Source organism: Rhodococcus sp. Leaf233, from assembly GCF_001426165.1.
Taxonomy (GTDB): Bacteria; Actinomycetota; Actinomycetes; order Mycobacteriales; family Mycobacteriaceae; genus Rhodococcoides; species Rhodococcoides fascians.
In genome coordinates this window covers 1-228,706 of the sequence record NZ_LMRO01000001.1, presented here as the reverse complement: position 1 = coordinate 228,706, position 228,706 = coordinate 1, and the positions used below count along the sequence as shown (strand labels likewise).

212 protein-coding genes, 2 tRNA genes, 1 other RNA gene and 2 pseudogenes (1 of these 217 cut by a window edge) are annotated in these 228,706 nt (G+C 64.5%); 107 read left to right on the top strand and 110 right to left on the bottom strand.

From position 1 onward, the window contains the following. A protein-coding gene (locus ASH04_RS01070; protein WP_052063059.1) for a GntR family transcriptional regulator crosses the window boundary here: on the top strand, positions 1 to 471 show its 3' portion. It extends 186 nt beyond the left edge of the window; 471 of the gene's 657 nt are visible here — the last part of the coding sequence; the start codon falls outside the window, past its left edge; it ends in the stop codon at positions 469 to 471. A gap of 61 nt (positions 472 to 532) precedes the next feature. On the opposite strand, the gene ASH04_RS01065 is transcribed toward ASH04_RS01070, so the two are convergent. After that, positions 533 to 2,668: a 3-hydroxyacyl-CoA dehydrogenase NAD-binding domain-containing protein gene (locus ASH04_RS01065; RefSeq protein ID WP_057472547.1), complete on the bottom strand. Its 2,136-nt coding sequence runs from the start codon at positions 2,666 to 2,668 to the stop codon at positions 533 to 535. Between the two features lie 9 nt (positions 2,669 to 2,677). Beyond that, positions 2,678 to 3,889: an acetyl-CoA C-acetyltransferase gene (locus ASH04_RS01060; RefSeq protein ID WP_027494551.1), complete on the bottom strand. Its 1,212-nt coding sequence runs from the start codon at positions 3,887 to 3,889 to the stop codon at positions 2,678 to 2,680. Between the two features lie 233 nt (positions 3,890 to 4,122). Here ASH04_RS01060 and ASH04_RS01055 point away from each other — a divergent pair, with 233 nt between their 5' ends. Then, positions 4,123 to 4,365, top strand: coding sequence for a hypothetical protein (locus tag ASH04_RS01055; protein ID WP_027494552.1), 243 nt, complete (start codon positions 4,123 to 4,125; stop codon positions 4,363 to 4,365). 3 nt (positions 4,366 to 4,368) lie between these two features. Here the strand turns inward: ASH04_RS01055 and ASH04_RS01050 are convergent, their stop codons facing one another. From ASH04_RS01050 to ASH04_RS01010, 9 genes are all read right to left on the bottom strand, one after another. After that, positions 4,369 to 6,702 (bottom strand): DNA polymerase III subunit gamma and tau, encoded by a 2,334-nt coding sequence (locus ASH04_RS01050; protein WP_057472896.1) that lies wholly within the window; start codon positions 6,700 to 6,702, stop codon positions 4,369 to 4,371. Between the two features lie 128 nt (positions 6,703 to 6,830). After that, a complete protein-coding gene (locus ASH04_RS01045) occupies positions 6,831 to 9,224 on the bottom strand; it encodes a helicase-associated domain-containing protein (protein WP_057472546.1) in 2,394 nt (797 codons plus the stop codon). A 53-nt stretch (positions 9,225 to 9,277) separates the two neighbouring features. Then, entirely contained in the window at positions 9,278 to 9,853 is a 576-nt protein-coding gene (locus ASH04_RS01040) for an HhH-GPD-type base excision DNA repair protein (protein WP_057472545.1), read from the bottom strand. A 163-nt stretch (positions 9,854 to 10,016) separates the two neighbouring features. Next, positions 10,017 to 10,451 carry a hypothetical protein gene (locus tag ASH04_RS01035; protein WP_048316819.1) on the bottom strand — a complete coding sequence of 145 codons (435 nt, stop codon included), beginning with the start codon at positions 10,449 to 10,451 and terminating at the stop codon, positions 10,017 to 10,019. A 5-nt stretch (positions 10,452 to 10,456) separates the two neighbouring features. Then, positions 10,457 to 11,683 carry a hypothetical protein gene (locus ASH04_RS01030; protein ID WP_156394443.1) on the bottom strand — a complete coding sequence of 409 codons (1,227 nt, stop codon included), beginning with the start codon at positions 11,681 to 11,683 and terminating at the stop codon, positions 10,457 to 10,459. A 34-nt stretch (positions 11,684 to 11,717) separates the two neighbouring features. Beyond that, the gene (locus ASH04_RS01025) at positions 11,718 to 12,521 is read right to left on the bottom strand and encodes a transglutaminase-like domain-containing protein (RefSeq protein WP_045841454.1); all 804 of its coding nucleotides are present in this window, start codon (positions 12,519 to 12,521) and stop codon (positions 11,718 to 11,720) included. A gap of 37 nt (positions 12,522 to 12,558) precedes the next feature. Beyond that, positions 12,559 to 13,212 carry a phosphate signaling complex protein PhoU gene (gene phoU / locus ASH04_RS01020; RefSeq protein WP_027494559.1) on the bottom strand — a complete coding sequence of 218 codons (654 nt, stop codon included), beginning with the start codon at positions 13,210 to 13,212 and terminating at the stop codon, positions 12,559 to 12,561. Positions 13,213 to 13,433: 221 nt separating this feature from the next. Next, entirely contained in the window at positions 13,434 to 14,690 is a 1,257-nt protein-coding gene (locus tag ASH04_RS01015) for a lipase family protein (RefSeq protein WP_057472895.1), read from the bottom strand. Between the two features lie 161 nt (positions 14,691 to 14,851). After that, on the bottom strand, positions 14,852 to 15,523 hold the full coding sequence (locus ASH04_RS01010; protein WP_032392805.1) for a TetR/AcrR family transcriptional regulator: 672 nt from the start codon (positions 15,521 to 15,523) through the stop codon (positions 14,852 to 14,854). 105 nt (positions 15,524 to 15,628) lie between these two features. Here ASH04_RS01010 and ASH04_RS01005 point away from each other — a divergent pair, with 105 nt between their 5' ends. Beyond that, positions 15,629 to 17,146: an MFS transporter gene (locus ASH04_RS01005; RefSeq protein WP_057472543.1), complete on the top strand. Its 1,518-nt coding sequence runs from the start codon at positions 15,629 to 15,631 to the stop codon at positions 17,144 to 17,146. Positions 17,147 to 17,209: 63 nt separating this feature from the next. Here the strand turns inward: ASH04_RS01005 and ASH04_RS01000 are convergent, their stop codons facing one another. Beyond that, positions 17,210 to 18,496, bottom strand: a complete 1,287-nt coding sequence (locus ASH04_RS01000; RefSeq protein ID WP_057472542.1) for an aminotransferase class I/II-fold pyridoxal phosphate-dependent enzyme — start codon at positions 18,494 to 18,496, stop codon at positions 17,210 to 17,212. Between the two features lie 54 nt (positions 18,497 to 18,550). Further along, positions 18,551 to 18,645: signal recognition particle sRNA small type (gene ffs / locus ASH04_RS26015), an RNA gene on the bottom strand. Positions 18,646 to 18,740: 95 nt separating this feature from the next. Between ffs and ASH04_RS00995 the strand changes: the two genes are divergently transcribed. Then, a tRNA-Ser gene (locus ASH04_RS00995) sits at positions 18,741 to 18,828 on the top strand. 257 nt (positions 18,829 to 19,085) lie between these two features. Here ASH04_RS00995 and ASH04_RS00990 read toward each other — a convergent pair. Continuing rightward, positions 19,086 to 19,832, bottom strand: a complete 747-nt coding sequence (locus ASH04_RS00990) for a 3-hydroxybutyrate dehydrogenase (protein ID WP_032364595.1) — start codon at positions 19,830 to 19,832, stop codon at positions 19,086 to 19,088. After that, a complete protein-coding gene (locus ASH04_RS00985) occupies positions 19,829 to 21,244 on the bottom strand; it encodes an MFS transporter (RefSeq protein WP_032385966.1) in 1,416 nt (471 codons plus the stop codon). The genes ASH04_RS00990 and ASH04_RS00985 overlap by 4 nt, the downstream gene beginning before the upstream one ends. 139 nt (positions 21,245 to 21,383) lie before the next feature. On the opposite strand from ASH04_RS00985, the gene ASH04_RS00980 reads away from it, so the two are divergent. Together ASH04_RS00980 and ASH04_RS00975 are read left to right on the top strand one after the other, a co-directional pair. Continuing rightward, positions 21,384 to 22,292, top strand: coding sequence for a LysR family transcriptional regulator (locus ASH04_RS00980; RefSeq protein ID WP_094644222.1), 909 nt, complete (start codon positions 21,384 to 21,386; stop codon positions 22,290 to 22,292). Between the two features lie 37 nt (positions 22,293 to 22,329). After that, complete coding sequence (locus ASH04_RS00975) at positions 22,330 to 23,052, top strand: mycothiol-dependent nitroreductase Rv2466c family protein (protein ID WP_057472894.1); 723 nt, start codon at positions 22,330 to 22,332, stop codon at positions 23,050 to 23,052. A gap of 13 nt (positions 23,053 to 23,065) precedes the next feature. Here the strand turns inward: ASH04_RS00975 and ASH04_RS00970 are convergent, their stop codons facing one another. The 4 genes from ASH04_RS00970 to ASH04_RS00955 all read right to left on the bottom strand — a co-directional run bounded on the left by ASH04_RS00970 (position 23,066) and on the right by ASH04_RS00955 (position 26,029). Beyond that, the gene (locus ASH04_RS00970) at positions 23,066 to 23,683 is read right to left on the bottom strand and encodes a dihydrofolate reductase family protein (RefSeq protein WP_032384115.1); all 618 of its coding nucleotides are present in this window, start codon (positions 23,681 to 23,683) and stop codon (positions 23,066 to 23,068) included. Between the two features lie 33 nt (positions 23,684 to 23,716). Beyond that, positions 23,717 to 24,583 (bottom strand): alpha/beta fold hydrolase, encoded by an 867-nt coding sequence (locus tag ASH04_RS00965; RefSeq protein ID WP_057472541.1) that lies wholly within the window; start codon positions 24,581 to 24,583, stop codon positions 23,717 to 23,719. A gap of 37 nt (positions 24,584 to 24,620) precedes the next feature. Further along, the gene (gene arr / locus ASH04_RS00960; protein ID WP_032364755.1) at positions 24,621 to 25,049 is read right to left on the bottom strand and encodes an NAD(+)--rifampin ADP-ribosyltransferase; all 429 of its coding nucleotides are present in this window, start codon (positions 25,047 to 25,049) and stop codon (positions 24,621 to 24,623) included. Between the two features lie 119 nt (positions 25,050 to 25,168). After that, positions 25,169 to 26,029, bottom strand: coding sequence for an NmrA family NAD(P)-binding protein (locus ASH04_RS00955; protein ID WP_032387983.1), 861 nt, complete (start codon positions 26,027 to 26,029; stop codon positions 25,169 to 25,171). 82 nt (positions 26,030 to 26,111) lie between these two features. Here ASH04_RS00955 and ASH04_RS00950 point away from each other — a divergent pair, with 82 nt between their 5' ends. After that, positions 26,112 to 26,825, top strand: coding sequence for a TetR/AcrR family transcriptional regulator (locus tag ASH04_RS00950; protein WP_200937257.1), 714 nt, complete (start codon positions 26,112 to 26,114; stop codon positions 26,823 to 26,825). A 106-nt stretch (positions 26,826 to 26,931) separates the two neighbouring features. Here the strand turns inward: ASH04_RS00950 and ASH04_RS00945 are convergent, their stop codons facing one another. Then, positions 26,932 to 27,582 carry a class I SAM-dependent methyltransferase gene (locus ASH04_RS00945; RefSeq protein ID WP_032408542.1) on the bottom strand — a complete coding sequence of 217 codons (651 nt, stop codon included), beginning with the start codon at positions 27,580 to 27,582 and terminating at the stop codon, positions 26,932 to 26,934. A 36-nt stretch (positions 27,583 to 27,618) separates the two neighbouring features. Between ASH04_RS00945 and ASH04_RS00940 the strand changes: the two genes are divergently transcribed. After that, entirely contained in the window at positions 27,619 to 29,085 is a 1,467-nt protein-coding gene (locus ASH04_RS00940; protein WP_057472539.1) for a dihydrolipoyl dehydrogenase family protein, read from the top strand. Here ASH04_RS00940 and ASH04_RS00935 read toward each other — a convergent pair. Both ASH04_RS00935 and ASH04_RS00930 read right to left on the bottom strand, forming a co-directional pair. Then, on the bottom strand, positions 29,057 to 29,668 hold the full coding sequence (locus ASH04_RS00935; protein WP_032364601.1) for a CDP-alcohol phosphatidyltransferase family protein: 612 nt from the start codon (positions 29,666 to 29,668) through the stop codon (positions 29,057 to 29,059). The genes ASH04_RS00940 and ASH04_RS00935 overlap by 29 nt on opposite strands. Then, positions 29,665 to 30,333: a TVP38/TMEM64 family protein gene (locus ASH04_RS00930; protein ID WP_235579898.1), complete on the bottom strand. Its 669-nt coding sequence runs from the start codon at positions 30,331 to 30,333 to the stop codon at positions 29,665 to 29,667. The genes ASH04_RS00935 and ASH04_RS00930 overlap by 4 nt, the downstream gene beginning before the upstream one ends. 145 nt (positions 30,334 to 30,478) lie before the next feature. Between ASH04_RS00930 and ASH04_RS00925 the strand changes: the two genes are divergently transcribed. The 4 genes from ASH04_RS00925 to ASH04_RS00910 are packed head-to-tail and all read left to right on the top strand — an operon-like array spanning position 30,479 to position 34,363. Further along, on the top strand, positions 30,479 to 31,714 hold the full coding sequence (locus tag ASH04_RS00925; RefSeq protein WP_057472538.1) for an ABC transporter substrate-binding protein: 1,236 nt from the start codon (positions 30,479 to 30,481) through the stop codon (positions 31,712 to 31,714). Next, positions 31,711 to 32,550: an ABC transporter permease gene (locus ASH04_RS00920; protein ID WP_057472537.1), complete on the top strand. Its 840-nt coding sequence runs from the start codon at positions 31,711 to 31,713 to the stop codon at positions 32,548 to 32,550. The genes ASH04_RS00925 and ASH04_RS00920 overlap by 4 nt, the downstream gene beginning before the upstream one ends. Continuing rightward, positions 32,547 to 33,335: an ABC transporter permease gene (locus ASH04_RS00915; protein WP_057472536.1), complete on the top strand. Its 789-nt coding sequence runs from the start codon at positions 32,547 to 32,549 to the stop codon at positions 33,333 to 33,335. The genes ASH04_RS00920 and ASH04_RS00915 overlap by 4 nt, the downstream gene beginning before the upstream one ends. Next, entirely contained in the window at positions 33,332 to 34,363 is a 1,032-nt protein-coding gene (locus ASH04_RS00910) for an ABC transporter ATP-binding protein (RefSeq protein ID WP_057472535.1), read from the top strand. Before ASH04_RS00915 ends, ASH04_RS00910 begins: the two co-directional genes overlap by 4 nt. A 199-nt stretch (positions 34,364 to 34,562) precedes the next feature. On the opposite strand, the gene ASH04_RS00905 is transcribed toward ASH04_RS00910, so the two are convergent. Both ASH04_RS00905 and ASH04_RS00900 read right to left on the bottom strand, forming a co-directional pair. Then, a complete protein-coding gene (locus tag ASH04_RS00905) occupies positions 34,563 to 35,255 on the bottom strand; it encodes a hypothetical protein (protein ID WP_057472534.1) in 693 nt (230 codons plus the stop codon). A gap of 122 nt (positions 35,256 to 35,377) precedes the next feature. Further along, on the bottom strand, positions 35,378 to 38,080 hold the full coding sequence (locus tag ASH04_RS00900) for a TrlF family AAA-like ATPase (protein ID WP_235579897.1): 2,703 nt from the start codon (positions 38,078 to 38,080) through the stop codon (positions 35,378 to 35,380). Positions 38,081 to 38,395: 315 nt separating this feature from the next. Between ASH04_RS00900 and gluQRS the strand changes: the two genes are divergently transcribed. The 3 genes from gluQRS (at position 38,396) to ASH04_RS00885 (ending at position 41,044) form a co-directional block, all read left to right on the top strand. Further along, positions 38,396 to 39,256, top strand: coding sequence for a tRNA glutamyl-Q(34) synthetase GluQRS (gluQRS, locus tag ASH04_RS00895; protein WP_057472533.1), 861 nt, complete (start codon positions 38,396 to 38,398; stop codon positions 39,254 to 39,256). Positions 39,257 to 39,360: 104 nt separating this feature from the next. Beyond that, entirely contained in the window at positions 39,361 to 40,221 is an 861-nt protein-coding gene (locus ASH04_RS00890; protein ID WP_082519162.1) for a hypothetical protein, read from the top strand. Positions 40,222 to 40,300: 79 nt separating this feature from the next. Then, positions 40,301 to 41,044 carry a queuosine precursor transporter gene (locus ASH04_RS00885; protein WP_032384124.1) on the top strand — a complete coding sequence of 248 codons (744 nt, stop codon included), beginning with the start codon at positions 40,301 to 40,303 and terminating at the stop codon, positions 41,042 to 41,044. Here the strand turns inward: ASH04_RS00885 and ASH04_RS00880 are convergent. The 4 genes from ASH04_RS00880 to ASH04_RS00865 all read right to left on the bottom strand — a co-directional run bounded on the left by ASH04_RS00880 (position 41,041) and on the right by ASH04_RS00865 (position 45,002). Continuing rightward, complete coding sequence (locus ASH04_RS00880) at positions 41,041 to 41,877, bottom strand: PaaX family transcriptional regulator (RefSeq protein ID WP_057472531.1); 837 nt, start codon at positions 41,875 to 41,877, stop codon at positions 41,041 to 41,043. The two genes, ASH04_RS00885 and ASH04_RS00880, sit on opposite strands and share 4 nt — an antisense overlap. After that, complete coding sequence (locus tag ASH04_RS00875) at positions 41,858 to 43,066, bottom strand: kynureninase (RefSeq protein ID WP_057472530.1); 1,209 nt, start codon at positions 43,064 to 43,066, stop codon at positions 41,858 to 41,860. Before ASH04_RS00875 ends, ASH04_RS00880 begins: the two co-directional genes overlap by 20 nt. Beyond that, the gene (locus tag ASH04_RS00870) at positions 43,066 to 43,920 is read right to left on the bottom strand and encodes a tryptophan 2,3-dioxygenase (RefSeq protein ID WP_057472529.1); all 855 of its coding nucleotides are present in this window, start codon (positions 43,918 to 43,920) and stop codon (positions 43,066 to 43,068) included. Before ASH04_RS00870 ends, ASH04_RS00875 begins: the two co-directional genes overlap by 1 nt. A gap of 119 nt (positions 43,921 to 44,039) precedes the next feature. Next, positions 44,040 to 45,002 (bottom strand): aromatic alcohol reductase, encoded by a 963-nt coding sequence (locus ASH04_RS00865; RefSeq protein ID WP_057472528.1) that lies wholly within the window; start codon positions 45,000 to 45,002, stop codon positions 44,040 to 44,042. A 112-nt stretch (positions 45,003 to 45,114) separates the two neighbouring features. Between ASH04_RS00865 and ASH04_RS00860 the strand changes: the two genes are divergently transcribed. The 3 genes from ASH04_RS00860 (at position 45,115) to ASH04_RS00850 (ending at position 46,871) form a co-directional block, all read left to right on the top strand. Beyond that, positions 45,115 to 45,486 carry a MerR family transcriptional regulator gene (locus ASH04_RS00860; protein ID WP_032367789.1) on the top strand — a complete coding sequence of 124 codons (372 nt, stop codon included), beginning with the start codon at positions 45,115 to 45,117 and terminating at the stop codon, positions 45,484 to 45,486. 129 nt (positions 45,487 to 45,615) lie between these two features. Continuing rightward, entirely contained in the window at positions 45,616 to 45,993 is a 378-nt protein-coding gene (locus tag ASH04_RS00855) for a BlaI/MecI/CopY family transcriptional regulator (protein ID WP_032367790.1), read from the top strand. After that, positions 45,990 to 46,871: a M56 family metallopeptidase gene (locus ASH04_RS00850; RefSeq protein WP_057472527.1), complete on the top strand. Its 882-nt coding sequence runs from the start codon at positions 45,990 to 45,992 to the stop codon at positions 46,869 to 46,871. Before ASH04_RS00855 ends, ASH04_RS00850 begins: the two co-directional genes overlap by 4 nt. Positions 46,872 to 46,873: 2 nt before the next feature. Here ASH04_RS00850 and ASH04_RS00845 read toward each other — a convergent pair whose 3' ends face one another. From ASH04_RS00845 to ASH04_RS00835, 3 genes are read right to left on the bottom strand one after another with little or no spacing between them, the layout of a single operon-like run. Further along, complete coding sequence (locus ASH04_RS00845) at positions 46,874 to 47,593, bottom strand: VIT1/CCC1 transporter family protein (protein ID WP_057472526.1); 720 nt, start codon at positions 47,591 to 47,593, stop codon at positions 46,874 to 46,876. Then, positions 47,586 to 48,062 (bottom strand): DUF2231 domain-containing protein, encoded by a 477-nt coding sequence (locus tag ASH04_RS00840; RefSeq protein WP_032367793.1) that lies wholly within the window; start codon positions 48,060 to 48,062, stop codon positions 47,586 to 47,588. The genes ASH04_RS00845 and ASH04_RS00840 overlap by 8 nt, the downstream gene beginning before the upstream one ends. Positions 48,063 to 48,112: 50 nt before the next feature. Then, complete coding sequence (locus ASH04_RS00835) at positions 48,113 to 51,901, bottom strand: non-ribosomal peptide synthetase (protein ID WP_057472525.1); 3,789 nt, start codon at positions 51,899 to 51,901, stop codon at positions 48,113 to 48,115. A gap of 422 nt (positions 51,902 to 52,323) precedes the next feature. Here ASH04_RS00835 and ASH04_RS00830 point away from each other — a divergent pair, with 422 nt between their 5' ends. Next, the gene (locus ASH04_RS00830; RefSeq protein ID WP_032367794.1) at positions 52,324 to 53,541 is read left to right on the top strand and encodes an IS110 family transposase; all 1,218 of its coding nucleotides are present in this window, start codon (positions 52,324 to 52,326) and stop codon (positions 53,539 to 53,541) included. A gap of 121 nt (positions 53,542 to 53,662) precedes the next feature. Here ASH04_RS00830 and ASH04_RS00825 read toward each other — a convergent pair whose 3' ends face one another. Further along, the gene (locus ASH04_RS00825; RefSeq protein ID WP_032367795.1) at positions 53,663 to 54,568 is read right to left on the bottom strand and encodes an SDR family NAD(P)-dependent oxidoreductase; all 906 of its coding nucleotides are present in this window, start codon (positions 54,566 to 54,568) and stop codon (positions 53,663 to 53,665) included. A 116-nt stretch (positions 54,569 to 54,684) separates the two neighbouring features. Continuing rightward, entirely contained in the window at positions 54,685 to 55,245 is a 561-nt protein-coding gene (locus tag ASH04_RS00820; protein ID WP_032367796.1) for a TetR/AcrR family transcriptional regulator, read from the bottom strand. A gap of 333 nt (positions 55,246 to 55,578) precedes the next feature. Here ASH04_RS00820 and ASH04_RS00815 point away from each other — a divergent pair, with 333 nt between their 5' ends. Next, the gene (locus ASH04_RS00815; RefSeq protein WP_143544776.1) at positions 55,579 to 56,052 is read left to right on the top strand and encodes a hypothetical protein; all 474 of its coding nucleotides are present in this window, start codon (positions 55,579 to 55,581) and stop codon (positions 56,050 to 56,052) included. 30 nt (positions 56,053 to 56,082) lie between these two features. Here ASH04_RS00815 and ASH04_RS00810 read toward each other — a convergent pair whose 3' ends face one another. The 3 genes from ASH04_RS00810 to ASH04_RS00805 all read right to left on the bottom strand — a co-directional run bounded on the left by ASH04_RS00810 (position 56,083) and on the right by ASH04_RS00805 (position 58,402). After that, complete coding sequence (locus ASH04_RS00810; protein WP_230072863.1) at positions 56,083 to 56,595, bottom strand: condensation domain-containing protein; 513 nt, start codon at positions 56,593 to 56,595, stop codon at positions 56,083 to 56,085. A gap of 74 nt (positions 56,596 to 56,669) precedes the next feature. Beyond that, positions 56,670 to 56,807, bottom strand: a complete 138-nt coding sequence (locus tag ASH04_RS26360; protein WP_155290134.1) for a hypothetical protein — start codon at positions 56,805 to 56,807, stop codon at positions 56,670 to 56,672. Next, on the bottom strand, positions 56,804 to 58,402 hold the full coding sequence (locus ASH04_RS00805) for a DHA2 family efflux MFS transporter permease subunit (RefSeq protein WP_235579896.1): 1,599 nt from the start codon (positions 58,400 to 58,402) through the stop codon (positions 56,804 to 56,806). Before ASH04_RS00805 ends, ASH04_RS26360 begins: the two co-directional genes overlap by 4 nt. A 119-nt stretch (positions 58,403 to 58,521) precedes the next feature. Between ASH04_RS00805 and ASH04_RS00800 the strand changes: the two genes are divergently transcribed. Next, positions 58,522 to 59,004 carry a MarR family winged helix-turn-helix transcriptional regulator gene (locus ASH04_RS00800; protein ID WP_032368029.1) on the top strand — a complete coding sequence of 161 codons (483 nt, stop codon included), beginning with the start codon at positions 58,522 to 58,524 and terminating at the stop codon, positions 59,002 to 59,004. A gap of 1 nt (position 59,005) precedes the next feature. Continuing rightward, positions 59,006 to 59,692 (top strand): pyridoxamine 5'-phosphate oxidase family protein, encoded by a 687-nt coding sequence (locus tag ASH04_RS00795; protein ID WP_032367799.1) that lies wholly within the window; start codon positions 59,006 to 59,008, stop codon positions 59,690 to 59,692. On the opposite strand, the gene tgt is transcribed toward ASH04_RS00795, so the two are convergent. From tgt to ASH04_RS00760, 7 genes are all read right to left on the bottom strand, one after another. Next, complete coding sequence (gene tgt / locus ASH04_RS00790; protein WP_032367800.1) at positions 59,646 to 60,884, bottom strand: tRNA guanosine(34) transglycosylase Tgt; 1,239 nt, start codon at positions 60,882 to 60,884, stop codon at positions 59,646 to 59,648. The genes ASH04_RS00795 and tgt overlap by 47 nt on opposite strands. A gap of 82 nt (positions 60,885 to 60,966) precedes the next feature. After that, positions 60,967 to 62,862 carry an ABC transporter ATP-binding protein gene (locus ASH04_RS00785; protein ID WP_032368030.1) on the bottom strand — a complete coding sequence of 632 codons (1,896 nt, stop codon included), beginning with the start codon at positions 62,860 to 62,862 and terminating at the stop codon, positions 60,967 to 60,969. 41 nt (positions 62,863 to 62,903) lie between these two features. Then, positions 62,904 to 64,637 carry an ABC transporter ATP-binding protein gene (locus tag ASH04_RS00780; RefSeq protein ID WP_027494600.1) on the bottom strand — a complete coding sequence of 578 codons (1,734 nt, stop codon included), beginning with the start codon at positions 64,635 to 64,637 and terminating at the stop codon, positions 62,904 to 62,906. A 91-nt stretch (positions 64,638 to 64,728) separates the two neighbouring features. Continuing rightward, positions 64,729 to 67,017 (bottom strand): MMPL family transporter, encoded by a 2,289-nt coding sequence (locus tag ASH04_RS00775; protein ID WP_027494601.1) that lies wholly within the window; start codon positions 67,015 to 67,017, stop codon positions 64,729 to 64,731. A gap of 2 nt (positions 67,018 to 67,019) precedes the next feature. After that, positions 67,020 to 67,673, bottom strand: a complete 654-nt coding sequence (locus ASH04_RS00770) for a TetR/AcrR family transcriptional regulator (protein WP_032368645.1) — start codon at positions 67,671 to 67,673, stop codon at positions 67,020 to 67,022. Positions 67,674 to 67,756: 83 nt separating this feature from the next. Continuing rightward, positions 67,757 to 68,215 (bottom strand): RrF2 family transcriptional regulator, encoded by a 459-nt coding sequence (locus ASH04_RS00765; protein WP_027494603.1) that lies wholly within the window; start codon positions 68,213 to 68,215, stop codon positions 67,757 to 67,759. Positions 68,216 to 68,244: 29 nt separating this feature from the next. Continuing rightward, complete coding sequence (locus ASH04_RS00760) at positions 68,245 to 68,700, bottom strand: GNAT family N-acetyltransferase (RefSeq protein WP_200937256.1); 456 nt, start codon at positions 68,698 to 68,700, stop codon at positions 68,245 to 68,247. 72 nt (positions 68,701 to 68,772) lie between these two features. Between ASH04_RS00760 and ASH04_RS00755 the strand changes: the two genes are divergently transcribed. After that, positions 68,773 to 69,678 (top strand): sterol desaturase family protein, encoded by a 906-nt coding sequence (locus tag ASH04_RS00755; protein ID WP_057472523.1) that lies wholly within the window; start codon positions 68,773 to 68,775, stop codon positions 69,676 to 69,678. Here ASH04_RS00755 and ASH04_RS00750 read toward each other — a convergent pair. Beyond that, complete coding sequence (locus ASH04_RS00750; protein WP_057472522.1) at positions 69,659 to 70,348, bottom strand: YceI family protein; 690 nt, start codon at positions 70,346 to 70,348, stop codon at positions 69,659 to 69,661. The two genes, ASH04_RS00755 and ASH04_RS00750, sit on opposite strands and share 20 nt — an antisense overlap. Positions 70,349 to 70,468: 120 nt before the next feature. Between ASH04_RS00750 and ASH04_RS00745 the strand changes: the two genes are divergently transcribed. Genes ASH04_RS00745 through ASH04_RS00735 form a run of 3 tightly spaced genes read left to right on the top strand, consistent with a single transcriptional unit; the run spans position 70,469 to position 72,890 of the window. Continuing rightward, positions 70,469 to 71,479: a PHP domain-containing protein gene (locus ASH04_RS00745; RefSeq protein WP_032367806.1), complete on the top strand. Its 1,011-nt coding sequence runs from the start codon at positions 70,469 to 70,471 to the stop codon at positions 71,477 to 71,479. After that, on the top strand, positions 71,476 to 72,390 hold the full coding sequence (locus ASH04_RS00740; RefSeq protein WP_032385942.1) for an alpha/beta hydrolase family protein: 915 nt from the start codon (positions 71,476 to 71,478) through the stop codon (positions 72,388 to 72,390). The genes ASH04_RS00745 and ASH04_RS00740 overlap by 4 nt, the downstream gene beginning before the upstream one ends. Before the next feature lie 23 nt (positions 72,391 to 72,413). Then, positions 72,414 to 72,890: a hypothetical protein gene (locus ASH04_RS00735; RefSeq protein WP_032368650.1), complete on the top strand. Its 477-nt coding sequence runs from the start codon at positions 72,414 to 72,416 to the stop codon at positions 72,888 to 72,890. A 512-nt stretch (positions 72,891 to 73,402) separates the two neighbouring features. Here the strand turns inward: ASH04_RS00735 and ASH04_RS00730 are convergent. The 4 genes from ASH04_RS00730 to ASH04_RS00715 all read right to left on the bottom strand — a co-directional run bounded on the left by ASH04_RS00730 (position 73,403) and on the right by ASH04_RS00715 (position 74,840). Continuing rightward, positions 73,403 to 73,492 (bottom strand) — tRNA-Ser (locus ASH04_RS00730). 58 nt (positions 73,493 to 73,550) lie between these two features. Next, positions 73,551 to 73,748, bottom strand: coding sequence for a CsbD family protein (locus ASH04_RS00725; RefSeq protein ID WP_027494609.1), 198 nt, complete (start codon positions 73,746 to 73,748; stop codon positions 73,551 to 73,553). Positions 73,749 to 73,841: 93 nt separating this feature from the next. Beyond that, entirely contained in the window at positions 73,842 to 74,297 is a 456-nt protein-coding gene (locus tag ASH04_RS00720) for a nucleoside deaminase (protein WP_027494610.1), read from the bottom strand. Positions 74,298 to 74,300: 3 nt separating this feature from the next. Next, a complete protein-coding gene (locus ASH04_RS00715; RefSeq protein WP_032399327.1) occupies positions 74,301 to 74,840 on the bottom strand; it encodes a tRNA adenosine deaminase-associated protein in 540 nt (179 codons plus the stop codon). Between the two features lie 63 nt (positions 74,841 to 74,903). On the opposite strand from ASH04_RS00715, the gene ASH04_RS00710 reads away from it, so the two are divergent. After that, positions 74,904 to 75,875, top strand: coding sequence for a prephenate dehydrogenase (locus tag ASH04_RS00710; protein ID WP_057472891.1), 972 nt, complete (start codon positions 74,904 to 74,906; stop codon positions 75,873 to 75,875). Here ASH04_RS00710 and ASH04_RS00705 read toward each other — a convergent pair. Continuing rightward, positions 75,848 to 76,363 carry a putative glycolipid-binding domain-containing protein gene (locus ASH04_RS00705; RefSeq protein WP_027494613.1) on the bottom strand — a complete coding sequence of 172 codons (516 nt, stop codon included), beginning with the start codon at positions 76,361 to 76,363 and terminating at the stop codon, positions 75,848 to 75,850. The two genes, ASH04_RS00710 and ASH04_RS00705, sit on opposite strands and share 28 nt — an antisense overlap. 305 nt (positions 76,364 to 76,668) lie before the next feature. On the opposite strand from ASH04_RS00705, the gene ASH04_RS00700 reads away from it, so the two are divergent. Then, positions 76,669 to 77,010 carry a hypothetical protein gene (locus ASH04_RS00700; protein WP_235579895.1) on the top strand — a complete coding sequence of 114 codons (342 nt, stop codon included), beginning with the start codon at positions 76,669 to 76,671 and terminating at the stop codon, positions 77,008 to 77,010. Here the strand turns inward: ASH04_RS00700 and ASH04_RS00695 are convergent. Further along, on the bottom strand, positions 77,007 to 78,830 hold the full coding sequence (locus ASH04_RS00695; protein WP_032373324.1) for an ABC transporter ATP-binding protein: 1,824 nt from the start codon (positions 78,828 to 78,830) through the stop codon (positions 77,007 to 77,009). The two genes, ASH04_RS00700 and ASH04_RS00695, sit on opposite strands and share 4 nt — an antisense overlap. Beyond that, positions 78,823 to 80,616 (bottom strand): ABC transporter ATP-binding protein, encoded by a 1,794-nt coding sequence (locus ASH04_RS00690; protein WP_057472519.1) that lies wholly within the window; start codon positions 80,614 to 80,616, stop codon positions 78,823 to 78,825. The genes ASH04_RS00695 and ASH04_RS00690 overlap by 8 nt, the downstream gene beginning before the upstream one ends. Positions 80,617 to 80,841: 225 nt before the next feature. Between ASH04_RS00690 and ASH04_RS00685 the strand changes: the two genes are divergently transcribed. Genes ASH04_RS00685 through ASH04_RS00665 form a run of 5 tightly spaced genes read left to right on the top strand, consistent with a single transcriptional unit; the run spans position 80,842 to position 84,693 of the window. Further along, positions 80,842 to 81,990, top strand: a complete 1,149-nt coding sequence (locus ASH04_RS00685; RefSeq protein WP_200937274.1) for a DNA cytosine methyltransferase — start codon at positions 80,842 to 80,844, stop codon at positions 81,988 to 81,990. Beyond that, positions 81,987 to 82,418 (top strand): very short patch repair endonuclease, encoded by a 432-nt coding sequence (locus ASH04_RS00680; RefSeq protein ID WP_057472518.1) that lies wholly within the window; start codon positions 81,987 to 81,989, stop codon positions 82,416 to 82,418. The genes ASH04_RS00685 and ASH04_RS00680 overlap by 4 nt, the downstream gene beginning before the upstream one ends. A gap of 56 nt (positions 82,419 to 82,474) precedes the next feature. Then, positions 82,475 to 83,533: a hypothetical protein gene (locus ASH04_RS00675; protein WP_156394439.1), complete on the top strand. Its 1,059-nt coding sequence runs from the start codon at positions 82,475 to 82,477 to the stop codon at positions 83,531 to 83,533. A gap of 9 nt (positions 83,534 to 83,542) precedes the next feature. After that, positions 83,543 to 84,232, top strand: coding sequence for a DUF998 domain-containing protein (locus tag ASH04_RS00670; protein WP_235579894.1), 690 nt, complete (start codon positions 83,543 to 83,545; stop codon positions 84,230 to 84,232). Next, positions 84,208 to 84,693: a GAF domain-containing protein gene (locus tag ASH04_RS00665; protein WP_057472515.1), complete on the top strand. Its 486-nt coding sequence runs from the start codon at positions 84,208 to 84,210 to the stop codon at positions 84,691 to 84,693. The genes ASH04_RS00670 and ASH04_RS00665 overlap by 25 nt, the downstream gene beginning before the upstream one ends. Here ASH04_RS00665 and ASH04_RS00660 read toward each other — a convergent pair. Beyond that, a complete protein-coding gene (locus ASH04_RS00660) occupies positions 84,686 to 86,335 on the bottom strand; it encodes a dihydroxyacetone kinase family protein (RefSeq protein ID WP_057472514.1) in 1,650 nt (549 codons plus the stop codon). The two genes, ASH04_RS00665 and ASH04_RS00660, sit on opposite strands and share 8 nt — an antisense overlap. A gap of 70 nt (positions 86,336 to 86,405) precedes the next feature. Here ASH04_RS00660 and ASH04_RS00655 point away from each other — a divergent pair, with 70 nt between their 5' ends. Both ASH04_RS00655 and ASH04_RS00650 read left to right on the top strand, forming a co-directional pair. Continuing rightward, complete coding sequence (locus tag ASH04_RS00655; protein WP_032368659.1) at positions 86,406 to 86,957, top strand: YceI family protein; 552 nt, start codon at positions 86,406 to 86,408, stop codon at positions 86,955 to 86,957. Between the two features lie 38 nt (positions 86,958 to 86,995). Continuing rightward, positions 86,996 to 87,724 carry an SIMPL domain-containing protein gene (locus tag ASH04_RS00650; RefSeq protein ID WP_235579893.1) on the top strand — a complete coding sequence of 243 codons (729 nt, stop codon included), beginning with the start codon at positions 86,996 to 86,998 and terminating at the stop codon, positions 87,722 to 87,724. A gap of 114 nt (positions 87,725 to 87,838) precedes the next feature. On the opposite strand, the gene ASH04_RS00645 is transcribed toward ASH04_RS00650, so the two are convergent. From ASH04_RS00645 to ASH04_RS00620, 6 genes are all read right to left on the bottom strand, one after another. Continuing rightward, a complete protein-coding gene (locus ASH04_RS00645; RefSeq protein WP_032368660.1) occupies positions 87,839 to 88,948 on the bottom strand; it encodes a CaiB/BaiF CoA transferase family protein in 1,110 nt (369 codons plus the stop codon). A gap of 31 nt (positions 88,949 to 88,979) precedes the next feature. Continuing rightward, the gene (locus ASH04_RS00640) at positions 88,980 to 89,621 is read right to left on the bottom strand and encodes a TetR/AcrR family transcriptional regulator (RefSeq protein ID WP_032368661.1); all 642 of its coding nucleotides are present in this window, start codon (positions 89,619 to 89,621) and stop codon (positions 88,980 to 88,982) included. Between the two features lie 51 nt (positions 89,622 to 89,672). After that, positions 89,673 to 91,094 carry a lipase family protein gene (locus tag ASH04_RS00635; RefSeq protein ID WP_057472512.1) on the bottom strand — a complete coding sequence of 474 codons (1,422 nt, stop codon included), beginning with the start codon at positions 91,092 to 91,094 and terminating at the stop codon, positions 89,673 to 89,675. Positions 91,095 to 91,296: 202 nt separating this feature from the next. Next, positions 91,297 to 92,178, bottom strand: coding sequence for a dioxygenase family protein (locus ASH04_RS00630; protein WP_032408402.1), 882 nt, complete (start codon positions 92,176 to 92,178; stop codon positions 91,297 to 91,299). A gap of 179 nt (positions 92,179 to 92,357) precedes the next feature. Beyond that, entirely contained in the window at positions 92,358 to 92,546 is a 189-nt protein-coding gene (locus tag ASH04_RS26355) for a hypothetical protein (protein WP_057472511.1), read from the bottom strand. Positions 92,547 to 92,633: 87 nt separating this feature from the next. Further along, positions 92,634 to 92,843, bottom strand: a complete 210-nt coding sequence (locus tag ASH04_RS00620; RefSeq protein ID WP_032368666.1) for a hypothetical protein — start codon at positions 92,841 to 92,843, stop codon at positions 92,634 to 92,636. Between the two features lie 94 nt (positions 92,844 to 92,937). On the opposite strand from ASH04_RS00620, the gene ASH04_RS00615 reads away from it, so the two are divergent. The 4 genes from ASH04_RS00615 (at position 92,938) to fahA (ending at position 96,701) form a co-directional block, all read left to right on the top strand. Then, positions 92,938 to 93,465, top strand: a complete 528-nt coding sequence (locus ASH04_RS00615) for a MarR family winged helix-turn-helix transcriptional regulator (RefSeq protein WP_032384151.1) — start codon at positions 92,938 to 92,940, stop codon at positions 93,463 to 93,465. 71 nt (positions 93,466 to 93,536) lie between these two features. Further along, positions 93,537 to 94,730, top strand: coding sequence for a homogentisate 1,2-dioxygenase (locus ASH04_RS00610; RefSeq protein WP_057472510.1), 1,194 nt, complete (start codon positions 93,537 to 93,539; stop codon positions 94,728 to 94,730). Then, on the top strand, positions 94,727 to 95,515 hold the full coding sequence (locus tag ASH04_RS00605) for a hypothetical protein (RefSeq protein WP_082519159.1): 789 nt from the start codon (positions 94,727 to 94,729) through the stop codon (positions 95,513 to 95,515). Before ASH04_RS00610 ends, ASH04_RS00605 begins: the two co-directional genes overlap by 4 nt. A gap of 19 nt (positions 95,516 to 95,534) precedes the next feature. After that, positions 95,535 to 96,701, top strand: coding sequence for a fumarylacetoacetase (gene fahA / locus ASH04_RS00600; RefSeq protein ID WP_057472509.1), 1,167 nt, complete (start codon positions 95,535 to 95,537; stop codon positions 96,699 to 96,701). A gap of 6 nt (positions 96,702 to 96,707) precedes the next feature. Here fahA and ASH04_RS00595 read toward each other — a convergent pair whose 3' ends face one another. After that, on the bottom strand, positions 96,708 to 97,220 hold the full coding sequence (locus tag ASH04_RS00595; protein WP_057472508.1) for an Lrp/AsnC family transcriptional regulator: 513 nt from the start codon (positions 97,218 to 97,220) through the stop codon (positions 96,708 to 96,710). A gap of 162 nt (positions 97,221 to 97,382) precedes the next feature. On the opposite strand from ASH04_RS00595, the gene hppD reads away from it, so the two are divergent. Further along, on the top strand, positions 97,383 to 98,588 hold the full coding sequence (gene hppD, locus ASH04_RS00590) for a 4-hydroxyphenylpyruvate dioxygenase (RefSeq protein ID WP_027494635.1): 1,206 nt from the start codon (positions 97,383 to 97,385) through the stop codon (positions 98,586 to 98,588). Positions 98,589 to 98,616: 28 nt separating this feature from the next. Here the strand turns inward: hppD and ASH04_RS00585 are convergent, their stop codons facing one another. Further along, positions 98,617 to 99,102, bottom strand: a complete 486-nt coding sequence (locus tag ASH04_RS00585; protein WP_057472507.1) for an Lrp/AsnC family transcriptional regulator — start codon at positions 99,100 to 99,102, stop codon at positions 98,617 to 98,619. Positions 99,103 to 99,260: 158 nt separating this feature from the next. Here ASH04_RS00585 and pdhA point away from each other — a divergent pair, with 158 nt between their 5' ends. From pdhA to ASH04_RS00545, 8 genes are all read left to right on the top strand, one after another. Next, a complete protein-coding gene (gene pdhA, locus ASH04_RS00580; protein WP_032399341.1) occupies positions 99,261 to 100,376 on the top strand; it encodes a pyruvate dehydrogenase (acetyl-transferring) E1 component subunit alpha in 1,116 nt (371 codons plus the stop codon). After that, complete coding sequence (locus ASH04_RS00575; RefSeq protein WP_057472506.1) at positions 100,373 to 101,377, top strand: alpha-ketoacid dehydrogenase subunit beta; 1,005 nt, start codon at positions 100,373 to 100,375, stop codon at positions 101,375 to 101,377. The genes pdhA and ASH04_RS00575 overlap by 4 nt, the downstream gene beginning before the upstream one ends. Next, on the top strand, positions 101,374 to 102,624 hold the full coding sequence (locus ASH04_RS00570) for a dihydrolipoamide acetyltransferase family protein (protein WP_057472505.1): 1,251 nt from the start codon (positions 101,374 to 101,376) through the stop codon (positions 102,622 to 102,624). The genes ASH04_RS00575 and ASH04_RS00570 overlap by 4 nt, the downstream gene beginning before the upstream one ends. Beyond that, positions 102,621 to 103,988, top strand: coding sequence for a dihydrolipoyl dehydrogenase (gene lpdA, locus ASH04_RS00565; RefSeq protein ID WP_057472504.1), 1,368 nt, complete (start codon positions 102,621 to 102,623; stop codon positions 103,986 to 103,988). Before ASH04_RS00570 ends, lpdA begins: the two co-directional genes overlap by 4 nt. A gap of 103 nt (positions 103,989 to 104,091) precedes the next feature. Further along, positions 104,092 to 104,970, top strand: a complete 879-nt coding sequence (locus ASH04_RS00560) for a LysR family transcriptional regulator (protein ID WP_057472503.1) — start codon at positions 104,092 to 104,094, stop codon at positions 104,968 to 104,970. 266 nt (positions 104,971 to 105,236) lie between these two features. Further along, a complete protein-coding gene (locus ASH04_RS00555; protein WP_162247510.1) occupies positions 105,237 to 106,028 on the top strand; it encodes a zinc-binding dehydrogenase in 792 nt (263 codons plus the stop codon). 101 nt (positions 106,029 to 106,129) lie between these two features. Beyond that, entirely contained in the window at positions 106,130 to 106,534 is a 405-nt protein-coding gene (locus ASH04_RS00550) for a VOC family protein (RefSeq protein WP_032373306.1), read from the top strand. Next, positions 106,531 to 106,830 carry a winged helix-turn-helix transcriptional regulator gene (locus ASH04_RS00545; RefSeq protein ID WP_057472501.1) on the top strand — a complete coding sequence of 100 codons (300 nt, stop codon included), beginning with the start codon at positions 106,531 to 106,533 and terminating at the stop codon, positions 106,828 to 106,830. The genes ASH04_RS00550 and ASH04_RS00545 overlap by 4 nt, the downstream gene beginning before the upstream one ends. Positions 106,831 to 106,846: 16 nt before the next feature. Here ASH04_RS00545 and ASH04_RS00540 read toward each other — a convergent pair whose 3' ends face one another. Continuing rightward, positions 106,847 to 108,190 carry an aspartate aminotransferase family protein gene (locus tag ASH04_RS00540; RefSeq protein ID WP_057472500.1) on the bottom strand — a complete coding sequence of 448 codons (1,344 nt, stop codon included), beginning with the start codon at positions 108,188 to 108,190 and terminating at the stop codon, positions 106,847 to 106,849. 37 nt (positions 108,191 to 108,227) lie between these two features. Next, on the bottom strand, positions 108,228 to 109,808 hold the full coding sequence (locus ASH04_RS00535; protein ID WP_057472499.1) for a long-chain-fatty-acid--CoA ligase: 1,581 nt from the start codon (positions 109,806 to 109,808) through the stop codon (positions 108,228 to 108,230). Between the two features lie 147 nt (positions 109,809 to 109,955). Between ASH04_RS00535 and ASH04_RS00530 the strand changes: the two genes are divergently transcribed. Further along, the gene (locus ASH04_RS00530) at positions 109,956 to 111,119 is read left to right on the top strand and encodes a serine hydrolase domain-containing protein (protein ID WP_057472888.1); all 1,164 of its coding nucleotides are present in this window, start codon (positions 109,956 to 109,958) and stop codon (positions 111,117 to 111,119) included. Positions 111,120 to 111,138: 19 nt separating this feature from the next. Here ASH04_RS00530 and ASH04_RS00525 read toward each other — a convergent pair whose 3' ends face one another. Both ASH04_RS00525 and ASH04_RS00520 read right to left on the bottom strand, forming a co-directional pair. Further along, positions 111,139 to 111,756 carry a TetR/AcrR family transcriptional regulator gene (locus ASH04_RS00525; protein ID WP_057472498.1) on the bottom strand — a complete coding sequence of 206 codons (618 nt, stop codon included), beginning with the start codon at positions 111,754 to 111,756 and terminating at the stop codon, positions 111,139 to 111,141. A gap of 124 nt (positions 111,757 to 111,880) precedes the next feature. Then, positions 111,881 to 113,182 (bottom strand): MFS transporter, encoded by a 1,302-nt coding sequence (locus ASH04_RS00520; protein ID WP_057472497.1) that lies wholly within the window; start codon positions 113,180 to 113,182, stop codon positions 111,881 to 111,883. Positions 113,183 to 113,465: 283 nt separating this feature from the next. Here ASH04_RS00520 and ASH04_RS00515 point away from each other — a divergent pair, with 283 nt between their 5' ends. Further along, a complete protein-coding gene (locus ASH04_RS00515) occupies positions 113,466 to 114,872 on the top strand; it encodes an FAD-binding oxidoreductase (RefSeq protein WP_057472496.1) in 1,407 nt (468 codons plus the stop codon). Here the strand turns inward: ASH04_RS00515 and ASH04_RS00510 are convergent. The 5 genes from ASH04_RS00510 to ASH04_RS00490 all read right to left on the bottom strand — a co-directional run bounded on the left by ASH04_RS00510 (position 114,856) and on the right by ASH04_RS00490 (position 119,455). After that, on the bottom strand, positions 114,856 to 115,968 hold the full coding sequence (locus ASH04_RS00510) for a PucR family transcriptional regulator (RefSeq protein WP_057472495.1): 1,113 nt from the start codon (positions 115,966 to 115,968) through the stop codon (positions 114,856 to 114,858). The two genes, ASH04_RS00515 and ASH04_RS00510, sit on opposite strands and share 17 nt — an antisense overlap. A 30-nt stretch (positions 115,969 to 115,998) precedes the next feature. Continuing rightward, positions 115,999 to 116,367, bottom strand: a complete 369-nt coding sequence (gene paaI, locus ASH04_RS00505) for a hydroxyphenylacetyl-CoA thioesterase PaaI (RefSeq protein ID WP_045841663.1) — start codon at positions 116,365 to 116,367, stop codon at positions 115,999 to 116,001. A gap of 23 nt (positions 116,368 to 116,390) precedes the next feature. Continuing rightward, the gene (locus tag ASH04_RS00500; protein WP_032385913.1) at positions 116,391 to 116,708 is read right to left on the bottom strand and encodes an EthD family reductase; all 318 of its coding nucleotides are present in this window, start codon (positions 116,706 to 116,708) and stop codon (positions 116,391 to 116,393) included. Continuing rightward, complete coding sequence (paaZ, locus tag ASH04_RS00495) at positions 116,705 to 118,732, bottom strand: phenylacetic acid degradation bifunctional protein PaaZ (protein ID WP_057472494.1); 2,028 nt, start codon at positions 118,730 to 118,732, stop codon at positions 116,705 to 116,707. The genes ASH04_RS00500 and paaZ overlap by 4 nt, the downstream gene beginning before the upstream one ends. 111 nt (positions 118,733 to 118,843) lie before the next feature. Continuing rightward, positions 118,844 to 119,455, bottom strand: a complete 612-nt coding sequence (locus tag ASH04_RS00490; RefSeq protein ID WP_027494651.1) for a TetR/AcrR family transcriptional regulator — start codon at positions 119,453 to 119,455, stop codon at positions 118,844 to 118,846. A gap of 110 nt (positions 119,456 to 119,565) precedes the next feature. On the opposite strand from ASH04_RS00490, the gene ASH04_RS00485 reads away from it, so the two are divergent. The 11 genes from ASH04_RS00485 to ASH04_RS00435 all read left to right on the top strand — a co-directional run bounded on the left by ASH04_RS00485 (position 119,566) and on the right by ASH04_RS00435 (position 129,348). After that, positions 119,566 to 120,765 carry a thiolase family protein gene (locus tag ASH04_RS00485; protein WP_032367841.1) on the top strand — a complete coding sequence of 400 codons (1,200 nt, stop codon included), beginning with the start codon at positions 119,566 to 119,568 and terminating at the stop codon, positions 120,763 to 120,765. Continuing rightward, positions 120,762 to 121,484: an enoyl-CoA hydratase/isomerase family protein gene (locus tag ASH04_RS00480; protein ID WP_032367842.1), complete on the top strand. Its 723-nt coding sequence runs from the start codon at positions 120,762 to 120,764 to the stop codon at positions 121,482 to 121,484. Before ASH04_RS00485 ends, ASH04_RS00480 begins: the two co-directional genes overlap by 4 nt. After that, positions 121,481 to 122,332: a 3-hydroxyacyl-CoA dehydrogenase family protein gene (locus tag ASH04_RS00475; protein WP_057472493.1), complete on the top strand. Its 852-nt coding sequence runs from the start codon at positions 121,481 to 121,483 to the stop codon at positions 122,330 to 122,332. Before ASH04_RS00480 ends, ASH04_RS00475 begins: the two co-directional genes overlap by 4 nt. Beyond that, positions 122,329 to 123,099, top strand: a complete 771-nt coding sequence (locus tag ASH04_RS00470) for an enoyl-CoA hydratase-related protein (RefSeq protein WP_057472492.1) — start codon at positions 122,329 to 122,331, stop codon at positions 123,097 to 123,099. Before ASH04_RS00475 ends, ASH04_RS00470 begins: the two co-directional genes overlap by 4 nt. A gap of 153 nt (positions 123,100 to 123,252) precedes the next feature. Continuing rightward, on the top strand, positions 123,253 to 124,200 hold the full coding sequence (gene paaA / locus ASH04_RS00465) for a 1,2-phenylacetyl-CoA epoxidase subunit PaaA (RefSeq protein WP_027494656.1): 948 nt from the start codon (positions 123,253 to 123,255) through the stop codon (positions 124,198 to 124,200). Then, on the top strand, positions 124,197 to 124,574 hold the full coding sequence (gene paaB, locus ASH04_RS00460; protein ID WP_057472491.1) for a 1,2-phenylacetyl-CoA epoxidase subunit PaaB: 378 nt from the start codon (positions 124,197 to 124,199) through the stop codon (positions 124,572 to 124,574). The genes paaA and paaB overlap by 4 nt, the downstream gene beginning before the upstream one ends. 28 nt (positions 124,575 to 124,602) lie before the next feature. Further along, positions 124,603 to 125,520: a 1,2-phenylacetyl-CoA epoxidase subunit PaaC gene (gene paaC, locus ASH04_RS00455; protein ID WP_057472490.1), complete on the top strand. Its 918-nt coding sequence runs from the start codon at positions 124,603 to 124,605 to the stop codon at positions 125,518 to 125,520. Between the two features lie 5 nt (positions 125,521 to 125,525). After that, positions 125,526 to 126,023 (top strand): 1,2-phenylacetyl-CoA epoxidase subunit PaaD, encoded by a 498-nt coding sequence (gene paaD, locus ASH04_RS00450; protein ID WP_032368688.1) that lies wholly within the window; start codon positions 125,526 to 125,528, stop codon positions 126,021 to 126,023. Then, positions 126,023 to 127,117, top strand: a complete 1,095-nt coding sequence (gene paaE, locus ASH04_RS00445) for a 1,2-phenylacetyl-CoA epoxidase subunit PaaE (RefSeq protein WP_057472489.1) — start codon at positions 126,023 to 126,025, stop codon at positions 127,115 to 127,117. Before paaD ends, paaE begins: the two co-directional genes overlap by 1 nt. 16 nt (positions 127,118 to 127,133) lie before the next feature. Further along, entirely contained in the window at positions 127,134 to 128,441 is a 1,308-nt protein-coding gene (gene paaK, locus ASH04_RS00440) for a phenylacetate--CoA ligase PaaK (protein ID WP_057472488.1), read from the top strand. Position 128,442: 1 nt separating this feature from the next. After that, on the top strand, positions 128,443 to 129,348 hold the full coding sequence (locus tag ASH04_RS00435; RefSeq protein ID WP_057472487.1) for a helix-turn-helix domain-containing protein: 906 nt from the start codon (positions 128,443 to 128,445) through the stop codon (positions 129,346 to 129,348). A 30-nt stretch (positions 129,349 to 129,378) separates the two neighbouring features. On the opposite strand, the gene ASH04_RS00430 is transcribed toward ASH04_RS00435, so the two are convergent. Together ASH04_RS00430 and styD are read right to left on the bottom strand one after the other, a co-directional pair. Continuing rightward, complete coding sequence (locus ASH04_RS00430; protein ID WP_057472486.1) at positions 129,379 to 130,908, bottom strand: GMC family oxidoreductase; 1,530 nt, start codon at positions 130,906 to 130,908, stop codon at positions 129,379 to 129,381. A gap of 40 nt (positions 130,909 to 130,948) precedes the next feature. Continuing rightward, the gene (gene styD / locus ASH04_RS00425) at positions 130,949 to 132,433 is read right to left on the bottom strand and encodes a phenylacetaldehyde dehydrogenase StyD (protein ID WP_057472887.1); all 1,485 of its coding nucleotides are present in this window, start codon (positions 132,431 to 132,433) and stop codon (positions 130,949 to 130,951) included. A gap of 184 nt (positions 132,434 to 132,617) precedes the next feature. On the opposite strand from styD, the gene hglS reads away from it, so the two are divergent. Continuing rightward, entirely contained in the window at positions 132,618 to 134,003 is a 1,386-nt protein-coding gene (gene hglS / locus ASH04_RS00420) for a 2-oxoadipate dioxygenase/decarboxylase (RefSeq protein WP_235579892.1), read from the top strand. 24 nt (positions 134,004 to 134,027) lie between these two features. Here hglS and ASH04_RS00415 read toward each other — a convergent pair whose 3' ends face one another. Further along, positions 134,028 to 135,014, bottom strand: coding sequence for an alpha/beta hydrolase (locus ASH04_RS00415; protein WP_032367851.1), 987 nt, complete (start codon positions 135,012 to 135,014; stop codon positions 134,028 to 134,030). Positions 135,015 to 135,224: 210 nt separating this feature from the next. On the opposite strand from ASH04_RS00415, the gene ASH04_RS00410 reads away from it, so the two are divergent. Together ASH04_RS00410 and ASH04_RS00405 are read left to right on the top strand one after the other, a co-directional pair. Further along, complete coding sequence (locus tag ASH04_RS00410) at positions 135,225 to 135,677, top strand: MarR family winged helix-turn-helix transcriptional regulator (protein WP_080966137.1); 453 nt, start codon at positions 135,225 to 135,227, stop codon at positions 135,675 to 135,677. Further along, positions 135,674 to 136,060 carry a DUF5313 family protein gene (locus ASH04_RS00405; protein WP_032367853.1) on the top strand — a complete coding sequence of 129 codons (387 nt, stop codon included), beginning with the start codon at positions 135,674 to 135,676 and terminating at the stop codon, positions 136,058 to 136,060. The genes ASH04_RS00410 and ASH04_RS00405 overlap by 4 nt, the downstream gene beginning before the upstream one ends. Before the next feature lie 8 nt (positions 136,061 to 136,068). Here the strand turns inward: ASH04_RS00405 and ASH04_RS00400 are convergent, their stop codons facing one another. After that, positions 136,069 to 138,444 (bottom strand): ATP-binding protein, encoded by a 2,376-nt coding sequence (locus ASH04_RS00400; RefSeq protein WP_057472484.1) that lies wholly within the window; start codon positions 138,442 to 138,444, stop codon positions 136,069 to 136,071. A gap of 122 nt (positions 138,445 to 138,566) precedes the next feature. Between ASH04_RS00400 and glgX the strand changes: the two genes are divergently transcribed. After that, on the top strand, positions 138,567 to 140,609 hold the full coding sequence (glgX, locus tag ASH04_RS00395) for a glycogen debranching protein GlgX (protein WP_057472483.1): 2,043 nt from the start codon (positions 138,567 to 138,569) through the stop codon (positions 140,607 to 140,609). On the opposite strand, the gene ASH04_RS27475 is transcribed toward glgX, so the two are convergent. The 5 genes from ASH04_RS27475 to ASH04_RS00375 form a co-directional block, all read right to left on the bottom strand. Then, entirely contained in the window at positions 140,540 to 140,725 is a 186-nt protein-coding gene (locus ASH04_RS27475) for an aromatic-ring hydroxylase C-terminal domain-containing protein (protein WP_327212954.1), read from the bottom strand. The two genes, glgX and ASH04_RS27475, sit on opposite strands and share 70 nt — an antisense overlap. Positions 140,726 to 140,778: 53 nt before the next feature. Then, positions 140,779 to 142,293, bottom strand: coding sequence for an alkaline phosphatase D family protein (locus tag ASH04_RS00390; RefSeq protein ID WP_057472482.1), 1,515 nt, complete (start codon positions 142,291 to 142,293; stop codon positions 140,779 to 140,781). Between the two features lie 169 nt (positions 142,294 to 142,462). After that, complete coding sequence (locus ASH04_RS00385; protein WP_057472481.1) at positions 142,463 to 144,169, bottom strand: glycerol-3-phosphate dehydrogenase/oxidase; 1,707 nt, start codon at positions 144,167 to 144,169, stop codon at positions 142,463 to 142,465. Continuing rightward, positions 144,166 to 145,683 (bottom strand): glycerol kinase GlpK, encoded by a 1,518-nt coding sequence (glpK, locus tag ASH04_RS00380; protein WP_032367858.1) that lies wholly within the window; start codon positions 145,681 to 145,683, stop codon positions 144,166 to 144,168. Before glpK ends, ASH04_RS00385 begins: the two co-directional genes overlap by 4 nt. Beyond that, complete coding sequence (locus ASH04_RS00375; RefSeq protein ID WP_027494674.1) at positions 145,680 to 146,534, bottom strand: MIP/aquaporin family protein; 855 nt, start codon at positions 146,532 to 146,534, stop codon at positions 145,680 to 145,682. The genes glpK and ASH04_RS00375 overlap by 4 nt, the downstream gene beginning before the upstream one ends. A 122-nt stretch (positions 146,535 to 146,656) precedes the next feature. Between ASH04_RS00375 and ASH04_RS00370 the strand changes: the two genes are divergently transcribed. The 5 genes from ASH04_RS00370 to ASH04_RS00350 all read left to right on the top strand — a co-directional run bounded on the left by ASH04_RS00370 (position 146,657) and on the right by ASH04_RS00350 (position 151,448). Then, complete coding sequence (locus ASH04_RS00370; RefSeq protein ID WP_027494675.1) at positions 146,657 to 147,637, top strand: sugar-binding transcriptional regulator; 981 nt, start codon at positions 146,657 to 146,659, stop codon at positions 147,635 to 147,637. A 141-nt stretch (positions 147,638 to 147,778) separates the two neighbouring features. Next, the gene (locus ASH04_RS00365) at positions 147,779 to 149,026 is read left to right on the top strand and encodes a DUF6745 domain-containing protein (RefSeq protein WP_156394437.1); all 1,248 of its coding nucleotides are present in this window, start codon (positions 147,779 to 147,781) and stop codon (positions 149,024 to 149,026) included. Positions 149,027 to 149,094: 68 nt separating this feature from the next. Next, positions 149,095 to 149,550 (top strand): hypothetical protein, encoded by a 456-nt coding sequence (locus tag ASH04_RS00360; protein ID WP_027494677.1) that lies wholly within the window; start codon positions 149,095 to 149,097, stop codon positions 149,548 to 149,550. 139 nt (positions 149,551 to 149,689) lie between these two features. Beyond that, the gene (locus tag ASH04_RS00355) at positions 149,690 to 151,021 is read left to right on the top strand and encodes an MCE family protein (protein ID WP_032368698.1); all 1,332 of its coding nucleotides are present in this window, start codon (positions 149,690 to 149,692) and stop codon (positions 151,019 to 151,021) included. Positions 151,022 to 151,088: 67 nt separating this feature from the next. Then, complete coding sequence (locus tag ASH04_RS00350) at positions 151,089 to 151,448, top strand: STAS domain-containing protein (protein ID WP_032368699.1); 360 nt, start codon at positions 151,089 to 151,091, stop codon at positions 151,446 to 151,448. Here ASH04_RS00350 and ASH04_RS00345 read toward each other — a convergent pair. Both ASH04_RS00345 and ASH04_RS00340 read right to left on the bottom strand, forming a co-directional pair. Next, positions 151,425 to 152,582 (bottom strand): PP2C family protein-serine/threonine phosphatase, encoded by a 1,158-nt coding sequence (locus ASH04_RS00345; RefSeq protein ID WP_370878755.1) that lies wholly within the window; start codon positions 152,580 to 152,582, stop codon positions 151,425 to 151,427. The two genes, ASH04_RS00350 and ASH04_RS00345, sit on opposite strands and share 24 nt — an antisense overlap. Next, positions 152,582 to 153,382, bottom strand: a complete 801-nt coding sequence (locus ASH04_RS00340) for an alpha/beta fold hydrolase (RefSeq protein ID WP_032368041.1) — start codon at positions 153,380 to 153,382, stop codon at positions 152,582 to 152,584. The genes ASH04_RS00345 and ASH04_RS00340 overlap by 1 nt, the downstream gene beginning before the upstream one ends. Positions 153,383 to 153,438: 56 nt before the next feature. Between ASH04_RS00340 and ASH04_RS00335 the strand changes: the two genes are divergently transcribed. Continuing rightward, positions 153,439 to 154,521 carry an NAD(P)H-binding protein gene (locus tag ASH04_RS00335; protein ID WP_052068603.1) on the top strand — a complete coding sequence of 361 codons (1,083 nt, stop codon included), beginning with the start codon at positions 153,439 to 153,441 and terminating at the stop codon, positions 154,519 to 154,521. 16 nt (positions 154,522 to 154,537) lie between these two features. On the opposite strand, the gene ASH04_RS00330 is transcribed toward ASH04_RS00335, so the two are convergent. Beyond that, positions 154,538 to 156,022 (bottom strand): amidase, encoded by a 1,485-nt coding sequence (locus tag ASH04_RS00330; protein WP_032368700.1) that lies wholly within the window; start codon positions 156,020 to 156,022, stop codon positions 154,538 to 154,540. A gap of 139 nt (positions 156,023 to 156,161) precedes the next feature. On the opposite strand from ASH04_RS00330, the gene ASH04_RS00325 reads away from it, so the two are divergent. Next, entirely contained in the window at positions 156,162 to 157,307 is a 1,146-nt protein-coding gene (locus tag ASH04_RS00325) for an SGNH/GDSL hydrolase family protein (RefSeq protein ID WP_057472479.1), read from the top strand. A 51-nt stretch (positions 157,308 to 157,358) separates the two neighbouring features. On the opposite strand, the gene catC is transcribed toward ASH04_RS00325, so the two are convergent. From catC to ASH04_RS00295, 6 genes are all read right to left on the bottom strand, one after another. After that, positions 157,359 to 157,643 carry a muconolactone Delta-isomerase gene (gene catC, locus ASH04_RS00320; protein WP_032384188.1) on the bottom strand — a complete coding sequence of 95 codons (285 nt, stop codon included), beginning with the start codon at positions 157,641 to 157,643 and terminating at the stop codon, positions 157,359 to 157,361. Between the two features lie 5 nt (positions 157,644 to 157,648). After that, on the bottom strand, positions 157,649 to 158,515 hold the full coding sequence (gene catA / locus ASH04_RS00315) for a catechol 1,2-dioxygenase (protein ID WP_032384189.1): 867 nt from the start codon (positions 158,513 to 158,515) through the stop codon (positions 157,649 to 157,651). Between the two features lie 43 nt (positions 158,516 to 158,558). After that, the gene (locus ASH04_RS00310; protein WP_032384190.1) at positions 158,559 to 159,662 is read right to left on the bottom strand and encodes a mandelate racemase/muconate lactonizing enzyme family protein; all 1,104 of its coding nucleotides are present in this window, start codon (positions 159,660 to 159,662) and stop codon (positions 158,559 to 158,561) included. Next, positions 159,659 to 160,588, bottom strand: coding sequence for a LysR family transcriptional regulator (locus ASH04_RS00305; protein ID WP_027494687.1), 930 nt, complete (start codon positions 160,586 to 160,588; stop codon positions 159,659 to 159,661). Before ASH04_RS00305 ends, ASH04_RS00310 begins: the two co-directional genes overlap by 4 nt. 144 nt (positions 160,589 to 160,732) lie before the next feature. After that, on the bottom strand, positions 160,733 to 161,908 hold the full coding sequence (locus ASH04_RS00300; RefSeq protein ID WP_027494688.1) for a 4-hydroxybenzoate 3-monooxygenase: 1,176 nt from the start codon (positions 161,906 to 161,908) through the stop codon (positions 160,733 to 160,735). Between the two features lie 66 nt (positions 161,909 to 161,974). Next, positions 161,975 to 162,724: an IclR family transcriptional regulator gene (locus tag ASH04_RS00295; RefSeq protein WP_027494689.1), complete on the bottom strand. Its 750-nt coding sequence runs from the start codon at positions 162,722 to 162,724 to the stop codon at positions 161,975 to 161,977. Positions 162,725 to 162,771: 47 nt separating this feature from the next. Here ASH04_RS00295 and ASH04_RS00290 point away from each other — a divergent pair, with 47 nt between their 5' ends. Next, positions 162,772 to 163,635 (top strand): RNA polymerase sigma-70 factor, encoded by an 864-nt coding sequence (locus tag ASH04_RS00290; RefSeq protein WP_027494690.1) that lies wholly within the window; start codon positions 162,772 to 162,774, stop codon positions 163,633 to 163,635. 106 nt (positions 163,636 to 163,741) lie between these two features. Next, positions 163,742 to 164,482 (top strand): SDR family oxidoreductase, encoded by a 741-nt coding sequence (locus ASH04_RS00285; protein WP_027494691.1) that lies wholly within the window; start codon positions 163,742 to 163,744, stop codon positions 164,480 to 164,482. A 70-nt stretch (positions 164,483 to 164,552) separates the two neighbouring features. Here the strand turns inward: ASH04_RS00285 and ASH04_RS00280 are convergent, their stop codons facing one another. From ASH04_RS00280 to ASH04_RS00270, 3 genes are all read right to left on the bottom strand, one after another. Then, complete coding sequence (locus tag ASH04_RS00280) at positions 164,553 to 166,055, bottom strand: carboxyl transferase domain-containing protein (protein WP_027494692.1); 1,503 nt, start codon at positions 166,053 to 166,055, stop codon at positions 164,553 to 164,555. Beyond that, positions 166,052 to 167,251: a CaiB/BaiF CoA transferase family protein gene (locus ASH04_RS00275; RefSeq protein ID WP_057472478.1), complete on the bottom strand. Its 1,200-nt coding sequence runs from the start codon at positions 167,249 to 167,251 to the stop codon at positions 166,052 to 166,054. The genes ASH04_RS00280 and ASH04_RS00275 overlap by 4 nt, the downstream gene beginning before the upstream one ends. A gap of 135 nt (positions 167,252 to 167,386) precedes the next feature. After that, positions 167,387 to 168,757 carry an SLC13 family permease gene (locus tag ASH04_RS00270; RefSeq protein WP_027494694.1) on the bottom strand — a complete coding sequence of 457 codons (1,371 nt, stop codon included), beginning with the start codon at positions 168,755 to 168,757 and terminating at the stop codon, positions 167,387 to 167,389. Positions 168,758 to 168,949: 192 nt separating this feature from the next. Here ASH04_RS00270 and ASH04_RS00265 point away from each other — a divergent pair, with 192 nt between their 5' ends. From ASH04_RS00265 to ASH04_RS00245, 5 genes are all read left to right on the top strand, one after another. Continuing rightward, positions 168,950 to 169,648, top strand: a complete 699-nt coding sequence (locus tag ASH04_RS00265; protein ID WP_027494695.1) for a FadR/GntR family transcriptional regulator — start codon at positions 168,950 to 168,952, stop codon at positions 169,646 to 169,648. 106 nt (positions 169,649 to 169,754) lie between these two features. Continuing rightward, positions 169,755 to 170,909, top strand: a complete 1,155-nt coding sequence (locus ASH04_RS00260; RefSeq protein ID WP_027494696.1) for an acyl-CoA dehydrogenase family protein — start codon at positions 169,755 to 169,757, stop codon at positions 170,907 to 170,909. Positions 170,910 to 170,933: 24 nt separating this feature from the next. After that, positions 170,934 to 173,108: a 3-hydroxyacyl-CoA dehydrogenase NAD-binding domain-containing protein gene (locus ASH04_RS00255; RefSeq protein WP_057472477.1), complete on the top strand. Its 2,175-nt coding sequence runs from the start codon at positions 170,934 to 170,936 to the stop codon at positions 173,106 to 173,108. A gap of 28 nt (positions 173,109 to 173,136) precedes the next feature. Next, positions 173,137 to 173,766: a TetR/AcrR family transcriptional regulator gene (locus tag ASH04_RS00250; RefSeq protein WP_306436770.1), complete on the top strand. Its 630-nt coding sequence runs from the start codon at positions 173,137 to 173,139 to the stop codon at positions 173,764 to 173,766. Between the two features lie 133 nt (positions 173,767 to 173,899). Next, a complete protein-coding gene (locus tag ASH04_RS00245) occupies positions 173,900 to 175,447 on the top strand; it encodes a long-chain-fatty-acid--CoA ligase (protein WP_032392894.1) in 1,548 nt (515 codons plus the stop codon). Between the two features lie 37 nt (positions 175,448 to 175,484). On the opposite strand, the gene ASH04_RS00240 is transcribed toward ASH04_RS00245, so the two are convergent. The 3 genes from ASH04_RS00240 to ASH04_RS00230 are packed head-to-tail and all read right to left on the bottom strand — an operon-like array spanning position 175,485 to position 178,034. Beyond that, entirely contained in the window at positions 175,485 to 176,372 is an 888-nt protein-coding gene (locus tag ASH04_RS00240) for a siderophore-interacting protein (RefSeq protein ID WP_057472476.1), read from the bottom strand. Between the two features lie 10 nt (positions 176,373 to 176,382). Continuing rightward, complete coding sequence (locus tag ASH04_RS00235) at positions 176,383 to 177,429, bottom strand: ABC transporter substrate-binding protein (RefSeq protein WP_082519123.1); 1,047 nt, start codon at positions 177,427 to 177,429, stop codon at positions 176,383 to 176,385. Positions 177,430 to 177,452: 23 nt separating this feature from the next. Then, positions 177,453 to 178,034, bottom strand: a complete 582-nt coding sequence (locus ASH04_RS00230) for a TetR/AcrR family transcriptional regulator (RefSeq protein WP_027494702.1) — start codon at positions 178,032 to 178,034, stop codon at positions 177,453 to 177,455. 102 nt (positions 178,035 to 178,136) lie between these two features. On the opposite strand from ASH04_RS00230, the gene ASH04_RS00225 reads away from it, so the two are divergent. From ASH04_RS00225 to ASH04_RS00210, 4 genes are read left to right on the top strand one after another with little or no spacing between them, the layout of a single operon-like run. Beyond that, positions 178,137 to 179,051 carry a metal-dependent hydrolase gene (locus ASH04_RS00225; RefSeq protein ID WP_027494703.1) on the top strand — a complete coding sequence of 305 codons (915 nt, stop codon included), beginning with the start codon at positions 178,137 to 178,139 and terminating at the stop codon, positions 179,049 to 179,051. After that, on the top strand, positions 179,048 to 180,157 hold the full coding sequence (locus tag ASH04_RS00220; protein ID WP_230592073.1) for a PDR/VanB family oxidoreductase: 1,110 nt from the start codon (positions 179,048 to 179,050) through the stop codon (positions 180,155 to 180,157). The genes ASH04_RS00225 and ASH04_RS00220 overlap by 4 nt, the downstream gene beginning before the upstream one ends. Positions 180,158 to 180,172: 15 nt before the next feature. Then, positions 180,173 to 181,696 (top strand): flavin-containing monooxygenase, encoded by a 1,524-nt coding sequence (locus ASH04_RS00215; RefSeq protein WP_057472474.1) that lies wholly within the window; start codon positions 180,173 to 180,175, stop codon positions 181,694 to 181,696. Beyond that, on the top strand, positions 181,693 to 182,526 hold the full coding sequence (locus ASH04_RS00210) for an SDR family NAD(P)-dependent oxidoreductase (protein ID WP_057472473.1): 834 nt from the start codon (positions 181,693 to 181,695) through the stop codon (positions 182,524 to 182,526). Before ASH04_RS00215 ends, ASH04_RS00210 begins: the two co-directional genes overlap by 4 nt. Positions 182,527 to 182,542: 16 nt before the next feature. Here the strand turns inward: ASH04_RS00210 and ASH04_RS00205 are convergent, their stop codons facing one another. Then, positions 182,543 to 183,187 carry a TetR/AcrR family transcriptional regulator gene (locus tag ASH04_RS00205; RefSeq protein ID WP_057472472.1) on the bottom strand — a complete coding sequence of 215 codons (645 nt, stop codon included), beginning with the start codon at positions 183,185 to 183,187 and terminating at the stop codon, positions 182,543 to 182,545. Positions 183,188 to 183,311: 124 nt separating this feature from the next. Here ASH04_RS00205 and ASH04_RS00200 point away from each other — a divergent pair, with 124 nt between their 5' ends. From ASH04_RS00200 to ASH04_RS00185, 4 genes are read left to right on the top strand one after another with little or no spacing between them, the layout of a single operon-like run. Beyond that, entirely contained in the window at positions 183,312 to 184,445 is a 1,134-nt protein-coding gene (locus ASH04_RS00200; RefSeq protein WP_057472471.1) for a VOC family protein, read from the top strand. After that, positions 184,442 to 185,377: a fumarylacetoacetate hydrolase family protein gene (locus ASH04_RS00195; RefSeq protein ID WP_032392899.1), complete on the top strand. Its 936-nt coding sequence runs from the start codon at positions 184,442 to 184,444 to the stop codon at positions 185,375 to 185,377. The genes ASH04_RS00200 and ASH04_RS00195 overlap by 4 nt, the downstream gene beginning before the upstream one ends. Further along, positions 185,374 to 186,981, top strand: a complete 1,608-nt coding sequence (gene mhpA / locus ASH04_RS00190) for a bifunctional 3-(3-hydroxy-phenyl)propionate/3-hydroxycinnamic acid hydroxylase MhpA (protein ID WP_057472470.1) — start codon at positions 185,374 to 185,376, stop codon at positions 186,979 to 186,981. The genes ASH04_RS00195 and mhpA overlap by 4 nt, the downstream gene beginning before the upstream one ends. After that, complete coding sequence (locus ASH04_RS00185) at positions 186,978 to 187,793, top strand: SDR family oxidoreductase (protein WP_032388066.1); 816 nt, start codon at positions 186,978 to 186,980, stop codon at positions 187,791 to 187,793. Before mhpA ends, ASH04_RS00185 begins: the two co-directional genes overlap by 4 nt. Here ASH04_RS00185 and ASH04_RS00180 read toward each other — a convergent pair. The 3 genes from ASH04_RS00180 to ASH04_RS00170 form a co-directional block, all read right to left on the bottom strand. Continuing rightward, entirely contained in the window at positions 187,790 to 188,890 is a 1,101-nt protein-coding gene (locus tag ASH04_RS00180) for an alpha/beta hydrolase family protein (RefSeq protein ID WP_156394456.1), read from the bottom strand. The genes ASH04_RS00185 and ASH04_RS00180 overlap by 4 nt on opposite strands. 53 nt (positions 188,891 to 188,943) lie before the next feature. Continuing rightward, a complete protein-coding gene (locus ASH04_RS00175) occupies positions 188,944 to 190,065 on the bottom strand; it encodes a HoxN/HupN/NixA family nickel/cobalt transporter (protein ID WP_051365299.1) in 1,122 nt (373 codons plus the stop codon). A gap of 126 nt (positions 190,066 to 190,191) precedes the next feature. Next, complete coding sequence (locus ASH04_RS00170) at positions 190,192 to 190,800, bottom strand: SACE_7040 family transcriptional regulator (protein ID WP_057472468.1); 609 nt, start codon at positions 190,798 to 190,800, stop codon at positions 190,192 to 190,194. A 110-nt stretch (positions 190,801 to 190,910) separates the two neighbouring features. Here ASH04_RS00170 and ASH04_RS00165 point away from each other — a divergent pair, with 110 nt between their 5' ends. The 6 genes from ASH04_RS00165 to ASH04_RS00140 all read left to right on the top strand — a co-directional run bounded on the left by ASH04_RS00165 (position 190,911) and on the right by ASH04_RS00140 (position 197,463). Next, positions 190,911 to 192,488 (top strand): carboxyl transferase domain-containing protein, encoded by a 1,578-nt coding sequence (locus ASH04_RS00165; RefSeq protein ID WP_032385871.1) that lies wholly within the window; start codon positions 190,911 to 190,913, stop codon positions 192,486 to 192,488. A gap of 5 nt (positions 192,489 to 192,493) precedes the next feature. After that, positions 192,494 to 194,491, top strand: coding sequence for an acetyl/propionyl/methylcrotonyl-CoA carboxylase subunit alpha (locus ASH04_RS00160; RefSeq protein ID WP_057472885.1), 1,998 nt, complete (start codon positions 192,494 to 192,496; stop codon positions 194,489 to 194,491). Next, positions 194,488 to 195,654 carry an acyl-CoA dehydrogenase family protein gene (locus tag ASH04_RS00155; protein ID WP_027494717.1) on the top strand — a complete coding sequence of 389 codons (1,167 nt, stop codon included), beginning with the start codon at positions 194,488 to 194,490 and terminating at the stop codon, positions 195,652 to 195,654. Before ASH04_RS00160 ends, ASH04_RS00155 begins: the two co-directional genes overlap by 4 nt. Then, positions 195,651 to 196,136, top strand: coding sequence for a MaoC family dehydratase (locus tag ASH04_RS00150; protein ID WP_027494718.1), 486 nt, complete (start codon positions 195,651 to 195,653; stop codon positions 196,134 to 196,136). The genes ASH04_RS00155 and ASH04_RS00150 overlap by 4 nt, the downstream gene beginning before the upstream one ends. Beyond that, entirely contained in the window at positions 196,133 to 196,942 is an 810-nt protein-coding gene (locus tag ASH04_RS00145; RefSeq protein WP_057472467.1) for an HpcH/HpaI aldolase/citrate lyase family protein, read from the top strand. The genes ASH04_RS00150 and ASH04_RS00145 overlap by 4 nt, the downstream gene beginning before the upstream one ends. Before the next feature lie 68 nt (positions 196,943 to 197,010). Next, positions 197,011 to 197,463, top strand: a complete 453-nt coding sequence (locus ASH04_RS00140; RefSeq protein WP_032408353.1) for a MarR family winged helix-turn-helix transcriptional regulator — start codon at positions 197,011 to 197,013, stop codon at positions 197,461 to 197,463. A gap of 2 nt (positions 197,464 to 197,465) precedes the next feature. On the opposite strand, the gene bla is transcribed toward ASH04_RS00140, so the two are convergent. Then, on the bottom strand, positions 197,466 to 198,395 hold the full coding sequence (gene bla, locus ASH04_RS00135) for a class A beta-lactamase (protein WP_057472466.1): 930 nt from the start codon (positions 198,393 to 198,395) through the stop codon (positions 197,466 to 197,468). A 224-nt stretch (positions 198,396 to 198,619) separates the two neighbouring features. On the opposite strand from bla, the gene ASH04_RS00130 reads away from it, so the two are divergent. After that, positions 198,620 to 198,838: a hypothetical protein gene (locus ASH04_RS00130; RefSeq protein WP_057472465.1), complete on the top strand. Its 219-nt coding sequence runs from the start codon at positions 198,620 to 198,622 to the stop codon at positions 198,836 to 198,838. A gap of 97 nt (positions 198,839 to 198,935) precedes the next feature. On the opposite strand, the gene ASH04_RS00125 is transcribed toward ASH04_RS00130, so the two are convergent. After that, positions 198,936 to 199,745: an enoyl-CoA hydratase/isomerase family protein gene (locus tag ASH04_RS00125; protein ID WP_032382313.1), complete on the bottom strand. Its 810-nt coding sequence runs from the start codon at positions 199,743 to 199,745 to the stop codon at positions 198,936 to 198,938. After that, complete coding sequence (locus tag ASH04_RS00120; protein WP_235579891.1) at positions 199,729 to 201,264, bottom strand: acetyl-CoA acetyltransferase; 1,536 nt, start codon at positions 201,262 to 201,264, stop codon at positions 199,729 to 199,731. The genes ASH04_RS00125 and ASH04_RS00120 overlap by 17 nt, the downstream gene beginning before the upstream one ends. A 62-nt stretch (positions 201,265 to 201,326) precedes the next feature. Here ASH04_RS00120 and ASH04_RS00115 point away from each other — a divergent pair, with 62 nt between their 5' ends. After that, positions 201,327 to 201,923 carry a TetR/AcrR family transcriptional regulator gene (locus ASH04_RS00115; protein WP_235579890.1) on the top strand — a complete coding sequence of 199 codons (597 nt, stop codon included), beginning with the start codon at positions 201,327 to 201,329 and terminating at the stop codon, positions 201,921 to 201,923. A gap of 54 nt (positions 201,924 to 201,977) precedes the next feature. Here the strand turns inward: ASH04_RS00115 and ASH04_RS00110 are convergent, their stop codons facing one another. The 4 genes from ASH04_RS00110 to ASH04_RS00095 are packed head-to-tail and all read right to left on the bottom strand — an operon-like array spanning position 201,978 to position 207,132. After that, a complete protein-coding gene (locus ASH04_RS00110) occupies positions 201,978 to 203,084 on the bottom strand; it encodes an ABC transporter substrate-binding protein (RefSeq protein ID WP_048317092.1) in 1,107 nt (368 codons plus the stop codon). Next, on the bottom strand, positions 203,084 to 204,844 hold the full coding sequence (locus ASH04_RS00105; protein WP_082519122.1) for an ABC transporter permease: 1,761 nt from the start codon (positions 204,842 to 204,844) through the stop codon (positions 203,084 to 203,086). The genes ASH04_RS00110 and ASH04_RS00105 overlap by 1 nt, the downstream gene beginning before the upstream one ends. Continuing rightward, positions 204,841 to 205,956, bottom strand: a complete 1,116-nt coding sequence (locus tag ASH04_RS00100) for an ABC transporter ATP-binding protein (RefSeq protein ID WP_057472462.1) — start codon at positions 205,954 to 205,956, stop codon at positions 204,841 to 204,843. The genes ASH04_RS00105 and ASH04_RS00100 overlap by 4 nt, the downstream gene beginning before the upstream one ends. Positions 205,957 to 206,001: 45 nt before the next feature. Next, entirely contained in the window at positions 206,002 to 207,132 is a 1,131-nt protein-coding gene (locus ASH04_RS00095; protein ID WP_057472461.1) for a PrpF domain-containing protein, read from the bottom strand. A 182-nt stretch (positions 207,133 to 207,314) separates the two neighbouring features. Between ASH04_RS00095 and ASH04_RS00090 the strand changes: the two genes are divergently transcribed. Next, positions 207,315 to 208,211 (top strand): LysR family transcriptional regulator, encoded by an 897-nt coding sequence (locus ASH04_RS00090; protein WP_048317096.1) that lies wholly within the window; start codon positions 207,315 to 207,317, stop codon positions 208,209 to 208,211. Between the two features lie 11 nt (positions 208,212 to 208,222). Here ASH04_RS00090 and ASH04_RS00085 read toward each other — a convergent pair whose 3' ends face one another. Further along, the gene (locus ASH04_RS00085; RefSeq protein WP_057472883.1) at positions 208,223 to 209,359 is read right to left on the bottom strand and encodes a PrpF domain-containing protein; all 1,137 of its coding nucleotides are present in this window, start codon (positions 209,357 to 209,359) and stop codon (positions 208,223 to 208,225) included. 113 nt (positions 209,360 to 209,472) lie between these two features. Beyond that, positions 209,473 to 210,864: an SLC13 family permease gene (locus ASH04_RS00080; protein WP_057472460.1), complete on the bottom strand. Its 1,392-nt coding sequence runs from the start codon at positions 210,862 to 210,864 to the stop codon at positions 209,473 to 209,475. 137 nt (positions 210,865 to 211,001) lie between these two features. Here ASH04_RS00080 and ASH04_RS00075 point away from each other — a divergent pair, with 137 nt between their 5' ends. Next, positions 211,002 to 211,937 (top strand): LysR family transcriptional regulator, encoded by a 936-nt coding sequence (locus ASH04_RS00075; protein ID WP_057472459.1) that lies wholly within the window; start codon positions 211,002 to 211,004, stop codon positions 211,935 to 211,937. On the opposite strand, the gene ASH04_RS00070 is transcribed toward ASH04_RS00075, so the two are convergent. Next, complete coding sequence (locus ASH04_RS00070) at positions 211,921 to 212,592, bottom strand: GntR family transcriptional regulator (protein WP_027494729.1); 672 nt, start codon at positions 212,590 to 212,592, stop codon at positions 211,921 to 211,923. The two genes, ASH04_RS00075 and ASH04_RS00070, sit on opposite strands and share 17 nt — an antisense overlap. A 166-nt stretch (positions 212,593 to 212,758) precedes the next feature. Between ASH04_RS00070 and glyA the strand changes: the two genes are divergently transcribed. From glyA to ASH04_RS00030, 8 genes are read left to right on the top strand one after another with little or no spacing between them, the layout of a single operon-like run. Continuing rightward, positions 212,759 to 214,039 carry a serine hydroxymethyltransferase gene (gene glyA / locus ASH04_RS00065; RefSeq protein WP_027494730.1) on the top strand — a complete coding sequence of 427 codons (1,281 nt, stop codon included), beginning with the start codon at positions 212,759 to 212,761 and terminating at the stop codon, positions 214,037 to 214,039. Beyond that, entirely contained in the window at positions 214,036 to 215,274 is a 1,239-nt protein-coding gene (locus ASH04_RS00060) for a sarcosine oxidase subunit beta family protein (RefSeq protein WP_057472458.1), read from the top strand. The genes glyA and ASH04_RS00060 overlap by 4 nt, the downstream gene beginning before the upstream one ends. Positions 215,275 to 215,325: 51 nt before the next feature. Then, complete coding sequence (locus tag ASH04_RS00055) at positions 215,326 to 215,604, top strand: sarcosine oxidase subunit delta (protein ID WP_027494732.1); 279 nt, start codon at positions 215,326 to 215,328, stop codon at positions 215,602 to 215,604. Then, complete coding sequence (locus tag ASH04_RS00050; protein WP_057472457.1) at positions 215,601 to 218,444, top strand: 2Fe-2S iron-sulfur cluster-binding protein; 2,844 nt, start codon at positions 215,601 to 215,603, stop codon at positions 218,442 to 218,444. The genes ASH04_RS00055 and ASH04_RS00050 overlap by 4 nt, the downstream gene beginning before the upstream one ends. Further along, complete coding sequence (locus ASH04_RS00045; protein ID WP_057472456.1) at positions 218,437 to 219,015, top strand: sarcosine oxidase subunit gamma; 579 nt, start codon at positions 218,437 to 218,439, stop codon at positions 219,013 to 219,015. Before ASH04_RS00050 ends, ASH04_RS00045 begins: the two co-directional genes overlap by 8 nt. A 41-nt stretch (positions 219,016 to 219,056) precedes the next feature. Next, entirely contained in the window at positions 219,057 to 219,974 is a 918-nt protein-coding gene (gene folP, locus ASH04_RS00040) for a dihydropteroate synthase (RefSeq protein WP_057472882.1), read from the top strand. Then, positions 219,971 to 220,381 (top strand): glycine cleavage system protein H, encoded by a 411-nt coding sequence (locus ASH04_RS00035; RefSeq protein WP_057472455.1) that lies wholly within the window; start codon positions 219,971 to 219,973, stop codon positions 220,379 to 220,381. The genes folP and ASH04_RS00035 overlap by 4 nt, the downstream gene beginning before the upstream one ends. Then, positions 220,378 to 221,760 (top strand): L-serine ammonia-lyase, encoded by a 1,383-nt coding sequence (locus tag ASH04_RS00030; protein WP_057472454.1) that lies wholly within the window; start codon positions 220,378 to 220,380, stop codon positions 221,758 to 221,760. The genes ASH04_RS00035 and ASH04_RS00030 overlap by 4 nt, the downstream gene beginning before the upstream one ends. Before the next feature lie 95 nt (positions 221,761 to 221,855). Here ASH04_RS00030 and purU read toward each other — a convergent pair whose 3' ends face one another. The 3 genes from purU to ASH04_RS00015 all read right to left on the bottom strand — a co-directional run bounded on the left by purU (position 221,856) and on the right by ASH04_RS00015 (position 227,015). Beyond that, positions 221,856 to 222,704 carry a formyltetrahydrofolate deformylase gene (gene purU / locus ASH04_RS00025; protein ID WP_032385860.1) on the bottom strand — a complete coding sequence of 283 codons (849 nt, stop codon included), beginning with the start codon at positions 222,702 to 222,704 and terminating at the stop codon, positions 221,856 to 221,858. A 25-nt stretch (positions 222,705 to 222,729) separates the two neighbouring features. After that, positions 222,730 to 225,195: a GcvT family protein gene (locus ASH04_RS00020; RefSeq protein WP_032385859.1), complete on the bottom strand. Its 2,466-nt coding sequence runs from the start codon at positions 225,193 to 225,195 to the stop codon at positions 222,730 to 222,732. Positions 225,196 to 225,371: 176 nt separating this feature from the next. Continuing rightward, positions 225,372 to 227,015 carry a BCCT family transporter gene (locus ASH04_RS00015; protein ID WP_080730000.1) on the bottom strand — a complete coding sequence of 548 codons (1,644 nt, stop codon included), beginning with the start codon at positions 227,013 to 227,015 and terminating at the stop codon, positions 225,372 to 225,374. Positions 227,016 to 227,531: 516 nt separating this feature from the next. Between ASH04_RS00015 and ASH04_RS00010 the strand changes: the two are divergent. After that, a pseudogene (locus ASH04_RS00010) lies at positions 227,532 to 228,548 on the top strand (S-(hydroxymethyl)mycothiol dehydrogenase); the annotation flags it as partial. Beyond that, positions 228,545 to 228,706 (top strand): annotated as a pseudogene (locus ASH04_RS00005) (MBL fold metallo-hydrolase); the annotation flags it as partial. The pseudogenes ASH04_RS00010 and ASH04_RS00005, both read left to right, overlap by 4 nt.

The window sequence follows — 228,706 nt, the reverse complement described above, 5'->3', positions numbered from 1 at the left end:
GAGGGCATCGTCGAGCTCGTCCCCCACCGCGGCTATGTGGTGTCTGCGCTGACGCCGAGCGACATCGTCGACATCTTCTGGCTGCAGGGTGAGATCGCGGTCGAACTCGTGCGCCGGGCGGCACCGAAGATCACCGAGGTCGAACTCGACAGGCTCGCCGAGCTGACCGCTGCCCTGTCGGTCGCCGTCGAGAACGGCCGGGCCGAGGACGTCGAGAATATCGAGTTCGAGTTCCATCGCGTGCTGAACCGTCTGGCCGAGTCGTCCAAATTGGCGTGGTTTCTCAACAACGCCACCCGCTACACCCCCACTCGTCTGTACGCCACCGACCGTGACTGGGGCCGAGCAGCCGTGCGCAATCACGAGGATCTGATCGCGGCCCTGATTCGAAACGACATCGACGCCGCCTGCGAATTGATGAAGCAACAATTCACAGACGGCGCCGAGAGGTTGATCGCGCATCGCGGGTGAGAGCGCTACGCGCACGTGAGTGGAAACTCGTAGCCTGCTACGCGTTTCCACTCACATGGGGTCAGCGCAGCGAGGCCGGAACCTGGAAGCGCTCGCCGTACTTCTTGGCCAATTCGTCCGCGCGAGCGACGAATCCGGCCTGACCACCCGGGTAGCCGACGACGTACTGGTGCACGCCACCCGTCCACGCCGGGAAGCCGATGCCGAAGATCGAGCCGATGTTGGCGTCGGCGGTGGTGTTCAGGACACCCTCGTCGAAGCACTTCTGCGTCTCGATGGCCTCGATGAACAGCATGCGTTCCTTGAGGTCCTCGAACGGGATGTCCGCCGAACCCGACTTGAACGCATCACGCAGTCCGGGCCACAGGCCGGCGCGCTTGCCGTCTTCGTACTCGTAGAAGCCCGCACCCTTGGCCTTCGACGGACGCTCGAACTCGTCGACCATCTTGTCGATGACCTCGCCGGCCGGATCCTCGGGAGGGGTTCCACCGGCAGCCTTGATGGCGTCGTAGGTTTCCTTGCGGATCTTCTGCATCAGGTTGAGCGTGAGCTCGTCCGAAAGCTGCAGCGGCGCAGCCGGGTAACCGGCCTGCAGACCGGCCTGCTCGATGGTCGACGGCTCGACGCCCTCGCCCAACATCGCGATGGCCTCGTTGATGAACGTACCGATCACGCGAGAGGTGAAGAATCCACGACTGTCGTTGACGACGATCGGGGTCTTCTTGATGAGCTGCACGAGGTCGAATGCCTTGGCCAAGGCTGCATCCGACGTCTTCTCGCCTCGAATGATCTCCACCAGCGGCATCTTGTCGACGGGTGAGAAGAAGTGGATGCCGATGAAGTCTTCCTGACGCTTGATGCCCTGAGCAAGGCTCGTGATGGGCAGCGTCGAGGTGTTGGAACCGAGCAGCGCCGTCGGATCGACGAGGTCCTCGATCTCCTGGAAGACCTTCTGCTTCAACTCTTCCGACTCGAAGACGGCCTCGATGACGAGGTCGGCACCTTCGACGTCCTTGGCATCGGCGGTCGGGTGGATACGTGCGAGCAGAGCGTCCGACTTCTCCTGGGTGGTCTTGCCACGCGAGAGTGCCTTGGCCTCGATGGCCTCGGAGTACGCCTTGCCCTTCTGTGCCGACTCGAGGGCAACGTCCTTGAGCACCACGTCGATTCCGGCCTTGGCACACACGTACGCGATGCCCGCGCCCATCATGCCTGCGCCGAGAACCGCGACCTTGGTGAAGGTGGTCTTCTCGATGCCGTCGGGACGAGACTTGCCGGCGTTGATCGCCTGCAGGTCGAAGAAGAATGCCTGAATCATGTTCTTGGACACCAGACCGGTGACCAATTCGGTGAAGTACCGCGACTCGATGGTGCACGCATTGTCGAAGTCGACCTGTGCACCCTCCACTGCCGCAGCGAGAATCGCGCGCGGAGCCGGCATCGGTGCGCCCTTGATCTGCTTGCGCAGGTTGGACGGGAAAGCAGGCAGGATCTGCGCGAGCTTCGGGTTCGACGGCGTGCCGCCGGGGATCTTGTAACCCTTGACGTCCCACGGTGCGACGCCACCCTCGGGGTTGGCCTTGATCCATGCCTTGGCGGTGGGCACCAATTCGTCGATGCTGCCGACCAATTCGTGCACCAGACCGATTTCGAGAGCCTTGGCCGGACGGAACCGAGTGCCCTGAGCGAGGACCGTCATGAAGCCGGTCTGGATGCCGAGCAGTCGCGTGATGCGGGCAACGCCGCCGCCGCCGGGCAGGAGACCGAGCGAGACCTCGGGCAGACCGATCTGCGCGCCGGGAACATCGGCCGCGATGCGGTGATGCGTCGCGAGCGCGATCTCGAGTCCGCCGCCGAGTGCCGCGCCGTTGATGGCGGACACGACCGGCTTACCGAGCTTCTCGAGCCGACGCAGCTGCCCCTTGACTTCCTGGACCTCGTCGAACACCCGCTGGGCGTCCTCGGGCTTGGCTTCGATGAGGGTGTGCAGATCGCCGCCGGCGAAAAACGTCTTCTTGGCGGAGGTCAGCACGACTCCGGTGATGCTGTCCTTCTCGGCCTCGAGGCGATCGACCGTCGCGCCCATCGAGTCCTTGTACAGCTGGTTCATCGTGTTGGCGCCCTGGTTGGGGTCGTCCATCGTCAGAACGACGATGCCGTCGGCGTCCTGGTCCCACTGAATCATGTTGTCAGACATCGTTCTACCTCAGACTCGCTCGATGATGGTGGCAACGCCCATGCCGCCGCCGATGCACAGGGTGATCAAGGCGTACCGGCCGCCGCGGCGCTCGAGCTCGTCGAGCACGGTGCCGGTGATCATGGCTCCGGTGGCACCGAGCGGGTGGCCCATGGCGATCGCGCCGCCGTTGACGTTGAGCTTCTCGTTCGGGATCTTCAGATCCTTCTGGAAACGCAGCACCACGGAAGCGAACGCCTCGTTGAGCTCGAACAGATCGATGTCGTCGACGGTCAGTCCCGCGGTGGCGAGAACCTTCTTCGACGCCGGGGTCGGTCCGGTCAGCATGATCGTCGTATCGGCGCCACTGGTGGCCGTCGCGACGATGCGGGCGCGCGGGACCATGTTCAGGTCCTTGCCCGCCTGCTCGCTGCCGACGAGGACGAGGGCTGCGCCGTCGACGATGCCGGAGCTGTTGCCGCCGGTGTGGACGTGATCGATCTTCTCGATCCAGTGGTACTTCTGCAGCGCCACGTCGTCGAATCCGCCCATGGCCGCGATACCGGTGAATGCCGGGTTCAGCTTGCCGAGCGACTCGACGGTGCTGCCCGGACGCATGTGCTCGTCCTGATCGAGGATCAGCAGACCGTTCTGGTCGGTGACCGGAACGACGGACTTGGCGAAGTAGCCACCGGACCACGCCGCTGCGGCGCGCTCCTGGGACTGGACGGCATACGCGTCGACGTCCTCGCGGGTGAATCCTTCGATGGTGGCGATCAGGTCGGCACCGATGCCCTGCGGGGCGAAGTAGGTGTCGTAGTTGGTGGCCGGGTCCATGGCCCAGGCGCCGCCGTCACTGCCCATCGGCACGCGAGACATCGACTCGACGCCGCCGGCGACGACCAGTTCGTCCCAGCCCGAGCGCACCTTCTGCGCGGCCAGGTTGACGGCCTCGAGGCCCGACGCGCAGAAGCGGTTGAGCTGGAAGCCGCCGACGGTGTCGGGCATCTTGGCTGCGAGCACGGCCGTGCGGGCGATGTCGGCACCCTGATCTCCGACGGGCGAGACCACGCCCAGGATGAGGTCGGAGATTCGGTTCTCGTCCATGTCGGGGAAACGTCGACGAAGCTCGTCGATCAGCCCGGTCACCAAGGAAATCGGCTTCACCGAATGCAGGGAGCCGTTCTTTCCTTTACCTCGGGGAGTCCTGATGGCCTCGTAAATGAATGCCTCTGTAGTCACAGCGCGCAGTTCCTTCCACATACTCGATCTTGTCGCGATCGCCGTGCCGGCCGATCGCGTCGGTGCGAGGCCATGACAGACCTCAGCTCATGCCACAGTAAGTTGGCATACCGATCCGACATAAGGACCGAAACGAGCGTTTCGCATGACCCACGATGCGGTTCAGGTTTGAACGACCCCGTCATGGGAAATTACGATGCGTCAGATCGACCGAAGGCGAAAGAAGACCGACCATGGAAACCGACAACGAACCGACCGTGGGCGCTCGCGTCAAGGTACGCACTCGCAACGACGACAAGTCCGGAGCCGACAGTTCTGGATCCGACGCCTACGAGACCGGCGCGATCGTCGACGACTTCGGAGTCCAAGCGACCGACAGCACCTCGCGGGACTGGGCTGTCGCCAAGCGTTGGGCCGTCGCTCTCGACAGCGGCCGACTGGTATTCGTCGACACCGACGATCTCACGCTCGCCTGAGCCTCAGATCTCCTTGAGCGGTACCGCTCCGAGTTCGCTCACCAGCAGCTCCATGGCGACCGTTTCCGGGTCCCGACGAACCGACGGGTCCGCGGGTTCGGCCGCGGCCTTTAGCAGTTCTTCCTCGTCCTCCGGCGTCTCCGGAGGCGGCGGACCTACCGGCTCGGGATCATCGGGATAGTCCGGGGCCTCGGGCATCGGAATATCTGCGTCCGATCCATCGCCCGCTGAACCGAAACCGTCCGACGTCGGACGGGGAGCCCCTGCCTGGCTCGGCCTCGAGAACTTCGGCAGCGACGCGGGTTTCGCTGCCGGTTCATCTTTTTTTGCTGATGACGGTTCCGGTGGTGCCGCAGCACCCACCAGACAGACCACCGACCATTCGACGCCGAACACGTCACGCAACGCGTCCCGAATGACGTCGGCGTTGCGGGGTTCTTCGAGACGCTTCGCGAGCGGTGCCGAATCGTGGCCCAGAGTGATGGTGCCGTTCTCGACGGTGCGTACCGACGCACCGGACAACATCACCTCGACGGTCCTGCTTCGCTCTCGTACCTTGGTTCGCACCTCGGACCACACCGCGCGGACGGCCGCCGCATCGGGCTCGTTGGAGGCAGCCGCGGGTGCCGCGACAGGCTCGGGCTCGGATTCGTACACCGGCTCGGGCTCCGGGCCGTACTCGTCCTCGGGCTCCGGCGGAAAATCCTCGTGAGAGAGCGATGGTTCCGAATGCTGTTGCACTGCAGAGGAAGTCGCGACCGGTGCGGGCTCGGGTGCCGGTGCGGGGGTCGGGACCGGTTCGGGTGTCGGAGCCGGTTCGGGGGTCGGAGCCGGTTCGGGGGCTGCAGGCTCGGGTGTGGGAGCGGGCTCGGGTGTCGGAGCTGGCTCAGGTGTGGGAGCGGGCTCGGGGGCTGCAGGCTCTGGCACCGGAGACGGTTCCGGGACCGCCATGGGTTCGGGTGCCGCGACAGGCGCAGGCACCGGTGCTGGTGCCGGAGCGGGGACTGGTGCTGACGGTGCCGCGGGTGCGGACTCGGCGGCCGGCTGTCGCTGGGACGGTCGCTGGAATTTGTTCACCGGGGGCGGGCCGGAGGGCGCAGGCTCGTCGGTCGCGGGCAGCTGTGGTCGTGTCGGGTCTGCGGCTGCCTGTGCCACTGCCGCCTGCTCACCGGCAGGGAGCGTGACGTCCAGGCGACGTTCGACGCGTTCGAGCCTCTGCAGTACGGCCGATTCCGCATCGGAGGCCGAGGGCAGCAGCATCCGTGCGCACATCACTTCGAGCAGCAGGCGCGGCGCAGTGGCCCCTCGCATTTCGCCGAGGCCCGAGTGCACGATCTCGGCGTAGCGGGTCAGCGTCGCCGAGCCGAGCAGGTCCGCCTCGTCGCGGAGCCGTTCGAGGACGTCACCCGGCACGTCGACCAGGCCACGTTCACCGGCGTCGGGTACCGCCTTCATGAGGATCAGGTCTCGCATGCGGTCGAGAAGGTCGATGGCGAAGCGACGTGGGTCGTGGCCCGCGTCCATCACCTTGTCGACGGTGCCGAACAGTGCGCCGCCGTCTCCCGCGGCCAGTGCGTCGACGGCCTCGTCGATCAGCGCGACGTCGGTGACGCCGAGCAGGGACAGAGCTCGCGGGTAGGTGACGCCTTCCGGTCCGGCTCCGGCCAGCAACTGGTCCATGACCGACAGCGAGTCACGCGGAGAACCGCCACCCGCGCGGATGACGAGTGGATAGACCGCGTCCTCGACCGGGACCTGTTCCTGACCACAGATCTTCTCGAGCAGGCCGCGCATCGTCGACGGCGCGAGCAGTCGGAACGGGTAGTGGTGGGTTCGCGAGCGGATGGTGGGGAGCACCTTCTCGGGCTCGGTGGTCGCGAAGATGAAGACCAGGTGCTCCGGCGGTTCCTCGACGACCTTGAGCAGCGCGTTGAAGCCGGCCGGGGTGACCATGTGCGCCTCGTCGATGATGAAGATGACGTAGCGCGACTCGGCCGGGGCGTACACGGCTTTGTCTCGAAGGTCGCGGGCATCGTCGACGCCACCGTGGCTGGCTGCGTCCATCTCGACGACGTCGAAGTTGCCGGGCCCGCCCGGTGCCAGTGCGACGCAGGAGTTGCACACACCGCAGGGGGTGGAGGTCGGTCCTTCGGCGCAGTTCAGCGATCGGGCGAGGATGCGTGCCGAGGACGTCTTTCCGCAGCCACGAGGGCCTGAGAAGAGATAGGCGTGGTTGATTCTGTTGGAATCGAGCGCCACGCTGATCGGTTCGGTGACGTGCTCCTGACCGACGACTTCGGCGAACGTCGCGGGACGGTACTTCCGGTAGAGGGCCACGCCCGAAAGGGTACCGGCGACCGACGACACAGTTGCATCGCGCGTCGGTGTGCGCGGTGGAACCATTGGCTCAGTTGCATCGCGCGTCGGTGTGCGCGGTGGAACCCACGGCTCGGTTGCATCGTGCATCAGTGCGGACCGGCGGACACCGCTCTGATGTTCATGATCGCGAAGCTTTCCCGGGTGCCGGTGGACGTCGACAGCGCGAGTAGCCAATTGCCGTCCTGCAGCGCGTCCGAGATCGCGTGCCGCACGATTGCGCCTTTGGAGTTCTGATAGTCGATCGAGACGGGTGCGCCGCGCGCTGCGGCGTCGGTCAACGCATCGAGCTCCCGTGGCAGCAGTCTGCTGTGCCTGCCGAGTGCGGAGCGCACCCGCGCGTCGTCGACGGTGCCGGGGTCGCCTGTCTGCAGCAGCCGTGCCAGCTCGCGTGATTCGCGTCGACGTGGTGCTGCAGGTGCGCTCGGGTGCGGGGTGCGGGTGGTGTTGGCGCGGACCTTGGTCGCGCTGTCCAGCTCGAGCCGGCCGGTGTCGGAATGTCGCACCGGGGAGTATCCGTGCCTGCGCAGCACCGCGAGAGTGTCGATGGGTGTGGCAGAACTGATCAGGACTGTCGGCGCGAGCCGCTGGAACTTCAGCACCGCCAATGCCTCGTCCGTCTCGATGTTCGTCAGCAATACGACGTCCTCGGAGACGATGGCGCACGGAATCTTGCGCACGGCCAGTGCGCCGTAGGTGCGCCAACAGTCTCGGATCGTGTAGGCCAGGGCTTGGGGAACGTCGGTGTCGGCCATCTCGGCGAGGGCGTCGATCAACTCCTCACCGGTACCACCGGTGTCGAAGAACCTGCGGATTGTCGCCGGCGTGAACCGCCAGACCGACGCCACTTCCCTCGACTCCGGTTGCGCGGCCGCACCGAGTATCGACGCCACCTCGGTGCTCGGCGGCCCGGTGACCACTGCGGTCGAATCGGGCAGCAGGCGCACCGAGAACGGCACCCAGTCGGCCAGATCTTGTAGCTGCGTTGCCAGCGAAGAGGCGATCTGGCGCGGATCGCCGTCTCGGCCCACCCGGAAGTCCGTCAGGGTGGCACACAGATCGGTCGGTGCACCATCGACCAGAACTCCGAGGCGGGTGGCCTCGGCCCAGAGTGCGCGCACGTGGCCAGGCCCGGCGCTCGTCAAGACGACCGGAATATGCCACTCGAGGTAGCGGGCGAATTCGTCGGGATCGGACAAGACCGGCGTCGGGCTGTCGGATCCGTCGAGGCGCAGAAGAGCCGCCAAGGCCGTCGAGCGCACGTCTGCGGCCGCGGGATCGTCGAGCATCTTCTTGAGTACCGGCGCGGTCTTCTGGGAGGATCGCGGCACCCGGTGGGTCGGTGTGAAGGGCGAGCACCACCACGCGGCCAACAATGCTGCCGCCTGTTCGGATCGCGCGCTCGTCGACCATGTTTCGTAGATCGAGGTCAATGCGACGCCGGTCTTTCCCCGGTCGGCGAGCAACCCGGCTTCGCGCGCCAGCATCAGCATCAACGCGGTGTGATGCTCGTCGGCGAATCCCAGACGAGCAGTCAGCGCACGGACTTCTTTGGCGCTGAGGCCACCGGTCTTCATCATTGCCAGGCCATCGGTGTCGATTGCCGTCAACAACGCCTGCGTGTGCTCACAGAACTGCAGCAAGGCGATGGAGCGCGCTCGCCGCGAGTCATTTTGCGACAGAACACGAGTGGCGAATTCCGGCGGCCTGAGCTCGATGGGCAATCGCCACCCATCTCCTCGCAGCGCGATGCTCACTTCCAACGGCATCTCGACGCGATGCCCGTCCAATCGATACAGCAATCCGCGCTCGAAGGCGGCGGTACCTGCGGTCGGCGGCACGTCGAAGATCAACGACGCCGGTTGTCCATCGACGAAGCGAGACAACATCTCTCGCATCTCGGGCGGGCCGTCGTCGTACAAAGCTCGGATACGTTCGGGGGTCATCGCGGCCGCGACGGCGTCGGCGCGTTCGGCTCGATCGAGCGAGGAGCCGACTCCGAGGTGAGCCAGCAGAGCAAGTCGGTCCTGCTCGACGGCGCAGTGCAAGAACAACTTTCGCTGCCTACGCGCAAGTCCGAACGGATGCGAGAACACGCCGGACAGATCGACGGGACGGTACTCGACCGCGTCCGAGCCCCCTGCCGTGTGCGGCCAGATCAGGCCGTAGGCCATCAGCGTGTTCAGGGCCGCATCGATATGCGCCGTCTCGTTCGAGATTCCCTCGCCCGTCCAGTGGCCGATCTCGGCGCGGCTGAGATCTTCCATCAGCGCGAACAACTCGAGCAGGTCGAGCGCACCTCTGTCGAGTTTCCGCGGTAAGGCCGCCACCCGCCAGGGCGAGCCGAGGAGTTGCAAGAGCAACCCGAACGAGCGGGGTGGCGGGTCGGTTGCCACGTCCGGTCGACGTCGCAACAGATCCGTCAGTGCGTCCTCGTCGAGCGAGGCCAGCCACCCCTCGTACGTCCCGATCTTCTCGGTCATCTCGTCCCCCCGGTGCAAGTTCTGCCACAACGTACCGACGGGCACCGACAGACTTATTTGTTCTTGGCTGCCGCTTTCGCTGCCTTCTTGAATTCGCGTACCTCGAGCAGGGACTTCTCGTCGACGACATCGGCGATGGATCGACGCGCACCCTCGTCGCCGTACGCTCCGGCGGCCTTTCGCCACCCGTCGGGCGTCACGCCCATCTGCTTGCCGAGCAGCGCGAGGAAGATGCGCGCCTTCTGATCGCCGTAGCCGGGAAGTGCTTTGAGACGCTTCAGAACCTCGGCACCGTCGGGGTCGTCGCGGGTCCAGATTTCCTGCGGCTTGCCGTCGTAGTTCTCGACCAGAAATGCGGCGAGTCCCTGGATGCGCTTGGCCATCGAGCCGGGAAAACGATGCACGGCAGGGGTCTGCGCGCACAATGCGGCGAACTCGTCCGGATCGGCGTCGGCGACGGTATCGACCTTCAGATCACCGAGGCGGTCGACGAGCTTCTTCGGCCCGGCGAAGGCGGATTCCATCGGCACCTGCTGATCTAGAAGCATGCCGATCAACAGCGCGAACGGATCCTCGGCGAGCAATGCATCGGCCTCCGGATCGCCGACGAGGTTCAGAGTGCGAGACATGGGCTCGATCCTGCCACGCGCCATCTACAGTGGATGACGATTGCTCCCACAAGCCGGTTCAGTGGCGCGCGAGGCAGCAGTGACAAGCCCGCGGATTCTCTCGAGAACCCGCCCGATCAAACCAATACAGTTCGCCGTGCAGGCCGGCGGACACGTCAGGAGCTCACGACCGCGCACGGCCGGCGCGTCGCCCGAGAGCAGACAGTCTTACTACGACGACAGTCAGTGCGACCACCGCACAGGTCAAGGCTGGATACACGATCATCGTTGTTACCCAGCCAGTGTGCTCGACGATCACGGTGCCGGTATCGGAGTCGCGGCCGACGCATTCTCGACCGAGAGGCCACCACGTCTGCCGGTCCTCGACGGGAAACGGCTCCACCTCGTAATCCGGCGGCCGGTACCCGAAATACTCGGGAAAGGCTTCGCGACAACCTGATTGGTTTGCCCACCGATAGCTGAACGCCCAAATGGTCAGGAAAGCAATGCCGAGGGGGAACCACACCAGAGTGACGGCGGCCTTGGACAGGCCGTCACGTGAACGAACAGCCGCAATCGATACCACCACCACGATCATGAATCCGGCAATGAAGATCACGATTCTCAGTCGACCGAACCGGCTACAGCCAGCGCGATTGCCTGCAGAAGTGGTCGGTCGACACTGGTTGCGCGAGCCGCAATCTGCACGTCCACGCGGGTGCCCGACGGTTTGACCAACGTGATGTCCTCGATCGGATCACCGTCGAGAGTCATTGCACTCGCGCCGGGGTTGTCGTCGCGGAATTGCGATCCGTCAGGCAATGTCAGCGCACCCCAGGGGTTTTCGGAGGGCTCGAAGTCCGCGTCGATCACTCTGATCGTCAGGGTGCCGTCGCCGACCATCACGGCTCCGCACGCTCCGGCCGATCCCGACGGGGAGGTTCGCATCGAGCCCAGCGGTCTGTCGAGTTCGATTGGAAGCTGGGCCGCTCGCCAGAACTCGTCCAGCGACGCGTTGAGGCGATCGACGGACTGAGACGAGAACTGCCCTGCGCCCTCGGAATTGGTGTCGCATGAAATCGGGAGCGGAGGCGTGTCGATCGGAACCGGTGTGGACCACAGCAACTCCGGCCGCAGCGCTATCGAGCGCAACTCCTCGATCGACAGTGGCACGGTACCGGTGGTCTCGAAATCGGCGTTCTGGTCCGATGACGACGCTACGACGACGGAACCATCGGGTGCGTACACGCGCGCGAAGTTGGTATGGGAGCGGTCTCCGTCGAATTCGTCCCAGGTGTCCCGCGTGTCGACGACGGTTCCGTCGGAGAGTGTTTCGCGAGCATCGAGCCAGCCGGCTCGGCAGGGCTTCGGACCGTCGTCGACGCGGGTGACGTTGACCGTCAGCGAACCTTCGACTCCGTCGCGTGTGACCTCCGCGTCCGCGGAGGTACCGGGGTCGTATGCCGCGTCCGCGCTGGCTACCGGCTGGAAGACCAGTGGATCACCGCCGGGCCAGAACGACGACCCGGCAACGAGGGAAACCTGCGAGGGGAGGGCGTCGCGCGCTGCGATCGACATTGCGTGCGCCTTCTTCGACGTCAGCCAAGGGTAAGCGGGATTGTCGTAGCTCTCCTGGCCTGAGGTGAATACACCGTAGAACTGCTCTTCCTCGGGCGGCTCCACGGATTCGCAGCCCGGAATGTCCACAGGGTATTCGACAGGCTCACTGACATATCCTGACTGCCCCATCGGCTGGTGGGTGAGACCTGCGGCAACGACACCGACGGCTACGACCACGCAGACGACGATCGCATCGGTCCACACACCACCACGCCACAACGACATTCGCACGGGCCGCAGCCTAACGCGCCTCGAAGCGACCGGATCAGGTGATCGACACCAACTGGGTGATGTCGTCGAAGGGCAGCGGCCCATCCACGACGGCTCCGACGACGGCGCTGTTGAGGATGATCGATCCGCCGTGATTGTCGAGGAATGCGGTGTCGGCTGCGTCGCGTCCGGTTGCGATGCGCACCAGGGTCGATCGCGGCGCGAGGCAGGTGGCGTCGACCACTCGCCATTGTCCTTCGACGAAGGCTTCGGCAACCGCGTGGAAGTCCATCGGATCGCAGCCCGGCGCGTACACGGCCACGAGTCGAGCGGGCACGTTCACTGCGCGGAGCAGTGCGACGACGAGGTGGGTGTAGTCGCGGCACACCCCGGCACCGGCGAGGAGGGTGTCGACGGCGCCGTCGATGGGGTCGCTGCTTCCGGGAACGTAGCTCAGCCGGGCTCCCACCCAGGACGACACCTCGGCCAGCAGCTTCTCCGACGGCGGGTACGAGCCGAATTCCGTTGCGGCGAAACCGAAGAACTTGTCCGCCTCGGCGTAGCGGCTCGGCCGCAGATACAGCGACAGGTCGTAATCGGACACCGGTGCCGGGTCGGTATTGCCGTAGATCGTCGCCGAGTACGACGCTTCGAGCTTGCCGACGTCGGCGTGCAGCTTGTGGATGCGGGTGCCGTGCGCGCCACTGATTTCCTGCGCTTCGACGGGCTGGCCGTCGAGTGTGAACGAGAGTGCTTCCCACACTTCGGTTCCTGGGTGCGGCGCGATCGCGATCTGGAACTCGAGGGTGCTGGCCTCGGTCACATCGACATCGAGGTACGCGGAGACGTCACGTTTCATCGTGCCGATCCTGCCATCTCCGAGCGGTTCTCGCAGACTAAGACTCGTCGGTGGGGCGCGCTCCGGTCACCAGGAAGATGACCCGTTTCGCGACCTCGACAGTGTGGTCGGAATACCGCTCGTAGAAGCGGCCGAGCAACGTGATGTCGACGGCGGCCGGTACACCGTGCGGCCAGTCGGGCGCGGAGGTCAACATGAACAGGCTGCGGTGCAGTGCGTCCATCTCCTCGTCCTGCGTTCGCAGACTCGCGGCGAGTTCGGCGTCCCGCGTCTCGAGCACCCGTTGGGTCGCCTCCGCTTGAGCGATGGCTACCCGACCCATCTCGGTGAACACGCCCTCGACCTCGGGCGGCAGCACATGTGCGGGGTGACGGCGGCGGGCCAGCTCGGCGATGTGCACCGCAAGTCCACCCATGCGCTGGAGGTCGGCCACGATGTTGATCCCGGACACGACACGGCGCAGATCGTGAGCAACCGGTGACTGTCGAGCGAGGAAAGCGAAGGCCTCGTGTTCCCATTCGACGGCGAGAGTGTCGATCTCTTCGCGGTACTCGATCGTCTGCTCGGCGAGCACGATGTCGGCGGTGAGCAGCGCGCGCGTGGCATCAGCCATCGCTCGTTCCGCGATTCTCGACATTTCGGACAGCTCCGACGCCAACGTGTCGAGCGCCTCCGTGTAACTGTCCCGCATGTTCACTCACCCCAACCGCTCGACAGCCCAACCTCAGGGCATTGCAGGGCAGTACCCTGCTGCGCATCCTTCTACACCCTCACACCGCTGTGGGCTCGTTGGAGAACTCAACGGTGTGACGTCGGTCATGCCTGCTGAACACGAATCGATGGCCGACATGGGAGGGAACGCCGAACGGCCCGCGCTCGGTGAGCGCGGGCCGTTCGATCATCGGTTGCCGATCAGCAATTCGACGGGGCGGGCACTCCGTAGAAGCGATCCTTGATCCAGCTCTGAGCTTCGCCGAGACCGAGGATGTCCGGGATCAGATGCCCGGCACCGGAACCCGGCACGATAGCCGGGACCTGCGCGGAACTGAGCTGCACTGTTGCACCCTTGCCGCACCAGTCGCCGGCCAGTTCGACGGCCTGACCGTGGGGCACGATGTCGTCGGAGGTACCGGACTGGATCAGTACCGGGGCATTCGGCGTACGCTCACCGATCTTGTTCTTGGCCAGGATTTCCTGCGCGACGGGCAACCTGTCCAGCACCACCGACAACGGCTCGCCGGTCTTGGTGTACTCGTTGGTGCGGTGCAGCCCGACGTTCAGAATCGTCTCTCCGACACACTGATTCGCGACCAGGTTGAGCATGGCCTTTCCTGCGTCGTTGATGTTCTCGTCGACGATCGGCTGCAGACCGGGGTCGGAATTGAGCAGGCCGTTGAGGGTGTAGCCGATCACGCCGGTGAGGATGGTGCCGTCGACCTGTTCGAGGGTCGCCTTCAGATCCGCGGGAGGCGCTCCTGCGTAGGTGCCGACCAGATCGAGTTCCGGGGCGTATTCATCGGCGATCTCGGCCGCCGCTGCGGCAGCTCCGCCGCCCTGCGAGTAGCCGTAGGCCGCGACCGGGCCGTCGCCGGAGATCTTGGTGCCCTGCAGCTGCCGAGCTGCGCGGGCCGCGTCGAGCACTGCATGAGCCTCGGACGCGCGGTTCACATAGGTGTGCGCGCCCGGCGTGCCGAGACCCTCGTAGTCGGTGATCACGACGCCATAGCCCTGGGAGAGAAGCGAATACGCGGCCAGTACCTCGTACTCGACCATGAATCCGAGCGGCGGGGTGTAGGTGATGACGTTGTTGAGCATCTTGGACGGCGCGCACTGATCGCCCTGCCCCTGCGTTCCCGGTGCCAACACCACGAGCGGGCGCGGCCCCGGACCGGTCCACGGGGCGGCCGGGTCGATGTAGGTACCCGTGACAGCGTTGGCGTCGTCGTTGGAATCGGTGCTGCGGTACATGATTCGGGTTGCCTCACCCGGCAGGGTGCCGCCGATGCCCGGCACCGACAGCGCGAGATGCGAAGGCTCGGAACGAATCACGTCGCCCGCCGCGCCTGCAGGCAGCGGGCTCGGCGGAATGTAGAAGTCGGATTCGACGGTCGAACCCGTCGACGGTGCTGCCGACACGGTCGGCGCAGTCACCCCCATGAACACTGCCATCACTGCCACGGCCGAACCGAAGACACGCGTCGAACGCAAATCGAACCCCCAACGTCTGAACACCTGCTGCCAGGTGTGCGCTACCCCGCGTAGCACTTACCGTGACGCACCTTACGTGACGGCGCACACAACGTACAGACCGAAGTTGGACGAATCACCAGTCAGCGGCGGCGACCGTGCATGGCCGCCTTCGCCGTATCCACTTCGTCGTCGGTGAAGGGACGTCCGGGGAGATCCGATCGGGGTACCGAATCACCGCGCAGGCCGTCGAGCAGCACCGTGAAGTACCGACGCCAGTTCGCGGGATCGACATGACTGGAGAATTCGACGGTCGAGCCGATCATCCCCAGCACCGGATAGAAGTCGGTGACGGCCACATCGGGACGCAGCTGACCGGATTCGAGGGCGCGATCGACGATTTTCGCGAAGAACGGATCGATCCGTCGGCGCATCTCCGCGATGCCGCGACACCCCTCGTCCGACCCGAGGACCACATCACCGAGGCCGCGGTCGGACGCCATTTCCTCGCATACGTCCGAGAGAAAGCCCACCAACCCACTCCAGGGATCTTCCGCTTCGAGGGCGCGTTCGGCACTGGCGAGCATTCCTTCGAGGCGCTGCTCGAAGACGCCGTCGATGAGCTCTTCCTTGCACGAGAAGCGGCGATAGACGGTGCCGACGCCCACCTTGGCGTGCGCGGCGACGTCGTCGAGCGTGATGTCGATACCGCGGGAAGCGAACAGCTCGCGAGCCGCGTCCACGATGCGGCGTCGGTTGCGTTCGGCATCCGCCCGTAGGGGCTTCGATGCCGCTGTGTCCGCTCTCACACTCATTCGATGTCCGTTTCACCCGATAAGCGGAGGACATTCCTCCACTTAGCTGCTACCTTTGCCCTACAACCGGAGGATACACCTCCGCATAGTCGAACCGAGGACACCATGACCACCCTTTCATCGGAGAACGTGGACGGCTCAACGTCGACCACGACACCGGCGGACGAGCGTGCGCACCGGAATCGCTGGTTGATTCTCGCCACACTCGGACTGGCCCAGCTCATGGTCGTGCTCGACGCGACCATCGTGAACATCGCACTCCCCGCCGCCCAGCTCGATCTGGGCTTCGACAACGCCGACCGCTCCTGGGTCGTCACCGCCTACGCACTCGCATTCGGCAGCCTGTTGCTCCTCGGTGGACGCTTGAGCGACCTCTTCGGTCGACGTAACACCTTCCTCATCGGCCTCGTCGGCTTCGCGCTGATGTCGGCAGTGGGCGGTGCGGCCGTCAACTTCGGCATGCTCGTCGCAGCCCGCGCCGGTCAGGGCGTCTTCGGTGCACTGCTGGCACCCGCGGCCCTGTCACTGTTGGCCACCACCTTCACCGACACCAAGGAACGCGCCAAGGCCTTCGGCATCTTCGGTGCCATCGCCGGCGGCGGCGGCGCACTGGGTCTACTGCTCGGCGGCATGCTCACCGAATGGGCCAACTGGCGCTGGAGCCTGTACGTCAACCTGATCTTCGCTGCGCTCGCCTTCGTCGGAGCCTTCCTGTTCCTGGCCAAGCACAAGGTCGACGTCCGACCCAAGCTCGACATCCCCGGAACGATCGCCGTCTCCGCTGCGCTGTTTTCGATCGTCTACGGCTTCGCCCACGCCGAGTCCGACGGCTGGAGCAACCCCGTCACCCTCGGCTTCCTCGCGGCAGGTGTCGTTCTTCTCGCCGTCTTCGTGACCATCCAGAAGCGCGTCGAACACCCCCTGCTGCCGCTGCGCATCGTTCTGGACCGCACCCGGGCCGGATCCTTCCTCGCGGTGTTCGTCACCGGAGCCGGCATGTTCGCGGTGTTCCTGTTCCTGACCTACTACCTGCAGAGCACGCTGAAGTACACCCCGATCACCACCGGGTTCGCGTTCATGCCGATGATCGCGTCGCTGATCCTCACCGCGACACTGTCGACGGCACTGATCCTCCCCCGGTTCGGACCGCGGATCCTCATGACGACCGGCCTGGTCGTCGCGTCGATCGGAATGGGACTGCTCACCCAGATCGATCTGGACAGTAGCTACGTCACGCACATCCTGCCCGGCCTGATCATCATGGGCCTCGGACTCGGCGCCACCATGGCACCGGCCATGCAGGGCGCCATCTCCGGCGTCGCCCCGGACGACTCCGGTGTCGCGTCGGCGACGGTGAACACCATGCAGCAGGTGGGCGGCTCGATCGGTACCGCACTGCTGAGCACCGTGGCAGCCAACGCCGCCACCAGCTACGTCAGCTCCAACATGGCGACGGCAACCGATGCGGCCCTGCTGCAGGCCAACGCCGAAATCGCCAGCTACACGACCACCTTCTGGTGGGCGTCGGGCATCTTCCTACTGGGCGCGGTGCTCTCGGCCACGCTCCTGAAGAAGGGGCCGTTGCCCTCCGCTCCCGAGGGTGCGGTCGTCGTCGGGCACTGAGAGCGGCTTCGCCGCATGTGAGTGGAAACGCGTAGCCTGCTACGAGTTTCCACTCACATGCGTTCAGCCTTCGAGCAGCTTCTCCGTCGCGGCCAGCAGAACGCAGGTTGCGACGCCGTCCATCGACTTCTCCAGCTCACCGAGCGACGGGAAGCTTGGGGCGAGGCGAATGTTCTTGTCTTCCGGATCTTTTCCGTACGGGAAGGCCGAGCCGGCGGCCGTCAGAGCAATTCCGGCATCCTTGGCCAGCGCTATCGAACGCGCGGCCGTGCCCTCGAGGACGTCGAGACTGATGAAGTAGCCGCCCTTGGGCTCGGTCCACGACGCGATCTTCGACGCACCGAGACGGTCCTCGAGAATCTGCTGAACCAGCGCGAACTTGGGCTTCAGGATCTCGCGATGCTTGGCCATGTGCGCCCGCACCCCCTCGGCGTCACCGAAGAAACGCAGGTGCCGCAGCTGGTTGAGCTTGTCCGGGCCGATGCTCTTCTTACCGAGGTGCTTCTGATACCAGGCAAGGTTCTCCTCGGAACTGCCGAAGAAGCTGACGCCCGCACCGGCGAACGTGACCTTCGACGTCGAGGCGAACACGAACGCACGATTGGGGAACCCGGCCTCCGCCGCCATCCCGATGACGTCGTAGGACGGCGCGAACTCCTCGGTCAGCGGATGCACCGCGTAGGCGTTGTCCCAGAACAGACGGAAGTCCGGCGCAGCAGCAGGCATGGTGGCCAGCGCGCGAACGACCTCTTCGGAGTAGACGGCACCGGTGGGATTCGCGTAATTCGGCACCACCCACATGCCCTTGATCTGCGGATCCGACGCCACCAAGTTGGCGATCTCGTGCACGTCCGGTCCGTCGGGACCCATCGGCACCGGAATCATCTCGATGCCGAAGCTCTCGGTGATCGCGAAGTGACGGTCGTAGCCGGGGGCCGGGCACAGGAAGCGAACGTTCGGCTCCGCCGACCACGGGCGCGGCGAATCCGACAGCCCATGCAGCAGAGCCCAGACCACCAGGTCCTGCATGATCTCGAGGCTGGCGTTGTTACCGGCCACCAGGTTCTTCACCGGGATGCCGAGCAACTCGCCGAAGATGGCACGCAATTCCGGCAGACCCGCAAGGCCACCGTAGTTGCGGCAATCGGTGCCGTTGCCGTCCTTGTAGTCCGCGCCGGGGAGCGTCAACAGATCAGCAGCGAGATCGAGCTGCTCGGGCGACGGCTTACCGCGGGTGAGATCCAGCTTCAGATCCTCGGCTTTGAGCTGCGTGTACTTCGCGCTCTGCCGCTCGTGCTCGGAGGCGAGCTCCTCATGGTTCATCAGACCCAACTGGGTTTGCGCTGGCATGCGGAGCGGCCTCTCGGTGACTGGGTTCCCCGGACAGTGTCTATGTCACTGAAATAAAGGGGACCCCGCGCACCCGGCAGAGCCCATTGACCCTTGCTGCCTTCCGGCCCTGGGGGAGTTCACAGGATGCGCGCCGCGCGGGATCCGTTAGGAAGTGTAGCCGCCTCCCATCGGGCAACGCATCACCACCCTTCGCGCCTCCCGATTTGGGAGATGGTGGGGGTAACCGGGTAAGCTCCCCCACGGAGGATTCGCCTAGTGGCCTATGGCGCTCGCCTGGAACGCGGGTTGGGTTAACGCCCTCAGGGGTTCAAATCCCCTATCCTCCGCCAAAGAAGCCCCCGTGACCTGTCACGGGGGCTTCTTGCTGTTCAGGGAGGGGTGCTCCGGCTCGCGCCCACCCGTCTCCCGATCAGCCCACCCGTCTCCGGATCAATGGGCGTTCGAGTCCGTCTGAGTGCAACAAAGCCGCATTCATCCGGTGGGGTGCGGCGACCCGATCCGGATGAATGCGACTTTGTTGCAATCTGAGCGACTGAAACCCACATTGATCCCAAAGTGGGGGCGCAGCAGACGGGCGGCACTGAATCTAACGAGCCGACCAACCACCATCCATGGTGTACGACGCCCCGGTGACCATTCCTGCGTTCTCGGAGGTCAGCCATCCCACCAGTGAGGCGACTTCGGCGGGTTCGACGAGTCTTTTGATGGCGGCCTCGGTCAGCAGCACCTTTTCGAGTACTTCGTCCTCGGGGATGTCGTGCGCCTTGGCTTGATCGGCGATCTGTTTTTCGACCAGCGGTGTGCGGACGTATCCCGGGTTGACGCAGTTGCTCGTCACGCCGTGCGCGGCACCTTCGAGGGCTGTCACTTTCGACAGTCCTTCGAGTGCGTGTTTGGCGGTGACGTAGGCGACCTTGAATTCCGATGCGCGCAGTCCGTGTACCGACGACAGGTTGATGACTCGGCCGAACCGGCGGGCATACATCCCAGGCAACGCCGCACGAATCAGCAGGAACGGTGCCTCGACCATCAGCGTCTGGATTCGACGGAACGCGCCGGGGTCGAAATCGACGATCGGTGCGACGGTTTGGATACCCGCATTGTTGACGAGAATGTCGACGTCCAACCGAAGGTCGTCCAGCGCGGTGGTGTCGAGCAGATCGACCGACCACACCTCGCCGTCGAGCTCGGCCGCCAATTCCTTTGCTGCGACGTCGTTCACGTCGGCGATGGTGACGCGGGCACCGCGGCCGGCGAGCTCACGCGCGCACGCGGCCCCGATGCCGGACGCTCCCCCGGTGACGAGGGCGGAGCGTCCGGTCAGGTCGGTCACCGCTTTACACTCGGATCGAGCAGACCGGCCTTCGCCAGCTCGGCTTCGGTGGCCAGGTTCTTGGCGTCGGCGATGTCGATGCTTTCGAGCGCCAATCCCTTTGTCTCTCTGGCTACGACGACGGCAACCACGGTGATCGCGCAGGCCACGGCCAAGTACACCGCGATCGGGACGGACGAGCCGTAGATGTCGAGCAGCTTCACGGCGATGATCGGGGCCAGCGAGCCAGCGACGATCGAGGTGACCTGATAGCCGAGGGACACACCGGAATACCGCATCCGCGTCGGGAACATCTCGGCCATGATGGCGGGCTGCGTGGCGTACATGAAGGCGTGGAACATCAGACCAATGATGATGGCCAGCAGGATCACGACGTTGTGGCCGCTGTTCATCATCGGGAAGGCGAAGAAGCCCCACGTTGCCGCGGTGAGGGCACCGGCGAAGTACACCGGACGGCGACCGATGCGGTCGGCGAGCCTGCCCACCAACGGAATTGTGCAGAAGTGGATCGCGTGGGCGATGAGCATCCACCACAGGATCGTGCTGGTGTCGGTGCCGACCTCCACCTTGAGGTAGGTGATGGAGAAGGTGACGACGAGGTAGTACATGACGTTCTCACCGAAGCGCAGGCCCATTGCGGTGAATACGCCACGTGGGTAACGCTTCACGACCTCGAAGACGCCGTACGACGCGGCCTTGATGACCTCGGCCTGCTTGTGTGCCTCGATGAAGATCGGGGCGTCGGAGACCTTGGTACGGATGTAGTAGCCGACGAAAACGATGACGGCAGAGAGCCAGAACGCGACGCGCCAGCCCCAGCTGAGGAACGCTTCGTCGGACAGGGTTGTCGTCAGGACGAGCAGTGCGACGGTCGCGAGGAGGTTACCGGCGGGCACGCCTGCCTGCGGCCAGCTGGCCCAGAATCCGCGGCTCTTGTTCGGGCTGTGTTCTGCGACAAGGAGAACCGCGCCGCCCCATTCGCCGCCGACGGCGAAGCCCTGAATGAATCGCAGGGTGACCAGCAGTGCCGGGGCCCAGTAGCCGATGGCCTCGAATGTCGGTAGGCAGCCCATGAGGAACGTGGCACCGCCGACGAGGACGAGGCTGAACTGCAGCAGCTTCTTTCGGCCGTACTTGTCGCCGTAGTGGCCGAAGACGATGCCGCCCAAGGGTCGTGCGACGAAGCCGACGGCGTAGGTGACGAAGGCCGCGAGGATGGCGTCGAGCTCACTGGTTCCGGCCGCGAAGAAAATCTTGCTGAACACCAGTGTGGCGGCGGTTCCGTAGAGAAAGAACTCGTACCATTCGACGATGGTGCCGGCCATCGATGCTCCGACGACCTTCTTCAGGCCCGTGGGGGTGGCATCGGGGTCCGGCTCGGACCTTTCTGCCAGCGGTTGGTCGACGCTCATAGCTTCTCCTGTGTTGCTCGGCACTGCGTGCTCGTGTTTGTGACAGACCACACATGTAGCGGGGTTGGTCTGAGTATTGGTGCAGATCTTTTTCTGCGCAAGAGGCATGGACGCAGGTTCGATCTGCAAAACTGCACACATGACACGCGGCGACGGGAAGGTTCCCAGTGCCGACGACCTGCTGGTGCTGCTCGCCGTCAGTCGAACCGGACGCTACAGCTCCGCTGCCGACGACCTCGGCATCAACCACACGACCATCTCCCGACGCATCGCCGCACTCGAGGACACCCTCGGCGGACGAGTGCTCACCCGTGCCGGCGGAGGTTGGGAACTGACCCAACTGGGGCACGGCGCACTGGCCGCTGCCGAGGCCGTCGAAAACGCGCTGCAGACGCTGGTCTCGAGCGACGCGGGTGCGCTGAAGGGCGTCGTACGCATCTCGGCCACGGACGGTTTCAGTGCTTACATCGCAGCTCCTGCGGCAGCTCGCGTGCAACGCACCCACCCGCTGGTGTCGGTGGAGATCGTCGCGACCACCAGACGTGCGTCGAGGCAACGGTCCGGACTGGACATCGAGATCGTCGTCGGACAACCGCAGGTGCATCGCGCGGAGGCCATCCGGCTCGGCGACTACGTGCTGGGTCTGTACGCGTCGCAGACCTACGTGGACGAGCACGGCACACCGCAGGTGCCGGCCGACCTCGCCGCCCATCCCTTCATCTACTTCATCGACTCGATGCTGCACGTCGACGATCTGGATCTGGCCCCCAACTTCACTCCGACGATGCGCGAATCGGTGACGTCGACCAACGTCTTCGTCCACGTCGAGGCCACACGAGCCTCGGCAGGCATCGGATTGTTGCCGTGCTTCATGGCCGACCGACACCCCGACCTGCAACGAATCCTGCCCGACGCCATCGCGGTGACCCTGACCTACTGGCTCGTCACTCGCACCGAAACTCTCAGACGACCCGAAGTGTCGGCGGTGATCGACGCGATTCGCGCGGTGGTCACCGAACAACGCTCGGCTCTGCTGGGCGAGAAATGAACGCACGGAACCTATGCCCCACAAGGAGAGTCCCCTGATGTCCGATATCGATTTCTATTTCGATCCGGTATGCCCGTTCGCGTGGATGACCAGCAAATGGGTTCGCAAGGTTCAGGCCCAGCGCGACTACACCGTCGACTGGCGGTTCATCTCGCTTCGCCTGCTCAACTCGCATATCGACTACGACGCCCATTTCCCACCCGAGTACGAGGCCGGCCACACCGCGGGTCTGCGACTGCTGCGGGCCGCTGCCTCTGTTCGTCGTGAGCATGGGTCGGACGCTGTCGGGCCGCTGTATCAGGCCCTCGGAACGCACATCTTCGACACCGAGGCGGTGCCCGACGACGCTGCGAGTCACGGACATCGCGGCACCGCGGCATTCCTCGGGCCGATCCTCGAGGAAGTCGGGCTGCCCACCCGTCACACTGCAGCACTCGATGATTCGACGATCGACGACGAGATCCGGGCCGAAACCGATCATGCGCTGTCGCTGACCGGCAAGGACGTCGGAACTCCCATCATCACCTTCGAGCCGCCGGACGGTGTGGCGTTCTTCGGTCCGGTGATCAGCCGACTACCCAGCGACGAAGAAGCAGTACCGCTGTGGGACAACGTGATCGGACTCGCACGATTCCCTGGATTTGCCGAGATGAAGCGCAGCATGCGTGAACTCCCCCAGTTGAAGGCACTGGGGGTGACGGAGGACGAGGTTGGCGTGCAACAGGATTGGCACGGCGGGAGCCGACGGCAGAAGAAGTGAATTGCCCTCCGATCTAGTCGGTCAGTACGTCGTCCATGTTGCCGACGTCCGGGGTCCCGGTGTCGAGGCCGTACCGCAGGTAGACGGTGCCCTTGCCGTCGACGGCCGGTGGCTCGAGCAGCGTCAGATTGCTGGGCACGGTGCCGTCGGCGAACACCTTCTTTCCCACTCCGAGAAGGATGGGATGCACCCACAGATCGAGTCGATCGAAGAGCTTCTCGCGCAACAGGGTCTGCACCAGATCGAGACTTCCGACCACCTTGATATTGTCGTGTCGATCTCGGATCTCACGCACGGCTCCGGCCAGGTCCGGTCCGAGCTGGGTCGAACCGTTCCACAGCAGATCGGGTGTGCCGCGGGAGGCCACGTATTTCGGGATCGTGTTGAACAACGTTGCGAACGAATCGTGTTGGTGCGGCCAGTACGCGGCGAAGATGTCGTAGGTGCGCCGCCCGAGCAGGAGCGCATCCGTGCCCTCGTACGCGGCGGCGACCTGCGCCCCCGAAACCTGGTCGAGCAGAGGAGCCTGCCAGCCGCCGAAGGGAAAGTTCTCGGGGTCTTCCTCTGGGCTTCCGGGTGATTGCGCGACGAGGTCGAGGGTGGCAAAAAGCTCCAGCGTGATGAGGCCCATGATTGCTCCTGGTTCTGTAGGACGAAAGCTCGATCAGCCCAATACTTTCCGTAGTGTCTCGGCGAATTCGGTCGGCTTTCCCGTCTGACCGAATTCGCCACCGAGGAAGCCCGAGTGGCCGCCGGGAAAGACAATCGGCTCCGATCCGAGGAGCGCCGCAGTGGAATACGCTGCGCGAGCGGCGATGTGACCGTCCTCGGGACCGCCGGATTCCTCGCCGACTCCGATCACAACCGTGGTGGGAGCAGCACGCATTGCATCGACGTCGGGTGCGAAATCGACGCCGCCGCCGCGCATGTTGGACATCAGGGCGTCGTCGCGGGTTCCGTCGTCCTCGGCCGAGAGGCCGAACTGCGCCGGGTCCGGTGTCGGGCGATCGAAGAACGTGTTGTCGATGGGTCCTGCGTGCATGAGCAACGCCATGAACTGGGCCATGGCCGGACCGCGGCCGTGAGCATCGTATGCGGCCACCATGTTTGCGCACACGGTCGCGATGTTCTCGCGATCCGGCAAGGTGCCTCCGGCGGGTGGTTCGTGGGCCACCAACGTCCGGACATCGGACGGGTATCTGCTGACGAGTACCAGCGCATTGACCGCACCCCCGCTCGAGGCGAACACATCCACAGGCCCATGGCCGACGGCGGTGAGCACTGCGTGCAGGTCGTCGGCATGCTGGCCGAAGGTGACCGCGGCGGTCGTGTCGTCTCGTCGACTGCGTCCGACATTTCTCGGGTCGTACGTGACGACCACTCGGTCGCGGAAGTGCGATGCCAACGTCCCGAACCCGCTCGCATCCATCGGTGAGCCGATCAGCACCAAGGGAGTGACCCCGGGCTCGAGTTCGCCGATCACGTCGTACGTCAGGGTCGCACCGGGAACGGAAACTGTCTGTGTCGTCATGCTGGTGTGGACCTGGGTCTGCGCGAAAACTCACCGGCTAGTCGTAGAGAACCGCAGTTCCCGTCTGTCTCAACTTCTCCAGACCGTCCCGAAACCGGCTCAGATATTCGGGCGAATGCCCGACCCACTCGGACGTCTCTTCGACGACGCGTACTGGTTCCGCGCTGCGATAGGAGTGCGTCGGATTGCCGGGGAACTTCTTGTCGGTGACGTTCGGATCGTCCTCGACACTGCCGGTCGGCTGGACGATGTAGACCCGAGGACGCCCCTCGCCGACGGCCATCTCGGCCGCGAGCACGGCACCGTCCAGCACCTTGGTCATGTAGATGTAGTTCGAGATGTGCTCGGGACGGTAATTGGAGCGATAGCCGGGAGACAAGCAATCGCCGGCCTTCAGATCGGCCTTCGTGCCATGAAAGTAGGCACCGGACTCGTGCACCCGAAATCGCTCCGGTGTATCCGCCATGTCTGCCATAGAAATTCCTCCGTGTCGGTAGCCGGAAGAGTGTGCACCACCGACTGGGTCTTGCCGCAAGCCCCCAACTCAGCGATAAACTGAAGGCAACGGCGGCGGGCACGGCTATGTCACGTCGCGCGTTCACTCGACACGAGAAAGTCACGCGTAGTTCGTGGTTCGCGACCGAGCAGTTCGCCCAACAGCGGGTCGGTACCGGCGAATCGGCCGTCGTGGGCGGCGAGAAAGATGCCAAGGGTGAAGCGAGCCATGAACTCGTTCGCACCTGCAGCCACGCGATCGGCGACCCACTGCTCCTCACCCACGATCGATACCTCGATCTTTCGACCCACGACTGTCGACGCGATGGCCGCTACCTCGGTCATTGTAGGAGCATCGCGGGCCGTCAACACCGTGGGGCCCTCGTATGCGCCATCCGACGTGAGTATCGCGGCGGCAGCTTCCGCCGAATCCGCTCTGTCGGTCCACGAAACAGGGCCGTCCACGGGTATGGATACAACGCCGGTCTCGCGCCAATCGCCCATGACGAAATCGAGGCTGTGTGCGTAGAAGCCGTTGCGTAACGACGTCCACGCCACACCGCTGTCGGCCAACATCTGCTCGGTCGCAGCATGATCGCGCGCAGGCTTGAACGGACTGTCGAGCCCCGCGCCCTGGTGACTCGTATAGAGAATGCGCCCGGCACCGGCGGCGACCGCCGCGTCGATCGCGTTGCGATGCAACGCTGTCGCGTCGGCCCCGGGATCGCTGGACGAGACGAGCAACACCTGGTCTGCCCCGTCGAACGCCGTCGTCAGCGAGTCCGAATCGTCATAATCGCCTCGACGCACCTGCACGCCACGATCCGCAAAGCGCTGCGCCCGAGCCACATCGCGAACCGCGACGGCGATCTCCGAGGGGCGAACGAGGTCGAGTAGATGGTCGACGGTGGCACCGTTCAATGCCCCGGTAGCTCCGGTGATGACAATCATGACAACCTCCAGTTATCAATGGAATCAAATAGAAGGTAACACCGGAAACACAACGATAGCAACAGTGCGTTATCGTCGATACGTGAAGGATTCGTCGACGAGCACCAGAGACAGCACCCGTCGACGAATCGTCGATGCCGCAGCTCGGCTTCTGCAAGAAAACGGCCCTGGGGCGGTGACCACTCGCGGCGTCGCCGAGTCGGCCGGGGTTCAGGCACCGGCCATCTACCGATTGTTCGGGGATAAGAATGGTCTGCTCGACGCCGTGGCCGAACATGTCATGGCCACCTATGTGTCCACGAAGTCCGAGATCGCAGACAATGAGCTCGCCGAGAACTGTGACCCCGTGGAGGATCTGAAAACCGGATGGCGCGCACAGATCGAGTTCGGGATCGCCAACCCAACCTTGTTCGCTCTGCTCAGCGACCCTGCTCGAGTGCCCGATTCTCCCGCGGTCCGGGAAGGAGAAGCCGTTCTCGCGGCACGGATTCGCCGGATAGCCCGCGCCGGCCGACTTCGGGTCACCGAGCAGCGCGCGGTGGAGCTCATTCATGCCGCGGGTACGGGTGCTGTCCTGACCATCCTCGGCACACAGCACGATCGCCGAGACGTCGGACTCGCCGACGAGCTGTTCGATGCAGTCATGCGCCACATCGTCGTCGACACACCTCGGTATCCCGAAAGCTCTGCGCACGGTGCAGCGATTGCCTTGCGAGCCTCGATTTCCGACATCGACGTACTGAGTAATTCGGAGCGGCAGTTGTTGGCCGAGTGGCTCGATCGGATATCCGGGTGACGATGCACCCGATGCGCGGACACTGGTGGTATGGCCGCACGAATTGACTCGATCGCCGTTCGACGAGGCAGACCTCGCGCGACGAGGAGCCGTTCGACGCCACCGTTCATGAACTCGGCTCTGCCGAGCCAGAGTTGACAGTCCCGACGCGAATCTGGATATGGCCTCCGCGGACAGCGCGGGCCGAAAGATCCTGCAGCAGTGGCGTCATCGCTGTCCACGGATGCGCCTCGATATCCGCCCCTCCGAGTCGACACGCAAGCTTCGCGAGCGGCGTCCACGCAGTTGCTCGTCCGACGGGCCGCTGCATGTCGACGACGGCCACGACGCCGCCCACCCGTGTAGCCGAGATCATCGATTCGAGCGCCGCCTGCCATGGCGTCATCAATGACAGCGCGTAGGTGCTCAGGGCCGCATCGAACGGGGCCTGCTCCCCCAGATCGGCGGACGTCAGGGCGGTGGCGTCGGCGGGGATCAATGTGACATTCATCCACCCTGCGCGGGCAGCTCGAAGTCGGGCCTGTTCGAGCATCTGCGGGCTGGCATCGATTCCGGTGATCGAGCCGGTCGGGCCGATCATCCGCTGCAACCCGGCGAAGTTCAGCCCCGTCCCGCAGCCGAGGTCCAGAACATGGCTCCCCACAGGCAGATTCATCAGCTCGAACGCCGCCTCCCGTCCGGCTCGATACACCGGCCATTCGGCGGAGATCACGTCGTACAGGCGCGCCGAGAAGGTGTACTTGGTCGGTCGTCTCATCTCGGGTCTCTCCAAGGCGCGGGCATAGTGGGAGGTATGGGAATTCGTCGTTCGTCTTCGAGTGTGCCCGAGAACCGCGCCGACGTGGTCGTGGTGGGCGGCGGTACCGCCGGCATCGTGGCGGCAAAGACCGCGGCCGGCTTCGGCATTCGCGTCGTGTTGATCGAGCGGGACCGCACCGGCGGCGACTGCCTCTGGACCGGGTGTGTGCCGTCGAAGGCTCTGCTCGCGGCGGCTTCGGTGGCTGAGACGGTTCGATCCGCGTCCCGGTTCGGCATCGACACCGAACCACCGCGCGTAGATTTTGCGCGCGTGATGCAGCACGTGCACGGGTCGATCGCCGAGATCGCGCCGATCGATTCACCCGAGGCACTCACTGCGGCCGGGGTCGACGTTATCAGCGGTAACGCCGTGTTCACCGGTCCGAACACGGTGAATGTTGGCACGCGGATGCTGCATTTCGGTCAGGCGATCGTGACCACCGGCGCGCATCCCACAGTGCCGGCGATCGACGGCATCGAGCACGTGGACTACCTGACCAGCGACACCCTGTGGGATCTGAAGGACTTACCGCAGCGACTGCTGATCGTCGGTGCCGGGTCGGTGGGTTGCGAAATGGCGCAAGCATTCTCGCGTCTCGGATCCGACGTCACCCTTGTCGGACGGTCAGCGACGATCCTTCCCCGCGAGCACCCTGAGGCCTCGTCGATACTGACGCAGGCCCTGACCGACGAGGGCGTGCGCGTCCTGACCTCCACCGCCGTCGTGCGCATCGAGAACGGCTCGGCCGTGACCGACTCAGGTGTCGAGATCCAATTCGATCGGGTGCTCGTCGCCACCGGGCGGACCCCACGAACCGCGTCGCTCGGGTTGGGCACGGCCGGTGTGGAATTGGACGGCAACGGATTCGTGCGGGTCAACGAGCATCTACGAACCACCAATCCCCGCATCTGGGCGGCCGGAGATCTCACCGGTCACCCTCAGTTCACCCACACCGCCGGTGTGCACGGCAGCCTGGCCGCGAGCAACGCGGCGCTCGGCCTGAACCGAAAGGTGAGTACGACGGGGATGCCGCGGGTGACGTTCACCGATCCCGAGATCGCTTCGGCCGGAATCGATGTGCGGACTGCGCGGCAGCGTGGACTTCGATTGCAGACGCTCGATCACCATCACGTCGATCGAGCCGTCACCGAGGGCAGAACTACCGGATCGACGACCCTCGTTCTCGACGCGAAGCGTCGGATCGTGGGAGCGTGTGTGGTGGGACCGCGAGCGGGCGAGACTATCGGGGAGCTGATCATCGCCATCGAGCAGGGCCTGCGTACCCGCGATCTCGCCGGGGCAACGCACCCGTATCCGACGTACAACGACGGGCCGTGGAACGCGGCGATCGCAGACGTGAAGGCGCAGTTGGGTTCTCCGGTGATTTCTCGGGCAACCGCCGCACTGGCGAAGGCGCGCGGTGCGTGGTTCGTCAGGAAAGAGCGCGATACCCGGCGATGATCCGTTGGGTAGAGCTCACCGCGACCACGGCCGCCCACACCACCGCGATCTGCCACGAGATGCCGGGGAGCAGTAGCCAGAGACTGTGCACCGCAATTGTTTCGGCACCCTCGGCCAGGCCCCCGAGGAACGACAGCGAGCGGCCGTCGTCGATGGTACGACCGGTGCGTTCGGCAATCGAGGAGAACGCAAGAAACGCGGTCCCGTTGATGTAGTACGCCAACAGCACCAGCAGGAACGGCCACCAGGGGGCGTCGTACGCGGCCGAGGCACCCACCGCGACGCCCACCACAGTCGTTCCGTACACCACGAAATCGGCGGTGATGTCGAAGAATCCGCCGGCCCCGGCTGTTGTCGCCCGCCTGCGTGCCAGCGGTCCGTCCAGACCGTCGGCGATGCGGGAGACGATCCACAACACCAACGCGAGCAACCAGAATTGCAGGCCGGCGGCGAGTGCACTACCCAAGCCCAGTACGAGTCCCGCGACGGTGATCCGGTCCGGGGTGATCGAGGGACGGTCGAGCGCGCGGGCACAACGATCGAGTGGGCCTTCGAGGTGGCGGCGCAGAAAGCTGTCGATCATTCGGCAGCTCCGGTGAGCCCGAGACGGCGGGCCAACAGGGCCGAGCCGGCCGCGATCGCCAGCACCGCGAGCAGTGCGATGGCGAACGGCCACGACAGCGGTGAGGTTCCGTAGGCACCGAGCGCGGTGTAGGCGACGGTCGCGGGCACGATGCCGATCATGGTGCCCACCACGTAGTCACGTTGCCCCACTGCACTGACTCCGGCCGCGTAGTTGACCAGGGAGAACGGCAGCGGCACCAGTCGCACGACCAGTACTGTCAGCAGTCCCCGTCGCCCGAGCATGGCGTCGAGCCGGCGAAGCCTGTCCCATTCGGTGCGGGCCACCTGTCCACGGCCGAGCGCCCGCGCTCCCCAGTACCCGAGATATGCCCCCGCGGTGGCAGCGAACACCACGACGGTCGCGCCCACCGCCAACCCGAACAGCAGTCCCGACGCGATGGTCAACGTGCTGGCGGGGAACGGGGTGGCCGACAGGACGGCATAGAGCACGACGAACAACGCGATGCCCCAGGGCCCGGCCGACGCCACGCGATCGCGGATGAACGACGGATCGGGAAGATCGACGGTGCTCAGCACGATCACCACAGCGATGACGATCACGGCAGCCGCGAGCAATTTCAGGGTCGTGCCGCGGCGACTACGCGTCGGGCGGTCCTGCGTCACGGTGTGTGCCTCTCGTCCGACGGTTCACGATCCATTGTGCACACGGCCGGTCTGCCCGCGTGTTCAGCGGTTGTCGCATTCGACCGATTACGGTGGTGAGGGCAGCGTCGACGACGGCTGCTTCGGTTGATCTGGAGGCCCCCGGGTGATTCGTTCAGTACGGTGCGCAGTGGCGATTGCGGCGAGCGCAGGGTTGCTGCTCACCGCATGCGCAGCACCATCATCGGAGGCTCCGCGCGCCGACGACCTGTCCTGGAGCGAGATCCAGGAGCAGGCGCAAGGACAGACCGTCTCGCTGTGGATGTACGGCGGCGACGAGCAGGGCAATGCCTACGTCGACGACGTGCTCACCCCCGCGGCCGCCGCGGAGGGCGTCACATTGCGTCGCGTGCCGGTGGAATCGACCACCGATGCCGTCAACCGCATCCTGTCCGAGCGGCAGGCCGGGGTCACCGACGGTGAGGTGGACCTGGTGTGGGTCAACGGCGCGAACTTCGGCACCGGTAAGCAGGCCGGCGCGTGGCTCTGCGGGTGGACGCAGAATCTGCCGAACATGGAACTGACCGATCCCGAGGATCCGCTGTTGCGCGACGACTTCGGCACCCCGGTCGAGAACTGTGAATCACCCTGGCACAAAGCTCAATTCACCCTGGTCTACAACGCAGCAGCCATCCCCGATCCGCCGACGACATTCGACGGCGTGCTCGACTGGGCGCGAGCGAACCCGGGCCGCTTCACCTACCCCGCTCCCCCGGACTTCACCGGTTCGGTGTTCGTGCGTGAAGCCTTGATCAACGCCTCCGGCGGTGTCGACGAGGTTCCCGCTCAGTTCGATCAGGACCCCTACGACCGACTCGCCCCGGCATTGTTCGATCGATTGAACGAGCTCGCGCCGTCGCTGTGGCGCGAGGGCACGACGTATCCACAGTCCTCCTCCGAGCTCGACGCCCTCTACGCCGGCGGTCAAGTCGATATGACGATGACGTACGGCCCCGCGACCCTCCCGAAACTCGTCGCCGACGGCACCTTCCCACCGGAGACCCGCGTGCTGACTCTCGACGAGGGAACCGTCGGGAATGCGAGTTTCCTTGCCATTCCGTCGACGTCGGGGAAGTCGGCCGCGGCGCAGGTGGTTGCCAATCTCGCGTTGTCGCCCGAGCAACAACTCGCAAAGGCGACGCCGGAAGTGTGGGGCCAGTTCACCGTGCTCGATATCGACCGATTGCCCGATGACGCCCGCGCCAGGTTCGAGGCGTTGCCGAGTTCGACGGTTCTGCCGTCCTACGAAGAGCTGTCGGCCAACGCGCATCCAGAACTGTCAGCCGACTGGGTCTCGCCGGTCGACGAGGGTTGGCGTCGAAGCGTGCTCGCCGGTCAGTGAGCGCGTCCACGAGGAGCTTTCGCGGCACAGCGGCGGTACTCCCCGCCGTCGTCTTGGTCGTTGTCGTCGTCGGCGGCGGTCTCGGAACCGTGGTGCTGCAGAGCCTGGGTCTGATGCCTTTGGTCGGAACCCCCGAACTATCGGTCGACGCGTACTCCGCTCTGGGCGGTGACCTATGGCGCTCGGTGGTGCTGACGCTGTCGATTGCCGTCGTCTCGACGGCATTGGCCACGGTGATCGGGCTTGCCGCGGCACTGACGGCCTTGTCGGGTGGACGCGCCGCGTTGGTCGCTGCCGGGTTGACGATCACGGTGCCGCACCTGATCGGTGCCGCCGCGATGGCATTGCTGTTGGCGGATTCGGGCATGCTGCCCCGCATTCTCGGCATGACCGACGGCGGCTGGCCGGAGTTGGTCGGTGGGAAGTGGTGGATCGCCGTCGTCGCCGAATATGCCTGGAAAGAATCGGCTTTCGTGGCCGTTGTCGTGGCCGGGACTCTCGCCACCCGTGTAGCGGCATTCGACGAGACGGCCGCGACCTTGGGCGCCGGCCGGTGGGCTCGGCTCCGTTTGGTCACGCTGCCGTTGGCTCGGCCCGCACTGATCGCGTCGGCGGCCATCGCGTTCGCCTACACGGTTGGCTCGTACGAGGTGGCCCGCATACTGGGTCGCCCGTATCCGGAACCGTTGTCGGTGATGGCGATTCGCCTGTTCACGTCGATCGATCTTCAGACGCGTCCGCAGGCAGCTGCTGCCGCGACGATCGCCACCGCTCTCACGGTGGTCGTGGCCGCGGTGGCACTGCACTATCTGCGCAGATCGGCAGCGTGGAAATGAACAAGGTGGAAGTGAACAGGGTTCTTCCCGCTGTCGGCAGGTCCGTCCTGGTCCTGTGGTTCCTGTTGCCGCTGATCCCGGTTATCTTGTGGGCCATCAGCAATCGCTGGTCGTTTCCCGGCTCGGTTCCGCAAGAATGGGGATTCGACGGCGTCCGGAGTGCCCTCGACGCCGGGGGCTTCGATGCTTTCGTGAGGTCTACCCTGCTCGCTCTCGCCGTCGCCGCCATCGCAACGCCATTGGGCGCGTTGGCTGCTCGCGCCCTGTTGAACGGCAACGTGCGCTTTCCCGCTTTCGTGGCCGGGGTTCTCTTCGCTCCGCTGGCCCTGCCCCCGTTTGCGGTGGCGTTGGGACTCGATGTTCTGGTGCTGCGCTCCCGCATTCCGAGCACGGTGGCTGTGATCGCGTTGCTGACCGTTGCGGCCATTCCGTATACGACGTATCTCATGCGAGTGGCGTTCGGCGCATACGACATCGGCTACGAGGAGGAGGCCCGCACGCTCGGTGCGTCGAGTGCCATGGTGCTGCGACGGATTCGCATTCCCCTGCTGGCTCCGGCGTTGGCGGGGGCGGCGTTACTCGCCTTCCTCGTGGCGTGGAGCGATTACGTCATCACCCTGTTGATCGGTGGCGGCAGACTGGTCACCGTGCCGATACTTGTCGCCTCGTTCGCTGCGGGGACCGGTAACGATTCGGTGGTGGCTGCGCTGTCGGTCACCGCCGTCGTGCCGCCGTTGTTGCTGGTGCTCATGCTCGCCCGGTTGCGTCGTAGGAGTGCACGATGAGCGTCGAACTGTCCGTTCACGGACTCACGAAAGTACATGCCGGTCAATCGGTTGCGGCTCTGGATTCGTTGGATCTCACCGTGCCACCGGGATCCTGCACGGCGATTCTCGGGCCGTCGGGCTCGGGCAAGAGTACGGCGCTGCGGCTCATCGCGGGATTGGATTCACCCACCACCGGCACGGTGCAGATCGACGGCCACGAGGTGAACGGTGTTGCGGCCGAGAACCGCGGCGTCGGGATGGTGTTTCAACGTCCGATGTTGTTCCCGCACATGTCGGTACTGGACAACATCGGTTTCGCGTACCGCGCGGCCGGGGAAAGTCGCAAGCGGTCGCGCGAACGTGCCCGGGAGTATCTCGATCTGGTTCATCTCGGTGACATCGGGGATCGCGCGGTGTCGGAGGTATCCGGCGGGCAGGCCCAACGGGTGGCGTTGGCACGCTCACTTGCCGGTTCACCGCGAGTGTTGTTGTTGGACGAGCCCTTCAGCGCTCTGGACCCTGTGTTGCGCAGCGAGATGCACGACCTGGTTCGCGAATTACGTTCGACGCTCGATCAGACCCTGCTGCTCGTCACCCACGATCAGCAGGAAGCGGCGGTGCTGGCCGATTCGGTCGCAGTGCTCATCGACGGGCGATTGGAGCATCACTCCGATATCGCGACGGCCTACACGCGTCCGAGCACGCTCGCAGTGTCGCGACTGATGGGTGGGATGAACGAACTCGAGGGGCAGTGGGACGGGGTTGGGGTACATCGCTCCGAGCTCGGGGAGCTGAAGGTCGAAGGAGTTTCTTTGCCGGCTGGGCCTGCCGTGTTACTGCTTCGACATGAGTTGATCACTTTGAATGACAACGGGATTCGTGGGGTCGTGTCGGGCATACGGCCCACCGGTTTTCGCAGCATTGCGGACGTCACCGTGGGCGCGACGACCGTGAAAGTGGAGTTGGCGGCGGGATCTGCGGTACGGGTCGGGGATGCAGTGGGGTTGCAGATCCCGGGTGGGGCGAGATTTGTTGTCACGGGTTGAGGTTGAGGATGTGGCTGTTCACAGTCCTCGCGCTCCGGGATCCGACTGCAGTGCCCACATCGCCCCACCCATTGGAACTACAGTTTTCGCATCGTCGGTATTGGTTGACGGACATGCGCGCTCGGGACCGAAGTCGCCCGTCAACGACCTGATGATGCTGCACTCATGCCTGCACTTGGGAGCTGACCGAGCGGGTGGACTAGTTGAACTGAAACGTGCGATAGGAGGTCCGCACGTTGAAGCGACCTCCTTCTTTGCGGCGCTGAAGGAAGCCGGCGATCGTATCGACATCGTCCGCGCGCATGCCGAGAGCGCGGCACCTGGCACGCACTTGCTCGACGGTGATGGGCAGCCAGCGATCGGGGCGGTTCATCATGTCGGCCTTCAGCTTGTCTTTCTCGTTCCATTTGAGCCCGGAGTCGTACCCTGCCGCCCAAGCCGCAACGCTCTCAAGGATCGCGTCGACGCCGTTCGGTAGCGGTTCCAGTTCTTCTGGGTCGCGGGGCGTCGGCAAGATCGTTTGGCCAGGAAGTAACTGGATCGGTTTCACGTCCTCGATCCACTCCGCTGTTTCCTCTGTTCCCCACTCGATGACGGCGATGGCATCAGCTTCCACGTTCCACAGGTGGTTTAAGCGTTCACGGTCCGGCCACGCGTAGAGCACTCGTTGGCGGTCGAAATAACCACCGTGGTATCCGCGCCACGCGTGATGGGTCACGCCTCGCTGTGCGATTAAGCGGTTCAGGCTCGCACTCTCGACTCCGCGCCTGGGGGTGACCACGACTATCAAGCCTCCAGGTTGGTCGAGCAGCCATCTCACAGCACGAGCGTTCTGCGCTTCGCGCGAGTCCCCGTCACCCAGACGCGATACCGCAACAGGTACAACAGCCATGTGCACACTCCCTCACTGAAAGAATTGGGTCCAAGCTAGTGAGGGGGTCCGACATTGGGAGCTGGTCGTGTGCATCGGGCGACAATTCCGTACCTCGGACGACGCACTCTGTCGGTCTGACTTTACTTACCAACCAAGCGACGGTATCGGGTCTTGATTGCGTCCTCACCACCTTCGAGGATCTCGCAAACCTCCTCCTTGACGGCGGCCGTCTGCAGCGTTCCCTCGGCTTCGATGGCGGGCGTGAACTCGCCGCGCCGGATCACGAGCACGTTCTCGGCACCGGATGTCACAACAACGTTCGCATTGTGCGTGGAGACGATGAGCTGCCGATGATTCTTAATGCTCTTCAATGTCTCAACCGCCAGGTGCCGAATGAGCTTGTTCTCAAGGTCATCCTCAGGCTGGTCAAGGAGTAGAGGGTATGACCCCATCTGCAGGACGACCGTGAGCAACGCCGCTGTCTTCTGCCCAGGTGATCCCTGGTCCACTGCGACGAAATTGGACTTCGGCGCAGGGCGGTAGCTCACGGCGACGAGATCCTCTGGGAACCACAGCATGATGTCGGTGACGAGATCGGACGTGTCTGCGTTCGCAAGTCGACTGTAGAAACGCATATCGACCTTGATGGCCTGCCCTATCTTCGACTCGGGGCCGTGCTCAACTAGATCGATCAGGTCGGTCTTGAAATCGCGGACCTTGTTCGGAAACCTGGGGTCCTTGGGCTGGTACTTGTTCAAGAACGACGGTATGCCGTCCTTGGCAAACGCCGAATCGAACGACTCCGGGCAGTTCAGGACACGGCGGAGCTCGTCACCAAGGCTCTCGATGTCTCCTTGATGAAACACCTCAACCTTGGTGAGCGCGTCCACAGAGCTATTGAGCCGTGAGGTGTAGGTTCGCCGCCGCTGGTGCAGCTCCTGCCGTGCTTCTTCGAGACGCTTGAGGACCTCTTCGATGGTTTGCTGCTGTTCCGCACACCGGTCATCCAAGCCTTCGAAACCGCGAAGCTGGGCGTCAAGGTCCTTCTCTAGCTGTCGGTCGGCTTGAGTCTGTTCAGGCGAGATCGTCGACTGGCCACCTTGCTCGTTCAACCAGGCGTTGAGGACTGATGCTCGTTGCCGCCACTTCTCGCCAGAGCCGTGCGTCTGCCACTCTGTGCGTGCGGCCTGCAAGCCGGACGAGGCCCGGTCAAGGACATCGGCCGCGGTGATGAACGACGCCTTCCTCTCTGCATACTCGTCCATCGTTGGGTTCGAGTTCGCAAGCTCGCGCAGGGAACGAGCTGCTTCAACGATCGTGTCCTCAACACCTTGGGCTCGTTCTTCTGTCTGGGCGGAATGCCTGATCGACGTCTCAACGGCCTCCAGCTCCTGGAACTCGGCACTCGCGCGGAGCCTTTCGAGGTGGCTCAAGCGCCCACGAACCTCTTCCAACTGACCACGGATCCGGTCTGCCTTCTTCGATTCGGCAAGCTCTTTCGCTAGATTGTTGCGCTCATCTTTGAACTGGAGCTGCAAGGCCTCGTAGTCCTCGGTCCACTCAATGCGCCGGATCGGTGGCATGTCATCGAGGATTCTCAAGAAACTCTGTGGCGAGGTGGCGAGTTCGTAGATCTGCTTCTGGCTGAATATGCGAATCGGGGCGCGGTCACTCGATCGCCCCGACTGCAGCTCCCACGAATCACCCGTCCTCACTTCGATGCGCGACTTGTCGGGCTCCGCCCCGCTCCAGAGAACGCGCAGTTGCCTTCGATCTTTCGTGTAACGGACGGTGATTCGCGTGTCCTCCGTCCACCAGCGCTCATCCGAGGTTGCAAAAGGACTGAACCGTCGTAAGTCGCTGGCCACAGTGCCCTCCAGCTCGTCCGAGCGTCCGAGGGCAAGGCGGAGCAGTTCCAGGACCGTGGATTTCCCAACGCCTCGACCGCCGATCAGGCAGTTCATCCACGGACCAAAGCGGTACATCTCGGTGACACCGCGGTGCACAAGCTCAATCTGATCGACATGCCCATGCTGAGTTACATTGGGATCGTCGTAGCCGGCTCGGACCCGCCGTATGGACTCGTCTGAGTCGGTCAGCGCGAGTCGGAGTCCTTCGAGATCGAGCGATTCTGCCTTCATTAGCGTCAGGTGAGTGCCCGGTGCTTTCGCAGTCTCCCCCTCAGGACACGTGTCGGTTGTCAGGTGATGCGCGTCGGATCCCAAGGTCGGCACCCATCCACTTCGTACTGCTTGCGCAACCTCTGCGTCGTCCACGACTTCAACAGCCTGAACAAGGTCCGACTCCCGAAGCGCATCGAGTTCTCGAGCATCCATTCCGAAGACGCCTCGCCCGTGGTCTGCATGCGCCGGGATGCAAATACCGCTTTGACCTGTGATTACCTCTGCAATGTCGCGGACCGTCATGTTCGCTGTCTCATCACTCCGGCCGCGCGTGCCCAGATACTTGCAGCGCACCAGGGCGTGGTCGACGGCGGAAGCATCACTTGAGGGATCGAAGATGGCAAGCACATGGAAACCACCAGACGCCGTGATCTCGACTCCTGGGAAGATCACAAACGGAGGGAGATCTGGGTCGCGGCCACGAAGCTCGTCCAGAGCCTTGCGCGCCGGATCGATGCCGTCGTGCGAGTTGTGATCAGTAATGACGATTCCGTCAACACCTGCGTCAATGTAAGCCTGGATCCACTCCTTGTACGAGGGCTTCTCCCCCTCGTAAAGCTTGCCGTCCAGCCCGCCGTAGTCGAACGACGCCGGCGAGTGGGCGTGGATGTCGAGACTCCACCAACGCGCTCCTGGGTGTTCACCCCCGATGGACGGCATCTCATGAGGCTGTTCGGAGGAGGGACTTGGCACCATATGAACATGCTGTCATGCGGCGAGGCCTGCTCCGGTCGAATGCATTTCATGCCCGAGCTAGCGCATATTTCCATTTGGAGGTCACAACCGGCACCTGGCTCGTATGACCATCGCCCAAGTCTTCAACCAACGCAGCGATGACGTAGTCGTCCGCGGTACGCCGAACTGGCATTTCGGCGTGGATAGTGTGGAATGCATTTACAACGCCTAGATCTGGTCGGTCTGCTAAATCGCTGATGACGGCTTCTGTGTCCAACAACCAGAAACTAAGCTGCCCCCATGCCCGCCGGCCGCTTCGCCCCCAGTCCTTCGGGCGATCTCCATCTCGGCAATCTCCGCACAGGACTGCTGGCCTGGCTCTTCGCCCGCTCCACCGAACGGCGTTTCGTGATGCGCGTCGAAGACCTCGATCGCGTGAAAGCCGGCTCAGAGCAACGTCAACTCGACGACCTCGCGGCAATCGGCATCGACTGGGACGGGCCGATCATGCGGCAATCCGAGCGTCGGGAAATCTACGACGCCACGATTCGCACGCTCACCGCCGCCGGGCTGACGTACGAATGCTTCTGCACGCGTCGGGAAATCCTGCAAGCCGCGTCAGCTCCGCACGCACCCGATGGCGCGTATCCCGGAACCTGCCGCGATCTCACCCCGGACCAGAGAGCAGCGAAGGACCGCCCGCCGGCTATTCGATTGCGCTCGCAGACAACCGAATTCACCGTCGTCGATCAGCTGCACGGTCTCTTCCGAGGCCAGGTGGACGACTTCGTCCTGCGTCGATCCGACGGTGTACCCGCCTACAACCTCGCCGTCGTCGTCGATGATGGCGCGCAAGGCGTCGACCAGATCGTGCGCGGCGACGACCTGCTCACGTCCGCGCCGCGGCAGGGCTACCTCGCTCAACTCTTGGGCCTGACCCCCGCGACGTACGTCCACGTGCCCCTCGCTCTGAACGTCGAAGGCAAGCGTCTGGCCAAACGGGACGGCGCGGTGACGCTGCGCGAACGGCCCGATGCATGGGCGCTCATCACAGCATCCCTCGGCATGCCGGACGTGAAGAACGCCGAGGAACTGCTCGAGCGGTGGAAGCCGAGGCTGGTGCCGCGCGAACCATGGGTGTTCGACCCCTCGATCGTCTGACCACGGACCGATCGAGATCACGTTGCAACGCGACAGAACCCGACTCGAGGACGAATCGGACGTACAGTGACCGCGACAAACTTATCCCGAGGGAGAAGGACACCATGACCTCAGGCGGCTACGACCCCGACAAGGATCCACAGAACCCCGGTGGTTATCCCCCGCCGCAGGGCGGCGGCTACCCACCACCCGGCAACTACCCACCACCCGCGCAGGGCAACTACCCGCCGCCCGGGAACTACCCGCCTCCTCCCGGCGACTATCCCCAGCAAGGTGGCTACCCGCCACCCGGTGGCTACCCACCGCCACCACAGGGCAACTACCCGCCGCCTCCGTCCTTCGGTAACTCGCCGATGGCGACGCAGCTATCCGTGGGAACAGCCATCGGCTACGGATTCGAGAAGTTCAAGCAGAACGCACTCGTCTGGGTCGGCATCGTCCTGATCGCCGCGGTCATCCAGGTCGTACTGAACTACGTGTTGAGCTCCAACAACATCGTCTTCAGCTTGATCTTCAGCGTCATCATCGGTGTCGTCTCACTCCTGATCCAGGCGGCACTCGTTCGCGGCGCTCTGCACGAGGTGGACGGGGTCAAGCCCGCGTTCGGGTCCTTCTTCCAGTTCGGCAATGTTGCCGCCGTCATCATCGCCGGCATCCTCGTCGGCATTGCAACCAGCATCGGCTTCGTCCTGCTGATCATCCCCGGCATCGTCATCACGTTCTTCACGTGGTGGACCTTCCAGTTCGTCATCGACCGCGGCGACGAGCCAATCCCCGCTATCAAGGCGAGCGCTCAGGCGATTGCCTCGAACGGTGGGACCCTTTTCGTGCTCGCACTCGCCCTGGTCGGCATCAACATCGTCGGCGGTCTCCTCCTCGGCATCGGCCTGCTGGCGAGCATTCCGATCACGATCATCGCCGGTACCTACGCCTACCGCGTCACTGTGCGTGGCAACGTCGCCTGACCTGTAATCCGCCTCGATGGGCGCGAATCCCCCACCCCGGGATTCGCGCCCATCGTCGTCTCGGTGCTTGGATTGTCAGGTGACTACTACCCAACACACCGCCCCTGACGGCGGCACCGAGTCTGGGCAGGCCACGTTCGCTCACATCAGCCGGGGCTACTACCCCACCATCGTCGCGTTGTTCGTCGCGACGCTGCTGATCTCGAATGTGGCCGCCAGCAAAGGTGTCGCCTTCTTCGCCTCGTCCGACGTCATGCTCGGACCGTTCCAAATTCTGCCGATCAATACCGACGGCGCATTCTTTCTGTTCCCCCTCGCCTACATCCTCGGCGACGTGCTCAGCGAGGTCTACGGCTTCAAAGCCACGCGCCGCGCGATCTACCTCGGCTTCGGCTCCCTGCTGCTCACGTCCGTGTGCTTCTGGATCGCCATCGAACTCCCCGCCGCCTCGTTCTACGAGAACCAGGCCGCGCTCGAAAGCGTCGTCGGCGTCGTGCCCCGGCTGGTCCTCGCCGGTCTCGCCGGTTACACCGTCGGGCAGCTCCTCAACTCCGTCGTGCTGGTCAAGATCAAGGAACGCACCAAGGAAAAGCACCTCTGGGCGCGACTGATCGGCTCGACCATCGTCGGCGAATTCTTCGACACGCTGATCTTCTGCTCCATCGCCGCCGGAGTCATCGGCATCACCACGTGGACCGACTTCATCAACTACGTCATCGTCGGATTCTTGTGGAAGACGCTTGCCGAGGTCATCGTCATGCCCATCACGTACCGCGTCATCTCGTACATCAAGAAGCGCGAGCCGTCGTACCAGGATCGCTAGAACGCGACCCATTCCATACTCAGATCGAAGTAGCGCTCCCGGGCCGTCTCGAACGTGGCGACGGCCCGGGTGCCCGGCCAGCCTTCCGGTGTCATACACGGCGGAAGACCCGGGTCGACGTAGGGAATGACGCGCCATTCGTCGAGCAACGGCACGAACGTGACAAACGCGTCGCGGGAGTTCCGAGCCGGCGACCCGCCGTCGAAAGCGTCGAGAAATGCCCGATGCCGATTGGCAATTCCGGCCAGATCCCACCACTGCTCGGCACTCTCACGCAGCGTCCCGGGAGGCGCGACCTCGGACGCGACGAACGTCGTGACGTACTGCGACAACTCCAACGCGTCGACGATGGCAACGGCCTCCGCCGCCAGATATTCGGGCGCGATCCACAATCCCGGTGAGACGGTCCCACAACCTATCGACGTGAGCCGACGCCTCAGCTGGTGCCGAGCCGCGCGTTGCGTCTCGGGAATGGTGAACGAGATCAACCGAAATGGATCGCCGTCGGCCATCCGCCGGAAGCCGAAGATCCGGCCGTCTCCCCGAGCGAACATGGCGTCGGCCTGCTCGGTGATCCGATAGCCGGTGCGGCCCTCACGATTAGCGGATTCGACGACGCCCTTCTTCTTCAACCTCGTCACCGCAATGCGCGCGCTTTCCGGTGGCACTCCCAGCGTGTCCATCCAGACGACGAAATCGGCGATGGCGAACCACCCGCCGAGAGGGCGAACGTAGGCACCGAGCACCGTGCGCACCAACGACGTCGCACTACCTGGACGCGACTCGAAGTCGTCGAGGATGGCCCCGGCGGTGCTAGGCGCGGAGTTCGTCACGAATCGCCACAATACCCAGGTACACCTCGCGATACGAGGTACTCAGCGGGCTCAGCCCCAGCCGAATACCCTGTGGTGCGCGGTAATCCGGGATGACACCCTGCTCCCACAGCCGAGCAGTGATGGCCTTGAAATCTGGGTGGTCGATGGTGACGTGACCACCGCGCCGATTCGAATCCTCGGGTGAGGCGATCTCCACCCCGAGCGGTACCAGCATCTCACGCACGAGTTCGAGGGCGTATTCGGTGAGCGCAACGGACTTCGCACGGATCGCGTCCATGCCCACCTCGGCGATCATCTCGATGGTGTCCTGCATCGCGATCATCCCGAACACCGACGGCGTCCCACTGATGACACGTCGAATACCCTGTGCCGGAACGTAACCCTGCGCCATCTCGAACGGATCGGCCCGGCCCATCCACCCCCAGATCGGCTGCACGAAGTCGGCCAGAAGATCACTGCGCACGTACGCGAAGGCCGGCGATCCCGGACCTCCGTTGAGGTACTTGTATGTGCATCCGACGGCCAGATCGACTCCCCACGAATCGAATTCGAGCGGCACCGAACCGACGGAATGGCACACGTCCAACAGCATCAGTGCGCCGGCTTCGTGCGTGATACGCGTCGCCTCGGCCACGTCGACAAGGAAGCCTGACCGGTAGGCGACGTGGGTGATCACCACCAGGGCGGTGTTCTCCCCCACCACCTCGGCGAGTTGTTCCGGTTCGATGCCTCCGCGGCGGTCCGTCTCGATCCACCGCAGCGTCATATTCATCTCTGCCGCAATACCTTCGAGCAGGTATCGGTCGGTCGGGAAGTTGTCGCGGTCGATGACGATCTCGGTGCGGCCCGGCCGCATGGCGATCGCCGCCCGCGCCAGCTTGTACAGCAGTACCGTCGTCGAATCACCGATCGTGGTCTGGCCGGGCGCTGCCCCGAGGGTGGCGTCGGCCAGGGCGTCGCCGATGGTGACGGGGAGATCGAACCACTGCTCGTCCCAGCCGCGGATCAGGCGTCCACCCCAGGCGTCGGTCATGAAGGTGTTGATGCGTTCGACGCTCGCCTTGGTAGGCCGGCCCAGCGAGTTTCCGTCGAGATACGCGGTGATCGACGGGTCGTCGCTACCGAGGAACTTGTCGCGATAGCTACGGAGCGGATCCGTGTTGTCGAGTTCGACTGCGCGTTCCATCATCGACCGATCTCCGTTCTCACAGCGAGCAATTCGGGGAAGAACGTGAGTTCGAGCGCTTTCTGTAAGAACCCGACGCCGCTCGACCCTCCCGTCCCGCTCTTCATTCCGATGGTGCGCAGCACCGTGCGCATATGGCGGAATCGCCAGAGCTGAAAGTTCTCCTCCAAGTCGACGAGCTCCTCGAATGCCTCGTACACCGCCCAATGCTCGGTGTGGTTCTCGTAGACGAACTTGATCAGCGGCATCAGGTCCTCGTTGAACGTGTATGCCGTCGTGACATCACGGTCGAGGGCCGATGCCGGTACGTCGTATCCCTGCCGCGCCAACGACTGCCAGAAGGCGTCGTACAGGCTGGGCTCGTACAACAGGGTCGAAAGCAGCTCATGCGCAGCAGGATCGGACTCGAAGACCGTCAGCATTCCCGCATTTTTGTTGCCCAGCACGAACTCCACGGCCCGGTACTGATACGACTGGAAGCCCGAGGAGTTCCCGAGGAAGTCGCGGAACTGCGAGTACTCCGTCGGCGTCAGAGTGGCCAGTACCGACCACTGCTCGGTCAGCGTCTTCTGGATGTGCTTGACCCGGGCCACGCATTTGAGTGCGGTACCGATGTCGTCGGCATCGAAAGCTGCTCGTGCGGCGAGGGTCTCGTGCAGAACCAGCTTGAGCCATAGCTCGGTGGTCTGGTGCTGGATGATGAACAGCAGTTCGTCGTGATGCTCGGGGGTGCTCACCGGTTTCTGAGCGCTGAGCAGCGTATCGAGGTCGAGGTAGGACCCGTAGCTCATGCGGTCACTGAAATCGGTGACGACGCTCTTCTCGATCTTCCGGGTGTTCGCTTCGACGCTCATGGATCGTCCTCGAGGTGGTGGGCTGGTGAGTCCACCGTATTACACAAATGTGCCGACCGCCAGATATCCGTAAGTCAGTGAGTCGCGACCGAACCTCGAGAAGTGGATCGGCGCGTCCATCAACGATTGACAACAGGGGTGGTGCGTTCGGCGAGGTTCTGTGCGACCCACTCGCGGAGCGTTGTGGTCGGGATCCCGTGCCGGGCATTGAACGTGTCGGCCTTGTCCCATGCGACACCGCGTCCCTGCGCGAAGACGGCACGATACTTCCGGGTCATGTTGTCCGGGTCTGCACCGAGTTCTGCTATCAGGAGCGGTTCCGACCACACCCGGAGCGCGAACGGACGACCGAGGACTGTTTCGAGGGTCTCGGCGAGTTGGCCGTAGGTGATCGTGTCCCCGGCGACGAAGACGATCTCGTCACGGATGCGCGGCTCGGCGAAGAGGATCTCCGCGGTGAGCGCGCCGATGTCCTCCGGCGTGGTCACGGTCACTGCAGTGTCGACGGTCCCGAGGGCATTGACGGTGTCGTTCGGGAGGTCGACCATCCCGGAGCCGGCGTCGAAAAGGTAGTTCATGAACATGCCGGTGGAGATGATGACCCACTCGGTGTCGTGCTGTGAACGGAGGAGATCCCGCACGTCGAGCTGGGAGTCGAAGATGTCCTGGGGGCTACCCCGGCCGATGACGTCGAAGTCGACACCGAACTGCCACGGGAAGTATCGCGGAAGCTTCGCTTGCAATGCCGCCTGCGCGACTTTCATCGGAGTGTCCAATCCTGCGGTGATCCCGGTGCAGCCGATGACGGTGTCGTAGTCGGCGAAGACCGCAGCGAGGTCATCGACGGTGTTCTCGACCAGGTCACCACGAACGATGCCTATCCCGAGTTCGCGGATCTCCGCGACGTCGTGCTGCTTGGCCGGGACGGTGGAGTCGATGGTGGTCCCACGGAGCAAGACATCGACGACAGATTCCGCGACGCCAGCGGCTCGACGGACGACGTTGCGTAGCACGGGCATGCCGAGTTCACCGGCTCCGATGACGAGGATCTTCCGTGACGGGCCATTCCAGTCGTTGGTCATGTGTTCCTTTCTTCGGCTCCCCCGAGGATCGGGTGCCGAACACGTCTGCGACCATAAACGTTGACATCACTGTCAAGGTCAAATCGGTGGCCACCGACGGAAGGACCCCGGCATGAAAATCAGTGAGGCAGCGGATGCGATCGGAGCGCCGGCACGGATGCTGCGATACTACGAGCAGCAGGGACTCATCGACGCTGCACGGTCGGCAAACGGGTACCGCGATTACTCCGACGAGCAGATCGAGCACGCACGCCACGTGCGCGCGCTCGTCGAGGCGGGTCTTTCCACGCGCATGATCAAGATCGTCCTCGACATCGAAACTCCTGAGCCGAAACAGTATTCGACGATGGGTGGTCGCGCGGCTGCAGAGGAGCTCGCGCGTGAGTTGCGGGTGGTGGAGAACCGAATCGTGTGCCTCGAGAAAAGCCGCGATGCCGTCATCGACTTCCTCCGCAGCACCGACCACGCAGACCTCCTTACCTAGAAGACGCACTGGAGGACCACGGCCGAGTCGCCCTGATCTGGACTCCGCGGTAGTCGACCTCGATTCGGGTGTCGATACCGCTGCCCGCTGAACTATCCTCGAGGTAGCCGAATCGAGTGAGGAATCGCAGTGCGTAGAGCGTCCGGACAGTTGGAGGAGTCGATCCTCGATCTGCTCGGCGAGCACACGGAACTTTCAGTGGCCCAAGCCCGCGAGCATCTGGGCTCGGATCTCGCGCACACCACCGTCATGACCGCATTGGTGCGCTTGCACGGCAAGGGGCTGGTCGATCGCGAGCGCCGAGGACGGTCGTACGTCTACACCCTCAACGCCCCGGTCGACGAGATCCCGGCGCTTCGGGCCGCGATGCGAATGCGCACCGAGCTCGGCACACGAGCCGAGCGCGCCGACGTACTGGCCAGCTTCGTTGCCGCACTCGACCCTGAGGACGAGGCGACGCTGCGTGAGTTGCTCGCCAAATCGGATGCAGCCGAGCACCATCGATGACTCTGCTCCTGATTGTCGCGGTGTTGCCGTGGGCGCTCTCGCTGCTCCTCGGATTTGGAGCCGACCGCATCGACCGTCGTCTCAACCCCTCGACCGCCGTCGTACTGCTGCCCATTCTGTCTGTGGTCACGGCGTTCTCGGTGCTCGCATCCCTGACCGCACTCGCCGCGGTCTTTCTGGCGACGAGTCGGGCCGTGTGGGTGACACTCGGAATCGTGATCTGCGCGTGGATGATCTGGCGGTCGGTCGAGGTGGCCCGCCATGTTCGACGCGTCGTCGCCAGTACGTCCATCGCATCCGAATTCGGTGACGAGGCGCGGGCGACGGGCGGCATCGTCGTCGTCGACTCCGACGTTCCCGACGCTTTTGCCGTCCCCTCCGGCGGAGGCGCGGTCGTGATTACCACCGGACTCGCGGAAGCGTTGTCGAACAACGAGTTACGAGCAGTGATCGAGCACGAGCGCGCCCATCTGAGGCACCGTCACAGCGTGTGGATCCAGATGTGCGAAATCGCGGCCCGCGTCGATCCGATTCTCGAACCGTTGACCGCGAAGGTACGGCACGCGGCGGAGCGTCAGGCAGACGAGAGTGCGGCAAGGCCGGGGCGGCGAGAGACGTTGTCTGCCATTGCCAGAACCTCTCTGCTTCGGAAGCATCTCGACCGTGGAACTCGCACCCTCGCCAGTACCGGCGGCGACGTCGTGCGCCGCGTGCAGGCCCTCAGCGAACCACCACGGCACCGTCACGATCGCGGAATCCTTGCGGCCGGAGTGGTTCTCGTCCTCGCCTTTACCGTCATCTCGGTGGCGTTGTTCGACGTCGTCCAAGATGTGGTGGCACCCGAAACTGGGGAAGCCGCCACCTCGATCTTCCGCTGATCTCAGATACCCGCGACGCCCGCGAGTTGGCCGATCGCATAGGTAACGGCCATCGCGATCGCACCACCGATCACGATTCGTGTCATCGCCGGCCGACCCGGCGCACCGCCGAGACGCGCGCTGATGCTTCCGGTCAAGGCCAGAGCCAGCAGCACCACGACGAACGTCACCGGAACACGCAGCGACGGCGGCAGCAACAGAATGGACAGCAACGGCAGCAGGGCACCGCTGACGAACGACACCGCAGACGAGCCGGCCGCCTGCCACGGATTGGTCAGCGCATCCGGGTCGATGCCCAACTCGATGTCCACGTGGGCGGCAAACGGATCGTGCTCGGTGAGTTCGCGAGCGACGGTCTGTGCGGTGTCGGCCGACAGGCCCTTGGCCTCGTACAGTGCCGCGAGCTCGGCCAATTCCTGCTCGGGTTGCTCGTCGAGTTCTCGGCGTTCCTTGATCAGCAGAGAACGCTCGGCGTCACGTTGCGTGCTCACCGAGACGTACTCCCCGAGTGCCATGGACACCGCTCCAGCGACGACCCCCGCGACACCAGCGGTGAGCAGCGAGCCTCTGTCCGTGGTGGCAGCCGCGACGCCGACGACCAGGCCGGCGGTGGAGACGATGCCATCGTTGGCACCCAACACCCCGGCCCGCAGCCAGTTCAGCCGACCGGACAGATCTCCGTGCGGTTCGTGCTCGTGCAGGCTCGGCTCGGGCTCACTCATCGACGGCCGTTGCCGATACGTCGTCCCACGCGGCGCGAGCGCCGGACTCTCCGATTCTGTACACCTGGACGATTGTGGTCGCTCCGATCACCACTGCCAAGACCACGACGACAATCGACTGCCACCGCACGGGCGCGTTACCTCGACGCTCACGCAGATGCAGGAACACGAGCAGTGCAGCGACGACGACCAGACCGACGGAGAAGTAGATCATCCAGTCACCGATCTCGGTGTGCTGCTCCACCGCCGCGGTCTCGGGTACGCGCTTCTCGAGCCACTCGCCTGCCTCGGTGGTCAGCGGAGTCAGCACCAACGTGAACACGGCCAGAGCGGCGATGAGCCACACGAGCCTGCTGCGTACACCGGACCAGATGCTGGCGGCGATAGCGAGGATCGCAGTGAGCGGTGCCAGGACCACGATGAAGTGAACGAGCAGAATGTGGGCCGGTAGGCCGTTGAAGGTGGACATGCGTTCTCCTGCTGGCTTCGAAGTCGCGTGCACGTCACGCACCGCACATGCTACACACCATGTAGTAGTTGCGCCGACGGTTCGCGTGCTGTCATATCTCGCCACGGCGAGCTCGGTCCTGCGACCATCGCCTGCACGATATGCTCGAGCCGCTGCCCCAGTGCGACAACGGTATTCGCGTCGAACAATGCCGTGGGATACACGATATCGACCGCAGTCTCGATAGCGCCCCTGGGTCGTTCCGCGGGCTCCACTCCTGTCTTATCTTCGCCGTCTCGATGTTCGGTGACGTGGAAATGAAGGTCACATTTGGCGATGTCGATCGGCCGAGGCGTGATCTCGAAGCAAACGTCCCCCATAGTGAGCGTCTGGGTCGCAAAAACGTCCAACGACAGCGCCACCTGAAAGATCGGGTGCCGCCCATCCACCGAGTCAGCAGCGAGATCGGCGACGACATCCTCGAACGGCACCGATGCATGGTCGAAGGCCAGTAGTTCACTCGCTCGGGCCGACTGCACTACGTCCTCGACGGTCGATGCGGCCGCGATGTTCGTCCGGATGGCGACGGTGTTGGTGAAGGTACCGACGAGTTGCTCGAGTCTCGGGTCGTCTCGACCGGCAACCGGGGTTCCGACGACGATGTCGGTGGATTCCGTCGTCTGGGCGAGCAGGATCAACAGCGCTGCGCGCAGCACGGTGAATCGGTTTGTCCCGCAGCGCTGTGCCAGATCGGTCATTCTCTCGGTGGCGTCCGCGTCGAACCGAAGCGAGGTGCGGGCGCCGGAGAAGTTCCAGTCCTGCATGCGAGGGCGGTCCAACGGCAAATCCCTCGAGCCGGGTGTGTCCGCCAACTCCGCGCGCCAGAAGTCGAGATCGCCCGACACGTCGCGCTCGGCAGCCCAGACGCTGTAATCGGCGTACTGGAGCGGCAATTCGGCCCACGTGGGTGCGCTGCCGGCAATCCTGGCGTGATAGGCCATGACGAAGTCCGACGCCAACAGCCCCAGCGACCAACCGTCCGCTGCACTGTGGTGGACGGCGCACGCGAGCACGTGATGACCGGGCGCCACTGCGAACAGTCGAGCTCGGATCGGGAACTCGTTGCGCATGTCGAAGGGGTGCTCGAGAGTCTCCACCACTGCGGCGTCGTCGAAGTCGACAACGTCGAGGTTCGGTACCGCCCTCGCCGAATCCGGCTCGACGACCTGCGCCGGAACCCCGTCGACATCCGGGTACCGCGTGCGCAAGGTGCTGTGTCGATCGATCAGGTCGGTCAAAGCCTGCGAGGCCGCCGCCGAGTGGAACTCCCCGGAAATCGTGACCGTGAACGGCAGGTTGTACAGAGGTAGCTGCGCATTTCGATCGATGTGGCGTTGCTGCGGCGCGAGTGGGATTGCGGATACTCTCGCCGACGTTCCGCGTTCGGGCCGGGAATTCTGCTGCCGTCCAGTGAGTCGACGCTCGTCTACGCATGCTGCCAAGGCCTGAACGGACGGGGCACCGGCGAGGTCACGCACACCGATGTCCACCGCGGCCTCGGCCCGCACCGTCGACACGACCCTGGTCGCCGCCAGCGAGTCGCCTCCGAGGTCGAAGAACGAAGCAGCGCAATCGATGCCGCCCCTGCCGAGCACACGCGCGAACGCTGCCGCCACCATCTCCTCGGTGGCACCGGCCGGCTCGGTTCGGGCGCCGGTCGTCGACGTGGTGAGGTCCGGCGCAGGAAGTGCGCCGCGGTCGGCCTTCCGATTGATCGTCAGCGGAATCTCGTCGAGAACAGAGAGCGTCGACGGCACCATGTGGGCAGGCAAGCGCCTGGTGAGATCCTGGCGGATGCGCTCGGTGTCGAGCAAGTGTCCGTGGGGTGCGGCCACCACGTACCCGTCGATACGCAGATCTCCAGTGTGACTGCGGCGCAAAGCCGATGATGCCGCAGCGACGTTCGGACAAGCCCGCAACGCCGCGTCGACCTCACCCAGTTCGACGCGATTTCCCCGGATCTTGATTTGATCGTCGGTGCGACCGAGAAACTCGAGCGTGCCGTCGCCGCGCAGACGCGCCCGATCTCCACTGCGGAACATCCGACTCACATTGCTGCCGAACGGGTTCGCAACGAAGCGTGCCGCTGTGTCCGCGGTGCGGCCGAGATATCCGCGCGCGACGCCGGGAGTCTCGATGTAGATCTCGCCGACTGCTCCCGACGGAACGGGCCGCAGAGTGCGATCGAGAAGGTGAATCACCGCCCCCACCATGGCTCGACCGATTCCGTCCGCGCTACCCGAAGTCAGTGGCGCGGTCATCGTGACACTGCACGTCGTTTCGGTGGGGCCGTAGGCGTTGAGCAGTCGGCGACGCACCGACCAGCGGTCCACCGTGTCCTGCGGCGCCGCCTCACCGCCGATGATGATGGTCCCGACACCCGACAGCGCTGCGGGATCCAACGTGGCCAGCGCCGAGGGCGTGATGAGCAGATGTGTAATTGCCTGCTGAGCAATCAGTTCCGTCAGTTCGGCACCCGCGTAGCTGCCTGCCGGCGCGATCACCACTGCTGCGCCCGCGGTTGCCGCGGCCAGCACCTCGACGATGGCGGTGTCGAATCCGGGCGAGGCGAGGTGACAGACTCGTGACTCGACGTCGAGGTGGTAGCTGCTCCCGATCTGTTGTACCAGAGCGGCGATGCCACCGTGGGTGACAACGACGCCTTTGGGGGTGCCGGTGGACCCGGAGGTGTAGATGACGTACGCCGCGTGACCTGGTGCCGTCGGCGCGGCAACGTCGTCCAAGCCTCCCTCTGCAACAACGGCATCGAGGTCCAGCCACTCCACGCCACCGAACTCGCCGCCGCCGCCCGTGCACAGGCCCAACACCGCACCGCTGTCCCGCACCACGAACTGGGCTCGCTCACGGGGGTGATTCGGGTCGACCGGAACATAGACCGCGCCAACTCGTGCGATTGCCCAGAACGAGACGATCCCCGCAACGGACCGGCCGATGCGCACGGCGACCCGATCCTCGGTACCGATTCCTCGGGCACGCAATATGGACGCAAGTGTGTCGACTCTCGCGGCCGACTCTGCATAGGTCACCGAGACATCTGCATCCTGAATCGCAATTCGATTGCCGTGCTGTGCAATTGCCGTCGAGAACACGTCGTTCAGGGATCCACGCTCGACCACGGTCGCGCCCACCGATGCGGGCACTGCATCGGGCTCTCCGGGCAGGAACAGGTCGAGGTCTGCCACCGCGGTGTCCCCGCAACCAGATTCGCCGAAACGATCGAGAAAGTACAGGAACCGCTCGTGGTGGCGAGCGAGGTCGCTCGGCGTGTACGCGGCAGGGTTGGCTTCGAAGTCGATGCGCGGACGAGCTCCGCCTCGACCGGGATAGATGTTGACGGCAAGATCCGAGACCGGGCCCGTGGTCAGAATGTTGATCTCGCCGTCGAAGTCCCCGACGGCCACGGTGTTCGCGAACATCATCACGTTGATGGTCGGACCGAAACGCCCTGCGTGCAGAGCATTCCCGCTCTCGGATACCGGCGGCCTGCTGCGCTGGTGTCGGAGGACGGCACCGATCGCCACCTCGGCCGACTTGATCACGTTGTTCACCGTTGCCGATCCGACGCCCGGCAACCGCAACGGCACCACATGCGACAACGACGACCCGGCTCCGCGCAGCACTGCTGTCGGCCGCGCCGAGACCGGCAGCGACAGATCGACGTCGTCTACATCGTTCATGCGCGAGAGGAAGGCGGCGAGCGCCGCGATCACCACGGTCGACGTGGCATGACCCCGAGCGGTCGGAGAAATCGACCGATCCTCCCCGACGACGATCGGCACCGACGCAGGCTGAGCACTCCGGCCCCACGGTGCGCCGTAGCCCAGGTCAGCGGACTCCCAGTGCGCCCGATCGCGCAGGGCACGGGCAGATGCGCGGTAGCGCTCGTCCTCGGCGAGCAGTGCCGCCGGAGTCGTCGGATCGATCCGCGGCGGCTCGACGCCGTCACAGACGGCCGCATACAGGGCCGCCGCCCGCGTTATCTTCTTCCCACCCTCGCAACTTGCGGGGGTGGGTCGTCTGCTCCGGTATGGCTTCGGCCGCCCGGACGGAAAGCACGTCTACTCGAGTGTTGCCGCCGGAGCAGAGGGCGTCGGATCACCGCTGATAGAGGCGTGGCCGAGAGGGAGCACACGGCCTGCATAACGTGATTGCCGGGAACCGATGCCAGGACCGCCGCGAAACATGTTGATGCGGAGGGTATGTGAACAAGCGTTACGCTATCTACTGCGGTATCGACGTCGGCAAAAGTGCGCATCACGCGATCGCTCTCACCGCAGACGGGCGCCGGATACTCAGCCGAGACCTGCCCCAGGACGAAACGATGCTCCGTGCGTTGTTCTCCGAGCTCGCGGCACACGGTTCGGTGCTGATGGTGGTCGATCAACCGCGCAACATCGGGGCACTACCGATCGCGGTGGCCCGAGACAGCGGCCTCGATGTCGCCTACCTGCCCGGTCTGCGGATGCGGCGGATAGCTGCGCTCTATCCGGGGCAGGCGAAAACCGATGCGCGCGATGCGTTCATCATCGCCGACGCCGCCCGCACACTGCCCGACACACTGTTGCCCGTCACCCAGGACGACGACATCGTCGAAGGCCTGCGGATGCTCGCCGGGTTCGACGCGGACCTGGCGACCGAGGAGAACCGCATCACGAGCCGCATCCGATCGGTGCTGCTCTCGGTGCATCCCGCCCTCGAACGCGCCATCGGCAAACACCTGTACCGACCCGTCGCACTGACACTGCTTGCCGAGTTCGGTGGCCCGATCGGCTTCGCCGCAGCAACCCCCGCATCACTGCGACGCGTCGCGAAACGGTCGGCACCACGTATCGGAGACACAATCGCGGAGTCGATCATCGCTGCACTCGCCGAGCAGACCGTGATCGTGCCGGGGGCGGAGAAAACGAACTTCGTACTGAAAACCCTTGCGCGACAGCTGAGCGAGGTACGTCGTGCCCGCGCCGAACTCGAGGAGCAATTCGAGTCCGAACTGAACAAGCACCCAGCCGGGCCGATCCTGACCTCGATGCCGGGCGTCGGGGCTCGGATCGCAGCGACGATCCTGGTGGAAATCGTCGACGTCGACCGGTTCGACAGTGCAGGCAACCTCGCCGCGTATGCCGGTGTCGCACCACGCACACACCGCTCCGGAACATCGATCCGCGGTGAGCACCGACAACGCGGAGGAAACACCAGACTCAAACGTGCACTGTATCTTTCGGCGTTCGCCTCGCTACGTGAACCACCGTCTCGCGAATACTACGACCGAAAACGAGCGGAAGGCAAAGACCACCGGTCCGCGCTGATCTGCCTCGCTCGACGCCGCTGCACCGTGCTGTTCACGATGTTGAAGACAGGGTCGGTGTACGAACGCCGGGAAGGGCGGCCGGGTCGAGCGGCTGCTGTTGCTGCGGCGTAGCGCCTCGCTCAGGCGGCTTGACCGTGTGAGCGGCCGGGCGAGTTGTGGAAGGTGTCCGATCTTGCCCTGGTGAAGTCCCAACGGTTTCTTCTTTGGGGTGACCGGCGTATCGGGCGGTGAACTAAATCGGGTAGGTGACTCCGGTCAGTTTCTCCGAGACGGCCCACAGTCGGCGTTGTAGTTCGACGTCGTGGGATTGGTCGCTGGAGGCCACGACTTTGGGATGCCCTCGCGTCCCGCCGATACCGCTCGGGCCGTAGTACTGGCCGCCCAGGACGCCGGCATCGGTCGCCGCACGCAGGGTCGGTAGTGCGCCCATTTCGGAGGTTTGGGAGACGAGTGGGTTGATCAGTTCCAGGACCTGACGCAACGGCGTGACTATGTTGCGGGTGAGTTCGGTGTTGGACAGGCCTGGGTGAGCGGCGGCGGCGATGGTCGTCGTGCCGAGCAGTCGGCGCTGCAACTCGTAGGTGAACAATAGGTTGGCCAACTTGGCTTGGCCGTAGGCACCGGACGAGGAGTACGTGCGTTCCCACTGCAGGTCGTCGAAATGAATGGCAGCTCGCATACGGTGACCGACGCTACTGACGGTGACGATTCGAGAGCGAGGCGTCGACAGTATGCGGTCCAGCAGCAGCCCGGTGAGCGCGAAATGACCGAGATGATTGGTGCCGAACTGCAACTCGAAGCCGTCTTCAGTGGTGATTTTCGGCCCGAACATGACTCCAGCGTTGTTGATCAGCAGATCGATCGACTCGTGTGCGGCACGTAATGCCGCGGCGGCAGCCCGGATAGACGTCTGCGAACTGAGATCGAGTTCTTGTAACGAGAGGTGCGCACCGGGGTTCTTCGCGACAATCGCGTCGGCCGCTTGCTGACCTTTGGCAAGGTTACGCACTGCCAGCACGACGTGAGCGCCGTGTGCAGCCAGAGCAGTGGCAGTCCGGAAACCCAGACCGGTGTTCGCCCCTGTGATGACCGCAGTGCGGCCGGACTGGTCGGAAATGTCGTCAGTGGTCCAGCTCATGGCCGTCCTCTCGAGAAGATTAAGCGGGGCGCACGCCCCGCTTTAATCAATATAGAGAAGATGCGCCGAGATGGCGGTCGAATAGTGGCGTAGATAACAGCTGTTGGGTTGCGGTCTCAGGGGCGCAGGCCGGCGATGGCCATCTCGGTGACACGGTCGGCGACCTCCGCGTCGTATGCCTGCATGGCGTGGACGCCGACGATGAGCGCTTTCAGGTCAGACGCTGTGACGGTGGTCTTGATGGATCCGGACTGCTGCGCTGCAGTGAGCAGCTCGCCGAGCAGGGCGCGAAATTCTTCGTCGGCCTCCGGTGCTGCGAGGTGGAGGTCGATGCCCATGCCGGCCATCGCATCGGCGAAGGAACGGTCGAGGAAGCCCTCGGCGATCACCGCGCGAAGAAAGTGAAAGATGGCCTCGCTGGAGTCGCCGTTGTCGAGCAGTTCTCGGGCGATATCGACCAACTTGTGCACACGGCCGACGATGACGGCGCTCAACAGGGCTGCCTTGGTCGGAAAGTGGCGCCACACCGTCCCGGCTCCCACACCTGCCCGCCGGGCTATCTCGTCGATCGACACCGACGTGCCCTCGGTGGCCAGCGTCTCGTACGCAACTTCCAGGACCCGTGCGCGATTGCGGGCTGCGTCGGCGCGCATCGGGCGTCGCTTGGAGCCGTCCATGCCACTTCCTCCGTTCGCGGTCGGTGGCGTTGATGCCCGAACATACCGACGGTACCTGCGGACGGCGTTGCACAGGGGACTGCTCACGAAGCGCCGGCCCCGATCACAATTCGAAGGCGAACATATCGACAGCTCTTCGACCTGCAGGCTCGTGGGAAGTCCTGCGGCCGCGTGGCGGACTGCGGCACACTCGGGGCGGTGAGCCCACGACGAAGCTGGTTGGACCAGCAGACCGACGTATTTCTTGCAGAGGCATGAGCGCACGGACTCAGCGCACCCCGCACCGCCGTGTCGTCACTGATCGACAACACGGTGAACCGGGTGGCGTTGCGCATGAGAATCACCCCGGTGACAGCCCGAAAGTACTTCTCCGACGACGATGTTCGCGCCCTGGTGCACACCACCGCCGCATCCATGGCTGCAGAAGCTCCCGGCGCACACCTAGCCGACCTCGCCCCCACTCACACTGTCCCGGTTGCTGCCGCTGGGCGCACGGTGGCGGGGCTGGCGATCATCACCGAGCTTGCCGCCTCGGCGGGCATCGAGCTTGAGCACCACGAACTGATGCACGCGTTGAACCAAACCTTGTCACTGCTGACCGAATGGGGAGCTGCCATCGAGGAGGCTGCATGGTCCGAGCAGGCTTCGGTGTCTGTGCACGAGGCCGTCATTCACCGCACAGTCCGGGAACTCGAACGAGGCAAGACCCACCTCGCATCCGGGACAGCTCCGCTCGACGGCGGTGACCCGGAGGCCCTCGCACGGGCCTTCAACAGCAACATAACCGCCCTCTCCGCAGAACTCTGACGGGTGGGGCTCCACTTCGCCGCCAGTGCTCTACTCGGTGGGAGAACCTGCGACCAAGCCCGATCGGCGCACCGCAAAGGTACGCCGATCGGGGATAAAGTTGCGTAGAAGATAGAAGCACTCGAGCACCTTCATCGAGGCATAGCCGTCGAGCGCAATATGGTGCGCTCTGGTGTACCAGAACACGCGATCGTCCTCGACGCGGAGGACGCGCAGTCTCACCAGCTGGCCGTAGATCGACAAGGGCGTTCGGCAGTCGTCGTTCATCCACTGTCGGGCTCTCTCTTCCGGACGGTCGTGTCCACGGCAGTCGAGAATCTCCACCGCCTCGGTCTCCGCGGCCACGAATCGCTGCATCGGAGTGCCGTCGACCTCGAAAACCCGCATGGTCGACGACGAGAACTCGCGATGCGCCCGGCTACCGCAGGCGACCAAGGCATCGACATCGACGGCACCGACGATGTCCACGAAGTACGCAATGGAGAAAGGTACGGCGGGCATGAACTGCTGCGCCAGCCAGATGTCGGCCTGGGACGAACTCACAGGTATGGCGTCGTCGAACATGGTGGTCCCCCCCACTGCATCACGAAGTACTACACATTCAGTAGTACCACGGGTCAGCGGGTCCCGCTTTCGATCCCGTCGTTGTCGGGGTTGCGGAGGGCGGCATCCATTGCAACGAACATGTCCAGAAACGTCGCCGGACGAGCGCTTTCCTGATCCTCATCCCGTTCGTCGCCACCCGACGCCGTCATGCTGTGACACCCTCGTGCGCGTCGCTCGGCGGTACCGACTGCGCTGGTCGGTTCGGAATCAGTGCGGTGGCAAGCAGTCCGAACGCAACGAATCCGGCTGCGATGAAACCTCCCAGGTTGACCCCGTGCGTCATAGCGTTGCGTGCGGCGTCGGCGACGAACTCCGTTTCGGGGCGGCTCGCAAATCCGGCGATAGCTCCGCCTGCACTGTCGCTGATCGACCGCGCCAGCATCTCGGCATCCGGAACTCCCGAGAGCGATTCACGTACCTGCGAGCCGAGAGTGGTGAAGAAGGTCGTCGTCAGCACCGCGATGCCCAGCGCGGAGCCGAGTTGCCGGAACGCACTCTGAATTCCGGATCCCTGACCGGCACTGGCGGCGGGCACGTCATCGAGAACGACGTTCGTAACCTGAGCAGTTGCGAATCCGACACCGATTCCATAGAAGAACAACACGATCGCGATATGCCACCACCGGCTATCCACCGCCGCAACGAACCCCAGCCCGGCAAGCCCGACCACCTCGAGGCCCAGCCCGATCCGAACCAGGTTCAACGGCGACAGCGAGGCTGCGAGGGCGAAGCTCGCCCCGCTGGCGACGAAGCTGCCGATAGCGATGGGAACGAGCATGGCACCGGCCTGGACTGCGCTGTATCCCAATGTGAATTGCAGCCACAACGGTAGTACGGCGATGATTCCGAACTCACCCAGTCCGATCAGCAGTGTCGCGATATTGCCACCGCGGAACGAAGCGATGGAGAACAGTCGGGTGTCCATCAAGGCCTTGTTCGTATCAGCGTCGCGGCTGAGGGCTCGCTGTCGAACACCGAAGGCCGCCAACGATAATACGGACAGCGTCAACGAAACGAACACTACGGACACGCCCACACCCCAGGTTGCCCCGAACAACTCGAATGGCTCCGTGGACAGAACCCAGCCGTATGTGCGCCCTTCGATGAGCCCGAACGCCAACAGTCCGAGTCCGGCGATCGACAGCACCGCACCGAGTGAGTCGATTCGTCCGGAGCCACGCGGTGACCGATCGATGAACAACAGCGAAGCGACGAGAATCAGGGCGACGAGGGGGAGGTTGATGCCGAACGCCCAACGCCACGATGCGTGTTCCGCAAGCCAGCCACCGAGGAGTGGGCCGAGGGCCGACGCAGCTCCGATTGTCGAGCCCCACACCGCAAACGCCTGGCCACGGGCCTTTCCGCTGAACGTCGCATTCAGTAGCGCCAACGACGTCGGCAGGATCAGCGCACCTCCCACACCTTGGAGGAACCTGGCTCCGATCAACAACTCACCACTCGTGGCTACACCGGCCAACAGACTCGAGGTTCCGAAGACAACGACGCCTGTCACAAAGACTCTTCGTGCACCCACGATGTCGGAGATGCGGCCGACCAGCAGGAGCAGCGCGGCGAAGACGATGGCGTAGGACTCCTGAATCCATTGCGCTTGACCGGAATCGACGCCGAGATCATCGATGATCGACGGCACGATCACATTGACGATCGTGGTGTCGACCACGATGAGCGCGACACCGAGCGCGATAGCGATCAGACCGAGCCAACGGCGCAACGAAGGGGACATCGTCAATCCAATACCTCCACGGTAAAGTTACTTTATGGTGAAGCTATATCGAGGATCGGTAGATTGTCAACGCAGCTCCGTGCACTCGGGGCACCATGCCGGAGAAGCGAGGCGATTCGATGAGCGACGATCGGTCCGAGATTGCCGAACAACGAACCCGCCTGATGGAGGCGCTGCGAATGTACGGATCCGCCTTCAATCAATTCAGCCGACAGTTCGCCCAGTGGTCCGGACTGCATCCCACCGACGGAGAAGCGCTGATGGAGATCGTCTACGCCGAAGAACGCGGTGTCCCGTTGTCCCCGTCTCGACTGGCAGAGCGTGTGCAACTCACCTCAGGGGCCACCTCGACACTGATAGACCGACTCGAACGGGCTGGACACGTCCGGCGTACAAGAGAGGGCACCGATCGACGTACCGTGACACTGCGAAGCGGGGCCAGCGTGCACGAGATGGCGGACGAGTTCTTCGGCCCCCTGGGTAACCGTCTCGACACGATGATGGCCCGGTACCCACCCGACATGCTCGCGGAGTTCGAGAGCTTCGTCGGCGAGCTCGTCAACACGATGCAGACCGAGCTGACCGATCCCAGGACACCGTGAGATGCCGCAGAGCAACCACTATCACCATTTGATGTTCGGCCCTGCCGCGATTGCGCGGCAGCAGGTCGACGGCAGTTACACCGCCTACGGCTCACAGACCGAGCGACCCGACGACGGCCCGATGCCACTCGACGATCTCGAGAAGGCCATGATCGGCGCGCTGGATCAGTTCCAGATCGCCACCGTCACCGAGTCCGGGTGGCCCTACATTCAGTACCGCAGTGGGCCGAAGGGGTTCCTGCAGGTACTCGACGACCACACTCTGGGATTCGCCGATCTCGCCGGCAACCATCAGTACGTGACGGCGGCCAATCTCGATCACGACGACCGCGTCGCCGTGTTCTTGGTCAATTACCCTCTGCGACAACGACTCAAGCTCTACGGACGGGCACGGACAATCGAGGCCGCGGACGATCCCGAACTACTGGAGCGACTCAAAAAGATCGGCGACCTGACCGTCGCCGCCACCTGCGAACGCAGCGTCGTCATCGATGTCGAGGCATTCGACTGGAACTGCACGCGCAGCATCATCCCGCGCTACGACGCGGCGTACCTCGCGGACCTGTCCGAGGTGTACCAACGCAAAGCTGCCGAGCGGGAAACCGAACTACTGCAGCGCATTTCGGAGCTGGAAGATCAGCTCAGGCAGTCTTCGACGCATAGAACCGGCCCAGATACTCCGTCTTGAACTCGGTGAATCGCTGCTGCTCGATCGAAGCACGGATGTCGTCGACCAGCTTGACCGTGAATCGCTCGTTGTGAATCGTGCACAGCGTCGAGGCGAGCATCTCCTTGGCCTTGAACAGATGATGGATGTAGGCCTTGGTGTAGTGCGCGCAGGTGTAGCAGTCGCAGTTCTCGTCGATCGGGGTGAAGTCGCGTCGATGCTTCGCGGTGTTGATGTTGAAGCGGCCCGTGGGCACGTAGATCGCCGCATTGCGCGCCACCCGTGAAGGATTGACGCAGTCGAAGGTGTCGGCACCGTTCTCGATCGCGACGAAGAAGTCGTCCGGCTCGCTGATCCCGAGCATGTGGCGCGGCTTGTGTTCGGGCAGTTCCTCGTTCACCCACCGAGTGATGGTGCCGAGGTTCTGCTTCTCGAGTGCGCCGCCGATTCCGTAGCCGTCGAACCCACGGCCCATGTCCCCCGTGATGGTCTCGAGGTCGTGCGCGGCCTTGCGTCGCAGATCTTCGTACTGCGCTCCCTGCACCACTCCGAACAGTGCCTGATACGGCTTGTCGGCACGTTCGACGGTGAGGCGTTCGTGTTCGAGGACGCATCGCTTCGCCCATGCCTGGGTGCGGTCGACCGACTTCTCCTGATACCCGCGGGTATTCATCAGCGTGGTCAGCTCGTCGAACGCGAACATGATATCGGCGCCGAGCCGATGCTGAATCTGCATCGACACCTCGGGAGTGAATCGATGCTTCGAGCCGTCGAGATGGGACTTGAACGTGACTCCGTCGTCGTCGACGTGGGCCAATCGTTCCTTGCCCTCGGCGATGACGTCGTCGGACTCCACCCGTGAAGCGTCCATCGAGATGACCTTCTTGAACCCGACACCGAGGGACATCACCTGGAAGCCGCCGCTGTCGGTGAATGTGGGCCCGTCCCAGTTCATGAATTTGCCCAACCCGCCGGCCTCGTCGACGATGTCCGAGCCCGGCTGCAGGTACAGGTGATACGCGTTGGCGAGTACCGCCTGAGCGCCGAGTTCCTTCATCGCCTCCGGCAGCACTGCTTTGACGGTCGCCTTCGTCCCCACCGCAATGAACGCCGGGGTGGCGATGTCGCCGTGCGGGGTGTGGATGGTGCCGGTGCGGCCGAGCTCACCGTCGAGCCGGGTGCCGATATCGAAGCCGAAATTGGAAGAACTCACCGCGTCAGTATGCGGCTTCGCCGCATGTGAGTGGAAATTCGTAGCCCACTACGATTTTCCACTCACGTGCGGCGCCAGCCGCCTAACTGCTGTAGAGCCGGTAGTACGCACCCTTGGCCTCGAGCAATTCCTCGTGATTGCCCTGCTCGACGATGCTGCCGTTTTCCATCACGACGATGGTGTCGGCGTCACGGATGGTCGAGAGACGATGCGCGATAACAAAACTGGTGCGGTCGTTACGCAGCGCTGCCGTGGCCTTCTGCACCAGCAGTTCGGTGCGGGTGTCCACCGAGCTGGTGGCCTCGTCGAGGATCAGGATCAGCGGCTTGGCCAGGAAGGCACGGGCGATGGTGATGAGCTGCTTCTCACCGGCGCTGACGTTGTTGCCCTCCTCGTCGATGATCGTGTCGTATCCGTCGGGCAGCGAATGCACGAACTTGTCGACGTAGCTCACCCGAGCCGCCTCGAGGATCTCTTCCTCGCTGGCGGTCGGGTCACCGTAGGCGATGTTGTCGCGGATGGTGCCGCCGAACAACCAGGTGTCCTGCAACACCATGCCGGTTCGTGAACGCAACTCGTCGCGCGTCATCTTGCGGGTGTCGACGCCATCGAGTGTGATTCGGCCGGAATCGATCTCGTAGAACCGCATGATCAGGTTGACCAGTGTGGTCTTGCCGGCACCCGTGGGTCCGACGATCGCCACGAGATGTCCCGGATCCGCAGTGAGCGACAGGTTCTGGATGAGCGGCTGCTCCGGCGAGTAACTGAACGAGACGTCGTCGAACACGACGCGTCCGCGTCGCTCCGTCGGGCTGGACGCAGGCACGACGTCGGGGTCTTCCTCGTCGGCGTCGAGCACCTCGAAGATGCGTTCGGCGGACGCGACTCCGGACTGAATCAGGTTGATCATCGCGCCGACCTGCGACAGCGGCTGAGTGAACTGCCGCGAATACTGAATGAATGCCTGCACTTCGCCCAGGCTCAATGTTCCCGACGCCACGCGAAGGCCGCCCACAACGGCGACGACGACGTAGTTGATGTTTCCGAGGAACATGATGATCGGCATGATCAGACCGGAGATGAATTGCGCTCGGAAGCCTGCTTGGAAGAGCTTCTCGTTGCGGTCACCGAACTCGCGTTCCACCTCCGCCTGGCGACCGAACGCCTTGACGATCTCGTGGCCGGTGTAGGTCTCTTCGATCTGCGCGTTGAGCTTGCCGGTGTGCTTCCACTGCGCCACGAAGTGCGGCTGCGACCTCTTGGCGATCAGCGCGGTCACCAGGAACGAGGCCGGGATCGTCAGCAGCGCAACCAGAGCGAGCAACGGCGAGATCCAGATCATCACGCCGAGGATGCCGAGCACGGTCAGGATGCCGGTGATGAGCTGGCTCAGTGTCTGCTGCAGGCTGGTCGAGACGTTGTCGATGTCGTTGGTGACGCGGCTGAGCGTCTCGCCTCGGGCATTGTTGTCGAAGTACTGCAGCGGCAGGCGATGCACCTTGGCCTCGACGCTGCCGCGCAGCAACAGAATTCGACGCTGCAGCGCGATGTTGAGGATGTAGCCCTGAGCCCATGCCAGCAGTGCAGACACTACGTACAGTGCGAGAACCCAGAGCAATACCGTTCCGACGGCACCGAAATCGATTCCCGCACCGGGCGTCACGTCCATGCCCGAGACGAGGTCGGCGACGGTGTCGTTACCGGCGGCCCGAAGGCCGTCGACCGCTTGCTCTTTCGTCTGCCCCGGTTCAAGATCTCCGCCGACGACTCCGTTGAAGATGAGGTTGGTGGCGTGCCCGAGGACGGTCGGCGCAGCCACGCTGAGGACCACGCTGACGATTCCCAGCACGAGCATCAGGCTCAGCAGGAATCGTTCCGGAGCAAGCAAACCGATGACGCGTTTGAACGAGCCCTTGAAGTTCTTGGCTTTCGTGGCCGGCAGTGCCTTCGCGACGCGACTGCCCTTCTTCTTCTCCAAAGAGGGCTTGGCTGCGGAATCCTTGGTGGTGTCGGTGTCGGTCACAGTGCACCTGCAACTTGCCGCTGCGAGTCGACGATCTCGGCGTAGGTGGGGCAGGTGGCCATCAGTTGCTCGTGGTTACCCACGCCCACCGGCTTTCCGTCGTCGAGCACGAGTATCTGGTCGGCGTCGACGATGGTCGACACCCGTTGAGCCACAACGATCATGCATGCATCTCGCGTCACCGGCCGCAGCGCCGCACGCAGTTTCGCGTCGGTGGTGAGGTCGAGAGCGGAGAACGAGTCGTCGAACAGGTAGATCTTGGGCTTGCGTACCAGCGCCCGGGCAATGGCCAGTCGTTGACGCTGACCTCCCGACACCGTGGTGCCGCCCTGCGCGACGGCGGTTTCCAGTCCGTCGGGCATCGCGCGCACGAAGTCGGCTCCCTGGGCGATCTCGAGCGCCTCCCACAGTTCCGCGTCGGTGGCGTCGGCCTTGCCGTACCGCAGATTGCTGGCGATGGTGCCGGAGAACAGGTACGGCTTCTGCGGCACGAATCCGATCTCGGATCGCAGCAGGTCCAGATCGAGTTCGCGAATGTCGACACCGCCGACCCGCACCTGGCCGCCGGTGACGTCCATCAGCCGTGGAATCAGATTGACGAGAGTCGATTTACCCGATCCGGTACCACCGATGATGGCGGTGACCTTGCCTGCCTCGGCAGTCAGATTCACCCCGCACAGCACCGGGTATTCGGCTCCGGGATAGGAGAATTCGGCCCCGACGAGCTCGACCGTGCCCGGTGAGGACACGAACGTCCGGGGATTCTCGGGCAGCACCACCGAAGATTCGGTGGCCAGAACCTCGCTGATGCGATCGGCGCACACCGATGCGCGCGGCACCATCATCGCGATGAACGACGCCATCATCACCGACATCAGGATGAGCATGATGTAGCTCAGAAGCGCAGTGAGCGAACCGATCTGCATCGTGCCGTTGTCGATGGCGTGACCGCCGAACCAGATGACGGCGACACTGGTGACGTTGCTGATGAGCATGACGGTCGGAAACATCAGGGCCATCAGCCGGCCGACCTTGAGTGCCGTCTCGGTCAACGAGGTGTTGGCTGCGCCGAAACGGTCGACCTCGAACTGTTCGCGAACGAACGCCCGCACGACGCGAATACCGGTGATCTGTTCGCGTAGTACGCGATTGACCGCGTCGATGCGCTTCTGCATGGAGCGAAAGGCCGGCACCATACGAACGATGATCAGGCCCATCGCGAGCGCGAGGCCGGGCACGGCGATGAGCAGAATCCACGACAGGCCGATGTCCTCGCGTAGCGACATCACGATTCCGCCGATGCACATGATGGGAGCCATCACCACGATGGTGAATCCCATGATGATCACCAACTGCACCTGCTGCACGTCGTTGGTGTTGCGGGTGATCAGTGACGGAGCACCGAATTTTCCGACCTCGCGGGCGGAGAACGTGCCGACGCGTTCGAGGATTGCTCCGCGAAGGTCGCGTCCGACACTCATGGCGGTGCGTGCACCGAGGAACACCGCTGCCGCAGAGCTGATGATCTGTACTGCCGAGATCAACAGCATGACGCCGCCGGCGGACAGGATGTAGCCGGTGTCGCCGACGGTCACACCGTTGTCGATGATGTCCGCGTTGAGGCTCGGGAGGAACAACGCGGCGAGGGTGGCGATCAGCTGCAACAGCACCAAGCAGAGAATCGGCAGCTTGTACGGGGCGAGAAACCTACGCAGAAGGGGGATCAGCATGATGACCGAAGATTACTCGTACACATGGATAACAGTCTCTCCGTTTCGAGTATTACGAGCAATCTTCGGCCACTCAGCTGCGACGCGAGTACTACGCGCGCTTCTCCGGGGCCGTCTTCAGCTTGGCCCCTTCGATGTCGACGTTGGGCAGGATCTTGTCCAGCCACTTCGGCAACCACCAGGCTTTGTCGCCCAGTAGCGCCATCACCGACGGAATCAGCACCATACGGACGACGAACGCGTCGAAGAAGACGGCGGCGGCCAATGCGAAGCCGATGGACTTGATGAACGAGTCCGGCTCGGCGATGAAGGCGGCGAACACCGAGATCATGATGACCGCTGCCGAGGTGACCACGCGTGCGCCGTACTTGAAGCCGTTGACGACGGCGTCCTTGGCGGCCGCGCCGTGCACGAACTCCTCACGCATGCGCGAGACGAGGAACACCTGGTAGTCCATCGCGAGGCCGAACACCACACCGATGAGGAAGATCGGCATGAAGCTGACGATCGGCTGCGGGTTGGAAATGATGCCGAGCCCGCCCTCTTGGAAGATGAACACCGTCGCACCGAAGGTGGCGAGCACGCTGAGCAGGAACCCGACCGTTGCCGTCAGCGGCACCAGAATCGAGCGGAACACCAGCATCAGCAGCACGAACGCCAGTCCGACGACCACGGCCAGGTACGGAATCAGCGCGCTCTGCAGCCGCTCCGAGATGTCGATACCGATCGCGGTTTCGCCCGTCACTCCGTAGGAGACGCCCGAGCTCTCCTGCAATCCGCTCTCGGCATCGCGCAGGTTGGTCACGAGCGCCTTCGTCTGGTCACTGTTGGGTGTGCTCGACGGGGTGACGAGTATCTGCGCGGTGTCACCCGCCGGATTGACGGCGACGATCTGTGCGTTCGTGACGTCGGATTGTGCGGTGATCGTCTCGATGACCTTGCCGAAGGACGCGGTGCGGTCTGCCTCGGCGACGTCGGACGCGTCGGCGATGACGAGCAGCGGTCCGTTACGTCCCGGCCCGAATGCCTCTTCGGTGATGTCGTAGGCCTGACGGGCAGGCGTGGACGGGTCCGAGGTGGCGATCGACGGGAGAGCCAGCGACAGCCCGGTGGTCGGGCCCGCGATGACACCGAGCAGCACGATGCCTCCGACGAGGCCGAGAATCGGCTTCTTGACCAGGAACCGTGCCCACCGAAGACCGTTGGTGGGGGTTGCGTTCGGGTCCTCCGGGTCGGTGGTGTTGACGAACTTGAGCTTGCCCGCGAAGGCCTTGCCCTTGTAGACGCCCAGCATGGCAGGCAGGAACGTCAGGGCGATGAGTACCGCGATGAACACCGCGAAGCCTGCTGCCAGACCCATCTGCGACAGGAACGGGATGCCGACGACGCGCAGGGCGACGAGGGCGATGAGCACGGTCGCGCCGGCGAACACGACGGCCGATCCGGCGGTACCGACCGCTCGACCGACTGCTTCTTCGCGGTTGTCGGTGAGCGTGAGCTCGTGCCGGTAGCGCGCGAGGATGAACAGCGAGTAGTCGATCGCGACGGCGAGCCCGATCATGATAGCGAGAATCGGGGTGAACGAGGACAGGCTCGCGAATCCGGAGGCCGTCGTGATGGCCAGACTCGAAATACCGATACCGACGATCGCGGTGATCAGCGGCAGGCTGGCAGCGGCGGCCGAGCCGAACATGATGAGAAGCACGATGGCGGCGACGGCAAGACCGACGATCTCCGAACTTCCACCGGGCGACGGGTTCTCCTGGGCGACGGTGCCACCGAGGATGACGGTCAGTCCTGCGTCACGCGCGGGTTGCGCCGCGGCATCGAGATCGCTGCGAATCGCGTCGGTGACGTCGGCCAGCTCGACGTTGATCGGAACCGTGACGGTGCCGACGTTGCCGTTGGGGCTCAACGGCGACGTGGCTGCCGCGTCGGCTGCCACCTTGTCGGCCGGCGTTCCTGCCTCGGCGGCTGCGTCGGTGTACTGCTGCACGATGGCCTTGTTCGCCTCGACCGGATCGGCAAGCGGCGGAGCGCCTTCCGCCGGCTTGGCCGCATCGACCTTCTCGATCTCGGCGATCGTGGCGTCGATGGCCGAGGTGTACTGCGGGGTATCGAGCGACTGACCGTCGGGTGCCTGGAACACGTACTCGGCGTTGACGGCCTGAAGGGGATCCTCGGCTCCGCCGAATCGTTCCTTCTGCAGATCCAACGCGGCCTGAGCAGGCGTTCCGGGGATGCTGAACGAGTTGACGGTAGGCGCGGACAGCGTGGCTGCGCCCACTCCGGCAAGGATCAGAATGACGAGCCAGAGGCCGAGGACGACCCCCTTGCGGCGGTAGGCGAATCTGCCGATTCGGTACAGATAGGTGGCCACTGTCAGGCTCCTCGGTTGTTATCGGATACGTGCTGGCGAGATTTCGGCTCGGGGATTCCGGCGCGGAGTTGTTGAAATGCGTTCTCCACAAGCGCTTTCGGAGTGTTCTCTCCGCCGGGGTCGTTGATCCACAGGTTCAGTGCGGCGGTCACGGCACCGCCGACTGCCATTTGCAGCAGGTTGGGGTAAAGGTCGGAATCGATATCGGTTCCGGTGCGCTCAGCGATCGCCTCGCCGAGTTTGCGGGTGAGCGAGTGGTGCATTTCGAGCTTGCGTGCCATCAGCGCCGGGTTGGCCTCGATGAGTCGTGCTGCGGCGAATGTGTCGTCGAGATCGCGGCCGGGGTCGGCGACGAGGTTGACGGCGATGTGCTGCAACGAATCCCAGATGGGTTCGGCCTCGGGTCTGGCGCGAAGCAGCTCGAACCATTCCAGAGCCGAGGCCTCGATGTTGTGGAGTACCGCTTCTTCCTTGTTGGAGAAGTAGTTGTGGAACGTTCGGGTCGACACGCCGGCTTCGTGTGCGATGGCGTCGGCCGTCACGGCATCGAGTCCGTGCTCTTTTCCCAGACGGACTGCGGCGATGCCGAGGGCGTCGCGGGTGGCTGCCTTCTTCTGATCGCGAAGGCCGGTCGGGGTGGTCACCCTGTCCAACATACGGAAGTTGCACAGCTCGGCAAGTTTGCAGAGCTGTGCAATATTGACGACCGCGCCACATCGGCGTCCGACTGTGACTCAGGTCATCGACGGGACCATGCGGTCGGCTCGCTGATCAGCTCTCCGACGAAATCCGGGAGGTCGTCGTCGACGATGTCCGCCAGCGATACGGATTCGAGAACCGCACGCAGATTGACCCGGACGGCCAGCCACACCCGCGTCAACGGCTCGGCGGGACCGGCGTACTGCGCATCCTCGGGCCGTTGCCCGCGCACCGATGCGAGCGGCCCCTCGACGGCACGCATCACGTCCGCGACGGAAATGTTCGACGCCTCCCGCGCGAGCCAGTATCCGCCGTCGGGTCCCCTTCTACTTCGCACCAACTCGGCGCGACGCAGGTCGGAGAGCACCGACTCGAGAAATTTGTGCGGTATCCCTTGAGCGGCGGCAAGCGCCTCGGCCTTGGCGGGTGCTCGGCCGCCGACCGCGGCGAGCTCGACGAGAGTCCGCACCGCGTAGTCCGCTTTCGCCGTGATGTGCACGATTCAATTCCTATCATTTTGATAGGAAATTAGCGACCGGGTACGTACCGATGTTCGACGGCTCTGCGCCCGTCGGGCAACACCCAGTCCGCGGGCGCGGTACCGGTCCTGATCCAACCCGACTTCCCGTAGAACGCAATCGCCGCAGCCGAGCCCTGCTCCACGTGCAGTTCGATAGCAACGGACCGTTCTGCCGCATACGCCACTGCGGCGTCCAACAAGGCCGCGGCTGCGCCCGTGCCCCGGCACTCGGGACGAACGAACAATCGCGAGACCATCAGCCCGTCGTCGACCAGGTCGAGTGCCAGGTGGCCGACGATCCGGTCATTCGACTCCGCTACCCATGCGGCGACCTGCGTTGCCGAGTGCAACCAGGCGGCCGGATCCTCGGGCCACAGTGCGGGATACCCGTCGGCCTCGTGCACCGTCGCCAGCGCGGTCACACAGAACGCCATATCCCCGGAACGGCGGCTACGAATTTTCACGTCTCGAGACTACGATCACCATACTGTCGTTACACTTCGAGCAGCAGTGTCACGCACGGGAGGGCCGTACACATGAGGGACCAACTCGCATCGGCGTGGAACGCGCTACCCGAGCCGCTGCGGGATCCGGTTGCCCTGGCCGTCCCCGCGTTCGCGCTACTGCTGGCAATCGAGTGGATCGCGGCGAAGAAACTCGAAGACGGAACCCCCGGCGCGTATTCGGCCCGGGACGCACGGGCGAGCCTGAGCATGGGCTTGGTCTCGATCGCCACCACCACGGCATGGAAAGCGCTGGCCCTGATCGGCTACACGGCCATCTACGTCTACATCGCGCCGTGGCATCTACCCGCCGATGCCTGGTACACGTGGGTCATCCTGATTCTGGGCGTCGATCTGCTGTTCTACGGCTACCACCGCATCGCGCACCGAACCCGACTGATCTGGGCGACCCATCAGGCTCACCACTCGAGCGAGTACTTCAACTTCGCCGCGGCACTGCGGCAGAAGTGGAACAACAGCGGCGAGATCATCATGTGGCTGCCCCTGCCGCTACTCGGGATGCCGCCGTGGATGGTCTTCGTGGGCTTTTCGATCAATCTCGTCTACCAGTTCTGGGTACACACCGAGCGGATCGACAAGTTGCCGCGGCCGTTCGAGTTCGTCTTCAACACGCCCTCGCACCACCGCGTCCATCACGGTCGCGATCCGCAGTACCTCGACAAGAACTACGGCGGCATCCTCATCGTCTGGGACCGCCTGTTCGGCAGCTACGCCGACGAAGTGCAGCGACCGAATTACGGACTGACCAAGCCCGTCGACACGTTCAACATCTGGACGCTCCAAACACACGAATACCGCAACATCGCACGGGATGTCGCGGCATCGAGGTCATGGAAGGAACGCGTCGGATACGTCGTCGGACCGCCGGGATGGACACCGGCGGCCCCACGAGAACGGGCTACTGCCGACTCAGATTGATCAGGAAGTCGACCGTTCCCGAACCCTCGACGGTCACGAAACCGAGCGACGGCGGCTCGATGCCGTAGTCCGACCACGTCGTCGGAATTGCGCCCGACGCGATGAGCGTGTCACCGGACTGCAGCACCTCCATCTCGACCGACACCGGACGCGTCTGATCCTTGAGCGTCAATGTGCCTTCCGCCGTGACGGTTTGGGTGGTTCCGTCCTTGGGCAACGACGAGAGGTCGACGGGCTGGTCGATGGTGAACGTCGCCGTCGGATATGTGGAGGTGTCGAAGATGTTGCCGCGGAACTGACCGTCTCGACGGTCACTGTCGGTGGTGATCGAATTGGTCTGCACCACAACCTCACCGGCGGTCAACGAATTGTCCGCCACGGTCACCGAGCCGCTGACCTCGGGCGTCGACCCGACGACGGTCACGTCCGATCCGTTGAGCACCTCGTCGACGGTGTAGCCGGCCGCGGTCTTGTTCGACGCGTCGCCTGCCGTCACCGTCCAGGTGCCGTTCAGATCGTCGGTGGTGGCGGCCTGCGCACCGGAGGTGTCGACGGTCGCCGCCGGAGCGTCGTCCTCCTGGAAGGACGCGTAGATCTTGGGGCCGAAATACAGCCCGAGGGCCACGAGCACTACGACAACGACGCCGACTGTCCACCATTTCTTGGTCATGACCGACGATGATAGTTGCAGCTTCAAGCCCATGGGGAGTGAGCGACCTGGCAACTCCCTGAGAATTTTGTCCGATTACCCCGTGCGCAGGTGTCGGTGGTGCCAGGCACAATGGAACCCATGGATCCGGTGGAGGCACTTCGTGAGATCGGCTTCTGGCTCGAGCGTTCGCGCTCGGACACCCATCGCGTCAAGGCCTACCGCCGAGCCGCGGATGTCGTCGAATCACTCTCTCCTGCACAGCGATCCGAGCACGAGAAGGCGGACAGCTGGTCGTCGTTGGCCGGAATCGGTGCCAAGACCTCGCTGATCATCCGGCAGGCGCTGACCCAGGACGTTCCGGACTACCTGGCCGAACAACGCGACGCCGCAGAACCCATCGGCAACAACGCACTACGGGCCGCGCTCAAAGGCGACCTGCACACCCACTCCAATTGGTCCGACGGCGGCAGCCCCATCGACGAGATGATGCGCACCGCCAAGAACCTCGGGCACGAGTACTGCGCGCTGACCGATCATTCACCGCGGCTCAAGGTCGCCAACGGGCTCAGCGCGGAGCGTCTGCGAAAACAACTCGACATCATCGCCGAGCTCAACGAGCAACTCGCGCCGTTCCGTATCCTCACCGGAATCGAAGTGGACATCCTCGACGACGGTTCGCTGGATCAGGACGAGGGATTGCTCGCCGAGCTGGACGTGGTGGTGGCCAGCGTGCATTCGAACCTGCGGGCCGATTCTGTGGCGATGACGAAACGCATGGTCACCGCTATCGCGAATCCGCACGTCGACGTACTCGGTCATTGCACCGGCCGACTGGTCGAGGGCGGCCGGGGAAAGCGGCCCGAGTCGACGTTCGACGCCCCGGTGGTGTTCGAGGGATGCCGACAGTTCGGCACCGCGGTGGAGATCAACGCCAGGCCCGAACGCCAGGACCCGCCCGAGCGCCTGATCGACATCGCCCTCGAACGCGACTGCCTCTTCTCCATCGATACCGACGCACACGCACCGGGCCAGCTCGACTGGCAGGGCTACGGCTGTGTCCGCGCCGAAGCCCAGGGCGTTCCCGCCGATCGCGTCATCAACACCTGGTCGCTGTCCGAGCTGCTCGATTGGACGGCTCAGGGCACGTGAATCGTCGCCACTTCCTGTCCGGCCTGCTCGCTGTCACGCTGGTCGGCTGCAGTTCCACGGACACCGAATCCTCACCGAGCACAGCAGAGACGTATTCGGCTGCACTGCAACCCGTTTCGGGACCGACCGGAGATCCCATACGGTTGAAGTACGGGTACGAACCCGACAACATCGGAGACCTGTATCTGCCTGCCAACACTGCGACGTCACTGCCTGTGGTGGTAATGATTCACGGCGGCGGATGGCAGGAGAACCTCGATCTGTCGTACTTCCAGCAGATGTCCAAGGCCATCGCAGACCAGGGCATCGCCGTGTGGAACGTCGAATATCGGCGCGGTCCGAACAATTGGGCCAACACCCTCACCGACGTCGATGACGCCACCGAGGCACTGGCAACCGTCGTACAGAACGCCGCCGACGGGCGACTCGACCTCGATCGAGTGCACGTCGCCGGACATTCGGCCGGCGGACAGCTGGCCGCGTGGGTCGCTGCGCGTCATCTGATGCCGATCGACGCACCGGGAGCGGACCCCAGAATCCGACCGCGCAGTGCCACCATCATGGCCGGGGTGTTCGACATGAAACGAGCGGCGAACATCGGCAACGACAAGTTCGTGCCCGCATTCCTCGGCGGCATGCCCAACGACGTTCCCGGTCGATACAAGATCGCCTCCCCCATCGAATACCTCCCGCTCGACGTCCCGTTGACCGCGCTGCACGGCGATGCGGACCAGACCGTGTCGGTGAACCAGAGCCGCGTTTACGTCGACGCCGCGACTCGCGCAGGTAGCACGGACCCCGAGCTGGTCGTACTGCCCGGAGCCGGACACGGAGCGTTTTTGGACCCCAAGCACATCGCCTGGTCCACCGCACTGAGCACCATCACCGGGCGCGCGCAGACACTGCTCTGAGCCGCAGGTGGTACACAGTGGCGATGAAACGAAAGATCGCGACCGGGTTGCTCGGGCTGATCGTGGCCACCTCTGTAGCCGGATGCGGCGACGACGCGTCGACCGAGAACGCGTCGACCACGTCCGTTCAGGCCACGTCTGTTCAAGCCACGTCAGCTCCGGCTACGACGACACAGGCGACCACGGCAGCTGCCACGCCGACGGCCGATGCACCCGCTGACAGCCCGGCTCCAGAGGCACCGCCCGCCGCTGATCCAGCCGACCCCGCGGTGACCGGAGGAACCGGAGGCGTCACCGGCGACGATCTCTACCGTCAGACCTGCACCCAGTTTCTCCCGTCCATCGATGCACTGGAGCAAACCGGAATCTCCGATCGCGCAAAATCCGTCGAGGGTCTGCGCAGCGAAATGACCACCGCGCCGAGTTGGTCCACGGTGCCCGAGGCCGATCAAGGCGAAATTCTGCGGGGACTCGACGCCGCGGGCGCGGGGCAATGCTGAGCGTCTGAGCCCTGGGGATTCGATGCCCGGGCCCTGGCAATCCCGCCCGAGTCCTGCTGATCTTGGGCCCTGGTAATCCCGCAAACGCGCGCGCGTTTGCTAGGTGCGCGCGAAATAGACCCCGAATCGGTGGCGAATCTGAACGCGTCTGACGAATGCGCGCGCGTTTGCCGAGCAACACCCAGCCACCCCACCCCGCCCGGGCCCTGGTGATCCCGCAAGCGCGCGCGCGTTTGCCAGGTGCGCGCGAAATAGACGCCGAATCGGTGGCAAATTCGCTCGCGTCTGACGAATGCGCGCGCGTTTGCCGAGCAACAACCAGCCACCCCACCCCGCCCGGGCCCTGGTGATCCCGCAAGCGCGCGCGTTTGCCAGGTGCGCGCGAAATAGACCCCGAATCGGTGGCAAATTCGCTCGCGTCTGACGAATGCGCGCGCGTTTGCCGAGCAACAACCAGCCACCCCACCCCGCGCACAAAAAACTCCCCACCCGACGGATCGGGTGGGGAGTTTTGGCGGTGGCGGAGGGATTTGAACCCTCGGAGGGGGTGAACCCTCACACGCTTTCGAGGCGTGCTCCTTAGGCCGCTCGGACACGCCACCGCAGAAGACTGTACCGGAATGAGCGCCTGAGGCTAAATCGCCTGCTCAGAGCGCAAAGTTACTTACCGGTGAGCTTGTCCTTGATGTTCGAGGCCGCGTCCTTGACCTTCTCGGCACCGTCTTTGAATGCGGCGGAGGTCTGATCGCCCTTGCCCTCTGCTTCGAGGTCCCTGTCTCCGGTTGCCGAACCTGCGGCTTCTTTTGCCTTGCCGCCGAGGTCTTCGGTCTTGTTCGAGATCTTGTCGTCGAGTCCCATGAGTGTCTCCTTCGCAAGTTCGGAGCGCAGCGTTGCGCCCTGCCCTCCACCCTCCCCAATGTTGGACATTCCGGCCACCCCGTGACGAGATCGTTATCTCTGGCGGGCGAAGAATTGCGTCAGCACTTCGGCGCATTCGGCTTCCAACACTCCCCCGCGCACCTGTGGGCGGTGGGTGAGTCGACGGTCTCGGACGACGTCCCACAGCGAGCCGACGGCCCCCGTTTTCGGTTCCCAGGCTCCGAACACCACGGTGCCCACACGGGCCGCAACGAGGGCCCCGGCGCACATCGTGCAGGGTTCCAAAGTGACTGCCAGAGTGCAGTTTTCGAGTCGCCAGCCATCTCCGTGGACGGCGGCTGCCCGACGCAATGCGAGCACTTCGGCGTGCGCAGTGGGGTCGCCCGACGCCTCCCGCGCATTGCACGCTCGCGCGATCTCACGTCCCGACGCGTCGTACACGACGGCTCCGACGGGGACGTCGGCGTCCGATGCCTCGGCTGCGGCCGACAGTGCTGCGCGGATCATGTCCGCGTCGGGCAGCGGCATCGGTTACCGCCGGAGCTTGTTCACCGCTGCGGCGAATTCGTCGTCGAAGCCCAGGCGCTCGGCGATGGATTGCAGTTGTTCGTCCGGGTAGTCGTCGGTCTCGGCGACGATGATGCCCAGGACTGCCTCGGGCAGGCCCAGGTCGGCGAGGAGAGCGAGGTCGCCTTCCTCGTAGGGTTCGATGTCGTCGAGTTCGTCGGGGTCGACGTCGGGGATCTCGATGTTGAGTGCGTCGAGGACGTCGGCGGCGATTTCGTAGTCGACGGCGGCGACCGCGTCGGACAGCAGCAGGCGGGTGCCGTTGGGTGCGGGACGCAGAATGACGAAGAATTCCTCGTCCACGTCGAGCAGTCCGAACACCGCTCCCGAGCTGCGTAGTTCACGCAATTCGGTCTCTGCTGCCGACAGGCTGGTCAGTGCGTCGTCGGACAGTGGCGTCACGGTCCACTTGCCGTCCTCTCGGACAACTGCAACGCCGAATCCTTCGAGGTCGTCGTACTCCGATGCGGAGGCACGGTTGTTGTTCGCGCGCTGTGCGGCCATGTGCGCAACGGTAGTCCGGTAGGTGCCGGTATTCGAAGTCCACCTCCCTTGGAAGTCACCCACCTGTGCCAATCTGATCGGGTGACTTCTTCTTCGGTGTGCGTTCTCGGTCTGGGACTGATCGGTGGGTCGATTCTGCGGGCGGCGCACGACGCCGGTCGCCGGGTGTGGGGCTGGAACCGATCGGCCGACGCGATCGCCGGGGCTGCGGACGATGGCTATGACGTCCGCACCGATCTGACAGCTGCTCTGACCAGGGCTGCAGAAGAGGACGCGCTGATCGTCATCGCCGTTCCGATGCCTGCCGTCGACTCCGTGCTGCAGGCCATCGCCGAGCACGCACCCGCCGCCCCGATCACCGACGTGGTGAGCGTCAAAGCCGAGGTTGCCGCGGCCGTCGCTGCTCGCGGACTACAGGCCCGGTACGTCGGCGGCCATCCGATGGCGGGTACCAACCACTCGGGCTGGTCGGCGACGGACCCGGCACTGTTCAACGACGCGGTCTGGGTCGTGTCCACGGACCCCGGGGTCGACGCGGACGTGTGGATGCGGGTGGCCCAGCTGGCCCTGGACTGCGGTTCGGTGGTCGTTCCGGCCGGCAGCGTCGAGCACGACAGTGCCGTCGCCCGCATCTCGCACCTACCGCATCTGCTGGCCGAGGCGTTGGCGATCGTGGGGGCCGCGGGCGGGCCGTTGGCGCTCGGGCTCGCCGCGGGGTCGTTTCGCGACGGCACCCGGGTGGCGTCCTCGGCCCCCAATCTCGTCCGTGCGATGACCGAGGGCAACGCGACCGCGCTACGAACCGCGCTCGACGAGACGCTGCATGCGCTCACCGCAGCGCGCGAAAAACTGGACGAGAACTCGACCGAAACACTGGTCGACGCCGGACACGCAGCGCGACTGCAGTACGAGCAGCATCAGCGATTCGACATCACCGACGTCACCCCGGGCGAGCCGGGGTGGCGAGAGAACCTGCAGGACGCGGGGCGACGCGGTGGCGTCGTGCGTCAGATCCGCTCGGCGAGTCCCGGGTAGTCGACGACGAAGCCGTCGGCGTCGACCGTCACCGACGATGTCGAGACCGGCGAGATGACGTGGATGCCGTGCGCGCCGCTGCTGTAGGTCAGCGTCGCTTCCTGGATGCTCAGATCGAGGAGGTTGACGTAGACCGTCGGCACCTCGAGGTCCTGGACCTGGGTGTGCAGACCGAATCGTCGGATCGGCAGGGTGTTGAAGAACGGGCTGAGCACCATGTCGACGTCGAGGGCACCGCTGTAGGTCGAGCGCTGGTGGTTGGCGGAGTTCTCCACCATCCAGTAGCCCTCGTCGTCGCGGCTGACCGAGGCCTGCCGGTCGCCCGACGCGAGCGAGGTGCGCACCGAGAGCCTCTTGGTGACGCCGTATTCGTCGGTCACCAGGTCGTACGACGCGCTGAACGCGGGATGATCACTGCAGGCGGCACCGATGATGCGTCCGGCAGCTTTGATGCGGTTGCCGGAAAGCTGGACGCGCACGGACTCCATGCGGGGAACGTCGTGCGCTCGCCACGTCAGGATCGAGGGCCAGGATTTCGCGTCGGTGGTGGCGGTTGCGGGAACGGAGACGTACTCTGCACCCGATGCTTGAGTGATCACAGGTCCTACGGTATGCGACAGGGCCCCCTGTAGAACAAGCGGACGCGACTTTTCTTTGCACCGACCCGGCCGTTCATGCTGCGCTCGACCCCGGCCGACCCCCGTCGACGTCGACTTCTGGCCCGCTACCGTGTGCGACGCCTTACAGCGGCCGGGCCCTGTCGATTTCGCTCACGATTACTAAGGTGATGGCCGTGACGACAGGGAACCCAGGCGGCGGCCAGTTCGATTTCGCGCATTCCGAGCAGGCCGCGAAGAGCCGACAGGACAAGGCGACCGCTCTGGCGCGCTACGTCTGGGAGCGCGGCATCAGCGGCGCGGAACTGCTCGATCTTCCCGACGCCACCCGTCGAAAACTGGCCCGCGCAGCGGACCTGCATCCACCGAGCACGATGGAAACGTGGACCATCGTGGCCGAGTTGCTCGACCGCAAATCCGCCTGGGCGGCCGAGCACCCGAGTCACGACGGGGCGACGCCCCAGCACGCCGACGAGAAGATCATGTGGGTCAAACCGCCGATCACCCCCTGGACCTAGACGAGCGAGTCCTCCCACGCCTCGTGCAGGTGCGCGAAGCGGCCCTCTCCCGCAATGAGGTCCGCCGGGGTGCCGTCCTCGACGATGTTCCCGTCCGCCATGACGAGGACGCGGTCCGCGATGGCCACCGTCGACAAGCGGTGCGCGATGATCAACGCCGTCCGGCCCTGCAGAATCGTTTCGAGTGCGCGCTGCACCAACCGCTCGCTCGGGATGTCGAGACTCGACGTCGCCTCGTCGAGCACGATCACCGACGGCGCAGCGAGGAACACCCTCGCAAAGGCCACCAATTGCCTTTGGCCCGAGGACAATCGGCCTCCGCGCTTACGCACGTCGGTATCGATCCCTTCGGGGAGCGAGGCGATGAACTCGGTCAGTCCGACTGCCTCGGCGGCAGCGCGGACCTCGGCGTCCGTCGCGTCGGGGCGTCCGAGGCGGATGTTGTCCGCCACCGAGCCGGAGAACAGGAACGATTCCTGTGTCACCATGACGACGTTGCGGCGCAAGTCCTCGTCGGAGATGTCGCGCATGTCGATGCCGTCGAGTCGCACGGATCCGGCGGTCGGATCGTAGAAGCGCGCCAACAGCTTTGCCAGCGTCGACTTTCCGGCTCCGGTCGCGCCGACCATGGCAACCACCTGTCCCGCGGGCACATGCAACGAGAACTCCGGCAGCACGACGCGCTCGGTGCCGTAGGAGAAGTGCACGTCGTCGAACGTGATGTCTCCCTTCACCGTTCCGATCGACACCGGGTTTTTCGGGGCAACCACCGACGGCTCTTCCTCGAGTACACCGGAGATCTTCTCCAGTGCAGCGGCGGCCGACTGGTAGGCGTTGAACACCATCGCCAGCTCGTCGAGTGGGCCGTAGAACCGGCGAAGGTACAGCACGTACGCGGCGAGCACGCCGACGTCCATGTGCCCGTTGATCACTCGCCAGCTACCGAACACCAGGATGATCGCCAGAGTGACGTTGCCGATCCACCGGACGATTCCGGTGTAGCTCGCCATGCCGCGCAGGGCCGCGGTGGTGGCGTCTCGGTACTCCGAGTCCTCGGTCTCGAGGATCGCGTCGTTGCGACCTTCACGCCGAAAGACCTGTACGGCACGGATTCCGCCCATCGACTCCACGAAATGGACCACCACACGCGCGATCGCCACCCGTGTTCGACGGTATCCCTGGCGTTGGCGTCGCTGTGACCACCGGGTGACGAGCACCAGCGGTACGAAGCCGGCGAGCACGATCATCGCCATCGGAACATCGAGATACACGAGGATGACGGCAATCGAGACCATCGACAGGATGGCCGTCAACGCGTCGTTGAGCGCACTTTCGAGCAGTGTCTGCAACGACTCCACGTCACTGGTCAACCGCGAGATCAACCGCCCCGACGTGTATTTCTCGTGGAACGACAGACTGAGTTTCTGCGCGTGGTCGAACACGCGTCCACGCAGGTCGTAGAGAATGTTCTGACTGAGCCGGCCCGAGACGGTGAGAAACGCGTAGGTGGTGAACATTCCGAGCAGGCCGAAGCCGGTGTATCCGCCCACGGCCCACAGCAGCGGACCCCAATCACCCTGTCCGGCAGCACCGACGCCGTTGTCGAGGGCGTAGGCGACGAACAGCGGGCCGGCCACATAGGTGATGTTGTCGATCAGGATGATGACGAAAGACAGCAGGGCCTGCTTCTTGTACGGGCGCACCAGCGAGGCGAGCAACCGCCGAGAACGCCCGGCCAACACCAGGTTTCCGGTGGCGTCCACCTCCGAGTCCTCGCCGCCCACTCCCCGCCAATCTGCGGTTGCGGTCTGCTCAGCCATGGATCGACCCCATCACGTCGCGGTACCGCGGCGACGACGCCAGCAGTCCCTCGTGCGTTCCCTGCTCCACAATTCTTCCGTTCTCCAGATACAGCACCCGGTCGGCCAACGCCGCAGTCGACGGCCGGTGAGCCACCAGCAACGTCGTCGAATGGGCCAGCACGCGACGTAGTTCCTTCTGCACTTTCGCCTCGGTGTCCACATCGAGTGCAGAGAGCGGGTCGTCGAGCACGAGCACCCGAGGCTTGCCCAGCACCGCACGGGCCAATGCGAGTCGCTGCCGCTGCCCGCCCGACAAACTCATGCCCTGCTCACCGATGCGCGTGGCCAGGCCCCACGGCAGCCGGTCGACGAATTCCGTTGCGTGAGCAATCTCCAGCGCCTCGGTGATCTCGGCATCGGACGCGCCGGGAGAGCCGAGCGCGATGTTCTCCCGCGCACTGGCCGAGAACAGCACCGGATCCTCGAACGCTACCGACACGATCGAGCGCAGATCGGCCAGCCGCATCGACGCCACATCGATACCGTCGATCGAAATGGTGCCCTCGGTAGCGTCGAACAAACGAGGAACGAGGTTCGTCAGTGCCGTCTTTCCGCTGCCTGTGTTGCCGACGAGCGCAACGGTCTCCCCCGGCTCGACGACAAAACTGACATCGGTGAGCAGCGGAGAGGACGCGTCCGGAAAGGTGAATCCGACGCGGTCGAACTGCACTCGGCCACGGATCTTGTCGGGCAATTCGACGGGGTTGTCCGGATCCGTCACGGTCTCCGGGGTGTCGATGATCTCCCAGTACCGATCCGCCGCAGTCCGCGCATTGTTCAACTCCGCCAGCAGGTATCCGAAGGATTCGATCGGCCACAGCAGGAACGTGACGATGGCAATGGCAGCGACGAGCGTGCCGACCGTCATCGTGCCCTGCACGATCGAGTAGGTCCCCACGGCCAGAATCGCGCCGATGGTGATCGGCTGCAGTCCGACGATCACCGCCCAGATGATCGCGAGATAGCGCACCTTCTTCAGCTCGGTGCCGCGAAGAGTGTAGGCCTGACGCAGAAACTGCTTGCCCAGGTGCGCACTTCGCCCGAACGCCTTCAGAACACGGATGCCCTGAATGGACTCCTCGACCGTCGTCGTCACATCGCCCGCTTGGTCCTGAGCATCACGCGCGACGACGCGGTACAGCGTCTCGAACCTGGTGCAGGCGATCACCAGCGGAACCGATGTCACCAACATGATCAGACCCAATTGCCATGCCTGAACGAGCAATACACCGATACCCACGACGAGCGTGACGGCATTGATGATGATGAACGGACCGATGAACGCCATGAACCGGCGCAGCGACCCGAGATCGGCGATGGCACGGGAGAGCAGCTGGCCCGATTCCCAACTCTCGTGCGCCGCGACCGACAGCCGTTGCAGCTTGTCGAATACCGTTGCCCGAGCACTGATCTCGAACTGGCTCGACGGGCGGGACACCAGGTATCGACGCACCCAGATGCCGGCCGCGTCGATGGTGCCGAGCAGCAGGATCAAAGCCGCGGGCCACCACACCGCGGAAAAGTTGCGGTCGGCGATGGGCCCGTCGATGACGCGTTGCATCACCAGCGGAATGACGAGGCCGGTGAGGGTCGCGATGAGCGAGACCACGATGGAGCCGATGTAGAACCACTTGTACGGGGCCAGGAACGGCGCGAAACGCTGCAGCGACGTGGGTGTCCGCGCAGCATTCGGGTTCGACTCAACGACGGTTGGAGCTTCGGGGTCGAGCACACCCGTGGACACGTGTTGTTCTCCTTATTGCGGTGCCCGAATGATTTCATTGCTCAGGCTCAGTTTCCAACCGATTTTCGGCGGCGTGCATTCCAGTGTGGAACCTCGAGCGCGGTCGAGGTCAAGTTCGACCGACGCTCAGCTTGTAGACGCTCAGCTTGTCGACCCTCAGCGCACCGGCTCTCGAGTAACGTGAACCCGTCGGGCGAGGGAAGGGCATACGTGAGCACACGGTCGATGGTCGGGTTGTTTGCCGGTATCGGCGGGCTCGAGCTGGGGTTGGCCGAGGCAGGGTGGACGACTCAGCTGTTGTGCGAGATCGATCCGGGTGCCGGCGCGGTGCTGTCGGCGCGCATGCCGAACGTTCCGCTGCACACCGACGTCACCACGCTGCGCAGCCTGCCCACCGGCACCGAGCTCGTTGCCGCCGGCTTCCCCTGCCAGGATCTCTCGCAAGCCGGACGGACCGCCGGCATCACCGGTGCTCGCTCCGGGCTGGTCGACGAGGTGTTCCGGCTGGTCTCACGTCGCCGCGGCCCGCGGTGGCTGTTGATGGAGAACGTGCCGTTCATGCTGCAACTCGGACGTGGCGCAGCGATGCGACACATCACCGACGCGCTCGAGGACCTCGGCTACATGTGGGCCTACCGCGTCGTCGACGCCCGTGCGTTCGGGTTGCCGCAGCGTCGACAGCGCGTGGTGATGCTGGCCTCGCGCACCGACGATCCGCGTGAGGTGCTGTTCTCGCAGGATGCCGGGCCGTTGCCCGACGGCGATCCGAGCACTGCGCCCTGCGGCTTCTACTGGACCGAGGGCACCCGCGGACTGGGCTGGGCCGTCAACGCCGTCCCCACCCTCAAGGGCGGTTCCTCCCTCGGCATCGCCAGTCCGCCGGCCGTGCGGTTGCCGTCCGGGGAGATCGTCACGCCCGGCATCATCGGGGCCGAGCGACTGCAGGGGTTCGATCCGGACTGGACGCTGCCCGCGGTCGAGCGCGCCGGAGTACGCACCGGGCATCGCTGGAAGCTCGTCGGGAATGCCGTCAGTGTGCGGATGGCGTCGTGGGTGGCCGGTGCACTCGACGACCCGAAGCCCTACGACGTCGCAGGCGATACTGCATTGCTGCCCGGTCAGGCCTGGCCCACGGCCGCGTGGGGCCGAGACCGCGCGAGCTTCAAGGTGACCGTCTCGACCATGCCGGTGCACGAACCGCCCGAGGACCTGATCGACTTCTTGGACGACTCCACCCTGCTGTCGGCGCGAGCCACGGCCGGGTTCCTCAAGCGCGCGCGAGCCGGCAACCTCCGCTTCGCCGACGGCTTTCTCGACGACCTCGACGCCCACCTCGAGCGCATGGGTGGGTACACGCCACGGGTGTCGGTGTGAGCGCGAAACGCCCCGTCACCGATGCGAAAACCAGTGCACGGCTCAGTAAGCAACGCCGCCGCGACACCAAGCCAGAAGTGGCGCTGCGTCGAGAGTTGCACCGACGAGGACTGCGCTACTTCGTCGACCGCGCCCCGCTGAAGGGCATGCGGCGTCGAGCAGATCTGGTGTTCCCCCGTCGCAAAGTCGCGGTCTACGTCGACGGTTGCTTCTGGCACAGTTGCCCCATTCACGCGACGAGACCCCGCAACAACGCCCAGTGGTGGGCCGACAAGCTGGCTGCCAACGTGGCCCGCGACCGCGACACCGACACCCGCCTGATCGAGGAAGGCTGGCGCGTCGTGCGGATCTGGGAACACGAGGACCCGGTCGTCGCCGCCCAACGCGTCGTCGACGATCTTGCTGCAGATCCGATAGTGACCGACTGAAACCCACAGCACTCCCCGCGCGTCCAACCTGATGATCGGTCGATTCGAGTCGGGGGATGAGGACAGTGCGTAAAGGTTGGGTGCTTGCGGCGATGGCAGCGGCGATGTCGGTATGGACCAGTGGATGCGCGGTGGTGTTGCTCGGCAGCGCGTTCCCCGCCGGCAGTGCGTCGCCGACGGGACAGAACCGGTACGGATTCGAGATGTCGGAGGCAGACCGCTATCTGGCCGACTCGGCGGCCTTCGTCCGCAGCCTCGATCCCTGCGGCTTCCTCACCGAGGACAACCTCACCGCCCTCGGCACCGTGGTGCAGCTCCGACCGGACGGCGAACTGAGTAGCTGCTCGGCAGAAGTCAACCCTGGGCGATCGGACGCCACGGACTCCGTGTCGATCAAGCTGAACGGATACCAGCCGACGCCGGCCGACCCGAACTTCGAGCAAGTCACGATCGGCGACGAACAGGTGTATATCGACGGCGCCTCCCGAGGGACGTGCCGCGTCAGCTTCCCGCTCCGCGACGAGTTCGACGGCACCACCTCCGGGCCCATGGACGATGTCCTCACCGAATCCGGTCGTAGTTTCGCCACGATCGACGTCTATCTTGCTGACGGAGACGCCTGCAGTGCAGCGAAATCCGTCACCGAGACCGCCCTCGGCCTCGTGAGCGATCCACCACTACGTGCCGATTCCAGGTACAACCTGCCGTTGGCCACGAAGGATCCGTGCAGCGTTCTGGAGCATCTGCCCGAGACCTGGACGGTCGACCGGTGGAACCCTGCCGCGGATCCGTACGGCTGCCACTTCGAGGCGTCGTCGGCGACGTTCGAGGACAACCTGGTACTGCTCGACGTCGCGCTCACCTACGACGACAGCGACTTGCGTTCGACAGATCGCGAGAAGATCCGGCAGGGCGGTTACACCGTGGAGACTCGCGACTCGGATTCGGTGTGTTCGGCCGACATCGTGTTGGGCAACCCCGTTCTCGGCCTGCCCGGTAACGAGGACTCGGCCGCGCGTTACGCCCGCACGGTTCCCGAGCTGTCCGTCATGGCGGACGACTGCGACTCCGCCGTCGCGCTGGCGGTGGCAGCTGCCGACGAGCTCACTGGTTAGCCTTGGTCGGTGCGCTCGAAAACCGAAGGTGTGGATATCCGCCGAGTAATCGCGGTGGTGTTTCTGATCCTCGCCGGGTTGCTGTACTCCGCGTGGGTGGCCGAATTCTTCCTCGACACCGGGCTCGACCCGGCCCGGTCGTTCCTCAGCGAACTCGATGCCCGCGATCAGCCGTACCGCGAATTCTTCTCCACCGCAGACGTGGTCACGGGTTCGCTGATGATTCTCGCCGCCGTGCTCGGTTTCCTCGTCAGCCCTCGCCGACGGCTCGTCGTCACCGGCTGGGTGGCGTCGGGCATCTTCGGTATCGCCACCATCGCCGACGCGAAACTGCCACTCGAGTGTGTGGCCGCCGACGATCCGAGCTGCCCGATCGAGCCCAGCGGGTTGTTCCCACAGCTTCATCATCTTCATGCTCTGACGAGCACCATCGCGGTGTTCGCGATCTTCACGGTCATGATCGCGTTCACGCTCGCCGCATTCCGCTATCGGGCCTATCCCCTGCTTCGGACGCTCGGTGTCGCGGTGCTGGCCATCACGGCCCTGGCCACGGCGTGGCTGTTGATCGCCGACAACCTTCCCGGCGATCACGGCCTCGGCATCGCCCAGCGGGTGCAGGTGGGCGGGATGTCGGCGTATCTGGTGGTGCTGGGGTGTGCGCTTAGACTCGGCGCATGTCCTTCACCGCGACAGCACTGAACGGGTCCAAGGCAGAGCAGTACCAGCAGCTCGCCGAGCAGGCCAGGGGCCTTGTCTACGAGGAATCGAACCTGATCGCCAACGCCGCCAATCTTTCCGCGTTGGTCTATCACGCTCTGCCCGAGGTCAATTGGGTCGGCTTCTACCTGTTCGACGGCACCGAACTGGTAGTCGGTCCGTTCCAGGGCCAGCCTGCCTGTGTTCGTATCGCGCTGAGCAAAGGGGTCTGCGGCGCTGCCGCGACCACCCGCGAGACACAACGAGTGGCCGACGTTCATGCCTTCCCCGGCCACATCGCGTGCGATGCCAACACTCGCTCCGAGGTCGTCGTTCCGCTGTACCAGGGCGAGAAGCTGATCGGTGTATTCGATCTGGACAGCCCGATACCCGATCGCTTCGACGCCGACGATCAGGCCGGCCTCGAAGCGATCGCGGCGGTGTTCCTCAGCTCGCTCAGCTAGAGGAGCTCGCTGCCTCGAAGAACCAGGCCATGACCAACGCACCGGGGTCGACGACGCCTCGGGCGGCCTCACCGACATAGCTGGCGCGGCCCCGGTTGGCGGTGATGTCCTTGGTCGATTCGGCTCCGGTCTTCGCGGCGTCGGCGGCATCCTGCAGGGTGCCGCCGCCTTTCTCGAGCGCGTCGACAGCCGGGGCAATGGCGTCGATCATCGTCTTGTCGCCCACGCGGGCTCCACCGAGTTCGGTGATGCTGTCCAGTCCGGCCCGCGCGGCCGCTGCGACAGCCGCGGCAGATGGCTCGGATTCGAGCATCGTTCGGTAGAACTGGCGGAACCAGATGCCGAACAGTGCACCGGACGTACCGCCTGCGTGGCCGAGGTAGGCCTCGCTCACGGCTTCGAATACCGTTGCTGCCGAATAGGTTTCCTTGATCGCGTCGAGGTCGAGTTGTTCCAGTGCGGCCACCATGTTGGTACCGAAGTCGCCGTCGCCCGCCTTACGATCCAATTCGGTCAGAGCGGGCTCCTCGTCGAGTACCCGCTGGGCCCACGACCCGATCCACTCCGAGACGAATGCCGACTTCTCTCCGGTGTCGGACGGCGAGAACGTCGGCCCGAATGCGCCGCGCTCGCCCACCGGTTTCGCACCTTGGCTCTGCGCGTTGGGCCAACCGGGCGCATCGGTGGGGGCGTCCCAGAGTTCGAGCATCTCGTCGTCGGCGCGCACCAGAGTGATGGACGCTCCGCCCATGTTGAGCGCGGTGACAAAACTTCCGACGAGTGAGCGGGTTATCTCGATGCCCTTACCCGCGAGGTACTCCGAGAGTTCCCCGAACAGCAGATGCAGTTCGAGCGGGTGCGTTGCGCCGAGCCCGTTGACGATGGCGATCACCGATTCGCCCGAGTTCAATCCGAGCGAGCTCACGATGGGCTCGGTCAGCTTCTCGACGACCTCCTGAGCAGGCAGCCGGGACACCCGGTCGGTGCCGCGCTCACCGTGGATACCGATGCCGAGTTCGATTTCCTCCTTGGGCAGTTCGAATGACGGCCCGTCGGCACCCGGTAGCGTCGGCGGGTTCAATGCGACCGCCATACTGCGCGCGTTCTCCGCTGTTCGACGCCCCAGCGCGACCACCGCCTGCAGGCTGTCGCCACGTTCTGCCGCTGCGCCGCACACCTTTTCGACGACGATGGTCGCGGCAGTGCCACGGCGACCCGGGCCGTCCTCGCTCTCGCTGGCCACGTCGTCGTCGACGAGAACGACATCGGCCGCAATACCGTCTTCCTGCAACAACTCTCGGGCGATCTTGAAGTTCATCACGTCGCCGGTGTAGTTCTTCACGATGTGCACCACTCCGCCGCCGGAGTCCACGGCCTTGGATGCCTCGTGTACTTGGAGGGCGTTCGGTGACGTGAACACCAGGCCGGGGCACGCGCCGGTGAGCATACCGCGACCGATGAATCCGGCATGCATCGGCTCGTGGCCCGATCCGCCACCGGACAGCAGCGCGACTTGACCGTCGGAGATGCGATAGCGACGGGTGAGAAATCCGGGATCGGCGTGCCAGGTGACGTCGTCGGTGGCGGCCACGAAGCCGCGGAGGGCGTCGGCGACGAATGTTCGAGGAGAATTGGAGAACATTCCTTCACACTAAGCCTCCATTGTCGGCTTCGGTGAGCTGCCGGGCCGCCGCGCGTCTACAGTCGCGAAGATGACCACCGAGACCTGGGCTTTCGACGCATCGGACGGCGGGCAGCTGGCTGTTCGGACGGATGTCACCGGGAGGGCATCCAAGATGGGGCATCGACTCACGATTGCGGTGACCTCCTGGACCGCGACGGTCGAGTGGTCCGGGGACGCCCCCACCGCGGTGTCACTGACCGCCGAGGTCGGCTCACTCGAGGTGATCCACGGCGAGGGCGGACTGACACCGCTGGTCGGGCCGGAGAGGATCGTCGCAAAAGCCAACGCACTCAAGACCTTCGATGCCAACCGGTACCCGACAATTCGATTTCGTTCGGAGGAGATCACTGCCATTGCCTCCGGATTTCGCTTGGCGGGTACCGCCGAGATACACGGGGTCTCGAAGGAGATCACCGTGGACGTGGACGTCACCGACTCCGGCGACAGATGGCAGATCGGTTCCGAAACTACTGTGCGTCAAACGGATTACAAGATCACGCCGTATTCGCAGATGTTCGGAGCCATGAAGGTGGCAGACGAAGTGACCGTGACATTCAACGCCGAGTATCTCAAGCCCTGAGCCTTCCCAATTCACCTGCAATGGTGGACACTACGGCGGTGAACCGAAATCGATGGACGATCGGATCGTGCGCATCGGCCCTGGTGTTGGCCGTGGCCCTGACCGCGGGCTGCAGCAGTCCGGCGACCACGTCCCCGGACGGACCTCCCGGAGTGAACGTCAACGGAGTGGGCGAAGTCCAGGGCGCACCGGACACGTTGACGACTCAGATCGGCGTTCAGGCCACAGCCGAGGACGTCACTTCCGCCATCGAACAGGCCAATGCTGCGGTTACCGAGGTGACCGACGCAGTGATTGCTGCCGGCGTCGCGCGCGAGGACATTCAGACGCAGCAGGTGTCGATCGATCCGCAGTACTCCGGAGCACTGCCGGGCGGCACCTCGGCCATCTCCGGATATCAGGCCACCAACACCTTGCAGGTCACGGTGCGCGACCTGTCGAAGGCGTCTGCAGTCCTGGGCGACGCCACCTCCGCCGGTGGCAACGCGACCCGAATCTCCGGGGTCTCGTTCAAGATCGACGACGATTCCGAGCTGATCACCGACGCCCGGTCCAGGGCGTTCGCCGACGCCCGCGATCGCGCCGAGCAGTATGCGTCGCTCGCAGGCGGCGAACTCGGTGACGTTCTGTCGATCACCGAGTCGATCACCGGTCAGGAGCAGCCGACGAGCTTTCGCGACTCCGCTTCGTTCGACACGGCAGTGCCCATCGAACCGGGACAGCAAACCGTCAGCGTGTCCGTGTCGGTGAAGTGGGCGCTGAACTAGCGCAGCGAGTTACTGCCGCTGCAACTATTGCTCCACTGAAGAGGTTGCATACCGGGGATTCGCCGACTCGAGCCCGGGAGTGGAGCACAAGTTGCAGGACCACCACGCGCGGGCTCAGCCGGCCGGCGGAGGTGGCAGCCGGTAGTTCACCGGGGTCGCCGAGAAATCCACCGGATTTCGGACGCCCTCGGCCACTGCCCCTGGAACCCCGATGCGTGGTTCGAGACCCAACGATTCCGCGAACGCGAATGCCTCCTCGATGGAATTGACCGGCCCGGCGGGAACGTGCCGCGCCATCAGTTCTCGATACCAGTCGTCCGCAGTACGCGTCTGCAACGCCGTGTTGAGCAGGTCGACCAACTGATCTCGATGTTCGACGCGAGCAGAATTGGACGAGAAGCGTTGATCCGCAGCCAGATCCGGGGTACCCAGCACGTCGACCAGCGCCTGAAATTGCCGATCGTTGCCCACGGCCAACGCGAGCGGTCGATCGGCGGTCTCGAACACCTCGTACGGCACCAACGACGGATGCTTGTTGCCCATGGGAACCGGTACGACCCCGGCCCCGAGGTATGCCGCCGACTGGTTGCTGAGTGCGGACAGTACCGACGCCATCAGCGAGGTGTGCACCCGCTGACCCGCACCGGTGTTCGATCGATGATGCAGTGCGGCAAGGATTCCGCTCAGCGCGTGCAGACCGGTGACGATATCGACCATCGCCACGCCCACTTTCGTCGGCGTGGATGCGTCGGGGCCGGTGACGCTCATCAGCCCGCCGACGGCTTGGACCACCAGATCGTATCCAGGAAGAGCAGCACCGCCGCCGGTACCGAAACCGGTGATCGAGCAGTAGATCAGGCCAGGGTTCGTCTGCGCGACAGCCGAATAGCCGAGACCGAGCCGGTCCATCGTTCCGGCGCGGAAGTTCTCGATCACGATGTCTGCGCCCGCGACGATCTCACGGGCCTCGGCCACACCGCTCTCGGACTGCAGGTCGATGAACCGAGACGTCTTGTTCCGATTGACCGAGTTGAAATACGTTGCGGTACCGGCAGAATCGTACGGCGGACCCCACAATCGGGTGTCGTCGCCGCTGCCGGGCCGCTCGATCTTGATCACGTCTGCGCCCATGTCGCCGAGCATCATCGTCGCGTACGGTCCGGCGAGCACACGAGAGAAGTCCGCGACCACGAGGCCTGCGAGCGGACCGGTGGCGTCTGTCATCGGTCCACTGTATTGCGCGGCCGGCTGCAGTTCAGTTCAGGTCCGGAACGAACGCTGCCAGGACGGCAACCATCGTGTCCACGATCTGCTCGATAGGTGGACGAGGCGGAGCAGTGCGGGACCAGTCGGAGACGATCTCGGTGAGCGCACCGAGGAATGCCGTTGCGGCCAAGCGGTATCCACCCGGGGGAACGAAATCGGAACCGACTTCCGAGCGCAGGGTGTTCTCGAAGAACTCCACCCACTGCGCACGACGGCGCGTCCGATGCTGTTCGACGGCATCGCTGACACCCAGCATCTCCAGATAAGAGATGCGCGCCCGACGTGGGTCACCACCGATCGATCCGACCAGGGCCGTCATCGCTGCGACGACCAGAGAGCGACGGTCGCGGTCGACCTGCTCGTCGAGTGCGGCGACGACGGCGGCCAGCGCGTCGTCTTGGATCAGGTCGTAGACGTCCACGAGCAGCGCCTCACGGTTGGCGAACTCACTGTAGAACTGACTGCGCGCGAGGCCGGCCGCGGCGCAGATGTCCGCCACCGAGGTGGCGGCGTACCCGCGTCCCCCGATGACCTCGATAGCCGCGTGCAAGAACCGAGCTCGTCGATCGGCTTTCCGAACAGCGGAGGATCGTCCGGCGTAGATGCGGCCCTGATCATCGGCGACAGTCACCGAGGGAGTCTACAGGCGACGCACCGCTCGCAGCCCCGCTGATCGGTTCCATCACGACCCGATCGGCTTCCCGAACAATCCGGCGATTATCTCGCCGACGGCCGCGACGAACGTCGGGTGTGCACGCGTGTCGAGCGCCATCGAGCCGACATCGTTCGTCCGGCAACCCGGTTCCACCGGAACACCGGCAAATCGGTCGCGCATCCACAACACCGCACTCGGAAAAGCGATCAGCTCCAAGCTGATGTGCTCACTGAAATGATCGCGGGTGTACGTGACGTCGGCACCCAGACGGCTGCAGTACGACTCGACCATCGCGTTGACCGGCCCGATCGGCACCAGCCAGTCCGGGTTGGAATGGTAGACGTAGAGCGGCATGTTCGGAGTGGTGCGGCCGAGCTGCATCGCGGACAGGGCCTTCTTCACCACCGGTTGCTGGATCGGGTCGCCGTCGGTGTGCAGCAAGCCTTTCAGGTTGACGAACGGCAGCAGCGCCGACGAGTAGCCGACACAAAGGTTGTCCTTGGCCGCGAACAACGTTCTACCGAACGGGTCGACGTGTTCGTCGATGAAGGCGGCCAACTCGGGACTCTCGCGGCTGGCACCGATGATGCCGGCGGCGACGATGCCCGATCCCAGGGTGTTGTTCGCGTTGTCGACCAATGCCCCGAGTTCGGCCGGGGTGCCGCCCTCGGTGACTCCGACGATATCGAGCTCAGGGGCGTAGTTTTCGGCCAGTTCTGCTGCGTGCCCGGTGGCGATCGCGCCACCGGAGTAGCCGCTCATCCCCACCTTGGTGGCCTCCCCGGCCAACTGCATCGGCGCGAAATTCTCGGCAGCTCGGATGCCGTCGAGTGTGATCCGACCGGCGACCGGCCCGGCGGCGAACGAATTGTTCGGGCCTTGATGATCGGGTACCGACACCGCCCATCCTTGCGCCAACGCCGCCTGCACTTCGAGGAATTGAGCGCCCGACGTCACCGCGCCGGTCACCGGCCAGGGGATGGCACCCGCTCGCATCGCGTACGACGGAGCGCAGTCGGCCGCGAGAGAATCCTCGGCTACCTGGATGGAGATCAACGGACGCGGTGCCGCAGGCACTCCCCGCGGCTTGATGACCGTGGTCACGGCGGCAATCGGCTCGTCGCGCCCGTTGTTGGAGCGGAACGACAATTGCCAGGCGTCGACCTGCGTGGGAATCACGTTGAGAGTAGCCAGCTCGACGGGCCGTGCGGCGATGATCTGGCCCGGCGCGGCCGCTGCCACCACGTCGGAGGAAGGAAGGTAGAAGTCGGTGTCGAACTCGGGAATCTTCGGCCACGTGAGCGGCGGCAGAGGCGGCTGAACCTCCACACCGGCCGGACCGCTGGAATCGGGTGCAGCGGAAGCGGGGCTGGTCGTAGCGGCAACGGCGGCGGCTACGGTCGCCACACCGATCGCTACCCGCAGCGTCCAAGATCGGGCAGAAGACACGGCTGTACTCCTTCGCGCCGGACAACGGGGTCCACAGGACGCGCGCCCGGCGACATTTCGTACAGCGCATCCGACAATCTTGGACACCGATGTCCGAGATGGTGCTCAGAACTGTAGAGCGAAGTGGCGTGGATAACAATCCCCAAACCGAAAAAGATTCAGAACTGAATCGAGCCCAATTGCACGGATTAGTTCCCGTTCGTCACGCGACGGCGAAAGATCGCTTCGCCAAACCGAACTGGAAGCCGGTGATGGCCGTCGTCACCGGAGCTTCCGGATTCTCGGCGGCACCGAGGGTGACGAACAACGGCGTGAAATGTTCGACAGTGGGGTGCGCGTACGGCATTCCCGGTGCGGCACTGCGGAAGTCGGCGAGAGTCCCGACGTCACCGCGAGACAAGGCGTCGGCAGCCCAGAGGTCGAAGTCCTCGGACCACGTCGGCACGGTGTTCGTAGCGAAATTCTCCCGGGACAGGAACGGCAGTCCGTGGGTCATGAACCCGGAACCGATGACCAACACACCCTCGGCCCGAAGTTCCTTCAGCGCAGCGCCTATCGCCATCAGCCGATCGGGCGCGTGCGTCGGCAGGCTCAATTGCAGAACCGGGACATCGGCGTAGGGATACATGACCTTCAGCGGGACCCAGGCACCGTGATCGAGTCCGCGCGCGGTGTGCCGATGCAGGTTCTCCGACGCCGGAATGGCCGCGGCCACCCGTGCAGCCAGCGCCTGAGCGTCAGGAGTCCGGTATTCCATCGAGTAGTAACGCTGCGCAAATCCACCGAAGTCGTAGACGAGTGGTGTCGCCGCAGCCGTCGCGGACAGGCTCAACGGGGCCTCTTCCCAGTGCGCGCTGACGATCAGGATCGCCTTCGGCTTGGGCATCGACTGCGACCAGGTGAAGAGCTCGTTCATCCAGAGCGCGTCGTCGAACACCGGGGGCGCACCGTGACTGATGTACAGCGCGGGCATCGGCCCATCGTGTGGGGTCCACATCTGCTGCGACCGGCTCGCGGGTGCTGCGTCAGCGAGAAACGCATCGAATGCGGCACCCGCGACGGGCGGGTTCATCACAGAAGTCATGGCGGGTCCTTCGAAGTACCTAAGTTGAATCTTCAACTTAGCACCCATTGGGAATTCCGGCCAGCATCGATACTCTCGAATGTATGCGGGACGCCGTCTATCGCGCCCCGATGCCATATGGCGTCGAGCGTGCCCTCACCTACGGACTCTGCGGCATGTCGGCCGACGACGAACGCTCGCTACGACGGGTCGAGCGTTTCGAGCAGGTCGCGGACGGATCTTTCGTCTGGACGCGAACCGAGCACGGCGAGTACTTCCTCGGCCGAATTTTCGGCCCACTGCGGGAAGATCACAGCGCCGACGCGGTGGCGTCGAACCTGATCTTCGTCCGTGACTGCGAGTGGATCGGCGAGCCTGTTCCCGAACACGAGGTACCCGCCGCGACGCTACGCACATTCGCGCGCGGCGGGCGAATTTTCAGCAGACGCACGACCCGCAGGTCGGCGCAGAGTCGGCTAGCGTGTGGCGAGCGCGAGGTCGCTGACCTGGGGATCGACCTGTACGACGGAGTAGCCTTGGATCTCGAACTTGTTCTCCCCCTCGGGCGGTCCGAGCACGGCGCGCACGATCAGGGTCGCGGCGGCAGCGACGAGTGCGATCACGATGACCACTGCTGCCACGATCAGCAGGGTGCGGGGTCCGCCGAACAGGTTCTTCGAGCTCATGGGTCCATCATGACCCCTCCGGGATGAGACATGAATTGCGCATACTGAAGTGATACAGGTGTTGATCAGATGAGTTCGTGGCTACAGTGAATCCGTGACCGACGCACCCGAGCCCGATTTCTGGTCGTTCATCGACACCGCCAACACCACACTGGCCCGGGAGTACGGGTTCGAGCATCAGCTGGCCACCGAGGTTCTGCTGACACTGAACCGAGCGTCGAACATCGTCACGTACGACCTCGAGTCGACGGTTCATCGCCCGCGAGGCTGGTCATGGTCGTCGTTTCGGCTGATGTTCGTCACGTGGCTCGCCGGCCCGATCGAGCCACGACGAGCAGCCGAATTGACCGGCATGAGCCGCGCCGCCGTGTCGAACCTGTCCAAGACACTCATCTCCGGCGGCCTGCTCGCCAGCACGCCCGACGAGAAGGACGGGCGTTCGGTGCGCCTCGCCCTAACCGCACTGGGGCACGACGAGATGGTCGAGGCGTTCGCCGAACAGAACGAACGGGAGAACGCATGGGCCAGCGCGCTCACCGAACCCGAACAGCGAATCCTGGTGATGCTGTTGACCAAACTGATCACCAACCGCAGCCAGTTCGACGTCCGGGGGCGCAACTGAAGGTTGCGTAGATCACGTGAAAGTAGTTAATATCTTTACTACAAGCGGTGACAGAACTCAGGAGAGAGCACGTGGCCTACTACCGGCAGCTCGGATCGGTTCCGCCGAAGCGGCACACCCAGCACCGAACTCCCGACGGCAACCTCTATTACGAGGAGCTGATGGGCGAAGAGGGCTTCTCCTCGGACTCGTCTCTGCTGTACCACCGCCACATACCGTCGGCCATCGTCGATGCCACGGTGTGGGACCTGCCCGATCAATCGACGACGCCGAATCACCCACTCAAACCCCGGCACCTGAAGTTGCACGAGCTGTTTCCCGAATCCACGGTGGCGGACACCGACGTCGTCACCGGCCGACGCCTCGTTCTCGGCAACGCCGACGTCAGACTGTCCTACGTCGTCGCATCGAAAACTTCACCGCTGTATCGCAATTCGATCGGTGACGAGATGGTCTACGTCGAATCCGGTTCTGCCACCGTCGAAACGGTGTTCGGTACTCTCCAGGCGCAGCAGGGTGACTACGTGCTCATTCCGCGCGCGACGACGCACCGTTGGATTCCCGACGGCACCCTGCGCGCCTACGCCATCGAGGCCAACAGTCACATCGCGCCACCGAAGCGGTTCCTGTCGAAGTACGGCCAGTTGCTCGAGAACGCTCCCTACTGCGAACGCGATCTGCACGGCCCCACCGAGCCTCTGGTCGTCGAGGGCAGCGACGTGGAAGTGCTTGTCAAACATCGTGGTTCGACGGGAATCATCGGAACCCGATACGTGTATCCGCACCACCCGTTCGACGTGGTCGGTTGGGACGGCTGCCTGTACCCGTATACGTTCAACATCTCCGACTACGAACCGATCACCGGCCGTGTGCATCAACCGCCGCCTGCGCATCAGGCATTCGAGGGGGCCAACTTCGTGATCTGTAATTTCGTTCCGCGCAAGGTCGACTACCACCCGCTAGCAATTCCGGTGCCGTACTACCACTCCAACGTCGACTCCGACGAGATCATGTTCTACGTCGGCGGCGACTACGAGGCCCGCAAGGGTTCCGGAATCGGCCAGGGTTCGATCTCGGTGCATCCGGGCGGTCATGCTCACGGTCCGCAACCCGGTGCATACGAACGTAGTATCGGTGCCGAGTTCTTCGACGAACTGGCCGTCATGGTCGATACTTTCCGCCCCCTCGAACTCGGCGAAGGAGCGCTCGCGTGCGAGGACACCGGGTACGCGTGGACGTGGGCAGGCCGGGGGCCGAACCGATGATCCCGAAGTTCTTCCACCGCCTGTGCGACGACGCCGCTGCCTTCCCTCCCGGCAATGCACCACTCGATGTTGCTGCAGCACAACATCTCGAGTACCGGGCGAGTTCTTTCGCAGACCTCGTCGGCCCGTTGGTCGTTCCGATGGACCGGGTGCACGAACTCGTCCTGGGCGCCCGGATGGAGGTCGCGTTGACCGCACCTGCCGGCCCGGGCAGCGTAGAAGCGGGCCTGCGGGTCGCCGACCGGACCGCCGGCGTGACGGTCGTTGCCGTCGAAGTGGCCGTACCCGAGGGCACGAGCATCGACGCCTTGCGCAACATCACTCAGGACATCGACATCTATGTCGAAATTCCCCGAGACTCCCGACGAGACGACATCTTCGACGCTGTCGACGAGTTCGGGTATCGCGCCAAATTCAGGACCGGCGGCGTCACGGCCGACGAGTACCCGGACGAGCGAGAGCTTGCCGCGTCCATCTACGAGGCGGCACAGCGCGAGGTCCACTTCAAAGCCACCGCGGGTCTGCACCATGCCGCCCGTAACACCGATCCCCACAACGGTTTCGAGCAACACGGTTTCCTCAACGTGATCCTCGCGGCGCAGGCCGCACACAGCGGCGCACGCGTCGGCGAGCTCGAGAAGATCCTGGCGATCCGGGACGCCGACGTCCTCGCCGGTCTCGTCGCCGGGATCGAGGGTCAACGCGCCTTCGCCTCGTTCGGCACCTGCAGCATCCGCGAACCGCTGGACGACCTGGTCCGCCTCGGACTCGTCCCACCTCAGTGAACCAAGGAGCGCGCCGCTCATGACGCACATCGACATCCCCGCCGACTCCGAGTTCGGAATCGACAACCTTCCTTACGGCATCTTCAGTACTCCTGGTTCGGACGCTCGGGTCGGAGTCCGCTACGGCGACACTGTGATCGATCTGTTTGTCGCTCTGAACGATTCGGATTTCGCCTCGCCCAGCCTCAATGCTTTCATGGCGCGCGGCCGCAGTCGGTGGGTCGAGGTCCGCGAGTCCGTCACCGCCATGATCGTCAGTGGCACGACCCCCGCAGAAGCGATCGTCTCGGTTTCCGACGTCACGATGCACCTGCCGTTCGAAGTTGCGGACTACGTGGACTTCTACGCGTCCGAGCACCACGCGTCCAATCTCGGCCGACTCTTTCGTCCCGATGCCGAACCGCTGCTACCGAATTGGAAGCACCTGCCCGTGGCGTATCACGGCCGGGCAGGGACGGTTGTCGTGTCCGGTACAGATGTCAAGCGTCCGAACGGTCAACGCAAGGCACCCGACGAGGCGTCACCCACGTTCGGCCCATCTCGTCGACTGGACATCGAGGCAGAGATGGGCTTCGTCGTCGGCGTTCCGGCGGATGGCCCCATCTCGCCGGATCAGTTCTCCGAGCACGTGTTCGGTGCCGTCATCGTCAACGACTGGTCTGCTCGCGACATCCAAGCCTGGGAGTACGTGCCGCTTGGGCCGAACCTCGGCAAGAGTTTCGCGACGTCCATCTCGCCCTGGGTGGTCCCCTTGCTCGCGTTGGATCAGGCGCGGGTGTCGACACCGGCGCAGGAGCCCGCGCCGCTCGAACACCTCCGCGAATCCCGTTCCTGGGCACTCGATATCGATCTCTCCGTCACGTGGAACGGCCACGTCGTATCCCGTCCGCCGTACAGTTCGATGTATTGGTCGCCGGCCCAGATGCTGGCTCACGAGACCAGCAACGGCGCGACATCCCGAACCGGTGACCTGTTCGCGTCGGGCACCATCTCGGGACCCGAGAAGAATCAGCGCGGCGCATTCATCGAACTCACCTGGGGCGGAACGGAACCGATGTCACTCGGCGCGGAGACCCGGACGTTCCTCGAAGACGGCGACGAGGTCGTCATCGCCGCCAGCGCCCCGGGACCGAACGGATCGCGCATCGGGTTCGGCGACGTCCATGGCCGGATCGTTCCGGCCTGAGGCCCATCACTCGCGCGTCCGTCGGTATGCGGGGGCTCTGGGGGTTCGATCGGACTCGGCGCTGTTGAGCAACGGCAGTGCCCGGAACTCGACCAATTGCGAGAGTACGACAACACTGGTCGACCGCGCGATCGTGCGAGATTGATTGAGCGCGATCAACGTCCGCTGCAGATCGTCATGAGACGCCGCGGCGACCCGGCACAACACATCGCCGACACCGGTTGTCGCAAATGCCTCCAACACTCCGGGTATCTGCTCCAGGACGGCGACGACGTCACCGAGCGCACCCTGGGCAATCTCCAATGTGACGAACGCCTGCACGCCGTAACCGGCTGCTGCCAAACCGATTCGAGGCTGATAGCCGGTGATGACACCGCTGTCCTCCAATCGCTGCAGGCGGGCCGACACAGTCGCACGTGCAACACCGAGCGTTCGCGACAGCTCGAGCACGCCGATCCGCGAATTGTCATGCAGCGCAGCGAGCATCGCGCGGTCCAATTCGTCCAACGTCGATTCCATGACGCACCTCCACTTTGCTATGCGAATCGTATAGCAAACTGCGGAAGAAGCTGCCCTATCTGCACAGCACGAACAGCTATTCAGGCGTCGATTGACTCCCCTGCACCGCGATGTTGGGCTGGGCGGAACAGTGTGCCTCACTCGGACCAACCAGGAGCTTTCATGAGCCTCGACAACATCCTCAACGACGACGAGAAGCTCGCCGATCTCGACGCCGATCAGCTGCGGCAGCTAGTCGGACTCGTGGAGTACGACGACAAGCGCGACCCCTTCCCGGTCAGTGGCTGGGACGCGATCGTGTGGGTGGTCGGGAATGCGACGCAGACCGCACACTTCTTCCAGTCCGCGTTCGGCATGGAGCTCGTTGCCTACTCGGGCCCGACGACCGGCCAACGCGACCACCACGCGTACGTGCTCAAGTCCGGCGCAGTGCGTTTCGTCATCAAGGGAGCCGTCGACCCCGACAGCGAACTGGTGGCACACCACACGCGCCACGGCGACGGCGTCATCGACATCGCGCTGGCCGTACCCGATGTCGACCGATGCATCGAGCATGCGCGAGCCCAGGGCGCGCGCGTACTACAAGAGCCGACCGACATGTCCGACGAGCACGGCACGGTCCGCACCGCGGCCATCGCGACCTACGGCGACACCCGACACACGTTGGTCGACCGCTCCCGCTATACCGGCACCTACCTACCCGGTTATGTACCGCGGACGTCGACGTTGCAGCGACCGGAAGGCGCTCCCAAGCGCATCTTCCAGGCTCTCGATCACGTGGTCGGCAATGTCGAGCTCGGCAAGATGGATGAGTGGGTCGACTTCTACCACCGCGTCATGGGCTTCACGAACATGGCCGAGTTCGTCGGGGCCGACATCGCCACCGATTACTCGGCCTTGATGAGCAAGGTCGTCTCCAACGGCAACCACCGAGTGAAGTTCCCGCTGAACGAGCCGGCCATCGCGAAGAAGCGCTCACAGATCGACGAGTACCTGGATTTCTACCGCGGCCCGGGCGCACAGCATCTGGCGCTGGCGACCAACGACATCCTGTCTTCGGTCGATGCGCTCCGCGCGGCGGGCGTCGAATTTCTCGCCACTCCTGATTCGTACTACGAGGATCCCGCACTGCGAGCCCGTATCGGTAAGGTCCGAGTGCCGATCGAAGAGTTGCAGAAGCGCGGAATTCTCGTCGACCGAGACGAGGACGGGTACCTACTGCAGATCTTCACCAAGCCGCTGGTCGATCGCCCGACGGTGTTCTTCGAGATGATCGAACGCCACGGCTCGCTCGGCTTCGGCATCGGCAACTTCAAGGCACTGTTCGAGGCCATCGAACGTGAGCAGGACGCTCGCGGCAACTTCTGACCCGTACCCCGAACGACGCCGCCCACTGTCAGCGTTCGGTGGGCGGCGCAGTTCGTCCCAGACCACCTCGGTCCTCGTCGAAGATCAACCACGTGCGCGTCGCCCGGACGCCGTCGAGCGATTGCAGGCCCTCCAGCACGACTTGCCGCAGACTCTCGTTGTCGGGAGTCCTGATGAGTACCAGCACGTCGAAATCCCCTCCGAGCAAACTGAAGTGGTCGACGAATTCCATCGACCGCAACCCCTCGGACACACTGCGCCACGAATCCTGACGGATCGACAACGCGATGAACGCCGAGGTCCCTAGCCCGGACGCCGCGTGATCCACCTGCACGGTGAACCGTTCGATGACACCCGCATCCTTGAGCCTGTCCACCCGTGTATAGGTATGTGCCCGAGATAGATTCAAACGATCGGCCAGCACCCGCATCGAGACCCGCCCGTCGGCAGTCAGCCCGGCGAGGATGCGACGATCCGTGTCGTCCAGTTCCACACGTCTCGAGACGTCGTCCATTCGTCCGCTCCTACCTGATGGTTCGCTACGCCGATCCGACAGATAGTCAGTGCGCGCGCGGAATGTCGGCTATATGTCTGCAATCCTACGACCATAGGACTTCTTCCTCGCAGATTCGGCCAGAATCACCGTACAAGCCGATCTCAGGAGAATGCCCCATGACGACCGTCGAGAAGGTTCCGGCAACGTCCTACCAACAGTTCATGCCTGCCGACCGTCCCGTGCAGTACCTCGCACCCGATGGGACGGGCGTCGACAGCGCCGCCCGCTACGCACACCCGTCGAACGAGCGCCTGCTCGAGATGTACCGCTCGATGGTCCACGGTCGCCGATTCGACCAGCAGGCAACGGCATTGACCAAACAGGGTCGGCTTGCGGTCTACCCGTCGTCCCGCGGCCAGGAGGCCTGCCAGATCGCCGCAGCCCTGTGCCTGGGTGAGCAGGACTGGATGTTCCCGACGTACCGTGACTCGATGGCTCTCGCGGCGCGAGGCGTCGACCAGGTGGAGCTGCTCGGCATGCTCGCCGGGTACTGGCACTGCGGCTACGATCCCACCGCCTACAAGGTCGCTCCCCAATGCACTCCTCTGGCAACACAATTGCTGCACGCGACCGGTTTCGCCTACGCCGAGGCCAAGCAGGGACGAGACACCATCGCCCTCGCGTTCTGCGGTGACGGAGCAACCAGTGAGGGCGACTTCCACGAGGCCCTGAACTTTGCCGCGGTGTTCCGCGCACCGGTGATTTTCCTGGTCCAGAACAACGGATTCGCCATCAGCGTTCCCCTCGCGCGTCAGACTGCAGCTCCGTCGTTGTCGCACAAGGGTGTCGGCTACGGCATCGGCAGCGAGCAGGTCGACGGCAACGACCCGATCGCGATGATGGCCGTGATGGACGAGGCCGTGAAGTACGTCCGAGCAGGCAAGGGACCGGTGGTCGTCGAGGCGCACACCTACCGCATGGACGCCCACACCAATGCCGACGACGCCACGCGCTACCGCAAGGCAGACGAGGTGGAAGGGTGGCTGGCCCGAGATCCGCTCTCGCGCCTCGATTCTTACCTCGAAGCCCAGGGTCTGCTCACCGACGAACTGCGCGAGCAGATGACGGTATCTGCCGACGCCGATGCCGCGGCACTTCGCGCGGGCATGAACGTCGAGCAGGACGTCGACCCCGAAGATCTGTTCCGGTTCGTCTACTCCTCCCCCACCCCCGGCCTGATCGAACAGCGAAATCAGGTCGCCGCCGAGATCGCAGCAGGAGAACTGTCATGACCACGATGACCATGGCCGGAGCCCTCAACGCCGCCCTGCGCGACGCGTTGACCGAGGACGAGAAGGTCGTCGTCTTCGGCGAGGATGTCGGCACGCTCGGTGGCGTCTTCCGCGTCACCGACGGACTGACCCGCGACTTCGGTGACAATCGCTGCTTCGACACCCCGCTCGCGGAGTCGGGCATCGTCGGATTCGCGATCGGGATGGCGATGTCGGGCTACAAGCCCGTCGTCGAGATGCAGTTCGACGCCTTCGCCTACCCAGCTTTCGAGCAGATCGTGTCCCATGTTGCAAAGCTGCGCAACAGAACTCGCGGATCACTCACCGCGCCGATTGTCATCCGCATCCCGTTCGCGGGAGGTATCGGCGGCGTCGAACATCACTGCGACTCGTCCGAGGCCTACTACGCGCACACCCCGGGCCTGAAAGTCGTCTCCCCGTCCACCGTCGCCGACGCGTACTCGCTGATGCGTGACGCCATCGCAGATCCCGATCCGGTGATCTTCCTCGAACCGAAGCGGCTGTACTTCTCCAAGGACGACATCGAGCTCGCCAAGACCGAGCCTATCGGTACCGCCGTCGTGCGTCGTGCCGGTACCGACGTCACTCTTCTCGCTTACGGCCCCACCGTGTCGGTCGCCATGCAGGCAGCAGAGTTCGCGGCCGAGGACGGCCGGAGCGTCGAGGTGATCGATCTGCGGTCGATCAATCCGTTCGACGACGAGACCGTCGCAGCATCGGTACGGAAGACCGGACGCTGCATCGTGATTCAGGAAGCGCAGGGGTTTTCCGGCGTCGCGGCGGAGATCGCCTCGCGCGTCTCCGAGCGCTGCTTCCACCACCTGCACGCGCCGGTACTGCGGGTGACCGGACTCGACATTCCCTACCCGGCACCGAAACTCGAACACTTCCACCTGCCGTCCGCCGACCGTGTGCTCGATGCCATCGACCGACTGCAGTGGAACGATGCGCCCGACCTCAGCAAGGCGGTCACGGTATGAGCATGCAGGTATTCCTGCTCCCTGATCTCGGTGAAGGACTGACCGAGGCCGAGATCGTGGAGTGGAAGATCAAGCCCGGCGATACCGTCACCATCGATCAGGTCGTCGTCGAGGTCGAGACGGCGAAAGCCTCCGTCGAGGTGCCCTGCCCGTTCGAGGGCGTTGTCGGCGAACTGCATGCGGCCGAGGGCACCTCACTCGCCGTCGGCGCACCCTTGATCAGCATCACCGGCGGTGCCGTCGCCGATACGCCTGCAGCCCACGAGCGATACCGCGAGGAAGAACGCGCCGGCTCAGGAAATGTGCTGATCGGCTATGGCACGGGACACGGCCCGACCGGCCGTCGAAAAAGAGCTTCGCACGTGAGTGGAAACTCGACGCAGGCTACGAATTTCCACTCACATGCACCGAAGGTGCTCTCCCCCATCGTCCGCAGCATGGCACTGCAGGGTGGGCTGGATCTGGCGTCTATCGATGTCGCCGGCGGTCATGGAGTCATCACCCGAGCGGACGTGGAACGGGCACTGTCCTCGAGCACTCCCAGTGCCGAGGGCGTCACGCGAATTCCCATCACCGGGATTCGTAAGACCATCGCCGACAAACTCTCTCGCAGTCGTGCGGAGATTCCCGAGGCGACCGTCTGGGTCGACGTCGACGCGACGGCTCTGCTGCAGGCACGACGCGACCTCGACGCCTCCATCGACGGAGTGAAGGTGACACTGCTGGCAGTTCTCGCCAAACTCACCATGATCGCGCTGGCCAAGTTCCCCGAGCTCAACAGCACCGTCGACACCGCCGCGGGCGAGATCCTGCGCTACGAGAACGTCGGACTCGGCATTGCCGCGCAGACCGATCGCGGATTGATGGTTCCCGTTGTGCCGCAGGCCGACAAGGCCGATCTGAAGGAACTCTCCGAGAGGCTGGCCGAGTTGACCGAACTCGCGCGAACCGGTTCCCTCCCCGCAGCACGGCTGAGCGGCGGAACATTCACCCTCAACAACTACGGAGTGTTCGGGGTCGACGGCTCGGCCGCGATCATCAACCATCCCGAAGCCGCGATCCTGGGCATCGGACGCATCATCGACCGCCCGTGGGTGGTCGACGGCCAATTGGCCGTCCGCAAGGTTGCGCAGCTGTCATTGGCGTTCGATCACCGCGTGTGCGACGGCGGAGTGGCGGGCGGATTCCTGCGCACCGTGGCCGATTTCGTCGAGAACCCAGTCGTGGCACTGGGATCCGTCCGATGAGCGACGTGGACGTTCTCATCCTCGGTGGCGGATCTGGTGGCTACTCGTGTGCTCTGCGGGCCGAGCAACTCGGCCTGACGGTCGCATTGGTCGAGGAGGACAAGCTCGGCGGCACTTGCCTGCACCGCGGATGTATCCCCACCAAGGCTCTGCTGCATACCGCCGAGGTGGCCGACGCGGTGCGCAGTGCGGCGCATGTCGGCGTCACCGCATCGTTGACGGGCGTGGACATGCCTGCGGCACTGGACTATCAGCGCAGTGTGGTCGCCGGCCTGTACTCAGGACTGCAGGGCTTGCTGAAGCGACCGGGCATCGAGATCGTCTCGGGCCGGGGTCAGGTGGTCGGTCCTCGTACCGTCGAAGTCGATGGGCGACGCATCACCGGGTCTTCGCTGGTCCTCGCGACCGGGTCGTATTCGCGCACCATTCCGGGCATCGAGCTTGGACCTCGCGTTCTCACCAGCGACGACGCATTGGCGCTCGACCGAGTACCGGAGTCCGTCGTCGTGCTGGGCGGCGGAGTCATCGGCATCGAATTCGCCAGCATCTGGGCCTCTTTCGGCGCCAAGGTCACCGTCGTCGAGGCCCTCGATCGCATCGTTCCGGGTGAGGACGAATGGTCCTCGAAGCAGCTGACCAAGGCATTGCGCAAACGCGGCATCGACATTCGTACCGGCACCAAGGTCGAGACCGTCACCGAGTCCGCCGACGCAGTCTCTGTGTCATTGTCGTCCGGGGACACCCTCGACGCCGATCTCGTGCTGGTCTCCGTCGGACGCGGACCTCACACCGACGGCCTCGGCCTGGCCGAACAGGGCATCGACACCGAACGGGGCTTCGTCACTGTGGACGACAACCTGCTCACCACCGCGGCGGGCGTTTATGCCGTCGGCGACATCGTGGCGGGCTATCAGTTGGCTCACCGCGGATTCCAACACGGCATGTTCGTCGCCGAGCACATTGCCGGACTCGCGCCGGCACGTATCGACGGCGATCTCGTTCCGCGCGTGACGTATTCGCATCCGGAGGTGGCATCGGTGGGACTCACCGAGAAGGCAGCGGAGGAGAAGTACGGCACCGTGACGTCGGTGGTCTACGACCTCGGCGGCAACGGCAAGAGCCGCATTCTCTCCACCGCGGGCGGAGTCAAGGTTATTCGCGCACGTGAGGACGGCCCTGTTGTGGGTGTCCACCTCGTCGGTGACCGCGTGGGCGAGCTGATCGGCGAGGCGCAACTCGCGGTGGCATGGGAAGCACTGCCGTCCGAGGTCGGCAGCTTCGTGCACGCCCACCCCACGCAGAACGAAGCACTTGGTGAGGCAATGATGGCGCTGTCGGGTAGGCCGTTGCATGCGCACAGCTGAGCATTGGTGGTGATGTCTCTCCATCCGGCGGACGAGCGGTTCACACTGGATACTGATCGGTAGGTTCTATGAACGCGGGGTCCGAGCAGGGGGCGCTTTCGACATGGAGATCAAGCAGCTCAGGTACTTTCTAGTGGTCGCCGAAGAACTGCATTTCGCCCGTTCGGCGGAGCGACTGCACGTGGTCCAGGCCGTGGTCAGTCAACAGATACGAAGGCTCGAACACGAGCTGGGTCAGCCGCTGTTCGACAGGTCCAAACGTCAGGTGACACTCACCCCCGCCGGGTGCAGGCTGGTCCCAGAGGCTCATGCAGTGCTCGACGCGGTGGCACACGCCGCGGCGACTGTGCAATCTCGCTCCGATGAGCCGGACGGGCCACCACACCTGCGACTGGGAATAGCTGGAGGCTCGGGCACTCGCGTCGATTTGGTGCTGGACCACCTTGGAACTCAGTTTCCCGATCTGCTCGTCACACTGGAAATCGGGCAGGTGTGGGAGCAACTCGACGCTGTTCGTTCGGGAGCACTCGACGCCGCACTTGTTCGCCTGCCCAGGAACGATCACGATCTGGAGATGATTCCGGCGTGGTTCGACCGGATCGTCGTTGCGATTCCCACCCGCCACCCACTGGCTTCCAAACCCGATCTCACGCTATCTGATCTGGCGGACCTTCCGCTGCGTCTGATTCCGTCCGAGCAGAACCCCGCCTTCGCCGCCACCGTGCTCCGTGCTTGTGCGGACGCCGGGTTCGAGCCGGCCACGGGAATTCCATTCCGAGATCTACAAGCGACAGTGCTCGAACTCGGCTCGGGACCACCATCGTGGACAGCTATGTACGAGGGCTCAGCACAAGCGCTGTCGGCCGAACGCGTCACCTTCCGGCCCGTGACCGATCCTGGCATGGCCGTGCAGATGTGGCTGGCGGTACGAGAACGGACCACACTCGTCGACGCCCTGGCCGAAGCGTGCGCCCGCATCTGACCTCCGATTGTTTTTCGTGAACGCTGAGTGCACGAATTGCTTCTGGTTCACACCGACGGATCGGCGTTGACTCGTCGTCGTACAGATTCACACCCTTTCGGTGTGACCACACGACGAGATCGGATACGCCGATGTACACGACGATCAATACCCCTGACTCTGATACCCCCGTCCAACGCGTCGAAGCCGAAGATCCGAAGCCGGCCGCCGATGAGGCTCTGGTGCAGATCCATTCGTTCTCAGTCAACCGCGGGGAACTGTCCCTCATGGCCGCGAGGGACCACGGCTGGCGACCCGGCCAGGACATCAGTGGCGTCGTGATCGAGGCGGCCGCAAACGGGAGCGGACCCCAAGCAGGCACACCGATCGTCGGAATGGTCGACGGAGCCGGATGGTCCGAACTCGCGGCCGTGCGCACCGACCGAATGGCAGTCCTCCCGGATACGTTGGGCACCAACATCGCTGCCGCTCTACCGATGGCGGGGCTGACCGCGCTACGCACTGTGCGTATGGGTGGCGACCTCCTGGGACGCAAGGTCCTGATGACCGGTGCCAACGGCGGCGTGGGTCGATTTCAGATCCAATTGGCAAGTGCCGCAGGTGCGTCGGTCACAGCGACCACGACAGCCGGCGAGAACGAAGCCAGCGAACTGATCGAACTCGGAGCAACCGAGGTCACTACTACCCCGTCGGATGCATCAGGTCCCTTCGATCTGATCATCGAATCCGTTGGCGGCACAGTACTCGAAGCGGCACTGTCCGTGCTGGCACCCCGTGGCACGCTGGTCATGATCGGCAACAGTTCTTGCACCAAGGCCGAGCTCGATGTCTTCTCGTTCATGGGTCACGAGGGCGCGACGATCACCAACTACATGTCGTATGCAGTCGAGTACCCCGAACACGAGGACCTCGAATTGCTCGTGAGATTGGCCGCCGACGGCCGTCTCGATCCGACACCCGGGTACTGCGTCGATTGGTCGGAACTCACTCATGTCATCGAACTGATGACACGACGCGAATTGCCCGGCGGAAAAGCTGTATTGACGATTCGCCACTGACACTGCATCACTGATCACCCAGGGGACAGCTCGGTGAAGTGCTGGAACGGTCGGCGAGTTCAGCCCTTGACGCCGCACTTGCATTTTGCAAGCATGAGGGCATGAGCCTGTTCATCACCTGTCCCGTCGAGAACGTCGAGCGCGCAACCGCCTTTTACACAGCCCTCGGCTGGACGCTCAACCCCGAGATGTCCGACCACAACGTGTCGTGCTTCGCCATCACACCGGGGCAGTACGTCATGCTCGGAAGCCGCGAGATGTATGCGAGCGTGGGCGGCACCGAGGAGCTGATCGGCGGACCCGACACCCCATCGAAGGTCACGGTCTCGTTCGACCTCGGTAGCCGCGAGGCGGTCGACGAGCTCACCGAGCGGGCCGGCGCTGCCGGTGGACGCATCGGAGACATCGATGACTACGCCTTCATGTATCAACGTCAGTTCGACGACCTCGACGGCTACCACTACTCGCCGTTCTGGATGAAGCCGGACACCGATACGGCCGAATGAGCGACCTCGTCGCCGCCCTCGACATCGTCGGTGCCCGGTGGGCACTTCTCATTGTCGAGCGACTGCTCGAGGAACCGCAACGGTACGGCGATCTGCAGCGCGACCTCGGAGTACCGACGAACATGCTCGCTACCCGGCTGCGCGAACTCGAAGCGGCAGGAGTGTTGACCCGTCTTCCCCTTCGGCACAACACTCGCGCGTACGGGCTGACCGAAAGAGGTCTCGCCCTGCGTGACGCAATTTCCGCACTCGAGCACTGGGGCAAACAAGCTGCACCACAAATCGATTCGCGATAGCGGGCGCTACTCCCGATCAACCTTCGATGTCGCGGACGATCTCCTTGGTCACCTCGATGAAGGCCGAGATGTCGTCGACGCCCATGGCCAGGGACAGTGAGAAGTCGCCGCGGGCAACGGGGAAGAAGCCCCGGTTGGCGAGCTCGAGCGAGATGGTCTGGGTCCGGTCGCCGTCGAGGTGACGCCAGTGATCACGGTGGGTGCGGACTACGAGCCCTGGCTCGTTCATGTAGCCGTACGCCAGATGGGAAATCCCCCGACCGTACACCGTGAACGCGCTGTTTCGGGCGCGGCTCCAGTCGTCGAGATCCCGCAGTACCCTGGCCGCCATCGCATTGAGACGCTCGAACGCCGCCTCGTCGAGTTGCTCGAGCGTTGCGATGCCTGCGGCCACGGAGATTTTGTGGCCGTGGTGAGTCCCGGAGATCGAGACCAGGCCGCTGTCGAGCACCGACATCACCTCGGCCGAGCCGCCGACGGCACCGAGCGGGAACCCGCCGCCGATGATCTTGCCCATGATCGTCAGATCGGGCAGCACACCGTAATCGGCTTGCATGCCACCCACGCCCGCCCGCAGCGTGACCGTCTCGTCGACGATCATCACGATCCCCAGCTCGGTCGTCAAGTCCCGGAGTCGGGAGACGAAATCGTCGTCGAGTGTCACCAAACCGCCGGAGGCGCTTTCGAGTTCGAGGATGACGCAGGCGACGTCGGATGCTCGAGCGCGCAGGATGGCTTCTGTTCCCTCCCAATCGTTCTGGGTGAGGGGCACGATGTTGTCGACGTCCACCTGCGGGATGCCCGCGCTGTCGGGCAGGGGCGTCGGATACGCATCGGGACCGGCGTCACCCCCACTGCTCGGATGCCACGACACCTGAAGTGCATCGGTGAACCCGTGATAGCCGCCCTCGAACTTCGCGATCGCGGTACGCCCGGTGTAAGCGCGCGCGATGCGGACCGCAGTCAGTGCCGATTCCGACGCCGAGCACGAGAACTTGACCTTGTCGATCGACGCGATTCGGTCGGAGATCATTCGCGCCAACTCGGTCTCGGCCTCCACAGGGTTGCCGAACGACACTCCGGTGTCGATGGCACGGTGCAGAGCCGCCCGCACCGTGGGCGGGTTGTGTCCGAGAACGTTGGTCGTGAAGTTGTTGTTCAGATCGAGCAGGCGGTGGCCTTCGACGGTCGTGATGTACGCGCCGTCGCCGTGCTCGACGTAGATCGCGTGTGGTCCGAAGTTGAACGAGCTGCGGGAATAGCCGCCCGGCACGATCTTCGTACCAGCCTCGGCGAGCTCGGCGGAGCTGGAGAACCGCTGCGAGAACCGCGCGAGACTCGATTCCAGGGTCAAGGTCATGACGTGTCCGTTCTCGGTTGGGGTGGGCGGGTAACGCTCAGTTGAGCTCGCGCTTGAGGATCTTGCCGGTCGACGTCATCGGCAACTGATCGAGAAACTGCACCAGGCGGGGATACTTGTAGGCCGCGAACTGGTCCTTGCCCCATGCGACGAGGTCGGCCTCGGAGACGTCGTCATGACCGGGGTTCTTGACCACGACGGCCTTGACCTCCTCGCCGTGCTGGTCGTTCGGAATGCCGATGACCGCGACGAGCGAGACCGCCGGGTGCGTCATGAAGATTTCTTCGATCTCACGCGGGTAGACGTTGTAGCCGCCGCGGATGATCATGTCCTTGCTGCGGTCGACGATGTAGTAGAAGCCGTTCTCATCCTTCTTGCCCAGGTCGCCCGAGCGGAACCATCCGTCTCGGATGGCCTCGGTCGTGGCCTCGGGGCGGTTGTAGTAGCCCTTCATCACGTTGTGGCCCTTGATCGCAATTTCTCCGATCGCGGTCGGCTCGGGCTCGACATCGGACCAGTCGTCGTTGATCAGTTTCATCTGCACTCCGGGTATCGGCTTTCCGATCGACCCGACGTGGGGTTCCTCGCCGAACACCGAGAACGCGATGACAGGTGACGTCTCCGACATGCCGTAGCCCTCGAGGATCGTCACGCCGAAGCGCTCCCTGAACTGCTTGTGGATTTCTCCTGGCAGCGCAGCACCACCGGACACCGCAACCCGGAGGTGGGCAGCGATTCGCTCGACATCGACGCTGTCGTCGAGTGCTGCGAGCATCCCCCAGTACATCGTCGGAACACCCCCGAAGAACGTGACGCGGTGCTCGGTCATCAGGTCGAGCGCAGCATTGGGCTCGAACCGCGGCAGCATCACCAGCGTCCCGCCGAATGCCAGCGCCCCGTTCTGAATCACGACCTGGCCGAAGGCGTGAAACAGTGGCAGCAGACACAAGTAGGTGTCGGGGTCGTCAGCGTCCGAGCGGAACAGCTCTCGCCCGAGCATGACGTTGTCGATGATGTTGCGGTGACGCAGCTCGGCCCCTTTCGGCCGGCCCGTCGTACCCGAGGTGTAGAACATGACGGCCACATCGTCGGTGCCGCGCGGCACAGGAGCGAACGTGCTCGAGTGCGTCGGGGTAGTGGCTCCGTCGGCTTCCCGGATCGTCGTAGCCGTCGCATTCCCGGGGTCCGGCTCGATCAACAGAAGGTGCTTGCATTTGGGCGCGGCGTCGAATGCTGCACGAGCGTTCGCGCCGATCGGCAACTCGGAAGTGCCTTCGAAGGCCACGAGCATCTCGGCGTCCGAATCGTCGAGGTGATAAGCGATCTCGCGCGGCGTGAGCAATATGTTCAGGGGAACCACGACGGCCCCGGCCTTGAGGATCGCGAAGTAGACGACCGTGAACGACGGGATGGTCGGGCACGACAGCGCGACCCGATCGCCAGGTCGCACCCCCCGCGCCGCCAGCAGGTTGGCCACCTGGTTGGCCTGACCGTCGAGCTCTGCGTACGTCAGCGATTCTCCCGCCACAACGATCGCGGTGCGAGTTCCGTAGGCGGCCGCAGACGCCTCGAGCAGGTGGGCCAAGTTCGTCGCTGTCGACGTGGGGAGAGCGGGCATGAGCTGAAATGTATACGTACCGATCGGTTAGGACAAGAGTTTCAGGCGAACGAAATCGGGGCTGCAAACCCATTGTGCTAACCGATCGGTACGCATAAAGTGACGGCGATCGAACTGCCCTTCGAGGCCCTGACGCTTGGAGACCACATGACCACCGAACCTCAGACAACCGACCCGCTGACCGCCCTACAGTCCATCGGACTGTTCACCGGAGTGCCCCAGCACGAGAACTTCAACCGAATGGCGCAGCTGCTGCCATCGATGCGGATGGTGCCCTCCGGATCTCCTCGACCGTGGAAGACGGGTGCGCAGGTATCCGCGCCGGAATCCTTCCTGTGGGACGGTGAGACGAAATCGTTCGAGGAGTTCTTCGTCGAGACCGACACGGCCGCTCTACTCATGATCGAGGACGGTGAAATCCGTTACGAGCGTTACGCGTTGACCGGTGGTGTCGACGTGCCGTGGATTTCGATGTCGGTAGCGAAGAGCTTCGTGTCCACGCTGGTCGGTATCGCCCTGGAAGAGGGGCACATCGAAAGCCTCGAGCAGCCGATCAGCGACTACATCAAGGTTCGGCCGGGCTCCGCTTACGACGGAGTCTCGATCAAGGACGTGCTGCGGATGTCCTCGGGGGCCCGGTGGAACGAGGACTACTCGAATCCCGAGTCCGACATCTTCGGCCTTACGGCAGCGATGGCAGGTATTGGGGCGCTCGAAGACTTCGTCGCCAACATGGTGCGTGAATCCGAGCCCGGTACTGTCTGCCGGTACAACTCGGGAGAAACACAGGCACTGGGACTGCTCGTCATCAAGGCGACCGGCCGGACTCTGTCGGACTACATGCACGAAAAGCTCGTCGAGCCTCTCGGCTTCGAGGCACCCAGTTACTGGCTGATCGATGCGGTCGGCATCGAGCAGGCCTACGCCTGCCTCAACGCCACGGCCCGAGACTTCGCCAGGCTCGGTGACCTCTTCCTCAACGGAGGTAAGATCGACGGTCGCCAGATCGTATCGGAGCAGTGGGTCCGCGACGCCACCCACTACGACGACCCCATGCGCGCACCCGGTGTGCCGGTGTCCGCCGGCGAGCAGATCGGTTTGGGCTACGGATACCAGTGGTGGATCCCGGCAGGCGACGAGGGCGAGTTCAGCGCCATCGGCGTCTACAACCAGCTCGTCTACGTCAATCCAGCGCGACGCCGCGTCGTGGTGAAATTGTCGGCCAATCGTGCGTACGGCACTGCCCCGGACGAGGCGACCAACCGCAACGAGGAGAACGTCTGCTTCGTCAGGGCGCTCGCTCAGGTGTGAATGCCGCGGCCCGTCGCAGTCACGACTGTGACGGGCCGCCGTCTACTGTTCGGCGAAGCTGGTCGATGGCGCGCGCAAATGCCGCATCGATGCGTTCGCGCTCACCGGTGATGAGAAGGTCCAGTTGCAGTCCGCGGACCTGAGCCAGCACGAGAGTGGCGATTTCGGTGGCCTCGGTCGAGCTCCGCCCTTCGGCGACCAGACGCTGCTCGAGCGGGATGCGCCACTGTCCGAGGATTCGGGCGGTCACGTCACCGGGCACGTAGCGGTTCTGCGGTGCCCGGGACGCGATCTCGAACAGCGCGCGAAATTGGCGCTGCTCCCGAGGCTGCCGCAGTTTCTCCCAAGACATCTCGAGAAATTCGACGGAACCGCTGGTCTCGTCGTCGGTCTGCAACGTCTCGAGAAAGTCCACACGCATTCGATCGACGACCTCGGCGATCAGCTTGTCCTTCGACACGAAATGCCGGATCAGAGTCGCGTGGGTGACCCCGAGCTCGCGAGCCAAGGGACGCAACGACAAATCGGCAAGGCCGTGGTCAAGTACGTACTCGGTCACGGCAGCCAGCAACTCGGGGCGGCGATGCTGATGTCGCAGAGTTCGCCCGTCGACCACGACGGTTGATTCGGTGGCCATGGAGCGATACTAACCCGCAGATTCGAACGCCGGTCAGGGCCGGAACGGTGACGCTCGCACTGGGCCACGTACACGACGACAGCCCCGCAACTCGGCTGGTTGCGGGGCTGTCGTCGTCGTTGTGTCAGACGTTCAAATCCTCGTCTCGACGGTTCTTGATGCGCGAGGTCGCGACGAACGAGATCGCCGCCAGGATCATCAGGTAGATCGAGATCGACATCGAGGTGCCGGTTCCCTTGAACAGTGCCTCGGAGATCGTCGGGACGAAGGCTCCACCGAGCACGGTGCCGATGGCGTAGCCGATGGATGCTCCACTGAATCGGACTGCTGCGGGGAACATTTCGGCGTACAGCGCCGGCTGTGGGCCGTAGGCGAGGCCGAGTCCGACGGCGAAGAGACCGAGGGCCACGTAGATCCACTGCAGCTCACCGGTATCGACGAGCAGGAAGAACGGGATGGCGCACAACACCATCGACGCGTTGCCCAGGTTCATGATGGCGGTCCGGGAGTAGCGGTCGGACAGATACGCACCGAGCAGGGTGAACACACCCCACACGAGAGCCGCGAACAGACTGGCCACCAACACGTCCACACGGGCGAGCCCGTGCTCCCTCGTCGAGTACGCGACGATGAAGCCACCGACGATGATGTAACCGTTGCCGTTGTTACCCACGAACGACAGCGCGGCGAGCATGACCTGCTTCTTGTTGGTGCGCCACAGTGCACGAACGGGAGTGTGGTTGCGCTCCTTGCGTTCTGCGAGCTCCTTGAACACCGGGGTCTCTTCGACGCGGCGTCGGATGTAGAAGCCGACGAGGATCAGCACGAAGCTGATGAGGAACGGAATACGCCAGCCCCAGGCCTCGAACTGCTCCTCACTGAGCATGCCGGTACACAGCGCCAACGTTCCCACCGCGATGAGCATGCCGAGCGGAACGCCCATCTGGGTTGCCGCACCGTAGATTCCGCGCTTGCCCTTCGGTGCATGCTCGACGGCCATCAGTGCTGCGCCGCCCCATTCGCCGCCGGTCGAGAATCCCTGCAGGATGCGCAACACGATCAGGATGATCGGAGCCCAGATGCCGATGGTCGCGTAGGTGGGCAGCAGCCCCATTCCGACGGTGGCCGCGCCCATGAGGGTGAGGGTCGCGATGAGGACCTTCTTGCGACCGATCTTGTCGCCGAAGTACCCCGCGACGATGGCCCCGAGAGGACGGAACACGAAGCTGATACCGATGGTCACGTAGGCGACCAGCTGTCCGGACGAGCCCATGGGCGCGAAGAACAGCTGAGCGAAGATCAGCGACGCGGCCTGCGCGTAGATGAAGAAGTCGTACCACTCGACGGTGGTTCCAACCATGCTGGCCATCGCGGCGCGGCGATGCTCACGCGACACCCCGGTGGGCGTCTCGACCTGTGTTGTCATCGACGATCTCGTTTCGTTCGGGCTCCGGCGCTCGTGAGAGCGAGCGACAGTTCGGAGTGACGTGGGGTATGAACAGCGGCGAATTCAGGTAACCGACGAACCGGATAAAACTCACCGTCCATTCGGTCGGTAATTACTGTGACCGGCGCCACCGTAGTTTGTCAAGGTGGTCGCGTGCATAACAAGGCCCTGCCCACACTTCGTCGGAAACTACCGATCGAGACCTCGTGCTTCGTCCGAAACGACGCAGACATCGACAGCGCCGCCCGACATACTCGAATCCATGGCTGCTCCGACCACCCTCGTTCTCCATTCGCCGGTCATCGACGAACTGATGCGCGCCCTCGGTGCCGACGCGGTGGTGACCGACCCGGACATCCTGCAGAGCTTCCGGCACGACGCCGCCGCTCTGTGCGAATCCGCGCTACCCCTGGCGGCAGTGCTACCGAGCACCGAATCGGACGTACAGGCGATCATGAAAATCGCATCGGCACATCGCATTCCCGTGGTACCGCAAGGCGCATTGACCGGCCTGGCGGGAGCCGCGAACGCCAGCGTCGGAGCCATTGCCCTCAACACCCGGCGGATGAACAAGATCGTCGAGTTGGACGTCGTCAACCGCACCGCCGTCGTGCAACCCGGTGTCACTAACAAAGAGCTGAAAGATGCTGCCCTGCAGCAGGGATTGACGTACCTCCCCGACCCGTCCAGCTGGGAGGCGTCGACCATCGGCGGCAACATCGCCACCAACGCCGGCGGTCTGTGCTGCGTGAAGTACGGCGTCACAGCACGATTCGTCCGTGGGCTGCGCGTCGTACTCGCCGACGGCCGCGCGACGTTCGTCGGTCGACGCACCGTCAAAGGCGTGGCCGGGCTTTCCCTGGCCGAACTGTTCGTCGGATCCGAAGGCACACTCGGAATCATCACCGAAGCAACCGTAGGACTCGACTTTCCGGCTGCCACTCCGCTGACCATGGCCGCGACCTTCCCGTCGACTGTCGCGGCCGGTGAAGCGGTGACGCAGATCCGGGCCGCCGGTATCACTCCGAGCCTGTTCGAGTTGCTGGACCGCACCACCATCGCCGCGATCGACGCGTACGCCCGGATGGACTTCGGCACCGACGCCGCGGCCGTGCTGATCGCTCAGTCCGATATCGGCGCAGGCTCTGTGCAGGAGCTCGAAGCCATCGCCGCACTGTGCACCGCAGCCGGGGCAACCGATGTGGCCGTTGCCGAGGACGAGGTCGAATCGGAGCAGCTCGTGCAGGCCCGTCGACTGGCGTACCCGGCACTCGAGCGTCTCGGCTCACCGTTGGTCGACGACGTGTCCGTTCCTATTTCGCAGCTCGCCGCGATGATCGACGAGGTCGGACGCATCGCCGAGCGCATCGGCATCGTCATCGGCGTCGTCGGACACGCAGGGGACGGCAACATCCATCCGACAGTCATCGTCGACCCGATCGACCCGTCATCGTTGGCCAAGGCACACCGCGCGTTCGACGAGATCGCGGCATTCGCCCTCTCGCTGGGCGGGACCATTACCGGTGAACACGGCGTCGGCCTGCTCAAACGCGATCTTCTCGAGACCGAACTCGATTCTGTTGCAGCGGAACTGCAGCGCGGCATCAAGGAGCTGCTCGACCCGCACTACCTGCTCAACCCAGGGAAGGTCCTCACCGCCCGGTCGTGAGCCGCAGCGACATCCACACCAGCAACCGGGTGTCCACGTCGTCGAGATCGAGACCGAACAACTCCTTGGTACGCCGGAGTCGGTAGCGAAAGGTATTGGGGTGCAGGTACAGCGACGCAGACGCGGCAGCGACGTTGGATTCGTGTGCCAACAACGCCAGCACCGTCGCGGCGTATTCCGTACCTTCCGAGGCATCGCAGGACAGCATCCGTTCGACGGCAGGCAACGCGAGCGACACCTCCGACAGCGCCTCCCCCGCTCTCCGAAGAGTGACCGATACCCGATTCTCATCGAATGTCGTTGTTTGTGAGCCTATTTCGATCACGTCGAGTACCCAGTGAGCATGTCTGAGCGCTATCGCGGGACGGGCGTCCGGGCCACCGATCGCGAAGCTCACAGCGGCACCGAAGGCCGCCTCTGCGCGTCGTCGAACCTCCTCTGCGTCCGCAGCGAATGCGCGTTCGTCGTCGGACTCCACCACCAGCAGGACGGTGTTCCCGTCGACGATGCATCCGGAGTCGCCCGCGTTGCCGAACGTGAGCTGCAACAGACCAGCGAGCTGCACCAACATTTTCTGCGCTCGCGGCGACTCCACTTTGGCGGCCAGAACGGCGTAGCGTTTTCCCGGCGTAGTGACGACTTCGGGATCGGTCAGTAACGCACGCACCCTGGGGTTGTCGGCATCGGCCGGATGATGGCGGGCCGACAACAACGGCACTGCAGCTGCGGCCGCACGCGTCAATGCAGCCACTGCCGCAGGGGCCGGCGGACGGATGCCGGCACCGGACGCAATGCACCAGATGGAGCCGAGGTACTCACCGTCGACCGAAACCGCTACTGCCAGACGGGGTAGCGCACCGGCCACATCGACGACGTGCACGGTCGAGCTGCGCCGGAAGTCCGGATCGATGTGATGCACCATGTATCGAGCCGGGACCTGCTTGCCCAGAATGCCGTCGCGTCGCACGTCGTCGATCGGCTGCCCCGGCACCGACGAATACGCCACCACATAGCCCTGCGGATCCATCACCGACACAGCACCACCCACCGCAGTGGCGGTGGCGTCTGCCAGCGCCGACAGGTCTGCAGTGGTCACCGACTCACAGTACTTCCACGCGCCGGATCGCTAGCGCGCTATCGTGCGACTGTCGCCTCGGAATTCGGCGATCAGCTCGTCTCGGCACGTCACCGACACGTCGTAGATACCGTTGCGGCCGAACCTCGCACGCTCGACGGCGTCGGCGACGAGGACGTCACCGACCTTCGTCGGACGGAGGTACCGGATGTCGCATCGGGCAGCGACGGCCGAATCCTCGTGCGAGTTGCAGGCCATGGCGAACGTCGTATCCGCAAGCAGGAAGACGTATCCGCCGTGCGTGATGGCGTAACCGTTGACCATGTCCTCGGTCACGACCATCGACATTCTGGCGTGACCGGGTGACAGCTCGATCAGTTCGATGCCGAGCTTGCGGGACGCGGCATCGACCTCGAACATCTCCCGCGCAATAGGCGAATCGGTCACGGCTGCAACACCGAACGCTCGTTCTGGGTGAACATCGTGACGCCGCCGCTTGCGAAGTTCCGCAGATCCTTGCCTGCCGCTGTCATCTCGGGCGAACCCAATCCTGCCTTCAGCGACGCCTCGTCCGCGAAGTACAGACTTGCGATTGCGTAGTAGGGCGGCGGGGACTCGTCGAGCGAGTCGAGCGTGCCCCAGGTGAAGTCGACCAGGCCGGGAACTGCGCGAGCGAGGGGCACGTGCACCTCGGCGTAGTGCCGATCGAAGGCGGCAGGGTCCTCGGGCATTCCGTAACAGACGGCTACTCGTACGCTCATGACGCGGCCTCGGGCTTCGCGACGAGAGTGAGTACGTCGTAGGTGGCGACGGGGTCACCGTCCTGGTTGACGACCACTGCGTCCCACCGCACCTCGCCGTAGTCGGCACTCTGACGCGGGGTGATGAGCTTGGCCGTCAACGTGACCGTCAGCGAATCCTCGGCCTTGACCGGCGTCAGGAAGCGCAGGCTGTCGACGCCGAAGTTCGCCAGGACTGGGCCCGGTGCCGGGTCGACGAACAGCCCCGCGGCCAGCGAGACCACCAGGTAGCCGTGCGCCACGATGCCGCCGAACAACGGATTTGCCGCTGCCGCTTCGGGATCGGTGTGCGCGTAGAACGTGTCGCCGGTGAATTCGGCGAAGTGATCGATGTCGGCGCGGGTGACCTGTCGTGGGCCACCGACGATGGTGTCACCCAGTCGCAGTTCGCCGAGGTTCTTGCGGAACGGGTGAACGTCCCCGGTCGTCTGCTTCGCCCCGGTGACCCACTTGTTGCCGATGGCCGTCAGCACGTCCGGGGTTCCCTGGATTGCGGTGCGCTGCATGTGGTGCAGGACGCCGCGGATACCGCCGAGTTCTTCACCACCGCCTGCGCGGCCGGGTCCGCCGTGCACCAGTACCGGTAGCGGCGAACCGTGACCGGTCGATTCCTTCGCGTCCTCGGAGTTCAGGACCAGGATGCGCCCGTGATACGGAGCGGTGCCCAGCACGATCTCGCGCGCGATGGCCGAATCTTTGGTCACCAGAGATGCGACCAGAGAGCCCTTTCCGCGGGCGACGAGGTCGAGCAGGTCTGCGGTGCTGTCGTAACCGATGACGGTGGAGACGGGCCCGAATGCCTCGATCTCGTGCGGTTCGGGTGCGCTCTTGTCGCCGGCCTTCAACAGGACCGGTGCCATGAAGGCACCGGGCCGTGAATCCACGGAGTCGGGATCACCGAAGACGACGGTGGCCGACTTGATCAGTCCACGAATGGATTTGAGGACCTCGTCGCGCTGGTCGATGCTGGCGAGTGCACCCATGGTGACGCCGTCGTCCTGCGGGTCACCGACGACGACCTTGTCGAGCTTGGCCTTGAGCGCCTCGATGACGGGTTCGACCGAGTCCTGCGGCACCAGCACGCGGCGGATGGCCGTGCACTTCTGGCCGGCTTTGGATGTCATCTCGGTGAAGACACCTTTGACGAACAGATCGAACTCCGGATCGCTCTGTGCCACATCGGAACCCAGGATGGACGCGTTGAGAGAATCGGCTTCCGCCGTGAAATGGAGTCCCTCGCCGACGACGTTGGGGTGTGAGCGCAGGGTCGCAGCGGTATCGGCCGATCCGGTGAAGGCCACCGAGTCCTGGCCGCCGAGGTGGTCGAGGACACCACGGGCACTGCCACACAGCAACTGAACCGACCCCTCGGGCAGCAACCCCGACTCGATGATCCGACGGAAGACAAGCTCGGTCAGGTACGCAGTTTGGCTGGCGGGCTTGACGATCGAGGGCACGCCCGCGATGAACGCGGGTGCCAGCTTTTCGAGGAAGCCCCAGACGGGGAAGTTGTACGCGTTGATCTGCACGGCGACGCCGCGCCGGGAGGTGTAGATGTGCTGACCGAGGAAGGTGCCCTTCTTGCCGAGCTGCTCGATGGCACCGTCGAGATAGACCGTCTCGTTCGGGAGTTCGCGTCGAGCCTTGCTCGCGTAGCTCAGCACGGTGCCGAAACCGCCGTCGATGTCGACGCCGGAATCGCGGGTGGTGGCTCCGGTGTGCCGGGAGAGTTGGTAGAACTCCTCTTTGCCGGCCAGCAGCGTGAGACCCAGTTGTTTGAGCAGCGCTGCACGCTCGTGGAACGTCAGGGCTGCGAGCGCGGGGCCGCCGACGGTGCGGGCGTAATCGATCATGCCTGCGACGTCGAGACCGCTGGACGACACCCGGGCGATCTCACTGCCGTCGACGGCGCTCAGCAGCGGCGTTCCCTCGTCGGTCGCGGAATACCACGTGCCCTGGGCATAGCTTTCCAGAAGTCTGCTCACAACGCCTCCATCTCACCGTACGTTCGGTCGGTAATTACCATCGCCGTCGAACGCCGAGAAGTCAAGACCAGGAGTGGAGCCTGCGGAACGACCCGGCTGAGCATGCCCTCGCTACGTGCGGCGCAGGCCGTCGAAGGTCAGAGCCACGACGGCGTCGGCCAATTCCTCGACGGATCCGCCGGTGCGCGGGCGGTACCACTCGATGAGCGAGTTGACCGTTCCGAAGACGAGCTTGGACGCCAGAGCCGGGTCGACACCGGGACGCAGGTCGCCCTCCTCGGCGGCGGCGACGACGAGCCCGGTGACGAAGGTGTCGAATTCGCGCCTGCGGGCGAGAGCGCGCCGCTCGACGTCGGTGTTGCCCCGCACCCGCAGCAGCAGCGTCACGTAGGGCAACTCCGCACACAGGATGTCGACGCTGCGACGCACCAGGTATTCGAGCCGGTCGATGTACCGCCCGGTCGTGGCCCGATCCTCGGTCGTCACGGCGAACAGCGCATTGAGAGCCCGCGACAGCGCGAGTTCGAGCAACTCGGACTTGCCCGATACGTGGTGGTAGATCGACGACTTGGTGATACCGAGCCGCTTCGCCAGAATTTCCATGCTGGTGCCGTCGTACCCACGGTCGTTGAAGACCTTGACCGCCACGGCCAAGAGGGAATCCAGGTCGTATCCCGGCCGCCCTGGCTGTCCGGTCTTGCGCGGCGCGCGTGCGGTTGTCATTGCCACATCTTCGCAGTCGGCGGACGATTCCACAGCACCACGGGAAGCGGACCTTGCCAAACGACCGAATGTTCGGTTATTAATGACGCAACCGACGAAGGAGTTTCGAAGTGGGCGAAGTATTTCTCGTGGCCGGCGCACGTACCCCGCACGGGCGCTACGGCGGTGCCCTGGCCTCGGTGCGCCCCGACGATCTCGCCGGACTGGTCGTGGCCGAGGCGGTCCGCAGAGCGGGCGTACCCGTCGACCGAATCGACGAGGTGATTCTGGGTGCGGCCAACCAGGCAGGCGAGGACAATCGCGATGTGGCCAGAATGGCGGTTCTGCTCGCAGGTCTGCCCCAGTCGGTGCCGGGATATACCGTCAATCGCCTGTGCGCGAGCGGACTGACCGCAGTAGCCAACGCCGCGAGCACCATTCGCAGCGGTGAGGCCGACATCATCGTCGCCGGTGGCGTCGAGTCCATGACGCGCGCGCCATGGGTCATGGCCAAGCCCGGGACGGCGTGGGCCAAGCCCGGCGAGATCTTCGATACCTCCCTCGGCTGGCGATTCACCAACCCGACCTTCGCCTCCCACGACGGGGGGACCGATCCCAAGATCACCCTGTCGATGGGCGAAACCGCCGAAGAGGTCGCGCTCAGCGAGGGCATCACCCGCGCAGAGTCCGACGCCTTCGCCTTCCGCAGTCAGCAGCGTGCCATCGCCGCCCAGGATGCCGGACGCTTCGCCGACGAGATCGTGCCCGTCACGACCAAGAACGGCGATGTCACCGAGGACGAGACGCCGCGCCGCGGAACCACTCTGGACAAGCTCGGCACCCTGAAGACCGTCTTCCGCAAGGACGGCATCGTCACCGCCGGCACCTCGTCGCCATTCACAGACGGGGCATCGGCATTGGTGGTGGCCTCGGAAGAAGCCGTGAACAAGTATGGCCTCGAGATGCGCGGACGCATCGTCACCAGCGCGAGCGCCGGCATCGCGCCCCACATCATGGGACTCGGGCCGGTCCCGTCCACGCAGAAGGCGCTCACTCGCGCGGGATGGTCGATCGACGACCTCGGTGCCGTCGAACTCAACGAGGCCTTCGCCGCACAGTCCCTCGGCGTCATCCGCCAGCTGAAGCTCGACGAGAACATCGTCAATGCCGACGGCGGGGCCATCGCCCTCGGACACCCTCTCGGCTCGTCGGGTGCTCGAATTCTGTTGACGCTGTTGGGCCGGATGGAACGCGAGAAGGCCTCCCGTGGGCTCGCGACACTGTGCGTCGGCGTCGGGCAAGGCGTGTCGATGCTGATCGAGGCACCGTGAACATACTCATCGTGGAGGAGTCGACGGACCGCGTTGTCGTCACCCTGAATCGCGAGAAGCAACGCAACGCAATCGATTCCGACATGATCGGCGAGCTGCACGAGGTGTGCGCGCTCGTGGAGCAGGATCCCAAGATCGTGATCCTGACCGGAGCAGGCGAGCATTTTGCCGGCGGTGCCGACATCAACCAGTTGCGGGCCCGCACTCGCGACGACGCACTGCGCGGCATCAACCGAAACCTGTTCGATCGCATCGCCGCACTCCCCCTGCCCACGATCGCCGCGGTGCGCGGATACGCGCTCGGCGGCGGAGCCGAACTGTCCTACGCCTGCGACATCCGCATCGCGTCGCCGACGGCCGTGTTCGGCAACCCCGAACCGGGACTGGGCATCATGGCTGCCGCCGGAGCCAGCTACCGGTTACCGACGCTGGTGGGCGTGTCCGTCGCGAAGCAGGTGCTTCTCGGTGGCCGGACACTGGACGCAGAGGTGGCACTTCGGTGCGGCCTGGTGCTGGACGTCGTCGACGAGCCGTTGACTGCAGCGCATTCCCTCGCGGATCGCATTGCGAGACAAGCACCACTGGCCCTGAAGCTGACGAAAAGGATTCTCGATGCACCCGGTTCACACCCGTGGGCCGACGACATCGCGCAGGCTGTTCTGTTCGAGACCGAAGACAAACAACGCCGCATGACGGCATTTCTGGAGAAGAAGAAATGACAGTTCTTGTGAAAGTAGCTGTTGTCGGTGGCGGCCGCATGGGTGCAGGTATTGCCCAGGTGTTCGCGGCCCTCGGCTCGACCGTCGTCATCGCCGAAGCAGCCGACCAGACTGCAGCCCTCGGACGAGTCTCGACCGGACTGGACCGGGCGCACGAGCGCGGGAAACTCAGCGAGGACCCCGCTGCGATTCTCGCCCGGGTCTCCACCGTCGCCGGCCCCGCGGATCTTCCTGCCGACCTGGACCTGGTGGTCGAAGCGGTTCCCGAGATTCCGTCGCTCAAGGTCGAGGTACTGGCTCTCGTCGACAAGATCGCCGGGCCCGACACGGTCATCGCGTCGAACACGAGCTCGATCTCCATCGCGGAACTCGGCGCAGCATTGAGCGATCCGAGCCGCTTCGTCGGGATGCACTTCTTCAACCCGGTTCCGGCGTCGACCCTCGTCGAGATCGTGCGCGCTCCGGCCACTTCCCTAGACGTCGTGCAGCGAGTGCAGCAGTGGGTGTCACTGCTCGGCAAAACCGAGGTGCTCGTCAACGACTCCCCCGGGTTCGCTACCTCCCGGCTCGGCGTGTGCCTCGGACTCGAGGCCATCCGGATGCTGGAGGAAGGCGTCGCCGACGCCGAATCGATCGACCGCGCCATGGAACTCGGCTACAAGCATCCGATGGGTCCGTTGCGGTCCACCGACCTCGTCGGGTTGGACGTTCGGCTCGCCATCGCAGAACACCTGGCGTCGACCCTCGGCGACAGGTTCACTCCCCCGCAGTTGTTGCGAGACATGGTTGCTCGCGGCGACATCGGACGCAAGTCCGGTCGCGGCTTTCACGATTGGACGAACGCATGACGGTACGGTTCGATGTCACCGACGGCCTGGCGACCATCACCCTCGCGCGCTCCGAGGCACACAACGCCCTCGACGTCATGACGAAAGTCGGCCTGATGTCTGCAGTGCAGAACGCCGCCGCACCCAGTGTGCGCGCGGTGCTCATCACCGCGGAGGGCAAGAACTTCTGCGTCGGCCAGGACCTCGGCGAGCACGTCACCGCGCTCGAAGCCGACCCGGCCACGGCGATGGATACCGTCGGTGAGCATTACAACCCGGTCATCCGAGGGCTCGCAGCGCTCGAGGTGCCGATCGTCGTGGCCATCCCCGGCGCGTGTGTCGGTGCGGGTCTCGGGATCGCACTCGCCGGAGACATCCGCGTCGCCGGCACCAAGTCGTCGTTCGCCACGGCGTTCACCGGCATCGGATTGGCCAGCGACTCGGGGTTGAGCTACACGCTGGTCGACGCACTGGGAGCGAGCCGGGCCGCGGGACTGATGCTGCTCGGAGACAAGGTCACCGCCGCGCAGGCTCTCGACTGGGGTCTGGTGCATCGCGTCGTCGACGATGCCGACGTTCTCGAGACCGCGCGCACGCTGGCCACAACGCTCGCTGCGGGACCCACCCTGGCGTACAAGCAGGTCAAGTCGCTGATCGCGCGGTCCGGTCTGTCCGACGCCCTGGACCGCGAGGCGCAGGCGCAGACCGCCCTCGGCCAGACCGCCGACCACAAGGCCGCCGTCGATGCTTTCCTCGCGAAGAAGGGAGCCTCCTTCGTCGGCAGGTGAGCGGGAGTGGAGCCTGCGGAACGACCCATGTGAACAGAAACTCGACCCCTGCTACGAACTATCACGCACGTGCGGCGAAGCCGCTCTTGTGCCCGGGGTCACTTCGATGCATACTGGTTACCAACCGATCATTCGGTAATGAAAGTAGGACTTATGACCACGTCAAACACCCTGTCCACCGAAACGCTGCAGGACGGGTTCGACGAGACCATTGCCCACGAGCAGCGCGTCGAGCCCCGCGACTGGATGCCGGACGGCTACCGCAAGTCGCTCATCCGCCAGATCGCCCAGCACGCGCACTCCGAGATCATCGGCATGCAGCCGGAGGGCAACTGGCTCACACGCGCACCGTCGTTGCGCCGCAAGGCGATCCTGATGGCCAAGGTGCAGGACGAAGCCGGTCACGGCCTCTACCTCTACTCTGCTGCCGAAACCCTCGGGGCGGACCGCGCCGACCTGACGGTCAAGCTCATCGAGGGCAAGCAGAAGTACTCCTCTATCTTCAACTACCCCACCCTGACGTACGCCGACGTGGGCACCATCGGCTGGCTGGTCGACGGCGCAGCGATCTGCAACCAGGTTCCGCTGTGCCGCAGCAGCTTCGGGCCGTACGCACGCGCGATGATCCGCGTCTGCAAGGAAGAATCCTTCCACCAGCGTCAGGGCTACGAGCTGCTGGCCACGATGATGCGCGGCACCGACGAACAGCGTGCCATGGTCCAGGAATCCGTCAACCGATGGTGGTGGCCGGCACTGATGATGTTCGGCCCGCCGGACGACGAGTCCCCCAACACCGAGCAGTCCATGAAGTGGGGCATCAAGCGCCACACCAACGACGAACTGCGCCAACGCTTCGTCGACATGTCGATCCCGCAGGCGAAGGCACTCGGAGTCACGTTCCCCGACCCGGACCTGAAGTGGAACGAGGAGCGCAAGTCACACGATTTCGGTGAGCCCGACTGGTCCGAGTTCATGCAGGTGATCAAGGGCAACGGTGCCTCCAACGTCGAGCGCATCGCGAACCGTCGAGCAGCCCACGACGGCGGAGCCTGGGTCCGTGAGGCCGCAACCGCATTCGCCGAAAGGAACGCAGCATCATGACACGCCCTGAAGAGGCCCAGTTCACCGCCGAGGGCGGCCACGGAGCAGTGCCCACCGAGGGTGTTCCGGTCGAGCCGAAAAGGGAAGCAGTTAAGGCTGATTGGCCGTTGTACGAGGTGTTCCTACGCGGCAAGCGCGGCCTGAACCACGTACACGTCGGATCACTCCACGCCGCCGACGACCACATGGCCCTGCGTCACGCTCGCGACGTCTACACCCGCCGCAACGAAGGCGTCAGCATCTGGGTGGTTTCGTCCAACTCGATCGTCGCGTCGTCGCCGTCGGAGAAGGATCCGTTCTTCGCGCCGAGTGGCGACAAGGTCTACCGCCACCCGACGTTCTACGAGATCCCCGACAACGTTCCCCACATGTGAGACCCATACTCCCAGAGGACAAGCACTCATGACCGATCACGACAGCGCCTACGAGGGCCTCGTCGACGAGGACTCGCACGGGCAGTGGGCATTCGGGACGAGCTTCGACGACCCGCTCGCCGGAGTCGACACCACCGTTCCCGACGACGTCGACCTGAAAGCCCTTGCCGCGTACTGCCTCATGCTCGGTGACGATGCGCTGATCAGCTCGCAGCGCCTCGCCGAATGGAGCACTCGCGCACCGGAACTGGAAGAAGAGGTGGCGCTGGCGAACGTCGGCCTCGACCTCCTCGGCCAGGCCCGGCTGCTGCTGGCCCGCGCCGCCAAAGCCGATCCGACGGTGGTGCCGTTCATTTCGGACACTTCACCCGCACCCGCCGAGGATGTGCTGGCGTTCTTTCGCGACGAGGCCGACTTCCGGAACGTACGACTCACCGAGCTCGACAACGGCGACTTCGCGAAGTCGCTGGTTCGGCTGCTGGTGTTCTCGACGTGGCGGCTCGCCGTCTTCACTCGCCTGCAGGAATCCCGTGATCCCGTTCTTGCCGCAGTTGCGAACAAGGGCGTCAAAGAGCTGACGTACCACCGCGATTACGCCGCCCGCTGGGTCGTCACCCTGGGCTGCGGCACGGACGAATCGAAGCGACGCGTACGCGACGCCGTGACCCGGATCTGGCCGTACGTCTCGGAACTGTTCATTCCGACGGACGAGGAGATCGCACTCGCGAAGGTCGGTGTCGCCGTCGATCCGCGTGACATCCGCGAGGAGTTCGATTCGGTTCTTGCACAGGTCCTTCACGCCGCGGAGCTGGACACACCCGAGGGCAAATCCGTGGGCACCATCGGCGGCCGCGGTGGTCGTCGCGGCATTCACACCGAAGCATTCGGTCCACTGATCGCCGAGATGCAGGTCGTGGCCCGCGCGCATCCGGAGGGGGTCTGGTGACAACGATGGAACTTTCGGCTCGCGACATCGCAGCTACCGTCATGGATCCGGAGATGCCGCTGCTCACCCTCGACGACCTCGGCGTCCTGCGCGACGTCGAGGTACGCGAGAACGGCAGCGTGCTCGTCACGATCACTCCGACGTACTCCGGCTGCCCCGCCATGGCGACGATGCGGGACGACATCGCTCACAAGCTTCAGGACCACGGCTACGCGGATGTCGAGATCGTCACCAGCCTGACGCCGGCATGGAGTACCGACTGGATCTCCGAGGAGGGCCTGCGCAAGCTGCGCGAGACCGGCTACTCCACTCCGGGTCCGGCCCCGGAACGTACATCCGGCCCGGTGCCACTGACCTTGACCGTCAAACCCCGTCAGCTCACCTGCCCGCAGTGCAGCTCGCGCAACACCCGGCTCACGTCCGAGTTCGGCGCCACCCTCTGCAAAGCCCAGTACCGGTGCGACGACTGCCTGGAGCCCTTCGACCACGTGAAGGAAATCTGATGACCGTCACCGCCGAGCCCGTTCAGAAGAATGTACGCAACAAACCTTTTCATTCACTGACCGTTGCCGACGTGGAATCGCTCTGCGACGACGCCGTTGCTGTCACGTTCGACGTCCCGGAAGAATTGCGCGAAGAGTTCGACTTTCGACCGGGCCAGTCACTGATGCTCAGCCGCACCGTCGACGGCGTCGAGCACCGCCGCTCCTACTCCATCTGCGCCCCGGCGGGTGCGCGTCCCCGCGTCGGTGTCCGTGAGGTGTCCGACGGTCTGTTCTCCTCCTGGCTTGTTCACGACGTCAAAGCAGGCGACCGCATCGACGTGCAGGGCCCGAGCGGCACCTTTCACGCCGATCCGGCCCAGGCCGGCAGGCACGTGCTCATCGCCGCCGGTTCCGGTATCACCCCGATGTTGTCGATTGCGGCGTCCGTTCTGGCGAATCCCGACTCCGAAGTGGTTCTGCTGTACGGCAATCGACGGACGCGAACGGTGATGTTCGCCGAGGAGATCGCCGACCTGAAGGATCAGTACGGCAGTCGATTCGACGTCATTCACGTGCTCTCTCGCGAGCCGCGGGAAGTCGAGTTGTTCAGCGGCAGGCTCGATGCCGACCGGTTACGCGAGATACTCGACACCGTCGTCGCAACCCCCGACATCGACCACTTCTGGTTGTGCGGTCCGTTCGGGATGGTGAACGACGCGCAGGATGTTCTGAAGGAACTCGGCGTTGCGAAGAGCAGCATTCACCACGAACTGTTCTACGTCGACGACGTACCGCCGCCGCAGGAGCAGCACCGCGAGCCCGGTATCACCGGACCCAGCAGCGAGGTCACGATCATCCTCGACGGCCGCGAGGTGAAAGGCGCTCTGCCTCAGGACGAGTCGATTCTCGACTCCGCCGAGCAACTGCGCTCCGACCTTCCCTTCGCGTGCAAGGGCGGCGTGTGTGGCACGTGCCGCGCCAAGATCACGTTCGGCGAGACCGATATGCGGCGCAACTATGCGCTCGAGGACAACGAGGTCGACGCCGGCTTCGTGCTCACCTGCCAAACCTTTCCTGTCAGCGACACCGTCACCGTCGACTTCGACGCCTGATCACCCGGAGACCGCCATGACCAGCGTCTTGCCTACCCCCACCGACACCCCGGACATCGAGTTTGCCTCTCGGGACCAGATATCCACCCTTCAGCTGGAGCGCCTGCAATGGTCGCTGCAGCACGCGTACGACAACGTTCCGCACTACACGAAAGCATTCGACGACGCCGGGGTGCATCCGACCGATCTGAAAGACCTGTCGGATCTGGCGAAGTTTCCGTTCACCGCCAAGAAGGACCTGCGGGAGAACTACCCCTTCGGGATGTTCGCGGTTCCGCAGGACAAGGTCTCCCGCATCCATGCGTCCTCGGGCACCACGGGTAGGCCGACAGTGGTGGGGTACACCGCGAACGACATCAGCAACTGGGCCGACCTCATCGCGCGCAGCCTCCGCGCCGGTGGCGTCAAGCCGTCGGACAAGGTGCACGTCGCCTACGGCTACGGCCTCTTCACGGGCGGACTCGGCGCGCACTACGGCGCAGAACGTCTGGGCTGCACGGTGATTCCAATGTCAGGCGGTATGACCGATCGTCAGATCCAGCTCATCGAGGACTTCGAGCCCGACGCCATCATGGTCACGCCGTCCTACATGCTCACGATTGTCGACGCGATGGTCAAGAAGGGCATCGATCCGGCGAAGACCTCGCTGAAAACCGGCGTCTTCGGCGCGGAGCCCTGGACCGAGGAGATGCGCAAGGAGATCGAGAAGACTCTCGACATGGACGCCGTCGACATCTACGGCCTGTCCGAGGTCATGGGACCGGGCGTCGCGATGGAATGCGTCGAAACCAAGGACGGACTTCACATCTGGGAGGATCATTTCTACCCGGAGGTCATCGACCCGGTGACCGGCGAGGTTCTGCCCGACGGCGAGGAGGGTGAATTGGTGTTCACGTCCCTGTCCAAGGAAGCGATGCCGATCATCCGCTACCGCACGCGCGATCTGACGCGACTGCTGCCGGGCACGGCTCGCACGATGCGTCGGATGCAGAAGGTCACCGGCCGCACCGACGACATGATCATTCTGCGCGGGGTCAATCTCTTCCCGACGCAGATCGAGGAGCTGATCTTGACGGTTCCCGTTCTGGCACCGCAGTTCCAGTGTGTGCTGGAGCGTGCCGGACGCATGGACTCACTGACCGTCCTCGTCGAAGCCCGACCCGATGCCGCGCTCGACACGCATCCGATTGCCGCAGCAACGCTGAAGAAGCTGGTCAAGGACCGGATCGGCGTCAGCGTCGCGGTCGACGTCGTTGCACCGGCGGCCCTCGAGCGTTCCATCGGTAAGGCCCGCCGTCTGATCGACAACCGTCCGACCGTATGACATGAGCCCGGTGGCACAGGATTTCGAGCAATGGCGCGAGAACGTCTCCACGGCGTTCGTGCCGCTCGACGCTGTGTCCACCGGGCCGTCGTCGTTCCAGGGCACGCTGGTGTCGTCGACGCTCGGGGCGCTGCAACTAAGCGAGGTGACCGGCCGGGAGGTCGACGTCAGGCGCACACGCGCGACCATCCGGCGGTCCGACCCCGGATTGATCAAGGTGGGTCTGCAACTGACGGGGTGCGGCACGATCGTCCAGAACGAGCGCGAGGCCGTGCTCCATCCTGGCGACTTCGCGGTCTACGACACCAGTGCCCCATACGATCTGCACTTCGCCGGGGACTTCGAGATGTTCGTGGTGATGTTTCCACGCGACGCGCTCCGCATCGATTCCCGTGACTTGACGACCGTTGCCGCGCGTCGCATCGAGGGCGATCACGGCGTCGGCGCGCTGGTGTCGCCGTTCCTGTTCAATTTGCGTCGCAACGCCGCCGACGGCACATTGCCGACGACACCGATGCTCGAGAACGCCGTCCTCGATTTGCTCTGCGCCGCTCTCGACGACGCGGCTCCCCACGATGCGCCGGGATCCACACTCCTGATCGAGGCCAAGAGTCTCGTCGAATCCCAGCTGTCCGATCCGACACTGTCCACGGCGTCTCTCGCTGCGCACCTGCATATTTCGACGCGCTACTTGCAGAAGCTCTTCGAGCAGGACGGTCGCACGGTGGCCGGTTGGATCAGATCCAGGCGACTGGAGAGGTGCCACCGCGATCTGCGTGACCCTCGTTTCGCCGCAGACAGTATCGGAACCGTCTGTGCGCGTCACGGTTTGATCGATTCCTCGAACTTCTCGAAGCTGTTCAAGGAGACGTACGGTATGTCGCCGCGGGAGTATCGCGCCGGGTGAGAGCGCACGCCGCCCTCACCCGACCACGAACTACTTTCCGAGGATCAGATCCGAGGCCCGCTCACCGACCATGATGGACGGCGCGTTGGTGTTGCCCGACGGCACCGTGGGCATGATCGACGCGTCCGCCACGCGCAATCCATCGACCCCGCGGACCCGAAGGTCCGCTCCGACAACGGCATCGGAGTCCGACTCGGCTCCCATCTTGCAGGTGCCGACCTGGTGGTGGTACGTACCGGCAGTCTGTCGGACGTATGCCCGCAGGTCGTCGCGGGTGCGGGCGCTCGGTCCCGGAACCACCTCCGCCTTGCGCCACGGCGCGAAGGCATCGGAGGCACCGATCTCCCGGCAGATCTCCACCGCGTCGACCATCGCCTCGAGGTCGTACGGATCGGCCAGGATGTTCGGATCCGCCAGCGGCAGTTCATTCGGATCCGAGGACGCCAATCGCAGCGTGCCGCGTGAACTCGGAGCCACGATTCCCGGAGCGATCGTGTAGCCGTTCTCCGGCACCGGGTATCCGTCGGCGGGGTAGGGGATGTGCATGAACAGGGGCTGCAGATCGGGTGCAGCGCCGGCCCATCCGGTACTGCGGGCGTACAGCTGCGCTTCGAGCAGGTTGTTGGTACCGGCTGCGAGCGGCTCGAGGGACTCGTAGATGTTGCTGAGCAGCAAATGGTCGTGCAGGTTCTCGCCGACGCCCGGCAGGTCGACGACGGTGTCGATTTCCAGTTCAGCCAAATGTCTGGACGGCCCGATTCCACTGAGCAGCAGGGTCTTCGGAGAGCCGAGGGCTCCGCCGCACAGGATGACCTCGTGATCGGCGAACGCTCGCTCCAGCTCGCCATCTCCGCGGCTGTATTCGATGCCCACCGCTCGGCCGTTCTCGAGCACCACTCGGTGCACGAGAGCACCGGTGGTCAACGTCAGGTCGGGATTGTCGAGCACCGGGCCGACGAAGCTCTTCCAGGCACTCATCCGCTCACCGTCGCGTGTGGTGGTGTGGTTGTAGCCGGCACCGACCATCTCGTCGGCGTTGAAGTCGTCGATGAGCTTGTGCCCGTGCTCGACGGCCGCGTCGACGAAGGCTGCCGCCAGCGGATGCGGGGTACCCATGATGGACACCGGCAGTGGCCCGTCACCGCCGTGGAACTCGTTGGCACCCAGCTCGTGTGACTCCGAACGCTTGAACAGCGGCAGCACGTTCTCCCACGACCATCCGGCGTCACCGCTGGCCGATGCCCACCCGTCGTAATCGCTGGAATGCCCACGTACGTAGATCATTCCGTTGAGGGACGAGCTGCCACCGAGAACGCGTCCACGTGGCCAGAAGATTCGCCGATCGTTGGCGTGCTTCTGCGGGGTGGTGAACAGTCCCCAGTCCTGTGGTCCGCCCAACAGCGTCGGCCAGCCCTGCGGTGAATGGATTGCCGGATCGGTGTCCACGGGACCGGCTTCGATCACGTGGACGGTGTGGCCTGCGTCGAGAAGCCTCCTGGCGATGACGCTTCCTGCTGATCCTGCTCCGACGACGACGTAGTCGGTCGATTTCTTCGGCATGTCAGTCCTTGCTGTTTCGTTGCTGCACGAGGGAGTCGGGCTACAGAACTACGGTGACGACCTTCTCTTCGGTGTTGGCTTCGATACCGGCCCACCCGAGTTCTCGGCCCGTGCCACTGGACTTCATGCCGCCCCAGGGGAGAGCGGGATCGATTGCAGCCCAGCCGTTCACCCACACCGCGCCGGAACGGACCTGCCCCGCCAGTCTGTGTGCCCTCGACACGTCGCGGGTCCAGATCGAGGCGGCCAACCCGTACACGGTGTCGTTGGCAATGGAGATCGCCTCGTCGGCCGTATCGAACGAAATCACCGTTCCGACCGGTCCGAAAATCTCCTCCTGGGCGATCTTCATGTCGTTGTCGGCATCGGCGAAGATCGTCGGCTCGACGAAATAGCCGGCACCGTCGGGACGTCCGCCACCGGCCGCGACTCGAGCTCCGCCGTCGCGTCCCGCCTGTATGTACCCCAGCACGCTGTCACGCTGCGTCGCGTTGACGAGGGCACCCATCGTCGTCGACGGATCGAACGGATCGCCCAGCACCTGAGCCGAGGCCGCTGCGGCCAACCCGTCCACCACCTGCGAGTACAGCGAGCGATGCACCAGCACTCGGGTTCCGGCGGCACACACCTGGCCCTGGTTGAAGAACAGTCCCATCGCGGTTCCGTTGATCGCCGCGTCGAGATCCGCATCCTCGAGAATGATCTGTGGGGATTTGCCGCCGAGCTCGAGCGTCGTCCGCTTGAACGTGTCGGCAGCCTTCTTCGCGATGAGCTTGCCGACTCGAGGACTGCCGGTGAAGCTGATCTTGTCGACGTCAGGATGCCCGACCAAGGCGTCACCCGTCACTTCACCCAGTCCTGGAACAACATTGACCACTCCGGCCGGTACGCCTGCCTCGTCGATCAGTCGAGCCAGGTGCAGGATGGACAGCGGCGCGTCCTCCGGCGGCTTGACGACCACGGTGTTTCCGGCTGCCAGCGCAGGAGCGAGCTTCCACGCCGCGATCATCAGCGGGGTGTTCCAGGGAACGATCATGCCGATGACGCCGACGGGTTCGCGAACGGTGTAGGAGTGCGTCGGCTGCCCGAAGTAGCCCGCAGTGGGGATGGAGCTCCCGGTGATCTTGTCGGCCCAGCCCGCGAAGTGCCGGAAAGTGGCTGCAGCATTGGGGATGTCGAGCATCGCGGGCTGACCCACCGGCTTGCCGACGTCGAGAGCTTCGAGCCGAGCGAGCAGGTCACCGTCCCGCTCGATCAGATCGGCCACCCGATTGAGCAGCTGGCCCCGGACTGCTCCGGGGGTAGCACCCCACTCACCACCGAGCTGGGCACGGGCCGCACGCACCGCTGCATCGACGTCCGACGCGGTGGCCGCAGCAATCTCGGCCAGGGGCTGTTCGGTGGTCGGGTTCAAGTCGGTGAAGGTGCCGCCGTCGGATGCACCGTGCCACTGCCCCGCGATGTAGAGCTCGGTGGCGGTGCCGGTCGGCAGCGACGGTGCGGCCGTTTCCTGTACTGCGGTCATGTGTTTTCGCTCCTTCTCGGTGCCGTGTGCAGGCACCTCTCGCATGTCTGCTCCAGACTGCGCCCGGGCGAACGTGCCGGTCTTGTGTGATCGCGCACACATTGTGCGGTAGATGCGCACAGTCGCGAGAAGGCAGCAGACAGCCGAACGGGTTCCGTGCCGGCACCGAAAGGCGCAGTATGAGGTGGTGAACGTGACACCGACGCAATTGCGAGCGCAGTTCGCCCTTCGTCTGTCGGCTCTGTACGGGCGGGAGGTTCCCGCGTACACGACGCTGTTGGATGTCACCGCGTCGATCAACGCCGAGACGATGCGCACCAGCGGTGCCGATGCGGAACGTTTCGGCTCCATCGATCGCGTCACCGCCGAGCGGCACGGGGCGATTCGGGTCGGCAATGCACGTGAGATGTCGCAGTTGGCACTGATATTCGGTGCCATGGGCATGTATCCGGTGGGTTTCTACGATCTGCGTGACACTGCGTCGAGTTCGATTCCGGTGGTGTCGACTGCGTTCCGGCCGATCGATCCGGCCGAGCTGGCGATCAACCCGTTCCGGATCTTCACCTCGATGCTGGTGGCGTCGGATCGACGGTTCTTCGACCCGGATCTCGGCCGTCGCCTGGCGGAATTCCTCGATCGCAGAACACTGTTCCCTCCGCTACTGCTCGAGCTGGCAGCCACGTGCGAGAGGGACAACGGCCTCGCAGCGGAGGAGTCCGCTACCTTTCTGGACCTCGCGACGGCGGCGTTCGCGTTGTCGACCGACCCTGTCGACAGAGCGTGGTATCGCGAACTCGAGGCAGTCTCGGCGGTGGCCGCCGACATCGGTGGTGTCTCCTCCACCCACATCAACCATCTGACACCGAGGGTTCTGGACATCGATCGTCTGCATCACCGTATGGGAGAGCGCGGGGTGGCGATGATCGACACCATCCAGGGGCCTCCTCGTACGTCCGGTCCTGGATTGCTGTTGCGCCAGACGTCGTTCCGAGCGCTGGACGAGCAGCGGATGTTTCTCGACGAGAACGGCAACGTCGAACCCGGCCATCTACGGGTGCGGTTCGGCGAGGTCGAAGCCAGGGGCGCGGCAGCTACCGCACTCGGACGACGTCGCTACGACGAGTATCTGGATCGACTCGATACCGAGGAACCCGAGGACGCGTCCGCACTGTGGTCGTCGCTGGTGCCGGACGACGAGACACTGTGGATGGCAGAAGACCTCGCCTACTTCACCTTTCGAGTCACTGGGACCAACCCGTCCGCTGCAGACCGGGACGGTGGCCTCGTCGATCTGGTCAGGTCGGGTGTTCTCGCGGCCGACCCGATCGTGTACGAGGACTTCCTGCCCAAGTCGGCGGCGGGCATCTTCAGGTCCAATCTCGAATCCGACGGCACCCGCAATTCCGACAACACCGCGGCAGCCTTCGATGCGGAGGCGATGGAAAGCGTTCTGGGACGGACCCTGCACGACCCGTACCGGATCTACGGCCGCCTCCGAGACGAGTCGGTGACGCGAGTCGAGAAGCACCTCGGCCTGACGAAGCCGCTCGACTGCCCCTGGACCCACTGAGCAATCGGCCCGAGATACCGAGTGTCAGCCCGAGATACCGAGGGATCCGGCGAGGGTCGGCCAACTCTTCGGTAGCTGCTCCACCCAGTACGGCCACGAGTGCGTTCCGGTCTCGGTGAAGTCGAACGTTGCAGGAATGTTCAACTGGCCGAGCCGATCCGCAAGTCGGTGTGTGCAGTAGTTCGACCCGACCTCGATGAGGCCACCGACCACCACCCTGTCCCATCCCGCTGCAGTGTCGAAGCTTTCGTGACGTCCGGGAGCGCCGGTTCCCACCGACACGTAGACATCGGTACCGCGCAGACTTTCGGCATTGGCCACCGAATCATGTTCGGCCCACGCAGGATCGAAGGGTCCGCCCCACATGTTGTCGGCATTGCCGCCGAAAGCTGCGACGATGGCTCGAATACTGGCCTGGCCCAACGGCTCGGCGGACGCGAAGCAGCCGCTGTACGACGCCACGCCGGAGTACACGTCCGGGTTACGTGCGGCGAGCATCATCGCCGATTGTGCGCCCATCGACAGTCCCGCGATCGCGTTGCGGCCGTTGCCGTCCACGGCCGCGTCGATCAGCGGAGGTAGTTCCTCGGTGAGAAACGTTTCCCACTGGTACCGGCCGAGTTTCGGGTCGTCGCGCTGCCAGTCGGTGTAGAAGCTGCCTGGCCCGGCCAACGGCAGGACGACGTTGACGTTCTTGTCGGCGAAGAACTCCGCTGCCTGCCCCTTTCGCAACCACATGCTGTTGTGCGGATCCTCTTCGCCGATGCCGCTGAGCATGTACAGCGTCGGACGCGGTCCGGTCTTCACCGCGGGCGTGAGCACCTGCACTTCGACGACGGCCCCCATAGCGGGTGAGTCGACCTTCAGCGTGCGCAGCGTGTCGGATGTCAGGACGGTGTCGACGATGCGGGCGGAGGGCGCAGCCGGCTCGGCGGATGCGATACCTCCCGAGGCGATCGACAGGGACAACGCTGCGACGAAGACAGTGGTGGAGATGCGTCGGCGACGCATGGCGATCCTCTCGGGATTATCACGGTAAGGGTGAATCGAGGTGCAGCATTGCACAATTGCGCGCCCGGTAACACGTTGTGGGCAAACTTTCACCACTGTCGCAGACTCGATACCCGATCGAGGTGGCGAACCTGAACCTCCGCCCTTTTTCACCATTCGAGTCGTACACGAACAATTCGTGCACTAATCAATTCTGCTACTCTGGCCACCGTGACCACCACCGAGGATCCACTCGCGCTCGATCGCCAGGTCTGCTTCGCCCTGGCCGTCACCAACCGGGCTGTGCTGTCGGTGTATCGGCCGTTGCTCGAACCGATGGGCCTGACCCATCCGCAGTATCTGGTGATGTTGGCCTTGTGGGGCGAGTCGCCGATGTCGGTCAAAGCGATCGGCTCAGCGCTGCAACTCGACTCGCCCACCCTGTCCCCACTGCTGAAGCGTCTGGAATCGATGGGGATGCTCACCCGCACACGCAGCACGGAGGACGAGCGCATTCTGCTCGTATCCCTCACCCCCGCCGGAGCCGCTCTCCGCGCCGAGGCCGAAAAGATTCCATCCGCGGTCGTGGCGAGACTCGGTGCGTCACTCGACGAACTGGAGCAGTTGCGCCGCGTCCTCACTCGCGTCAACGACGCGGCGATCGCAGCAGGAGCACTGACATGAGCGCACGACCCCAGCGCACCCGTCCGAACGCCGGCCAATGGTTGGGCTACGCCGTCCTGGGCCGCAAACTCCCCGACTCCATGCAGGATTGGGTTCGACGCGACCTCGTCGGCCCCGGCGCGACACCGCGTCACATCCTGCGCTCGATGATCCCGTTCCTGCCCATCTTCATCGGGTTCTTCGTGCTCTTTCCCGGCGCGATCTGGTTACGTGCCTCGATGGTTCTGTTGGCCCTGCTGCTCGCGCTGTTCTACACCGCCGCATACATGGACCAGAACCGCGCTCGTCGTCTCGAGATTCACGGACTGCCCGCCGATCTGAAGAGCGAGAAGAAGACGGCGGAACTCGAACGCGAACGCGAGAACTACCGCCGCAACCACTGACCGGCCGGTCAGTGCTCGCGGGCGAGGCCGGCGGTGAAGTCGTCGGCGATCATGACGGCCAGATCCCGCGTCTTGCGGTTGGTGTTCTGTGAGAGTTCGGTCAATTGCGTGAACGCGGCGTCGGCGTCGATGCGGTACACCGACATGAGGATGCCGACGGCTCGGCCGATCGTGCCGCGGGTCTCGAGCGCCGTACGCAGTGTCGCGGCCTGATTGCCGCTCTCCGCGATCAGCTGCTCACGCATCCGTGACAGTTCGAGGTGCACGCGAACGCGCGCGACGAGTTCTCGGTCGTGGAACGGCTTGACGATGTAATCGTCGGCACCGCGTCCGAGTCCGTCGAGCACAAAATCAGTTCCCGCACGGGCGGTCAGCAAGATGACCGGTACTCGCCTCAAATCGGCGTCGCCGCGGATGTCGTCCACCAGATCCAGACCACTGCGCCCCGGCAGCATGACGTCGGAGAGCACGAGCCCCGGCAGCATCGCTCGGGCACGATCGAGAGCGGTCTCGATGTCCCCCGCTGTCGAGACGGACCACCCTTCGTCGGTCAGCAGGCGCGCGAGGTAGTTGCGCATGTCGACGTTGTCCTCGACGAGCAGGACGTCGGCGCGATCGGTCGTCTCGGGAACGGGCTCGATCGAGGGGAAGATCGCCGAGATCGGATCGGCCGGAGCGCCGGGTCGATCGACAGCGGCAGCTTCTGCGGGCAACCGCGGCACCTGCACGGTGAAGGTAGTCCCCCGGCCCACGTCGCTGTCGACGTCGATCCGCCCGTTCAAGGCGGTCAGCAAGTCCGTCACCAGGGCAAGCCCGATTCCGGACCCTTCGATGCTGTGCGCGCCTTCTCTCTCGACGCGGTGGAACCGGTCGAAGATTCGAGGCAGGTCCTCGGCCGGAATTCCCAGTCCGGTATCTGCGACCACGAGCCGAACGGTGGTCTCGTCCGCGACCAGACGAACCGACACCCGTCCGGCCGGGGTGTACTTGACGGCGTTGGCGACGAGGTTGAATACCACCTTCGACCACATTTCGGCGTCGGTCAGGACCACGACGTCCTCTGCCGCATCCACGACGAGCTCGAGCCCCTGCGCCGACGCGACGGCCGAGAACATCGTCGCGCAATCGCGTGTCACCGAGCCAAGGTTCACCGGCTCGGGTCGAGAGACGAGTCGGCCGGCCTCGGCATTGACGATGTCGAGCAGGTCGTCCACCAACCTGCGCAGCCGCATCGACGCGCGATGAACGACGTCGAGTGATTCGCGGTCGTTCGCGTCCAACACCGAAGCAGCGTTCTCGCGTACCGAATCGAGCGGGCCCGTCAGCAACGTCAGCGGGGTGCGGAATTCGTGCCCGACGTTCTCGAGCAGCCGAGTCTTCGCAGCATCGGCGTCGGCCAAGGCCGCCACCCGGCTGCGCTCCATCTCGAACGCGTGCGACGCCGTCAATGCGGTGGACAGGCGTTCGGCGACGACGACGCAGAACGAGGTGAAGGCATCGTCGATCACCCGATGGCTGCTCACTCCGATCAACAGCGCCCCGACCGGCTGTACCCGACCGGCCATCGTCAACGGCACGACGACGGCCTGCGGAACGTTGCCGTCCACCTGCACGGTCGCGCAGGCGACCGTGCCGTCGGCAACGCGAGAGATGTCGGCGCACTCCCACGTCGCAGCCTGGTACCCGGCGTCGCCGCCGGTCACGACACACTCCACCGGGCCGTCCGCATTCAGATCTTCGCGGAGGTAACCGGCGACGAGGGGAAACTCCGACGCTTCGGCCGCGAGCACGCCCACTGCCGCACGGCAGATATCCACGGAACCGTGGGTGTCGTTGCCCGTCAGCGTGCCCAGACTCAGCAACGCCTGCATGCGGCGTTCGCCGAGCAGCTGTTGGGTGACCTCCGACGTCGCGACGAACACGCCGAGGACCGCGCGCTCGGGGCCGTGAATCGGACTGTACGAGAATGTCCAGTACGTCTCTTCGAGGAACCCGTACCGATTCATCATGAACCGTTGGCGAGCACCGTGCACCGCAGTGCCGCCGTCGACGACCTGATGAGCCAATGCGCCGATCTCGTCCCAGATCTCTGCCCAGCAGTCCCTGGCCGGCTGCGCTGCGGCGGCGGGAAACTTGTCACCGAGAAAATCGGTGTACGAGTGGTTGAAGATCTGGACCAGGTGCGGCCCCCACCAGATCAACATCGGGATGGTCGACGGGATGACCGTGCGGATGGCCGCGATCAATTCGTACGGCCATTGCTCCACCGGTCCCAGCTCCGTGGAGCTCCAATCCAGCTCGCGAAACCGAGCCTCGGTGGCATTGTCACCGGGAAACAGCTCGTCGAGCCGAGCCGAACCGGGATCGGGTACTGCGGGATTCATGGCCTCGTCCTTAGTCACATGCGGCCGTAGGTCAAGGACGGGCGCAAACTCCTCGTCGATTCTATCCGAGCGCCAGGTGGGCAAGCGTTTCGCTCACCTGCGCCGGGGGTAATCGACCGCTCATGCCCACCTCATCCAGTCTCCCGTATCCCCTGGGCGTCTCGCGTCTGTCCGACGACGGTGCCAACCTCGCCGTCTACTCCGAAACAGCCGACTCGGTGTCCGTCGTCGTGATGAACGACGACGGAACAGAGCGCAGTACAACACCGTTGACGCTTCGCACCGGTCACGTCTTCCACGATCTGGTGCCCGATGTCACGCCGGGAACGCGATACGGTCTCCGCGTCGACGGCCCGTGGGATCCCGCCTCGGGACTGCGTCACAACCCGGCGAAGCTACTGCTCGACCCGTACGCCACGGCCGTCACCGGCCAGGTCGACTGGAACGAGTCGGTGTTCTCGCATCTGCATGCAGAGCCGGAGACCCGCAACGACGAGGACTCCGCACCGCACATGCCGTATTCCGTTGCAGTGCAATCGAACTTCGATTGGACCGGCGACGAGGCACCGCGCACTCCGCTGGACCGCACCGTCGTCTACGAGGTCCACGTGAAGGGCTTCACCGCCACCAATCCCGATGTTCCCGAGGACATTCGAGGAACATACGCCGGGCTGGCCCACCCCGCCGCGATCGCGCACCTGAAGCGTATCGGCGTCACCGCAGTGGAGCTGCTGCCCATCCACCAGTTCGTCCAGGATTCGCACCTGCTCGAAGAGGGCCGCCGAAACTACTGGGGCTACAACTCCATCGGCTTCTTCGCCCCGCACAACGAGTACGCCAGCACCGGCGACACCGGCGGCCAGGTGGACGAATTCAAGGCACTGGTCAAGGCGATGCACGAGGCCGGTATCGAGGTCATCCTCGACGTCGTCTACAACCACACAGCCGAGGGCAACCACCTGGGACCGACGTTGTCGCTCAAAGGAATCGACAACGGCTCGCACTACCGACTCGTCGACGACGACCGCAGCGCCTACTACGACACCACCGGCACCGGCAACAGCCTCAACGTCGGACATCCCGCGGCTCTGGGCCTGATCATGGACTCGCTGCGGTACTGGGTCACGGAGATGCACGTCGACGGATTCCGTTTCGATCTCGCGAGCACCCTGACCCGTCAGGACTCCGGCCTCGACGTCCACAGCGCGTTCCTCGATCTCGTACACCAGGATCCGACGCTCGCGCCGGTCAAACTCATCGCCGAGCCCTGGGACACCCAGGGCTACCAGGTGGGCGGGTTCCCGGCCCGGTGGTCGGAGTGGAACGGTAAGTTCCGCGACGATGTTCGTGACTTCTGGCGCGGCGAGGACGGCGCGTTGTCCGCTCTGGCGCAACGTGTCACCGGCAGCCCCGACGTGTACGAGAGCACCCGGCGCCCAACCTTGGCGAGTGTCAACTTCATCACCGCCCACGACGGCTTCACCCTGGCCGACCTCAATTCCTACGACGAGAAGCACAACGAGGAGAACGGCGAGGACAGCCAGGACGGCGAATCCGACAACCGTTCGTGGGGATGTGGCGCCGAGGGCCCGACCGACGACGAGGGCGTCAACGCACTCCGCGCCCGCCAGCAGCGTAATCACCTTGCCACACTGCTCCTTTCGGCCGGCGTCCCGATGATCCTCGGCGGCGACGAACTGGGCCGAACGCAGAACGGCAACAACAACGCGTACTGCCAGGACAACGAGGTCTCCTGGTTCGACTGGAGCACGGTCGATCAGGATCTCGTGGACTTCACCACCCAACTGATCTCGCTGCGCGACGAGCATCCGGCGTTGCGTCCCACCTGGTTCCGGCACGACAGCGATTCCGAAGAGGACGGGGCAGGACCCGATACGGTCGACTTCTACCGCGCCGACGGTCAGAAACTGGTCGACGAGGATTGGTCCGACGGCAACGCACACAGCATTCTCATCCTGATGCGTGCGGGCGAGGGAGACGCTGCGTTCGCCTGGATGGTCAACGCCTCACCTGCGACAGTCGAATTCACGCTGCCGGAGGGCAAATGGAGTCAGTCGACGTCGAGTGATCCGGATCAGGCGTACGAGGCGGGCGGACCGTCCATTCTGATTCGCGAGCATTCGTTCACGTTGCTGCAGGGCTGATCGGTCCATTGTTCGAGAATCTGTAGCCACTCCTCCGATTCGGAGCGTCCGGCCCACGCGATGTATCCGTCGGGCCGGACGAGGACGGCGGGGCCGCTGTCGGTACGGCGGACGATGTCCGTTCGAGTGCAGTCGCTCTCGCCGACCTGACCCCGACGGACCCGAGCGATCAGGCGGCAGGCAGTACCTTCGTGAACAGCACGGCCCCGGTCGCATCGCAGAGGTTGACGGTCAGATCGCGCGAGTCCCCGTCGATGAGAACCTCACCGAAATGCTGAAACGCGTCGAGTGGCGACGCGTTCGGCTCCGGTGGCGCGTGCACGAACACTGCCTCCGGGCCGAAGGTGCCGTCCAAGTCGTTGGGGCCGAACGCGCCGGCGTTGAGCGGCCCGCTGACGAACTCCCAGAACTCGCGAAATTCCTGGTAGGCCGCGCGCTCAGGCGAATAGTGATGCGCTGCTGTGTAATGCACGTCAGCGGTGAGCCAGACGGTGCCGGTGACGTCGTTCCGATCGATCGCGGTGAGCACCTGCGCGATGTCGGTCTCACGACCCAGCGGCGCACCGGGGTCGCCGTTGCCGACGCCTTCCTGCGCGTCCTTCCCATCAGGGACGACGAGTCCGAGGGGCAGGTCGTTCGCGATGATCTTCCACGTCGCGGTGGAGCGGGACAGCTCGTCGATCAACCACTGACGCTGCGCCGAGCCGAGGATCTCCCCTGACGCAGCGGTGTTCGCACCGTTCGCATCCTTGTACGTGCGCATGTCGAGGACGAAGACGTCGAGCAGCGGCCCGTAGGCGATCTTGCGGTACACCCGGCCGTCGACGGCTTCTGTGGGCGCGATGGGCAACCACTCGTGAAACGCCTGCAACGCTCTCTGCGACAGCAGGTCCACATCCTTCACCGTGTATTGCTCCAGGTCGAGGATCTCACCGGGATACCAGTTGTTGACGGTTTCGTGATCGTCCCACTGGACCATCTGGGCGACAGACGAATTGAAGCGGCGGTAGTTGTCGTCGGTGAGATTGTAAGCGTATTGGCCGCGGTACTCGTCGAGCGTCTCGGCGACCTTGGACTTGGCCTCGCTCATGGTGTTTCGCCAGATTCGGCCGTCGGGAAGTGTCACGCGCTCCTCGAGCGGGCCGTCCGCATAGATGACATCGCCGCTGTGCAGGAACAGATCCGGCTGCCTGTCGGCCATCGCCGAGAAGATGGTCATACCGCCGATGTCGGGGTTGATGCCGTAACCCTGGCCTGCGGTGTCGCCACCCCACAACAGGCGGATGTCGGATGGGCCGTCAGGAGCTGTGGAGAACATTCCGGTGACGGGTTCCGACGTCGCGCCGTCCTCGCCCTCGAGCGTGACCCGATAATGAACCTTCTGTCCCGCAGGCAATCCGGTCAGGCGCAGCACCCCCGTGCCGTCCGACTGCGGGGTCAGCAGTGGCCCGCGCATCGTCGTCACCGAGGAGAACGAGTCCGTCGCGGACGTGTCGACGATCATCGTCGCCGGAGTATCCGAACGTGCCCACACCAGCGCTCCGTCGGCACGCACATCACCGCTGGCGACGCCGTGTGTCAGCATCGGCCGGGTGCGAACCAACGCCGGGCTGCACGCCAGCACGGGCGTGGCAGCGGCACCGAGAGCGGCATATCTGAGGAGGGATCGACGGGTGAGCTGCATGTCCTCCACCGTCCAGCATCGACATGAACGGCCCGTAGCGCCGAGGAAGACAGACGATTTCCGCCACAAGCGCGTCGTACCGTGCGACGAGGAACGCGGCCGCAGGATCGGAAAACACAACCACCGATCCCGACCCTGCGGCGCTACCTCACCGAACCGCTGTGAGGCGTCAGCTCACCCCGGCGCGCACGTCCGGTGCCCCGAGCCTGGCCGCGTCGGCGGTCTCGTCGTCGGGCTGTTGCTGTGAATCCCGTTCTGCCAGAACACGAAGACGGTAGTGCTCGATCTCCTCGGCCCGGTGCTGATCGTCCCAGCCGAGAATCGGAGCCACCAGACGAGCCACTTCCTCGGCTGCTGCTTCACCACGATCGGGAACCTCGATGGAGATACGGGTCCGCCGGGTCAGGATGTCCTCGAGATGCTGGGCGCCTTCGTGACTCGCGGCATAGACGACCTCTGCCTTGAGGTACTCCGGTGCGCTGTCGAGAGGCTTACCGAGTTCGGGATCGGCGTCGATCAGATCCAGCACCTCACCCATCAGGGTGCCGTACCGACCCAACAGATGCTCGACGCGTGAGACCCGCATGCCGGTACGTTCGGCCGTCAGATTGCGGGAGTTGTACGCCCCGAGGTAGCCGTCGGCCCCGACGAGTGGGATGTTCTCGGTGACACACTTGGGCACTGTGCGTTCGAGTCCGTGCACCGCGGCATCCACTGCGTCCTTGGCCATCACGCGGTACGTGGTGTACTTGCCACCGGCGATGACGGTCAGTCCTCGCACCGGGCTGGACACCGCATGCTCGCGGGAGAGCGTGCTGGTGGAGTCGGATTCTCCGAACAGCAACGGCCGCAGACCTGCGTAGACCCCGACGACATCGGCGCGGTCCAGTGGATCGGCCAGCAGCTTGTTCACGTGCCCCAGGATGTAGTCGATGTCGCTCTGGCTCGCGGCCGGGTGGGCGAGATCGAGCTTCCAATCGGTATCGGTGGTGCCGATGATCCAGTGGCTTCCCCACGGGATGACGAAGAGCAGGCTCTTCTCGGTGCGCGTGATGATGCCCGTGGCGCTGTTGATGCGGTTGCGGGGCACCACCAGGTGCACGCCCTTGGATGCGCGAACCTGGAACTGTCCACGCCCGCCGACCATCTGCTGGACCTCGTCGGTCCACACACCCGCGGCGTTGATGACCTGCTTGGCACGCACCTCGAACGAACGACCCGTTTCCAGATCGCTCGCCACGACTCCGACGACCTTGTCGTCCTCGCGAAGGAAGCCCGTGACGCGAGTGCTGTTGGCGCACAACGCCCCATAGACGGCCGCGGTCCGCGCAATCATCATCGTGTGCCGAGCGTCGTCGACCTGGCCCTCGTAGAACTTCACCGCACCGCGAATCGCCGACCGCTTACCGGAGGGGAAGGATTCGAGCGTCTTCTTCTTACCGAGATGCTTGTGATGACTCGGTACGCCGCGTCCGGCACCCATGACGTCGTACACGCCGATGCCGAGCCCCACGTACGGACGGTCGATCACCTTTTCGAGCGGATAGATGAACGCGACCGGCCGAGCGAGGTGCGGGCACAACGTGTTCAGCACGAGCGAGCGCTCTTTGAGGGCCTCGAACACCAGCGAGAAGTTGAACTGTTCGAGGTACCGCAGACCGCCGTGGAACAGCTTGCTCGAGCGACTGGACGTGCCGGCCGCATAGTCGCGTGCTTCGAGCAGTCCGACCTTCAGACCACGCGTCACCGCGTCGAGAGCCGTTCCCGCGCCGACGACGCCGCCGCCGATCACCAGGATGTCCAGCTCTTCGGCTTCCATCCGTGCGATCGCCTCGGCGCGCGCGGTTGGACTCAAAGCCGTTGTGGTGGAACTCATTCTTCATCAACCCAATCGAGAGTACGTGTCACTGCCTTCTTCCAGCCGGCGTACAGCTTTGCCCGCTGGTCTTCGTCCATGGACGGTGTCCATGTCTTGTCCTCGGCCCAGTTCTGGCGAATGTCGTCCTCGCTCGCCCAATATCCGACGGCGAGGCCTGCCGCGTATGCCGCTCCGAGAGCGGTGGTTTCGGCTACGACGGGCCGCACCACGTCGACGTTCAGGATGTCGGACTGGAACTGCATCAACAGTTCGTTGACGACCATTCCGCCGTCGACCTTGAGCACCTCGAGGTCGACACCGGAGTCGGCGTTCATGGCCTCGATGACCTCGCGCGTCTGGTACGCAGTGGCTTCGAGTACGGCACGGGCCAGGTGGCCCTTGTTGACGAACCGCGTCAATCCCACGATGGCACCGCGAGCATCGGCACGCCAGTGCGGAGCGAACAGACCCGAGAACGCGGGCACGAAGTACGCGCCGCCGTTGTCGTCCACCGAACGCGCATCGGTCTCGATGTCCGCAGCCGAGGAGATCATGCCGAGGTTGTCCCGCAGCCACTGCACGAGCGAACCCGTCACCGCGATCGAGCCTTCGAGCGCGTACACCGTCGGCTGGTCGCCGATCTTGTAGCAGACGGTGGTGAGCAGGCCGTTCTTGCTCATGACCTTCTCGGTGCCGGTGTTGAGCAGCACGAAATTGCCTGTGCCGTAGGTGTTCTTGGCCTCACCGGGCGACAGGCAGGCCTGGCCGAAGGTGGCCGCCTGCTGGTCGCCCAGAATTCCGGAGATCGGCACACCGCGGAACGGTCCGCGTTCACGGCCGGTGCCGTACACCTCGGAACTCGACCTGATCTCGGGCAGCATCGACATCGGAATGCCCATGTCGGCGCAGATGCCCTCGTCCCACTGCAGGGTGTCGAGATCCATCAGCAACGTGCGCGACGCGTTGGTCGGATCGGTGTAGTGCAATCCGCCGTCGGTTCCGCCGGTCATGTTCCACAGCACCCAGGTGTCCATGTTGCCGAAACACAGCTCTCCCGCTTCGGCTTTGGCCCGTGCACCGTCGACGTTGTCGAGAATCCACTTGATCTTCGGCCCGGAGAAGTAGGTGGCCAACGGCAGACCGGTCTTGGCGGTGTACTTGTTGGCATCGCCGCCGCCGAGTGCGGTCGCGATGCGATCGGTACGGGTGTCCTGCCAGACGATGGCGTTGTAGATCGGCTTGCCCGTCTCGCGGTCCCACACCAGCGCCGTCTCACGCTGGTTGGTGATACCTACAGCGGCGATGTCCTCGCGCGTCAGATCCGCTGCGGCCATGGCACCGGCCGCGACGGCGCGCACGTTGTCCCAGATCTCCGACGCGTCGTGCTCGACCCAACCGGCCTGCGGGAAGATCTGCTGGTGTTCCTTCTGATCGACGGCGACGACGGTGCCCGCGTGATCGAAGATCATGCAGCGTGAGGACGTGGTTCCCTGATCGATCGCGGCGACGTACTTTCCTGCGAACTCGGTCATGGCTTCTCTCCTGTGGTCTGGGTGTCTGCTGGGAGTCGTGATGGCGGCTCGGGCGTCGAACCTTCTTGTTTGCGTAGGTTCTTCCCGATCAACAGGTCGTACAGGAACACTCCTATCGGTCCACCTACGAGAGGTCCGACGATCGGCACCCAGAAGTACAGGCCGCCGTATTGATCTCGCCACGCTCCACCGTAGCCCGTGATGTACGACGCCAGGCGAGGTCCGAAATCTCGAGCCGGGTTGATCGCGTAGCCGGCGTTGGTGGCCCAGGCGAATCCGATGGCGACGACGATGAGGCCCACGATCAGGGGAGCCATATTGGCCATCGGTGCGGTTCCGAGCGAATCGGTCACGGCCACGATGAGGAACAGCAGAATGGCGGTACCGATGATCTGGTCGATCAGCGCCGAGGACACACTCACCGGCAGTGTCCCGTTACCGGGCAGTGTCGAGAAGATGGTCTGGGTGGCGGTGGTGTGCCCTGGGTCGACCGCATTGATCATGTCGTTGTAGTTCCAGCGCACCAGCAGCGCGGCCACGAAGGCACCTGCGGTCTGCGCGAGAATGTACGGCGCAACCATCTTCCAGCTGAATCCGCGGAAGAGTGCGAACGTGATGGTCACCGCGGGATTGAGGTGCGCGCCGGTGATACGGCCCGCGACATATATACCGAACATCACGCCCAGCCCCCACGCCCAGGCGATCGAGTCGTGACCGCCGAGGCTGCCGGACTCACCACCCGAGACCACCTGAGCGACGACGCCGACACCGAACAGAATGAGAATCATGGTTCCGGCGAACTCCGCGGCCATGTGCGCCGGTAGCCCCCATTCCGGTTCCTTACGTGCCATCTTCCAGCCTCCACACAGTCAGTGATACACGCCACATTGCGTGCCATTTGCCACGGTAGACGGCCTGCACTGCGTTTCACAGCTGATGCACATATGTGCAATTCGGTCGTACACTGGTGCCGGTGACGGACACCGGCATCACTCCCGAATCCGACCTGCGGACCGGCCATGCCACCCAGGCGGCGCGGCTGTACTACTTCCAGGACATGACGATGGCGGCCATCGGCCGTGAGCTGGGCGTATCTCGTTCGACAGTCTCACGACTCATCACGTTCGCGCGGGCGTCGGGACTGGTGGAAATCAAGATCTCCACCCCACTCGGTCAGGCACCGCGGATCGAGCGTGCATTCGCCGATCTGTACGACATTCGTGCACACGTGGTGCCGGTCGCGGAGACGGTCGACGAACTGCAGCGTCTCGATCGGGTCGCGACCTTCGCCGGCCGACTGCTGACGTCGTTCTTCGAGTCGGACATGGTGATGGGCGTCGCCTGGGGAACCACCGTCAGCGCCGTCAGCCGCAAGCTCGCCCCCAAACGGACCCACAACTCGAGCGTGGTGCAACTGAACGGGGCAGCCAACATGCGCACCACGGGGGTCTCGTATGCCACCGACATCATCCGGACGTTCGCCGACGCGTACGGGGCTGCGGCACAGGGATTTCCGGTCCCCGCATTCTTCGACTATCCGGAAACGAGACAGCACCTGTGGCGCGAGCGCAGCATCAGGCGCGTGCTCGAACTTCAGGATCGCATGAACCTCGCCGTCTTCAGCATCGGCGTCATGAGTGGAGCCGTTCCGAGTCACGTCTACAGCGCCGGCTATCTCGAACGCGAGGACAGAGCCGAGCTGCAACGTGACGGCGTCGTCGGCGACATCGCCACGGTGTTCCTCCGATCCGACGGCAGCTACAACCGAATTGCGTTGAACGACAGATCGAGTGGGCCGAGTCTCGATCGGCTCAAGGCCGTCCCGCGCAGAGTCGCCATCGTGGCGGGAGAGTCCAAACTCGACGCCCTCACCGCCGCACTGCGCGGTGGCCTGATCACCGATCTGGTGATCGACGACATCAGCGCCGCGAAATTGGTGTTGCGCTCGCGCTGACCCATGTGAGTGGAAACTCGACTCCTGCTACGAACTTCCGCGCACGTGGGCAACCCTTGCGCTCGGCCGAATCTCGTGTCACTCTTGGTTCATGACAACAGGAAAGGCGGACACCGCCTCACCGAAGTGAGCGCCGTGCCGATGCCGTCGACATTCCCCCGTCGAGGCACATTCTCCGAAGATCCCGATTCCTACGCCGAAGACATCCGCGCGGTCTGTGCGCAACGCGACCGGTGGCTCGATTACGGACTGAAAGCCGGCCCAGCCGACAGATCTGTCGCGGAACATGCTGTGGCACAACTGTATCGATCTGCCGGGTTCGACGAGCCCGAGTTCCATTGGGTGCCGTCGCCTCGGGCTGCAGCGACCTTCATCGCCGGCAGACACTTGGCGAGAACACCGTCGATATCCACCGCCGGCACCGAGGTGGACGCCGCGATCGCGACCATGTTGTCCGACTCCCGGCACCGTATGGACCGCATCATCGAGCGCCGCCACATCGAATGGCCGCGGGAAAATCGGTGGTCGGCGGTCAACGGCAGCAACGACTTTCGAGCCCGCGGCATTGTCGCCCGCGGTACCCCGATCGAGGCGGCCCTCGCCGGTATCAGCCCGGATCCCATCATCGACCGGACCGTCCGTACGTCGTTGCACACCAGCCTGTTCGACGGAATTGCCACTTCCATCCGCACGACCACTCCCCGCCCGTTCGGCTCCATCACCTGGTACGGCCAACAGGAAGCCCATCGCGTCGCCTACTACGACGCTTTCCGTCGCCACGGCCTCGCCCGGTTCTCCTTCGAAGACGTCGAACTACTCGACGTCCAAACCGCCCTCATCGAGTCGACGGGCTGGTGGTGGGCGTTCGAGAACATCGCAGTGATGGCAGAACGGCCCACCTCCGTATACGTCGAACCGCTACCCGATTCACCGCACGGTGAAGTGCGGCTGCACAATTCGGAGGGCCCGGCCGTGGAGTTCGCCGACGGCAGCGCAGTCCACGTACTGAGCGGCACCGTCGTTTCGAGCTGGGTGATCGACAATCCCACGGTCGACCGCATCACCGTCGAACGCAATGTCGAAGTGCGACGAAGCGCCATCGAACGAATCGGCTGGGACACCTATCTGGAGCAGGCAGGCCTACGTCTTGTCGACACCGGCCAGGATCCGGGGAACCCGGGCTGCACCCTGGAGCTGTACGCAGCACCGGAGGGCTGGCAGGACGGGGGACGAATTCTGCTCGCCGTCAACGGTTCCCGTGAACGCGATGGCCGGCGTCGCCGCTACGGCCTGCGGGTCCCCGCCGCCTTCACCTCCGCCATCGACGCGGCAGGCTGGACCTACGGTCTGGCCGGAGCCGACTATGCCCGGCTCCTCCGCCGTACGTGACTCCGCACGAACTCCATCGATACCCACACCACAACTACCCACCCCAACGACCAACCACAGGTGACCCCATGAACTCGAACATCACGCTGTCCACTCTCACCGACCGCACCGGTCTGGATGTCTTCGACTACCTCGACAAGGAGATATCGGTGCCCGTCGTCAACGGGTCGCAGGCCCAGGGAGATCTGATCGTCGTCCCGCTCGCCGTACTCGACGGCATCGTCGTCACCACCGAACGGACACGACACGAGACCGTGCCGTTGTCCGGCATCGAACTGCTCCGCAGTGCGGCGGGCGGCAATCCGCACAGCCTCGTCGCCGACGGCCGCGGGTGCACGTGGTCGAGTCCGGTGCACGACGTTCGACGCCTTGCTCTGGGCATCCTGAGCAATTCGGAGACCGCCTACCTCATTCACCCCGAACACGGAGCCACCGGAATTGCACCCGGCCGATACGTCATCGGGCGTCAGCGCGAACGCGGCGGAGACGGCTGGTTCTCGTCGACGCAACTGATCGCGGACTGACACACCGGCCGAGTGTGATCTGTATCGCATCACCCGGGCACTGATAGGTGCATCTCAGAAGGGGCGTCGGAGCAGTAAGTGTGACTCTATGTAGCACTAAGGTTCGCGTCATGACTGCTGTTGTCGCACAGACCGTCGCATGACCGGCGCCCCTTCGCCGGCGCAGAACCGTCTCCTCGGAATCGGACTGGTCGTGCTCATCGTGGTGTTCGTCGGGTGGAGTGTCACCTCGTACAACAAGACCTTCGTCGACGTCGTGACCGTCTCCCTCGAGACCGACAGCGTCGGCAACGCGCTGCCCCGCAATGCCGACGTCAAGGTGCGCGGCATGATCGTCGGCGAGGTCCGATCGGCTACGACCACCGACGGCGTCGTCACCTCGGAACTGGCGATCGAGCCGGACAAAGCGCCGATGATCCCCTCGAACGTCACGGCTCGCCTGCTGCCCAAGACTCTCTTCGGTGAGCGGTACGTCGCGTTGATTCCGCCGGACGGCAAGCCCGGTTCGCCCATCACCGAGGGCACCGTGCTGAAGCAGGATCGCAGCGGAAATGCCATCGAGGTGGGGCAATTGCTCGACGGCCTGCTGCCGTTGCTCCAAGCCGTGCCGCCACAGGATCTCTCGAACACCCTCGGCGCACTGGCACAGGGGCTCAGCGGCCGCGGAGAACAGCTGGGCCTGACGATCGATCGGCTGGAGAACATCTTCTCCGGACTGAACACCGAACTCCCCGCCATCCAGCAGGACCTACGCGGATTGGCGGACTTCTCCCAGACCTACGCCGATGCAGCTCCCGAGTTGGTCAGCGCTCTCGACAATCTGCGGACCACCGGCAACACCGTCGTCGAGAAGCAATCCGCGCTCGCGACGCTGTACACGTCGGTGTCATCCGCCTCGAACACGACGGCGGGCTTTCTCGAGGCGAACTCGACGCAGCTGATCGGTCTCGCCGCGAATTCGCGCGAGGCACTCGAAGTGCTGGCCGAGTTCTCCCCCGCCCTGGGTTGCACGGTCGCGCAGTTCGCCGAAGGGGCCCGACGCGGCAGGATCGTCACCGGCGTCGGCGACGAGTATCCCGGCATCAACGTCTCGATGCCGTTCGTCAATCCGAAGGGTCGATACCTGCCGAACCAGGACGAGCCACGGCTGTTCGAGCAGACCCGCGGACCGAGCTGCTACACCCCGCTCGACCGCAATGCGGGCGAATACTTCCCGCAGTACCCGGGTGGGTCACCCAACGACGGCTCGTACCAGGTGCCAACCAGAAACCCGGGCGAGCAGAACATCCCGGTGCTCTCGGCTCCACAGCTCTCCCCCGTACCCGCCTCGTATGCGGGCTCGGTCACCGAGCAGCAGACCCTGGCCGTCATCTACGGCGGTGCCACCGGAATCGCACCGGAGGCCGTCCCCTCCTGGACCACGACGGTGGGCGCGCCTGCGCTTCGAGGAACTCAGGTCACGCTCCGCTGACACCGCCTGATTGAATGGTCCGCATCCCCCGTCGACGAGCGCGGCGGGTAACGATTCAGGAGTACAGATGCCAGTCGACACGAACGCCGCAGGATTCTCGATCCAGTCCTCCAACGACGGGCGCGCGGCCGTCATCTCGGTAGCGGGCGAGCTCGATGTCACCACCGCTCCGGCACTGTCCGAGGCCATCACCGCACAGACCGCGACCGGCCCGGCTGCACTGATCGTCGACCTGAGCGGAGTGTCGTTTCTGGCCTCGGCGGCCATGACCGTTCTCGCGACGGCGCAACAGGATCACGGAGACTCCCTGTCGTTCTCGGTCGTCGCCGACGGACCGACCACCAGCCGGCCGATCAAACTGATGGGCTTGGATCAGGAATTCACCCTGCACGCCGACCTGCCGTCAGCCCTCGCTGCCCTCGACTGAGTCGGGGGCCGGGGATACGCCCAGTGCCATGACGGCGGCGTCGTCGGCCAGACCGTCGCCGAAACTGCGCAGCAGCAACCGCAGATCGTCGACGATGGCTGCCGGAGTCGCCGGAGCGTGTGCCGTCGCGAATTCCAGGAGAGCACCGTCGTCGTCGTATCGGCCCCGGCCGACTCGCGCTTCGGTGAGACCGTCGCTGTAGAGCATCAGGGTGTCCCCTGCTTCGAGCGTGACGGTCGCCGGAACGAAGCGAGCGTGCCGAAGTATTCCGATCAGCTGGCCGCCCGTCATGGGCACGTAGTGGGCGGTTCCGTCGGCACGAAGGACCAGCGGTGGGGGGTGCCCGCCACTGGCCATCGATACCTCGAATCCGGTGTCCGTTCGGCTCAGAATGCCGAAGACTGCGGTGCAGAACTGCGCATTGGCGTCCCGAAACTCTTGCCGCAGAACAGAATCCAGATTCTGCAGCACCGCGACGGGGTTCTCGTCGTACACCGCTGCCGCGCGCAACGTGTACCGCGTCAGCGACGTCACAGCGGCCGCCGATGCACCTTTGCCACAGACGTCGCCGAGAAAGAAGCCCCAGCAGTCGTCGGACAACGGAAACAGGTCGTAGAAGTCGCCACCCACCTCGTCGCGGGACGCTGCCCGGTAGTGCGCCGCGGCGGTCATCCCCGACGGCGGTAGCAGTGCGGGCGGCAACAGCGACCGCTGCAGCGTCTTGGCCAACAGTTCTGCACGCGTGCGTGATTGCAGCAATTCGCGCTCGTAGGTACGGCGATCGCGAGCGTCGAGCGCCGTGATGCGGATCAGTACCGGCCGGCCCTCTGCGTCGATCTTGACGTTCGCCGTGATGAACACCGGCAGCCGTCGACGATCCGCCGTCACCAGGTCCAGTGCAATGCCGTCGAGCTTGCCGTTCATCAACAGCATCGGCCCGAAGTGGGTCTCGTAGTGAATGCGTCCACCGACGGTGAGCAGCTCCCCGAAATCGGTACCGACCAGCGCGTCGACCTCGAAGCCCAGCCAGGTTGCCAGCGTCGAGTTCAGTCGCGCGATCCGCATGTCGGGGCGTACGGACAGGTACCCGCATGGCGCATTCTCGTACAGGTCCTCGACATCGAGGTCATCGATCACGACGGTCTCACGAAGTCCGCGATGGTCTCGGCCGTCAGTTCGGGTGCGGTGATCTGCGGGCAATGGCCACTGACGTCGAGCGTGATGCGGACGCTCCCCGGGATCTGTTCGTGCACGAACCGGCCGACCTGAGGCGGTGCGAGCGAGTCGCGCGCACTGTCGATGATCAACGTCGGCACCGGTACTGCAGGCAGATCCGCCCGGTTGTCGGACAGAAAGGTGGTGCGGGCGAACACCCGTGCGCACGCCGGATCGGTTCGGCACACGCTCGCGGTCCACATGTTCTCGAGTTCCGGTCGATCGGGTGCGTTCACGACCACCGATGCCATCGATGCGGACCAACCGAGATAGTTGCTGTCCAGCGATTCGAGCAGTTCGTCGATGTCCTCTGCACTGAAGCCGCCGCGGTAGTCGCCGTCGTCGATGTACCGGGGGGACGGAGTCAGCAGAATCAGCTTGGTGAATCGATCGGGCGCAGCGGTGGCGGCCAGCACCCCCATCATCGACGCCACCGAGTGACCGACCAACGTGACGTCGGTCAGGTCCAGTTCCTGCGCTATCTCCACGATGTCGGCGGCGTACGTGCTCATGTGGGCGTATCTCTCGGCGTCCCAGGCCGCCGGGTCCGCTGCCCCGGCCCCCACGTGGTCGAACAGGACGATCCGGAATCGCGAAGCCAGGATCTCGGTGACGCCTCGCCACAACGTCTGGTCGCAGCCGAAGCCGTGCGCCAGCATCACGACCGGGCCGTCGGCAGCTCCGACGACTTTCACGTTGTTCCTGATACGCGCACTCACCTGCACAGTGTGTCATCCGGCACCGGAAGCGGGGAGTGAGACTGCCCGGACAGGGTATGACCCCTGTCTACAGAAACGAGAATCTCATGCGAGTGCTGGTCACCGGCGCAACCGGATACATCGGATCTCGGCTGATCCCCGTGCTTCTCGAACAGGGCCACGAGGTACACGCCGCGATGCGTGACCCCAAGAAGAAGTCGCGCTTCGCCTGGGGTGCGCACGTGATGGCTGTGCACTTCGACCTCGACGACCACGACAGCTTCGACTCCGCTACCGAGAATGTCGACGCGGTGGTCTACCTGGTCCACTCGATGGACGAGGGCGATTTCGTCGAGAAGGATCGCCACGCCGCGCAGTCGATGGCCGCTGCCGCGGAACGCAACGGGCTCCAACGAATCGTCTACCTGTCCGGTCTGATTCCCGACGACGGCACTCCACTGTCGGATCACCTGCGCTCACGGCTGCAGGTCGAGGAGGCGTTCCTCGACAGTTCCGTCGATGCCACCGTCCTCCGGGCCGCCATCATCCTCGGTTCCGGATCGACGTCGTTCGAGTTGGTGCGACGCATGACCGAGCGACTGCCGGTGACGCCGATTCCGACGTGGATGCGGAGGCAGGTGCAGCCGATCGCCGTCGTGGACGTCGTCGCCATCATCGCCCGCGCCCTCGGCGATACAGCCCGTCCCGGATCGTTCGACATCGGCGGCACCGAGACGATGAGCTACCCGGAACTCCTGCAGGCGTACGGCAGCGTCGCCGGTCTGCGCCGAGCACAGATTCCGGTGCCACTGCTGCCGACGGGGCTGGTCGGCCGCGCGGTCGCAGTCATCACCGCGATGCCGCCCGGCACCGTGATCTCTTTGGTGGAGAGCCTGACCCACGACATGGTCGTGCGACGCGGTAATGCCGCGACGGACGTGTTCGCAGAACCGGATACGACGTTGCTCAGTGTGCGGGAGGCCTTGGAACGCTCCATCACGGTGGCAGCCGAGGAAGGTACGGACGCACACGCCGATCCTCAGGCCGCAGCCGACACCGATCCCGACTGGGCAGGCGGAGTCGTCGACATCGTCGACGGCACCGTGCGACAGCGTCCGTCCGGCATCGCAGGCAAGGTCCAGCTCGGAGCGACCCGCTAGCCGGTGTCGCTGTCTGTCAGCTGATGTCGCTGTAGCGATGAGCCCAGGGCACTGCTCGTTCCAACTGCGCTGCGAGTTGGACGAGCAGCCCCTCCCCGCCCAGCGGGGCGAGAAAGTGTGCGCCCATGGGCAGACCTGCGCTCGTCCAGTGCAGGGGAACGGACAGGGCGGGACGCCCGGTGACGTTGGCGGTCTGGGTGTACGGAATCCACGAGATGTTCTCGTCGATCATCTGATCCACGATGCCGGTGTACTTGAGCATTCCCGCAGTTCGGCTGCGCAACAGCAAGTCCGATGCCAACTGCAGCGGCTTCGCGAGCTCGAACGCCCCGATCTTCGGGGGCAGCTCGGCCAGAGTCGGGGTCAGCAGCAGGTCGTACGTCTCGAAGTAGGTGGCCAGGGCCCGCACGTGCACGTGTCGTCCCTCCACCGCATCGAGGTAGTCGACTCCGCTCGCGGATCGGCCGAGCGCGGCCATGATTCGGGTGTCCCGCTCGAATGCGTCGTCACCGCACCCGGTTCTGCGCTTGACCTCTTCCATTTCCCACGCCAGGTACGTGAACCAGGCGAGCAGGAATTCGCGGTTGAGCGCCGCGTCGTCGAACGGCGGGGCCTCGAGGAGTTCGACGGTATGGCCCAGTTCGCCGAGCGTCGTTGCCGCCGATTCCATCGCAGCGATCGCCTCCGGGGCCGGAGACGGATTCACCGAGGTCGCGGCGTACATGCCGATCCGTAACGGCCGCGGGTCGGTGTCCATCCGAGACAGGAACCCGTCGGGCGGCGGCGTCGACGAGTATCCCGACGTCGGCTCACCACCGGCGAGTACATCGAGCATCGCGGCGGTGTCGCGGACCGATCTCGACACCACGCCCTGTACTGCGGCCCCGTGCATCGGCTCGCCGAACGTCGGTCCCGACGGCACCAGCCCGCGGCCGGGCTTGAGCCCGACGAGTCCACAGCAGGCCGCCGGAATGCGGATCGAGCCGCCGCCGTCGTTCGCTCCCGCCACCGGCGCGATCCCGGCCGCGACCGCCGCGGCGGAGCCACCCGACGAACCACCGGGAGTTCTGCTGCGGTCCCACGGGTTTCGAGCCGGGCCGAACACTGCCGGCTCGGTGATTCCCTTGGCACCGAACTCCGGGGTGTTCGTCTTACCGAAGATGACCAGGCCTGCCTCGAGCCAGCGCTGCACCACCGTCGCGTGTTCGGGCATCGGCAGCTCGGTGAGTGCGCGCGAACCACTGGACGTGGGCAGCCCCGCGTAATCCTGCGACAGGTCCTTGATCAGAAACGGCACCCCGGCGAACGGGCCTTCCAGCGTTCCGGCCAGCCGCTGCTCGGCCTCCTCGCGCATCGGGCGCACGATCGCGTTGAGACCCGGGTTCACCGACTTCGCCTGCTCCAGTGCGCAATCGAGAAGTTCACGCGGGGTGACATCGCCTGTGGAGACCAACTCGGCCAGCCCGAGGCCGTCGTACGTCCGATACTCGTCGATGCGCATGTGGCCACCTTAATTACGTGCGGCCCATCCGTGTGCGAAACGGTTTGCCTAAATGCATTAGGCAAATATACGGTTCGTATAGGAAAGCAGGTGCGCCAGCTGCCTTTACCTCAGCCCGACACGAGAGATCGAGACCACCATGATCACTACCGACATCTCCGACACACTTCTGCACGGCGCGGCCGAGCTGGAACGAACCGACAACGGCGTGCTTCCTCATCGCCTGCCACGCGCAGCTCGTCAGCGCTTCACCGACCCCCAGCTCACGATGGCGGAATCTCAGCCGTCCGGAGTTCGGTTGATCTTCACCACGACCGCCACCATCATCGAGATCGAGGCAGTGGCGACCCGTCGCGCATTCCTGGGCCTGCCTCCGCGGCCGGCCGGACTGTTCGACCTGCGAATCGACGGCGTCCTCATCGAGCGCGTTCCGACGACGGGTGGCATCACCACGACCATCGACATGGCGACGGGGTCGGTCACCGATCAGGTCGAGCCGACCGGTGTCGCGCGGTTCTCCGGGCTGTCCGCAACCGACAAACACGTCGAAATCTGGTTGCCGCACAACGAAATCATCGAACTGGTCGCGCTGCGTACCGACGCCGCTGTCTCACCCGTCGTCGACACCCGACCGATCTGGATCGACTACGGCAGCTCCATCAGTCAGGGATCCAACGCCACAGGACCCAGCACCACCTGGACGGCCCTCGCCGCCGCGACAGCCGGTGTGCAACTTCGCAATCTGGGTTTCGGCGGAAGCGCACTGCTCGATCACTTCGTAGCGACGGCCATTCGGGACGCGCCCGCCGACCTCATCAGCCTCGAGATCGGAATCAACCTCGTCAACTCCGACGTGATGCGGCTACGCGCATTCACCTCCACGGTGCACGGATTTCTCGACACCATCCGCGACGGTCACCCCCACACCCCACTGTTCGTGATCTCCGCGCTCCTGTGCCCCATCCACGAGAACACCCCCGGCCCAGGTGCATTCGATCCGGCGGCATTGGCGTCGGGCACGGTGAAATTCGCGGCGACGGGTGATCCCGCCGAGGTGCGTGCCGGAAAGCTGACTCTGACCGTGATCCGCGAGGAACTCGCCCGCATCGTGTCCGAGCGCGCCACCGCGGACCCCCACCTTCATTACCTGGACGGCCGAGAACTTTACGGAGACAACGATGTCGAGGACCACCCGTTGCCGGATAGGCTGCACCCCGACCAGTCGACGCATGAGCTGATCGCCCACCGCGTCGTCGACCGAATCTTCCCGCGAACTCGAAGTTAGGGACGGATTCCGCGGATATTCCGTCCCCAACTTCGAGTTCGGCGGGGTCGATCACCCCGCGGAAATGTCCGACGGGTGTTGCGCGAGCGGGGACACCTCGATCGTCATGTACGGGAACAGTGGGAGATTCCACAGGATTTCGTGTAGCCGCTCGTTGTCCCGGACATCGAAGATGCTGAGGTTGGAGTACTGGCCGACGATGCGCCAGATGCTCACCCACTCCCCGTCCCGCTGCAGTTGCTGCGAGTACGCCTTCTCCCTGGAGAGGGTGTCCGCTCGTACGTCCGCATCGAGGTCCTGCGGCAATGCGACGTGCATCTTCACGGCAAAAATCATGTGGCTCAGCCCTTGTCGAGTACGAAGTCGTACGTCACTTCTTGGCCGCCGTCGACTTCCCGAGGATCGAGGATCAGTTCGGGCTTGACGGCGTTGGCGACGTCGTCGTCGTTGTGTGCGTCGCCCGGGAAATAGAGCTGGGTGGTGATCTGCTGATGCCCGGCAGCCGCAACTTTGAGGTGCAGGTGTGCAGGACGCCACGGGTGCCAGCCGGCCGCGGAGATCAGCTTGCCGCAGGCCCCGTCGGTCGGGATCTGGTACGGGGCGGGCTTCATCGTGTGGATCCAGAAGTTGCCCTGATCGTCTGCCGTGACCGTGCCGCGCAGATTCCACTCCGGGATTCCGGGCGCGAACTGCGAGTAGAAGCCGTCGGAATCGGCGTGCCAGATCTCGATGACCGCATGCGGGAGTGGGCTACCGTCGACGCTCGTGACCTGACCTTGGAACAGCAGCGGTGTGCCCTGTTCGCCGTCGCGAGTGGGCAGGATCGCGGCCGACCCGAGCTCAGGGGCATTCGGAACGTAGTACGGACCTTCGATGGTGCCCTTGCTGCCTTCACGGGTTTCGCCGGCAACTTCTTCGACGACGTGCTCTACCCAGACGTCGAGAAACAGCGGCCACTCACCGGTCTGACCGACGTTGATCAGCCAGGCCTTGAGTGCGTTGTACTCGTCGTAAGTGACCTTGTGTTCGCGAATCGTGTCATGGACTGCCGAAATGACCTGTCGAGCAAGCAGACTGACTCGCTCCGGCGGGGTGTCGGCGGCTGCCTGCTTGTCGGAGGTGAAACGCTCGGTGGCGTTCGCCCCCGACGCGGCTGCGGTGGCCACCTCGGTAGCGGATTCCGTCGAGGGTGCGTGGTCGATGCTCATGGAGAACTCCTTGGCTCACAGTTGCGTTCTTCGGGGCTGAAGATCAGTGGTCGGTGCGGTATTTCGCGAGCTTGTCGGGGTCGATACGCACGCCGAGGCCCGAGCCCGGCAGTACGTGCAGTTCGCCGTCGCGGATGACGAGGCTTTCGGTCAGCAGGTCGTCGCTCATGTCGAGGAAGTTCGACAGCTCGCCTGCTCGGCGTGAGGTGAGGTCGAAGGCCGCGCCGAAGGCGACGGTGCAGGCTGTGCCGAGCTGGCCGTCGATCTGGTTTCCCATCACCACGTCGACACCGAGCCCTTCGCACAGGTGATGAGTGCGGAGCGAGCGGGTGAATCCGGTGCGAGCGGTCTTGATACTGACGGCGGTTGCGGACCCACCGAGGATCTCGCGAGTGACCTCCGCCGGGGTCGTCGCCGATTCGTCGGCAACGAACGGAACATCGAGTTGCTGTACCAGCCAACGACGCCCGAGGACGTCGTCTGCCGGGCACAGTTCCTCGGCAAGAGTGAGCCCCAGATCCGACATCTCTTTCATGGCACGCGCAGATTCGGCAGCGGTCCATCCGCGATTGCCGTCGACGTACAGTTCGACCGTCTCACCGAGCCCCTCTCGCAGTGCGCGGACCACGGCGGTGTCGAGCTCTACGGGCCTTCGCCCGACTTTGACCTTGAAGACTCCGATGCCGTATGTCTCTCGCATCCGACTCGCCTCGTCGACCATCGCTGCAGGCGTGTCGAATCCGAGCATGTGGCTCACCCGCATACGGTCGGTGTAGCCGCCGAGGAGTTCGGTGACGGGTAGGTCGAGTGTCTGCCCGAGCGCATCCCAGATGGCCATGTCCACGGCAGATTTGGCAACCGGATTACCCACTGTACGAGCAAGTTTGGCATTGACCACCTCCCTCGAGGTGAGCGGCAGTCCCACGACGGCCGGCGCGAACAGGGTCTCGATTACCGCCACCACCCCGCGCTGGGTCTCGCCGTACGTGAACGGCCGAGGCGGAGCGTCGGCGACTCCGACGACACCGTCGTCGGTATGAACGCGTACGAGAACGTGGTCGGCGGCATCGACCTCGCCGCTGGCGAACTTCAGCGGCTTTCGATACGGAATCGAGTACGGGATAGCCTCCACAGCAACGATTTTCACAACGCGTCCTTCGACTGAGCAGGCGGTACGGATAGTTCGAGCGGAGGGAGCACTCCCGCGTCCTCCAACGCTGCGACCAGCGCATCGACGAGTGCCGACGGTCGGTCGCGGTGCCACGCCAATGCCAGGTCGATCGTGCTCGCTCCGGCGATGTCGCGGAACACGACGCCGTTCAACTGCAGAGCGCGGACGGATTCGGGAACCAATGCCACACCCAACCCGGCCGCGACGAGGGCCAGCAGAACCGAGGTGTCCGGGGCTTCGTGTTCACGACGAGGACTGAAACCCGCTGCGCGACAACTACGCACCACGGCGTCGTTCATCACCGAGTGCGTGTCCGCATACATCACGAAGTCCTCGTACATGAGGTCGGCCATGCCGAGCGCTGCCTCGGCGGCGTACCGGTGATCTACGGGCACCGCAAGCAGCAGCGACTCGGTGGTGATGGTGCGTACGACGAGGTCGTCACCTGCCACGGGTGGCCGCAGAACCGCGACGTCGAGCTGCTCCGACCGCAATCCCTCCACCTGAGCGGGGGTCAACAGATCCCCGTGAATTTCGAGCGCGATCCCGGGAAGGCGCTGCTTGATCGCACGGGCGATCGGCGGCAACTGATCGAATGCCGCCGTGCCGGTGAAGCCGATACGTACCAACCCGTACCGGCCATCGGCGATGCGTCGGACACCGCGGTTGCTGCGTTCGAGATTGTCGAGGTTGCGGACGGTCTCGCGGTAGAAGAACTCCCCCGCCGGAGTCAGGCTCACTTGACGCGTGGTTCGGGTGAGCAGGGTGACGCCCAGTTCGGCCTCGAGCTGTCGGACCGACTGAGACAATGCCGGCTGCGCCAGATGCAGGCGTTTGGCTGCCTGACCGAAGTGACAGGTCTCGGCCACGGCGACGAACTGATGAAGATGCCTCAGTTCCATCGATTGCCTCCTGTCGGTTCGTATCACGCTCAGGCGTGACCCTGCCCACAGTAAGCCCGCAATCCATTGATGACAAAGACCTATTTGCAGCTCATTGATAAGTCGGAGCGATCAATTCCTCGCGGTGCACACGCCGCCCGCCGATCAGAATCCGATCGGCAATCCGGCGTAGTTCTCCGCCAGTCCCATGGCACCCGCCTCGCTGGACGCCACCCATTTCAGTTGCGAGAGTTGCAGTTGCGCGTCGAAGGGGTCGTCGCCGGTATGCAGCATCGTGGTCATCCACCACGAAAAGTGGGTGCAGCGCCAGACGCGCCGAAGTGCGTCGTCGCTGTAGCTGTCTGCGGCCCGCGAATCGTTCCCCTTCAGCTTCTGCGCCAGGGCAGGCGCGAGCAGAGCCACGTCGGCTACCGCGAGGTTGAGGCCCTTCGCTCCGGTGGGCGGCACGATGTGCGCGGCGTCGCCGGCCAGGTACAGGTTGCCGTGTCTCATCGGTGTCTGCACGTAGCTGCGCATCGGCAACACGCTCTTCTCGGTGATGGGGCCGGGGTTCAGAGTCCACCCGTCCTGACCGTGACCGAGCCTTAACGCCAACGCATCCCAGATGCGGTCGTCGGACCACGTGTCGATATCGGTTCCGTTCGGCACCTGCAGATACAGCCGGCTGACCGTCGACGAGCGCATCGAGTGCATGGCGAAGCCGTCCTGGTGCCAGGCATAGATCAGTTCGTCCGTCGAGGGGGCGACATCGGCGAGCACCCCGAGCCAGGAGTAGGGATAGACCCTTTCCCAGGTGTTGCGCACCGAATCGGGCATGGCCGCCCGGCTCGGTCCGAAGGAACCGTCGCATCCCGCAACGACTGTCGCGTCGATTCGCACCGCGTTGCCCGACGCGTCGGTGAACGTGACGTAGGGGGCGTCGGATTCGACGTCGTGCAACGCCGTATCCGAGACGTCGTAGTAGATCTGTTGGCCGGCCTTCTCGCGTGCCACGACGAGGTCCTTGGTGACCTCCGTTTGCCCGTACACCCAGACACTCCGGTCGACGAGATCACGAAAGTCGATGTGGTGCCGCTCTTCCGGCCACTGCAGGTAGATGCCTCGATGCTCGTCGCCCTCGCGGTGCAGACGCTCACCGAGTCCGTGTTCGTCGAGCAACTGGACCGTCGAGTGTTCGAGGACTCCGGCCCGGATTCGGGAGAGCACGTATTCCTGAGTACGTGACTCGATCAGAATGGAGTCGATCCCCTGCTCGTCGAGCAGGTGGGACAGCAGCAGACCCGCGGGCCCTGCACCGATGATGGCAACCTGTGTACGCATGCAAGCAGTAGACCCCGGGATTTCGAGCCGAACAAGACCGCACTTCCACTGAGTGAAAACGGCCGACTACCCGCCGAGACTTCGTCCGATCCCCTGGGCCGCAACCTGAAGTGCGGCAACCAGTCTCACTCGATCGCGGCCCAGCTTGGGAACCACGATTCCCAATGCGGCGACCACACTGTCGCCGGCATGGACCGGCACAGCCACCGAACACGCACCGAGTGTCATCTCTTCGACCGTCTGCGCGAAGCCCTCGCGACGCACTCGACGCAACTCGCTCTCCAGCTGGCCAGGATGCGTCACCGTGTACGGGGTGAGGCGATCCAGGGAGCGCATCACCTGCTCCTGCACCTCCCGCGGCGCGTACGCCAGCAGCACCTTGCCGACGCCGGTGGCGTGCAGCGGCAGCCGAGCGCCGACGCGACTGACCGCGGGAACCGATGCGTGGCCGGCCAACCTGTCGAGATAGAGCACTTCGCACCCGTCGCGGATGGCCAGGTGCACCGTCGCAAGGGTCGCTCCGTAGATGTCGTGCAGAAACGGTGATGCGATGTCGCGAAGATCGGACTGATCGGGTGCGAGCAAGCCCAGTTTCCACAACCGCCTACCGACGACGTAGCGCCCGTCGTCGCCCCGGACCAACGCACCCCACTCCACCAGTTCTCGCACCAGTCGATGCGCAGTGGCGATGGGTAGGTCGGCACCGGCGGCCAGGTCGGTCAAGGTCAGCGACGGAGCCTTCTCGTCGAACACCCCGAGCAAGGCCAGCAGCCGCGCGGCCACCGAGACTCCGGGGTCTCGAGCATTGCCAGCCATGACATGGACGATAGTGTCCCCACGAGACAGAGAGTGAGACCACGCCGATGACCGACGACGGCACCGCCGCATTCGAGCTGGCACGCCCGCGATTGTTCGGGATTGCCTATCGCATGCTGGGCAGCGCCGCCGAGGCCGAAGATGTGGTGCAGGATGTCTGGCTGAAGTGGCACGCCACCGACCGCACCACCGTCCGTAATTCACTCGCCTTCCTCACCACCGTCACGACACGCCTGGCCATCAACGTCACGCAGTCGGCGCGGGTGCGGCGGGAGTCGTACGTCGGCCCGTGGCTGCCCGAACCGATCGACACCCGAGCCGATCCGGCGACGGTGGCAGACAACGACGCCACGGTCGAGCTTGCCGTTCTTGTTGTGCTGGAACGACTTCCGGCTCGTGAGCGAGCCGCGTACGTTCTCCGGGAAGCATTCGACTATCCGTACGGCCGGATCGCCGACATAGTGGAGACAACCGAAGCCAACGCGCGTCAACTGGTGACGCGCGCCCGCAGACATGTGGCCGACGCTCGTCCGACCCCTGTCGATTCCGACCGCCATCATCGACTGCTCGACGCCTTTCTCGCCGCAGCCAAGGGGGGCGATCTGGCCGCTCTGGAAAAGATTCTTGCGCAGGACGTAGTGAGCCTGTCCGACGGCGGCGGCAAGGTGAAGGCTGCAGCCCGAATACCCATTGTCGGACGCAGCCGAGTCGCCGCATTCGTTGCGGCGTTCTCCTCGCATTTCTGGATAGGAACCACGACGTCGTTCATCCAGGTCAACGGAAGGGCTGCCGTACTGATCGTTCGTGAGTCGACGGTGACCACGCTGCTGACGATCGATGCCACCGAGGACGGGATCGGGACCGTCCTGTGGGTGATGAATCCGGACAAGCTGCACGCGCTGCCGCGCTAGGTGTCACAGATCGGAGCGCTGCCCTGTCAACACTGCGACCGGCAGCAGACAAGAGTTGACCGGCTCGTCTCGCAGGCACCCCTCCTGCGGCGAAGAGAGGATTCTCATGAAGATCGTTGTCATCGGCGGAACCGGCCTCATAGGTTCTGCAGTTGTGAGCATGTTGACCGAGCACGGTCACGATGCGATAGCGGCGTCGCCCAAGTCCGGTGTGAATACTCTGACCGGCGAGGGCCTGGCCGATGCTCTCGTCAGTGCGAATATCGTTGTCGACGTCTCGAATTCACCGTCGTTCGAGGACGCGGCCGTGTTGGACTTCTTCACACGCGCGACGACCAACATCCTCGCAGCCGAAGCGAGTGCGGGCGTGCAGCACCACGTTGCACTGTCCGTGGTCGGCAACGACCGACTGCCCGCCAGCGGCTACTTGCGCGCAAAGGTGGCTCAAGAGAAACTGATTCGCGCATCGTCGATTCCGTACACCCTCGTGCGCGCAACGCAGTTCTTCGAGTTCTTCTCCGCCATCGCACAGGGCGCGACGACGGGCGACGAAGTCCGGTTGAGCTCGGGTCTCGTCCAGCCGATCGCGGCACACGACGTTTCGACCGTTGTCGCTCGTGTCGCTCTCGAGGCACCGCGTAACGAGACGATCGAGATCGGAGGCCCGGAAGCGTTCGGGCTCAACGAGTTCGTTGAAAGAGGTCTGAAGGCACGCGGCGACAGCAGAACCGTCGTCGCCGACGACCAGGCTCCGTACTTCGGCGCACTGTTGCACGGCCGTGAACTGGTTCCAGGCGATGGGGCCGAACTGTCCACTACTACTTTCGCCGCCTGGCTCGAGTCCTGATTCTCGCCGAACTCGAAGTTATGGACACATTCGGCCTGAAATCCGTCCATAACTTCGAGCTCGGCGGATATCACACAGCGGCAGCGGCAAAACCGATTCGATTGAAACGCTTTTCGCGCGCGATCATCCGCATCGAAGGGTCCTGAGCGATCAGCTCGGCAAGTTCTCGGTGCAGTACCGCGCCCACTCGATCGCAGAACTGCTGTGATTCGTCTGCGGCGTCGGGCAACTCGGGAACGATGATGTCGACGACACCGGCCCGGAAGAGATCGAGCGAGCGCACTCCCTGCTTGGTCGCCATCTCGGCGGCGTGGGTGGTGTCGCGATGCACGATGGCCGAGGCACCCTCGGGCGGCAACGGCGAGAGCCAGGCGTGCTGAGCAGCGAGAACTCGATCCGCGGGCACCAGCGCAAGGGCACCACCGCCGGTTCCCTGCCCCAACAGCAAGGAGAGCGTGGGGGTTTCGAGGTCGACCATGTCTGCGATGCACCGCGCTATCTCGCCGGCCAGGCCGCCTTCCTCCGCCTCTTTGGACAGCGCTGCGCCGGCAGTATCGATGACGGTGACGAGGGGAAGCTTCAAATCCTGCGCCAGCCGCATGCCGCGTCGGGCCTCACGCAGAGCCGCGGGGCCGAGTGGCGTCTTCGTCGTCTGGCTCCTCCGGTCCTGGCCGAGCAGAACGCACGGCATGTCGCCGAACCGGACGAGCGCCAGAATGAGGCCCGGATCGGACTCGCCCTGACCGGTTCCGTTGAGCGGTAACACGTCTGCCGCTGTGTTGAACAGCAATTCGCGCACCCCCGGCCGATCGCTCCTGCGTGAGGCCAGAATCGAGGTCCATGCCGGCACGTCCTCGATCTCCCACTCGAGAGCATCGGAATGCCGGACGCGACACGACGGCACGTCGGTCATGATGCGTAGTGCACGGTCGACGATCTCACCGAGTTGCTCGGGCGGACGGATGGCGTCGATGAGTCCGTGCGCCTGCAGGTTCTCCGAGGTCTGCACGCCGGCGGGGAATTTCGCGTCGTACAACGCCTCGTAGACACGGGGGCCGAGAAATCCGACGAGCGCACCGGGCTCGGCAACGGTGACGTGACCGAGCGATCCCCAGGATGCGAAGACGCCGCCGGTGGTCGGGTGCCGCAGATAGACGATGTACGGCAGGTTCGCCGCCTTGTGTGCGGTGATCGCCGCGGTGATCTTGACCATCTGCAGAAACGCGACAGTGCCCTCCTGCATGCGCGTTCCACCCGAGGTCGGCAACGCGAGCAGTGGAAGCCGCTCGGCGGTGGATCGGTGCACCGCGCTGACCAAACGTTCACCGGCGGCCACCCCGATGGATCCGGCCAGAAAGGCGAACTCGCCCAACAGGATTGCCACCTTACGTCCGCGCACGGTCGCGGATCCGGTGAGAACGGATTCGTCGAGTCCGGTCTTCTCACGCGCCGCAGCCAGTTCGTTCGCGTACTCGTCGTCGATGACGTAGTCGGCAGCCGGGCTGTCCCACGACTCGAAACTCCCGGGATCGATCACCAGATCGAGAAGTTCGAGCGCGGTCATCCTCGTCATCGGATCGCTTCTTTCAACCAGTCGCGGACGAGTTCGTCGTCGGCTCCGAGAACCGGCGGTGCCAGATGCCGGTTCTCGGTGACCTCCGTGCCGTCGGACTCGAAGAATCGCAGCGGCGGCCCGGGCAGGGTCACCGTGCCCAGCGTCTCGTGCTCGACGTCGATGAGCAGGCCCTGAGACTTGGTCTGCTCCCACTCGTACACTTGCTGCACGTTGCGTACTTTGCCTGCGGGGACACCGATTTGGTCGAGAAGCGCCAACAACGGCTCGGTCTCGTAGGTACGGAAGATCTTGGACACGAGTTCGACGACGTCGTCGCGACTGTCGACGCGTTGCGGGTTGGTCGCCATGCCCTCGAGGTCGGGATCGATACCGAAGCCCTCACAGAAGCGATGCCACAGTCCCTCGCTGCCCACCGAGATCTGCACGGCTCCATCGGAAGTGGGAAACAGGCCGTACGGGCAGATCGACGGGTGGTGGTTGCCCTGCGCCTCACCGATCTCGCCTGCCACGGTCCACTTGGTGCCTTGGAATGCATGCACCCCGACGACGCTGGCCAGCAACGACGTTCGAACCACCTTGCCGCGGCCGGTGCGGTCGCGCTCGCGCAGCGCAGCGAGAACGCCGAACGCTCCGTACATTCCGGCCAGCAGGTCCGCGATCGGAACCCCCGCGCGCTGAACATCGTCGGGACCGGAGCCGGTGAACGACATCAACCCGGCCTCGCCCTGAGCGATCTGGTCGTAGCCGGATCGGCCACCCTCGGGGCCGTCGTGTCCGAATCCACTGATCGACAGCACGACCGTGCGCGGGTTGATCTCAGCGATGCGCTCGGGCGAGAAGCCGAGCCGATCGAGCACTCCCGTGCGGAAGTTCTCGAGCAGAACATCCGCGCGTTCGATCATGCGCTCTAACGCTTCTCGGCCATCGTCGGTTTTGAGGTCGAGCGCGATCGACCGCTTGTTGCGGTTGGCCGAAAGGAAGTACGTCGATTCGCGCTCCGCGTCACGCGGGGTGACGAAAGGCGGGCCCCACACCCGGGTGTCGTCGCCGCCCTTGGGGGTCTCGACCTTGATGATGTCCGCGCCGAGATCTCCGAGCATCATCGCCGCGTGCGGGCCGGCCAGGGCGCGCGTCAGATCCACCACCACGGTGCCGTCGAGCGGTCCGGTTCTGCCTGTCGTGTTGAGGGGCATCGAATTGATCCTTACGTCGAAAGCGATGAGGGGTTGCAATTGGCATATTGACTCAGTGGCCTAGCCAATTTCATTGGACCAGCGATCCGCGGGGAAGTCAAGATCGAGTTCTCGGACGTCCGCGCAGCTCCAGAGCTAGAGCCAGCCGGGCACGACCAGTACCGCCCAGGCGATCAACGGGCCGACGACGACGACCAACGCGCTGTATTTCAGGATCTGCTTGTAGAAGACGTCCCGATCGATGTCCTGGGCGTTGGCCAGCACCAGAGCGCCGTTGGTGGAGAAGGGACTGACATCGACGATCGTCGAGGCGATGGACAGGGCCACGATGACACCGATGGCACCGACCTCGCCGGCGAGCAGGAACGGAACGGCCAGTGGGATGGTGACACCGAGGATGGCCGTCGACGACGCGAACGCCGACACGATGGCACCGATGTAGCACAGCAACAGCGCCACGAGCAGCGGAATACCGATGCCGGCAACCGCATCACCGACGTACTCGACCGTGCCGGCTTCCTGCAGCACGCCGACGAACGTCAGCACGCCACCGATGAGCAGTACCGTCGACCAGCTGATCTGGTTGATCGCACCCTTCTGAGCCTTGGGCGACGCCAGGGCGAGGACCACGGCGACCGTCATCGACACGAAGCCGACATCGAGATCGAGGACGAGTGAGAACAACGCCAGCGAGGCCAGCCCGACGAGCGTGAGGATCTGATCGAACGTGATGGCCTTGACGGCGGTGGCCAGGGGTGGCGCGTTCTCGACCGTGACCGTCTGACCGGACGGCTTGGGCGTCGACGATCCGAATCCGCGCATGACAGTTCTCGAGCCGCCCCCGCCTACTCCGCCCGAATCTCCCTCGGGGCGGGTGCCGTCCTCGTCGTGCACGCTACGTCCGAGAAGTGCACGTCCGCCCAGGAACATGAACAGCAACGCACCGATTGCCGCGTTGAACAGCATGCTGCCCAGGAACAAGGTGAGTGGGCTGTTGACCAGACCCGCCTTCTGAGCGATGTTGTTGACCGTGACGCCGTAGATGCTGATCGGCGAGAACCCGCCCGCCTGTGCGCCGTGAATGACCATCATGCCCATGAGCAGGGCATTGATCTTGTACCGCGCCGCGAAGCCGAGTGCGATCGGTGCGACGATCGCCACGGCTGCCGGTCCCAGCGCTCCGATTGAGGTCAGCACGCCGGTGATACCGAACATGACCCACGGAATCAGGGCGACCCGGCCACCGACCAGCCGCACCGCACCGCGGACCAGGAGGTCGACCGTGCCGTTGTTCTGGGCGATCGCGAAGAGGTAGGTGATACCGACGAGCGTCAGGAACAAGCTGCTCGGGAAGCCGGCGATGATGTCGTCGGTGCCCATGCCCACGGCAATGGTTCCGACGAAGAACGCCGCCACGAACCCCAGCGCGCCCATGTTCACCGGGAACACGGTCGCAGCGAGGAACATGACGACGAGCGCAATGATGGGTATCAACTCGGTCGACATCGAAGGTCTCCGGTTCGTCTGAGGTTGTCCCCCGAGCGGGCGCTCGGGTTCCGTGGCCAATTGGACTAGCCACTGAGTCTTTACAGACTGAACCAGTGAAGTGGATCACTTGTCAACAGTTGCTATGACCCGGGCCACTGCCCACCCGAGGGTTAAGGTGGGGGTCCAGAGGAGCAGAGAGCGAGTGACACAGTGGCTGAGCAAATTCGCCCGGTGACCCGACCACGGCTGTACGAGGTCATCGTGGAGCAGCTGTGCAAACACATCGCCGATCGCGACATGAAGCCCGGCGATCGACTCCCGCCCGAGCGTGAACTGGCGGGTCACCTCGGCGTCAGTAGAGCCTCACTGAGCCAGGCCCTCGTTGCACTCGAAGTACAGGGCATACTGGCCGTCCGCCACGGCGACGGAGCGGTACTCGTGCGACGGCCCGTGGGAGACATGGCCATTCGCGCCCTGCGCGAGCACGCCGATCGCCTGCCCGAGGTGATCGAAGCCCGCGAGGCACTCGAGGTCAAGCTCGCCGAGCTCGCCGCAACCCGCCGCAGCGACGCCGAAATGGCGGCGATCGACCACGCCCTGTCGGTCATGGCCTCGGAAATCACCGACGGAAATCGCGGCGACTCCGGCGACGAGCTGTTCCATCACGCCATCACCGAGGCCGCGCACTCGCCGCTACTCGCCCGACTGATGGGCGAAATCGCCGGCCTGATTCGCGAAACTCGAATCGAATCATTGTCGCAGTCGAACCGTCCGCAGACTTCGTTGGAACACCACCGCCGCATCGCCGACGCTGTGCGGCAACAGAATTCGGCCGAGGCCGGACGCGCGATGGCCGAGCACATCCGCCTCGTCTCGGACGTTGCACTGCTCCGCTCCACGGACAGCTAGAGAACTCACCCGCCGCAGAACATGGTTGACATCCGTGGCCACGTCGGTGCATCGTTATTGGCACAGCGCCAACAACGCGTCGTACGCTCCGACCCGAGGACCCTCCATGACTGCACTCGCAGACCGCACCGACGACGTCACCACCGAGCTCGCCGACGTCCGACAGCTCGCCCGCAGCTTCTTCGAGAAGGAGGTCGCGCCGCACCGCGAGGAATTCGCGGCGGCCGGACGCCCCAGCCGCGAGGTCTACCGGAGTGCGGGCAACCATGGACTCCTGGGAATGTCGATACCCCAGCAGTACGGCGGAGGCGGCGGCGACTTCCGCCACGAGGCGGTGCTGTTCGAGGAGCAGGTCCGCGCAGGCGACTCGGCCATGCAGTTGGGTGTGCACAGCGGCATCGTTCCGCATTACATCCTTGCGTACGCAACCGAGGATAAGAAGCAGCGCTGGCTTCCGAAGCTGTGCTCCGGCGAGTGGATCGGCGCGATCGCGATGACCGAACCGGGAACCGGCTCGGACCTCCAGGGCATCACCACCCGCGCGGTGCGCGACGGCGACGACTACGTGGTCACGGGCGGAAAGACGTTCATTTCCAACGGAGCTCACTGTGATCTGATCATCATTGCCGCCAAGACAGATCCAACCGCCGGAGCCCGCGGGCTATCGCTGCTCGTGGCCGAGGTCTCCGACGACACCGAAGGCTTCCACCGCGGCCGGGTACTGCACAAGATCGGCCAGAAAGGCCAGGACACAGCAGAACTCAGCTTCGACGGTCTACGTGTTCCGGCTGCCAACCTCCTGGGTGAAGAAGGTCGCGGCTTCGCGCAGTTGATGCAGCAGCTTCCTCAGGAACGGCTGATCTGCGGTATTGCCGCCGCTGCGATGATCGAGGCCGCCGTGCAGCAGACCGTCGACTACACCAAGACACGAAGCGCGTTCGGCAAGACACTGTTCGACCTGCAGAACACCAAGTTCGAGCTCGCCGAATGCGCCACCATCGGACGCGTCGTCCGCACCTTCGTCGACGACGCAGTGGCCCAACATATTTCGGGGTCACTGGACGTGACGACGGCCGCGATGGTCAAGTACTGGACCACCGATCGACAATTCGAGGTGGTCGACCGCTGCCTGCAACTCTTCGGCGGCTACGGCTACATGGAGGAATACCCCATCGCCCGCATGTTCGTAGACGGTCGCATCGCCCGTATCTATGCCGGTGCCAACGAAGTCATGAAAGACCTCATCTCTCGCTCTCTGTAGAACCCGCACCGACCCGAGGATCCGATGAACAGCCCAGCCGCACTGCACACTTCCACCATCACCGGCGAGATCGGTACCGACCGTATCGTCGTTCTGACGATCGACGATCCTGCGCATTCCACGAACACCATGAACGCGGCATTCGGTGAATCGCTCGAGCAGACCGTCGACTGGCTCGAGACCGAACTCGATGCGTACGACGGCATCATCGTCACGTCGGGCAAGGATTCTTTCTTCTCCGGTGGCGACCTCGAATTGCTGCGCGACGCCGGTCCGTCCGACCATGCAACCATCGCAGATGCGCTCGATTTCACGAAGGACAAGTTTCGGCGGCTCGAGACGCTCGGCAAGCCGGTCGTGGCCGCACTGGGCGGCACCGCACTCGGCGGCGGCTTCGAGATCGCCCTGGCCTGCCATCATCGAATTGCCCTGAACAACAGCAAGGCTCGATTCGGGCTGCCCGAGGTGACCCTCGGGCTTCTCCCCGGGGCCGGTGGCGTCACCCGGACGGTCCGCATGTTCGGCATCGTCAAGGCTCTGACACAGGTGGTGGGCCAGGGCCAGCGATATCGGCCGGCGCAGGCCCTCGAGCTCGGACTCATCGACGAGGTCGTCGACACCCACGAGCACATGATGGCGCAGGCACGTTCCTGGATCAGTGCCAATCCCGGGGCCCTCCAGCCCTGGGACAGAGCGGGATTCACGATCCCCGGCGGTACGGCGGCAGCACCGGCTGTGGCCGCGCAGCTGCCGGCACTCACGGCAACAGTGCGTGAACAGGTCAAGGGCGCACCGATGCCTGCCCCCATCGCAGTCGTTGCCGCGGCAGTGGAAGGATCGGTACTCGACTTCGAGGCCGCCTCGCTCGTCGAAACCCGCTACTGCACGTCGCTCGCCTGCGGGCCGATCTCGGGCAATTTGATCCAGTCGATGTTCTTCGATCTCGGCTCCATCACCAAAGGCGCTTCCCGCCCTCCGGCCGAACCACATCGAGTTCCCGAGAAAGTGCTGGTGATCGGGGCCGGAATGATGGGTGCCGCCATTGCCTACGTCGTCGCCTCGGCCGGGGTTCCGGTGATCCTCCGTGATGTCTCGATCGAATCCGCCGAGCGCGGGAAGAGTTATGCACGTTCGGTTCTCGGTAGAGCTGTCGCGAAAGGCCGCGCAAGCCAGGCCGATGCCGATGCGGTGCTCGCGCTCATCACCCCCAGCTCCGACGCGGCGGACGCCGAGGGTTGCGACTTGGTCGTCGAGGCAGTGTTCGAGGATCCCGCCGTCAAGCAGGGTGCCTTCGAGGACGTCGACAAGTACTTGACTGCCGACGCGCTGCTGTGCTCGAATACCTCCACCCTCCCCATCACCGCACTCTCGCACTCTGTTTCGCGAACCGGCGACTTCATCGGGACGCACTTCTTCTCCCCAGTCGACAAGATGCCGTTGGTGGAGATAGTGGTGGGAGAACACACCAGCGACTCCACTCTTGCCCGCGCATTCGACTTCGTCCGCCTGATCGGCAAGACACCCATCGTCGTCGGCGACAGTCACGGCTTCTTCACCACCCGCGTCATCGGCCGATTCATGGACGAGGCGATCTCGCTGGTCGCGGAGGGCGTGCATCCGGCCACCGTCGAGCAGGCCGCACTCCAGGCCGGCTACCCGTCCGGCGCACTGGCTCTGATGGACGAGATTTCGTTGACCCTGTCGCGGCACATCCGCGAGGGCATGGCCGAGGCCGCTCGAGCGGACGGTCGCCCCTGGATCGTCTCGAATTCGTACGCCCTGGTCGATCGCCTCGTCGACGAGTTCGACCGTCCGGGCCGCAAGGCGGGGCGCGGGTTCTACGAGTACGCCGAGGACGGCAGCAAGGTCCGGCTCTGGCCGGGCCTTGTGGAGCACTACCACGACCCCGAACACGGAATTCCGTTCGAGGACATGATGGATCGCATGCTCGTCGCCCAATCGCTTGATTCGGTCGCGTGCCTCGACGAGGGCGTTCTCCGAACCGTCGCCGACGCCAATATCGGTTCCATTCTGGGTATCGGCTTCCCTGCCTGGACCGGCGGTGTGCTGCAGTTCGTCAATCAGTTCGACGGCGGTCTCCCGGGATTCGTGCACCGAGCCGACGAGTTGCGGGCGCGATACGGCGACAGGTTCGTCGTACCCGCGTCGCTGCGAGCGCGCACCGAGCGGTACCTCTGAGATCGCGCTCGCTCGGTTCGGTGCGATCATGACAACCATGCCGGCTGCAAGCACACCCAAGTGGAACCGACTGGAACCGGACGAGCGACGGACCCAGATCTTGGCCGCCGCCGTTCGCTTGTTCGGCGACAAGCCGTACGCCGAGGTCTCCATGGCCGACGTGGCTGCGGCTGCGGGTGTTGCACGCGGGCTCATTCATCACTACATCGGCAGCAAACGCGATCTGTACCTCGAGTGTGTTCGTTTCCTGGTCACCGTGCCGCCGATCGAGGACGTGCACTTGCCCACGGGCTCGGTCGAGGAGAGGGCTCGCGGGAGTGTGCACTGGCTGGTCGGCGTCATCGAGGCACACGGAACGGCGTGGGTGTCGGTGGCGAGCGGCTCGGGCGTGGACCAGCAGGTGGCGCAGATTCTGGACGAGGCGGACGACCTTGCCGCCGAGCGCGTCTTGGACGCAACGGCTTTCGAGACACACCGCGGCGACAGACGCATCGCAACGTCGGCAGTGCGGGCGTTCGGCGGCATGGTGAAGGCGGCAGGTCGCGAGTGGCTGGTGCGCGGCACGCTGACCCGGGACCAGGTGGAAACACTTCTGACAGACGTGCTCGTCACCGTTCTCTCCACCGCACGCTCTCTCGACGACGCCCCAGAACGGTAGCTGGGCAATCCCTTTCACGGTTCACATCCCGTCGATCACCCCCGTCTTTGCTATTGACACCACGCCAACAAGGTGGAACTGTGACCGTATTCACTCGGGCGTACCGCGCCCCTCTCGCACAAGGGACCTCGCCATGTATCTCACTCAAGGCCTCCATCGCTCCGCAGTCACCACACCCGATCGCGCAGCAACGGTGTTCGGCGATCGCGTGCGCACCTTCTCGGAACAGATCGATCGTGTGGCGAGGTTGGCGGCCGGTCTGCATTCCGTCGGAGTCGAGAGCGGCGATCGAGTGGCAATGCTGGCGTTCAACAGTGATCGCTACTCCGAGTACCTGCTTGCGGTCCCGTGGGCCGATGCCGTGCTCAATCCCGTCAACATTCGGTGGTCACCCGTCGAAGTTGCGTATGCACTCAACGACTCCGCCACCAAGGTACTCATCGTCGACGACACCTTCGGCGCAATGGTTCCGGCTCTACGCGCGTCGTGTCCCGACTTGGCGACCGTCGTCTACTGCGGGGACGGTTCCACCCCCGACGGCATGGTCTCGTACGAGGACCTGGTGGCATCCCACGATCCCGTCCCCGATGTACGACGCAGCGGCGACGCCCTGGCCGGCCTCTTCTACACCGGCGGCACCACCGGATTCCCCAAGGGCGTCATGCTCTCCCACGCGAATCTGGTGACCTCCGGCCTGGGGACGGTGGCCACCGGACAGCTGCTCGACGACGCGTCGGTATTGCTCCACGCCGCACCGATGTTCCACCTCGCCGATCTGGCTGCATGGGTAGGGCAGGTCATGCTCGGTGGCACCCATGTCATGGTTCCGTTCTTCGAACCGACAGCGGTACTGAGCGCGATCGCACAGCACTCCGTCACCGATGTGTTGCTGGTTCCCACCATGATTCAGCTGCTCGTCGACGACCCCACGTTGAGCCAGTTCGACACCTCGTCACTGAGCCGTGTGCTCTACGGAGGATCCCCCATCTCCGCCGGTGTCCTCGAGCGGACCCTCGCCAGGCTTCCGCAGGCCCGCCTCACGCAGGCCTACGGCATGACAGAACTCGCGCCGGTCGCATCTCTGCTGTGGCCGGAACATCATGTTGGACAACGTACCGGCTCGGCGGGACGCGCAGCCCCTCACTCGGAGATCTGTATCCTCGGCCCGGACGACGAGCAGCTCGCCACCGGTGACGTCGGCGAAATCTGCGTCCGCGGCGGTCATGTGATGCTGGGGTACTGGAACAAGCCGGAGGAGACCGCGGCCGCCGTTAGAGACGGCTGGATGCACACCGGCGACGTGGGTTACCTCGACTCCGACGGATTCCTGTTCGTCGTCGACCGCTTGAAGGACATGATCATCACCGGCGGCGAGAACGTCTACAGCGCCGAGGTGGAGAGTGCGCTCAGTCGTCATCCCGCCGTTCTGGCCTGCGCCGTGATCGGAGTTCCGGACGAGGAGTGGGGTGAACGAGTTCATGCGTGTGTCGTTCTGGCCGAGGGACTCTCACCCACGACAGCCGAGTTACGCGAGCACACTCGCACCTACGTTGCCGGGTACAAGACTCCCCGCACCATCGAGTTCGTGACGGCGCTACCCATGAGCGGAGCAGGCAAGATCCTCAAGCGCGACTTGCGTGACGCCTACGTCGCCAAGGAAGCGGCCGACGCAGTTCTGTGATCACGCGACGGTGAATGCTGTCCGACGAGTCCCTGAGTCACAGTCCGGCGCGCTCGAGAATCTCGTCCCAGTGGATCTCGGCCTCGGCCTCACCCATGCCAGCGGACGCGATGCGCTCGTAGTCGTCGATCAGTGAACCGGCGACCCGCTCATAGCGTTCGATCCATGCTTCCTTGTCGTCTCGCCAGTATCCGACGACGGCCATGCGGCGGGCAGGGAATGCGATCTCACTGCGGAAGTACTTACGTACGCCTCGACCCGCCGACGCCTCCCCACCGAACCAGACGTACCCGTTTCCGGTCGGAACTCGAAGCGTGCGCACAGCATCGACGAGTTGCGATGGTGCGCGCCCATTTCCGGCCACCCGCCAGTCGATGGTGACCGAGGCAGCCGATCGAACCTCCAGTACATCGTCGTCGTGCGCCACCTCGACGATCGCATGCGCGTGCAGGCCCGCGGGCAGTTGTTCGAGGGCACGGCACAGCGCGGGTAGCCCCGGTAGATCGGCGATCAACAACATCCACTCCGTGTCGGCGGGCGGCTCGTACCACGACCGAGTTCCCCACATCCCCAGCGCCGTACCCGGCTCGGCCGAGCGGGCCCAGGCCGCAGCCACCCCGCCGAGGTGGTCCACGAAGTCGATCGTGATCCGGTCGCCGTCCCAGCGCCGGACGGTGTAATTGCGGCATTCACGAACCACGTCGTCGTGATGCGCGAGAACGCCGTCGCGTCGGATCATCTCGGGCGGTACGTCCTCTCCGTCGGCCGGAAAGTACAGGTGCACGATTTCGTCGGGCACTCCACTCGACTCGAACCCGCGCGCATCGGAAGCATCGAACACGACTCGAATCAGCGACGGCGACAAGCGGTTCGCTTCGATTACTCGCGCTGTGAGGTAACCGCCCTCGTCACGTCGGCCGGCCATGACGAGGCCTTCAGCTCTGCTCTGCCGGCTCGATGAACACCTTTTCGATGTCGTCCATGATTTTGCCCAGGCCGATCGGGTCCGATGAATTCCACACGCTCGCCGAGACCCAGTGCACCCGATTCTGCTGCACGGCAGGCAGTGTGGACCACAACGGTGCAGCACTGATCGCGTCCCGTTCGCTGTCGGCACCCTGGTCGGTGTACACGAACAGGGTGTCGGCGGAGTTCAGCGTGTTCAGCGTCTCGTCGGTGATGTCGATACGAAACAGGCTCGGATCCTGCTGGCCCTCCGGCTGCGCCATGCCCAGACCACGGAAGGCGATGCTCTCACCCGTTCCGACGCGAATCGAGTACTCCCCGCGCTCGCTCAATCGAACAGCGGAGACCGGCTTGTCGGCCAGGTCCGCGTCGGCAACTCGCTGCTTCAGCGCGGCCATCCGGTCCATCAGATTCTGCATGAGGTCCGTTGCCTCGCTCTGCTTTCCGAGCACATCCCCTATGGCCGCGACTCCGTGCGAGACGTCCTCGAGCGACACCCCGTCGTTGTAGGCGAAGCCGTAGGTCGGCACTCCGCTGGCGGCGAGCTTGTCGTAGATCTCCTTGTTCCACGCCTTCTCGCCTTCGCCGTCGTACCCGGCGACCACCACGATCAGGTCGGGGTCCTGAGCCAGGATTCCCTCGACGTTGGGATCGAAGCCGCCACCCTCACCCGCTATGTTTGCGATGTCGCCGATGCGCTCGTCGACGTGCGCGGGTAGCGCCAGCGGGTTGAAGGACGCGGCCACGGGATTCACCTCGAGCGACAGCATCAGGGCCAGTGAGATGGGGTCGGCGGCGACGACCCGGGCGGGTCGCTCGGGAACCTCGACCGGGCCGAAGTAGTCCTGCACCGTCCTGGTGCCGGCGGCCTCGGCTGGACCGGACGGTTCCGACGTGGCGCTCGAGCATCCGACCAGAGCCAGAGAGAGTGCGCCGACGAGCGTGTACAGCCCGGCAGAGGCGGAACGTCTCATCCGGCCGGTTGCACGGCCGTGGAACACGAAGAATCGAGGCATGACTGGGCAGCCTAGCCTAAATTCTAGCCGCGGTGGTCACCGCCGACAAGCAACGGCACGATGCTCCGGTGCGCGAAGGCCAGCAGATCGTCGTACGTCTCGAGTGCAGCGCCGGCTGCCGGAGTCAGCAGAATCGAATGCACGACGCGGACCACGATTTCCGGGGCGTCGGGTACTGCGAAACTGTCCGAGTCCAGCCCTCCCCGGGCGATCTGGGCGGCAGCGTCTATTGCAGACGCGAGCAGGGTCGACGCATTTGTCGTCAACTGTTCGAGTACCAACGCACTCTCGGAGTCGAACATCTTGAGCAGGACGGGATTGGTTCGCACCGACTCGATCGTCGTCGCGAATCCGTGCGCGGCACGATCCGCCCGAGACGATTGTTCGGCGGCCGCTGCCGCCACCGCGACGAACAGTCTCGTCGACTCACGTGCCATGACCGCGCGCACCAGCTCGTCCTTGGATCCGATGCGGCGATAGACCGTCACCCGGTTGATCTTGGCGCGCTTGGCCACGTCCCCGATGGTCGTTCTGGGGATGCCGACCTCACCGAACAACTCCAACGCGGCATCGAGGATCGGCCCGTCGTCACCGTCTGGATGCATCGTCCGATCCTAACGGCACCCTCGATGATGCAATGCAACATTGCAACACTATCTGTTGCTATGTAGCATCACCTCATCAGCATTTCGACGAATGGAGCTCGAATGTCTCGTGACCGAGCGATCGACCCGAACGCGCGCCACCTGGACGAGTCCTACGCGATCGTGGCCCGCGCGGTGACGTTCGACTGGACCGGCGTTCCGCTGCAGTACATTCCGCACGAGTGGTACGCCACGCACTTCTGGAACGTGATGCACCTGGTGCTGCCCGAGGGCGAACGGGCGATGGCCGACGTGTTCGCCCTCGCGCTTCCGTACATCGACGACCGCAGACTGCACGAGGAAGTCGTCGGATTCGTCGGACAAGAAGCAACCCACGCGTCCTCGCACGAGAGCTTTCGTACGTACCTCGTCGCGCATGGAGTCGACATCGAGCCGATCCTGCAGCGCATTCGATTCGCGGTGGGCGTGGTGTTCGGCGATCACGGCCTCACCGGCCGCGCGGGCAAAGCGTGGCTGAACGAGCGCCTCGGGATCTACGCCGCAGCCGAACATTTCACCGCAGTAGTGGGCGAATGGCTGTTGGACAACACCGAATTCGATCGCCTCGGTGTCGATCCGACGATGCTGGACCTGCTTCGCTGGCACGGAGCCGAGGAACTCGAACACCGCAACGTTGCCTTCGACGCATTCCAGTACGTCGACGGGGGTGCGTTTCGCCGCGCCCGCACCGCGGTGATAGCCAGCGCGGGGTTGGCCGTGCTCTGGTTCAGCACCGCCGCGTACCTGTACAAGAACTCGGTGGCCACCCCGCGCACCGGGAAGCGCCGACTTCGCACCCCCTGGCCTCTCGCCTTCGCACGAGCATCCCGCAAGCAACTGATACCGGGCCTGTCGTTTCTGTTCGTACAACTCGCCCTGTACATCCGACCGGGTTTTCACCCATCGAAGATGGGCGACATCGACAAGGCAGTGCGATACCTGGCGACGTCACCCGCGGCACTGGCGGCACAGCAGTGACCACCGAAACAGCCTCGAGACACAGCCATCTGGGTGAGATCACGGTGACCGACCCCGGCCGTGGTCTCCGAGCCATCGCTGCGGCGTCTCGGGTGTACGCAAGACTGGTCACCGACTCGTCCGTCGTCACCGCCCTCTCCCCGGCGCGACCGCGCCGATGCGTCGGCTACGAATTCGAGACCACCATCGACGAGATCGTCGACGAGGCCGAGGACGTGCGCTCACTTCTACTGCGTCGCAGCGACGGAAGCGCATTGCCGACCTGGTTGCCCGGTGCACACATCGACGTGACCACACCGGCAGGCTCGGTTCGGCAGTACTCGCTCGCAGGTCGGCCGGCAGGAGGAGATCGGTATCGCATCGGTGTCCGTAGGATCCCCGGCGGCGCGGCCTCCACCGAGATACACGGTCTCGTTCCAGGAGACACCCTCCGAGTCCGTGGACCCCGCAACGCATTTCCCATGGCCGCCGCCGAGCACTACTTGTTCGTCGCGGCCGGCATCGGCATCACTCCCATCCGGTCCATGATCGAGCGCGCCGTCGCCGACGGCACACGGTGGACCCTCTACTACCACGGAAGATCTCGTGCGAGCCTGCCGTTCGTCGCCGAACTGCAGCAGTCCGCGCTCACCTCCCGCGGTCACGTGATCATCAAAACCGATGACGTGGAGGGACTTCCGCGTCCCTCGGACATCGTCGATCTCGGGACGGGATCCTCGGCCCTGTACGTCTGCGGCCCCGCGGCACTCTCGCGCCGGCTGCGCGAGGAGGCCACCCGAAGTACCACGGTTCGGGAGTTCCACACCGAGCTGTTCGCGCCCGCCCCCGTGGTCGACGGCCGTCCGTTCGTGCTGAAGCTCGCACGGTCCGGCGACACCGTCGAAGTCGGCGCACAGGAGACCGCCCTCGACGCCCTCCGACGAGTCCGTCCCGATCAGCCGTTCTCGTGCCGCCAAGGTTTCTGCGGTGCCTGCGTCGTCGGCCTCACCGGCGGACGCGTCGACCATCGCGATCGCGTGCTGAGCCGCACCGAACGCGAGAACTCACTCACCCTGTGCGTGTCACGCGCCGCGGTCGACGGCGACGTCGTCGTTCTCGATCTGTAGAAGGAGCCACACATCATGACCGACAACGACTCTGCCGCGTCGCACATCGACGTCGCCATCATCGGTGCCGGCTTCGGCGGGCTCGGAGCTGGAATCAGGCTCGAACAGGAAGGCCGCGGCGACTTCTTGATCTTCGAGCGTGACAGCGCGGTCGGCGGGACGTGGCACGTGAACACCTATCCCGGCGCCCAGTGCGACATTCCCTCGGCGCTGTATTCGTTCTCGTTCGCACCCAACCCGGACTGGACCCGCCTGTATCCGCTGCAGCCCGAGATCGAGCAGTACCTCAACGACTGCACCGACCGGTTCGGTATCCGGGATCGAATCCGATTCGGACACGAGGTGCTCGACGCGACGTGGGACGACGACCGGGCGCGTTGGATCGTGCGAACGAGCGGCGGAACATGGACTTCTCGGATTCTGATCGGAGCCCTCGGCCCGTTCAGTGAACCAGCCACTCCGAGTATCGACGGTCTGGACTCGTTCTCGGGCAGCGTCTTTCACTCGGCTCGGTGGAACCACGAGCATTCGGTCGAGGGTAGGCGTCTTGCCGTCATCGGCACCGGCGCATCGGCGGTGCAGTTCGTACCCCGACTCGCTCCGTCGGCCGCACATCTGACGCTTTTTCAACGCACGCCCACGTGGATCCTTCCCCACCCGGACCGTCCCATCTCCGAGTCCGGCAGGTCCGTGCTCAGGAAGTTTCCGGCGGCTCAGCGCGCCATGCGTCGTACGTTCGATCTGTTCCAGGAAGCTCTGGTGCCCGGCCTGATTCGGCACCGCGCCCTGCTGACGCCGTTGACCGCACTGGGCCGGGCTCACCTACGCAGACAGGTGAAGGATCCCGTACTTCGCGAGAAGCTCACTCCCACATACACATTCGGCTGCAAGCGGCCGACGTTCTCGAACAAGTTCTACCCCGCCCTGTGCCGCGACAACGTCACCGTCGAGACCACCGCCATCTCCCGCGTCGTGCCCGAGGGCGTCGTCACGACCGACGGAACGGTCCACGAGGTCGACACCATCGTTCTCGGAACAGGTTTCACCGTCGCCGGGCATTCAGGCTTTCGGCGCATCGTCGGTCGTGGCGGTCGGTCGTTGGCGCAGACCTGGCCCGACGGAGAGATGTCGTCGTATCGAGGGACGACGGTGCACGGCTTTCCGAACTTCTTCATGGTGCTCGGCCCCAATTCGGTGGTGTACACCTCGCAGGTCGTCACCATCGAAGCACAGGTGAACTACGTTCTTGCAGCACTGCGGGCGATGGACGACAAGTGCTTGGCCGCAATCGACGTCACCCGCACTGCACAAACGGAATTCGCGGACTACACGGACGAACGGTTGGCCGGTTCGGTGTGGAACTCGGGTGGGTGCAGCAGCTACTACCTGAGCCCATCTGGCCGCAACGTCACCTACTGGCCGGGTTCGGTACGCAACTTCACCCGTCGTATGTCGGCCATCGAACTCGACCACTATTCCTGCCGCAGTGCCACTGTCGATGTGCCGGGCACACTCGCCGTCACCAAGGAGTCCGCATGAAGAACCACATGGACCTCACCGGCAAGGTCGCACTGGTGACCGGCGGTGCACGCGGCATCGGTGCCGCGACCGTAGCAAAACTGGTGGCCGCCGGTGCATCCGTGGCAGTGGTGGATCTTCACTTCCCGACCGACGCGGCTGGCGCTGCACGGGTGTTGCTGTTGACCGGGGACGTCACGGATCCGGAGGCGATGACGGAGTGCGTGCAGGCGACGGTGCGCGCCTTCGGCGGGATCGACATCGTGATCGCCAACGCCGGCATCACACCGCCGCCTGCCACCATCAGGACCGTCGACCGCGCGGTATTCGACTCCGTCATGGCGGTCAACTTCGGCGGTGTGCTCACCATCGTCCGCGCCGCGGCGGACGAGATCGTGACCAGTGGTGGGCACATTCTGCTCGTATCGTCCTGTGCTGCATTCACTCCCGGCATGGGCGGGTCTGCCTACATGGTCAGCAAGGCAGCCGTGGAACAACTGGGCCGCGCGCTACGCATCGAACTCGCAGCAGTCGGTGCATCGGCCGGTCTGGCGTACTTCGGGGTGGTCGACACCGATCTGGCGCGCCACACCCTCGACAACGACCCGATGGGGCAGCGGATCGGTGCATTTCTCCCGTGGCCGTTGAGCCGTCGACTCCCGTCCCCACGGGCGGCGGACCTCCTGGTCGACGCGGTCCGTACGCGTCGAGCACGGCTGATCGCCCCCGCAGTGTGGGCACCGTACTTCTGGTTCCGCGGGATCCTCAACCCGATCCTGGAGTGGAAGCTACTGCGTGACAACGCAGTCGGCGATATCATCCGCGACCTCGAACACAGCCGGGCGCGCTGACACCCGCACGGGCCCGTTACGCGTCGACGCTCGGAACCGCGTCCAACGGAGGCAGGGTTCGCGAACACAGCTGGCGCGCATCCGCGTCGGACATCCCGAGGGCGAGCAGCACGCTGTGCGCCATGTTGTCGACGGCATCGACGTCGCTTCGTTCCGGCTGTTCGAGCAGTAGTTGCCCCATGCCCAGTAACGCCCCCGCTGCCAGGGCCAGAGCCAGCTGGGTGTCCTGCACGCGGAAGTGCCCGCTCAGTACTCCGGCTTCGATGTCGCGCGAGGCCCGCGGACCGAGACCGTGCTTCGAGGTGATCAACTCGGGCCCGGAGTGGATGAGCACTCGGCTCAGATCCGGTTGTTGCCGGAACAGCCGGCCTGCGATGCGGAACGACCGGGTGAACGCTTCTGCGGGATCGTCCTCGTCGTCGCTCAACGAGTCCAGGTAGATGCCCAACAGCTCGAGGGCACCGTCGACCGCAGCCTGGAACAGCTGCTCTCGGCTCTCGAAATGGTTGTAGAACGACCCCATGCCGACGTCTGCGGCCTGAGTGATCTCGGCAATCGGCACGTGCAATTCGCCGCGGGCGATGAAGCTCTGCGCGGCAGAGATCAGGGCACCGCGCGTGCGCGCTTTGCGTCGCTCGAGGCGATTCGGGGTTTCGGTCATGGTCCCTACTCCTGAGTGCATTTGTCGCCGCCTTGACCCTTCCTCACCGCTGACGAATTTGTCAACACTCTTGACTGACCGATTAGTCATAGGTGACGATAGTGTCACCAACGAGGGAGGGCTGATGGGACACGACGTCGACGGCCACAAGAACATGCATGTGGATCAGGGCGCGCTTCCAGGCGAACACCCGGGAAAAGCCGCCGACCCGATCATCAAGGTGCGCGACATCGCGTGGCTCGAGTTCCGCAAACCCGACCTGGCCAAGGCCGAGGCATTCGCGGTGGCGTTCGGTTTCACCGTCTCACTGCGCACGTCCGAGGAGATTCACCTACGCGGCACGCACGTCGGGTCGCCGTGCGTGATCATCCGACGCGGCAAACGAACGCGGTTCGTCGGCGCGGCGTTCGCTGCCGCCGAGGACGCCGACGTCGTCCGCCTCGCCGATGCCACCGGGCAGCAGGTGCACCGGCTACCCGACACACTCGGCGGCATCGCCGTCACTCTGACCGATCCAGGCGGACAGCCTGTGCAGATCGTGTCGGGCTACACCGAACATCCCGAACTCCCGGGCCAGGACGCGCACACCTACAACTTCGGCGATCCACGCAACCGGATCAACGCCACCCAGAGGCCCCCGCGTCAGCCGGCGCGCGTCCAACGGCTCGGGCACGTGGTGCTGCAGCGAGTGGACTACCTGGAGAATCTGAACTGGTACCTACACCACCTGGGTCTGATCGTCAGCGATTTCCTCTACTACGACGGCCAACGCGACCGTGGACCGGTGATGAGCTTCATCCGCTGCGATCGGGGCAGCATCCCGTCCGATCACCACACGCTCGCGATGACTCTCGGCCCGTCGAATCGCTACGTGCACTCGGCGTACCAGGTGACCGACATCGACGCCATCGCCGCCGGTGGCGAATTCCTCACCGAGCGTGGGTACAAGCACTCCTGGGGCATCGGCAGACACATCCAGGGCAGTCAGATCTTCGACTACTGGCGCGATCCCGACGGTTTCCTGGTGGAGCATTTCAGCGACGGCGACATGTTCGACAGCTCGCTCGAACCCGGCTGGGCACCGATGACGGCATCCGGCCTCGCCCAGTGGGGCCCACCGGCATCGAAGGACTTTCTCGGTATCGCCCCGAGCAAAGCCTCTCTGCACGAGCTCAAATCGATCCTGTCCTCCCTACGCACCGACAACGAGTTCGACACCGAACGCCTTCGCGGCCTGATGAAAGTGGCTTCCTCATGAGCATCGCTGTACTACGCACCGCCGACGCCTGGTGGGTCGAGACCCCGGCCGGGGCGTCGCGCATCGACACGTCGGCAACCACGACCGCCGAGCTTCTCGCCGATCGCGCCGCTGTGGACGCAGCGCGTACCGGCACCGATGTGCTTGCAGTGGAGACGCTTTCGCTCCTCTCCCCGGTCACCGCACCGTGCCGGGTAGTGGCGAACATGACCAATTTCGTCTCGCACGTCAAGGACTCGGGAATGAACCCCGACACGGTGCCACTGACGTTCTTTCGGAAGACGTCCGGTTCGATCAGCGGCCCCACCGACGACATCGTCAAGCCGACGCACGTGAAACTCCTCGACTACGAAATCGAGATCGGCCTGGTATTCGGCAAGACGCTGACCGTCGGCACCAAGATCGATGCCAGCAACGTGGCCGAGTACGTCGCCGGACTCGTCATCACCAACGACGTGTCTGCGCGAGACGTCCAACTACCGAAAACCCAGTTCTACGAGGGCAAGTCGTACCCCACGTTCACGCCGGTCGGCCCACGACTGCTCCTTCTCGAGGCCGGAGAATTCGACCGGTTCGGCGAGCTGACTCTGACACTGCGCGTCAACGGGACTGTGCGACAGGACAGTACCGTGGCCGACATGATTTACCGGCCGGTCGAATCGCTGAAGGCGCTGAGCAATTTCCAGCGGCTCGACGCGGGCGATCTGCTGCTCACCGGCACTCCCGGTGGTACTGCGCTGAAGGCTCCGGCCAAGCCGATCGAGATGATCGGATCCCTGATCCCGCCGGCGCTCAAGTGGAAGGTGTTCTTCAAGAAGCAGGCCAAGAATCCCGACTTCCTGCAGGACGGCGACGTTCTCGAACTGACGTGCTCCACCCCCGACGGATCCCTCGACCTGGGAGTGCAGCGCACCCGGGTCTCGTACCGATGACCGAACGCGGATCCGACGGCACCCACCACCCGGTGGTCATCGTCGGATCCGGCCCGACGGGCATGACGGCCGCTCTGCTGTTGGCGCAGTACGGCATCCCCTGCCTGGTGCTCGATCGCTGGGCCGACGTCTATCCGCAGCCGCGCGCAGTACATCTCGACGACGAGGTGTACCGAATTCTGCACGACATCGGTGTCGCAGAGGATTTCGCCGGCATCTCACGTCCCGGGCGTGGGCTGCGACTGTGCACCAAGGATCTGCGCACCCTGGCCGAGTTCGAGCGCGATCCCGACGACAGACCGCACGGCTATCCCCAGGCGAACATGTTCGATCAACCGGACCTCGAGCGCCTCATGCGCACGCACGTCGCCCGATACGACACGATCGAGATGCGCGGCGGGTGCGAGATCACCGACGTGCAGAACCTGAAAGATACGGTCCGAGTGTCGTACACATCCACCGAGGACGACACCCCACACTGGGTGACCGCGGACTACGCGCTGGGGTGCGACGGTGCCAACAGCATCGTGCGCCGGTCCATCGGGTCGAAGATGGAGGACCTCGGGTTCGCGCAACGGTGGTTGGTGATCGATATCGCCACCGATGCCGAACTCGATCAGTGGGACGGCGTTCACCAGGTGTGCGACTCCGAACGATCCGCCACGTACATGCGAATCGGTTCCACCCGCTACCGCTGGGAATTTCGGATGCTCGACGGCGAAACCCTCGACGAGTTCGAGGATCTCGCCGCCGTCCGGCCGCTCATAGCGCCGTGGCTGCGGCACGTCGACGACCCCTCGATGGAGCTGATTCGGAGCGCCGAGTACACATTTCGGGCGCAGGTCGCCGATAGCTGGCGGGATCGACGCGTGTTCGTCCTCGGCGACGCGGCGCACTTGACTCCACCGTTCATCGGACAGGGAATGGGCGCGGGTCTGCGCGATGCGCGCAACCTCGTCTGGAAGATCGTCGGGGCCCTGGATGGGCACGTCTCCGATTCGGCACTCGACAGTTACGAAATCGAGCGAAAGGCCCATGCCACAGCCATGATTCGGATGGCCGTCGCCATGGGCTGGGCGATGACCGGCGGCAGTCAGCTGACCGGAATTCTGCGCACCACGCTCGCACCGGCTCTCGGCCACCTGCCCCTCATCGGAGCGAAGGTGTCCGACAGCGCCACTCCTCCGCTCACCCGTTCCGATTTCGTCCAGCGTCCGGCAGCGCAGATCCGTTCGGTGGTAGGCGCGCTGTGCCCCAACAGCTCCCTGGACAACGGCGCCCGACTGGACAACGTCGCACCGGGACAATTCCTGTTCGTCTCGACCACCCCGTTGACCGTCGAACAGCGACGCGAGGTCGATCGTCGTGGGGCTGTCGTCGTCGAGGTCGCGGCCTCCTCCGAGCTCGGATTGTGGTTGCGGCGCGGTCACGCGGTAGCGGCTGTCGTACGACCGGACCGAACCGTCATGGCGGCGGGTAAGTCGGTGCCGGCCTTGCACACCCGAGTTCCGAGCACCAGGTTGCGACGAATCGATCGAACCACTCCCACGGCGGCAGTCGCCACCCCGAGAACCAGAAACACCGCAACGAAGAGGCGTAGATGAACACCGCACTTGTCACCGGAGCCACGTCCGGTATCGGCCAAGCTGTCGCCGAACTACTGCTCGCTCGCGGCTACAGCGTCATCGGCACGAGCCGCAGTTGTTCCACCGTGGTCGACCCCATCCCCGGCGTCGAGTACCGAGATCTCGATCTGACCGACCCGGCCTCCATCCGGACGTTCGTCGACGGTCTTGCCGACGTGGAGATCGATGTTCTGATCAACAATGCGGGCGAAAGCCAGTGCGGCCCCGTCGAGGAACTCCCGATCGAGGCGGTCACCCGGCTGTTCCAGCTCAACGTGTTCGGTGCCGTCGAGCTCATGCAAGCCGTGCTGCCGGGGATGCGCGAACGCCGTCGGGGCAAGGTCGTCAACATCGGCTCGATGCTGGCCAGCTTCCCGTTGGCCTATCGCTCGTCGTACGCCGCGACCAAGGCAGCGATCAAGGGCTTCTCGACGGCGGCCCGCTTCGAGCTCGCGCCCTACGGGGTGGACATCACCACCGTCGAGCCCGGCTCCATCGCCACCGGACTCTCCGCCCGCCGCACCAAGTACTGCGGACCGCATTCGCCGTATCTGCGCGATTTCACGACAGTGATCTCGCACCTCGACGCCAAAGAGGCACAGGGTATCTCCGCGGACACCGTGGCCGAGACGGTCCTGAAAGCCGTCGAGGACAAGAAGACTCGGCCCCTCTACGCCGTCGGCAGCAATGCTCCCGCAGTGTTCATGGCGCAGCGACTGCTGCCGCGCACCGTGCTCGAGAAGTTCACCGCCCGGGCATACGGACTGCCCAGCAAGCGACCGGTGACCTAACGGAACAGCCCTGCGACGAACGGAATCGTGTCGGCCTGTGATTGCACGAGCGCTCCGCTGTGATCGGCATAGTAGGGCCGGAACGTCACCGGCTGACCGTTGGCGGTGAGCCTGGCGACGTACGCGGCGGTCGTCGGGAACGGGACATCGGTGTCCCGCAGCCCGTGGCCCATGAAGAACGGCTTGTCGAAGCCGGCCTCGGGCATGGCCATGTAGTCGTCGAGTACTGCGGTGAAATTCGGCAGGCTGGTCAACGGCGCAGTGAAGAAATCACCGACCTTGACACCCTCGAGCTGCTCCTCGAGGTCCGCGACACAGGCCGTCTCGGCCAGATCCACGTACTTCTTACCTACGGGAGTGAGGATGTCGTCCAGGCCCAGCTCGGGGTGCGAATAGCGTAGAGCCGCAGCGATGTACGCGACGTACGCGGTCAGACCGGCCGGGAGCGCCACCGGCGGCATCCCCGGTCCGCCGATCGAGACGAGCTTCTCGATGTACGCGGGAGTTCCGGTGCCCACTGCGCCGCGATAGTCCAGATCCGGTCCACCGAATTCGGTTGCGTAGCGCGCGGTGTAGATCGCCGCGCCGCCGCCCTGAGATTGTCCGACCGTCACCCACTTGCGCGAGAGTTGATCGCTGTAGTTGCGGCCTGCTTTCACCATGTCGACCACGTTGTGCGCCGTGGTCCGCCCGTCCAGATATGCCTGCAATCCTTCGGTGCCGAGGCCGGCATAGTCACTGGCCACAACGGCGTAGCCCTGCGCGAGCCAGTTGCCGAGGTACGGCAGATCTCGTTCGGCCAGCGCCGGTCCCGCAACCGAGGGCGCACACGAGTCACCGAGCCCGGAGGTGCCGTGGGCCCACGAGATCACCGGCCAACCGCCCTCGGGCGCAGTGCCCTGCGGGAGGAAGACGGTGCCGGTGCTGAGCGCCTTCTCGCCGAACGTATCGGTGGTGACGTAGGTGAGCACCTCGGCCGAGGACGAACCGGGGATCCAGAATTCCCGCTGTAGAGCGCGACTGGAGACGACGTCGCCGATGTTCTGAGTGATCGTCGGCGCAGCCGAGGCTGGGGCGGTCAGCAGGCCAGAAGCCATGCTCGACGCCAGCGCCGTAACTACTGCAAGGGCACCGATCCGACGACGAGCGATCACTGGGTCTCCGTTGCGTTCGAGTGTGCGCCACCGCGTTCGTCGATGCGCGCCACCTTGTAATACACGACCGCGCCGATCCAGACAACGAAAAACGTGCCGACGACGAGTTGGCCCGCGAGGTTGAGGTCGATGACGGCCAGTGCGTCCCACAGGCCACCGGTCAGCTCGAACTGCTCGGCAAGCAGCGTCAGCAGCTGGACCGTCCCGATCACCAACGCAACGAAGACCGACAGGCCCGTCATCGTCATGTTGTAGTAGATCTTGCGGACCGGAGTGACGAACGCCCAGCCGTACGCCTTGGACATGAAGATGCCGTCGATCGTGTCCATCGTGGTCATGCCCGCGGCGAACAGGACCGGAAGCGCGATGATCGCCATCGGTGGGAGTCCGCCGGCGATAGCGGTGGTGCCGGCGATCGCGAGTAGACCGACCTGAGTCGCGGTGTCGAAACCGAGTCCGAACAGTAAGCCGAGCGGGTACATCTGCCACGAGTGGTTGATCATCTTGTCGTAGCGGCCCCGGAACAGTCGATTCATCAAGCCACGCTTGGCCAACAGCTCGTCGAGCCCGGCCTCGGTGACGTCACCTCGTTTTGCGCGCCGCCAGACTCCGACGATGCCGGCGAGGACCGCGATGTTCAGCGCGGCGATAAGGTACAGGAAGGTTCCGGACACCAACGTGCCGATGATGCCGCCGACCCCGGCGAACGCGTCCTGAAACGCCGTCGCCTGCGACGCGACGAAGGCAATCGCGGCGACGAAGACGAACACGACGGTCGAATGCCCGAGCGAGAAGAACAGCCCGACGGCCAACGGCCGCTTGCCCTTCTGCAGCAGAAAGCGGGTGGTGTCGTCGATGGCGGCGATGTGATCGGCGTCGAACGCATGCCTGAGCCCGAGGGTGTACGCCAGTACACCGGCTCCGGCGTAGACGAGAGTGCCGTCGGCTCCGGTGAGGCCGTGAATGCTCGGAATCGAGTCGTAGTGGGTGAACAGGCCCCAACCGATCACATGCAGAGCGGCGATGAAGCCGGCCATCGCCAGCAGTCGTGGCACCTCGTCACGAGTGAATCGACTCTGCCGTCGGCCGATCTCGACGGGCGAAAGTTGGGTCGTCATGTCGATCATTGTCTCCGATAACGACGATTTGCTCTTCCTGTGCGCGGCGCAGAGGTGACCTCAGCGCCCACTATTCGTATCTGCAGGCGGAATCCCGCTTACGTAGTCGAATTGTGGGCGCTGAGGTCAGTGCAATACCCCCAATGCCGCCAATGCCATTGCTCGCAACACCGGCCGAGCATTGCGCGACGGAGTGCGGCCCGCGCTGTAGGGCGTGGAGTTGATGAGTCCGAATACCGCGTGCGCGGTAGTTCGGGCATCGGATTCGTTCAGTTCCGGGTCGACGGCACACAGGGTCGACACCCACAGCTCCACGTATTCGCGCTGCATGCGGCGCACCTTGCGTCGCGCCCCATCAGGGAGGCTCTGCAGGTCGCGATCCTGAATCCGAATGAAAGCCGGTGTCTCGAAGGCGAAGTCGAGGTGGAAATCGACCAGAGCCGACACCGTCTCTTCATCGACCTTCCGCGAGCCGACCACCTCGCGACCGCCGTCGAGCAGATACTCCGAGATTCCGACCATCAGTTCGACGAGCACCGCCTCCTTGTTCGGGAAGTGGCGATAGACGGCCGGTCCACTGATGCCGACGGCTGCACCCAGATCCTCGAGCCGCACCGACGCGAACCCGCGTTCGGCGAACAGCGATGCCGCGGCATCGAGCAGTTGCTGCCGACGTTCGGCTTTGCGTTGCTCACGCACAGTGGCCGGCTTGACCTCGATCTCCTGCACTGCCACCCCCTCGAACCTGGACTCTCGGTTAATCGTAGTTTACTATCATGTCAGTTATCAACCATTAACTGAACCCTGTGTGACACCGACGTCCAACCCCTGAAGGCGTGCATCTCATGGCGATCGATACCGCTGCCAACCGCGCAGATCATCAGCTACTCACGCAGCAGCTCTCCCAGAAGCTCGCCGTGGCAGCACTCGGCGGTAGCGAGAAGTCCCGGGAACGGCACATCGCCCGCGGCAAGCTGCTCCCCCGCGACCGGGTCGACGAGCTGTTGGATCCGGGTAGCCCGTTCCTCGAGATCGCACCGCTGGCTGCCAACGGCCTGTACGACGACGAGTGCCCCGGGGCAGGCGTGATCGCAGGCATCGGTCGCGTGGCCGGTCGAGAGTGCATCATCATTGCCAACGACGCCACCGTCAAAGGCGGCACCTACTACCCGATGACGGTGAAGAAGCACCTGCGCGCGCAGGAGATCGCCCTGCAGAACACTCTGCCGTGCATCTACCTCGTCGACTCCGGTGGCGCATTCCTCCCGCGTCAGGACGAGGTATTTCCTGACCGCGACCACTTCGGACGCATCTTCTTCAACCAGGCGACCATGAGCGCCAAGGGAATTGCGCAGATCGCCGCCGTGATGGGCTCCTGCACCGCGGGCGGGGCATACGTGCCTGCGATGAGCGACGAGGCCATCATCGTCAAGAATCAGGGAACCATCTTCCTCGGCGGCCCGCCCCTGGTGAAAGCCGCGACCGGCGAGGTCGTCACCGCCGAAGAACTCGGTGGCGGAGATCTGCACTCCAAGGTCTCCGGAGTCACCGACCATCTGGCAGACGACGACCGCGACGCATTGCGCCGCGTCCGGAAGATCGTCTCCACCCTCGGGCCCCGCACGCCGCGGCCATGGGATGTCGTTCCCACCCGCGACCCGATCGTCGACCAGAGCGAGATCTACGACGTCGTCCCCATCGACCCACGCACCCCGTACGACGTGCGAGAGGTGATCACCCGGGTGGTCGACGCAGGCGAATTCGACGAGTTCAAAGCCGAATACGGCAAGACACTCGTCACCGGATTCGCCCACCTCCACGGCCATCCCGTCGGAATCATCGCCAACAACGGTGTGCTGTTCGCCGAATCTGCGATGAAGGGCGCACATTTCATCGAACTCTGCGACAAGCGCAGCATCCCACTGGTGTTCTTGCAGAACATCACCGGCTTCATGGTCGGCCGAGACTACGAAGCCGGCGGCATCGCCAAACACGGCGCGAAGATGGTCACCGCAGTGGCCTGCGCCCGCGTTCCGAAGATCACCGTCGTCATCGGCGGCTCCTACGGTGCAGGCAACTACTCCATGTGCGGCAGAGCGTATTCCCCGCGTTTCCTGTTCATGTGGCCGAACGCGCGGATCTCGGTGATGGGCGGTGAACAGGCGGCGTCCGTCCTTGCCACCGTCCGAGGTGACCAACTGGATGCGTCGGGCAATCCGTGGTCGGAGCAAGACCAGGAGGCCTTCAAAGCTCCGATTCGTGACCAGTACGAAAGTCAGGGCAACCCCTACTATTCGACGGCCCGGCTGTGGGATGACGGCATCATCGACCCCGCCGACACCAGAACTGTTCTCGGACTGGCACTCTCGGCATGCGCCAATGCGCCGCTCGAGCCGGTCTCCTACGGCGTTTTCCGGATGTGAGAGAGATGACCACGATGTTGGACACCATTCTGATCGCCAACCGCGGTGAGATCGCGGTACGCGTCGCTCGAACGTTGCGCCGCATGGGCATTCGGACCGTCGCCGTCTACAGCGATCCGGACGCCGACGCCCGGCACGTCCGCGAAGCCGATACCGCGGTACGACTCGGCCCTGCCAGCGCACGCGAGAGCTACCTCGACATCGACAAGGTGATCGCCGCCGCGAAAGCCACCGGCGCACAGGGAATTCACCCCGGCTACGGCTTCCTCTCGGAGAACTCCCACTTTGCTGCGGCCTGCGTCGAAGCCGGAATCGCCTTCCTCGGGCCGCCGGAGAAGGCCATCGAGGTGATGGGCGACAAGATCGCCGCCAAGGCCGCGGTCAGCGCCTTCGGTGTCCCGGTTGTACCCGGCATCTCGCGACCGGGACTGTCCGACGACGACCTGATCGCCGGTGCACCCGACGTCGGATTCCCGGTCCTGGTCAAACCGTCCGCGGGTGGCGGCGGCAAGGGCATGCGTCTGGTCGAGCGCGCCGAGGATCTGCCTGCCGCGCTGGCCAGTGCCCGCCGCGAGGCGGCCTCCTCGTTCGGCGACGGCACGCTGTTCCTCGAGCGATTCGTGTTGCGGCCCCGGCACATCGAGGTGCAGATCCTCGCCGACGGTCACGGCAACGTCATCCACCTCGGTGAGCGCGAATGCAGCCTGCAGCGACGCCATCAGAAGGTCATCGAAGAAGCGCCGTCCCCACTGCTCGACGCGCAGACCCGAGCGCGTATCGGCGAGGCTGCCTGCAACACCGCTCGCAGCGTCGACTACTCCGGTGCCGGCACCGTGGAGTTCATCGTCTCCGCCGACCACCCCGATGACTTCTTCTTCATGGAGATGAACACTCGACTACAGGTGGAACACCCGGTGACCGAGATGGTCACGGGCATCGACCTCGTGGAGTGGCAGGTCAGGATCGCCGCCGGCGAGTCACTGACGCTGAGTCAGAACGATATTCGACTGACCGGACACGCCATCGAGGCGCGCGTCTACGCCGAGGATCCCGGCCGCGAGTTCCTCCCGACCGGCGGCACCGTCGTCGGGTTGCGCGAGCCCACCGGCACGGGCATCCGCGTCGACTCCGGTCTCGCCATCGGCACCGAGGTGGGCAGCAACTACGACCCCATGCTCTCGAAAGTCATCGCACACGGCCCCGATCGCACTACAGCGCTGCGCAGCCTGGATCGCGCGCTGGCCGATACCTCGGTACTCGGCGTCGTCACCAACATCGAATTCGCTCGATTCCTGCTCGCCGACAACGAGGTCCGTGCCGGCAATCTCGACACCGGCCTACTGGACCGCCGCGTCGAGGATTTCGTTGCCGCCGACTCCCCCGACGAGGCGATGATCGCCGCAGCCACCGTCGCCTGGCTCGCCACGTGGCAGGAGGCGGGCCAGGATATCTGGGCAACGCCGTCGGGCTGGCGGGTGGGAGCGCACGCACCGTTCCAGCTCCGGCTGACATCCGGCACTCGGACCGCGCACGTGTCCATCACCGGGACCCTCGATGCGGCGACGGTCGTCGTCGACGACGACGAACCGCGCCGACTGCGGGCCTCCGCTACCGAGGATTCCATCGACCTCGTACTCGACGATCGACGCGAGTCGATGACCGTAGCCCGAAACGAATCGTCCACCTGGGTATCCAGCTCACGCGGCACCTGGAGAATCGATCGAATCGCCGAACCCAATGTGCGCGAAGACGACACGCAGTCCGGCGACGCAGAGATCCTCTCGCCGATGCCGGGTTCGATCATCGCGATCGGAACGACCTCCGGCAGCGCCGTCACCGCAGGCACTGCCATCGTCGTCGTCGAGGCGATGAAGATGGAACACACTTTGACCACGCCCATCGACGGCACCGTCGAACTCACAGTCGCAGTAGGAGATCAGGTCCGCGTCGACCAGGTCCTCGCCCGCATCGTTCCCACCGACACCGAAGAGGACAAGTCATGACCGAACATCTGTCGTCGTCCAATCTGCCCGACGAATACCAGCAACTGGTCAAATCCGTGGCGGACTTCACCCGCACCGTCGTCGCGCCGGTCTCGGCGAAACACGATGCCGAGCACTCCTTTCCGTACGAGGTGGTCGCAGGGATGGCCGAGATGGGCCTTTTCGGTCTGCCCTTCCCCGAGGAGTACGGCGGCATGGGCGGCGACTACTTCGCCCTGTGCCTGGCACTCGAAGAGCTCGGCAAGGTCGACCAGAGCGTCGCGATGACGCTCGAGGCAGGCGTCTCGCTCGGTGCCATGCCCGTCTACCGTTTCGGCAACGACGAGCAGAAGCAGCAGTGGCTACCCAAGCTCACCGCGGGCAAAGCTCTCGCGGCCTTCGGGTTGACCGAGCCGGGTGCCGGTAGCGACGCGGGCGGCACCAAGACCACCGCCAAGCGCGACGGCGGTGACTGGATCATCAACGGCAGCAAGCAGTTCATCACCAACTCCGGAACCGACATCACCGAACTGGTGACCGTCACCGCTGTGACCGGCGTCGACGAGACAACAGGACGCAAGCAGATTTCGTCGATCCTCGTGCCCACCGACACTCCCGGGTTCGTGGCCGAAGCGGCGTACAACAAGGTCGGCTGGAATGCCTCGGACACACACCCGCTCAGCTTTACCGATGTACGAGTCCCGCAGGAGAACCTGCTCGGCCAGGAAGGCCGCGGGTACGCGAACTTCCTGCACATCCTCGACGAGGGCCGGATCGCGATCGCTGCCGTATCGGTCGGTGCGGCTCAGGGTTGCGTCGACGAGAGCGTCAAGTACGCCAAGGAGCGCGAGGCATTCGGCGCTCCGATTGCCCGCAATCAGGCGATCTCGTTCAAGATCGCCCGCATGGAGGCACGCGCACACACCGCACGGACGGCGTATTACGACGCGGCGGCACTGATGTTGGCGGGCAAGCCGTTCAAGAAGGCCGCGTCCATCGCCAAGCTCGTGGCCTCCGAGGCTGCGATGGACAACGCCCGCGACGCGACGCAGATTCACGGCGGCTACGGATTCATGAACGAGTACGTCGTCGCCCGTCACTACCGCGACAGCAAGATCCTCGAAATCGGTGAAGGCACCACCGAGGTTCAGCTGATGCTCATCGCCCGGAGCTTGGGGCTATGAGCGACAAGCGCATTCGGCAACGCGGCCTGTGGTTCGAGGAGATGGAGCTCGGTACCGTCTACGAACATCGCCCCGGCCGCACCATCACCGAGGCCGACAACACATCGTTCACCACACAGACGATGAACACCCAGGCCCTGCATCTCGATGCCGCCTACAGTGAGACAACATCTTTCGGTCAACGGCTGGTGAATTCGATGTTCACCGTGTCCACCCTCGTCGGATTGTCGGTGACGCAGCTGACCCAGGGCACGATTGTCGCCAACCTCGGCTTCTCCGAGGTCTCCTTCCCGAAGCCGCTGTTTCACGGCGACACCCTCTACGCGGAGACGGTGATCTCGGACAAGCGCGAATCCAAGTCCCGCCCCGGCGAGGGAATCGTGACGTTCACCCACACCGGTCGAAATCAGCACGGTGACGTCGTCGCGATTGCCGTCCGCAAGACTCTCGTCCGGATGCGGCCCGAGGACGACGCGTCGTGACCTGGATTCCCCCTGGCCCGGCGTGGCTGTTCTGTCCCGCTGATCGACCCGAGCGATACGAGAAGGCAGCGGCCCGAGCCGATGTCGTCATTCTGGATCTCGAGGACGCTGTCGGTGCCGCGGACAAAGCCGGCGCTCGCGAGTCCGTGGTGTCGACACCGCTGGACCCGTCGCGCACCATCGTTCGAGTCAATGCACACGGCACCGAGGATCAGGCTGCCGACCTCGACGCGTTGCAGCGCACCGAGTACACGACCGTCATGTTGCCCAAGTGTGAATCTGCCGGTCAGATAACAGCTCTGGCCCCACTGAATGTCGTCGCACTGATCGAATCCCCCCTCGGGGCGATGACGGTGTTCGACGCACTCGCAGCCGACAATGCCATCGGTGCCATGTGGGGTGCCGAGGATCTGGTCGCTGCGATGGGCGGGAATTCGAGTCGACTGGGCGACGGCCGCTACCGCGATGTCGCACAGCATGTTCGGTCGCAGACATTGCTGGCCGCCAAGGCGCGGGGACTGTTCGCGCTCGATTCGGTCTACCTCGACATCCCCGATCTCGACGGGGTGCGCGCCGAGGCCGACGACGCTGTAGCCGTGGGCTTCGACGGCAAAGTGGCCATCCACCCCAGCCACATCCCCGTCATTCGCGAGGCCTATGCGCCCACGGTCGAGGAAATGGACTGGGCCACAGCCGTACTCGACGCCGTCGAGCACAATCGCGGGGTGTTCGCCTTCCGAGGTCAGATGGTGGACGCACCGGTGCTGGCCCATGCTCGACGCATCGTCGCCCGCCGACCGATGTAGTTGCAGACGCCGATTAACGGCAGGCGCTGTACGGTGGCTGTACGAACATCGGCACGGAAGGCGCAGCAATGACGGCGAAGGACCCCGCCCTGACGGCGCTGGCCCAGAACTGGCTGGCGTTGTCGGTCCTGCACGGTCGCATCGAGAGCCGCATCGAGAAGGCTCTGCAGGCCGGCCACAACCTCAGCGCTCGCGAGTATTGGCTGCTCGACGTCCTGGCACGTCAGCACGACGGGGTGGGCGGACACCTGCAGATGAAGCAGGTGGCCGACGCCGTCGTCCTGAGCCATAGTGCAACGACCCGTCTGGTCACCCGCCTCGAGGACCGCGGGCTGCTCACCCGGTACCTCTGCCCCACCGACCGCCGCGGCATCTACACCGACGTCAGTGACGAAGGCCTGGCTCTGCTCGAGGCAGCGCGGCCGACCAACGACGCGGCCCTGCGTGAGGCCCTCGACGAAGCAGCACGTGAACCGGACCTCGTACCCCTCGTAGACGCCGTCCGCCGATCCGAGAACTGACGTCAATCCAGCTGTTCGACGACCGTCCGAGTCGTATCGGCGACAAGGGCGTTCATGGCCGGTGAGTCCTCCGCACCCGACGTCGTAGCACTGAGGACGACGAGCAGAATCTTCTGACCTTCGGGTCCGAGCACCAGACCCGCGTCGTTGGAGACACCGTAGCTACCGGTTCCGGTCTTGTCGGCCGACGTCCACTGCGGGGGAATGCCCGCGCGGAAGCGGGCCGTGGAGGTTTGGTTGCCCGCCATCCAGTCCAGCAACTGCTGTCGTGATGCCTGCGTCAGTGCGTCGCCGTCGAGCAGGGTCCGGTAGCCGGCGGCCATCGAGTTCGGAGTTGTGGTGTCCCGAGGGTCGTCCGGGATGGCCGTGTTCAACTCCGGCTCGGTGCGATCAAGCCGAAATTCGGTGTCGCCGAGCGATCGCGCGAAGTCGGTGAGCGCCGCTGTGCCACCTGCTTCACGTATCAGCAGATTGCCGGATGTGTTGTCGCTCTTCGTCAACGCTGCGGAGGCGAGATCTGCGATGGTGACGACCGAGCCGGGTGCCCAATCGACGGCCGACTCGGGCACCTTGTCCTCTGCGGCGATTGTTCTGGTGTCGGTCAGCCGCAGCCTGCCTGCGTCGACGGCGGCGAGTACGGCACCGACGGCATACACCTTGAACGTCGAGCAGAACGCGAAACGTTCGTCACCGCGATAACTCTGGATGGATCCGGACGTGAGATCGAGTGCGCTGACGCCGAGCCGAGCGCTGTCCCTCGCCTCGAGCTGAGAATATGGCTGTTCGGCCATCGCCTGATCAGTCGTGGTCCGAGATGTACTCGCTGCGGATTGCGGTGGTTCGGTAGTGGCCGTCGAGGAGCACGCGACGCCTGCCGTCAACGTTGCTGCCGCGATCACGGTGATCAGTCGGGTGGATGTCGAGGTACGCATGGGGTCATGCGATCACAGAACCTGGGTACGTAGCTACTGGCCCCTCGGCCTTCCATTCCGCTTTCGGCCCAGCAGCTGTTCGCGGGCTCGAGCGCCTGGTTGCGAAAGCCGACCACGCGGGTGCGTGGAACCTTCGGCTCCATTATCGTTACTTCTGGTACGTAACGGAGAGCACAATCGACCTCGAACGAGCCGCCCGGACGACAACAATCAGGAGGCACTTCATGAACGCCACCACACACGCGATATTGAGCCCGGTCGTGGGTGCCATCGTCGCGCTGGCAATTCTCTGGGGCGTCGGCGGGGACATCCCGCTCTGGCGAGCCGCATCGATGGTTCTGGTCGGTGCGGGCGTCGTCTTCGGACTGAATTTCGCCTGGGAAGCCAATCCCTGGACCGAGAATCCCACAAGCGACGAGCACGACCAGGTCACTGCCCGATAGAGGAACACTGCGGGAGGATCACTCGGCTTTCGACGGTGCCTCCCGCACTGCAACCGCCTGAGTAAAGCTTGGATTTCCCACGCTCACGGCCGTGCGTTCACTGCGCGGTCCATGTCGGATCGCGTTTCTGTAGGAATGCGGTGATTCCTTCGACGACGTCCTGCGTTGTGGTGAGTCGATCCAATTCCTGACGGTTCTGTGCCCACGAATCTTTCTCGTGCGCGATGGCACCGTCGGTGATACGTCGGGCCAGACGCTTGGATGCGCGCACCGCCAGCGGAGCGCCTTCAGCACAGAGCCGAGCGAGTTCGAGGGCGGTGTCGAGGACCTCGGTCGGGGCCACAACTCTGTTGACCAATCCCCACCGTGCGGCTTCCTGCGCGGAGATCGGCTGTCCGGTCAAGATCATCTCCAGGGCAATGTGTTCCGGCACCGCGGACATCAGCCGAAAAGCGCCACCTGCACCAGCGATGAGACCACGCCGGATCTCGGGCAGGCCGAACACTGCCGTGTCCGACGCGACGACCATGTCCGAGACCAGCGCGATCTCGGTTCCTCCTCCCATCGCCGACCCGTTCACGGCCGCGATGACCGGGACCGAGATCGGGTGTTGCACAATGCCGGCGAACCCCCAGTGCTCGGTCTCGGGCGGGGTCACCGCGCCGGGTCCTCCGGTGCCGAGGGCCTTCAGATCGGCACCGCCACAGAAAGTCGCCGATCCCGCGCCGGTCAGGACGATGGCTCGGATGTCTCGATCTGCCTCGGCGGACTCCCACGCCTCCCCGAGCAACGTGTGCACGCGGGCGTCGATGCTGTTGGCAGCTCGCGGTCGGTTGATGGTGACGACGAGTACGTGACCTTCCCGCCTGGTCAGTACGACAGGTTCGGTGCTAGCTGCTTCGGACACGGATGTTCCCCTCGATGGTGTCGACAGTGACTGTTATCCCGATGATTTCGCGTGCCGGGTCGGTTCGATACAGGGACAGCGCACGGGCGCTGGCCGTGTCCCCGGGTGCCGTCTGTGCGGCGACGCGTCGTCCGCGTTCGTCTCTCGCGACGAGGAACGCCTGGTTCGGTTCCTGCTGCCGAGAATGCTCGACGGACACTGTCTCCACCACGAGAGTCCCGTCCTGTACAGGTGCACGAGGCGGTGAATCCGGCGTCAGCACTGCGGGTTCGGGATTTCCTACGTAGCCCTGTGGGTGCTGGTCGCCACCGAGCAGCACCGAGTGGTGATACGTCATATAGCCACCGTTCGCGTGCACCAGTGCGCAGTTCTTGCCGCCGCGAATCTCGCGGACGGATGCGGTGATCGAATGCAGCGAATGACTACTGAGGGGACCACCGAAGGACGAATGACCACCGGTCACACTGGGTACCAATGATTTCGGCGTTCCGAGGTGTCGGGTGGCGAGGGTCGGCACGATCGGGAAGCAGCTGTACACATCGACCGCGTCGAGTTGTTCGACTCCGATCTCTGCGGCGCGCAAGGCTCGGTCCATCGCATCCTCCATCGCTGGAGACCGGCCGAAATCGCTGCGGTCGAGAATGTCGACCGAATCCTCGGCACCCGCACCGCCCCAGACGAACACGAGGTCGCCCTCGGGGACACCGCGTTCTCGGGCTTCGGCCAAGCTGGTCACCACGATGCACGCCGCCTGGTCGACGAAGGGCATGGCGTTCATCGACAACGGATACGGCTCGCACACGATGCGGTTCTTCGGCGACGGCGTGCCGATGTCGGCAGCCGTCCGCACTCGCCCGTTCCACGAGTACGGGTTCTTCTGGGCGACAACGGAAAACTCCGCATAAAGGTCGCTGCACTCGACCAGTCGAGACTCCGGATCCAGTCCGGCCTCGAATCTGAAGCGGCTCTCGAACAACGGATAGATCCGAACCGGAGTGATGAGGCCGGCCTCTTGCATTGCGGCACTTCCGAGTTGATCGAGGTCGAAGGTGGGCGGACCTCCCGGGTCCGCGCTCCATCCCCCATCCCGCACGGGCTCTCGCCCGGCCTTGACCAAGGCGCCCATCGAGGCCTGCGCTTCACCGCCCGCGATCACCGCTACCGTCGACTCCCCGGACGCAATGCGCGAGGCTGCGCGATCGAGAAGGCGCGCGGGCCACTGGCCACCGATCGGCGCGTCGAACACATCTGTGGGGGTGGCACCGAATCTACGGGCCAGCGCAGCGGCGGGACTGGCGTAAGCCCAGCTGGCGATGTGGCAGAACGTGATGCTGTCCGCTCTGCAAATCCACGGCTCCGACGTCGGCGAATCCTGAAGTGCCTCGGTGGCAGCGCGCGTGATCAGTTCCATGGGTTCGACGCCCATGGGTTCGCCGCGGCCGCTTGTCTCACCGATAGCCACGATCACCGGAACACGTCTCGGATCCACCGTCGACGCCTCGTGGCGTACAGAACTCATGACCGGGAACCTATTACAGACACAGATTGTCCGCAATGCCGGGTAGGTGCCACAATCCCTGGGTGACCGACAAAACCACGAGCCGACGGGGCAGGCCGCGTGATCCCGATCTGGAGGACCGCGTCTACGACGCAGTGCTCGAGGTCTACTGGGAGAAAGGCTGGTCGGGTTTCACGCTCGACGCCGTTGCTCGCCGCGCGTCCGTCGGCAGGGCGGCGCTCTACCGACGCTGGGAATCGAAGGGGGCCTTGGTCGTCGATGCGCTGGAAGCTCGAAGTCCGCTCGCGACACCGATCGACCTCGGCAACCTGCGGGCGGATCTCGTCGAATTGGCGGTGCAGCTTTTGCAGGGCTACCGAGGAACGGCCGGTCTCGTCAGCCTGCGCGTCGCCCTCGATGCGCGGGTGCACCCCGATCTACTCGGGCACATGATCGACACACTCAACCGAAGCCGACTGGTTGCGGCCCGGCTGATCGTGCACCGAGCCCAGAAACGGGGCGAATTACCCGAGTCGGCCGATACCACCAGGATTCTCGAACTCGTGACAGGAGCGGTTCTCAGCCATGTCATCTTCTCGCATCACACCGATGCCGATCGAGGCGGGACCGACCGCATCTACGCCGAGAATCTGGTCGATGCTGTGCTCGGTGGTGTGTAGCTCCGGTCGTGCGCGTTTTGCGCCCCTCCAGGTACGCAAAACGCGCACGAGGGATTACTCGTTGTAACCGAAGATCGCGTTCCAGGCCTCTTGGTCGTCGGCCGAATTCTCGATCGACTCCGACTGCGTGATCCGGTTGACCTTGGGGTCGGTGAACTTCGGCAGCTCGATTCCGCGGATCACCGGCGGGTCGATGTCGTTGCGCACCGAGTACTCACCGAGATCGCTGAACACCTGTTGTCCCCTCTTGGAGAGGTTCCAGTTCATGAATACCTGCGCGGCCGCAATGTTTTTCGCAGTGGACGCGACACCGGTGTAGTAGTCGTAGGCGGTGAGCCCCTCCTCCGGTACCACGAAGTTGACCGGCGCATTCTCGTTGTTGGCGATATTGACACTGCTCACCACCACGGTCCCTGCTTCGATCTCGCCTCGAGCCAGCGCATCGAGCTGAGCTCCGATCGAGTCGAACACCCTTGCTTCCGACGAGTACTCACGGAGGTAGTCGTCACCGAGGACCTCGCGCTGGAACCGAGTCAGTGCCAGTGCGCTACCGCCGGCGCCGGCCTGAGCGATACCGAGATTGCCCTTCCACCGATCGTCGAGAAGATTCGCCCACGAGGTCGGCCTGTCGTCGCCCTCGATCAGCGCGCTGTTGTAGCCCATCGTGTAGATCGGGTCGAACGTCCGGTAGTAGTTCCCACCGTCGAACACCACGTCGTCCTGCAGCTCGGTAGCTGTCGGCGGCGTATAGGGCTGGAACACACCACGTTCGCTCAGTCCGCTGACGAAGCCGGCATCGGAGATGCGCACGACGTCCGCGTCGAGACGGCCGGCACCGTACTCGGCCACCAGTCGCTCGTACAGCCGGTTCGGGGTGAGTCGCACGAGCTTGACGTCGAGTCCGGTGTCCTTCTCGAAGTTCTTCAGCACCGTCGCCTCGGTGACCGCGGTGTAGCCGCTGTACAGGGTGATGCCACCCTCGGCCTGGGCCCGCGTCCACAGATCCGGATCGGCGATCTGTTCGCCGTCGATGACGAGACCGTTGTCGGTGATGATCTCCTCCGCCGCCCGAGCCAGAGCGGGCCGTTCGGGTGGCGGCGAGCAAGCCGTGGCCGTTGCCACTGCGACACCCAGCGCGATTGCTGTGACCAATTTTCTCATCAGACAGTTTCCTTGGATCCGAAGCGACGCGAGAGGATTGCGAGCACACCGATCACGACGCAGTACAGCAGACTCAACTCGGCCGCCGACTGGAACGAGCCGTTGTCGTAGGCGTCGAAGATCGCGATCGACAGCAACCGGGTGTCGGAGGTGAACAGGAACAGCGCGGCGGTGAGCTCACGCATGGACAGCATCAACAGCAACAGGAACGTCGAGGACAGTCCGACCTTGAGCAGCGGCGCGGTGACGAACGAGATCGCCCGATGCCGTCGTGCACCCAACATGACGGCGCTGTCTTCCAAGTCCTTGTCCAACTGGATGATCGACGCCGATACACCGCGATAGCCCTGGGGAATTGTGACAGCGACAAACGCGATCACCAGCACCGCCAGTGTTCCGTAGATCGGAAGCGGGAGCGCCAGCCACGTCCACAGCAGACCCAGCCCGAGCACGATGGCAGGAACGGCCAGCGGCAGCATCGCCAGGTACTCCAACAGCTTTCGGCCCGGAGCGTTCGTGCGATACCTCGTGTACGCCAAAGCGAAGCAGAACGCGGTACCGATAGCGGCGGTGGCGACACCGACGATGACACTGTTTGTCATCACACTGTGGAAGTCGGCACTGCGCAACGTTTCTCCCAGTCCCCAGAACGACAGGGCCCCCGAGTCGAAGAGCTGACCGATGTTCGCGACGTACGGGCTCGTCTGCAGCGCAGCCAACACCAGGGCGATGAGCGGCAGGAGAACGGCGAGGGCGAAATACACCCACGCGAACACTGCAGCCGGGATACGCCATGCGCGCAGCGGAACCTGGCGCGCCCGAACACCTTTGCCGCTGACGGTGGTGTATTCCTTGCTGCTCATCGCGCGCTGCTGGAATGCGACGACGGCAACCAGCAGGACGGTCAGTACGACGGCGACAGCAGCGGCATCGTTACCGCGGGCCGGCGACGCGTTCATCAGCCGGTAGATCAGAGTCGGCAGAGTGTCGACTCCACCGGGAACACCGATCACCTGTGCGACCGGGAAGTTCTCCACGGTGAGTGCGAAAACCAGGATTCCCGAACCGATCACGGCAGGCATGACGAGCGGGAAGGTGATCTTGCTGAGCATCTTCGTCAGCTTGGCACCGTGCAGGCTGGCGGCGTCCTCTAGGTCGGGGTTCATCAACGACAGTGCGGAGTGGACCATCAGGAACGGGTACGGCGCGTAGTAGATGCCGAGGATGAAGATCATGCCGCCGAAGCTGTAGATGTCGATGAACCCGGGCAGGCCGATCGCTGTCAGCACCAGGTTGATGTAGCCGGTGGCCGGTCCGGCCAGCAATGCCCACGCCAGTGCGCCGACGAGTGCCGGGAGAAAGAGCGGGGCGATACCGATGCCGTAGATCATCTTTCGCCCCGGCACGTTGGTGCGGGCGGCCAGGAAAGCCAGCGTGCACCCGATCGCCAGGGCGACGATCGAGGACCCGATCCCCACCAATGCCGAATTCCACAGGGCACTCTGCGCGGTCGAGTATCCGAGCAGCGAGAAGTTGTCGAGGGTGAAGTTGCCGAAGTCGAACAGCGAGGTGCGCTCGGCGTTGTCGGTGAATGCGCCCATCACGATGAAGAACATCGGGAACAGCACGATCACGGTGAGCAGAGCCAACTGCAGAAGCGTCGGAATCCACTTCTTCAGACCGGGCCTGCGTTGGGGTGCGGGAGTGTCGACCGGCGGCGTCGTCGTGGTGACGGGCCGATTGTCGGTGGGAGCGCTCATACCGGCACCGCCTCGGAGGCGACGCGATCGTCGACGAGAACCTGAGCTCCGCCGGCTACTGCTGTGACCCGTGCGCGTTCTCCCATTCCCAGGATTCGGCTGGCGTGTCCGGTGGCGACGGCTTCGATCTCGGGGCCGTGGTCCAGTGTGACGCGGTACCGAATGGACGCCCCCTGGTAGCTGGCGACATCGACTGTGCCCATCCAGGACTGGCCCTCGGGCTCGACATCATCCAACGGGGTGACCAACAGATCCTCGGGCCGCAAGCACACCACGACGGGCCCGTCGGCGGCCGACGCTGCGTCGACCGACACTGCAATCTGTCCGAAGTCCGTCAGCTCCATCGTCGAGCGCGGTCCCGACGCAGCCGTGGCGCGGAAAATGTTGCCGACACCGAGGAACTCGGCCACCGAGGCGGACATCGGCGAGGTGTAGATGTCCTCGGGGGTACCGATCTGGACGATTCGGCCGTTCTGCATCAACGCGATTCGGTCCGCAAGGGCGAATGCCTCGACCTGATCGTGCGTGACGTAGACGGTAGTCAGTCCGAGTCGGAGCTGAAGCTCTCGCAATTCCATCCGAAGTCGTTCGCGCAGTCGGGCATCGAGGTTCGACAGCGGCTCGTCGAGGAGGAGCACGCTGGGGCGCATCACCAACGACCGAGCCAGCGCCACCCGCTGCATCTGACCGCCGCTGAGCAAGCTTGCTCCGCGGTGGGCCATTTCGCCCAACCCGACGAGGTCGAGGGCTTCGAGGACGCGCTGGTTCATCTCGGTCTTGTTCACCTTCTGCATCTTCAACGAGAACGACACGTTGTCGAAGACAGTCCGGTGCGGCCAGACCGCGTAGGACTGGAAGACCATGCCCACGTTGCGCTTGTGCGGTGGGATCGTCTTGTTCTTATGCGAGTCGTGGACGACGCGATCACCGATGGTGATACGCCCCGCGCTGGGGGTCTCCAGCCCTGCGACACAGCGCATCGTGCTCGTCTTACCGCAACCCGACTGGCCCAGTAACACCAGGGATTCTCCGTCGGCGATCTCCAGGTCCAGGTCTCGGACCACAGTGTTTCCCGAGTATGCGAGGCTCAGATTCTCGATGCTCACCTTCATGATCTTCCTTTTCTTCAGTCGTCGAAGCCGTGTTCACTGGTCGAGCTATCCGATCGAAAGTGCCCTCGCCGCAGCGGAAACGAACAATTCTGCCGTCGCGATCCGTCGGGCAGCGCGGTGCAGGGTCACGCTGGTGAGGTTGCCGTCCGCAGCGATGTCGACGTCGACGGCCAACACACCTGCCGGTGTCCCCAGCCGTAGGGTCGAGGTAGCGGTGCCGTCGACGACTCGATCGACCACCCCGCCGCGCACGGTCGCGGCTGCGGCCACCGCCACTGCCGACGTCAGGCCGATGGACGGGTGCGGTGCCATCATCGAGAGCATCCGCACGCAGACGTCGTACTCACCGGCCGAGACGAGCGTTCCGTCTTCGAGGTGGTAATCCACCGGCGGAGCGATGATGCCGACCTTCGGCACTGCATGAGTGATGGGGTCCTCCGGGCGCGACAGGCCCATGAGCAGAGCCGATGCGCGCCGCAGTTCGACCAGCAACGGAACACGTTCCATCAGTTCGGCATTCGACTCCGCTCCGGTCATGCCCACGTCGGCCGCATCGAACAGCGCAGCGGGAGCGCCGGCGACCACCATGGTGCCGCGGTAGTGCGATCCGTAAAGCTCCACGGTGTCCTGCACCGATCCGGTGGGGAGCAACCGAGTGCGATCGGCACCGAGGTCGACGAACGTCAGTCCGACAGGAACACCGAGGGCCGACGTTCCGGCAACCTGGGCGGATCCCTCGGACGGAACGACGCCGCCCGGTGTATCGATCTCGGTGAGCAGCACGGCACCGGTGTTGCAGTTACGCAGCCGCACGACGGTGGTGACCGGATCGACCGCCACCAGTCCCTGCTGAAGCGCGTACAGGCCGATCGCGGTGGCGCAGTTGCCACAGTTGCTGCCCCACTCCACCTTTCGGTCATCGATGGCGACCTGCGCGAAGAGGTAGTCCACGTCGATTCCGTCCTCGGAGGACCTGCTGACGATGGCCGCCTTCGAGGTGGTCGAGCTGCCGCCACCGACGCCGTCGAGCTGGCGGGGGTCGCCGGATCCGAAGGCGGAGACCAGAATCTCGTCCAGAGATCCTGCCTGTTCGATCAGTGGCTCGACATCGACGGAGCTGAAGAGCCAGCATTTGCTGGTCCCGCCCCTCATCCACGTGCCACGCAGTGAATACATTTTCGGATACCTTCCGATCGTTACTCTCGAAAAGGTTCTTGGAGTTGAACATTCGAGGGAGCGGTGCGGTCGTGTGACGCAGCTCTCGTGCGGTTGCTGTACATAGCCTGCATCACACAGCCGTCGAGTACAATTACGAAAAAGTCGAGATCCCTTAACTTTCACTTAAAGGTGGTTCGATCGTGTTCGACACCCGACGCCTACTGCTCTTGGTAGAGGTGGTGCGCACCGGGTCCATCACTGCGGCCGCAACTCGATTGAGCTTCACCACATCTGCTGTATCGCAGCAACTGAGCAAGCTCGAACTCGAAGCCGGTCAACCCCTGCTCGAACGACACGCTCGCGGGGTGCGCCTGACCGAGGCCGGCGAAGTGCTGGTGCGGCACGCCGAACGGATCGAGACTCAATTGCTCGCTGCGCGTAACGAACTCGAAGATCTGTCCGGTCTACGCGCCGGGACCTTGAGAATCGGCACTTTCCCGACGGCCGGTGCCAGCTTGCTACCTCCGGTGGTGAAGCTGTTCAAGTCGCGGTATCCAGCCGTCGCATTGACCGTGCGCAGCTCGCGGTTCGCAGGACTGCGGGGAATGCTCGACACCCGCGAGGTGGAGCTGTCTCTGCTCTGGGATTACGAGTGGGCCAGAATCACCGACTCGGATCTGACGGTGCACCAGCTCATCGTCGACCCACCGATGTTGGTCATCGCAGTCAATCACCATCTGGCCGAACGCGATTCGGTGGACATGACCGAGCTGGAACACGAGCAGTGGATCACCCGGGAAGACACTCATCCGGTCGGTGCAGCGCTCGAGCGCGCATGTCACGCTGCGGGCTTCTCCCCCACCGTCTCGTTCGCCGCGAACGACTACCAGGAGGCGCAGGCAATGGTGGCAGTGGATCTGGGCGTCTCGTTCGCACCGCGCATGGCGCTGTCCAACATCCGTGACGATGTGCGATTGGTCCCGTTGACGGGCGCGCCGTCACGTCGAATCCTGTTGGCGCACTTGGCGGAGCAGAAGCTGTCGCCGAGCGCCACCGTACTGCTGAGAATCTTTCAGGACGTCGCCGCCCGGTTCTGAAAGCCGCGACCTCAGGCGGAGACGGCACCGACCAGAGCCGGCATCGGCACCACGAAGAGGTCTGCGGTGGCGATGCGTCGCACTGCGCGGTGCAGGGTGACCGATTGAAGTAACCCGTTGCCGTCCACCGTGTAGTCGACCTCGAGCACTCCCGCGGCGGTACCGATTCGGATGGTTCCCGGACGGCCGGACCCTGCGTTGGCAGTGACGACCCCACCGATGACCGTTGCCGCTGCGGCCACAGCCACCGCGGAGGTCAGTCCGATCGCCGGGTGCGGGGCCATCATCGAGAGCATGCGTACCGAGATGTCGTAGTCGGCGGAGGCAACGTGCTCACCCGTCGTCGTCACGTACTCCCGCGGCGGGCCGACGATCCCGACCTTCGGAATGGCATGCGAGACAGGTTCTTCGGGCTTGCTCAGCCCCATCCGCAGAGCGGCCTGTCGGCGTAGCGCGATCAGAGTGGGGACGTGAGCGGCGACGACATCGTTGGGCTCCGACCCGGTCAATCCGAAATCGGCGGCGTCGAACAATGCGGCGGGCGCACCCGCTCGAACGAACGTTCCGCGGAACTCGTTGCCGCCGAATGCGACTCGATCGACCTCGGCACCGGTGGGAAGCATCGTCACTCGATCCGACGCCGGATCGGTGAAGGTCAACCCCACCGGGACGCCGAGAGCCGTGGTGCCGGGGACGGACGCGTCGCCCTCGGCAGGAATGCGTCCGCCGGGGGTCGCGATCTCCGCCGCCAGAATTGCGCCGGTGTTCTCGTTGCGCATCCGGACCACGGTGACGTGGTCGTCCACGGCGACGAGACCGGTCTGCACGGCGTAGAGGCCGATTGCCGTCGCACAGTTTCCGCAGTTGCTACCCCACTCCACGGTGCGGTTCTCGATGGCGACCTGAGCGAACAGGTAGTCGACATCGATACCGGGTGCGCTGGAGCGTCGAACGATGGCGGCCTTGGAGGTGGTGGAGCTGCCGCCCCCGACCCCGTCGAGCTGACGCGGGTCACCCGATCCGAAGGCCGCGGTCAGGATGTTGTCGAGACCGCCGGCGTCGGCGATGTACGGGTCGATGTCGACCGCGTTGAACAGCCAGCACTTGCTGGTGCCTCCACGCATCCACGTTCCACGAAGAGTGAACATCTGGTGTGCCTTCCGATCAGGATCCGATGCTTCCACCCTGCGACAGAGGATGGTCAAGCACAATTACGAAATATGTTCAGGCCGTGCAGGAGCGCTTAACGCGCGCGTCCCGGTCAGAACAGCTCGGGCACGACCACCAGGATCAACCAGCACAGGGCCGGCGCGATGGCGACGACGATTCCTGCATTGAGCAGCAGCTGACGGTAGAAGCGCGGGCGCTCGATGTTCTGAGCGTTGGCCAGCACGAGCGCACCGTTGGTGGAGAAGGGCGAAACGTCGACGACGGTCGCCGAGATAGCCAGAGCAGCGACGACTCCGACGACCGGCAGTGCACCGGTTCCCAGCAGCGGCATGGCCAGCGGAATGACGGCGGCCAGAAGGGCGGTGGAGGACGCGAACGCCGAGGTGATGCCGATGACGTAGCAGAGCACGATGGCCACGATGATCGGAGCGCCGATGGTGATCGCCATTTCGGCCAGGTGATCGATGGTGCCCACTTCTTGCAGGATCGAGATGTAGGTGACCATGCCGGCGACCAGCAGAACCGTCGACCAACTGATGTCTGCGATGGCCTCGTTCTGCTTCTTCAGATCCGTGAACGCCAGGACCGCTCCGGCTCCGATGGCGATGAAGCTGATTGGCAGGTGCAGTACGAGAACGAGTATCAGGAGTGCGCCGATGAGGAAGAGCGTGAGCTTCTGGACGAACGTGACCGGGGCCGGGGCGTCGACCAGGGTGGTAGTGGTCGGACGAGTGAGCACCTGGGTGCTGCCGCCTGCCGAGCTGCCGCCGCCGGTACCGCCGCCGGTGGGGACGGACGTCTTGACCGGCGTTCCGCCGACGGGGCCACTGCCGGGAGCGGGGTCGGTGGACCCCGTTGCGGTGTACTCGAAGCCCTTCATGCGGGCCAGGGCCGCGTAGCCGACAACCGTCAGCACCGAGAGCAGCAGGTTAATGCCGTAGCTGGCGAAGAACAGCGTCCACGGGTTCAGGGCGAGGCCGTTGTTCTCGACGATGTCGCGAACCAGGACACCGGAAACGGAGATCGGGGAGAACGCGCCTGCATGGGCACCGTTGATGACCATGATGCCCATGACCAGCGGGCTCATGCCGGTTCGAGCTGCGAATGCCATGGCTGCAGGCACGATAAGCGCGACCGCGGCGGGGCTGAAGGTACCGAGTGCAGTCAGGACCGAGGCGACGAAGAAGAACACCCACGGAACCACCGTCACCCGGCCGTGCACCGCTCTGATGCAGCTGTTGACCAACAGATCGATGGTGCCGTTGCGTTTGGCCATACCGAAGAAGTAGGTGACGCCGACGATGGTCAACACGATCGAGCTGGGGAACTCGTTCAGGATTTCCTTGTCGTCGAATCCCAGTGCGAAGTACCCGACCACGAAGGCACCGATGAAGCCGAGGATGCCGATGTTGATCGGAAAGAAGGTTGCGATCACGAACATCGCAACCAATGCGATGAGCGGGAGGATCTCGATGGAGGTCATGGGCGTCTTTCAGGTGGCTGGTAAGTGCTCGGTTACATCCGCACTCGAACGTTGTCCCTGTCACATTATTGACGCCGGCCTTTTAGGACAATATCGTTTTGCTACCTGGTCGTTTAGCTGAGCTGAAAGATATCCGTATGAACCACACGTTCGACGTCGTGACGTTGTTTCTTCTTCTCGACATCGCCGAGGCCGGATCGCTGACGGCCGGTGCCGAGCGGGCGAACATGACCCCCTCCGCGGCGTCCCAACGCATCAGCAAACTCGAACACGGCATCAAACAACCGGTGTTGACCCGCCTGCCACGCGGCGTACAACTCACCGAAGCCGGCGAAATCCTTACCAGCCGCGCCCGCTTGTTTCGACGGGAGATGCGCGCCGCGAGCGGCGACCTCGAAGCGATCCGAGGGCTCGAACGCGGTTCGGTTCGCCTCGGCTCGTTTCCCACGGTCAGCGCGTCGCTGCTCTCCGACGCACTGAAGGACTACCACTCGCGGTGGCCCGGCGTCGACGTCCGCGTGCGATCGGCGGTACGCCCGCAGTTGCTCGACATGCTGCATTCGAGCGAAATCGACCTGGCGCTGCTGTGGAGCTACGCCTGGACGGAGGAGGCAGAACGATCACTGTCACTCGAGCCGCTGATGGAAGACCCGACCGTGCTGCTGCTGCCGATCGACGACGATCGGGTCCAGCACGACGTGTCGCTGCACGACCTTAGTGACGCGCGATGGATCATCCGCAGCAACGACCACCCGGCTGCCGAAGTTCTCTATCGCAGTTGTCGCGTAGCAGGCTTCGAGCCCGACGTCGTCTACGAGGCACACGATTATCAGGAGATCGAGGCCATGGTGGCTGCCGGTGTCGGCATCGCCATGGTGCCCGGGTTGTCGGTGATTCACCATCGACCCGACGTCACCACCATCGACTTCCCGGACACGGATCGGGTGCCGACGCGCGTCATCTACATCGCGTCACTCGCCAGGCGTCAATACACCCCGGCGATGTATGCCATCTCGACCGCGCTGCGCGGTGCCGCCGAGCGCATCGCGGCTGCGACTACAACAGTTCCCTGATCGCGTTCTCGAAGCCGGTGACGTGTTCGAGGGTCAGTTCGGCAGCGGTATCGGCGTCGCCGTCGATGATCGCCTGAAGCAACACGACGTGCTCACGGACATGGCCGGCCACGTTCGGGAGTCGGTCGAGAAACAGGCACCAGATGCGCGTGGCGTGCGCGTCGAGGCTGACCAGAATGTCTTCGAGGTGGGGATTGCCCGACGCCCGATAGATCTCTCGATGCACCGCAACATCTTTGCGCAGCACCTCGCGTGAATCGTCGGTGTCGTCGATGCTCGCAATGGAGGCCGCGAGCTCGGCCAGCCGGTCTCGGGCCGCCCGTGTCGCCGTCCGCGCCGCACGAGCCGAGGCCGCCGGCTCGAGCTGCTTGCGGATCTCCGAGATGTTGGCCAGGTCGGTCATGTCGACGGCGGTCGCGAAGGTTCCGCGTCGGGGATACGCGACGACGAGACGCTCACGTTCGAGTCGTTTGAGACCCTCACGAATCGGTGTGCGCCCCAGCCCCAATTGCTCGGCCAGGCGGTCGTCGTTGATCGGTTCACCGGGACGAATTTCCAGCATGATCAGCTGCTCACGCACTATTTCGTAGGCTCGATCGGCATTGGTTCCGACAAACTGCGTTGCATCCATCACCGGCTGAATTTCGATCGTCATCTTGTCTGCTCACTCCCGGTCGACGCCCCGCCCTTGACGGCTCTGCTTTGTGATCTTACTCTATTGGCATCTTGATATATCAGTTCCAGATCATTGATCTTCCAGAAGGGCGGCCATCTTGACGCAGGACTTCGCACCGACGGCGACGGCACCGCACCCGAGAGGCGTGACGAACCGAGTACTCGCCGATCTCGACCCCGAGGTGCACCGCGCGATCAGTGCCGAGCTCGGCCGCCAGCAGAACACCTTGGAAATGATCGCGAGTGAGAACTTCGCACCATTGGCCGTCATGCAAGCGCAGGGTTCGGTACTGACGAACAAGTACGCCGAGGGCTACCCCGGCCGGCGCTACTACGGCGGATGCGAGAACGTCGACGTCATCGAGCAACTCGCGATCGACCGGCTCAACGCCTTGTTCGGATCGTCGTTCGCCAACGTGCAGCCGCACTCCGGTGCGCAGGCCAATGCCGCTGCCATGGCGGCACTGCTACAGCCGGGCGATTCGATTCTTGGTCTCGCACTCGCCCACGGCGGACACCTCACGCACGGCATGAAGCTGAACTTCTCCGGCAAGCTGTACGACGTCTCGGCCTACCACGTCCGCGAAGACGACCATCTCGTCGACATGGCAGAGGTGGAGCGCCTCGCCCACGAGCACCGTCCCAAGCTGATCATGGCCGGTTGGTCCGCCTACCCGCGCCACCTCGACTTCGCCGAATTCCGCCGCATCGCAGACGAAGTCGGTGCCTACCTGATGGTGGACATGGCGCACTTCGCCGGCCTGGTCGCCGCCGGACTGCACCCGTCACCGGTACCGCACGCACACGTGGTCACCTCGACGACGCACAAGACGCTCGGCGGACCGCGCGGCGGCGTCATCATCACCAACGACGCCGCGCTGGCGAAGAAGTTCAACTCCTCGGTCTTTCCCGGTCAGCAGGGCGGGCCCCTCGAACACGTCATCGCCGGCAAGGCCGTCGCCTTCAAACTCGCTGCCGAAGAGGACTTTCGGGAACGGCAGCAGCGCACCCTCGAAGGCGCGAAGATCTTGGCCGATCGACTGTTGACCGACGACGCAGCAGCCGCAGGCATCGACGTGGTCTCGGGCGGCACCGACGTCCACCTCGTTCTCGTGGACCTGCGCAAGTCCGAACTGGACGGCAAGCAGGCCGAGGACAGACTCCATCACGTCGGAATCACCGTGAACCGCAACGCAGTTCCGTTCGATCCACGGCCACCCATGGTGAGCTCCGGAGTCCGCATCGGCACCCCGGCCCTCGCGACCCGCGGCCTGGACGCCACGGCCTTCGCCGAGGTCTCCGACGTCATCGCCCACGCGTTGCGTCCCGACACCGACGACCGCGGACTCGATGCACTGCGAATCCGGGTCGAAGCCGTCGCCGCGCAGTTCCCCCTCTACTCCGACCTGACGGAAGGCTACCGATGACCGCCCCCGCAACCCCTCCGGGCGCACATCTGCCCGACCACCCGGACTTCCTGTGGCGCAACCCCGAGCCGAAGAAGTCGTACGACGTCGTGATCATCGGCGGCGGCGGACACGGCCTGGCCACCGCGCACTACCTCGCCAAGAACCACGGCATCACCAATGTGGCTGTGCTGGAGAAGGGGTGGCTCGCCGGCGGAAACATGGCGCGCAACACCACCCTCATCCGGTCCAACTACCTGTGGGACGAGAGCGCGCGCATCTACGAGCACTCGCTGAAACTGTGGGAAGGGCTCGCCGACGACCTCGACTACCCCATCCTGTTCAGCCAGCGCGGCGTCCTCAACCTCGCGCACAGCCTGCAGGACGTGCGCGACAGCGTGCGACGCGTCGAGGCCAACCGACTCAACGGCATCGACGCTCAGTGGGTCAACCCCGACGAGGTCAAGAAGCTGTGCCCGATCGTCAACATCTCCAGCGACATTCGCTACCCGGTGCTCGGTGCGACGTACCAGCCACGCGCCGGCATCGCCAAGCACGACTACGTCGCCTGGGGATTTGCCCGACGCGCCGACGCGGCCGGTATCGACATCATCCAGAACTGTGAGGTCACCGGCTTCACCACCGACGGCAACCGCGTCACCGGGGTGAAGACCACGCGTGGCGACATCGCCACCGGCCAGGTCGCGCTCTGTGCAGCCGGGCACACCTCGACGCTGACGGACATGCTCGGCATCAAGACTCCGCTGCAGAGCCATCCGCTGCAGGCCCTCGTCTCGGAGTTGCTCGAGCCCGTGCATCCCACGGTCGTCATGTCGAATGCCGTGCACGTGTACGTCTCTCAGGCCCACAAGGGCGAACTGGTGATGGGTGCAGGCGTCGACTCCTACAACGGCTACGGCCAGCGCGGTGCGTTCCACATCATCGAACGGCAGATGGCGGCTGCGGTGGAGTTGTTCCCCGTCTTCGCTCGCGCGCACCTGCTGCGCACCTGGGCCGGCATCGTGGACGTCTGCCCCGATGCCTCCCCCATCGTCGGACGCACGCCGTTCGACAACGTGTTCCTCAATTGCGGTTGGGGTACAGGCGGATTCAAGGCCACCCCCGGTGCCGGTTGGTGCCTGGCCGACACCATCGCCAACGACGAGGTGCACGAGTACATCGCACCGTTCAGTCTGGACCGATTCGTCACCGGCGCGCTGGTGGACGAGCACGGTGCCGCAGGCGTGGCGCACTAGTTTCTCCGCCCCGACACACGCAGCACCCGAACGAGAAATCTTGGAGTGGCAATGCAATTGATCGAATGCCCGTGGTGCGGGAGTCGAGAAGAGACCGAGTTCCACTACGGCGGCCAGGCGCACATCGCCTACCCCGAGGATCCCTCGGCTCTGACCGACGAACAGTGGGCGCACTTCGTGTTCTTCCGCGACAACCCCAAGGGGCTCTTCGCGGAACGGTGGAGCCACAGCGCGGGCTGCCGGCGTTGGTTCAACGCCGTGCGGGACACCGCCACCTATCGAATCCACAGTGTCTATCGCCTCGACGACCCGAAGCCGGTGAACCCATGACCGCATTCCGCACCGCATCCGGCGGCCGCATCGACCGCACGAGCACCTTCGACTTCACGTTCGGCGGCTCGGCCCTGCAGGGCCACCCGGGCGACACGCTGGCATCTGCGTTGCTCGCCAACGGCATTCATCAGGTCACCACCAGCATCAAGCTCGGCAGGCCCCGTGGATTCACCGCTGCATGGGCCGAGGACACCGGCGGGCTCGTACAGATCGAGGAGCCGTTCCCCGAGCCGATGCTGCTCGCCACGACGATCGAGCTGTACGACGGCCTGGTCGCTCGCGGCATCCCCGGGCAAGGCCGACTCGCCGAGATCTCCGACTCCGCCAAGTACGACGCCATGCACGCCCACGCCGACCTGTTGGTCGTCGGTGCCGGCCCGGCCGGTCTGACGACCGCTCTGGTCGCCGCCCGCAGTGGCGCTCGCGTGGTCGTCGTCGACGATCAGAGCGAGTTCGGCGGGTACCTGCTCGGCTCCGACGATGTCATCGACGGACGGCCGGCCCTGGACTGGGTTGCCGACGCGGTGGCCGAGTTGTCGACCTTCCCCGACGTGACCTTGCTGCGCCGCACCACCGCGTTCGGTTCCTACGACGACGGCTTCGTGCTCGCCCTCGAGCGCCGCACCGATCACCTGGGCTTGGAAGCTCCTGCAGCGCTGAGCCGTCAGCGAGTCTGGCGTATTCGCTCGCGTCACATCCTGGTGGCCACCGGTGCCCACGAGCGGCCCGTCGTCTTCACCGACAACGACCGACCCGGAATCATGTTGGCGCACAGTGCACGTACGTTCCTGCATCGCTACGGCGTGACGGTAGGAACCGAGGCCGTGGTGTTCACCACCAACGACAGCGCGTACAAGGCAGCCGTCGATCTGCACGACGCCGGGGTCCGCATCGCGCGCATCGTCGATGCCCGCTCCGAGGCACCGGAACACTGGCTCGGCCTGTGCCGCGAGCGCGGTATCGAGGTGCGCACCGGCAGCGTCGTATCCGGCACACGCGGCGACACCCGCGTCACTCATGCATTGGTCACCGGTGCCGACGGTGCCACCGACACCGTGGCGTGCGACGTACTGCTCGTCAGCGGCGGTTGGAACCCCGCCGTCCACCTGTTCAGCCAGGCCCGCGGAAAGCTGCGCTACGACGGCGAACTCGGTGCGTTCGTCCCGGCGGACGACGTCGAGGGCATCAGCGTAGCCGGATCGGCCTCGGGAGTGTTCGATCTGGCAGGATGCCTCCGCGACGGCAACTCGGCCGCGGCAGGTGTGCTGACCCGTCTCGGCTTCGACGTCACCGAAACGTCGCCACCAGCAGTCGAATCCGTGCCCAGCAGCGAGTCGCTGGTGCTGTGGCGGGTGCGCGACGACTTCGGAGCCGACAGCCAGTTCGTCGACGTGCAGCGTGACGCGACGGTGGCCGATCTGGTCCGCGCCGTCGGTGCAGGCATGTCGTCGATGGAGCACATCAAGCGCTTCACCACGATCGGCACCGCGCACGATCAGGGCAAGACCTCCGGTGTGGTGTCCTCGGGCATCGTGGCGGAACTGCTCGACAAGCCGGTGGAGAACCTGGGCACCACCACCTTCCGACCGCCGTACACCCCGGTGGCGTTCGCGGCGTTGGCCGGCCGCAACCGCGGCATGGCTTTCGACCCGGAACGGGTTACTGCAGTGCATGATTGGCACGTCGCCCGCGGCGCGGTCTTCGAGGACGTCGGACAGTGGAAGCGGCCCCGCTACTATCCACTGCCCGGCGAGGAGATGCACGACGCCGTGCTCCGCGAGTGCGCGGCCGTGCGTGCGAGCGTCGGCATGCTCGACGGTTCGACACTGGGCAAGATCGACGTACAGGGCCCCGATGCCGGTGTGGTGCTGGACATGTTCTACACGAACATGATGAGCAACTTGAAGGTCGGCATGGTTCGCTACGGCGTGATGTGCGGTGCCGACGGCATGGTGATCGACGACGGCACCGTGATGCGGTTGGCGGACGACCGATTCCAGGTATTCACCACCACGGGCGGCGCAGCAGGAATGCTCGACTGGATGGAGGAGTGGCTGCAGACCGAATGGCCGCACCTGGCGGTTCGGCTGACGTCGGTGACCGAGCAGTGGGCCACGTTCCCCGTCGTCGGACCGCGCTCCCGCGACCTCGTCGGCGAGATCTTCCCCGAGCTCGACGTCTCCAACGAGGCGTTCCCGTTCATGGCCTGGCGTGACGCCTCGGTCGACGGTGTGCCGGTACGCGTGGCGCGCATCAGCTTCTCCGGTGAACTGGCCTTCGAGGTGAACATCGATTCTTGGCACGCCCACGCACTGTGGTCGCGGCTGATCCATGCGGGCGAGAAGTACGGCATCACCCCGTACGGCACCGAGACCATGCACGTGCTGCGGGCCGAGAAGGGCTACCCCATCGTCGGCCAGGACACCGACGGGACCGTCACCCCACAGGACCTCGGTATGAGCTGGGCGGTATCGAAGAAGAAGCTCGACTTCATCGGAAAGCGCTCGTTCGACCGTGCCGAGAACCGGAACCCGTTGCGCAAGCAGTTCGTCGGGCTCCTGCCCGTCGATCGGGAGACCGTCCTCCCCGAGGGCTCGCAGATCATCGAGCACTCCGAGAGCGGCGTCCTCCCCGAGCTTCCGGTTCCGATGCTCGGCCACGTCACGTCGAGTTACGCCAGCGCAGAATTGGGCAGGCCGTTCGGGCTGGCCCTGCTCGAGGCCGGGCGTGACCGACTCGGCGACATCCTGCACGTCCCGGTGGGCGACACCCTCGTCGCCGTGGAAGTCACCGGCTCCGTACTCGTCGACCCGGAAGGTAACCGCCGTGATGGCTGACCGACTCGCCGCCAGAAGCCCACTCGCAGAAGCAGTTCTGCCGGACTCGTCTGCTGTCCGCATCGTGGAGGAGCCGTTCCTGGCCGGGATCGACCTGTGGGTCGACCCGAGCGGGCCGGGCGGTGCCGCTGCCTCGGCCGAGCTCGGCACCGAGCTGCCCGGCCCCGGACGCGTTGCCGAGGGCACGAACACCACCGCGATCTGGCTCGGCCCGGAGGAGTGGCTGGTGATCGGGGCGGGCCTCGATCCGGTCGAACTCGAACACCGTCTCGGCTCGGCCGTTCGTGAGCATCGCGGTGCGGCAACCGATGTGTCCGCACAGCGAACCAGTCTGCGCCTGAGCGGTTCCCGGGCCCGCGACGTGCTGGCGAAAGGGTGCTCGATCGATCTGCACCCCCGCGTCTTCCCGGCCGGGTCGACGGTACAGACGATGCTGGCGATGGCAGGCATGATTCTCATTGCCTGTGACGACACCGGAACGGACTATCGCATCCTGGTGCGCTCGTCGTTCGCACGCTATCTCGCAGCCTGGCTGACCGACGCGGCCGAGGAATACACCGACGCCGGCTGAGTCGGACCACCGAACCCGACGCGAGAGAAAAGGTGACCGCAGTGCTCACGACCGTCTCCACGGCAACCCGGGCAGCCGATGCCCGCGACCGGCTGCTGACCCGGCTGACGACCTCGCATCCGGTCGTCTGCGGGATCGTCAACGTCACCCCGGATTCGTTCTCCGATGGCGGCCACTTCCTGGACTCGGATCGTGCTGTGGCGCATGCTCTGTCGATGGTCGACGAGGGTGCCGAACTGCTCGACATCGGCGGTGAGTCGACCAGGCCGGGGGCAACCCCACCCACCGTCGACGAGGAGATCGAACGAGTCGTACCGGTGATCGACGCCCTGTCCAGGCTTACCTCGACACCGCTGTCGGTCGACACCTCACGGCCCGAGGTGATGCGAGAGGCGGTACTCGCCCGGGCGAGTGTCATCAATGACGTTCGTGCTCTTCGTCTTCCGGGCGCACTCGCCGCAGCTGCCGAACTGGACGTTGCCGTATGCCTGACGCACATGCAGGGCGAGCCGGCGACGATGCAGCATTCCCCTCGGTACGGCGATGTCACGGCAGAGGTCCGCCAGTTCCTCGACGACCGGGCCGCCGAATGCATCCGGGCCGGAATCCCGGCGTACCGCATCCTGGTCGATCCCGGATTCGGGTTCGGGAAAACTCTCGAACACAATCTGCAACTGCTGCAGGGCCTTCGGGCGCTCACCGCGGCCGGGCGACCGATCATGGCGGGTCTGTCGCGGAAGGGAATGATCGGTGCCATCACCGGCCGAGAGGTCGACGGCCGACTCGCCGGATCACTCGCCGCCGCGATTATCGCGGCCCAGAACGGGGCGTCACTCCTGCGGGTTCACGACGTCGCCGCCACCATCGACGCACTGGCCGTGATGCGGGCAGTGCGGTCGCTCGACGTACTGCCCTCACACCCAGGTCAATCCACGACGAATGCCGAGGCCACCTCATGACCGCATCCCTCTCCTCCGCCCGTCGGCTCTTCAGCGCCGAGCACGGTTGGATGGCCGTCGACCCGTTCGGCTCACCCGCCCAGACTCCGAGCCGTGTGGGGGTGACGCCGGCAGCGTTGGCCGACGCCGCCGACATCGTCGGCGTCGATCTTCCGTCGGTACGTACCGTGCTCACCGCCGGTGATGCGTGCGGCACCATCCACACCTCCGCCGGCTCGGTCACGGTGTACGCCCCGGCGAGCGGCATGGTCACGATCGTCAACCCCGCTGTGCGCGAGGACCCGTCGCTCGTCGCTGCCGATCCACTCGATACCGGCTGGCTGTTCGCGGTCCTGACTCCTGCGGCCTCGTCGTTCGACGACCTGACCATGCGCGAGCCGACCGGCGCAGTTCGGACGACCTCATGACCATCAGTGTTTTCGACCTCTTCTCCGTCGGAGTCGGCCCCTCGAGTTCGCACACCGTCGGACCGATGCGCGCGGCCGCTCGATTCGTCGACGACCTGCGGACGATGTCTGCGTTCGACGACGTTCGAGAGCTGGCGGTCGATCTGTACGGCTCGCTGGCCGCGACCGGAGCCGGCCACGGCACCATGACCGCCGTACTGCTGGGGCTGGAAGGCCATGCGCCCGAGACCATCACGACCGAGGTCATGGAAGAACGGCAGGCATCGATGGCGGCCACCGGCCGCATCGTCTTCGGTGGTCACCGCGAGATCGACCTGACGGTCGACGACATCGTGCTGCGTCCGTTGACGGTATTGCCGTTCCACCCGAACGGGATGAAACTGACTGCCCGCGCAGCGGATTCGACCGAACTGCACAGCGAGATGTACTTCTCCGTCGGTGGCGGCTTCGTGGTGACCGAGGCCGAAAGCGTCGAGGCCGTCGCACCCCTCGCCTCCGCGAACGGATTCGCGTCGGCCAAGGAACTACTTCAGCTCTGTGAACGTCGGCGCTGCAGCATCAGTGACGTCATGACCGAAGTCGAACTCGAACGCCGCACGCACGAGGAGATTCGGGACGCGCTGCTGCACATCCGTGACGTCATGGTCGAGTGCGAGGTTCGCGGCATCTCCCGCGACGGCTACCTTCCCGGCGCGCTGGGAGTGCGGCGTCGAGCACGGGACTGGTTCCTGCGGCTCGATGCCGAGGATCCGAACCGTTCGAGCGAATTCGCCGAGGACTGGGTCAATCTCGTCGCCCTCGCCGTCAACGAGGAGAACGCCTCCGGCGGACGAATCGTCACAGCACCCACCAACGGCGCGGCCGGCATCATCCCGGCCGTGCTGCACTACGCCACTCGCTACACCGCCGCTGGGATCGCAGATCCCGACGGCAGCACGGTGCGCTTTCTGCTCACCGCCGGCGCGATCGGATCGCTCTACAAGGAGATGGCGTCGATCTCCGGTGCCGAAGTGGGCTGCCAGGGCGAGGTGGGTTCGGCGGCGTCGATGGCCGCAGCCGGTCTGGCCGAGGTACTGGGCGGCACACCCGAACAGGTGGAGAACGCCGCCGAGATCGCGATGGAACACAGCCTCGGTCTCACGTGCGACCCCATCGGCGGGCTGGTGCAGATTCCGTGCATCGAACGCAACGCGATCTCGGCGGGTAAGGCCATCAATGCCGCACGAATGGCATTGCGCGGCAACGGTACCCACCGCGTCAGCCTGGACCAGGTGATCGAGACGATGCGGTCCACCGGGGCCGACATGCACTCGAAGTACAAGGAGACCTCCAGCGGCGGCCTCGCGATCAACGTGCCGGTCAATTTCGTGGAGTGTTAGAGCGTGGAGTGCTAGAGGCCGAGAACTTTTCTCCACCGCCACACAACGACGAGGGGCCCGTACCGATTCGGTACGGGCCCGTCGTGCGTGTCGGCTCAGCTGAAGATGACCGTCCGGTGTCCGTGCAGCAGGACGCGATTCTCGCAGTGCCAGCGGACCGCTCGCGAGAGTGCGAGTGCCTCTGCGTCCTGTCCGACGGTGGCCAGACGAGACGGGTCGTGAGTGTGGTCGATACGAATGACCTGCTGCTCGATGATCGGGCCCTCGTCCAGGTCGGGGGTGACGTAATGCGCTGTCGCTCCGACCTGCTTGACGCCCCGGTCGAAGGCCTGGTGGTAGGGCTTCGCGCCCTTGAAGCCGGGCAGGAACGAGTGATGGATGTTGATCGCCTTGCCGTGCAGCGCTCGACACGTCTCGTCGGAAAGCACCTGCATGTAGCGGGCCAGTACCACCAGGTCGACCTCGTACTCGGCGACGAGGTCGAGCAGGCGTTGCTCGGCCTCGGCCTTGGTACCCGGGGTGACGGGAACGTGGACGAACGGCAGCCCGGCGGCCTCGGCCATCGGCCGCAGCACCTCGTGATTGCTCACCACGGCCACCAGTTCGCCGCCGAGATTCTTTGAGCGCCAACGGAAGATGAGGTCGTTGAGGCAGTGCCCCATCTTGGACACCATGACGAGCACGCGCGGCTGGCTGCAGCCGTTGAAGGTGTACGTCATCGCGAATCGGTCGGCCACCTCGCGGAAGCTGTCCGTCAGCTTCTCGATGTCGGTGGCACCGCTGGCCACGAACGAGGTGCGAAGGAAGAACGAGCCGTCCGTGGAGTCGTCGAACTGTTGGTGTTCGGCGATGTCGCAGTCGTTGTCGAAGAGGAACGCACTGACGGCCCGGACGATGCCCGGCCGCTGGCCGCAGCTGAGCGTGAGGGTGAAGTTCTCGGTCATCGAATCTCCTGGTACTGGTGGGTCGTCAGCTGCGGATCTTGGCCATCTCGGGGTCGACGAGAGGCTCGGCCACGACGGTGGCGGACACGAGCCGATCGAAGTATCGAATCTGTACTGCTGCACCGGGTTCTGCGCTACCGGTAGGAACCCAGGCGTAGGCGATCGGCGCACCGACGGTGTGCCCGAACGAGGCGCTGGTGACGTAGCCGGCGGGTTCGCCGTCCACCAGGACCGGCTCGTGGCCGAGTACCACCGACGTGCCGTCGTCGATCTTCAGGCAGACCAACTTCTTGGAGACGGTGTCGTCGGACATCTCGAGTACGGCGTCGCGGCCGCGGAATTCGCCCTTCTGGGGGCGCACTGCGAAGCCGAGACCTGCCTCGTAGGGATTGTGCTCGGTGGTCATGTCCGAACCCCACGACCGGTAGCCCTTCTCCATGCGCAGGCTGTTGAATGCAGCGCGCCCGCCGGCGATGATCCCGAACTCGGAACCGGCCTGCCACAACATGTCCCACAGTCGCTGGCCGTAATCGGCGGTGGTGTACAGCTCCCACCCGAGCTCGCCCACGTACGACAATCGCATCGCCGTGACGGGCACTCCCCCGATACGAACCTGCTTGCAGCGGAAGTACTTGAAGTTCTCGTTCGAGAAGTCGTCCTGGGTGAGCTTCTCGACGACCTCGCGGGCATGCGGACCCCACAGGCCGATGCAGCACGTGGATCCGGTGATGTCGTCGACGGTGACGCTGCCGTCACTCGGTGCTTCACGGCGGAGGTAATCGAAGTCGAGGTTGCCGTTGGCTCCGACCTGGAACTCGTCGGCAGACAACCGCGCCACGGTGAGATCGCTTCGGACGCCGCCCTTCTCGTCGAGAGCCAGCGTGTACGTGACGGCCCCGACGGACTTGTCCATCTTGCCGGACGTCAATCCCTCCAACAGTGCCAGCGCACCGGGTCCGCGTACGCGTAGCCGCTTGAGCGGGGTCATGTCGTACATGGCGACGGACGTACGGGTCTTCCACGCCTCGGCCGCGGCAATGGGCGAATGGAACATCGACGCCCACTCGTCGCGCTCGGGCGGCTGCCACTCGGCGGGAAGCTGGTGCACCAGATCGGCATTGGCCTCGTACCAGTGCGGGCGTTCCCACCCGCCGCCTTCGAGGAACACGGCACCGAGCTGATGCTGCCGCGCGTTGAAGGGACTGACCCGAACGTCACGCGGGGACAACCGCGGCTGCGAGGGATGCAGCACGTCGTAAATCTCGACGAAGTTCTGCTGCGAGGTTTCGCTGACGTACGAGGGATCGAGCTGGAAATCCTCGAAGCGGTTGACGTCGCATCCGTGGAGCTCCACCTCGGAGCGTCCGTCGACCAGCAACTGTGCGATGGCCCGGCCGACTCCGGCCGAGTGCGTCACCCACACGGCCTCGGCGATCCAGAAGCCCTTGACATCCGGGGATTCACCGAGCAGCGGTCCGCCGTCGGGGGTGAACGAGAAGACTCCGTTGAAGCCGTGGTCGATCTTGGCGGTCTCCAGGCAGGGCAACAGCAGCTTGGACTGCTCCCACGACGGCGCGAAATCCTCCTGCGTGAAGTCGAGCATGGACGGCATCGCCTCGTCGGACACACCGTCCCCGCCGGGCAGGGTCTTGGTGTCGACTGGCATCGGGCGGTGCGCGTAGGTTCCGATGCCGAGACGGTCGACGTGCTCGCGGAAGTACAGGTCCTGATCCTGATGACGAAGAATGGGCATGCCGGCCTCGGCCGCTTCGGTGTTGCGTCCCACCAGTTCCGGGATCTGATCGGTCTTGGCGTACTGGTGCGCCAAGGGCAGCAGCGGCACCTTCATGCCGACCAGTTCGCCCACATCGGGGCCCCAGAAGCCGGCGCAGGACACCACGATGTCGGCCTCGATGACGCCGTTGTCGGTTGCCACACCTGTGACGCGGCCACCCGTCTGTTCGATTCCGATGACCTTGGTGGAACCACGGAACACCGCTCCGCGCGATTCTGCGCGACGGGTGAGTGCCACGACGGCACGGGACGCTTTGGCAAGACCGTCGGTCTCGACGTACAGACCGCCGAGAACTCGCGAACGGTCGATCAGCGGATGCAGTTTGGCGCATTCGGACGGGTCGATGACCGATCCTTCGATGCCCCAGGACGTGGCCCAGCCCTGCTTGCGATGCAGGTCGGCCAGTCGCTCCTCGGTGGTGGCCACTTCGAGGCCGCCGAGCTGATTGAAGCACCACTGCCCGTCCACCTCGAGGCCCATGAACTTCTCGACCGTGTATCGGGCGAGTTCGGTCATGGTCTTGGATGCATTGGTCTGGAACACCAGACCCGGTGCGTGCGAGGTGGATCCACCCGTGAGAGGGAGCGGCCCCTGATCCAGCACGGTGATGCGATCCCAACCGCGTGCGGTGAGCTCGTCGGCCACGTTGGTACCGACTATGCCGGCGCCGATGATGACAACTCTCGGTGAACCCATGGTGGTCCTTCCGTATCGGGGTGGAGAGATGGAGCTCGGCCGAAGCGGTCCACGGCCTGCACGACAACTAACCAGAGATTGATATATCAAGAGTATGGGCAGGGATGGATGTGGTCAACCCCCGAAATACCGATGGTGCGGGACGCATAGTTTCACGTCCCGCACCATCGCTCACTTCACTTGCCGGCCTTGACTTTCGGCGGGGCCTTGGGGTTCTTGACGATGAACGGATCGTTCGTGACGTCCTTGTACAGCGAGACACACGTACCGATCATCACCAGCACGAACGGTGCCGCCACGATGATGGTCATCGTCTGCAACCCGTTGAGGGCGTCCGAACCTCCCGTCCACAGCATCAGGATCGCGATGCCGCCGGTGACGACACCCCAGAAGGCGACGACCCCACGGGACGGATCCAGGGTGCCCCGTTGCGACAGCGTGCCCATCACGATCGAGGCAGCGTCGGCACCACTGACGAAGAAGATGCCCACCAAGACCATCACCAACACCGACGAGATGCCGGCCAACGGGAAGTGGTCGAGAACCGCGAACAGCTGCGACTCCGGCTTGCCCAGGGCCACCAGATCCTCTGTTCCCTTCTGCTGCTCGCCGATTGCCGCTCCACCGAAGATCGAGAACCAGACCAAGCTCACCGACGTAGGGATGAGAATGACGCCGATGACGAACTGGCGGATGGTGCGGCCGCGACTGATGCGAGCGAGGAACATACCGACGAAGGGGGTCCACGAGATCCACCAGGCCCAGTAGAAGATCGTCCAGGACGAAAGCCAGGACTCGGTCTCGGGGCCACCGGATGCCGCCGAGCGCGCCGACATGCCGGCGATGTGCGCGGCGTAGTCGCCGAGAGTGGTGGGCAGCAGATTCAGGATCAGGACCGTGGGGCCCGCGACGAACACGAAGATCGCAAGCACGAGAGCCAGCACCATGTTGATGTTCGACAGCCACTGAATTCCCTTGGAAACCCCGGACACTGCCGAGGCCACGAACGCAAGTGTCAGGATGGCGACGACAGCCACGAGCAGAAGCGTCCCCGCTTGGTTGACCCAGCCGAGAACCTCGATACCGGAACCGATCTGGAGTGCGCCGAGGCCGAGGGATGCCGCGGTGCCGAACATCGTGGCGAAGATCGCCAGAATGTCGATGACCTTGCCGATGGGGCCTTCGGCGCGGCGACCGATCAACGGAATGAACGAGGAGCTGATGAGCTGCTTGCGGCCCATCCGGTAGGTGCCGTAGGCGATGGACAATCCGACCACCGCGTACATCGACCAGGGATGCAGTCCCCAGTGGAAGATGGCTGTCGAAAGTGCCGTTCCCACAGTGGAATCGGTGATTCCGGGCGGCGGGGTGACGAAATGAGTGAGGGGCTCGGCCACTCCCCAGAAGATCAATCCGATTCCCATGCCGGCGCTGAACATCATTGCGATCCAGCTGACGGTGTTGAATTCGGGCTTCTCACCGTCTTTGCCGAGCGGAATCTTTCCGTAGCGACTGAGCGCGAGCCACAGCGCGAAGATCACGAACCCGGTGGCCGAGAAGATGAACAGCCAGCCGACGTTGGTCACGACCCAGTCGAGTACCGACGCGTTGACGGACTTCATGTTCTCGGTGCCGAGGATGCCCCATGCCAGAATCGCGATCACGATGGCGGCGGTGATACCGAACACCACCTTGTCGGTGCGCGGCTTGCCCTCCTCTCCGTGGTGGTAGACCTCGAGGGGGCCGTAATGATGAGGGGCATGTTTCTCGGGTGCATCGACGCGAGTTTTGTCGCCCCGGGGTTTGCTGTTCGTTGTCACATCGTTCTCCCTCCGGCTCTCGCCGAATAGGTGTGTCGCCCGTGCACGCAGCGTGGGTGGTCGGATAGGTGCGCGACTCGTTGCTCTCTGCGCAACTACGATTTGTTTGGACTCGGACAAGACTGAGCCGACCCAGGGGCTATGTCAATAGATGGGCTGGTCATTTAGACGCGTTCATCACGGTTTTTCGAAACGGACAACGCCCCTGAACAGCATCTATGCATGTGTAAATGCCAAAAGTTGTCCGAATTCGATACTCGCTTTTAACATTCGATACTGCCCGGTAACTGATATATTAAGCCGATTCCACCACCGGCGCGGCCTCAAACGCCGCTCCTTCACCTCACCCAGGAGTACCAGTCATGCCGCAGCAGGTCCGCGCCGTCGTCGCCAAGAGCAAAGGCGAGCCCGTCTCGATCGAGACGATCACCATTCCCGATCCCGGCCCGAACGATGTCGTGGTCACCATCGCCGCGTGCGGGGTGTGTCATACCGATCTGCATTACCGCGAGGGCGGTTCCCGATCCCGGCCCGAACGATGTCGTGGTCACCATCGCCGCGTGCGGGGTGTGTCATACCGATCTGCATTACCGCGAGGGCGGTATCAACGACGAGTTCCCGTTCCTGCTCGGCCACGAAGCCGCAGGCACCGTCGAAACCATCGGCGACGCGGTCACTCATGTCGAGGTCGGAGATTTCGTGGTGTTGAACTGGCGGGCGGTGTGCGGGGAATGCCGAGCCTGCAAGAAAGGCACCCCCTGGTACTGCTTCGACACCCACAATGCATCGCAGAAGATGACCCTCGCCGACGGCACCGAACTCTCCCCGGCGTTGGGGATCGGGGCGTTCGCCGACAAGACCCTCGTCCACGAAGGACAATGCACCAAGGTCGACCCGGACTCCGATCCGGCGGTGGTCGGGTTGCTCGGGTGCGGGGTGATGGCCGGGCTCGGTGCGGCGATGAACACCGGCCACGTCTCGCGCGGGGATTCGGTGGCCGTGATCGGGTGCGGCGGTGTCGGTGATGCTGCGATCGCCGGAGCCCGCCTGGCGGGGGCATCGACGATCATCGCCGTCGACCGCGACAAGAAAAAACTCGACTGGGCTCTCGATCTCGGGGCCACGCACACCGTCGATGCCTCGCAGGTCGATGCCGTCGAGGCCATCCAGGAGCTCACCGGTGGGTTCGGGGCGGATGTGGTCATCGATGCCGTCGGCCGCCCGGAAACCTGGAAGCAGGCGTTCTACGCCCGCGATCTCGCCGGGACCGTCGTCCTCGTCGGGGTGCCGACCCCAGAGATGACATTGGAGATGCCGTTGATCGATTTCTTTTCCCGGGGTGGGTCGTTGAAGTCGTCGTGGTACGGCGATTGCCTGCCCGAGCGGGATTTTCCGATGTTGGTCGATCTGTACGAGCAGGGYCGGTTGCCGCTCGAGAAGTTCGTGACCGAACGGATCGGTCTCGGTGATATCGAGGCGGCGTTCGAGAAGATGCATCAGGGCACGGTGCTGCGTTCGGTGGTGGTCCTGTGAGCGGGCAGTTCCGGGTCGAGAAGGTGGTCACGTCGGGGACGTTCGCGCTCGATGGTGGCCAGTGGGAGGTCGACAACAACATCTGGTTGGTCGGTGACGACGACGAGGTGGTGATCGTCGATGCTGCGCATACGGCCGGTCCGATCGTCGATGCGGTC

What these genes read in the sequence shown, in the direction of transcription:
- paaB (WP_057472491.1), top strand. Translation starts at nt 124,197, where the DNA reads ATGACACGCCCTGAAGAGGCCCAGTTCACCGCCGAGGGCGGCCACGGA.
- ASH04_RS00205 (WP_057472472.1), bottom strand. Translation starts at nt 183,187, where the DNA reads ATGACCGAAACCCCGAATCGCCTCGAGCGACGCAAAGCGCGCACGCGC.
- ASH04_RS00195 (WP_032392899.1), top strand. Translation starts at nt 184,442, where the DNA reads ATGAGCATCGCTGTACTACGCACCGCCGACGCCTGGTGGGTCGAGACC.
- ASH04_RS00865 (WP_057472528.1), bottom strand. Translation starts at nt 45,002, where the DNA reads ATGACCAACGACTGGAATGGCCCGTCACGGAAGATCCTCGTCATCGGA.
- ASH04_RS00755 (WP_057472523.1), top strand. Translation starts at nt 68,773, where the DNA reads ATGAGGGACCAACTCGCATCGGCGTGGAACGCGCTACCCGAGCCGCTG.
- ASH04_RS00075 (WP_057472459.1), top strand. Translation starts at nt 211,002, where the DNA reads ATGAACCACACGTTCGACGTCGTGACGTTGTTTCTTCTTCTCGACATC.
- purU (WP_032385860.1), bottom strand. Translation starts at nt 222,704, where the DNA reads ATGACCGAGAACTTCACCCTCACGCTCAGCTGCGGCCAGCGGCCGGGC.
- ASH04_RS00575 (WP_057472506.1), top strand. Translation starts at nt 100,373, where the DNA reads ATGACCACGATGACCATGGCCGGAGCCCTCAACGCCGCCCTGCGCGAC.
- styD (WP_057472887.1), bottom strand. Translation starts at nt 132,433, where the DNA reads ATGACCGCAGTACAGGAAACGGCCGCACCGTCGCTGCCGACCGGCACC.
- ASH04_RS01000 (WP_057472542.1), bottom strand. Translation starts at nt 18,496, where the DNA reads ATGCCAGCGCAAACCCAGTTGGGTCTGATGAACCATGAGGAGCTCGCC.
- ASH04_RS00655 (WP_032368659.1), top strand. Translation starts at nt 86,406, where the DNA reads ATGACCACCGAGACCTGGGCTTTCGACGCATCGGACGGCGGGCAGCTG.
- catC (WP_032384188.1), bottom strand. Translation starts at nt 157,643, where the DNA reads ATGATTTTTGCCGTGAAGATGCACGTCGCATTGCCGCAGGACCTCGAT.
- ASH04_RS00365 (WP_156394437.1), top strand. Translation starts at nt 147,779, where the DNA reads ATGCCGTCGACATTCCCCCGTCGAGGCACATTCTCCGAAGATCCCGAT.
- ASH04_RS00060 (WP_057472458.1), top strand. Translation starts at nt 214,036, where the DNA reads ATGACCGCCCCCGCAACCCCTCCGGGCGCACATCTGCCCGACCACCCG.
- ASH04_RS00150 (WP_027494718.1), top strand. Translation starts at nt 195,651, where the DNA reads ATGAGCGACAAGCGCATTCGGCAACGCGGCCTGTGGTTCGAGGAGATG.
- ASH04_RS00105 (WP_082519122.1), bottom strand. Translation starts at nt 204,844, where the DNA reads ATGAGCGCTCCCACCGACAATCGGCCCGTCACCACGACGACGCCGCCG.
- ASH04_RS00935 (WP_032364601.1), bottom strand. Translation starts at nt 29,668, where the DNA reads ATGATCGACAGCTTTCTGCGCCGCCACCTCGAAGGCCCACTCGATCGT.
- ASH04_RS00695 (WP_032373324.1), bottom strand. Translation starts at nt 78,830, where the DNA reads ATGGCTGAGCAGACCGCAACCGCAGATTGGCGGGGAGTGGGCGGCGAG.
- ASH04_RS00085 (WP_057472883.1), bottom strand. Translation starts at nt 209,359, where the DNA reads ATGTTCACTCTTCGTGGAACGTGGATGCGTGGAGGCACCAGCAAGTGC.
- ASH04_RS00300 (WP_027494688.1), bottom strand. Translation starts at nt 161,908, where the DNA reads ATGCGTACACAGGTTGCCATCATCGGTGCAGGGCCCGCGGGTCTGCTG.
- ASH04_RS00705 (WP_027494613.1), bottom strand. Translation starts at nt 76,363, where the DNA reads ATGGAGTCCGTGCGCGTCCAGCTTTCCGGCAACCGCATCAAAGCTGCC.
- ASH04_RS00050 (WP_057472457.1), top strand. Translation starts at nt 215,601, where the DNA reads ATGACCGCATTCCGCACCGCATCCGGCGGCCGCATCGACCGCACGAGC.
- ASH04_RS00175 (WP_051365299.1), bottom strand. Translation starts at nt 190,065, where the DNA reads ATGACGACCCAACTTTCGCCCGTCGAGATCGGCCGACGGCAGAGTCGA.
- ASH04_RS00955 (WP_032387983.1), bottom strand. Translation starts at nt 26,029, where the DNA reads ATGATTGTCATCACCGGAGCTACCGGGGCATTGAACGGTGCCACCGTC.
- ASH04_RS00235 (WP_082519123.1), bottom strand. Translation starts at nt 177,429, where the DNA reads ATGCCTCGATTCTTCGTGTTCCACGGCCGTGCAACCGGCCGGATGAGA.
- ASH04_RS00215 (WP_057472474.1), top strand. Translation starts at nt 180,173, where the DNA reads ATGACCGACAACGACTCTGCCGCGTCGCACATCGACGTCGCCATCATC.
- ASH04_RS00360 (WP_027494677.1), top strand. Translation starts at nt 149,095, where the DNA reads ATGAACTCGAACATCACGCTGTCCACTCTCACCGACCGCACCGGTCTG.
- ASH04_RS01045 (WP_057472546.1), bottom strand. Translation starts at nt 9,224, where the DNA reads ATGACCGAGAAGATCGGGACGTACGAGGGGTGGCTGGCCTCGCTCGAC.
- ASH04_RS00035 (WP_057472455.1), top strand. Translation starts at nt 219,971, where the DNA reads ATGACCGCATCCCTCTCCTCCGCCCGTCGGCTCTTCAGCGCCGAGCAC.
- ASH04_RS00620 (WP_032368666.1), bottom strand. Translation starts at nt 92,843, where the DNA reads ATGAGCTCGAAGAACCTGTTCGGCGGACCCCGCACCCTGCTGATCGTG.
- ASH04_RS00975 (WP_057472894.1), top strand. Translation starts at nt 22,330, where the DNA reads ATGTCCGATATCGATTTCTATTTCGATCCGGTATGCCCGTTCGCGTGG.
- ASH04_RS00160 (WP_057472885.1), top strand. Translation starts at nt 192,494, where the DNA reads ATGACCACGATGTTGGACACCATTCTGATCGCCAACCGCGGTGAGATC.
- ASH04_RS00295 (WP_027494689.1), bottom strand. Translation starts at nt 162,724, where the DNA reads ATGGCTGGCAATGCTCGAGACCCCGGAGTCTCGGTGGCCGCGCGGCTG.
- ASH04_RS00230 (WP_027494702.1), bottom strand. Translation starts at nt 178,034, where the DNA reads ATGCATCCAGACGGTGACGACGGGCCGATCCTCGATGCCGCGTTGGAG.
- pdhA (WP_032399341.1), top strand. Translation starts at nt 99,261, where the DNA reads ATGACGACCGTCGAGAAGGTTCCGGCAACGTCCTACCAACAGTTCATG.
- ASH04_RS00350 (WP_032368699.1), top strand. Translation starts at nt 151,089, where the DNA reads ATGCCAGTCGACACGAACGCCGCAGGATTCTCGATCCAGTCCTCCAAC.
- ASH04_RS00980 (WP_094644222.1), top strand. Translation starts at nt 21,384, where the DNA reads ATGACACGCGGCGACGGGAAGGTTCCCAGTGCCGACGACCTGCTGGTG.
- phoU (WP_027494559.1), bottom strand. Translation starts at nt 13,212, where the DNA reads ATGCGGGACAGTTACACGGAGGCGCTCGACACGTTGGCGTCGGAGCTG.
- ASH04_RS00745 (WP_032367806.1), top strand. Translation starts at nt 70,469, where the DNA reads ATGGATCCGGTGGAGGCACTTCGTGAGATCGGCTTCTGGCTCGAGCGT.
- ASH04_RS01065 (WP_057472547.1), bottom strand. Translation starts at nt 2,668, where the DNA reads ATGTCTGACAACATGATTCAGTGGGACCAGGACGCCGACGGCATCGTC.
- ASH04_RS00250 (WP_306436770.1), top strand. Translation starts at nt 173,137, where the DNA reads ATGACAACCATGCCGGCTGCAAGCACACCCAAGTGGAACCGACTGGAA.
- ASH04_RS00325 (WP_057472479.1), top strand. Translation starts at nt 156,162, where the DNA reads ATGATCACTACCGACATCTCCGACACACTTCTGCACGGCGCGGCCGAG.
- ASH04_RS00280 (WP_027494692.1), bottom strand. Translation starts at nt 166,055, where the DNA reads ATGACGAGGATGACCGCGCTCGAACTTCTCGATCTGGTGATCGATCCC.
- ASH04_RS01010 (WP_032392805.1), bottom strand. Translation starts at nt 15,523, where the DNA reads ATGAGTGTGAGAGCGGACACAGCGGCATCGAAGCCCCTACGGGCGGAT.
- ASH04_RS00840 (WP_032367793.1), bottom strand. Translation starts at nt 48,062, where the DNA reads ATGTCCACCTTCAACGGCCTACCGGCCCACATTCTGCTCGTTCACTTC.
- ASH04_RS00585 (WP_057472507.1), bottom strand. Translation starts at nt 99,102, where the DNA reads ATGGACGACGTCTCGAGACGTGTGGAACTGGACGACACGGATCGTCGC.
- glpK (WP_032367858.1), bottom strand. Translation starts at nt 145,683, where the DNA reads ATGACCGAGTTCGCAGGAAAGTACGTCGCCGCGATCGATCAGGGAACC.
- ASH04_RS00240 (WP_057472476.1), bottom strand. Translation starts at nt 176,372, where the DNA reads ATGGCCGGCCGACGTGACGAGGGCGGTTACCTCACAGCGCGAGTAATC.
- ASH04_RS00435 (WP_057472487.1), top strand. Translation starts at nt 128,443, where the DNA reads ATGAGCCCGGTGGCACAGGATTTCGAGCAATGGCGCGAGAACGTCTCC.
- ASH04_RS00515 (WP_057472496.1), top strand. Translation starts at nt 113,466, where the DNA reads ATGGCTGCTCCGACCACCCTCGTTCTCCATTCGCCGGTCATCGACGAA.
- ASH04_RS00715 (WP_032399327.1), bottom strand. Translation starts at nt 74,840, where the DNA reads ATGGCCGCACAGCGCGCGAACAACAACCGTGCCTCCGCATCGGAGTAC.
- ASH04_RS00940 (WP_057472539.1), top strand. Translation starts at nt 27,619, where the DNA reads ATGGGAATTCGTCGTTCGTCTTCGAGTGTGCCCGAGAACCGCGCCGAC.
- ASH04_RS00860 (WP_032367789.1), top strand. Translation starts at nt 45,115, where the DNA reads ATGAAAATCAGTGAGGCAGCGGATGCGATCGGAGCGCCGGCACGGATG.
- ASH04_RS00535 (WP_057472499.1), bottom strand. Translation starts at nt 109,808, where the DNA reads ATGCCCGCTCTCCCCACGTCGACAGCGACGAACTTGGCCCACCTGCTC.
- ASH04_RS00985 (WP_032385966.1), bottom strand. Translation starts at nt 21,244, where the DNA reads ATGAGCGTCGACCAACCGCTGGCAGAAAGGTCCGAGCCGGACCCCGAT.
- ASH04_RS00780 (WP_027494600.1), bottom strand. Translation starts at nt 64,637, where the DNA reads ATGCTGATCCCCCTTCTGCGTAGGTTTCTCGCCCCGTACAAGCTGCCG.
- ASH04_RS00475 (WP_057472493.1), top strand. Translation starts at nt 121,481, where the DNA reads ATGACAGTTCTTGTGAAAGTAGCTGTTGTCGGTGGCGGCCGCATGGGT.
- ASH04_RS01025 (WP_045841454.1), bottom strand. Translation starts at nt 12,521, where the DNA reads ATGAAACGTGACGTCTCCGCGTACCTCGATGTCGATGTGACCGAGGCC.
- ASH04_RS00850 (WP_057472527.1), top strand. Translation starts at nt 45,990, where the DNA reads ATGACTCTGCTCCTGATTGTCGCGGTGTTGCCGTGGGCGCTCTCGCTG.
- ASH04_RS00965 (WP_057472541.1), bottom strand. Translation starts at nt 24,583, where the DNA reads ATGACGACACAGACAGTTTCCGTTCCCGGTGCGACCCTGACGTACGAC.
- ASH04_RS00795 (WP_032367799.1), top strand. Translation starts at nt 59,006, where the DNA reads ATGCCGCAGAGCAACCACTATCACCATTTGATGTTCGGCCCTGCCGCG.
- ASH04_RS00275 (WP_057472478.1), bottom strand. Translation starts at nt 167,251, where the DNA reads ATGCCCCTCAACACGACAGGCAGAACCGGACCGCTCGACGGCACCGTG.
- ASH04_RS00560 (WP_057472503.1), top strand. Translation starts at nt 104,092, where the DNA reads ATGGAGATCAAGCAGCTCAGGTACTTTCTAGTGGTCGCCGAAGAACTG.
- ASH04_RS00570 (WP_057472505.1), top strand. Translation starts at nt 101,374, where the DNA reads ATGAGCATGCAGGTATTCCTGCTCCCTGATCTCGGTGAAGGACTGACC.
- ASH04_RS00120 (WP_235579891.1), bottom strand. Translation starts at nt 201,264, where the DNA reads ATGAGTTCTGTACGCCACGAGGCGTCGACGGTGGATCCGAGACGTGTT.
- ASH04_RS01055 (WP_027494552.1), top strand. Translation starts at nt 4,123, where the DNA reads ATGGAAACCGACAACGAACCGACCGTGGGCGCTCGCGTCAAGGTACGC.
- ASH04_RS00945 (WP_032408542.1), bottom strand. Translation starts at nt 27,582, where the DNA reads ATGAGACGACCGACCAAGTACACCTTCTCGGCGCGCCTGTACGACGTG.
- ASH04_RS00140 (WP_032408353.1), top strand. Translation starts at nt 197,011, where the DNA reads ATGACGGCGAAGGACCCCGCCCTGACGGCGCTGGCCCAGAACTGGCTG.
- paaI (WP_045841663.1), bottom strand. Translation starts at nt 116,367, where the DNA reads ATGTTCGAGGTCGATGCCGCGTCCCGCAAGCTCGGCATCGAACTGATC.
- paaK (WP_057472488.1), top strand. Translation starts at nt 127,134, where the DNA reads ATGACCAGCGTCTTGCCTACCCCCACCGACACCCCGGACATCGAGTTT.
- ASH04_RS00900 (WP_235579897.1), bottom strand. Translation starts at nt 38,080, where the DNA reads ATGCCGTCCATCGGGGGTGAACACCCAGGAGCGCGTTGGTGGAGTCTC.
- ASH04_RS00385 (WP_057472481.1), bottom strand. Translation starts at nt 144,169, where the DNA reads ATGAGTTCCACCACAACGGCTTTGAGTCCAACCGCGCGCGCCGAGGCG.
- ASH04_RS00500 (WP_032385913.1), bottom strand. Translation starts at nt 116,708, where the DNA reads ATGAGCGTACGAGTAGCCGTCTGTTACGGAATGCCCGAGGACCCTGCC.
- ASH04_RS01005 (WP_057472543.1), top strand. Translation starts at nt 15,629, where the DNA reads ATGACCACCCTTTCATCGGAGAACGTGGACGGCTCAACGTCGACCACG.
- ASH04_RS00520 (WP_057472497.1), bottom strand. Translation starts at nt 113,182, where the DNA reads ATGACAACACAGGTCGAGACGCCCACCGGGGTGTCGCGTGAGCATCGC.
- ASH04_RS00825 (WP_032367795.1), bottom strand. Translation starts at nt 54,568, where the DNA reads ATGAGCTGGACCACTGACGACATTTCCGACCAGTCCGGCCGCACTGCG.
- paaE (WP_057472489.1), top strand. Translation starts at nt 126,023, where the DNA reads ATGACCGTCACCGCCGAGCCCGTTCAGAAGAATGTACGCAACAAACCT.
- ASH04_RS00100 (WP_057472462.1), bottom strand. Translation starts at nt 205,956, where the DNA reads ATGAAGGTGAGCATCGAGAATCTGAGCCTCGCATACTCGGGAAACACT.
- ASH04_RS00665 (WP_057472515.1), top strand. Translation starts at nt 84,208, where the DNA reads ATGTCCTTCACCGCGACAGCACTGAACGGGTCCAAGGCAGAGCAGTAC.
- ASH04_RS00260 (WP_027494696.1), top strand. Translation starts at nt 169,755, where the DNA reads ATGACTGCACTCGCAGACCGCACCGACGACGTCACCACCGAGCTCGCC.
- paaD (WP_032368688.1), top strand. Translation starts at nt 125,526, where the DNA reads ATGGAACTTTCGGCTCGCGACATCGCAGCTACCGTCATGGATCCGGAG.
- ASH04_RS00540 (WP_057472500.1), bottom strand. Translation starts at nt 108,190, where the DNA reads ATGACCTTGACCCTGGAATCGAGTCTCGCGCGGTTCTCGCAGCGGTTC.
- arr (WP_032364755.1), bottom strand. Translation starts at nt 25,049, where the DNA reads ATGGCGGATACACCGGAGCGATTTCGGGTGCACGAGTCCGGTGCCTAC.
- ASH04_RS00155 (WP_027494717.1), top strand. Translation starts at nt 194,488, where the DNA reads ATGACCGAACATCTGTCGTCGTCCAATCTGCCCGACGAATACCAGCAA.
- ASH04_RS00305 (WP_027494687.1), bottom strand. Translation starts at nt 160,588, where the DNA reads ATGGAACTGAGGCATCTTCATCAGTTCGTCGCCGTGGCCGAGACCTGT.
- ASH04_RS00525 (WP_057472498.1), bottom strand. Translation starts at nt 111,756, where the DNA reads ATGGCCACCGAATCAACCGTCGTGGTCGACGGGCGAACTCTGCGACAT.
- ASH04_RS00210 (WP_057472473.1), top strand. Translation starts at nt 181,693, where the DNA reads ATGAAGAACCACATGGACCTCACCGGCAAGGTCGCACTGGTGACCGGC.
- ASH04_RS00110 (WP_048317092.1), bottom strand. Translation starts at nt 203,084, where the DNA reads ATGAGAAAATTGGTCACAGCAATCGCGCTGGGTGTCGCAGTGGCAACG.
- ASH04_RS00225 (WP_027494703.1), top strand. Translation starts at nt 178,137, where the DNA reads ATGTCTCGTGACCGAGCGATCGACCCGAACGCGCGCCACCTGGACGAG.
- ASH04_RS00685 (WP_200937274.1), top strand. Translation starts at nt 80,842, where the DNA reads ATGGTCGGGTTGTTTGCCGGTATCGGCGGGCTCGAGCTGGGGTTGGCC.
- ASH04_RS00165 (WP_032385871.1), top strand. Translation starts at nt 190,911, where the DNA reads ATGGCGATCGATACCGCTGCCAACCGCGCAGATCATCAGCTACTCACG.
- ASH04_RS00750 (WP_057472522.1), bottom strand. Translation starts at nt 70,348, where the DNA reads ATGACCAAGAAATGGTGGACAGTCGGCGTCGTTGTCGTAGTGCTCGTG.
- ASH04_RS00890 (WP_082519162.1), top strand. Translation starts at nt 39,361, where the DNA reads ATGACCTCAGGCGGCTACGACCCCGACAAGGATCCACAGAACCCCGGT.
- ASH04_RS00630 (WP_032408402.1), bottom strand. Translation starts at nt 92,178, where the DNA reads ATGACTTCTGTGATGAACCCGCCCGTCGCGGGTGCCGCATTCGATGCG.
- ASH04_RS01015 (WP_057472895.1), bottom strand. Translation starts at nt 14,690, where the DNA reads ATGGCAGTGTTCATGGGGGTGACTGCGCCGACCGTGTCGGCAGCACCG.
- ASH04_RS00725 (WP_027494609.1), bottom strand. Translation starts at nt 73,748, where the DNA reads ATGGGACTCGACGACAAGATCTCGAACAAGACCGAAGACCTCGGCGGC.
- ASH04_RS00330 (WP_032368700.1), bottom strand. Translation starts at nt 156,022, where the DNA reads ATGCGCATCGACGAGTATCGGACGTACGACGGCCTCGGGCTGGCCGAG.
- ASH04_RS00405 (WP_032367853.1), top strand. Translation starts at nt 135,674, where the DNA reads ATGAGCGCACGACCCCAGCGCACCCGTCCGAACGCCGGCCAATGGTTG.
- ASH04_RS00530 (WP_057472888.1), top strand. Translation starts at nt 109,956, where the DNA reads ATGACCACCGAACCTCAGACAACCGACCCGCTGACCGCCCTACAGTCC.
- ASH04_RS00800 (WP_032368029.1), top strand. Translation starts at nt 58,522, where the DNA reads ATGAGCGACGATCGGTCCGAGATTGCCGAACAACGAACCCGCCTGATG.
- ASH04_RS00720 (WP_027494610.1), bottom strand. Translation starts at nt 74,297, where the DNA reads ATGCCGCTGCCCGACGCGGACATGATCCGCGCAGCACTGTCGGCCGCA.
- ASH04_RS00245 (WP_032392894.1), top strand. Translation starts at nt 173,900, where the DNA reads ATGTATCTCACTCAAGGCCTCCATCGCTCCGCAGTCACCACACCCGAT.
- ASH04_RS00550 (WP_032373306.1), top strand. Translation starts at nt 106,130, where the DNA reads ATGAGCCTGTTCATCACCTGTCCCGTCGAGAACGTCGAGCGCGCAACC.
- hppD (WP_027494635.1), top strand. Translation starts at nt 97,383, where the DNA reads ATGAGCCTCGACAACATCCTCAACGACGACGAGAAGCTCGCCGATCTC.
- paaA (WP_027494656.1), top strand. Translation starts at nt 123,253, where the DNA reads ATGACCACGTCAAACACCCTGTCCACCGAAACGCTGCAGGACGGGTTC.
- ASH04_RS00200 (WP_057472471.1), top strand. Translation starts at nt 183,312, where the DNA reads ATGGGACACGACGTCGACGGCCACAAGAACATGCATGTGGATCAGGGC.
- ASH04_RS00415 (WP_032367851.1), bottom strand. Translation starts at nt 135,014, where the DNA reads ATGCGTCGCCGACGCATCTCCACCACTGTCTTCGTCGCAGCGTTGTCC.
- bla (WP_057472466.1), bottom strand. Translation starts at nt 198,395, where the DNA reads ATGCGTACCTCGACATCCACCCGACTGATCACCGTGATCGCGGCAGCA.
- ASH04_RS00815 (WP_143544776.1), top strand. Translation starts at nt 55,579, where the DNA reads ATGAGAATCACCCCGGTGACAGCCCGAAAGTACTTCTCCGACGACGAT.
- ASH04_RS00180 (WP_156394456.1), bottom strand. Translation starts at nt 188,890, where the DNA reads ATGGCTTCTGGCCTGCTGACCGCCCCAGCCTCGGCTGCGCCGACGATC.
- ASH04_RS00055 (WP_027494732.1), top strand. Translation starts at nt 215,326, where the DNA reads ATGCAATTGATCGAATGCCCGTGGTGCGGGAGTCGAGAAGAGACCGAG.
- ASH04_RS00910 (WP_057472535.1), top strand. Translation starts at nt 33,332, where the DNA reads ATGAGCGTCGAACTGTCCGTTCACGGACTCACGAAAGTACATGCCGGT.
- ASH04_RS00470 (WP_057472492.1), top strand. Translation starts at nt 122,329, where the DNA reads ATGACGGTACGGTTCGATGTCACCGACGGCCTGGCGACCATCACCCTC.
- ASH04_RS00605 (WP_082519159.1), top strand. Translation starts at nt 94,727, where the DNA reads ATGATCCCGAAGTTCTTCCACCGCCTGTGCGACGACGCCGCTGCCTTC.
- ASH04_RS00660 (WP_057472514.1), bottom strand. Translation starts at nt 86,335, where the DNA reads ATGTTCTCCAATTCTCCTCGAACATTCGTCGCCGACGCCCTCCGCGGC.
- gluQRS (WP_057472533.1), top strand. Translation starts at nt 38,396, where the DNA reads ATGCCCGCCGGCCGCTTCGCCCCCAGTCCTTCGGGCGATCTCCATCTC.
- ASH04_RS00355 (WP_032368698.1), top strand. Translation starts at nt 149,690, where the DNA reads ATGACCGGCGCCCCTTCGCCGGCGCAGAACCGTCTCCTCGGAATCGGA.
- fahA (WP_057472509.1), top strand. Translation starts at nt 95,535, where the DNA reads ATGACGCACATCGACATCCCCGCCGACTCCGAGTTCGGAATCGACAAC.
- ASH04_RS00555 (WP_162247510.1), top strand. Translation starts at nt 105,237, where the DNA reads ATGGCCGCGAGGGACCACGGCTGGCGACCCGGCCAGGACATCAGTGGC.
- ASH04_RS00845 (WP_057472526.1), bottom strand. Translation starts at nt 47,593, where the DNA reads ATGAGTGAGCCCGAGCCGAGCCTGCACGAGCACGAACCGCACGGAGAT.
- paaC (WP_057472490.1), top strand. Translation starts at nt 124,603, where the DNA reads ATGACCGATCACGACAGCGCCTACGAGGGCCTCGTCGACGAGGACTCG.
- ASH04_RS00735 (WP_032368650.1), top strand. Translation starts at nt 72,414, where the DNA reads ATGAAACGAAAGATCGCGACCGGGTTGCTCGGGCTGATCGTGGCCACC.
- ASH04_RS00270 (WP_027494694.1), bottom strand. Translation starts at nt 168,757, where the DNA reads ATGTCGACCGAGTTGATACCCATCATTGCGCTCGTCGTCATGTTCCTC.
- ASH04_RS00375 (WP_027494674.1), bottom strand. Translation starts at nt 146,534, where the DNA reads ATGGCACGTAAGGAACCGGAATGGGGGCTACCGGCGCACATGGCCGCG.
- ASH04_RS00875 (WP_057472530.1), bottom strand. Translation starts at nt 43,066, where the DNA reads ATGGAACGCGCAGTCGAACTCGACAACACGGATCCGCTCCGTAGCTAT.
- ASH04_RS00970 (WP_032384115.1), bottom strand. Translation starts at nt 23,683, where the DNA reads ATGGGCCTCATCACGCTGGAGCTTTTTGCCACCCTCGACCTCGTCGCG.
- ASH04_RS00255 (WP_057472477.1), top strand. Translation starts at nt 170,934, where the DNA reads ATGAACAGCCCAGCCGCACTGCACACTTCCACCATCACCGGCGAGATC.
- ASH04_RS00095 (WP_057472461.1), bottom strand. Translation starts at nt 207,132, where the DNA reads ATGTATTCACTGCGTGGCACGTGGATGAGGGGCGGGACCAGCAAATGC.
- ASH04_RS00045 (WP_057472456.1), top strand. Translation starts at nt 218,437, where the DNA reads ATGGCTGACCGACTCGCCGCCAGAAGCCCACTCGCAGAAGCAGTTCTG.
- glgX (WP_057472483.1), top strand. Translation starts at nt 138,567, where the DNA reads ATGCCCACCTCATCCAGTCTCCCGTATCCCCTGGGCGTCTCGCGTCTG.
- ASH04_RS00905 (WP_057472534.1), bottom strand. Translation starts at nt 35,255, where the DNA reads ATGGCTGTTGTACCTGTTGCGGTATCGCGTCTGGGTGACGGGGACTCG.
- ASH04_RS00285 (WP_027494691.1), top strand. Translation starts at nt 163,742, where the DNA reads ATGAAGATCGTTGTCATCGGCGGAACCGGCCTCATAGGTTCTGCAGTT.
- ASH04_RS00070 (WP_027494729.1), bottom strand. Translation starts at nt 212,592, where the DNA reads ATGACGATCGAAATTCAGCCGGTGATGGATGCAACGCAGTTTGTCGGA.
- ASH04_RS00805 (WP_235579896.1), bottom strand. Translation starts at nt 58,402, where the DNA reads ATGTCCCCTTCGTTGCGCCGTTGGCTCGGTCTGATCGCTATCGCGCTC.
- ASH04_RS00335 (WP_052068603.1), top strand. Translation starts at nt 153,439, where the DNA reads ATGACCCCTGTCTACAGAAACGAGAATCTCATGCGAGTGCTGGTCACC.
- ASH04_RS26360 (WP_155290134.1), bottom strand. Translation starts at nt 56,807, where the DNA reads ATGACGGCGTCGGGTGGCGACGAACGGGATGAGGATCAGGAAAGCGCT.
- ASH04_RS00030 (WP_057472454.1), top strand. Translation starts at nt 220,378, where the DNA reads ATGACCATCAGTGTTTTCGACCTCTTCTCCGTCGGAGTCGGCCCCTCG.
- ASH04_RS00820 (WP_032367796.1), bottom strand. Translation starts at nt 55,245, where the DNA reads ATGGACGGCTCCAAGCGACGCCCGATGCGCGCCGACGCAGCCCGCAAT.
- ASH04_RS00430 (WP_057472486.1), bottom strand. Translation starts at nt 130,908, where the DNA reads ATGCCGAAGAAATCGACCGACTACGTCGTCGTCGGAGCAGGATCAGCA.
- ASH04_RS00400 (WP_057472484.1), bottom strand. Translation starts at nt 138,444, where the DNA reads ATGAATCCCGCAGTACCCGATCCCGGTTCGGCTCGGCTCGACGAGCTG.
- mhpA (WP_057472470.1), top strand. Translation starts at nt 185,374, where the DNA reads ATGACCGAACGCGGATCCGACGGCACCCACCACCCGGTGGTCATCGTC.
- ASH04_RS00390 (WP_057472482.1), bottom strand. Translation starts at nt 142,293, where the DNA reads ATGCAGCTCACCCGTCGATCCCTCCTCAGATATGCCGCTCTCGGTGCC.
- ASH04_RS00020 (WP_032385859.1), bottom strand. Translation starts at nt 225,195, where the DNA reads ATGGGTTCACCGAGAGTTGTCATCATCGGCGCCGGCATAGTCGGTACC.
- ASH04_RS00185 (WP_032388066.1), top strand. Translation starts at nt 186,978, where the DNA reads ATGAACACCGCACTTGTCACCGGAGCCACGTCCGGTATCGGCCAAGCT.
- ASH04_RS00130 (WP_057472465.1), top strand. Translation starts at nt 198,620, where the DNA reads ATGAACGCCACCACACACGCGATATTGAGCCCGGTCGTGGGTGCCATC.
- ASH04_RS00080 (WP_057472460.1), bottom strand. Translation starts at nt 210,864, where the DNA reads ATGACCTCCATCGAGATCCTCCCGCTCATCGCATTGGTTGCGATGTTC.
- ASH04_RS00770 (WP_032368645.1), bottom strand. Translation starts at nt 67,673, where the DNA reads ATGTTGGACAGGGTGACCACCCCGACCGGCCTTCGCGATCAGAAGAAG.
- ASH04_RS01040 (WP_057472545.1), bottom strand. Translation starts at nt 9,853, where the DNA reads ATGTCTCGCACTCTGAACCTCGTCGGCGATCCGGAGGCCGATGCATTG.
- ASH04_RS00595 (WP_057472508.1), bottom strand. Translation starts at nt 97,220, where the DNA reads ATGGAATCGACGTTGGACGAATTGGACCGCGCGATGCTCGCTGCGCTG.
- ASH04_RS00870 (WP_057472529.1), bottom strand. Translation starts at nt 43,920, where the DNA reads ATGAGCGTCGAAGCGAACACCCGGAAGATCGAGAAGAGCGTCGTCACC.
- ASH04_RS00675 (WP_156394439.1), top strand. Translation starts at nt 82,475, where the DNA reads ATGAGGACAGTGCGTAAAGGTTGGGTGCTTGCGGCGATGGCAGCGGCG.
- ASH04_RS00490 (WP_027494651.1), bottom strand. Translation starts at nt 119,455, where the DNA reads ATGACAACCGCACGCGCGCCGCGCAAGACCGGACAGCCAGGGCGGCCG.
- ASH04_RS00545 (WP_057472501.1), top strand. Translation starts at nt 106,531, where the DNA reads ATGAGCGACCTCGTCGCCGCCCTCGACATCGTCGGTGCCCGGTGGGCA.
- ASH04_RS00915 (WP_057472536.1), top strand. Translation starts at nt 32,547, where the DNA reads ATGAACAAGGTGGAAGTGAACAGGGTTCTTCCCGCTGTCGGCAGGTCC.
- ASH04_RS00290 (WP_027494690.1), top strand. Translation starts at nt 162,772, where the DNA reads ATGACCGACGACGGCACCGCCGCATTCGAGCTGGCACGCCCGCGATTG.
- ASH04_RS00645 (WP_032368660.1), bottom strand. Translation starts at nt 88,948, where the DNA reads ATGACAGACGCCACCGGTCCGCTCGCAGGCCTCGTGGTCGCGGACTTC.
- catA (WP_032384189.1), bottom strand. Translation starts at nt 158,515, where the DNA reads ATGAGCATCGACCACGCACCCTCGACGGAATCCGCTACCGAGGTGGCC.
- lpdA (WP_057472504.1), top strand. Translation starts at nt 102,621, where the DNA reads ATGAGCGACGTGGACGTTCTCATCCTCGGTGGCGGATCTGGTGGCTAC.